At 65.1% G+C, this 223,401-nt stretch carries 220 protein-coding genes, 5 tRNA genes and 2 pseudogenes (1 of these 227 only partly in view); 109 read left to right on the plus strand and 118 right to left on the minus strand.

All coding sequences use genetic code 11. From position 1 onward, the window contains the following. Positions 1-229: DUF7504 family protein (locus C491_RS21410; protein WP_449289266.1), on the plus strand; the 229-nt coding region annotated here is incomplete at its 5' end. A 75-nt stretch (positions 230-304) separates the two neighbouring features. After that, positions 305-2,377, plus strand: coding sequence for a hypothetical protein (locus C491_RS21415; protein ID WP_083909287.1), 2,073 nt, complete (start codon positions 305-307; stop codon positions 2,375-2,377). Here C491_RS21415 and C491_RS24360 read toward each other — a convergent pair whose 3' ends face one another. Next, entirely contained in the window at positions 2,378-2,503 is a 126-nt protein-coding gene (locus C491_RS24360; protein WP_005554541.1) for a DUF7503 family protein, read from the minus strand. Positions 2,504-2,703: 200 nt separating this feature from the next. Between C491_RS24360 and C491_RS22410 the strand changes: the two genes are divergently transcribed. Next, on the plus strand, positions 2,704-4,758 hold the full coding sequence (locus C491_RS22410; RefSeq protein ID WP_152421283.1) for a hypothetical protein: 2,055 nt from the start codon (positions 2,704-2,706) through the stop codon (positions 4,756-4,758). A gap of 37 nt (positions 4,759-4,795) precedes the next feature. Here the strand turns inward: C491_RS22410 and C491_RS05980 are convergent, their stop codons facing one another. From C491_RS05980 to C491_RS06015, 8 genes are all read right to left on the minus strand, one after another. Next, positions 4,796-5,404 (minus strand): 30S ribosomal protein S7, encoded by a 609-nt coding sequence (locus C491_RS05980; protein ID WP_005554544.1) that lies wholly within the window; start codon positions 5,402-5,404, stop codon positions 4,796-4,798. Positions 5,405-5,406: 2 nt separating this feature from the next. After that, entirely contained in the window at positions 5,407-5,835 is a 429-nt protein-coding gene (locus tag C491_RS05985) for a 30S ribosomal protein S12 (protein ID WP_005554545.1), read from the minus strand. 136 nt (positions 5,836-5,971) lie between these two features. Then, complete coding sequence (locus C491_RS05990) at positions 5,972-6,403, minus strand: NusA-like transcription termination signal-binding factor (protein ID WP_005554547.1); 432 nt, start codon at positions 6,401-6,403, stop codon at positions 5,972-5,974. 3 nt (positions 6,404-6,406) lie between these two features. Next, on the minus strand, positions 6,407-7,606 hold the full coding sequence (gene rpoA2 / locus C491_RS05995) for a DNA-directed RNA polymerase subunit A'' (protein WP_005554549.1): 1,200 nt from the start codon (positions 7,604-7,606) through the stop codon (positions 6,407-6,409). After that, positions 7,599-10,526, minus strand: coding sequence for a DNA-directed RNA polymerase subunit A' (locus C491_RS06000; protein ID WP_005554550.1), 2,928 nt, complete (start codon positions 10,524-10,526; stop codon positions 7,599-7,601). The genes rpoA2 and C491_RS06000 overlap by 8 nt, the downstream gene beginning before the upstream one ends. Before the next feature lie 6 nt (positions 10,527-10,532). After that, on the minus strand, positions 10,533-12,362 hold the full coding sequence (gene rpoB / locus C491_RS06005; protein WP_005554552.1) for a DNA-directed RNA polymerase subunit B: 1,830 nt from the start codon (positions 12,360-12,362) through the stop codon (positions 10,533-10,535). A 6-nt stretch (positions 12,363-12,368) separates the two neighbouring features. Continuing rightward, positions 12,369-13,943, minus strand: coding sequence for a DNA-directed RNA polymerase subunit B'' (locus C491_RS06010; protein WP_005554553.1), 1,575 nt, complete (start codon positions 13,941-13,943; stop codon positions 12,369-12,371). Next, on the minus strand, positions 13,944-14,171 hold the full coding sequence (locus C491_RS06015; protein ID WP_005554554.1) for a DNA-directed RNA polymerase subunit H: 228 nt from the start codon (positions 14,169-14,171) through the stop codon (positions 13,944-13,946). A 305-nt stretch (positions 14,172-14,476) separates the two neighbouring features. Here C491_RS06015 and C491_RS06020 point away from each other — a divergent pair. From C491_RS06020 to C491_RS06035, 4 genes and pseudogenes are all read left to right on the plus strand, one after another. Next, positions 14,477-14,549, plus strand: a tRNA-Asp gene (locus C491_RS06020). An 18-nt stretch (positions 14,550-14,567) separates the two neighbouring features. Further along, a tRNA-Asp gene (locus C491_RS06025) sits at positions 14,568-14,640 on the plus strand. A gap of 169 nt (positions 14,641-14,809) precedes the next feature. Continuing rightward, a pseudogene (locus tag C491_RS06030) lies at positions 14,810-15,235 on the plus strand (group I intron-associated PD-(D/E)XK endonuclease). A gap of 384 nt (positions 15,236-15,619) precedes the next feature. Beyond that, positions 15,620-16,735: a right-handed parallel beta-helix repeat-containing protein gene (locus C491_RS06035; RefSeq protein WP_005554556.1), complete on the plus strand. Its 1,116-nt coding sequence runs from the start codon at positions 15,620-15,622 to the stop codon at positions 16,733-16,735. 24 nt (positions 16,736-16,759) lie between these two features. On the opposite strand, the gene C491_RS06040 is transcribed toward C491_RS06035, so the two are convergent. The 6 genes from C491_RS06040 to gap all read right to left on the minus strand — a co-directional run bounded on the left by C491_RS06040 (position 16,760) and on the right by gap (position 22,554). Beyond that, positions 16,760-17,503: a protein-L-isoaspartate O-methyltransferase family protein gene (locus tag C491_RS06040; RefSeq protein ID WP_005554557.1), complete on the minus strand. Its 744-nt coding sequence runs from the start codon at positions 17,501-17,503 to the stop codon at positions 16,760-16,762. A gap of 56 nt (positions 17,504-17,559) precedes the next feature. Beyond that, positions 17,560-18,228, minus strand: coding sequence for a protein-L-isoaspartate(D-aspartate) O-methyltransferase (locus C491_RS06045; RefSeq protein WP_005554558.1), 669 nt, complete (start codon positions 18,226-18,228; stop codon positions 17,560-17,562). Between the two features lie 111 nt (positions 18,229-18,339). Beyond that, entirely contained in the window at positions 18,340-18,993 is a 654-nt protein-coding gene (locus C491_RS06050) for an HVO_0476 family zinc finger protein (protein WP_005554559.1), read from the minus strand. 217 nt (positions 18,994-19,210) lie between these two features. After that, on the minus strand, positions 19,211-20,173 hold the full coding sequence (locus C491_RS06055) for an aminopeptidase (protein ID WP_005554560.1): 963 nt from the start codon (positions 20,171-20,173) through the stop codon (positions 19,211-19,213). A 54-nt stretch (positions 20,174-20,227) separates the two neighbouring features. Continuing rightward, positions 20,228-21,436, minus strand: a complete 1,209-nt coding sequence (locus C491_RS06060) for a phosphoglycerate kinase (RefSeq protein ID WP_005554561.1) — start codon at positions 21,434-21,436, stop codon at positions 20,228-20,230. A gap of 47 nt (positions 21,437-21,483) precedes the next feature. Continuing rightward, a complete protein-coding gene (gene gap / locus C491_RS06065) occupies positions 21,484-22,554 on the minus strand; it encodes a type I glyceraldehyde-3-phosphate dehydrogenase (RefSeq protein ID WP_005554562.1) in 1,071 nt (356 codons plus the stop codon). Positions 22,555-22,822: 268 nt separating this feature from the next. Here gap and C491_RS06070 point away from each other — a divergent pair, with 268 nt between their 5' ends. Then, the gene (locus C491_RS06070) at positions 22,823-23,890 is read left to right on the plus strand and encodes a type II glyceraldehyde-3-phosphate dehydrogenase (protein WP_005554563.1); all 1,068 of its coding nucleotides are present in this window, start codon (positions 22,823-22,825) and stop codon (positions 23,888-23,890) included. 44 nt (positions 23,891-23,934) lie between these two features. Beyond that, positions 23,935-24,330, plus strand: coding sequence for an Hsp20/alpha crystallin family protein (locus tag C491_RS06075; RefSeq protein WP_005554564.1), 396 nt, complete (start codon positions 23,935-23,937; stop codon positions 24,328-24,330). 161 nt (positions 24,331-24,491) lie between these two features. Here the strand turns inward: C491_RS06075 and C491_RS06080 are convergent, their stop codons facing one another. From C491_RS06080 to C491_RS06095, 4 genes are all read right to left on the minus strand, one after another. Beyond that, positions 24,492-24,779 (minus strand): hypothetical protein, encoded by a 288-nt coding sequence (locus C491_RS06080; RefSeq protein ID WP_005554566.1) that lies wholly within the window; start codon positions 24,777-24,779, stop codon positions 24,492-24,494. Positions 24,780-25,035: 256 nt separating this feature from the next. Then, a complete protein-coding gene (locus tag C491_RS06085) occupies positions 25,036-25,920 on the minus strand; it encodes an ATP-grasp domain-containing protein (RefSeq protein ID WP_005554568.1) in 885 nt (294 codons plus the stop codon). 195 nt (positions 25,921-26,115) lie between these two features. Then, positions 26,116-26,646, minus strand: coding sequence for a 50S ribosomal protein L16 (locus C491_RS06090; protein WP_005554570.1), 531 nt, complete (start codon positions 26,644-26,646; stop codon positions 26,116-26,118). 130 nt (positions 26,647-26,776) lie between these two features. Further along, complete coding sequence (locus C491_RS06095; RefSeq protein WP_049891528.1) at positions 26,777-27,007, minus strand: MarR family transcriptional regulator; 231 nt, start codon at positions 27,005-27,007, stop codon at positions 26,777-26,779. Positions 27,008-27,441: 434 nt separating this feature from the next. On the opposite strand from C491_RS06095, the gene C491_RS06100 reads away from it, so the two are divergent. Genes C491_RS06100 through C491_RS06110 form a run of 3 tightly spaced genes read left to right on the plus strand, consistent with a single transcriptional unit; the run spans position 27,442 to position 30,540 of the window. Beyond that, positions 27,442-28,674: a CBS domain-containing protein gene (locus tag C491_RS06100; RefSeq protein WP_005554572.1), complete on the plus strand. Its 1,233-nt coding sequence runs from the start codon at positions 27,442-27,444 to the stop codon at positions 28,672-28,674. Positions 28,675-28,732: 58 nt separating this feature from the next. Then, positions 28,733-29,743 carry an ABC transporter ATP-binding protein gene (locus C491_RS06105; RefSeq protein ID WP_005554573.1) on the plus strand — a complete coding sequence of 337 codons (1,011 nt, stop codon included), beginning with the start codon at positions 28,733-28,735 and terminating at the stop codon, positions 29,741-29,743. Next, positions 29,743-30,540, plus strand: a complete 798-nt coding sequence (locus C491_RS06110; RefSeq protein WP_005554574.1) for an ABC transporter permease — start codon at positions 29,743-29,745, stop codon at positions 30,538-30,540. The genes C491_RS06105 and C491_RS06110 overlap by 1 nt, the downstream gene beginning before the upstream one ends. Positions 30,541-30,549: 9 nt before the next feature. Here the strand turns inward: C491_RS06110 and C491_RS06115 are convergent, their stop codons facing one another. Further along, complete coding sequence (locus tag C491_RS06115) at positions 30,550-31,659, minus strand: NADP-dependent oxidoreductase (RefSeq protein ID WP_005554575.1); 1,110 nt, start codon at positions 31,657-31,659, stop codon at positions 30,550-30,552. A 106-nt stretch (positions 31,660-31,765) separates the two neighbouring features. Here C491_RS06115 and C491_RS06120 point away from each other — a divergent pair, with 106 nt between their 5' ends. The 6 genes from C491_RS06120 (at position 31,766) to C491_RS06145 (ending at position 37,228) form a co-directional block, all read left to right on the plus strand. Further along, the gene (locus tag C491_RS06120; protein ID WP_005554576.1) at positions 31,766-32,464 is read left to right on the plus strand and encodes a carbonic anhydrase; all 699 of its coding nucleotides are present in this window, start codon (positions 31,766-31,768) and stop codon (positions 32,462-32,464) included. Between the two features lie 38 nt (positions 32,465-32,502). Beyond that, positions 32,503-32,724 (plus strand): hypothetical protein, encoded by a 222-nt coding sequence (locus tag C491_RS06125; protein ID WP_005554577.1) that lies wholly within the window; start codon positions 32,503-32,505, stop codon positions 32,722-32,724. A gap of 111 nt (positions 32,725-32,835) precedes the next feature. After that, complete coding sequence (locus C491_RS06130) at positions 32,836-33,030, plus strand: cold-shock protein (RefSeq protein ID WP_005554588.1); 195 nt, start codon at positions 32,836-32,838, stop codon at positions 33,028-33,030. A 122-nt stretch (positions 33,031-33,152) separates the two neighbouring features. Then, positions 33,153-33,518 (plus strand): cupin domain-containing protein, encoded by a 366-nt coding sequence (locus tag C491_RS06135; protein ID WP_005554589.1) that lies wholly within the window; start codon positions 33,153-33,155, stop codon positions 33,516-33,518. Between the two features lie 48 nt (positions 33,519-33,566). Continuing rightward, a complete protein-coding gene (locus C491_RS06140) occupies positions 33,567-35,084 on the plus strand; it encodes an NAD(P)H-dependent oxidoreductase (RefSeq protein WP_005554590.1) in 1,518 nt (505 codons plus the stop codon). Between the two features lie 77 nt (positions 35,085-35,161). Further along, complete coding sequence (locus tag C491_RS06145) at positions 35,162-37,228, plus strand: DEAD/DEAH box helicase (RefSeq protein WP_005554591.1); 2,067 nt, start codon at positions 35,162-35,164, stop codon at positions 37,226-37,228. 59 nt (positions 37,229-37,287) lie between these two features. Here the strand turns inward: C491_RS06145 and C491_RS06150 are convergent, their stop codons facing one another. Further along, the gene (locus C491_RS06150) at positions 37,288-37,545 is read right to left on the minus strand and encodes a pro-sigmaK processing inhibitor BofA family protein (RefSeq protein WP_005554592.1); all 258 of its coding nucleotides are present in this window, start codon (positions 37,543-37,545) and stop codon (positions 37,288-37,290) included. An 83-nt stretch (positions 37,546-37,628) separates the two neighbouring features. Here C491_RS06150 and C491_RS06155 point away from each other — a divergent pair. Then, a tRNA-Pro gene (locus C491_RS06155) sits at positions 37,629-37,701 on the plus strand. A gap of 413 nt (positions 37,702-38,114) precedes the next feature. Here C491_RS06155 and C491_RS23175 read toward each other — a convergent pair. Beyond that, a complete protein-coding gene (locus C491_RS23175) occupies positions 38,115-38,273 on the minus strand; it encodes a hypothetical protein (RefSeq protein WP_005554593.1) in 159 nt (52 codons plus the stop codon). A 311-nt stretch (positions 38,274-38,584) separates the two neighbouring features. Here C491_RS23175 and C491_RS06160 point away from each other — a divergent pair, with 311 nt between their 5' ends. Continuing rightward, on the plus strand, positions 38,585-38,779 hold the full coding sequence (locus C491_RS06160; protein ID WP_005554594.1) for a cold-shock protein: 195 nt from the start codon (positions 38,585-38,587) through the stop codon (positions 38,777-38,779). A 136-nt stretch (positions 38,780-38,915) separates the two neighbouring features. On the opposite strand, the gene C491_RS06165 is transcribed toward C491_RS06160, so the two are convergent. Next, positions 38,916-39,167, minus strand: coding sequence for a hypothetical protein (locus C491_RS06165; protein ID WP_005554596.1), 252 nt, complete (start codon positions 39,165-39,167; stop codon positions 38,916-38,918). 120 nt (positions 39,168-39,287) lie between these two features. On the opposite strand from C491_RS06165, the gene C491_RS06170 reads away from it, so the two are divergent. Both C491_RS06170 and C491_RS06175 read left to right on the plus strand, forming a co-directional pair. Beyond that, entirely contained in the window at positions 39,288-39,983 is a 696-nt protein-coding gene (locus C491_RS06170) for a DUF502 domain-containing protein (RefSeq protein WP_005554598.1), read from the plus strand. Between the two features lie 87 nt (positions 39,984-40,070). Beyond that, complete coding sequence (locus C491_RS06175; protein ID WP_005554600.1) at positions 40,071-44,285, plus strand: LAGLIDADG family homing endonuclease; 4,215 nt, start codon at positions 40,071-40,073, stop codon at positions 44,283-44,285. Between the two features lie 12 nt (positions 44,286-44,297). On the opposite strand, the gene C491_RS06180 is transcribed toward C491_RS06175, so the two are convergent. From C491_RS06180 to C491_RS06195, 4 genes are all read right to left on the minus strand, one after another. Continuing rightward, a complete protein-coding gene (locus tag C491_RS06180) occupies positions 44,298-45,188 on the minus strand; it encodes a transcription initiation factor IIB (RefSeq protein ID WP_005554602.1) in 891 nt (296 codons plus the stop codon). 136 nt (positions 45,189-45,324) lie between these two features. Continuing rightward, positions 45,325-46,602, minus strand: coding sequence for a threonine synthase (gene thrC / locus C491_RS06185; RefSeq protein ID WP_005554603.1), 1,278 nt, complete (start codon positions 46,600-46,602; stop codon positions 45,325-45,327). 76 nt (positions 46,603-46,678) lie between these two features. After that, positions 46,679-47,056 (minus strand): helix-turn-helix domain-containing protein, encoded by a 378-nt coding sequence (locus tag C491_RS06190; protein WP_005554605.1) that lies wholly within the window; start codon positions 47,054-47,056, stop codon positions 46,679-46,681. A gap of 34 nt (positions 47,057-47,090) precedes the next feature. Next, positions 47,091-47,339 carry a hypothetical protein gene (locus C491_RS06195; protein WP_049891553.1) on the minus strand — a complete coding sequence of 83 codons (249 nt, stop codon included), beginning with the start codon at positions 47,337-47,339 and terminating at the stop codon, positions 47,091-47,093. 128 nt (positions 47,340-47,467) lie between these two features. Here C491_RS06195 and C491_RS06200 point away from each other — a divergent pair, with 128 nt between their 5' ends. The 3 genes from C491_RS06200 to C491_RS22425 all read left to right on the plus strand — a co-directional run bounded on the left by C491_RS06200 (position 47,468) and on the right by C491_RS22425 (position 48,838). Next, on the plus strand, positions 47,468-47,938 hold the full coding sequence (locus tag C491_RS06200) for a hypothetical protein (protein ID WP_005554607.1): 471 nt from the start codon (positions 47,468-47,470) through the stop codon (positions 47,936-47,938). Between the two features lie 84 nt (positions 47,939-48,022). Next, the gene (locus tag C491_RS22420) at positions 48,023-48,313 is read left to right on the plus strand and encodes a hypothetical protein (RefSeq protein WP_005554608.1); all 291 of its coding nucleotides are present in this window, start codon (positions 48,023-48,025) and stop codon (positions 48,311-48,313) included. After that, positions 48,314-48,838, plus strand: coding sequence for a DUF3368 domain-containing protein (locus C491_RS22425; protein WP_005554610.1), 525 nt, complete (start codon positions 48,314-48,316; stop codon positions 48,836-48,838). Between the two features lie 4 nt (positions 48,839-48,842). On the opposite strand, the gene argF is transcribed toward C491_RS22425, so the two are convergent. From argF to C491_RS06260, 10 genes are all read right to left on the minus strand, one after another. After that, positions 48,843-49,754, minus strand: a complete 912-nt coding sequence (gene argF, locus C491_RS06215; protein WP_005554612.1) for an ornithine carbamoyltransferase — start codon at positions 49,752-49,754, stop codon at positions 48,843-48,845. Next, positions 49,751-50,863 (minus strand): [LysW]-lysine hydrolase, encoded by a 1,113-nt coding sequence (locus C491_RS06220; RefSeq protein WP_005554613.1) that lies wholly within the window; start codon positions 50,861-50,863, stop codon positions 49,751-49,753. Before C491_RS06220 ends, argF begins: the two co-directional genes overlap by 4 nt. Beyond that, positions 50,860-52,014: an aspartate aminotransferase family protein gene (locus C491_RS06225; RefSeq protein ID WP_005554614.1), complete on the minus strand. Its 1,155-nt coding sequence runs from the start codon at positions 52,012-52,014 to the stop codon at positions 50,860-50,862. Before C491_RS06225 ends, C491_RS06220 begins: the two co-directional genes overlap by 4 nt. Next, positions 52,011-52,886, minus strand: coding sequence for an acetylglutamate/acetylaminoadipate kinase (locus tag C491_RS06230; RefSeq protein WP_005554615.1), 876 nt, complete (start codon positions 52,884-52,886; stop codon positions 52,011-52,013). Before C491_RS06230 ends, C491_RS06225 begins: the two co-directional genes overlap by 4 nt. Before the next feature lies 1 nt (position 52,887). Next, positions 52,888-53,964 (minus strand): N-acetyl-gamma-glutamyl-phosphate reductase, encoded by a 1,077-nt coding sequence (gene argC / locus C491_RS06235; RefSeq protein WP_005554616.1) that lies wholly within the window; start codon positions 53,962-53,964, stop codon positions 52,888-52,890. Then, positions 53,964-54,848 (minus strand): lysine biosynthesis protein LysX, encoded by an 885-nt coding sequence (lysX, locus tag C491_RS06240; RefSeq protein WP_005554617.1) that lies wholly within the window; start codon positions 54,846-54,848, stop codon positions 53,964-53,966. The genes argC and lysX overlap by 1 nt, the downstream gene beginning before the upstream one ends. Next, positions 54,845-55,009 (minus strand): lysine biosynthesis protein LysW, encoded by a 165-nt coding sequence (gene lysW / locus C491_RS06245; RefSeq protein ID WP_005554620.1) that lies wholly within the window; start codon positions 55,007-55,009, stop codon positions 54,845-54,847. The genes lysX and lysW overlap by 4 nt, the downstream gene beginning before the upstream one ends. Positions 55,010-55,216: 207 nt before the next feature. After that, the gene (gene argH, locus C491_RS06250; protein WP_005554621.1) at positions 55,217-56,692 is read right to left on the minus strand and encodes an argininosuccinate lyase; all 1,476 of its coding nucleotides are present in this window, start codon (positions 56,690-56,692) and stop codon (positions 55,217-55,219) included. Between the two features lies 1 nt (position 56,693). After that, positions 56,694-57,917 carry an argininosuccinate synthase gene (locus tag C491_RS06255; RefSeq protein ID WP_005554622.1) on the minus strand — a complete coding sequence of 408 codons (1,224 nt, stop codon included), beginning with the start codon at positions 57,915-57,917 and terminating at the stop codon, positions 56,694-56,696. A gap of 298 nt (positions 57,918-58,215) precedes the next feature. Further along, positions 58,216-59,310: a helix-turn-helix transcriptional regulator gene (locus C491_RS06260; protein ID WP_049891531.1), complete on the minus strand. Its 1,095-nt coding sequence runs from the start codon at positions 59,308-59,310 to the stop codon at positions 58,216-58,218. A 161-nt stretch (positions 59,311-59,471) separates the two neighbouring features. Between C491_RS06260 and C491_RS06265 the strand changes: the two genes are divergently transcribed. Further along, the gene (locus C491_RS06265) at positions 59,472-59,972 is read left to right on the plus strand and encodes a 2'-5' RNA ligase family protein (RefSeq protein WP_005554624.1); all 501 of its coding nucleotides are present in this window, start codon (positions 59,472-59,474) and stop codon (positions 59,970-59,972) included. A 65-nt stretch (positions 59,973-60,037) separates the two neighbouring features. Then, positions 60,038-60,382 carry a hypothetical protein gene (locus C491_RS06270; RefSeq protein ID WP_005554625.1) on the plus strand — a complete coding sequence of 115 codons (345 nt, stop codon included), beginning with the start codon at positions 60,038-60,040 and terminating at the stop codon, positions 60,380-60,382. Here C491_RS06270 and C491_RS06275 read toward each other — a convergent pair whose 3' ends face one another. After that, positions 60,383-62,557 (minus strand): ATP-dependent DNA helicase, encoded by a 2,175-nt coding sequence (locus tag C491_RS06275; RefSeq protein WP_005554627.1) that lies wholly within the window; start codon positions 62,555-62,557, stop codon positions 60,383-60,385. Positions 62,558-62,715: 158 nt separating this feature from the next. Here C491_RS06275 and C491_RS06280 point away from each other — a divergent pair, with 158 nt between their 5' ends. From C491_RS06280 to C491_RS23970, 3 genes are all read left to right on the plus strand, one after another. Next, positions 62,716-63,117 (plus strand): hypothetical protein, encoded by a 402-nt coding sequence (locus C491_RS06280; RefSeq protein WP_005554629.1) that lies wholly within the window; start codon positions 62,716-62,718, stop codon positions 63,115-63,117. A 48-nt stretch (positions 63,118-63,165) separates the two neighbouring features. Then, the gene (locus tag C491_RS06285) at positions 63,166-63,681 is read left to right on the plus strand and encodes a metallophosphoesterase (protein ID WP_005554631.1); all 516 of its coding nucleotides are present in this window, start codon (positions 63,166-63,168) and stop codon (positions 63,679-63,681) included. Between the two features lie 311 nt (positions 63,682-63,992). Further along, positions 63,993-64,124: a DUF7859 family protein gene (locus tag C491_RS23970; RefSeq protein WP_005554633.1), complete on the plus strand. Its 132-nt coding sequence runs from the start codon at positions 63,993-63,995 to the stop codon at positions 64,122-64,124. Position 64,125: 1 nt separating this feature from the next. Here the strand turns inward: C491_RS23970 and C491_RS06290 are convergent, their stop codons facing one another. Continuing rightward, positions 64,126-65,142 (minus strand): threonine aldolase family protein, encoded by a 1,017-nt coding sequence (locus C491_RS06290; RefSeq protein ID WP_005554635.1) that lies wholly within the window; start codon positions 65,140-65,142, stop codon positions 64,126-64,128. 86 nt (positions 65,143-65,228) lie between these two features. On the opposite strand from C491_RS06290, the gene C491_RS06295 reads away from it, so the two are divergent. From C491_RS06295 to C491_RS06305, 3 genes are all read left to right on the plus strand, one after another. Further along, positions 65,229-65,426 carry a hypothetical protein gene (locus tag C491_RS06295; protein ID WP_005554637.1) on the plus strand — a complete coding sequence of 66 codons (198 nt, stop codon included), beginning with the start codon at positions 65,229-65,231 and terminating at the stop codon, positions 65,424-65,426. 59 nt (positions 65,427-65,485) lie between these two features. Then, on the plus strand, positions 65,486-66,577 hold the full coding sequence (locus tag C491_RS06300; RefSeq protein ID WP_005554638.1) for an aminopeptidase: 1,092 nt from the start codon (positions 65,486-65,488) through the stop codon (positions 66,575-66,577). A gap of 264 nt (positions 66,578-66,841) precedes the next feature. Continuing rightward, entirely contained in the window at positions 66,842-67,255 is a 414-nt protein-coding gene (locus C491_RS06305) for a universal stress protein (protein ID WP_005554639.1), read from the plus strand. A gap of 9 nt (positions 67,256-67,264) precedes the next feature. On the opposite strand, the gene C491_RS06310 is transcribed toward C491_RS06305, so the two are convergent. Then, positions 67,265-67,759, minus strand: coding sequence for a hypothetical protein (locus C491_RS06310; RefSeq protein ID WP_049891533.1), 495 nt, complete (start codon positions 67,757-67,759; stop codon positions 67,265-67,267). 304 nt (positions 67,760-68,063) lie between these two features. Between C491_RS06310 and C491_RS06315 the strand changes: the two genes are divergently transcribed. Beyond that, positions 68,064-69,149 carry a glutamate--cysteine ligase family protein gene (locus C491_RS06315; RefSeq protein ID WP_005554641.1) on the plus strand — a complete coding sequence of 362 codons (1,086 nt, stop codon included), beginning with the start codon at positions 68,064-68,066 and terminating at the stop codon, positions 69,147-69,149. A gap of 39 nt (positions 69,150-69,188) precedes the next feature. Here the strand turns inward: C491_RS06315 and C491_RS06320 are convergent, their stop codons facing one another. The 3 genes from C491_RS06320 to C491_RS22310 form a co-directional block, all read right to left on the minus strand. Beyond that, positions 69,189-70,373 (minus strand): C45 family autoproteolytic acyltransferase/hydolase, encoded by a 1,185-nt coding sequence (locus C491_RS06320; protein ID WP_005554642.1) that lies wholly within the window; start codon positions 70,371-70,373, stop codon positions 69,189-69,191. Between the two features lie 536 nt (positions 70,374-70,909). Beyond that, a tRNA-Arg gene (locus tag C491_RS06325) sits at positions 70,910-70,984 on the minus strand. Between the two features lie 230 nt (positions 70,985-71,214). Further along, positions 71,215-71,655 (minus strand): hypothetical protein, encoded by a 441-nt coding sequence (locus tag C491_RS22310; protein WP_005554643.1) that lies wholly within the window; start codon positions 71,653-71,655, stop codon positions 71,215-71,217. 418 nt (positions 71,656-72,073) lie between these two features. Between C491_RS22310 and C491_RS06335 the strand changes: the two genes are divergently transcribed. Beyond that, positions 72,074-72,661: an AAA family ATPase gene (locus C491_RS06335; protein WP_005554645.1), complete on the plus strand. Its 588-nt coding sequence runs from the start codon at positions 72,074-72,076 to the stop codon at positions 72,659-72,661. Further along, on the plus strand, positions 72,658-73,071 hold the full coding sequence (locus C491_RS06340) for an RNA-binding domain-containing protein (protein ID WP_005554646.1): 414 nt from the start codon (positions 72,658-72,660) through the stop codon (positions 73,069-73,071). Before C491_RS06335 ends, C491_RS06340 begins: the two co-directional genes overlap by 4 nt. 171 nt (positions 73,072-73,242) lie before the next feature. On the opposite strand, the gene C491_RS06345 is transcribed toward C491_RS06340, so the two are convergent. Then, complete coding sequence (locus tag C491_RS06345; protein WP_005554647.1) at positions 73,243-74,643, minus strand: signal recognition particle protein Srp54; 1,401 nt, start codon at positions 74,641-74,643, stop codon at positions 73,243-73,245. A 358-nt stretch (positions 74,644-75,001) separates the two neighbouring features. Between C491_RS06345 and C491_RS06350 the strand changes: the two genes are divergently transcribed. Continuing rightward, positions 75,002-75,220 (plus strand): type II toxin-antitoxin system HicB family antitoxin, encoded by a 219-nt coding sequence (locus C491_RS06350; protein WP_005554648.1) that lies wholly within the window; start codon positions 75,002-75,004, stop codon positions 75,218-75,220. A gap of 166 nt (positions 75,221-75,386) precedes the next feature. After that, the gene (locus tag C491_RS06355; RefSeq protein ID WP_005554649.1) at positions 75,387-77,006 is read left to right on the plus strand and encodes a PAS domain-containing sensor histidine kinase; all 1,620 of its coding nucleotides are present in this window, start codon (positions 75,387-75,389) and stop codon (positions 77,004-77,006) included. An 8-nt stretch (positions 77,007-77,014) separates the two neighbouring features. On the opposite strand, the gene C491_RS06360 is transcribed toward C491_RS06355, so the two are convergent. Continuing rightward, entirely contained in the window at positions 77,015-77,809 is a 795-nt protein-coding gene (locus C491_RS06360) for a sulfurtransferase (RefSeq protein ID WP_005554650.1), read from the minus strand. Positions 77,810-78,080: 271 nt separating this feature from the next. Here C491_RS06360 and C491_RS06365 point away from each other — a divergent pair, with 271 nt between their 5' ends. From C491_RS06365 to C491_RS06375, 3 genes are all read left to right on the plus strand, one after another. Further along, on the plus strand, positions 78,081-78,941 hold the full coding sequence (locus tag C491_RS06365) for a sulfurtransferase (RefSeq protein ID WP_005554651.1): 861 nt from the start codon (positions 78,081-78,083) through the stop codon (positions 78,939-78,941). A 13-nt stretch (positions 78,942-78,954) separates the two neighbouring features. After that, positions 78,955-79,584: a hypothetical protein gene (locus C491_RS06370; RefSeq protein ID WP_005554653.1), complete on the plus strand. Its 630-nt coding sequence runs from the start codon at positions 78,955-78,957 to the stop codon at positions 79,582-79,584. Between the two features lie 99 nt (positions 79,585-79,683). Then, on the plus strand, positions 79,684-80,397 hold the full coding sequence (locus C491_RS06375; protein ID WP_005554656.1) for a DUF2270 domain-containing protein: 714 nt from the start codon (positions 79,684-79,686) through the stop codon (positions 80,395-80,397). A gap of 24 nt (positions 80,398-80,421) precedes the next feature. Here C491_RS06375 and thiM read toward each other — a convergent pair whose 3' ends face one another. Both thiM and thiE read right to left on the minus strand, forming a co-directional pair. Then, the gene (gene thiM, locus C491_RS06380; protein ID WP_005554657.1) at positions 80,422-81,252 is read right to left on the minus strand and encodes a hydroxyethylthiazole kinase; all 831 of its coding nucleotides are present in this window, start codon (positions 81,250-81,252) and stop codon (positions 80,422-80,424) included. Positions 81,253-81,259: 7 nt separating this feature from the next. Continuing rightward, on the minus strand, positions 81,260-81,916 hold the full coding sequence (thiE, locus tag C491_RS06385; protein ID WP_005554658.1) for a thiamine phosphate synthase: 657 nt from the start codon (positions 81,914-81,916) through the stop codon (positions 81,260-81,262). Between the two features lie 151 nt (positions 81,917-82,067). Between thiE and C491_RS06390 the strand changes: the two genes are divergently transcribed. Then, a complete protein-coding gene (locus C491_RS06390; RefSeq protein WP_049891555.1) occupies positions 82,068-82,757 on the plus strand; it encodes a haloacid dehalogenase type II in 690 nt (229 codons plus the stop codon). Here the strand turns inward: C491_RS06390 and C491_RS06395 are convergent, their stop codons facing one another. From C491_RS06395 to C491_RS06430, 8 genes are all read right to left on the minus strand, one after another. Next, positions 82,758-83,354 (minus strand): GNAT family N-acetyltransferase, encoded by a 597-nt coding sequence (locus C491_RS06395; RefSeq protein WP_005554660.1) that lies wholly within the window; start codon positions 83,352-83,354, stop codon positions 82,758-82,760. Positions 83,355-83,426: 72 nt separating this feature from the next. Then, the gene (locus C491_RS06400) at positions 83,427-84,317 is read right to left on the minus strand and encodes an alpha/beta fold hydrolase (protein ID WP_005554661.1); all 891 of its coding nucleotides are present in this window, start codon (positions 84,315-84,317) and stop codon (positions 83,427-83,429) included. Positions 84,318-84,402: 85 nt separating this feature from the next. Next, complete coding sequence (locus tag C491_RS06405; RefSeq protein WP_005554662.1) at positions 84,403-86,016, minus strand: Coenzyme F420 hydrogenase/dehydrogenase, beta subunit C-terminal domain; 1,614 nt, start codon at positions 86,014-86,016, stop codon at positions 84,403-84,405. After that, positions 86,006-87,724: a nitrite/sulfite reductase gene (locus C491_RS06410; RefSeq protein ID WP_005554664.1), complete on the minus strand. Its 1,719-nt coding sequence runs from the start codon at positions 87,722-87,724 to the stop codon at positions 86,006-86,008. Before C491_RS06410 ends, C491_RS06405 begins: the two co-directional genes overlap by 11 nt. A 324-nt stretch (positions 87,725-88,048) precedes the next feature. Next, positions 88,049-88,894, minus strand: a complete 846-nt coding sequence (locus C491_RS06415; protein ID WP_005554665.1) for an NmrA/HSCARG family protein — start codon at positions 88,892-88,894, stop codon at positions 88,049-88,051. Positions 88,895-88,984: 90 nt separating this feature from the next. Further along, on the minus strand, positions 88,985-90,559 hold the full coding sequence (gene ftsY / locus C491_RS06420; RefSeq protein ID WP_005554666.1) for a signal recognition particle-docking protein FtsY: 1,575 nt from the start codon (positions 90,557-90,559) through the stop codon (positions 88,985-88,987). A 17-nt stretch (positions 90,560-90,576) separates the two neighbouring features. Next, positions 90,577-91,032: a prefoldin subunit alpha gene (gene pfdA, locus C491_RS06425; RefSeq protein WP_005554667.1), complete on the minus strand. Its 456-nt coding sequence runs from the start codon at positions 91,030-91,032 to the stop codon at positions 90,577-90,579. Between the two features lie 126 nt (positions 91,033-91,158). After that, positions 91,159-92,109: a DUF6159 family protein gene (locus tag C491_RS06430; protein WP_005554668.1), complete on the minus strand. Its 951-nt coding sequence runs from the start codon at positions 92,107-92,109 to the stop codon at positions 91,159-91,161. 106 nt (positions 92,110-92,215) lie between these two features. On the opposite strand from C491_RS06430, the gene C491_RS06435 reads away from it, so the two are divergent. Both C491_RS06435 and C491_RS06440 read left to right on the plus strand, forming a co-directional pair. After that, the gene (locus C491_RS06435; RefSeq protein WP_005554669.1) at positions 92,216-92,530 is read left to right on the plus strand and encodes an ASCH domain-containing protein; all 315 of its coding nucleotides are present in this window, start codon (positions 92,216-92,218) and stop codon (positions 92,528-92,530) included. Positions 92,531-92,570: 40 nt separating this feature from the next. Continuing rightward, on the plus strand, positions 92,571-92,867 hold the full coding sequence (locus C491_RS06440; RefSeq protein ID WP_005554670.1) for a DUF7322 domain-containing protein: 297 nt from the start codon (positions 92,571-92,573) through the stop codon (positions 92,865-92,867). A gap of 5 nt (positions 92,868-92,872) precedes the next feature. Here the strand turns inward: C491_RS06440 and C491_RS06445 are convergent, their stop codons facing one another. From C491_RS06445 to thpR, 4 genes are all read right to left on the minus strand, one after another. Next, a complete protein-coding gene (locus C491_RS06445; protein WP_005554671.1) occupies positions 92,873-93,538 on the minus strand; it encodes a translation initiation factor IF-6 in 666 nt (221 codons plus the stop codon). Positions 93,539-93,540: 2 nt separating this feature from the next. Next, complete coding sequence (locus C491_RS06450; RefSeq protein ID WP_005554673.1) at positions 93,541-93,819, minus strand: 50S ribosomal protein L31e; 279 nt, start codon at positions 93,817-93,819, stop codon at positions 93,541-93,543. Positions 93,820-93,821: 2 nt separating this feature from the next. Beyond that, complete coding sequence (locus C491_RS06455; protein ID WP_005554674.1) at positions 93,822-93,974, minus strand: 50S ribosomal protein L39e; 153 nt, start codon at positions 93,972-93,974, stop codon at positions 93,822-93,824. Between the two features lie 76 nt (positions 93,975-94,050). Continuing rightward, positions 94,051-94,608, minus strand: a complete 558-nt coding sequence (thpR, locus tag C491_RS06460; RefSeq protein WP_005554676.1) for an RNA 2',3'-cyclic phosphodiesterase — start codon at positions 94,606-94,608, stop codon at positions 94,051-94,053. 103 nt (positions 94,609-94,711) lie between these two features. On the opposite strand from thpR, the gene C491_RS06465 reads away from it, so the two are divergent. From C491_RS06465 to C491_RS06480, 4 genes are all read left to right on the plus strand, one after another. After that, positions 94,712-96,127: an FAD-dependent oxidoreductase gene (locus C491_RS06465; protein WP_049891557.1), complete on the plus strand. Its 1,416-nt coding sequence runs from the start codon at positions 94,712-94,714 to the stop codon at positions 96,125-96,127. 314 nt (positions 96,128-96,441) lie between these two features. After that, complete coding sequence (locus tag C491_RS06470; RefSeq protein WP_005554680.1) at positions 96,442-97,299, plus strand: tetratricopeptide repeat protein; 858 nt, start codon at positions 96,442-96,444, stop codon at positions 97,297-97,299. A gap of 3 nt (positions 97,300-97,302) precedes the next feature. Next, the gene (locus C491_RS06475; RefSeq protein WP_005554681.1) at positions 97,303-97,593 is read left to right on the plus strand and encodes a DUF424 domain-containing protein; all 291 of its coding nucleotides are present in this window, start codon (positions 97,303-97,305) and stop codon (positions 97,591-97,593) included. A gap of 278 nt (positions 97,594-97,871) precedes the next feature. Then, positions 97,872-99,113 carry an aminotransferase class V-fold PLP-dependent enzyme gene (locus C491_RS06480; RefSeq protein ID WP_005554682.1) on the plus strand — a complete coding sequence of 414 codons (1,242 nt, stop codon included), beginning with the start codon at positions 97,872-97,874 and terminating at the stop codon, positions 99,111-99,113. Positions 99,114-99,216: 103 nt separating this feature from the next. Here C491_RS06480 and C491_RS06485 read toward each other — a convergent pair whose 3' ends face one another. After that, positions 99,217-100,071, minus strand: coding sequence for an alpha/beta fold hydrolase (locus C491_RS06485; protein ID WP_338042737.1), 855 nt, complete (start codon positions 100,069-100,071; stop codon positions 99,217-99,219). A 387-nt stretch (positions 100,072-100,458) separates the two neighbouring features. Next, positions 100,459-101,718, minus strand: coding sequence for a formamidase (fmdA, locus tag C491_RS06490; protein WP_005554684.1), 1,260 nt, complete (start codon positions 101,716-101,718; stop codon positions 100,459-100,461). Positions 101,719-101,879: 161 nt separating this feature from the next. Here fmdA and thsA point away from each other — a divergent pair, with 161 nt between their 5' ends. Further along, entirely contained in the window at positions 101,880-103,562 is a 1,683-nt protein-coding gene (thsA, locus tag C491_RS06495; protein WP_005554685.1) for a thermosome subunit alpha, read from the plus strand. Position 103,563: 1 nt separating this feature from the next. Then, positions 103,564-104,169: a hypothetical protein gene (locus tag C491_RS06500; protein ID WP_005554687.1), complete on the plus strand. Its 606-nt coding sequence runs from the start codon at positions 103,564-103,566 to the stop codon at positions 104,167-104,169. On the opposite strand, the gene C491_RS06505 is transcribed toward C491_RS06500, so the two are convergent. Beyond that, positions 104,170-104,433, minus strand: a complete 264-nt coding sequence (locus C491_RS06505) for a hypothetical protein (RefSeq protein WP_005554688.1) — start codon at positions 104,431-104,433, stop codon at positions 104,170-104,172. Between the two features lie 110 nt (positions 104,434-104,543). Between C491_RS06505 and C491_RS06510 the strand changes: the two genes are divergently transcribed. From C491_RS06510 to sufU, 5 genes are all read left to right on the plus strand, one after another. After that, positions 104,544-105,131 (plus strand): carboxymuconolactone decarboxylase family protein, encoded by a 588-nt coding sequence (locus C491_RS06510; protein WP_005554689.1) that lies wholly within the window; start codon positions 104,544-104,546, stop codon positions 105,129-105,131. Positions 105,132-105,308: 177 nt separating this feature from the next. Then, positions 105,309-105,671, plus strand: a complete 363-nt coding sequence (locus C491_RS06515) for a hypothetical protein (protein ID WP_241431295.1) — start codon at positions 105,309-105,311, stop codon at positions 105,669-105,671. Positions 105,672-105,711: 40 nt separating this feature from the next. Further along, positions 105,712-106,344 carry an HD domain-containing protein gene (locus tag C491_RS06520; RefSeq protein ID WP_005554691.1) on the plus strand — a complete coding sequence of 211 codons (633 nt, stop codon included), beginning with the start codon at positions 105,712-105,714 and terminating at the stop codon, positions 106,342-106,344. 76 nt (positions 106,345-106,420) lie between these two features. Beyond that, entirely contained in the window at positions 106,421-106,699 is a 279-nt protein-coding gene (locus C491_RS06525) for a hypothetical protein (protein WP_005554692.1), read from the plus strand. 118 nt (positions 106,700-106,817) lie between these two features. Continuing rightward, positions 106,818-107,237 (plus strand): Fe-S cluster assembly sulfur transfer protein SufU, encoded by a 420-nt coding sequence (sufU, locus tag C491_RS06530; protein WP_005554693.1) that lies wholly within the window; start codon positions 106,818-106,820, stop codon positions 107,235-107,237. Between the two features lie 165 nt (positions 107,238-107,402). On the opposite strand, the gene radA is transcribed toward sufU, so the two are convergent. Beyond that, positions 107,403-108,434 (minus strand): DNA repair and recombination protein RadA, encoded by a 1,032-nt coding sequence (radA, locus tag C491_RS06535; protein ID WP_005554694.1) that lies wholly within the window; start codon positions 108,432-108,434, stop codon positions 107,403-107,405. A 314-nt stretch (positions 108,435-108,748) separates the two neighbouring features. On the opposite strand from radA, the gene C491_RS06540 reads away from it, so the two are divergent. Then, on the plus strand, positions 108,749-110,029 hold the full coding sequence (locus tag C491_RS06540; RefSeq protein WP_005554695.1) for an RNA-guided endonuclease InsQ/TnpB family protein: 1,281 nt from the start codon (positions 108,749-108,751) through the stop codon (positions 110,027-110,029). A 50-nt stretch (positions 110,030-110,079) separates the two neighbouring features. Here the strand turns inward: C491_RS06540 and C491_RS06545 are convergent, their stop codons facing one another. From C491_RS06545 to htpX, 3 genes are all read right to left on the minus strand, one after another. After that, positions 110,080-111,165, minus strand: coding sequence for an outer membrane protein assembly factor BamB family protein (locus C491_RS06545; protein WP_005554697.1), 1,086 nt, complete (start codon positions 111,163-111,165; stop codon positions 110,080-110,082). 225 nt (positions 111,166-111,390) lie between these two features. After that, complete coding sequence (pspAB, locus tag C491_RS06550) at positions 111,391-111,996, minus strand: PspA-associated protein PspAB (RefSeq protein WP_005554699.1); 606 nt, start codon at positions 111,994-111,996, stop codon at positions 111,391-111,393. Positions 111,997-112,020: 24 nt separating this feature from the next. After that, on the minus strand, positions 112,021-112,902 hold the full coding sequence (gene htpX, locus C491_RS06555; RefSeq protein ID WP_005554701.1) for a zinc metalloprotease HtpX: 882 nt from the start codon (positions 112,900-112,902) through the stop codon (positions 112,021-112,023). A gap of 331 nt (positions 112,903-113,233) precedes the next feature. Here htpX and C491_RS06560 point away from each other — a divergent pair, with 331 nt between their 5' ends. The 3 genes from C491_RS06560 to C491_RS06570 all read left to right on the plus strand — a co-directional run bounded on the left by C491_RS06560 (position 113,234) and on the right by C491_RS06570 (position 117,216). Beyond that, positions 113,234-114,682, plus strand: a complete 1,449-nt coding sequence (locus tag C491_RS06560; RefSeq protein WP_005554703.1) for a PQQ-binding-like beta-propeller repeat protein — start codon at positions 113,234-113,236, stop codon at positions 114,680-114,682. A gap of 106 nt (positions 114,683-114,788) precedes the next feature. Then, a complete protein-coding gene (locus C491_RS06565) occupies positions 114,789-115,973 on the plus strand; it encodes a 60S ribosomal export protein NMD3 (protein ID WP_005554704.1) in 1,185 nt (394 codons plus the stop codon). Continuing rightward, positions 115,966-117,216, plus strand: coding sequence for a class I SAM-dependent methyltransferase (locus tag C491_RS06570; RefSeq protein ID WP_005554706.1), 1,251 nt, complete (start codon positions 115,966-115,968; stop codon positions 117,214-117,216). The genes C491_RS06565 and C491_RS06570 overlap by 8 nt, the downstream gene beginning before the upstream one ends. Positions 117,217-117,836: 620 nt before the next feature. On the opposite strand, the gene C491_RS06575 is transcribed toward C491_RS06570, so the two are convergent. Together C491_RS06575 and C491_RS06580 are read right to left on the minus strand one after the other, a co-directional pair. Next, complete coding sequence (locus C491_RS06575; protein ID WP_049891541.1) at positions 117,837-118,499, minus strand: helix-turn-helix domain-containing protein; 663 nt, start codon at positions 118,497-118,499, stop codon at positions 117,837-117,839. Between the two features lie 116 nt (positions 118,500-118,615). Then, entirely contained in the window at positions 118,616-120,451 is a 1,836-nt protein-coding gene (locus tag C491_RS06580; RefSeq protein WP_005554709.1) for an ATP-dependent DNA helicase, read from the minus strand. Between the two features lie 181 nt (positions 120,452-120,632). Here C491_RS06580 and C491_RS06585 point away from each other — a divergent pair. Continuing rightward, positions 120,633-120,721: transfer RNA gene (locus tag C491_RS06585), tRNA-Gly, on the plus strand. Between the two features lie 88 nt (positions 120,722-120,809). Here C491_RS06585 and C491_RS06590 read toward each other — a convergent pair. Further along, positions 120,810-121,055 carry a DUF7561 family protein gene (locus C491_RS06590; RefSeq protein WP_005554710.1) on the minus strand — a complete coding sequence of 82 codons (246 nt, stop codon included), beginning with the start codon at positions 121,053-121,055 and terminating at the stop codon, positions 120,810-120,812. Between the two features lie 80 nt (positions 121,056-121,135). Between C491_RS06590 and C491_RS06595 the strand changes: the two genes are divergently transcribed. Genes C491_RS06595 through C491_RS06605 form a run of 3 tightly spaced genes read left to right on the plus strand, consistent with a single transcriptional unit; the run spans position 121,136 to position 123,821 of the window. Further along, the gene (locus tag C491_RS06595; RefSeq protein WP_005554711.1) at positions 121,136-122,080 is read left to right on the plus strand and encodes a YkgJ family cysteine cluster protein; all 945 of its coding nucleotides are present in this window, start codon (positions 121,136-121,138) and stop codon (positions 122,078-122,080) included. Between the two features lie 59 nt (positions 122,081-122,139). Further along, the gene (locus C491_RS06600) at positions 122,140-123,099 is read left to right on the plus strand and encodes an NAD(P)H-binding protein (protein ID WP_005554712.1); all 960 of its coding nucleotides are present in this window, start codon (positions 122,140-122,142) and stop codon (positions 123,097-123,099) included. Next, complete coding sequence (locus C491_RS06605; protein ID WP_005554713.1) at positions 123,096-123,821, plus strand: DUF7530 family protein; 726 nt, start codon at positions 123,096-123,098, stop codon at positions 123,819-123,821. Before C491_RS06600 ends, C491_RS06605 begins: the two co-directional genes overlap by 4 nt. On the opposite strand, the gene C491_RS22430 is transcribed toward C491_RS06605, so the two are convergent. Then, the gene (locus C491_RS22430) at positions 123,818-123,991 is read right to left on the minus strand and encodes a DUF5786 family protein (protein ID WP_005554714.1); all 174 of its coding nucleotides are present in this window, start codon (positions 123,989-123,991) and stop codon (positions 123,818-123,820) included. The two genes, C491_RS06605 and C491_RS22430, sit on opposite strands and share 4 nt — an antisense overlap. A gap of 110 nt (positions 123,992-124,101) precedes the next feature. Here C491_RS22430 and C491_RS06610 point away from each other — a divergent pair, with 110 nt between their 5' ends. Together C491_RS06610 and C491_RS06615 are read left to right on the plus strand one after the other, a co-directional pair. Then, a complete protein-coding gene (locus C491_RS06610) occupies positions 124,102-125,115 on the plus strand; it encodes a DUF5784 family protein (protein WP_005554715.1) in 1,014 nt (337 codons plus the stop codon). A gap of 406 nt (positions 125,116-125,521) precedes the next feature. After that, positions 125,522-126,010: a cupin domain-containing protein gene (locus C491_RS06615; RefSeq protein WP_005554717.1), complete on the plus strand. Its 489-nt coding sequence runs from the start codon at positions 125,522-125,524 to the stop codon at positions 126,008-126,010. A 352-nt stretch (positions 126,011-126,362) separates the two neighbouring features. Here the strand turns inward: C491_RS06615 and C491_RS06620 are convergent, their stop codons facing one another. Both C491_RS06620 and C491_RS06625 read right to left on the minus strand, forming a co-directional pair. Continuing rightward, a complete protein-coding gene (locus C491_RS06620) occupies positions 126,363-127,340 on the minus strand; it encodes a stage II sporulation protein M (protein ID WP_005554719.1) in 978 nt (325 codons plus the stop codon). A gap of 42 nt (positions 127,341-127,382) precedes the next feature. Continuing rightward, positions 127,383-128,303: a phosphotransferase family protein gene (locus tag C491_RS06625; protein ID WP_005554720.1), complete on the minus strand. Its 921-nt coding sequence runs from the start codon at positions 128,301-128,303 to the stop codon at positions 127,383-127,385. Between the two features lie 112 nt (positions 128,304-128,415). Here C491_RS06625 and C491_RS06630 point away from each other — a divergent pair, with 112 nt between their 5' ends. Then, positions 128,416-129,273 carry a ribose-phosphate diphosphokinase gene (locus C491_RS06630; RefSeq protein ID WP_005554722.1) on the plus strand — a complete coding sequence of 286 codons (858 nt, stop codon included), beginning with the start codon at positions 128,416-128,418 and terminating at the stop codon, positions 129,271-129,273. 422 nt (positions 129,274-129,695) lie between these two features. Here the strand turns inward: C491_RS06630 and ileS are convergent, their stop codons facing one another. Then, positions 129,696-132,896, minus strand: a complete 3,201-nt coding sequence (gene ileS / locus C491_RS06635; protein ID WP_005554723.1) for an isoleucine--tRNA ligase — start codon at positions 132,894-132,896, stop codon at positions 129,696-129,698. A gap of 186 nt (positions 132,897-133,082) precedes the next feature. Here ileS and C491_RS22905 point away from each other — a divergent pair, with 186 nt between their 5' ends. Together C491_RS22905 and C491_RS06640 are read left to right on the plus strand one after the other, a co-directional pair. Beyond that, entirely contained in the window at positions 133,083-133,232 is a 150-nt protein-coding gene (locus C491_RS22905; protein ID WP_160167143.1) for a hypothetical protein, read from the plus strand. Beyond that, positions 133,222-133,524, plus strand: coding sequence for a hypothetical protein (locus tag C491_RS06640; RefSeq protein ID WP_005554724.1), 303 nt, complete (start codon positions 133,222-133,224; stop codon positions 133,522-133,524). The genes C491_RS22905 and C491_RS06640 overlap by 11 nt, the downstream gene beginning before the upstream one ends. Before the next feature lies 1 nt (position 133,525). Here C491_RS06640 and C491_RS06645 read toward each other — a convergent pair whose 3' ends face one another. Then, the gene (locus C491_RS06645) at positions 133,526-133,753 is read right to left on the minus strand and encodes a hypothetical protein (protein WP_005554725.1); all 228 of its coding nucleotides are present in this window, start codon (positions 133,751-133,753) and stop codon (positions 133,526-133,528) included. A gap of 91 nt (positions 133,754-133,844) precedes the next feature. Here C491_RS06645 and C491_RS06650 point away from each other — a divergent pair, with 91 nt between their 5' ends. Both C491_RS06650 and C491_RS06655 read left to right on the plus strand, forming a co-directional pair. Continuing rightward, positions 133,845-134,528, plus strand: a complete 684-nt coding sequence (locus C491_RS06650; protein ID WP_005554726.1) for a uracil-DNA glycosylase — start codon at positions 133,845-133,847, stop codon at positions 134,526-134,528. Positions 134,529-134,577: 49 nt separating this feature from the next. Further along, the gene (locus C491_RS06655; RefSeq protein ID WP_005554727.1) at positions 134,578-135,012 is read left to right on the plus strand and encodes a Rieske (2Fe-2S) protein; all 435 of its coding nucleotides are present in this window, start codon (positions 134,578-134,580) and stop codon (positions 135,010-135,012) included. Positions 135,013-135,022: 10 nt separating this feature from the next. On the opposite strand, the gene C491_RS06660 is transcribed toward C491_RS06655, so the two are convergent. Further along, a complete protein-coding gene (locus tag C491_RS06660; protein ID WP_152421285.1) occupies positions 135,023-137,440 on the minus strand; it encodes an MEDS domain-containing protein in 2,418 nt (805 codons plus the stop codon). A 300-nt stretch (positions 137,441-137,740) separates the two neighbouring features. Between C491_RS06660 and C491_RS06665 the strand changes: the two genes are divergently transcribed. Continuing rightward, positions 137,741-138,160 (plus strand): HIT family protein, encoded by a 420-nt coding sequence (locus C491_RS06665; RefSeq protein ID WP_005554729.1) that lies wholly within the window; start codon positions 137,741-137,743, stop codon positions 138,158-138,160. Between the two features lie 42 nt (positions 138,161-138,202). Continuing rightward, positions 138,203-138,433 (plus strand): hypothetical protein, encoded by a 231-nt coding sequence (locus C491_RS06670; protein WP_005554730.1) that lies wholly within the window; start codon positions 138,203-138,205, stop codon positions 138,431-138,433. Here C491_RS06670 and C491_RS06675 read toward each other — a convergent pair. The 5 genes from C491_RS06675 to fer all read right to left on the minus strand — a co-directional run bounded on the left by C491_RS06675 (position 138,425) and on the right by fer (position 143,178). After that, positions 138,425-139,426: an A24 family peptidase gene (locus tag C491_RS06675; RefSeq protein ID WP_005554731.1), complete on the minus strand. Its 1,002-nt coding sequence runs from the start codon at positions 139,424-139,426 to the stop codon at positions 138,425-138,427. The genes C491_RS06670 and C491_RS06675 overlap by 9 nt on opposite strands. Before the next feature lie 152 nt (positions 139,427-139,578). Next, positions 139,579-140,691 carry an ABC transporter ATP-binding protein gene (locus tag C491_RS06680; protein ID WP_005554732.1) on the minus strand — a complete coding sequence of 371 codons (1,113 nt, stop codon included), beginning with the start codon at positions 140,689-140,691 and terminating at the stop codon, positions 139,579-139,581. Beyond that, positions 140,688-141,506 carry an ABC transporter permease gene (locus C491_RS06685; RefSeq protein ID WP_005554734.1) on the minus strand — a complete coding sequence of 273 codons (819 nt, stop codon included), beginning with the start codon at positions 141,504-141,506 and terminating at the stop codon, positions 140,688-140,690. Before C491_RS06685 ends, C491_RS06680 begins: the two co-directional genes overlap by 4 nt. Continuing rightward, the gene (locus C491_RS06690) at positions 141,503-142,453 is read right to left on the minus strand and encodes an extracellular solute-binding protein (protein WP_005554736.1); all 951 of its coding nucleotides are present in this window, start codon (positions 142,451-142,453) and stop codon (positions 141,503-141,505) included. Before C491_RS06690 ends, C491_RS06685 begins: the two co-directional genes overlap by 4 nt. Before the next feature lie 335 nt (positions 142,454-142,788). Continuing rightward, positions 142,789-143,178, minus strand: coding sequence for a ferredoxin Fer (fer, locus tag C491_RS06695; protein ID WP_005554738.1), 390 nt, complete (start codon positions 143,176-143,178; stop codon positions 142,789-142,791). Positions 143,179-143,368: 190 nt separating this feature from the next. On the opposite strand from fer, the gene C491_RS06700 reads away from it, so the two are divergent. Together C491_RS06700 and C491_RS06705 are read left to right on the plus strand one after the other, a co-directional pair. Beyond that, a complete protein-coding gene (locus tag C491_RS06700) occupies positions 143,369-144,580 on the plus strand; it encodes an inorganic phosphate transporter (protein WP_005554739.1) in 1,212 nt (403 codons plus the stop codon). A 111-nt stretch (positions 144,581-144,691) separates the two neighbouring features. Continuing rightward, positions 144,692-145,177: a hypothetical protein gene (locus tag C491_RS06705; RefSeq protein WP_049891560.1), complete on the plus strand. Its 486-nt coding sequence runs from the start codon at positions 144,692-144,694 to the stop codon at positions 145,175-145,177. Between the two features lie 98 nt (positions 145,178-145,275). On the opposite strand, the gene C491_RS06710 is transcribed toward C491_RS06705, so the two are convergent. The 3 genes from C491_RS06710 to C491_RS06720 form a co-directional block, all read right to left on the minus strand. Continuing rightward, positions 145,276-145,704 carry a universal stress protein gene (locus tag C491_RS06710; protein WP_005554743.1) on the minus strand — a complete coding sequence of 143 codons (429 nt, stop codon included), beginning with the start codon at positions 145,702-145,704 and terminating at the stop codon, positions 145,276-145,278. Between the two features lie 37 nt (positions 145,705-145,741). Then, on the minus strand, positions 145,742-146,923 hold the full coding sequence (locus C491_RS06715; RefSeq protein ID WP_005554744.1) for an inorganic phosphate transporter: 1,182 nt from the start codon (positions 146,921-146,923) through the stop codon (positions 145,742-145,744). Between the two features lie 126 nt (positions 146,924-147,049). Then, complete coding sequence (locus tag C491_RS06720) at positions 147,050-148,906, minus strand: SLC13 family permease (protein WP_005554745.1); 1,857 nt, start codon at positions 148,904-148,906, stop codon at positions 147,050-147,052. Positions 148,907-149,025: 119 nt separating this feature from the next. Between C491_RS06720 and hisA the strand changes: the two genes are divergently transcribed. Further along, positions 149,026-149,769: a 1-(5-phosphoribosyl)-5-[(5-phosphoribosylamino)methylideneamino]imidazole-4-carboxamide isomerase gene (gene hisA / locus C491_RS06725; protein ID WP_005554747.1), complete on the plus strand. Its 744-nt coding sequence runs from the start codon at positions 149,026-149,028 to the stop codon at positions 149,767-149,769. 13 nt (positions 149,770-149,782) lie between these two features. Here hisA and C491_RS06730 read toward each other — a convergent pair whose 3' ends face one another. Together C491_RS06730 and C491_RS06735 are read right to left on the minus strand one after the other, a co-directional pair. After that, positions 149,783-151,312, minus strand: coding sequence for a TrkH family potassium uptake protein (locus C491_RS06730; RefSeq protein ID WP_005554749.1), 1,530 nt, complete (start codon positions 151,310-151,312; stop codon positions 149,783-149,785). Between the two features lie 100 nt (positions 151,313-151,412). Beyond that, on the minus strand, positions 151,413-151,682 hold the full coding sequence (locus C491_RS06735) for a hypothetical protein (protein WP_005554750.1): 270 nt from the start codon (positions 151,680-151,682) through the stop codon (positions 151,413-151,415). A 262-nt stretch (positions 151,683-151,944) separates the two neighbouring features. Here C491_RS06735 and hisB point away from each other — a divergent pair, with 262 nt between their 5' ends. Then, positions 151,945-152,532 carry an imidazoleglycerol-phosphate dehydratase HisB gene (hisB, locus tag C491_RS06740; protein ID WP_005554752.1) on the plus strand — a complete coding sequence of 196 codons (588 nt, stop codon included), beginning with the start codon at positions 151,945-151,947 and terminating at the stop codon, positions 152,530-152,532. A gap of 83 nt (positions 152,533-152,615) precedes the next feature. Then, positions 152,616-153,119: a hypothetical protein gene (locus tag C491_RS06745; RefSeq protein WP_005554754.1), complete on the plus strand. Its 504-nt coding sequence runs from the start codon at positions 152,616-152,618 to the stop codon at positions 153,117-153,119. On the opposite strand, the gene C491_RS06750 is transcribed toward C491_RS06745, so the two are convergent. Continuing rightward, positions 153,120-153,512, minus strand: a complete 393-nt coding sequence (locus C491_RS06750) for a DUF7522 family protein (protein ID WP_005554756.1) — start codon at positions 153,510-153,512, stop codon at positions 153,120-153,122. A 134-nt stretch (positions 153,513-153,646) separates the two neighbouring features. Here C491_RS06750 and C491_RS06755 point away from each other — a divergent pair, with 134 nt between their 5' ends. Further along, the gene (locus tag C491_RS06755) at positions 153,647-154,255 is read left to right on the plus strand and encodes an IMPACT family protein (protein WP_005554757.1); all 609 of its coding nucleotides are present in this window, start codon (positions 153,647-153,649) and stop codon (positions 154,253-154,255) included. Between the two features lie 12 nt (positions 154,256-154,267). Here the strand turns inward: C491_RS06755 and C491_RS06760 are convergent, their stop codons facing one another. The 4 genes from C491_RS06760 to C491_RS06775 all read right to left on the minus strand — a co-directional run bounded on the left by C491_RS06760 (position 154,268) and on the right by C491_RS06775 (position 159,655). After that, positions 154,268-155,125: a hypothetical protein gene (locus C491_RS06760; RefSeq protein ID WP_005554758.1), complete on the minus strand. Its 858-nt coding sequence runs from the start codon at positions 155,123-155,125 to the stop codon at positions 154,268-154,270. A 127-nt stretch (positions 155,126-155,252) separates the two neighbouring features. Then, positions 155,253-157,961: a TRAP transporter permease gene (locus C491_RS06765; protein ID WP_005554759.1), complete on the minus strand. Its 2,709-nt coding sequence runs from the start codon at positions 157,959-157,961 to the stop codon at positions 155,253-155,255. Further along, positions 157,958-158,506 carry a DUF1850 domain-containing protein gene (locus tag C491_RS06770; RefSeq protein WP_005554760.1) on the minus strand — a complete coding sequence of 183 codons (549 nt, stop codon included), beginning with the start codon at positions 158,504-158,506 and terminating at the stop codon, positions 157,958-157,960. Before C491_RS06770 ends, C491_RS06765 begins: the two co-directional genes overlap by 4 nt. 42 nt (positions 158,507-158,548) lie before the next feature. Continuing rightward, the gene (locus C491_RS06775; protein WP_005554761.1) at positions 158,549-159,655 is read right to left on the minus strand and encodes a TAXI family TRAP transporter solute-binding subunit; all 1,107 of its coding nucleotides are present in this window, start codon (positions 159,653-159,655) and stop codon (positions 158,549-158,551) included. Positions 159,656-159,873: 218 nt separating this feature from the next. Between C491_RS06775 and C491_RS06780 the strand changes: the two genes are divergently transcribed. From C491_RS06780 to C491_RS06790, 3 genes are all read left to right on the plus strand, one after another. Further along, positions 159,874-162,042 (plus strand): S9 family peptidase, encoded by a 2,169-nt coding sequence (locus tag C491_RS06780; RefSeq protein WP_005554762.1) that lies wholly within the window; start codon positions 159,874-159,876, stop codon positions 162,040-162,042. A gap of 72 nt (positions 162,043-162,114) precedes the next feature. Next, on the plus strand, positions 162,115-163,257 hold the full coding sequence (locus C491_RS06785; protein WP_005554763.1) for a M48 family metallopeptidase: 1,143 nt from the start codon (positions 162,115-162,117) through the stop codon (positions 163,255-163,257). A gap of 167 nt (positions 163,258-163,424) precedes the next feature. After that, entirely contained in the window at positions 163,425-163,619 is a 195-nt protein-coding gene (locus C491_RS06790; RefSeq protein WP_005554764.1) for a YgaP family membrane protein, read from the plus strand. Between the two features lie 27 nt (positions 163,620-163,646). On the opposite strand, the gene upp is transcribed toward C491_RS06790, so the two are convergent. Then, positions 163,647-164,324, minus strand: a complete 678-nt coding sequence (gene upp / locus C491_RS06795) for a uracil phosphoribosyltransferase (protein ID WP_005554765.1) — start codon at positions 164,322-164,324, stop codon at positions 163,647-163,649. 125 nt (positions 164,325-164,449) lie between these two features. On the opposite strand from upp, the gene C491_RS06800 reads away from it, so the two are divergent. The 3 genes from C491_RS06800 to C491_RS06810 all read left to right on the plus strand — a co-directional run bounded on the left by C491_RS06800 (position 164,450) and on the right by C491_RS06810 (position 167,262). Then, a complete protein-coding gene (locus C491_RS06800) occupies positions 164,450-165,166 on the plus strand; it encodes a DUF5828 family protein (RefSeq protein ID WP_005554766.1) in 717 nt (238 codons plus the stop codon). A 151-nt stretch (positions 165,167-165,317) separates the two neighbouring features. After that, on the plus strand, positions 165,318-166,505 hold the full coding sequence (locus C491_RS06805; protein ID WP_005554769.1) for an inorganic phosphate transporter: 1,188 nt from the start codon (positions 165,318-165,320) through the stop codon (positions 166,503-166,505). A gap of 52 nt (positions 166,506-166,557) precedes the next feature. Beyond that, positions 166,558-167,262: a hypothetical protein gene (locus C491_RS06810; protein ID WP_005554771.1), complete on the plus strand. Its 705-nt coding sequence runs from the start codon at positions 166,558-166,560 to the stop codon at positions 167,260-167,262. On the opposite strand, the gene C491_RS06815 is transcribed toward C491_RS06810, so the two are convergent. Then, on the minus strand, positions 167,259-168,647 hold the full coding sequence (locus C491_RS06815; protein WP_005554773.1) for a hemolysin family protein: 1,389 nt from the start codon (positions 168,645-168,647) through the stop codon (positions 167,259-167,261). The genes C491_RS06810 and C491_RS06815 overlap by 4 nt on opposite strands. 95 nt (positions 168,648-168,742) lie before the next feature. Here C491_RS06815 and C491_RS06820 point away from each other — a divergent pair, with 95 nt between their 5' ends. The 3 genes from C491_RS06820 to C491_RS06830 are packed head-to-tail and all read left to right on the plus strand — an operon-like array spanning position 168,743 to position 170,205. Continuing rightward, positions 168,743-169,075, plus strand: coding sequence for a glutaredoxin family protein (locus tag C491_RS06820; RefSeq protein WP_005554774.1), 333 nt, complete (start codon positions 168,743-168,745; stop codon positions 169,073-169,075). Beyond that, positions 169,075-169,581: a redoxin domain-containing protein gene (locus tag C491_RS06825; RefSeq protein ID WP_005554776.1), complete on the plus strand. Its 507-nt coding sequence runs from the start codon at positions 169,075-169,077 to the stop codon at positions 169,579-169,581. Before C491_RS06820 ends, C491_RS06825 begins: the two co-directional genes overlap by 1 nt. A 39-nt stretch (positions 169,582-169,620) precedes the next feature. Then, positions 169,621-170,205 (plus strand): L-threonylcarbamoyladenylate synthase, encoded by a 585-nt coding sequence (locus tag C491_RS06830; protein WP_005554777.1) that lies wholly within the window; start codon positions 169,621-169,623, stop codon positions 170,203-170,205. Positions 170,206-170,230: 25 nt separating this feature from the next. On the opposite strand, the gene C491_RS06835 is transcribed toward C491_RS06830, so the two are convergent. Continuing rightward, entirely contained in the window at positions 170,231-170,911 is a 681-nt protein-coding gene (locus C491_RS06835) for a CRISPR-associated protein Cas4 (protein WP_005554780.1), read from the minus strand. A gap of 58 nt (positions 170,912-170,969) precedes the next feature. Continuing rightward, positions 170,970-171,560 (minus strand): hypothetical protein, encoded by a 591-nt coding sequence (locus tag C491_RS06840; RefSeq protein ID WP_005554781.1) that lies wholly within the window; start codon positions 171,558-171,560, stop codon positions 170,970-170,972. Positions 171,561-171,813: 253 nt separating this feature from the next. On the opposite strand from C491_RS06840, the pseudogene C491_RS06845 reads away from it, so the two are divergent. After that, positions 171,814-174,234 (plus strand): annotated as a pseudogene (locus tag C491_RS06845) (heterodisulfide reductase-related iron-sulfur binding cluster). A gap of 108 nt (positions 174,235-174,342) precedes the next feature. On the opposite strand, the gene C491_RS06850 reads toward C491_RS06845, so the two are convergent. The 9 genes from C491_RS06850 to C491_RS06890 all read right to left on the minus strand — a co-directional run bounded on the left by C491_RS06850 (position 174,343) and on the right by C491_RS06890 (position 183,072). Next, positions 174,343-174,774 (minus strand): type II toxin-antitoxin system VapC family toxin, encoded by a 432-nt coding sequence (locus C491_RS06850; RefSeq protein WP_005554782.1) that lies wholly within the window; start codon positions 174,772-174,774, stop codon positions 174,343-174,345. Further along, positions 174,771-175,049: a hypothetical protein gene (locus C491_RS06855; RefSeq protein WP_005554783.1), complete on the minus strand. Its 279-nt coding sequence runs from the start codon at positions 175,047-175,049 to the stop codon at positions 174,771-174,773. Before C491_RS06855 ends, C491_RS06850 begins: the two co-directional genes overlap by 4 nt. A 107-nt stretch (positions 175,050-175,156) precedes the next feature. Continuing rightward, the gene (locus C491_RS06860) at positions 175,157-175,888 is read right to left on the minus strand and encodes a type 1 glutamine amidotransferase (protein ID WP_005554784.1); all 732 of its coding nucleotides are present in this window, start codon (positions 175,886-175,888) and stop codon (positions 175,157-175,159) included. Between the two features lie 103 nt (positions 175,889-175,991). Next, positions 175,992-177,206: an AMP-binding protein gene (locus C491_RS06865; protein WP_005554785.1), complete on the minus strand. Its 1,215-nt coding sequence runs from the start codon at positions 177,204-177,206 to the stop codon at positions 175,992-175,994. 42 nt (positions 177,207-177,248) lie between these two features. Further along, on the minus strand, positions 177,249-178,046 hold the full coding sequence (locus C491_RS06870) for an alpha/beta fold hydrolase (RefSeq protein WP_005554786.1): 798 nt from the start codon (positions 178,044-178,046) through the stop codon (positions 177,249-177,251). Between the two features lie 48 nt (positions 178,047-178,094). Beyond that, positions 178,095-179,333 carry an ArgE/DapE family deacylase gene (locus tag C491_RS06875; protein ID WP_005554787.1) on the minus strand — a complete coding sequence of 413 codons (1,239 nt, stop codon included), beginning with the start codon at positions 179,331-179,333 and terminating at the stop codon, positions 178,095-178,097. Positions 179,334-179,414: 81 nt separating this feature from the next. Next, positions 179,415-180,926: a tripartite tricarboxylate transporter permease gene (locus C491_RS06880; protein WP_005554788.1), complete on the minus strand. Its 1,512-nt coding sequence runs from the start codon at positions 180,924-180,926 to the stop codon at positions 179,415-179,417. After that, positions 180,923-181,813 (minus strand): hypothetical protein, encoded by an 891-nt coding sequence (locus C491_RS06885; RefSeq protein ID WP_005554790.1) that lies wholly within the window; start codon positions 181,811-181,813, stop codon positions 180,923-180,925. Before C491_RS06885 ends, C491_RS06880 begins: the two co-directional genes overlap by 4 nt. 197 nt (positions 181,814-182,010) lie before the next feature. Then, positions 182,011-183,072, minus strand: a complete 1,062-nt coding sequence (locus tag C491_RS06890; RefSeq protein ID WP_005554792.1) for a Bug family tripartite tricarboxylate transporter substrate binding protein — start codon at positions 183,070-183,072, stop codon at positions 182,011-182,013. 204 nt (positions 183,073-183,276) lie between these two features. Here C491_RS06890 and C491_RS06895 point away from each other — a divergent pair, with 204 nt between their 5' ends. Together C491_RS06895 and C491_RS06900 are read left to right on the plus strand one after the other, a co-directional pair. Further along, positions 183,277-184,581: an ArgE/DapE family deacylase gene (locus C491_RS06895; protein WP_005554793.1), complete on the plus strand. Its 1,305-nt coding sequence runs from the start codon at positions 183,277-183,279 to the stop codon at positions 184,579-184,581. A 110-nt stretch (positions 184,582-184,691) separates the two neighbouring features. Further along, positions 184,692-185,678 carry an acetamidase/formamidase family protein gene (locus C491_RS06900; RefSeq protein ID WP_005554795.1) on the plus strand — a complete coding sequence of 329 codons (987 nt, stop codon included), beginning with the start codon at positions 184,692-184,694 and terminating at the stop codon, positions 185,676-185,678. A gap of 28 nt (positions 185,679-185,706) precedes the next feature. Here C491_RS06900 and alaS read toward each other — a convergent pair whose 3' ends face one another. The 3 genes from alaS to C491_RS06915 all read right to left on the minus strand — a co-directional run bounded on the left by alaS (position 185,707) and on the right by C491_RS06915 (position 192,806). Further along, on the minus strand, positions 185,707-188,487 hold the full coding sequence (alaS, locus tag C491_RS06905) for an alanine--tRNA ligase (protein ID WP_005554797.1): 2,781 nt from the start codon (positions 188,485-188,487) through the stop codon (positions 185,707-185,709). Positions 188,488-188,606: 119 nt separating this feature from the next. After that, positions 188,607-189,101 carry a hypothetical protein gene (locus C491_RS06910; protein WP_152421286.1) on the minus strand — a complete coding sequence of 165 codons (495 nt, stop codon included), beginning with the start codon at positions 189,099-189,101 and terminating at the stop codon, positions 188,607-188,609. A gap of 615 nt (positions 189,102-189,716) precedes the next feature. After that, positions 189,717-192,806 (minus strand): replication factor C small subunit, encoded by a 3,090-nt coding sequence (locus C491_RS06915; RefSeq protein WP_005554799.1) that lies wholly within the window; start codon positions 192,804-192,806, stop codon positions 189,717-189,719. A gap of 164 nt (positions 192,807-192,970) precedes the next feature. On the opposite strand from C491_RS06915, the gene C491_RS06920 reads away from it, so the two are divergent. Both C491_RS06920 and samp2 read left to right on the plus strand, forming a co-directional pair. Continuing rightward, complete coding sequence (locus C491_RS06920) at positions 192,971-194,065, plus strand: bactofilin family protein (RefSeq protein ID WP_005554800.1); 1,095 nt, start codon at positions 192,971-192,973, stop codon at positions 194,063-194,065. Between the two features lie 56 nt (positions 194,066-194,121). Continuing rightward, positions 194,122-194,340 (plus strand): ubiquitin-like small modifier protein SAMP2, encoded by a 219-nt coding sequence (samp2, locus tag C491_RS06925; protein ID WP_005554801.1) that lies wholly within the window; start codon positions 194,122-194,124, stop codon positions 194,338-194,340. Positions 194,341-194,396: 56 nt separating this feature from the next. Here the strand turns inward: samp2 and C491_RS06930 are convergent, their stop codons facing one another. After that, complete coding sequence (locus tag C491_RS06930; protein WP_005554802.1) at positions 194,397-195,104, minus strand: TOBE domain-containing protein; 708 nt, start codon at positions 195,102-195,104, stop codon at positions 194,397-194,399. Between the two features lie 108 nt (positions 195,105-195,212). Here C491_RS06930 and C491_RS06935 point away from each other — a divergent pair, with 108 nt between their 5' ends. Next, positions 195,213-195,620: a GNAT family N-acetyltransferase gene (locus C491_RS06935; RefSeq protein ID WP_005554803.1), complete on the plus strand. Its 408-nt coding sequence runs from the start codon at positions 195,213-195,215 to the stop codon at positions 195,618-195,620. Positions 195,621-195,681: 61 nt separating this feature from the next. Continuing rightward, complete coding sequence (locus tag C491_RS06940; protein WP_005554804.1) at positions 195,682-196,047, plus strand: hypothetical protein; 366 nt, start codon at positions 195,682-195,684, stop codon at positions 196,045-196,047. Between the two features lie 53 nt (positions 196,048-196,100). On the opposite strand, the gene C491_RS06945 is transcribed toward C491_RS06940, so the two are convergent. After that, positions 196,101-197,450, minus strand: coding sequence for a tryptophanase (locus tag C491_RS06945; RefSeq protein WP_005554805.1), 1,350 nt, complete (start codon positions 197,448-197,450; stop codon positions 196,101-196,103). Between the two features lie 225 nt (positions 197,451-197,675). On the opposite strand from C491_RS06945, the gene C491_RS06950 reads away from it, so the two are divergent. After that, entirely contained in the window at positions 197,676-199,304 is a 1,629-nt protein-coding gene (locus C491_RS06950; RefSeq protein ID WP_005554806.1) for a long-chain fatty acid--CoA ligase, read from the plus strand. Positions 199,305-199,452: 148 nt separating this feature from the next. On the opposite strand, the gene C491_RS21435 is transcribed toward C491_RS06950, so the two are convergent. Together C491_RS21435 and C491_RS06955 are read right to left on the minus strand one after the other, a co-directional pair. Further along, positions 199,453-199,599 carry a DUF1328 family protein gene (locus C491_RS21435; protein WP_005554807.1) on the minus strand — a complete coding sequence of 49 codons (147 nt, stop codon included), beginning with the start codon at positions 199,597-199,599 and terminating at the stop codon, positions 199,453-199,455. A gap of 132 nt (positions 199,600-199,731) precedes the next feature. Beyond that, entirely contained in the window at positions 199,732-200,910 is a 1,179-nt protein-coding gene (locus C491_RS06955) for an aspartate kinase (protein ID WP_005554809.1), read from the minus strand. Positions 200,911-201,130: 220 nt separating this feature from the next. On the opposite strand from C491_RS06955, the gene C491_RS06960 reads away from it, so the two are divergent. Then, entirely contained in the window at positions 201,131-201,568 is a 438-nt protein-coding gene (locus C491_RS06960) for a hypothetical protein (protein WP_005554811.1), read from the plus strand. Here C491_RS06960 and C491_RS06965 read toward each other — a convergent pair. Beyond that, a complete protein-coding gene (locus C491_RS06965; RefSeq protein ID WP_005554813.1) occupies positions 201,565-203,226 on the minus strand; it encodes a DNA-directed DNA polymerase II small subunit in 1,662 nt (553 codons plus the stop codon). The two genes, C491_RS06960 and C491_RS06965, sit on opposite strands and share 4 nt — an antisense overlap. 136 nt (positions 203,227-203,362) lie before the next feature. Between C491_RS06965 and C491_RS06970 the strand changes: the two genes are divergently transcribed. Then, entirely contained in the window at positions 203,363-204,370 is a 1,008-nt protein-coding gene (locus C491_RS06970) for a S24/S26 family peptidase (RefSeq protein WP_005554815.1), read from the plus strand. Positions 204,371-204,464: 94 nt separating this feature from the next. Here C491_RS06970 and C491_RS06975 read toward each other — a convergent pair whose 3' ends face one another. Continuing rightward, on the minus strand, positions 204,465-206,123 hold the full coding sequence (locus C491_RS06975; RefSeq protein WP_005554816.1) for a Cdc6/Cdc18 family protein: 1,659 nt from the start codon (positions 206,121-206,123) through the stop codon (positions 204,465-204,467). Positions 206,124-207,290: 1,167 nt separating this feature from the next. Between C491_RS06975 and C491_RS06980 the strand changes: the two genes are divergently transcribed. From C491_RS06980 to C491_RS06995, 5 genes are all read left to right on the plus strand, one after another. Next, positions 207,291-207,929 carry an Era-like GTP-binding protein gene (locus tag C491_RS06980; protein ID WP_005554817.1) on the plus strand — a complete coding sequence of 213 codons (639 nt, stop codon included), beginning with the start codon at positions 207,291-207,293 and terminating at the stop codon, positions 207,927-207,929. A 6-nt stretch (positions 207,930-207,935) separates the two neighbouring features. After that, positions 207,936-208,340 carry a DUF2073 domain-containing protein gene (locus C491_RS06985; RefSeq protein ID WP_005554818.1) on the plus strand — a complete coding sequence of 135 codons (405 nt, stop codon included), beginning with the start codon at positions 207,936-207,938 and terminating at the stop codon, positions 208,338-208,340. Next, complete coding sequence (locus tag C491_RS06990) at positions 208,340-209,323, plus strand: OapC/ArvC family zinc-ribbon domain-containing protein (protein ID WP_005554819.1); 984 nt, start codon at positions 208,340-208,342, stop codon at positions 209,321-209,323. Before C491_RS06985 ends, C491_RS06990 begins: the two co-directional genes overlap by 1 nt. 184 nt (positions 209,324-209,507) lie before the next feature. After that, positions 209,508-209,597 carry a hypothetical protein gene (locus C491_RS24365; protein WP_449289267.1) on the plus strand — a complete coding sequence of 30 codons (90 nt, stop codon included), beginning with the start codon at positions 209,508-209,510 and terminating at the stop codon, positions 209,595-209,597. Further along, on the plus strand, positions 209,597-210,385 hold the full coding sequence (locus tag C491_RS06995; protein WP_005554820.1) for a DUF7089 family protein: 789 nt from the start codon (positions 209,597-209,599) through the stop codon (positions 210,383-210,385). The genes C491_RS24365 and C491_RS06995 overlap by 1 nt, the downstream gene beginning before the upstream one ends. Here the strand turns inward: C491_RS06995 and C491_RS07000 are convergent. The 3 genes from C491_RS07000 to C491_RS07010 all read right to left on the minus strand — a co-directional run bounded on the left by C491_RS07000 (position 210,382) and on the right by C491_RS07010 (position 214,046). Continuing rightward, the gene (locus tag C491_RS07000; protein WP_005554822.1) at positions 210,382-210,960 is read right to left on the minus strand and encodes a DUF7090 family protein; all 579 of its coding nucleotides are present in this window, start codon (positions 210,958-210,960) and stop codon (positions 210,382-210,384) included. The two genes, C491_RS06995 and C491_RS07000, sit on opposite strands and share 4 nt — an antisense overlap. 161 nt (positions 210,961-211,121) lie before the next feature. Beyond that, positions 211,122-212,732 carry an ABC transporter permease gene (locus C491_RS07005; RefSeq protein ID WP_005554823.1) on the minus strand — a complete coding sequence of 537 codons (1,611 nt, stop codon included), beginning with the start codon at positions 212,730-212,732 and terminating at the stop codon, positions 211,122-211,124. Positions 212,733-212,882: 150 nt separating this feature from the next. Further along, positions 212,883-214,046 carry an extracellular solute-binding protein gene (locus C491_RS07010; RefSeq protein WP_005554825.1) on the minus strand — a complete coding sequence of 388 codons (1,164 nt, stop codon included), beginning with the start codon at positions 214,044-214,046 and terminating at the stop codon, positions 212,883-212,885. Positions 214,047-214,282: 236 nt separating this feature from the next. Here C491_RS07010 and C491_RS07015 point away from each other — a divergent pair, with 236 nt between their 5' ends. After that, the gene (locus C491_RS07015; RefSeq protein ID WP_005554827.1) at positions 214,283-214,963 is read left to right on the plus strand and encodes a class I SAM-dependent methyltransferase; all 681 of its coding nucleotides are present in this window, start codon (positions 214,283-214,285) and stop codon (positions 214,961-214,963) included. Between the two features lie 123 nt (positions 214,964-215,086). Next, positions 215,087-215,359 (plus strand): hypothetical protein, encoded by a 273-nt coding sequence (locus C491_RS07020; RefSeq protein WP_005554828.1) that lies wholly within the window; start codon positions 215,087-215,089, stop codon positions 215,357-215,359. A gap of 2 nt (positions 215,360-215,361) precedes the next feature. Here the strand turns inward: C491_RS07020 and C491_RS07025 are convergent, their stop codons facing one another. Then, positions 215,362-215,937, minus strand: a complete 576-nt coding sequence (locus C491_RS07025; protein ID WP_005554829.1) for a DUF1684 domain-containing protein — start codon at positions 215,935-215,937, stop codon at positions 215,362-215,364. A 427-nt stretch (positions 215,938-216,364) separates the two neighbouring features. On the opposite strand from C491_RS07025, the gene C491_RS07030 reads away from it, so the two are divergent. From C491_RS07030 to C491_RS07050, 5 genes are all read left to right on the plus strand, one after another. Next, on the plus strand, positions 216,365-217,378 hold the full coding sequence (locus tag C491_RS07030; RefSeq protein WP_005554830.1) for a metal ABC transporter substrate-binding protein: 1,014 nt from the start codon (positions 216,365-216,367) through the stop codon (positions 217,376-217,378). 60 nt (positions 217,379-217,438) lie between these two features. Further along, positions 217,439-218,191: a metal ABC transporter ATP-binding protein gene (locus tag C491_RS07035; protein ID WP_005554831.1), complete on the plus strand. Its 753-nt coding sequence runs from the start codon at positions 217,439-217,441 to the stop codon at positions 218,189-218,191. Between the two features lie 2 nt (positions 218,192-218,193). Further along, on the plus strand, positions 218,194-219,159 hold the full coding sequence (locus tag C491_RS07040) for a metal ABC transporter permease (RefSeq protein ID WP_049891563.1): 966 nt from the start codon (positions 218,194-218,196) through the stop codon (positions 219,157-219,159). A gap of 63 nt (positions 219,160-219,222) precedes the next feature. Continuing rightward, on the plus strand, positions 219,223-219,846 hold the full coding sequence (locus C491_RS07045; RefSeq protein ID WP_005554833.1) for a metal-dependent hydrolase: 624 nt from the start codon (positions 219,223-219,225) through the stop codon (positions 219,844-219,846). Positions 219,847-219,943: 97 nt separating this feature from the next. After that, entirely contained in the window at positions 219,944-222,310 is a 2,367-nt protein-coding gene (locus tag C491_RS07050) for an ATP-dependent DNA helicase (RefSeq protein WP_005554834.1), read from the plus strand. Positions 222,311-222,368: 58 nt separating this feature from the next. Here the strand turns inward: C491_RS07050 and C491_RS07055 are convergent, their stop codons facing one another. Further along, positions 222,369-222,677: a DUF7521 family protein gene (locus tag C491_RS07055; RefSeq protein WP_049891547.1), complete on the minus strand. Its 309-nt coding sequence runs from the start codon at positions 222,675-222,677 to the stop codon at positions 222,369-222,371. 116 nt (positions 222,678-222,793) lie between these two features. Beyond that, positions 222,794-223,401 carry the 3' portion of a thiamine ABC transporter substrate-binding protein gene (locus C491_RS07060; protein WP_005554836.1) on the minus strand. Its footprint extends 553 nt past the window's final position, so 608 of the gene's 1,161 nt are visible here — the last part of the coding sequence; its start codon lies off the right edge, out of view — the gene reads right to left on this strand; it ends in the stop codon at positions 222,794-222,796.

The raw sequence follows: 223,401 nt of genomic DNA on the forward strand, positions 1-223,401 counted from the left end.
GGAACGCGTGTTCCGGTTTATCCACCTCACTAACGGACGGGTAAGAAGAGCCGACGGTATGATTCACTACCGGCTCCCGGTCGATCGGCAGAACGAGGTCGTCCCGGTACTCACGCCCCTTTTCGACGTTGTCGTCGAGCTTCGAACGCACAACGGGGTCTGTCAGGAACGGTGGTCGCTCAAGGACGAATCGCTGTGCTCGGGCTGGATTTCGACGCGACAGCTGTAACGAGAGTATGTCGGCTGGAGACGCACTGTCCCCGATGGCCGATGCTCGAGGCGAAGCGACGGGGCCGGTCCGCGGATGAAACCGACGTTCGAGCCGACCGACGACGGACTCGAGATCATCGATCGAATCGAACGACACCGGTACCGGCTGACGACCCACGAGCCGGTGTCGATCGACCCCGCCGATACCGACGAGATTCAGTACCCGGTAGATTCGGCGGTTCGAATCACGACTGATACGCTCACGCTACCGACGACGCACTACGTCTACGTCCGTGACGAGACCGGGGCGATGGTCGCCGAAGTGAAACCGGAGGAGCAGGAGTTCTTGCCGAAGGGAGAGTATACGCTTGACCTTTCCGGGCCGATGAAAGTCTATGCTCGTGTTGACAGCTCCGTTCAGGTATATTCGGATCCAGGGCGAACACATATTACGCTAGACGGACCGTCACCAGTAATACTCGGCGCACGTTCCTATCACACTCGCCCATCACAAACAATTACGACTACAACGGCACCGACCGACGTGATGCACGCCGTATCGACGTTCGGCTCAGCATTGAAAACGACGACTGCAGAACGTTCGTATCCAACTCTACGCGGACACCCGCCTGCAGTCGAATTAGGGGACGAATTAGACGTTCCTGACCGACTAACGGTTCCGGGCACCGGTATCAAAATTGGGGTCCCAAAAAAGCTCGAACGAGTTTTCGTTGTTTCGCCGCTGGCGTACTATCTTGGTGCAAAAGTCGTATCGAGAACCGAGCCCCGTATAATAACTGACGAAGGATATACCCATACTCTCATCGGACCAGAGGGGTTCGAAAAAACTGTCGAGCGAATCCTCGAGCAGATTTTCTTCCTTGACACTGTTGTGAGAACAGAAGGAGTGACGCCACTTCCACTCCAAAAGCGAGAAGAAGTAGAACCACTGTTCAACCATAGTATACAAAGCTTATACGATCAGCCGTTAGCCAAGCAATTACAAAGCTATCTCAGTATTCCGTTCTCCGAGTTGGAACCAGTGATTCCGAACTGGCGGTTCGAAACACATGTCGGACCAAGGCCAGAGACAACCGAATTTCTACCATTCATTGCTAATGATCTCGCAGCGGTCAAAATAAACGATACCGAGAAGCAACCGCCGACTGCTTCAGAGGAAGCACAAACGATTTCTGACTTCACTCGAAGCGGCCGCACTGGAAATACGGAGTCGGTCCGTAATACGGAACCAGAGTCAATCCAGAGTGATGTTTCAGTATCCCCACTAATACGGCAGTTATGGAATAGTTCGAACGGTAAAGATATCGACAGCACAGCGCCACTAGAAGCCTTTAAAAATAGTATCGGTAGAACTCCTCACGATGATCCAATTGATATCGAAGTCGTCTGTAATGACAGTGCCATGAGTGAGGAGTCCGAATTCGTTAACGAGACATATGGTGATCGAGACGAACTACCGTTTGATGTTACGCTTCACCACAATATATCTACAAGCGAATTTAGAGACGTACTGATGACAAAGAGCGACTTTTTACATTATATCGGACATATCGATACAGATGGATTCCAATGTGCCGGTGGTAGATTAGATGGAGCAGACATAAAGAGGTCGAACATAAAAGCGTTCTTTCTAAATGGCTGCCAATCACATACACAAGGACTTCATCTGATCAAGACAGGAAGTATTGGCGGGATTGTGACACACGGTAATATTGTTAATAGTGGAGCGGTCGAGGTCGGAAACGCTATCGCTAAACTCTTGAATCAGGGATTTCCGTTGTACGGCGCACTAGATGTCGCTCAGAACGAAACGTTGGTTGGTCAACAGTATTATATAGTGGGTGACGGTAAGACCACAATTGCCCAATCTAACCTCGAATCCCCTAATGTCTGTAGTATAGAAAAGCAGAATGGGAAGTATTTAGTAAATATGAGAATGTATAATTCTATTCAAGCAGAAAAGGGCTCAATAAGCACCCCACATCTGGGCCCGATTGACAGCTACTATGTGGTGCCTGGGGAAACAGGCCAAATTCCCATAGAAGAACCACAGCTCAAGGAGTTCTTCAATCAAGGGCAGTTTCCAGTAATAGTCGGAGGAAATGTTTATTGGAGTGACAACGCAACGATCAGTTCGTTGTGGTAACTACGGGCCAGTGTAGGTTGAATTGTTTGCCGCGACTGTACTGACCTGGGAGATGGCCAGTAGCATCGTGAACAGGACGCCGATCATTCGTGGGTGCTTCTTCAGGTAGTGGGTCAGGTCCGTCATGGTACACGTAGACCATTGTGCCGGCTTGTAATGAATTTATTTTAATATAACTTACAGGGAAATCATAGATCTATTCTGTATTTTGAAGTTCTAAAAAGTCAAATCAATATAAATAAGAGTCGGGTGCAGGATGCATAATACATAATGGCGTGTTGGATATACAACAAGGTGACTGCCGACATCTGCACTCTCTAACGCCAATGAATCCGATATTCGAACGAAGGGAGGACGGAATAAGGATCACCGATTCGATTGAGCGGAAACAGTATCTGCTCACGACGGACAAGTCGGTAGATCCCAGAAGGGTTGAAGAGACATCGATACCGTATCCAATAGAAAACGCAATCGAGATAACAGCGAAGAAACTCACTCTTCCAACAAAAAATCCAATATACGTTTATAATACGGCTGGGGAAATGATAACGGAATCAAATCTAATAGGCAAAATGAAACTTCCAGAGGACAAGTATGCCCTCGATATATCTAATTCGATAAAATTGTATGCAAGCGTTGAAAGCAGCGTTAAAATCTACTCAGAAAAGAATAGAACACGTATAGACCTCAATGATCCTTCGAAAGTCGTTCTCGGGGCGCGATCGTATCACACACAGCCAGCAGGATCAATCACGACAACAAGGGATCCATCGGACGTCATGCAGGCTGTGTCAGCGTTTGGTTCAGCGCTCAAAACAATAAAGCCAGAACGATCGTATCCGACACTTCGTGGCCATCCCCCAACGCTAGAAATTGGTCAGAAATTAGATATCCCCTCGCGCTTTGAACCACCGGAAACAGGCATTCGTATCGAGGTGCCTCAAGACCTTGGTTCGGTATACGTAGTCGCACCACTCGCGTATTATCTTGGAGCGAAAGTAGAACCGGGCTCTTCCCCCCGTCTTTTAGCTGGGTCAAATTATTCGGTTCAAATAGCTGGAAAGCCAGGATTTGAATCACTTGTGGAGCAGTTATTGCAAAAGGTGATATTCCTCGATTGCCTTGTTCGGGGGGCTGGGACCTTGTCGACCACTCTCGAGGAACGAGACGAGCTCGACTCTGTTTTGGAGTTCGATCTGGAGAAAGCGTACGATCAATCGCCTTCCGAACGGCTTCAGACGTATTTTGCCGTTCCCTTCGAAAAGGTGGAACCCTATCTCCCCGATTGGCAAAGATCGGTCCTGGATCCGGTCGAAGAGAGTGTTCCTTATCTCCCGTTCCTTGCTAACGATCTCACAGCCGTCAGAACCCGAAATCGGCAGCGCGAACGTGATTGCAATTTCGATGAGAACAGCGTTCAGCAAGGGCCACAGGATAGAACGCATACATCTTCCTGTTCGGAATCATCATACAATACGACCATAGAACAGTATTGGGATGATGGAACGCTTCCAAAGATAGTAGCTAAAACACCACTATCAGCGTTTTATAATGACATCAATAGAACGCTGAGATCAACCCCAATCGAGATCCAGGTAGTATGCAACGACCCAGGAATGAACGAAGAGCTAGCGGCTCTGTACGGTACGTACGGGAACAGAGAGGGTCTTTCGTTTGATGTCGGACTACACCACGACCTTACGGTCAGGGAATTAGCAGAACTTCTTGAGCAGGCAAGCGATTTTGTACATTATATCGGTCATACGGAGGAGAACGGATTCAGATGTGCCGACGGGTATCTAGACGCTTGGTCTCTCGATAGTGTAGGCGCGAAGGCCTTCCTACTCAACTCCTGTCGATCGTATGAGCAGGGATTGGCACTCCTCGAAGCGGGAAGTGTCGGAGGAATCGCAACGCTCAACGATATCGATAATACGGATGCTATTCGAATCGGGAGTACGATAGCACAATTGTTGAACCAAGGATTTCCCCTTTACGCTGCCGCGAACATGGTACGAGCGAAAAGCAAGGTGGGGGGAAGTTACCAGCTACTCGGTAAGGGTACGACGGCAGTCTCACAATCGAAGATTGGTCTACCAGTTCGGCTCTCCCTTACCCAGAGCGAGCGTCAGTACCACCTACGGCTGAAGGCATACGCAAAGGAGAGACTTCGAATTGGTGCCACGTACCAACCGTATCTCAGTTCGACAGATGCGTATCACCTCCTACCAAAGGAGGTCGGACCAATAACGGTATCAAAGTCTGATTTCGCAAAAATCACGGATATGAGCGAGGCAGCGATTCTTCTAGACGATAGTATCAAAATGGCAGATGAGGTCAAATTCAAAGATATCGGCCTGTTCAGCGGGAGCAACAGCTAACGGCTCGTTCTTTGAAAATCAAGGAAAATAAAACGCCTTAGCGCGCGGCAGCCGCGACGCGTTCCTTCTCTTCCTTCTGGCTGATCGCGTACGTCTGCACGTCGTAGTTGGCTGCACCGACGAGCTGGTTTGCGATCGCTTCGGGAACGGACGTCGAAGTCTTGAACGAATCCTTGTAGACGCCCTCGGCGAGCATCATCAGCGCCTGGTCGACGCGACGCTGGGGGGCGACGTCGACGGCCTTCGGCACCGAGATTCCGCCGTACTTCAGTCGAACCGTCTCCTCGCGCGGCGCGGCGTTCTCGACGGCCGTCACGAGTACCTGCACCGGGTTCTCCTCGGTGCGTTCGTGGATGAGTTCGAACGCGTCGCGAACGAAGTTCAGCGACTGCTGTTTCTTGCCCGTGTTGTCCTCGGTCTGCATCAAGCGATTGATGAACCGCTCGACGATCGAGATCTGGGACTTCTTGAACTGCTTGCTGGCGTGACGGCCAGCGGTGTGGGCGACCGGCGTCACCTGAATGTAGCGCTCGGTCGAGGGATCGGCGTACTCGATCTCGCCCATCTCCCACGTTCCGAACAGCTTCGCGGAGACGTCAGCGTCGCCAGCGGGTGCGTCGGGGTCGGGTTGGTCTTCTGCAGCCATCGTTATCGCACCGGTTTCTCTGCGTTTCCGCGAACCAGTTCGATGAGCGAGACGCCGTTGACCTTCTCGACCTTGTAGTTGACACCCGAGAGGTCACCCATCGCACGACCCTTCGCCCCGCCGATACCGGCGATAGTCACTTCGTCGTGTTCGTCGATGAACGAAATTGCGCCGTCACCGGGACAGAACGCGGTGACCTGCTTGCCGTTCTTGATCAGCTGGACGCGAACACACTTTCGGATCGCCGAGTTGGGCTGTTTCGCTTCGATGCCGACCTTTTCGAGTACGATACCTCGAGCCTGAGGGGCCCCCTCGAGGGGGTCGGACTTCTCGCGAAGTCCACGGGCGCGGCGCGCGTAGTCCGAGTCGGACCACCGCTGGTTCTGGCGGTCCTTCTTGAGCTTGCGCGCGGCGTACTTGCCGTTTGCCATGCTCGTCGCTATCGGTCGGAGACACTTAAGCGTCCCTGTTTGGAGACGCGATTACGCCACGAGAACGCTCGATTGGGGGTAGCGAAGGAATCTGAGGGCGTTTCACCGGTCGAGAAAACCTCTCGAAGAGTGGGAGCTAAAGCAGCTGGACGTCGTCGATATCGAAGTGTCTGGCGGCGAGACGCCGAGCGGCGTCGATCGTGCGGCCGTCGGCACCGATCGCGACGCCTCGGTCCTCGTCGGCGACTTCGACGTAGGCGACGGTGTCGTCGTTCTCGCTGATCGTGACGTTGTAGACCGCCGCCGGGGCGAGCGTGTTCGCGACGAACGTCTCGGAGTCCTCGGCGTTTTCGACGAGTCGGACCGAGCGACCGATATCCTCCTCGAAGCGACGGATAGTCCGACCACCGGGGCCGATCGCATCGCCCATCCGACCGCTTTCGACGACGAGGATCAGCCGCTCCTCGCCGTCGCGTTCGTCGACGAGGCAGTCCTGGCCGGCGACATCCGTCACGTCCTCGAAACGGGCGAGGTACTGGCGAGCATCGTCGTCGAGGGTTACCGCCATCGATCAGTCCGCCTGGCCACCGCCGCTGGAGGTCGTCGATCCCATCCGCAGATCGACGTCACCGGTACCGAGTTTGATCGGCTTGCCGACGATGACGTTCTCCGTGACGCCGTCGAGATCGTCGACCTCGCCGTGGATCGCGGCGTTGAGCAGATGGTTGACCGTCACCTCGAACGCCGCACGGGCCAACACCGAATCCTTCGAGCCCGAGATCCCGTGGCGACCGATCGACTCGATCTCGCCGCGGTTCGTCATCATGTCCGAGACCAGCATCAGGTGACGAACGTTCACGTCGTCGAGTCCCTGCTCGGCGAGCGTGTTGTTCGTCTCCTCGATGATCGCCTCGCGGGCAGCCTCGATCCCGAGGTTGCGGTGGATCTCGTGGATGTTGTTACACGTCGATCGGGAGGCGTCGACACCCTCGATCTCGAGCGCGTCGCCAAAGGCCGACCCCTCCGTGTAGAGGACGAACTCCTCGGTGCCGTCGTCGAGTTCCTCCCGCCGAATAACGACTCGCGAGATGTCCTCGATCCCCTTGAACGTGATCTCACGCAGCTCCTCGACGAGCTGGAGCAGATCACGATAGGACGGCTCCTCGGGGCCGAACTCGATCTGGGTCCCCTGCTGGATCGCCTCGACGCCGAGGTTGTCCTGGATGATCTCGGCGACCTCCTCGGGCGTGATCATCCGCTCCTCGAGGGTGTCCTCGTTGAGCGAGATCTGAACCCGCATGTCGGCGACGTTCGTCGAGACGTCACCCAGCGCGAGGACCTTCGTCGCCTCGATCTTCCAGACGACCTCGTGGGCCTTCTCTCGCTCGGTGGCGTACTCGTCCTCGAGATGGATCGTCATCATCGGCGTGTCCGGGGTCTTCCGGGCGTCGACCAGCTCGATCAGCCGGGGCAGTCCCTGCGTGACGTCGATCTCCGCGACGCCCGCGTAGTGGAACGTGTTCATCGTCAGCTGCGTTCCGGGTTCGCCGATCGACTGTGCGCTGACAGTGCCGACGGGATCGAGGGGGTCGACGCGCGTATCGAGGTACCGCGCCTCGACCGCTTTCGCGAGCTCGTCGGCGTCCTCGACGGTAGCGCCGCTCCGGTTCTCGAGAGTCGCGTAGACCTTATCCTTGAGTCGTCGGGGAAGGTCGGTGTCCTCGACGACGGCGACGGTGTCGTCGTCGACGGCGTAGTCGACCTCAGTCATCGGAGGTCACCTCCGTGCCCTCGACGAGTCGGTCGTCGGCGTACTCCGAGAGGTTCGTCGGCTCAGTCTTGATGCCGAGGAAGTCTCGGCGTTCTGCGTCGGATTCGAACTCCGAGTCGAGCACCCGGTCGGCGATTCGCTCGACGTCGATGTCGTTGTCGTCGCCGGAAGAGACCTTGACCGGCGAGGTGCCGTCCTCGCCGAACTCGAACTGCACGATCGTGTCCGAGGTGTCCCGGACGGTGCCGTCGTACTGTGCCTCGAGCTCGGAGAGCGCGTTGATCAGCCGCCGCTGGAGGTACCCCGACTTCGAGGTACGGACGGCGGTGTCGACCAGCCCCTCGCGACCGCCCATCGCGTGGAAGAAGAACTCCCGCGGGGTGAGCCCGCTGGTGTAGGAGTTCTCGACGAAGCCGTGGGCCTCTGCGGAGAGGTCGTTTGGCTTGTAGTGGCTCAGGGTACGGTCCTCGTAGCCGCGGTTGATCCGCTCGCCCCGAACCGCCTGTTGACCGACGCAGCCGGCCATCTGGGTCAGGTTGAGCATCGAACCACGGGCGCCGGATTCGGCCATGACGACGGCCGGGTTCTCGTCGGTGAAGTGTTCGTCGGCGATGTTCCCGGCGTTGTCACGCGCACGCGAGAGCGTCTGCATAATCTTCATCTCGAGCGTTTCGTCGATCGTTCGGCCGGGCAGACTCTCGAGTTCGCCCCGCTCGTAGGCCTCGATGAGCTCCTCGACGCGGTCGTTGGCGTCCTCGATCGTCTCGTCGATCCGGGCCTGGGCCTCCTCCGGGATCGTCTCGTCGTCGATCCCGATCGAGAACCCGAAGTGCATGATCGCCCGCATCGCGAGCGTCGAGACCTCGTTGATGAAGATCCGGGCGCGGGTGTTGCCGTAGACCTTCGTGATCGTGTCGACGATCTCGCCGCCGAACTCGCCGACCTCGTCCTCGGCGATCGTTCCCTCGAGCAGCTGGCCGTTCTCGACGACGACGTCGTCGCCAACGGTGCCGGTGAACTCGAGGTCGAGATCGTCGGGTAGCAGCTCCGAGAAGACGTCGTACCCGGTCCAGAACGGCTCGCCCTCGTCGTCGATACCGCTGGGTTCGGGCAGTTCGTCGATCCGGGTCGCACGAAGCAGGTCCAGCGCCTGAGTCTCGTTGAACCGGGGGTTGTCGTGGGTCAGCAGGTACATCCCCGAGATGTGGTCCTGGATCGCGCCGATAATGTTCTCGCCGAAGCGCGGCGAGAGGATCTGTTCCTGAACGCGCATGAGGACGCGCGCCTCCGCGCGGGCCTCCTCGTTTTGCAGCGCGTGCATGTTCATCTCGTCGCCGTCGAAGTCGGCGTTGTACGGCGGACAGACGACGGTGTTGAGCCGGAACGTCTTGTACGGCATGACCACGACCTCGTGGGCCATAATCGACATCCGGTGCAGCGACGGCTGGCGGTTGAAGATGACGATGTCGCCGTCGACGAGGTGGCGGTTGACCTCCCAGCCGGCGTCGACCTTCTCGGCGAGCTGTTCGCAGTTCTTCTCGGTCACCTTCAGTCGCCGACCATCAGGACGCCGGACGTAGTTCGCGCCGGGGTGGGCTTCGGGGCCGTTCGAGACGTAGCGCCGAGCTTCCTCGACGTTGCGCTCGGTGACGTTCATCGTCTGGGTCATCTCGCTCGCCACGCGGTCGGGGACGCCGACCTCGTTCAGCGAGAGAGTCGGGTCCGGCGAGATGACGGTTCGGGCCGAGAAGTTCACGCGTTTCCCGGACAGCGAGCCCCGGAACCGACCCTCCTTGCCCTTGAGTCGCTGGGAGAGCGTCTTGAGGGGCCGACCGGAGCGGTGGCGAGCCGGGGGCGTCCCCGAGATCTCGTTGTCCATGAACGTCGTGACATGGTACTGGAGCAGCTCCCAGAGGTCCTCGATGATCAGCTGTGGCGCACCGGCCTCGCGGTTCTCCATGAACCGCTGGTTGATCCGGATAATGTCGACCAGCTTGTGCGTGAGGTCGTCCTCGGATCGCTGGCCGTTGTCGAGCGTGATCGACGGCCGCGCGGTTACGGGCGGTACGGGGAGGACGGTCAGGATCATCCACTCGGGGCGGGATCGCTCGGGGTTGATCCCTAGAACTTCCATATCCTCGTCCGGGATGGCCTCGAACCAGTCCCGGATGTCGCTGGGCATCAGCTTGTTCGTGTCCTCCTCGGTGAGGTCGATGTCCAGGGCCTTCTCGATAGCCTTGCGCTGGCTCTCGCGCGGGCGGAACGAGCCCGAGAGGATCTCGTTGATCCGACCGATGTCGATCTCGGTCTTTTCGGCGAGCTCGTCGGGCGTCGTCCGTTCGACGCCGGCCTCCTCGTCGCCCTGCATCGCGCCGGCGATGCGCTGGGAGTACTCGCTGGTCAGGACCTGCTGGACCTCGTAGTAGGTCGTGGGCTTCTCGTGGTCGATATCGTACTGGACCTCACCGCAGTGTGGACAGCGATCCTTCTTGCGGGCCTGCCGGATCGCCGCCTTCGTGACGTCGTTCAGGTCGCGGCCGAGCTTTCGCGACTCGTCGATCTGGTCGTAGAACTCGCCGCGCTCGTCCTCGGTCAGCAGGAGCCGCGAGCACTCGCGGCAGGTCCCCCGCAGGAGCCGACGGATGAGCTTCGTGAAGCCGACGTGGATGACGGGTGCGGCCAGTTCGATGTGACCGAAGTGACCGTTACACGATCCCGAGTGTTTGCCACAGGTCTTACACTCGAGCCCGGGGTCGATGACACCGAGTCGGGGATCCATCAGCCCCATGTCGATGGGGAAGCCGTCGTCGTCGTAGGTGTCGGCCGTGATGATCTTCGTCGCGCTCATCTCGCGGTACTCCTCGGGCTCCATGAGCCCGAAGTTGATCGATCCGATATCTTTTGGTGTGCTGTTTTGCATGGTGGGTTAGACGGCGTCCTCCAGTTCCAGTCGCGGCGCGATACCCAGGGCCTTCATCTCGTCGAGGAGAAGCTTGAACGCGTAGCTCATCTCGATCTCGTGGATGTCCGTCTCCTCGTCGCAGTTCGGACAGTACACGCGGCGCTGTTCGACGTTCTCGACCGCGCTCATTCCGCACTGCCCGCAGATGTGGATGAACTCGCGGTCGGACTCGTCGAGCAGTCGCTCCTTCAGCGTCATCGCGGCGCCGTGGCCGATGAAGACGTCGCGTTCCATCTCCCCGATACGGAGTCCACCCTCGCGGGCGCGACCCTCAGTGGGCTGACGGGTCAGCACCTGCACGGGACCGCGCGAGCGGGCGTGGAGCTTGTTCGAGACCATGTGGTAGAGCTTCTGGTAGAAGATGATCCCGACGAAGATCTCGGCCTCGATTTTCTCGCCGGAGATCCCGGAGTACATTGTCTCCTTGCCAGCGGAGTCGAACCCGTTCTGCTCGAGCCCCTCGCGGAGTTCGTCCTCGTCCTCGCCGAGGAACGGCGTCCCGTCGACGCGACGCCCCTCCATGGCGCCGAGTTTGCCGCCGATCATCTCGAGGATGTGCCCGACCGTCATCCGCGACGGCAGGGCGTGGGGGTTCAGGACGAGGTCGGGCACGACGCCCTCCTCGGTAAACGGCATGTCTTCCTGCGGCGCGAGGTGGCCGACGACCCCCTTCTGGCCGTGGCGGCTCGCGAACTTGTCCCCGAGTTCGGGGATCCGCTCGTCGCGGACGGAGACCTTCGAGAGCTTCGAGCCGTCCTCGCCCTCCATCAGCGTGACGGTGTCGACGACGCCCGATTCGCCCGAGCGCATCGTCACCGACGTTTCGCGGCGCTTCTGTGGCGAGAGCCCGCCCATGTCGTCGGGCTCCTCGAGGAATCGCGGTGGGCTCGTCTTCCCCAGTAGAACGGAGTTCTCGTCGACCTTCGTCTCGGGGTTGACGAGGCCGTCCTCGTCGAGGTGGGTGTAGGCTTCCTCGCCGCGGGCGCCGCGGACGTCCTGGCTCGGGATCTCGAAGCGGTCCTCCTGGCCGCCAGGGTAGCGTCGTTCCTCACCCTCGTACGTTCGGAAGAAATGCGAGCGGGCGAGTGCGCGCTCGACGCTCGCTTTGTTCATAACCAGCGCGTCCTCGATGTTGAACCCCTCGTAGCTCATGACGGCGACGACGAAGTTCTGGGCCGCGGGACGCTCGTCGAAGCCGATCTGCTCCGTGGTCTGGGTCTTGACCATCGAGAGCTGCGGGTAGTGCAGCAGGTGCTGGCGCGTGTCCGGTCGGATCCGGTAGTTCGCGCTCGGGAGTCCGAGCGACTGCTTGATCATCCCTGCACCCATCGTAATTCGGGGCGAGGCGTTGTGCTCGGGGTAGGGGATCATCCCCGCACCGATCCCGAAGATCAGCTGCGGGTCGATCTCGAGGTGAGTGTGATCCTCGTTGAGATCGTCCTCGTCGACGGCGACGTAGATGTCCTCTTCCTCCTCGGCGTCGATGAACTCGATGTAGCCGTGCTCGACTAGGTCCTCGAACTCGAGGTCGCCGTCCTGGAGCGCCTCGAGCTCCTGGTCGGAGATTCGGGGCTCGCCGTCCTCGACGACCAGCAGCGGTCGACGTGCGCGGCCGGCGTCGGCGTTGACGATCACTTCTCGGGTGCGATCCTTAACCGAGACGTTTACCATCTCGCTGACGTCGCCGATGCGTCGCGCTTCGCGGATCTGTTCGGCCAGTTCGTGCGGATCGGGATGGGTCCCCACCAGCGACCCGTTCACGTAGACTTTCGCTTCTCGTTGTTGGCTGCTCATGATTGATCAGTCGTCTGCGGTCGATCGCTCGATACCCTCGAGGCCGGGGATCCCCTCGACGCCCATCGAGGCGAGCTCGCGTTTGAGTTCCTGTTCATCCTCGATGTTCTGGGAGAGCTCCATCGCCTGCGCGAAGTTCTTCACCAGCCCACAGTTCGGGCCCTCCGGCGTCTCGGAGGGACAGATGCGACCCCACTGGGTCGCGTGCAGGTCCCGCGCCTCGAAGTGAGGCTGCGAGCGGCTCAGCGGACTGCGGAGCCGGCGCAGGTGGCTGAGAACCCCCATGAAGTCGGTACGGTCGACCAGCTGGCTCACGCCGGAGCGGCCGCCGACCCAGTTCCCCGTCGCGATCGGGTGCTCGAGGCGTTCGGTCAGCACGTCCGATCGAACGACGGTGTTCACCGAGAGGTTTCGGTTCCGCATGTTGGCGCGCTCGAGCTGGTACTTCACGTCACGGGCCAGCTTGTTCAGCGCGGTCCGGAACAGGTCCCGCATCAGGTCGCCGCTGACCTTCAGTCGCTTGTTCGCGTAGTGGTCCTTGTCGTCGGCCTCGCGGCGACCGAGCGCGAGTTCGAAGCAGGCTTCGGCCATCCGACAGAGGTAGTGGGCCTTGTTGATCCGGACGTCCTCCTCGTCGACACCCTCCTCGTGGAGGTGTGGCAGGAGGTAGCGGTCGATGACGTAGTTGGCTCGCTTGAGCTGGTAGTTCTTCCCCTGGCCGGAGGCGACGCGTTTCCCGAGCTCTTCGATCGCACCCTCCTCGGTCTGGACCTCCGCTTCCTCCAGGTTCTCGAGCATGTACTTGACGACCTCGGGGTCGTTCGAGACCTTGTGGACGATCTCCTCGTCGCTCTCGAGGCCCAGCGCCCGAACGAGCGTGACGAAGTTGATCGATCCCGACACCGACGGGAACGAGACCTCGAGTAGTCCGTTTCGGGTCCGTTCACAGAGCACGAGCGCACGGTAGCCACGGCGCTGTGAGAACGTTTTGGCGACCTGGATCTCGTCGCCGTACTTGGTGTCGTACTCCGCGAGGATCTTGTTCGGCGCGAGGTCCTCGCTGGTCATCAGCACGCGCTCGGAGCCGTTGACGATGAAGTAGCCGCCGGGGTCGGCGGGGTCCTCGCCGATCTCGATCAGCTCCTCGTCGCTGAAGCCGGCGATGTTACACTTGTCGGAGCCGACCATGATCGGCATCCGGCCGATCTTCGTCTCCGTCGAGTCGACGACCCGCTCGTCGCCCTCCTCGCCCTTGACGATCGACATCTCCATGAAAACGGGCGCGGAGTAGGTGATGTTCCGGAGTCGAGCCTCCTGGGGGTACAACAGTTCCTCGGAACCGTCGGCCTCCCGAACGCGGGGCGTGACGACGCGGACGTCGCCCAGCTCGACGTAGACCGGTTCCTCGCCCTCCTTGTCACCGATGTCCGTGTCGATCGTCTCCTTCTCGTCGACGACCTCCTGCATCCCCCGGTTGAGGAAGGCGTTGAACGATCGGTAGTGGTGTTCGGCGAGCCGTTCCTTCGAGAAGTATTCGCGCGAGATGTCCCGTCGTTTCGATCGATCAAGTTCTATTGACATTTATTCCACCACAAGTCGGTATACGACTGCCTGGTCGGTTGTGCGTGAGTTCCGAACGATCTTGATGACGTCGCCGACGTCCGCCTCGTCCGGGAGAGCGGAGTCGTTGCGCTTGATTTTCGGCAGGTCTGTGCGGTCGATGTCGTACTCCGTGAGGACCTCCTCGAGGACGTCCTCCTCGAGAACGGTGTGCTCCGGAACGAGTTCGTGTTGGCTTACGTCTACCATGTGTTGGTGCGGGCTATCGGGAGAGAAGCGGCTGTCACGAGATACTACAGGCACGTAACGGTGGGACGCATTTAACGGTTACTAACTCGATCCAAAAGCACGGCTATCCGGCCTGGCGAACTTGACCGGAACTATCTGTCACGTTCGTACGTAGCCCGTTCTCAGTTATATTCCTTGTGGGGAGCGAAAGGAGACAGTCTCAAGGCGGACGTGTCCCGGTTCGTCCTACCACACGTTCCACGATTGGAAAGCCTTAATACTCTCACCGGGAAACTGAGAAATGCGTCGTAAGACGCCGCAAGCAAGCCCGGATGGTGTAGTGGCCCATCATACAACCCTGTCACGGTTGTGACGCGGGTTCAAATCCCGCTCCGGGCGCTTTCTTGCGACTTGTCTGCCCGGATGGTGTAGTGGCCCATCATACAACCCTGTCACGGTTGTGACGCGGGTTCAAATCCCGCTCCGGGCGCTTTCTGCCGGCGTCAATTCGCGAGCAGGTAGTGCGTTGCCTCTTCCGCCCCGAGTAGTACTGTTGGGATAATAGTGTGAACTCCTGGACTCCAGTCCCGAGAAAAGTCGCTGAGTGTCCCTTCCTCAAACTCGGGTTTTGTGCGATAGCGGAGACAGGAGGACTACAGATGAACACAAAATAGGTCGGCGACGAGACGGAGGCCAAAATCATGGCCGCTCTGATTACCGAAGGGTACACCGTCTCGGTGCCGTTCGGAGATAACGAAAGCTACGATCTCGTTCTCGATGCGGGAGGAACCCTCGAGCGGGTTCAGTGTAAGACTGGCTGGATCGAAGACGACGTCGTCCGGTTCAAGACTGCGAGCAAGACAACGTCCGGCGGCGATGTCGTACTGACCGATTACGGAGACGAGATCGACGCGTTTGCCGTCAGGTGTCGTGATACCGAACAGCTCTACTGGGTTCTCGCGGAGGATGCTGGCACGAAGAGTACGTATCTTCGGCTGAAGGAGCCGGACATCGGTCATCCGAGCGTCAACCATGCGTCAGAGTACCGCTTCGAGAACCAGCTGTCGAAATCGGTCGACCGATAACGCCTATCGTGGCTCTCTCGCCGGTCTTTTGTTCCTAACCAGTTACAGCCGCAGACTCGAGTCCGTCTACTCGAGCCGACCGTCCTCGAGCGAGAGCGAATCGAACGAGACACTGTAGAGCCGTTCACCCGAGCGTGTTCGTTTGTCCTCCGAGCGGTTACTCCGTCACGAACTGTGTAGCAAGAAACATCTCGTTGCGACATCGCGTTTCCCACTCACCGCGAGACGACGTTCAGCCGATAAACGCGACGGTAGTGGCTGTCCGACGCCGGAGTCCCGACTCGAACGTCAGCCAGGTCGAGATTCGTATACACGGATAATAATTCCGCGACTAATTTATTGAAAGGAGGTGAGTTAAGAGGTCGTGAGTGAAAGGAAGGCGACATGGTTCACGAAACCGACTCGAGTCACGACCGGAGTCGTCGGGCTTTCATCGGTACCGTCGGCGCTGCGGGCATGGGACTTGCCGCCAGCACGTCGGTCGCCGCCTCGAGCGACGGCGATCCGACACCGATCGACTCGCCGACGGTGATCGAGGAGCCGGGCGAGTACGAACTCGTTGCCGACCTCTCGCCGGACGAACTCGAGCAGTCAGGCTGCATCGTGGTCGATCTCCGTGACGAGCAAGGAGACGTTATCAATCATGGAGATTTTACCCTCCACGGAAACGGTCACACGGTCGATCTAACCGAGACCGAGTTCGAGCCCGAGCGTTCCTGGCAACGCCTCAGCGGGATCGTCTTCAATCCTGGTCGAAGATGGGACGAACTTCCGGAAACCCAGTGGGAGATGGCAGTCGAAGGCCTCGAGATCCGCGGTGGCGGTTCGGGTATCAGCTCGCGACTAGCGGGTGGCGGGACGTTTACCGACATTACGCTTGTCGATAACGGAGTTGGCTTCGATTCTTACGTCGATGGCGGCGAGTTTCGGAATTGCGTCGTAGCCGAAAACGGCTCGGGAGTAGTTCTCGGCGGAGATACAGAAGTTTGGGGTGGTTCGGGAAGTGTTTTCGAGAGCTGTACGATACGGTCGAACGAGGGACCAGGAATCGTAGTTGGGCCCGAGAGTCAAGCGCAAATTGAAACCAGTCGAATCGTTCACAACCGCAACGGAATCTTAGCGGCAGCGCAGGGGTCTAGCACAATCATCGAGAGAAGCCACATCTGTTACAACGAGGAGTATGGCGTCTTCGGTGACGCCTACCCGGAGCTCGTCGTCGACGAATCCGAATCGTGGCCGGCAGAGGAGGCACGAATTCGGGCAACCGACAACTACTGGGGGGCAGCCAACGGCCCGTCGGGCCTCGAACGGCGCTGGAGTGAGCAAGATACCGGGTACGAGTACGTGGAACCGGACGAGCCGTTTACGGACCCAGAGACGGGCCGACCAGCCGACGGCGACGGCGACGCCATCTCCGAGTCGCTCGAGGCCGGCGTCTCTAACGTCTACTTCGATCCGTTCTCCGAAGCATCGCTCGAGAACGTCGGCGCTCAGCGCTGAGAATCGACACGACGAAAGCCCCGGTCAGCGGATCCGATCCTCCCACTCAATCCACTCCTGCTCCCAACCCGTCCTCGACTCCGCCCGCTGGCGAGCGTACTCGAGGTCCTCGCGGTTCGTCCGATTCCGTTCGACCGCGCCGGACTGCTCGCCCTCGAGTAAGAGCGGATCGAGCGAGAGGACGCCGAACTCGTCGCTCGAGCCGTCGGCGTCGACGGCCGCGAGGCGCTGGGGCTGGGTACCCCGTGGGAGGACGAGCCGGCCGTCGTCGGCGAGCTGTTCGAGGAGTGGGCGCGGCGGATCGACTGCGGCCGCCTCGAGCAGGATCCGATCGAAAGGGGCGTACTCCGGGAGTCCGCTGGCGCCGTCGCGACGGTCGACGAGGACGCCCTCGTATCCCGCCCGCTCGAGGTTGGCTCGTGCCTCGAAGACGAGCGGCCGCGAGATGTCGACGGCGTGGACGCCGTGCTCGCCGACGATCTCGGCCGCGACCGCCGCCGTGTAGCCGACACCGGCGCCGACGATTAACACGTCGTCGCCGTCCTCGAGGGCGAGCGCCTCGAACAGCCGGGCGACCGTACTCGGCGAGAGGACGCGTGTTTCGAGGACCTCGTGCTCGCGGTCGGCGTAAGCCGAGCGATCGTCCTCGAGGAACTCGTGGCGGGGAACGTCCCGCATCGCGATGGCGACGGCCTCGTCCGTCAGGACCCCCTTGGCGGGGGATTCGAGGCCGTCGACCATGTCCTCTCGGAGTACCGCAGGGTCCATACCCGAGGTAGCGGACGAGGCGTTATCAACTACGCGCCCGCTCGCGCAACCACGGACTACCCCCCTCGCATTCGAACGAACCGAACGCCGCCGTGTTCGCTTCGCTCGAGGCTCCCGTCCTCGCGCTTCTCGGCCATGACGAGCGTCTGGAACCCGGTCCCGATCGGCGCGAGTAGCCGACCACCGGTCCGGACCTGTTCGACGACGGGGTCGGGCAGCTCTGGCGTCGCGCAAGTGAAGTACGCCGCGTCGTACGGTGCGTGCTCGGCCCACCCCTCGCGGCCGTCGCCGACGCGAATCGAGACGTCGCCGTACCCCGTTTCGGCGAGACGGCCCCGCGCCTGCTCGGCGAGCTCCGCGCCGTACTCGACACTGTAGACGCCCTCGGCACCGACGAGTTCTGCCGTGACGGCGGCGTGGTAGCCACAACCGGTGCCGATCTCGAGGACGTCCGCACCGGGCTCGAGCTCGAGCCGATCGGCCATGATCGCGACCATGTGCGGCGCACTGATCGTTTGGCCGTCCCCGATCGGGAGCGGTCGATCCTGATAAGCGTCGCCGCGACGATCGGACGGGACGAACTCGTGGCGGGGGACCGTCCGGAGAGCCTCGAGGACCCGGTCGCCGTCGACCCGATCGGATACCGTCCGGACCATCCGTTCGCGGGCGCGTTCGTAGTCGTCCGTCCGGTCGTCTCCGTCGTCGGAGCTGAACCGATCGAACATGGTGGAGTCTACGGGCTCGCGAGCAATAGCCTATGGGACGCAACTGCGTGCCAGTTTGTTGGTCCGGACGAGTCGTCTCTCGGTTGCGTCTCGAGAAGTGAATCGAGTCGACTACCAGGCCGACCAGGCGCTGGTCTGTTCGTCGTAGGCGTAGACCCGCTTGAGGTCCTTCGCGACGCCCGTATCGCCCTCCATATCGTAGCGATCGCGGTCGTACTCCGAGGCGTCCTTGCGGACGACGAAGGCGTCGATCTCGAACTCGTCGTCGCCGAACTCCTCGATCGAGCCGACCTCGAACTCGTAGTCGCCGGGGACGTAGACGGTGATGCTCCGGCTGTCGTCCCGGGAGCCGTCCTGGGGATGCACGGTGACGTTGACCGCCACGTTGTCGACCTCGCGGGTCCAGACGGTCTCGACGTCGTCGGCGTCGGCCTCCTCGACGCGGCGGTGGCCGTCAAGCTCGATGCTGGTCACGCGAACCGTCGAGAGCACCTCGTCGGTCTCGAGGATGAACTCGTCGCCGACCTCGACGGTCTCGTCCTCGGGCGCGGTGACGTTCGCGGTGAACGACTCGCCCTCCTGGGAGACGACGACATCGAGGGTAACTTCGCGTTCGGGATCGGGCTGTACCTTGTGGACGTGACTGCACTCGCTGCAGCGAACCGTAAGCGCCCCGCCGCCCGCCGTCAGTACCTCGTGGACCGTCTCGAGGTCCGGCGAGCACGACGGACAGGGCGTTGGGATCCGGTCTGGAACGTCGTTCATAGCACGCCGTAGACGCCACGACCGTAAAAGCCGATTGGACCGCACACGAGCCCGTCACTGGCTCGCACCGTCGTCGTTCGAGTCGGCTCGAATGCCCGCTCGAGGACCCGAGCCTACTGTCGATTTCACCGCTCGCTCGTTGGGAGGTCTACAACCACTCTGCGTTCGCGGCTGTCGCCGCTCACTCACTACGTGGAAGTTCCACTTCCACGCCTGCTCACGGCTCGTCGCCGTTCGCCATCGGGAGGTCTACGACCTCCCCATCCGCCCACACCGTCGGCTCCCGGAGGATCCCGTCGAGGTGGATTGGCGCATCGACGTCGCCGCCGATTCCCGCGTCGTCGCCGATCGCGATGTGAACCGTCCCGCCCGCTTTCTCGTCGAGCAGGACGGAGCCGACGAGGTCGGTGACCGCGACGTTCGTGCCGATGCCGAGTTCGGCGAGGTTGTAGGCTGCGTCGCCGACCTCCTCCGCGGCGGTCTCGACCGTCTCGCGGATCTCGTCGTCGGAAATCTCGGTGACGAGGCCGTCCTCGGCCTCGAAGCGCAGCTCCTGACCGTCCTCGAGCAGTCCGTGGGGACGCATCGTTCCGTCGATGACGAACGTTCCGTCGGCGGTCTCGGGGCTGACGAACACCTCGCCCGCGGGAAGGTTCGACATCTGGCCGGGCTCGTGGACGATTCCGGTATCGGAGAGGAATTCTCGATCCCCGATCCCGAACGTGATGTCGGTGCCCGCAGGGGCGGTGACGCGAATCTCGTCGGCGTCTTCGACCTGCTCGAGGACGTCGGCGGAGTGGTCGGCGATCGCCTCGTAGTCGGCGTCCAGTCCCGTCGTAAACACCTCCTCGGTGATCCCGGGCAGCGTCGCGACGCGGGCGCCGGCCTCGTTCGCGTCCCCGCGGGCGCGGGTGTGGCTCAGGCTCTTGCTCGTCGGCGCGAGCACGACGTCGGCTCCGGCCATCGCGGCTGCGACCGGCTGTGGCGGTTCGCCGCCGTGGGTTTCGCCCGGCGGGTAGCGAACGATCACGGCGTCGTCGGAAATCTCGCTTGCGACCTCGTAGATCGCCTCGCCGATCGGTTCACGCTCGTCGTCGGTGACGACGGCACAGCTCTCCGAGGACTCGAGGGCGAGACACTGCCGAACGGCCGTCTCGGCGGCCGCGCGAAGATCAGACATACGCGGTAGTGGGATCAGCGAGCCGAAAGATCTTGCTATCGGCTACCGATAGTGTTACTCGGCGGCGTCCTCGAGCACTTCGACCGCGACCAGGGGCTCGCCGGTAAGCGCGCGGACGTAGGCGCCACCGGCGATCGAGACGTGGCCGAAGTCGTCCTCGTCGAGACCGTACATCTCGATGGCACGGGAGGTGTCGCCGCCGCCGACGACCGAGAAGCAGTCCGTTTCGGCGATCGCCTCGAGCACGGAAACGGTGCCATCGGCGAAGCGCTCGTCCTCGAAGACCCCCAGCGCGCCCTTGACGAAGACGGCCTCGGACTCGCAGACGAGGTCGGCGTACGTCTCCGCGGTATCGGAGCCGACGTCGAGGTAGGAGGTCTCCTTCTCGAGGCCCTCGACGTCGACCTCGGCGCGCTCGTCGTCCTCGCCCTCGTAGGCGAGGTCGTTCGCGAGGTGCAGCGAATCCTCGTACTCCTCGAGGATGCGTTCGATCGTCTCCCGCTGGTCGTCCCACTGCTCGTCGAAGAAGTCGGTTCCCTCGACGTCGTAACCGACATCGTGGCCCGCGGCTCGCAGGAAGAGTTCGCCGACGATGCCGCCGAGACAGAACCGGTCGACGGTGTCGTCGACGCCCTCGATAACCGGGATCAGATCTTCAGCCTTGGTGCCGCCGAGCGCCATCGTAACGGTGCCGTCGAACTCCCGCTCCTGGATCGACGAGTTCGCCGTGTACTCCTGTTCCATCACGCGTCCCGCGTAGGCGTCCATCACGCGCGGGAAGCCGACCAGCGAGGCGTGAGAACGATGGGCCGCCGAGTAGGCGTCGTTGACGTAGGCGTCGAACTCCGTGGCGAGCGTTTGGACGAACTCGGTGTCGGCTTTGACCTCGGGCTCTTCCTCGGGAAGCTCCTCGTCGCACATCCGGGCGTTCTCGAGGACGAGCACCTCACCGCCCTCGAGGCCGTCGATCGCCGCCAGCGCGTCCTCACCGAAGGTATCGGCGACGAAGTCGACGTCCCGATCGAGGTGATCCGCGAGGATCTCGGCGTGTTGCTCGAGCGAGACGAACGTGTCGCGGCCGGGCCGACCCTGGTGGGCCAGTACGGCGACGGCGTGGCCGGCCTCGAGCAGCTCCCGCAGGGTTTCAGCGTGGCGGGCAAATCGGCGGTTGTCCTGAACCGTGCCGTCCTCGACGGGGGCGTTGAGGTCGAAACGAACCAGCAGTCGCTGTCCGGGCTCGAGATCGTCGATCGTGTTGAACATACGGAGTGGGCGTGTCGAACGCGCTTAAAATTTAAAGTGGAAACTGCTCAGCGGGCGACGGCCTCGTCGGCCTCCTGGTCCTCGGCCTCGGCGGCGACGTACGTCGCGAGATCGAGCATCCGGCTCGAGAAGCCGTACTCGTTGTCGTACCAGGTCAGTACCTTGACGAGGCCGTCCTCGAGGGACATCGTCGACTCGAGGTCGACGTACGACGAGAACGGGAGCCCGACGATATCCCGGGAGACGATCTCCTCGTCGGTGTAGCCCAGCACGCCGGCGAGTTCGTCGTCGGCCGCCGATCGGATCACGTCGGCGAGTTCCTCCTCGGTGACGTCTTCCTCGAGGTCGACGGTGAGGTCGGTGATCGAGCCGTTCGGAACGGGGACGCGCATCGCCATCCCGTCGAGCTTGCCCTCGAGCTGGGGAAGCACCTCGGTGGTGGCGATAGCGGCGCCGGTGGAGGTCGGAATGATGTTCTCGGCGGCGGAGCGGCCGCGGCGGCGCTTGTCGAGCGGGCCGTCGACCAGATTCTGAGTGCCGGTGTAGGCGTGGACCGTCGTCAGCAGTCCGGACTCGATGCCGAACTCGTCGTCGAGGACCTTCACGACCGGCGCGACCGAGTTCGTCGTACAGGAGGCGTTCGAGAGCACGTCCTCGCCGTCGTACTCGTCGTGGTTGACGCCGTAGACGATCGTCTGGACCTCCTTCTCGCCCTTCGGCGGGGCCGAAATCAGTACCTTCTCTGCGCCGGCTTCAAGATGCTGGGCGGCCTCGTCGTACGTACGGAAGATCCCCGTCGCCTCGAAGGCGACGTCGACGTCGAGTTCGTCCCACGGCAGCTGGGTCGGATCTCGCTCGGAGGTCAGCCGGATCTCCTGGCCCTCGACGGTGAGGGTGCCGTCCTCGAGGGAGACGTCATCGAGGCGGCCGTGAACCGAGTCGTACTGCAGCAGGTAACGCATGTCGTCGTCGTCCATGACGTCGTTGATTCCGACGATCTCGACGTCGTCGTACGCAAGCGACGCGCGAAGGACGTTGCGTCCGATCCGCCCGAACCCGTTGAGGCCGATACGGAGCGTCCCCTCGAACTCGTTCTCCGTGTACGAATGTTCACTCATATCTGAGTACTACGCGGGCCACGATTAAATCACTTGCCCCTTCCAAAACGTTGATTGACGATAGGGAAGGATTTCGATCTATCGTCCGACGAGGGGACTCGTTGTGGTACCACATATCATAGAAAAGTCTGTATTTTTTATGATTTGGTGTGTGTGCACGTTAGCACGTGTTCTCCGGCGGATCTGCGCCAAACAACTCAATTTCGAGTTAACATCTATCAGATTCTTGCAAAACAGTTATGCCGGTTGACGGTGGATGTCGATGCGTATGCTCCGGGTCGGAATCAACGGTTATGGAACCATCGGAAAGCGCGTCGCAGACGCCGTGCGAGCTCAGCCAGATATGGAGGTCGCCGGCGTCGCCAAGGTCAGTCCCGACTACGTCGCACTCGGGGCGGCCGAGGCGGAGTACCCGCTCTACGCGGTCGACGAGGACCGCACCGATGGGTTCCACGAGGCCGGCATCGACCTCGCCGGCACCGTCGACGACCTCGTCGCCGACAGCGACATCGTCGTCGACGCGACACCGTCCGGAATCGGTGCGCAGAATCGCCCGCTGTACGAGCGCCACGACACCCCCGCACTCTTCCAGGGCGGCGAGGACGCGACCATCGCCGAGGTCAGTTTCAACGCCCGCGCGAACTACGACGAAGCGACCGACGCCGACTACGTTCGCGTCGTCTCCTGTAACACGACCGGTCTCTCGAGGCTCGTCTCGCCGATTCACGAGGACTACGGCATCGAGAAGGTCCGGACGACGCTGGTTCGACGCGGCGGCGACCCGGACCAGACCGGTCGCGGCCCGATCAACGACGCCCTGCCGGACCCCGTCTCCATCCCCTCCCACCACGGTCCGGACGTCCAGACCGTCTTCCCCGAACTCGACATCGACACGATCGGGCTCAAGGTCCCGACGACGATGATGCACGTCCACGCGGTCAACATCACCCTCGAGGAGGCACCCGACGACGTTTCGGAGATCCGCGACCGCCTCCGCGGGGAGGACCGACTGCTCATGATCCCCGACTACGCTGGGATCGACGGCGCCGGCACGCTCAAGGACCTCGCACTCGACGCCGGCCGTCCCCGCGGCGACATCTGGGAGAACTGCATCTGGGAGGAGTCGATCACCATCGAGGGACGCGACCTCTACTGCATGCAGGCGATCCACCAGGAGTCCGACGTCGTTCCCGAGAACATCGACGCGATCCGCTCGGTAACGGGACTGCTCGACGGCCCCGAGAGCCGAGCACTGACGAACGAGACGCTGGGGATCGGCCTCAGCCGACTGGACAACGCCGAGGAACGCGCCGTCGATCGACAGACCGCCGACTGAGTCGTCGGGGAAAGCTTTTGGCCGTCCCTTCCTTACCACCAGCTATGCGACGAGACGACCGCGACGAACCCTTCGACGATCTCTTTCGGGAAATCGAGCGGATGATGAACGAGATGATGAGCGGTGCCGATGTCGATTTCGACTCCTCGAGTGCCGTCGACAGCGGATTTGGCATGGACACCCACGTCGACATCCACGAGACCGACGACGAGATCCGCGTCGTCGCCGACCTTCCGGGCGTCGAGAAGGACAACATCGACCTCGAGTGCGACGGCAAGACGCTCACGATCTCGGCCCAGAGCGACCACCGTCAGTACGACGAGCGCGTCTCGCTCCCCCAGCGGGTCAACGAACACAGCGCCTCGGCGACGTACAACAACGGCGTCCTCGAGGTCGTCTTCGAGTCGGCCGAACACTCCTCGGGAATCAGCCTCGAGTAAGCATACGAGAGTCGACTCGCGGTCGACACCGGTTTTGTTCTCGAGTTCCGTTTCGGAACAGCGGCCGCCAAGGTAGGAGCGACACCACCGACGGTGGGGCTACTTTCGGGATCCGCCTTTCGCCTGTTTCTTCGTGTGCTCGATGAAGGCCTCCGTCTCCGTCACCGGGTCCGGAGCCTTTCGCTTGCCGTGTCGGCCGTGTCGACCGCGTTTTCCGCCGTGACGGTCTCGGTGGCCCTTTCGGTCATGTTTTCGACCGCGCCCTTTGTCTCGACTGTCTTTCCCCTTGCGGCCGCGTCGGTCCCGTCGGTCGCGGCGGTCTCGACGGTCCCTTCGGTCGCGTTTGCCGTTCTTTTTGCTTCGACCGTCTTTACCGTTCTTCCCGTGTCTGCCGTTCTTTCTGTCTCGACCGTTCTTTCCGTCTCGACCGTGTTTGCCGTCCTTCCCACCGGCCGATGCCATACCCGAGAGGCCGACGAGACCGGTACCTGCCGCTCCAGCGATTCGGAGAACGCCGCGACGAGTGTTCGTGTTGTCTTCTGTCATCTTGATCTACGGGCTCCGTGGCCCACCGCCAGCCAACTCGAGAGTCCCGTATTAACCGGCCCAATCGTTACGAGATCAATCCTGGATACGAACGTCGTCCGATGTCCGTTCGGCTCGTTCAGTGACGAGTATCGTTCCGAAACCCGGAGCGTCGGGGAGTTAAACAGTCCTCGAAACGTCGGCACAATCGGAAATTACTCCCGCTAAACGGTCGTAAAATCCCGGTTCGTACTTCGTCGCCTCGTCGATCGTCGGCCGGGCGTTCGTCTCATTGATCACGACCCGATCATCAGTCTCAAGCAGGTCCACCCCGAGAAACGGAATCTCGAGAACCTCGGCGACCGACTCGGCCAGTCGGCGCCACTCCGCCAGGAGGTCGACCCCCCGTGCCTTCGCGCCGCGATGGACGTTGTGTTTCCACTGGCCCTCGCGGACCGCATCGTCCGGGAGGCGGCGCTCGACGGCGCCGACGTACTCGCCCTCGAGGACCATCACCCGGTAGTCGGTAGCGTCGGGGAGGTACTCCTGGACCAGGAAGGACCGATCCCCGGTCGCCCGGTAGTCGTGGACCAGCGAGAGGTAGTCACAGATCCCCAAGAAGGAATCCAGGTCGTGGGCCTTCGCGACCCCGACCCCGCGAGTCGTCGAGTTGGGTTTCACCACGACCGGCGACTCGAGCCGGTCGAACGCCTCGATCAGTTCGCTCTCGCCGACCTCGTTCGAGACGTACACCGACCGCGGCACTGGCAGCTCGGCTCGCTCGAGGCGGGCGAGCACCTCGGCTTTGTTCCGCGAGGTGAGGATCGCCTCGCGGTCGTTGAGCCACGGGATCTCGAGGAGCGCGTCGGCAACGCCGCCCTCCATGGGCCGACCGGGGTAGACGAACCCCACATCGTACTCGTCGGGTGACCACGGCGCGTCCGCTCCCAGGGGGACGATCCGTTCGCTTACGGGAACGTGGTGGGCGCGGATGCCGCGCTCGGCGAGGGGCTCGCGCATCCGGTCGAACGTCTCCTCGGCGTTCGCGACCGCGAGATCGATCATGCTCGAGAGTCGGGAGTAGAGGCCCAAAAGTCTGCGTACCCGAACTCGGCTCGCCGTCCTCGGTTCGCAATCGACGGGACGGACTCCTCGAGCGCAAACGCTCGGCCAGAACGGTTAGGAGCCCGCGACGAACGGCATCTGCACTGCGCTGTGGAGCGACAGAACGGGAACGCTGTCCCGGAGTAAAAGGTGGGGTTACGAGACCAGCTGCTCTTCGCCCTTCTCGACGACGATACGGCACGGCGGCGAGATCTTGTTGTACGCGCGGCGGAACGCCTCCTTGGCGTGCTCGGCATCGTCCAGGTCACACCAGACCGTGAAGATGCGCTCGCCGGCGTCGATCCGCGCGGCGGTGCCGACGATCTTCCCGAACGACTGGCGCATCCCGTCGGAGACACGGTCCGCACCCGCACCCGTCGCCTGTTTGTTCTCCCGAATGACGTGGTGGGGGAACTTCCGGAGGATCATCTTGTAGTTGTTCTCGCCGGCGTTTTTCAGCATGTGCCGGTTGGCCGACAGGCGCGAGGCCTCAAGGCTCCCGTGGCGGATCTGGACCTCTTCCTCGGTGATGAGGCTGATCTGGACGGGGTAGTCCTCGGGGCCGGCGCTGACGTTGCCCATCTTGTGCTGTGCGATCTTCGATCCGGGGATTCCAGTAATGTACTCGCGGCGCGTGTAGGCCGGCTTACTGATCTCCCGGTACATTGAGGCGGGTTTGTCCGACATGGTTGTAGTTACTTACGAAAACCGAAGCCTACCGTGGGGATAAAGCCTTCGAACCGCCACGTCCGCGCCAGCGGCGGCTTCAGACGGAACTGCTCGGCGAGTTAACCGACAACACGTCAAAAATCTCCGCTCAGTTGCAGGTAATGTACTCGACGCCGTTCTTCTCGACGAGCCCCTCCTCGGTGAGGCAGTTCAGGACCGAGAGGACGCCGATCTTCTTCATTGCGAGGACCTCGTTCAGATCCGACGCCGTCGCACCGCCGCTGGCCTCGAGGTACAGGTAGACGAGTTTCGCCTGTGGGGAGTCGATTTCGGTCGGGAGCGGCTCGAGTTGCGTGGTGGTGAGTTGCTGTTCCATCATCGTAGTACAACCCACATCGAGGTTCCATATAAGTCTATGGTACATCTGAGCAATATAGTACAATGGATATAACCAACCTAATATCAATATGGCCAATTCATGCCAGTAGATAACGCCCATCTAGAGGAGCATATCGAGCATTTCGGACGCTCTCGGAGAGTTCTCTTCGGATGGAGGAGATGGTGTCAAATTGGTTACTATCGGTAAATGATTGCCGGTAACTGCTTTCAATCGTTGAATAGACTCAGCTAGTAATCACTATTCAATCAGTAATGATCGTTATCTACCCGATCGGATCCTTGTATAAGGGATATTATCACGAGCCGATGACGGCGGATGATCGAAGCTCCGGCCCCGCTCGAGCCGATCGGAACTCGTCGCCGCCTCACCACGACGGCGGCGTGTTTAAGGGTCTGCCTCCGGAAATACCTCGTATGCTGAAGAGCTTTCGGATCGGCTCCCTGTTCGGAATCCCGATCAAGCTCGATCTGACGTTCTTGCTGGTGCTCCCGCTATTTGCGTACCTCATCGGCGTCCAGATCGAACCTGTCACCACCATTCTCAACGACGTGCTCGGCGCCGGTATCGACGTCGGCGCCGTAACCGGCGGCGCGCTGCCGTGGATACTCGGCTTCGCCGCGGCGGTCGGGCTGTTCGTCGGCGTCGTGCTCCACGAACTCGGCCACTCGCTGACGGCCCAGCGGTACGGCTTTCCGATCGACTCGATCACGCTCTGGCTGTTCGGCGGCATCGCCGCGCTCTCGGAGATGCCCGAGGACTGGCGACAGGAGTTCACCATCGCCATCGCCGGCCCGATCGTCTCCGTGCTCGTCGGCGTCGCCTCCTACGCGCTCTTTCTCGTTACTCCCGAGGCGTTCGGCGGCGCGCGGTTCGTCCTCGGCTACCTCGCCGTGCTCAACGTCGCGCTCGCGATATTCAACATGATCCCCGCGTTCCCGATGGACGGCGGCCGTATCCTTCGGGCGCTGCTCGCTCGCGGCCGCTCGTACGCTCAAGCGACCCAGCAGGCCGCGAGCATCGGCAAGATGTTCGCGGTCGCGATGGGGCTGTTCGGACTGTTCGCGGTCAACATTATCCTCATCGGCGTCGCCTTCTTCGTCTACATCGCCGCCTCGAGCGAGGCCCAGCAGGTGACGATGAAGGCCGCGTTCCAGGACGTCACGGTTCGAGACATCATGACGACCGCGAGCGACCTCCACACCGTCGAGCCGGACGCGTCCGTCGCGGAGCTGATCCAGCGGATGTTCACCGAGCGACACACCGGCTACCCGGTCGTCGAGACCGACGGCTTCGGCGGCGAGCGACTCGTCGGACTGGTGACGCTGTCGGACGCCCGCGACATCAAACCCGTCGAGCGCGACGCGTACACGGTCTCGGACGTCATGACGACCGACCTGAAGACGATCGATCCGGACTCGGACGCGATGACGGCTATCGAACGGATGCGCGAACACGGCATCGGGCGGCTCCTCGTCGTCGAAGGCCAAGACGAGTGGGGTTCAGAGGGGGCGTTCGGCGACCCGGCGCTGCGGACCGACGGCGACCTAGTTGGCCTGATCTCGCGCTCCGACGTGATGACGGCGTTCGATATCGTCCAGAAGAGCGGCAGCGTCAACCCCTCGAGCCGGCCTCGAGCCGGCGACTGAGGCCGGCCGGGTACCGGATTCAACATTCTTAACCGCGGGCGTGGCCGAGGTGTCAGCGATGCCACCGGCCATCGAGACGACGGACCTCGTGAAGGAGTACGGCGACTTGCGCGCGCTACAGGAACTCTCTCTCACCGTCGAGGAGGGCGAGTTCTTCGGGCTGCTCGGTCCTAACGGGGCCGGGAAGACGACGTTCATCAACACGCTGGTCGGACTCGTCCGCAAGACGGGCGGCGAGGCTCGCGTCTTCGGTCACGACGTCGAGGACGACTACCGGCAGGCCCGGGACGCGATCGGGCTCGCCCCCCAGGAGTTCAACGTCGACCGCTTCTTTCCCATCCGCGAGGTTCTGATGCACAAGGCCGGCTACCACGGGATCCCCGAGGACGAGGCCGGGGAACGGGCCGACGAGGTTCTCAAGCGGGTCGGGATCTACGACAAGCGAAACGAGCGCTTCGACTGGCTCTCCGGCGGGATGAAGCGCCGACTGCTGCTCGCTCGAGCGCTCGTCACCGAGCCCGACCTCCTGATTCTCGACGAGCCGACCGCCGGCGTCGACGTCCAGCTGCGCCACGACCTCTGGGAGCTGGTGACCGAACTCAACGAGGAGGGGACGACGGTCCTGCTGACGACCCACTACATCGAGGAGGCCGAACGCCTCTGTGACCGCGTGGCGATCATGAACGAGGGCCGAAAGGTGACCGTCGCGACGCCGGACGACCTCAAGACGCGAGGGACGGACACGATCTCGGTTCGCCTCGAGGACGCGCCGTCGGTCACCCCGTCGGTCGGCGGCTACGCCCACGAGGCGACCCTCGAGGGCGACCGGTTCGAGGTCCGGGTCGACGACGGCGGCTCGACCGCGCCGCAGCTGTTGAACGACCTCGAGGCGGCGGGCCACGAAATCGCCGACCTCGAGATCACCCGCACGTCGCTCGAGGAGATCTTCGTCGACCTGACGAGACAGGACGACCGAACGACGACCCGATCCGACGCGCCGACGAACGAGGAGTCGGCAGGCGACGAAGGGGCGGAGACGCCGGCGCGTGAGCAGGAGGGGCTCGCCTGATGCTGTCGGTCGGTTTCCGGGCGCTCTTTCAGCGCGAGCTGCTTCGGTTCGTTCGTCGTCCCAAGAACACGTTCATGCCGCCGGCGATCACGAACGTCCTCTACTTCGCCGTCTTCGGGATCATCCTCGGCGGCCGGATCGACGAACCCGTCGCGGGGATCGGTTACATCCTCTTTCTCGTTCCGGGGCTGGTCGTCCTCGGGACGATCTCGAACGCCTTCGAGAACGCCTCCTTCTCGATCTTCCACGGCCGGTGGAACGAGTACATCCACGAGACGCTGACCTCGCCGCTTTCCTACGTCGAGATGGTCGTCGCCTACGTCGGCGCCAGTGCGGTTCGCGGACTGATCGTCGGCGTCATCATCGCCGTCATCGGCCGGCTGTTCGTCCCGATCTCGATCGAGAACGGGCTCTTTCTAGTGGCTACCATGGTCGTGATCGCCGCGCTCTTTGCCGGATTCGGGATCATCGGCGGGCTCGTGGCCCGGGACTTCGACGACCTCACCGTGATGAACCAGTTCATCCTGCGGCCGCTGGTCTTCTTCGGGGCCGTCTTCTACTCGCTGACGATGCTGCCGTCGACCTGGCAGACCGTCTCCCTGCTGAACCCGATGGTCTACATGGTCGACAGCGTTCGGTACGGGCTGTTAGGCTACTCCGATATGCTCGAGATCGCGCCGGCGGCCTACGCCGAGTTCGCGCCGTACGCCTCGCTGGGCGTGCTCACGCTGCTCACGATCGGCGTCATCGCGGTCGACGTCTACCTGTTCAAGATCGGCTACGGCCTGACCGACTGACCCTCGAGCTCAGTCGTTCCGATCGGCGACCTGCACCAACTGCTTGCCGATGTTCTCGCCCTCGAACAGCCCCATGAACGCGTCGGGCGCGTTCTCGAACCCCTCGACGACGTCCTCGCGGTAGCGAAGCTCGTCGGCGGCGATGAACCGCGAGAGTCGCTCGAGCGCCTCGCCCCAGCGGTTCTCGTAGTCGTAGACGAGCAGCCCCTCCACGCGGGCGCGAGACTCGATAAGTTTGCCGAGCTTTCGGGGTCCGGTCGGAATCTCCGTCGCGTTGTACAGCGCGATCTGTCCGCAGACGGCGACCCGAGAGCGAACGTTGAGCAGCGGCCAGACGGCATCGGTGATCGGTCCGCCGACATTGTCGAAGTAGACGTCGACGCCGTCGGGGCAGGCCTCGGCTACCGCGCCGGGCAGGTCGTCGGTCGTCTCGTAGTTGATCGCGGCGTCGAACCCGAGTTCGTCGGTGAGCCACGCCGTCTTCTCGTCGCTGCCGGCCGTTCCGACCACTCGAGCGCNCGTCTCGTAGTTGATCGCGGCGTCGAACCCGAGTTCGTCGGTGAGCCACGCCGTCTTCTCGTCGCTGCCGGCCGTTCCGACCACTCGAGCGCCGCTCAGTCGGGCGAGCTGGCCGACGACCGAGCCGACCGCGCCGGCCGCGGCCGAGACGACGACCGTGTCGCCAGGTTTCGGCTCGGCGACGTCCGTCGTTCCGAAGTACGCCGTCACTCCGGGCATCCCGAGGACGCCCAGCGCGGTCGAGATCGGCCCGTGGTCGGGATCGACCCGACGCAGGTCGTTCCCGTCCGCGACCGCGTGTTCGGCCCACAGCAGTTCGCCCGCCACGATATCGCCCGGCTCGAGCCCCTCGTAGTTCGACTCGATGACCTCGCCGACGACCCCCGCTTGCAGTGGGTCGCCGACGTCCCACGGCTCCGCGTAGGACTCGGCGTCGCGCATCCGCCCGCGCATGTACGGATCGACCGACTGGTAGAGGGTTCGAACGAGTACCTCGCCCGATTCGGGCGCGGGTCGGGCGACGGTGACGAGTTCGAAGTTCTCGCGGGTCGGTTCGCCGGACGGACGGCTCGCCAGCCGCCACTGTCTGGTTTCTGCCATACGTCGTCGAGGTCCCGGGGGGAGGTCAGTGTTCGGCTCGCGGAACCCGGACGCGAATTCGACCGGAAGGGGAACCATTTTTATCGCGGTCCGTGCGTGTCACCGTATGAGCGGGGACGACGTACTGACGAAGCTACTCGCCGGCAACGCGAACCACGTCGAGGAACTGGCCGACGACTACTTCGAGGACGTGCAGGCGGGCCAGCATCCCGAGACCGTCACGGTGTGTTGTTCCGATTCGCGAGTCCCGCAGGAACGGATGTGGAGCATCGACCGACCGGGAGCCGTCTTCACCCCGAGCAACATCGGCAACCAGGTCTGGGACGTCGACGACGGCGAGCGGATCGTCGACGGCGGCGTTCTGTACCCGATCCACCACGCGGGTACCGAAGTTGCAACGGTCGTCGGCCACACAGGCTGTGGCGCCGTTACGGCCGCCTACCAGGTCGCCACCGGCGGCGACCGCCCCGGACCCCAGGGCGTCGGAAAGTGGGTCGACCTGCTCGTCCCGGTCGTTGAGGAGGGCCTCGAGAGCGACCTCGTCGACGACGAGGCTGACGACGAACGAGTGGTCAACCAGCTCGTCGAGTACAACGTCGACCACCAGGCGCAGTTCCTTCGGAAGTCGGCAGACGTTCCGGACGACGTCACCGTCTACGGCTTCGTCTACGACTTCCAGGGCGTCTACGGCGACGAGTACGGCCGCGCGTACCTGGTCAACTACGACGGCGAGACCCACCCCGAGAAGATCGCGGACCGGATCCCTGAGGAGTACGAGGAAGCGACGCGGAGTCTGCTGTACTGATCGGTATCGTTTTCTCGCTCTCCCCGAAAGAAACGGGTATGCGGACACTGCTCGAGTCGGACACCGGCTTCTACTACGCGATCGGTGCGTTCACGACCCTGGTGTTCGTCGTCGGTCTCGTCGTCCTCGCCGCGCTCAACCCGGGCGGTATCGGTGCCCGGGAACTGATTGGTCTCGTCGTCGGCTTCTGCCTGTTCATGCTCGTCTACTTCGTCTCGATTACGGTCCACCGACTCGAGGGCGGCGATAGCCTGCGATAGAGTCACATAGTTTATCGGTAATAGTTCCGGTAGAGGGTTCCAAGGGCCGAAATATCGCGTTTCAGCCGAGTCAAAGGGTTTATCCGTTCCGCGCACCTCTGCTCAAAAGCAATGGCGAAAGGAACCGTTGATTTCTTCAACGACACTGGCGGCTACGGATTCATCGAGACTGAGGACGCGGACGACGACGTGTTCTTCCACATGGAAGACATCGGCGGCCCGGACCTGGAAGAAGGTCAGGAGCTCGAGTTCGACATCGAGCAGGCCCCCAAGGGCCCGCGCGCAACGAACGTCGAGCGCCTGTAAGGCAGAATTCGTAACGGTATCGGCTCTTGACTGCAGTATTTTCACACTTTTGAGCGACAGTGCCGGCGATCGCTACGTCGAAACGAGACAACGTTTAGTGAGTTCGACGGCCACTGACACGTATGACCGACCCAGTGGTCCGCAGCAGTGACAACGTCGAGTACGAACCGGTCGACGCGGCTGACGGCCTCGAGAAGGGTGTCCTGATCGACGAGAGCCACGGCGCGCCGAACTTCGCGATCCGACGGTTTACGCTCGCAGCGGGGGCCGAGGTACCCGAACACACGAACGAGGTCGAACACGAGCAGTACGTTCTCGAAGGGACGTACGTCGTCGGCATCGGAGACGAAGAGTTCGAGGTCGAGGCCGGCGACTCGCTGTTGATCCCCGCCGGCACCGTCCACTGGTACCGCAACGAGGGCGACGAACCTGGCGCGTTCCTCTGTGCAGTGCCCAACGGCGACGACGAGATCGAACTGCTCGAGTGAGCGACCGCCCAGTTATATACTCCCGACGGCCGAATCGGCCGAACAGTCGTGAACGTCCTCCTCGTACTGGGTCATCCCCGGACGAATAGCTTCTGTGGCGCACTGGCCGACGCCTACTGCGAGGGTGCCCGCGAGGCCGACGTCGACGTGCGCGAACTCACCGTCGCCGATCTCGAGTTCGATCTCGACGTTCGCGTCGAGTCCCCGGAGAACCAGCCCCTCGAGCCCGACCTGCAGGCCGCCGAGCGGGACCTCGAGTGGGCCGACCACCTCGTCTTCGTCTACCCGAACTGGTGGGGAACGATGCCCGCCCGGCTCAAGGGCTTCTTCGACCGCCTCTTTCGACCCGGCTTCGCCTTCTCCTTTTACGAGGACGGCGAGGGCGCGGGCAAGGAGGAGCTGCTCGACGACAAGACCGCCGAGCTGATCGTCACGATGGACGTCCCGCCGCGGATCTACCGCTGGCTCCTTCGCCAGCCCGGCAACCACGCCCTCAAGCGCGCGACGCTCGGCTACGCGGGCGTTCGGACGACGCGGGTGACCAACCTGGGTCCGATCGAAAGCTCGGATCTCGAGGAGCGCGAGGGCTGGCTCGAGGACGTACGGGAACTGGGTCGAAGCCTCGAGACGGGGCCGGAGTCGCGGCTGGGGCGAACGAAACGGGCGGCGACGAGCTGGCTGAAGGCGCTCCGGCTGCAGTTCTACCCGATGGCCTGGATCGCCTACACGATCGGCGCGCTGGCGGCGGTCGGCTCGGGCGCGTTTTCGACCGGGGCGTACTGGCTCGGACTCGGATTTTTGTTCTTCCTCGAGGCCGCGACGGTGTTGAGCAACGAGTACGCCGACTACGAGACCGATCGACGGAATACCTTCGCCGGGCCGTTCACCGGAGGGTCCCGAGTGCTGGTCGACGGCGAACTGTCGTTCGGGCAGGTCCGGGCCGGGATCGCCGTCTTTCTCGCGGCGACGGCTGCGTTCGGCGGGGCCACGCTCCTCGCCGGAGCGGGATCGACGGCGGCGACCGCGGGGACGATGGGTACCCTCGCGGCGCTCGCACTCGGGTACACGCTCTCGCCGCTGAAACTCGCCTACCGTACGCTGGGCGAACTGGACGTCGCCGTCACCCACAGCGTCGGCGTCCTGGTGCTCGGGTTCGTCGTCCTCGGCGGCGCGTGGCACGATCCGCTGCCGTGGCTGCTTGGACTGCCCTTCCTGCTGTCGGTGCTGCCCTCGATCACCCTCGCGGGCGTACCCGACGTCGACGCCGACCGGCTCGCGGGCAAGCGGACGGTTGCGGCCCGGTTCGGCGTCGACGGAGCCGCGGCGGTCGCCGCGACGACGGCCGTACTCGCTGCCCTAACGGGCGCGCTCTGGCAGTTGCTGGATCTCGTTCCCGGCTACGGCCCCGCGATCTATCTGGGGCTCGTCCACGCAGCCGCGATCGTCTGGCTGCTCCGGAACCGACTCGATCCCGACGCGGGCGCCCAGCGTATCGACCTCTTGATGATGGCCTCGCTGAGCTACATCACCTGGTTCGGCGTCGTTCCGCTGGTCGGGCTGCTGTGACTCGAGTAAGGGTCCGATTACACCGAGACGAGGACGAGTCCGAACCGCTCAAGTACGCCAGCCGACTATACTATCGCGTGTCGCAGCAGGTCCAGGACGTCGAAACGATCTTTTGTCACGAGACGGGCGGCGACTACCTCGTCGTCGTCCAGCGGGACGGCAAGCGGCTGTTCCGGGCGAAGCTCGGACTCTCCGAGACCTCCGCGGGCCCCCGGCCCGCGAAGTTCCGGCTGAAGGACGGCTCGAGTGAAGAACCCCGCCAGCCCGACGAGTTCGTCGAGCTCGCCCGTCGAGCGAAGCGCATCCGCATCTCCGAGCAGACACCGTCCGAGAAGCGTCGCGAGCTCACCGAGATGTTCGCCGGCTACCAGCTCGAGGACAAGGTCAAGGCCGTTCGGACCTGCCGCTACTGCGCCTCCGCGGGACGGTACTCACCGGTGACGACCGAGACCGCGGTTAAAGACGACACCGACTGGATCTGCCGGGACTGCGCCCGCCAGGAGCTCGAGCGTCAGCTCTCCTTTTCCGGCGGCGGCGCGGTCACCGGGGCCGCGAAGGAGCGACTCGAGGAGCTGATGCTCGAGGTCCAGGACCTCCAGCGGATCGTCAACCTGCTGCAAGGACAGCTCGACCCCGACCTCACCCAGTTCGACACCATCTCGGCGACGACCGACGAGGTCGACCCCGTCCGGACCGACTCGTTGAGCCTCCATCCCGGGCTGCAAGGACTGCTCGAGGACCGCTTCGAGACCCTGCTCCCGGTCCAGAGCCTCTCCGTCGAGAACGGCCTCTTCGATGGAGAGGACCAGCTCGTCGTCTCCGCGACCGCGACCGGGAAGACCCTCGTCGGCGAGATGGCCGGGCTCAACCGCGTCCTGAACGACAAGGGGAAGATGCTGTTTCTCGTCCCCCTCGTGGCGCTCGCCAACCAGAAACACGAGGACTTCGAGGACGAGTACGGCCACCTCGTCGACGTCTCCCTCCGGGTGGGTGCGAGTCGAGTCACGGATAACGGCAACCGGTTCGATCCCAACGCCGACGTCATCGTCGGCACCTACGAGGGGATCGACCACGCGCTGCGGACGGGCAAGGACCTCGGCGACATCGGCACCGTCGTCATCGACGAGGTCCACACCCTCAAGGAGGAAGAGCGGGGCCACCGACTCGACGGGCTGATCTCGCGGCTCAAACACACCACCGAGCAGCGCGCGGCCCGACGGGACGACTACGGCGGCGCCCAGTGGGTCTACCTCTCGGCGACCGTCGGCAACACCGAACAGCTCGCCGAGGTCCTCGAGTCGACGCTGATCGAGTTCGAGGAGCGGCCCGTGCCGATCGAGCGCCACGTCACCTTCGCCGACGGCCAGGAGAAGGTCCGCATCGAGAACAAGCTCGTCAAGCGGGAGTTCGACACCGAGTCCTCGAAGGGGTATCGCGGGCAGACGATCATCTTCACGAACTCCCGCAGGCGGTGTCACGAGATCTCCCGCAAGCTCGAGTACTCCGCCGCGCCGTACCACGCCGGGCTCGACTACGGGCGCCGCAAGCAGGTCGAGCGCCAGTTCGGCGAGCAGGAACTGTCCGCAGTGGTGACGACCGCCGCCCTCGCGGCTGGCGTCGACTTCCCCGCCTCGCAGGTGATCTTCGACTCGCTGGCGATGGGGATCGAGTGGCTCTCCGTCCAGGAGTTCCACCAGATGCTCGGGCGAGCCGGTCGTCCCGACTACCACGACGAGGGGAAGGTGTACGTGCTGGTCGAACCCGACTGCTCGTACCACGGCTCGATGGAGATGACCGAAGACGAGGTCGCGTTCAAGCTCCTCAAGGGGGAGATGGAGTCCGTGATGACTCACTACGACGAGGACGCCGCCGTCGAGGAGACGCTGGCGAACATCGTGGTCGGCGGCAAGGCCGCCAAGAGCCTCAACAACCGGATGCTCGGGGAGGTGCCCACCAAACACGCGATCGGAAAGCTCCTCGAGTACGGCTTCATCGACGGCTTCGAGCCGACGCCGCTCGGACAGGTCGTCACCCAGCATTTCCTCTCGCCCGGCGAGGCGTTCGCGCTGGTCGACGGGATTCGAAAGGAGGCCCACCCGTACGACCTGATCGCCGATATCGAGCTTCGGGACGACGATCTGTAGGAGCTCAGTGAAGGGGTCGTGAGAACGGAGACGGTAGACGAAACGGACTGCTTCTCGAGTCAGGGGACGAAGGCGACGCCGAACAGCGAGAGCAACAGCACCAACAGCGAACCGGGCAGCCCGCCGATGGCGACGATCAGGAGCGCGATCGGCGTGATCGCGACCGAGACGCCGAAGACGGCTTGTGCCAGAAACAACACGAGCAGGCCGACGACCGCGTTGACGATGAACGGACGGACGGTCTGAATGATCGTCGTCGCGCCGAGGACGGCAACGAGAACGAGTACCAGTAGGAGAATCTCGAGTCCTGTGACCATACTCGAGCGTAGCGAGCGAAGCGGGGAAAGCCGTTCGGTCCGGAACGAAACCCTTTAAACGATCCACCCGGAAAGAGTGATACGGGATCGTGGGTTAGCTTGGTATACTTCGGGCCTTGGGTGCCCGTGACCCCGGTTCAAATCCGGGCGATCCCATACTTCTGCTGCGAGCAACTCCGCGAGCAGCAGCCATCTGGCAGAGCGCGGATTTGAATTATAGTAACAACTGAAACTGTTTGCACACCGATCGCACAGCCGTCGTGCGATCGGGTGCGCACTGACTTTCAGTGGCTACTATATAGAACGGCGAGCATTGCGAGCCGTTCGCGTGGTTCAGAATCCGGGCACCCCCGTTATCACGAACAGAGTCGCGAGCAGCGAGTTCATCACAAGCGATCGGAGGCGTGGAAGACCGGGGTTCTGCGCGAAGCGCAGGTTCTCGAGCGTAGTTCAGATTCGGACGATCCCGATTCCGACACACACCAGGAACTCCTCAAGGCGTTCCCGTCGACGAACGCATCCTGAAAAACGCGCGATCGAAGCGATCGAGCGCCGGCGGCCGAGTCGCGTCACTCTTCGACGCCGAGCTCTTCGGCCTCCCACTCGGACGCGAGCCGGCTGGCCAGCTCGCGCGGTCTGTGTTCGTAGACCAGATGGTGCTCGAGGGAATCCCCGTGCGAGATCGTTTCGTTGCACACCGGACAGAAGACCGACGACCTGGTTGGCATGCGGGAGATACATCGTGAGAGAGCAAAAAGGCGCGCTTCGGCCGCAGAGTGTCGAGCAGAGTCGCGAGCGATCGGTCTCCGATGGGATCGATGCGGTACCGGTACCGTCAGGATCTCGGCGTCCGAAAGCGTGTCTTCGACGAGCGTTCCGGTTAGAGCCGACGGATCGGGCAACGTCTCCCGCCAGAATCGGCGACCTTCGCACAAGTATCTCGATTTCCGTGTTTTCGGTTTGCGCTCGTCCTCTATAATAGCTTTCAGAAGCACGAAAGCCAAGCCTTAACCGTGTGCCGGGATACTGAATAATCGTAATGGCAAACGGTACGGTTGACTTCTTCAACGACACAGGCGGTTACGGTTTCATCGAGACTGAGGATGCTGACGAGGACGTGTTCTTCCACATGGAAGACGTCGGCGGCGAGGACCTGACTGAGGGAACCGAGATCGAGTTCGACATCGAACAGGCCCCCAAGGGTCCGCGCGCGACGAACGTCGTTCGCGAGTAACTAACCCGGTATCCGGTCGCCAAACGGCGACCGAACCGATTTCTACACCGATCGAACGGCAGTCGTTCGATCGACGTACTTTACCCGAGTAGTAGCGACGGTAGGACGACCCGCTGGCGGCCTCGAAGCCGGTCGCTCACAGGGTGTGTCTGTACCCACACTCCGGGCAGTAGACGACGCCGGATTTCACGAGCGTGAAGCTTCGGCTACAGCGCGTGCACGGACAGCCGACCGAGAGACCGGTCTCCCGGGCCAGCGCTGCGATCGTCCGCTCGAGCTGGCGCTGTCGGTCCTCGATCGTCTCGAGGCGTTTCGTGGTCGCCTCGAGACGGTTGATTACCGCCCGTTGACGGGTAGCTTCCGAACGCGATGCCGATCGGGGGGTCATACGGTCAGTACGCTCCCAGCGAACAAAAGCACATCTACGGCCGGAGCCGGAGAGCGAACGGAAGTCGTGGACGACACGTGCAACCCGAACTGTTTCCCTCGACCGTCAGAAACTGACCGTATGGTAGCGGTCTCCGAACGACCGAAGCGATGGCTCGTCAACGGCATCATCCTGACGATCCCGCTCGTCGTGACACTGCTCGTGTTGCTCGTCGTTATCGATTTCGTCCTCGGAATCCTCTCACCGATCGTCGCCGGCGTACAGTACGTCTGGCCGAACGAGCCGCCCCGAATCGTAATCCAGCTAACGACGCTGGCGTCACTGGTCGGATTCTTTCTGGTGATCGGGTTCGCCGCCGAGCACACGCCCGGAAAGCGCGTCTCGAAGCAAGTCCACGCGACGGTGGAAACGATTCCCGGTGTGAGTGTCCTCTACGAGAGCGTCCGGCGGGCCAGCGACATCCTCGTCGACGACGAGACGGACCAGTTCAAGGAGGTCAAGCTCGTCGAGTTTCCCCACGACGACGCCTACATGTTCGGCTTTCTGACGGCAGATACCCCGTTGGAGATCGAAGAAACGGTCGGGGACGAGGAGATGATGACGATCATGGTTCCGCTGGGACCGAATCCGACGACGAACGGCTACGTGATGCACGTCTCGGCCGAACACGTCTACGACGTCGACGTCACCGTCGAGGAAGCCGTCCGGTCGATCGCGACGCTCGGCGTCTCCGTCGACGAACTCGGTACGGAGACGGCCGACGACGCGGACGAACGGGCGGCCAACGACACGCCGTTCGGCTCGACTCGAGGGTGAGACCACGGTCGCTCGAGACCCCGACCGCGATCAGTTTCGCCCCGCTTTGCAACCATTTATACACGATGGCGACCCTACGAGAGTGCAATGGCGCAAGCGGGAAATTCTGAACTCGTCGACTCCTTCGAGCAGTTCTTCCGCAACTACTACGACAACGAAATCAAGCAGCTTGCGCAGCAGTACCCCAACGAGCAGCGATCGCTCCACGTCGACTGGCAGGATCTCTACCGGTACGATCCGAATCTCGCCGACGACTTCCTCGCCCAGCCCGAACAGCTCCAGCGCTACGCCGAGGAGGCCCTGCGGCTGTACGACCTGCCGATCGACGTCAGCCTCGGCCAGGCCCACGTTCGGATCCGGAACCTCCCCGAAACCGAGTCGCCCGAGATCCGGGAGATCCGCGCCCGCGATATGAACTCCCTCGTGCAGGCTCGAGGGATCGTCCGAAAGGCGACCGACGTTCGCCCGAAGATCGAGGAGGCCGCCTTCGAGTGTCAGCTCTGTGGAACCCTCACGCGAGTTCCACAGTCCAGTGGTGACTTCCAGGAACCCCACGAGTGCCAGGGCTGTGAACGCCAGGGCCCCTTCCGCGTGAACTTCGACCAGTCGGAGTTCGTCGACTCCCAGAAACTGCGCATTCAGGAGAGTCCCGAAGGCCTCAGGGGCGGCGAGACACCCCAGTCGCTCGACGTCCACGTCGAGGACGATATCACCGGCGAGGTGACCCCCGGCGACCACGTCTCCACGACCGGCGTCCTCCGCCTCGAGCAACAGGGCGACGGCCAGGACAAGTCTCCGGTGTTCGACTTCTACATGGAGGGGATGTCCGTCGACATCGACGAGGAGCAGTTCGAGGACATGGACATCACCGAGGAGGACAAAGCGGAGATCGTCCGGCTCTCCTCGAGCGAGGACATCTACGAACAGATGGTCGGCTCGATTGCGCCCTCGATCTACGGCTACGAGCAGGAGAAGCTCGCGATGATCCTCCAGCTGTTCTCGGGCGTGACGAAGCAGTTGCCCGACGGCTCGAGGATCCGCGGCGACCTGCATATGCTACTAATCGGGGATCCGGGTACCGGGAAGTGTTTAAAAGGCGATTCGAAGGTCGCCCTCTCAGATGGACGAACGGTTCCGATCCGCGAACTCGTCGAAGCGAACCTCGAGGACCCGAAACCGATCGACGACGGCTGGTACGACGAGATCGATCTCGAAGTGCCGTCGCTGCAGGACGACGGTTCGATCGCCCCACAGCAAGCGACGAAGGTCTGGAAGCGTGAGGCTCCCAATCGGATGTATCGGATTCGGACCTCGAGCGGGCGCAAGCTCGAGGTGACGCCGTCGCATCCGTTGTTCGTCGATGTTGCTGATGGCTATCGAGCAGTCCGTGCCGACGAACTCTCAGTCGGAGATTCGATCGCTGTGACAGCAGGCAGTGCGAGCACGGTCGATCAGTCGACGGTAAACGAAGTACCCGTTCTCACTGACGGAGGAACAGTCGCGTCTACGAGCGCTGTAGCTGATCAGATCACTTCTATTGGAACGGTCGATCCCGACTACGACTGGGTGTACGACCTCGAAGTAGAGGGGACTCACAACTACGTTTCGAACGGAATTATCTCCCATAACTCCCAGATGCTGGGCTATATCCAGAACATCGCCCCTCGCTCCGTCTACACCTCCGGGAAGGGGTCGTCATCGGCTGGCCTCTGTGTCACGGGGGACACACTGATCCATACCGAAGACGGGTTCCAACAGGCCGAGGACGTCGCCACTGCTCGGCTCCCCGATCCGGTCGACACCGAAACTGCAGTCGAAGACGAAATCGGCCTCTACACGTTCGATCGGGACTCGGGAGCCCTCGAGACGCGATCGACGTCACACGTCTGGCGAATGCCGCCGAAGGAGTGTCGGCGGATAGAGACGGCGCGAGGAAAGGAACTCGAGGCGTCGCAGAACACGCCAGTGTTGGCCTGTGGCGACGACGGACTCGAATGGACACAAATATCGAACGTCGAAGCCGGCGACTACGTCGCGGTACCGAAGTATGACGAGATAGACCGCTCAACGCCGCGGATCGAGGACTATCTCGAGTTTACGAACGAGAAGTTGAAACTCGCCGACGAGTCGATCGTACAGGTTCGTCGTCAGCTCTGTGAAGCGTTCGGAACGCTCCGTGACGCAGCGGCGGAACTCGATCTTTCGGAGGACTTCGTCTACGATACGATTCGGAACCGGCACATTCCCATAGCGAAGCTCGAGCGAGTTCTCGGTGCGATCGACCTCGAGTTGGACCAGCTCTCGATCGAACGCGCGATGCTTCGTCACGGAGATAGCGTCCGTGTTCCCGACGAGTTCGACGAGGACCTTTGTTATTTGCTCGGTCTCGTCTTCGGGGACGGAGATATCAGGCTATCGCGCCGCGACGAAAACCGCGGTCTCGTTCGAATTTCTAACAGCGACGAAACGATTCTCGAGCGCGCGATCGAAATTTTCGATGACGCATTCGACAAGCGGCCCGAAATCGAGTATCAGGACGACCGCGTTCCGTGTATCCGCGTTCACAGCGCCACCGTCGCGCGACTGTTCTCCAACGCTGGGATGGAGACGCCAAAGGAGGAGCTGAAACTCGATCCCGGACTGACGACCGCCGAGCACGCCGATGCGTTCCTCTGCGGACTGATGGACGCCGATGGGTCTGTCTCGTCTCGAACGGACGGAGGTTCGAGCATCCACTTTTCGACAATCAGCCAGGAGTTCGCCGAACAGGTACAGCTGATGCTCGAAACCTACGGCGTTCGATCCCGCGTTCGCGAGCGCGACCGTCGCGGTGTGTCCGTCCTCGAGAACGGCTACGAGATCGAATCGAATTACGTCCAGTATCACCTGGAATGTTACGGTCGCAACATCGATCGGTACGCGGACGCGATCGGGTTCGGGTACCCGGCAAAACGAGCCGCACTCGAGGAAATCGTCGGAGACGCCACACGCCGGAGGGAGAAGATTCCGGTCGGAAACGCACTCGCAACCGTCGATGCTGCTGGCGGGGAATACTACATGAATCTCAACCGTGGCGACAATCCCGGCCGCGGACGGACTCGACGGATGCTCGAAGAAGTCGATCTCGGAGACGCCGAACCGATCGTCGAGGAGGCAGTCGAGGCCGACTTGTGCTGGGACGAGGTCGTCGCTGCAATCGATACCGGCGAGAAAGAAGTGTTCGACCTCACTGTTCCGGAGACCCATAATTTCATCGCGAACGGCGTCGTCACCCACAACACGGCTGCGGCGGTTCGCGACGACTTCGGCGACGGCCAGCAGTGGACTCTCGAGGCCGGCGCGCTCGTCCTCGCCGATCAGGGGATCGCGGCAGTCGACGAGCTCGATAAAATGCGCAGCGAGGACCGCTCGGCCATGCACGAGGCCCTCGAGCAGCAGAAGATCTCGGTCTCGAAGGCCGGCATCAACGCCACACTCAAGTCCCGCTGTTCGCTACTGGGCGCCGCGAACCCCAAGTACGGCCGCTTCGACCAGTACGAGCCGATCGGCGAGCAGATCGACCTCGAGCCGGCCCTGATCTCGCGGTTCGACCTCATCTTTACCGTTACGGACCAGCCCGACGAGGAGAAGGACAAGAACCTCGCCGAGCACATCCTCACGACCAACTACGCGGGGGAGCTGACGACCCAGCGCGAGGAGATGACCTCCCTCGAGGTCAGCGAGGAGGAGATCGAGGAGATGACCGAGCAGGTCGATCCCGTCATCGACGCCGAACTCCTCCGGAAGTACATCGCCTACGCGAAGCAGAACTGCCACCCGCGAATGACCGAGGAGGCCCGAAAGACGATCCGTGATTTCTACGTCGACCTGCGCGCGAAGGGAACCGACGAGGACGCCCCCGTTCCCGTCACGGCTCGAAAGCTCGAGGCGCTCGTTCGCCTCTCGGAGGCAAGCGCCCGGGTGCGCCTCTCCGATACGGTCGAGCAACGAGACGCCGAGCAGGTCGTCGAGATCGTTCGCTCGTGTCTGCAGGACATCGGCGTCGATCCCGAAACGGGAGAGTTCGACGCCGACATCGTCGAGGCCGGCACCTCGAAGTCCCAGCGCGACCGGATCAAGAACATCAAGGGACTGATCAGCGACATCGAGGAGGAGTACGACGAGGGTGCGCCGGTCGACATCGTTCTCGAGCGCGCCGACGAGATCGGCCTGGACGAGTCGAAGGCCGAACACGAGATCGACAAGCTCAAACAGAAGGGCGAGGTCTACGAGCCGAGCACCGATACGCTTCGAACGACGTAGCGCCGACGGACGCTACCGCCCTTGTTCGTCGATACCGAGCGCCGTCGACCGGATCGTCGCGGGCGCGACGTCGGCGACGTCGGCCGCATCGACCTGGGTCACCGTCGGCCACTCCTCGCGCTCGGCGGCGGCTTTGTACAGACAGGCTGCGGCGACGCCGCTAGGGTTTCGACCGCCGACGGTGCCGTTCTCGAGCAGCGTCGTCGCGTGTTCGCGGGCCCGGTTCTCGACGGTCGTCTCGAGGTCGAGTTTCGTGGCGAACCGCGGCAGGTACTGCGTCGGATCGATCGGTCCCGTTGGAAGCTCGAGGTCGCGGTTCAATGCGTCGTAGGCGGCCTTGAGTTCGGCGTCGTCGGCGCGGGCGACCGCAACGATCTCGTCGATCGTTCTGGCGAAGGAGTTGATCCGACAGGTGGCGTACACTGTGGCCGCAGCGAACCCCTCGATCGACCGACCCTGAAGCAGCCCCTCGGACTGAGCAGACTTGAAGAGCGAACAGGCTTGCTCTCTGACGGAGTCCGGAAGCGAGAGCAACGCGTTGACCCGTTTGATTTCGGTGAACCCATACACCTGATTTCGGTCGGCTTTCGTGGAGATGCGAGCGCGGTTGTGTTCCCGACGGAGTCGGGCGATCTGGCGCCGTTTGCGGCCGGTTAGACGGGAACGAGAACCGGTTCCGTAGCCGATCTCGGTCGAGAGTCCGCGGTCGTGTCGCGACCGCGTCAACGGTGCACCGGTTCGACGTCGGTCGGGACCGTCGTCGAACGTTCGCCACTCGGGTCCGCGGTCGATAGCGTCCTCTCCGGAGACGAGACCGCACTCCTCGCAGATACGTTCAGTTTCCGTCGTCCGCAGTCGTCCGCCGCACTCGGAACAGCACCCATTCGAATTATCTGCAGCCATTGGTAATATTCACCAGCTAGGAGAAACTATGACGCGTCCTGCTACTTAAAGTATAAGATATCCTCTAGGAGAGCTTGGAATTAAATCCAGGTTCCGTTCGACCCGCTCAGTTGCCGATCGATCAAAAGTGGTGGAGCTACCGTCCTGACCGGCTCTCGCCTGCGAGATGCTCGAGCACGCCCTCGGTCGTCGCCGGAACGGGTTCGGGATCGTCGCCGGCGGCAGCCGCCGCGTCGGGGTCTTTGAGCAGGTGGCCGGTCGTGAGACAGGCGACCCGTTCGTCGCTCTCGACGATTCCCTCCGCACGGAGTTTCCGTAGGCCGGCGACCGAGGCCGCGGAAGCGGGTTCGACGCCGACGCCTTCGCCGGCGAGGTCGCGCTGAGCCTCGGTGATCTCCTCGTCGGAGACGGCGATCGCCGTCCCCCCGGTTTCGCGAATTCCGGGGAGTGCCTTCGGCGCGTTAACCGGGTTCCCAATCCGAATTGCCGTCGCTCGGGTCTCGACATCGTCCCAGCGCCGAACCTCGTCCGCACCGTTCTCGACCGCCTCGACCATCGGTGCGGCGCCCGCGGCCTGGACGCCGGTAAGTTTCGGCACGTCCTCGCGGTCGATCGCGCCCGCCTGGAGGAGTTCGCGGAACGCCTTGTACAGCGCCGCGGTGTTTCCCGCGTTGCCCACCGGGAGGACGATCCGGTCGGGGAATGCGTCGTAGTCGTCGCGGAACGCCTCGAGGATCTCGAGGCCGATCGTCTTCTGGCCCTCGAGCCGGAAGGGGTTCAGCGAGTTCAGCAGGTAGGCCTCGCCCTCGGCCGCAAGCTCCTGGACGATATCGAGACAGGCGTCGAAGTTGCCGTCGACTTCCAGAATTCGGGCGCCGTGAAGGCTCGCCTGGGCAACCTTGCCCGCGGCGACCTTGCCCGCCGGGAGGAGCACGAGCGTCTGCATTCCGCCGCGGGAGCCGTAGGCCGCCAGCGCGGCGCTGGTGTTGCCCGTCGACGCGCAGGCCAGCCGATCGACGCCGAGTTCCTTCGCGACGGCCACCCCGACGGTCATCCCGCGGTCCTTGAAGCTCCCAGTGGGGTTCATCCCCTCGTGTTTGATCCGGACGGCCTCGAGCCCGAGGTCGTCCTCGAGTCGCGGGACTTCGTACAGCGGCGTCGCTCCCTCCTGGGTCGTGACTCCCGACTCGAGGGGCAGGGCGTCGGCGTAGCGCCACACCCCCCGTCCCTCGAAGTCGTCGAACGTCGGGAGGTCGGCGTAGCGGACCTCGAGCAGGCCGTCGCAGGCGTCGCAGGTGTAGCGGACGTCCTCGAAGGGAGCGAACGTCTCGCTGCAGTCGATACACTCGAGCCAGGCACTGTCGGTCGCGTCGTCCGGGACGGCGGGTTCGTCCGGCGAGAGACTGAGACTCATTACCTGAACGTGGGAGGCGACGGAGAAAAGTGGGCTGATTGGCGTGAGCGCTGCCACCGATCGAACGGTCGAGCGGTCACCTGCCGTCGAACTCGTCGATCACGTCGTGGACCGTCGCCGCCCACGTATCGAGGGCTCCGTGGAGCATCGCCCTGACTTCCGGGAGTGCGACGGCGGTGTACTGGTAGACGTACCCCCCGCCCTCGAGGAGGCGGCGATCGCGCCGAACCAGTCCGCGTTCGTACAGCGTCGTCATCGCGCGGTTGATCGTGCTCCGGTCGCGCTCGAGCGGGCCCTCGAGTTCGTCGATCGTACTCCCGGGTCGGTCGACGAGCGCGAGGTAGGTCCGCGTCTCGTGGGGCTCGATCCCGAAGACGCAGCTCATCACCGTCTCGAACGACGGGTTCGACGATTCCATAAGTTCGCCGAGACGGTGCTCGGGATCGGGCGCCATACGCGTCCTACGACCTCGTACGTGAAAGAGTCACTCACTCTCCGGACGGCGACGCTCCGTACCCCATGTTTCGGATGCAGGTGCGCATCTCGCGCTCGCTCTCGTGGCGGTGTAATCGCGTCGGCGTATCGCAGTAGTATACCGAGCCATCGTATCGAAGCGTGACCTCGTGTTCGTCGCCCAAGGTCGTTATGCTGACGACGACCCGGCGACCACTCTGGATCGCCTCGAGAATCGCGTCGGCCTCGAGGTCACCTGCGGCGATACGAAGCGGATCGGTCATCAGTGTGAACTGCACGAGCACGGTCAAAGACCTTCGCGTCCCGCCCGCCCCACGATCGGTTCGACGTTCGTGCGTCGCCGGTGCCAGACCGGGATACCGCTACGCACCCTCGAGTCCACTGCTATCATATGGCATCCAAAGTACGAACACGAACTATCGAACGAACCGGGACCGCACTCGAGGCCTGGCAGGCCGGCGTCGTCGGCGGAATCGCCGGCGCGATCGCCTTTGGCGCGCTGATGGCGGTCCAGATGCCCGCGATGCTCGAGATGGGAATTCCCGCGATGTACGGGCTCGAGGGCGGACTCGTCGGCTGGATCGTCCACGTCTCTCACGGCGCAGTGATCGGCGTGGTCTTCGCCGCCCTGCTTACGATTACCGGCCAGTCACAGCACGGCGTCGTTCGAACGACTAGTCTCGGCCTCGCCTACGGGATCGTCGTCTGGGCGAGCCTCGCGGTCGTGGTCATGCCAGTCTGGCTCTCGCTCGTCGGTTTCCCGATGGCACCGCCGCTGCCGAACGTCGACGTCGGGAGTCTGGTGGGCCACACCGTCTACGGAATCGTCCTCGGCGCGACGTACGGATTCCTCGAGCGGTAACCGACTCGACGGTCTCCTCGAACCGGCGCCGGAAGCGATTCGATCGGCGAAGCGCTTGTATGCATCGAATACAATGTATACAGCATGGGAACGATTTCGGCGCGCCTTTCGGATGACCTCGAGGAAGAACTCGAGGAGTACCTCGAGGAAGAACGCCTCGACCGGAGTACGGCCGTCAGAAAGCTTCTCGCAGAGGGACTCGACGAATGGCGACGGCAGCAGGCGCTCGACCAGCTCGCCGCCGGCGACGTGACGGTCACGAAAGCCGCCGAGCACGCCGAGATGTCCGTCTGGGAGTTCACTCATCTCGCGAAAGAACGCGACATTACGTGGGTCTCCAGTGACCATCTCGACGACGATCTCGAGGAGCTGTGAATGTGGGTTTTCGACGCGACGCCGCTGATCTACCTTGCGAAGGCGAACCAAATCGATATCGTGGGGGAGCTCGACGGCGGCTGTCAGATTCCGCGGCTGGTTTATGAGGAGGTCGTAACAACGGGACTCGAGGAAGGATACCCCGACGCGCGTCGAATCGAACGATGTATGGACGCGGGAGTCTTCGACGTCGTCACGACACCTGAGACGGGGCTCCGGGATCGGTTGATGCAGAACCCGGCGCTGAGTGAGGCAGATATCGCGGTGCTGGCGTGTGCAGACGCGACCGGCGCAACCGCCGTAATAGACGAGACCGCCGGGCGAACGGTCGCCGAGGTCGAAGGAATCGAGACGAGAGGAACGGCGTATCTCGTCCTCCTGTGTGCCAAGCGCGGCTGCATTTCCGTCGCAACCGCGCGGAAGACGATCGACTCGATGATCGACGACGGCTGGCACTGCGCCCCGGCTCTGTACGCTCGGATCGTTCAAAAACTGGAGTCACTCGAGAAGGAAGACGAGAAGTAACGGGCTACTCGAGCAGCCAGCTCAACAGCGCCTTCTGGGCGTGGAGCCGATTCTCGGCCTGATCGAAGACGACCGAGCGGTCGCTCTCGATGACGGCGTCGGTGATCTCCTCGCCACGGTGGGCGGGCAGACAGTGCATCACCGAGGCGTCGTTCGCACTCTCGAGCAGCTCCGAGTTGACCTGGAACCCTTCGAAGGCGTCCATCCGGACGTCGTACTCGTCCTCCTGGCCCATGCTGGTCCAGACGTCGGTGTAGACGACGTCCGCATCGGTGACCGCGTCGACGGGGTCCGTCGTCGTCGTCGGGTCGCCGCCGAGTTCGCGAGCGCGCTCGAGGACGGCGTCGTCGATGCCGTAGCCGTCGGGTGTCGCAATCGTCAGGTCGATGTCGGCCAGCGCTGCGCCGATCACGAACGACTGGGCGACGTTGTTACCGTCGCCGACCCACGCCGCCGAGACGCCGTCGAACCCGTCCATCTCCTCACGGATCGTCAGCAGATCGGCGAGCGTCTGACAGGGGTGGGCATCGTCGGTCAGACCGTTAACAATGGGTACCGAGGAGTACTCCGCGAGCACCTCGACGTTGTCGTGTTTGAACAGCCGAGCCATCACGACGTCGACGTACCGTGAGAGCGTTCTCGAGGTGTCTTTCAGGGGTTCACCACGGCCGAGCTGGATGTCGTCGGCGCCGAGGAAGACTGCGTGACCGCCGAGCTGAGTCATTCCCGTTTCGAAGGAGACCCGGGTTCGCGTGCTCGGCTTCTGGAAGATCATGCCGAGGGTCTGGCCGGCGAGATCGGCGTGATCCTCGCCGTTTTCCTGAGCACGTTTGTACCGCTCCGCGCGCTCGAGTACCACCTGTAGCTCCTCGCGAGAGAGGTCGTCGATCTCGAGGAAGTGCCGTGGCTCGCTCATTCGTCCTCGCCTCCGCGGAGGGTCGTTGCGACCCGAGTCAGCACGTCGACCGACCGATCGAACTCCGAAAGCGAGAGGCGCTCGTTAGGCGCGTGATCGAGGTCGGAGTTGCCCGGGCCGTACGTGACCATCGGACAGCCCCACGCGCCGGCGTAGAGGTTCATGTCGCTGGTTCCGGTCTTTCGAACCAGCCGCGGATCACAGCCCTCCTTGCGGATCGCCGCGCGGAACGCGCGAGCGACCGCTGTTCGTGGACTCTCCATTACGGGCGGGATCGGTTCGGCCCAGGAGACGGTGCCGATCTCGAGTTCGGCCTCGGCCGTCTCGCGGACCGATTCGGCGTCCAATGACGGGGGGACCCGGAGCTGAGCCTGCAGGGTCGCCTCGACGGAGAGCCCGTCCTCGCTGATCCCGCCGTCGATGTCGACCGGTTTTGCCGTCACGCGCTCGAAGACGGGCGTGTACTCGTCCTGTTCGAAGGCGGCCTCAACGTTCGTCCACCACTCGGTGGCGTGCTGGATCGCGTTGGGCTCGGGTCGGGAGGTGTGACCCGACTCGCTGGTCGCGACGTAGGTGCCGGAGAGAAAGCCCCGGTAGCCCAGCGTGATTCCGGTCGTGCCGCTCGGCTCGCCGTTGACGACGGCGTCGGGTTCCTCGCGGTCGACGACCAGGTGGCGAGCGCCCTGGGAGCTGGTCTCCTCGCCGACGACGCCGACGAAGGAAACTCCGGTGCGGACGGCGGCGGCGGCCATCGCGGCCAGCGGGCCGGTGGCGTCGACGCTGCCACGACCCCAGAGGACGTCCTCGCCTTCCTCCTCGGCGACTTCGTCCTCGACGTCCTCGGCGTCCGCGGGGCGGACCTCGACCGGGATCTCCCCCGGAACCGTATCGACGTGGGAGGTCAGGAGAACTGCGTCGTCCGCGGGTGCGCGAACGTTGCCGACCTCGTCGATCCAGGCCTCGCGGCCGTTCGCCGAGAAAAATTCGACCAAGCGCTCGGCCGCTTTCCGTTCCTCGCCGGTCGGCGAGGGGATCGCGACGAGATCGACCAGCAGGTTCCGGGCGTCCTGCCGGGAGACGTCGGTCGCACCGGTCAGACTCGCGTTCATGATTCGGGTGTGGCTTCGGGCGCGATGGTTTCCGTCAGCGCGTCAACGAGCCGATCCGCGTCGTCCTCGTTGATCACGAGCGGCGGCAGCAGACGCAGGACGGTCCGACCCGCCGGCAGCGCCAGGATCTGATGGTTCATCGCCAGGTCGCGGGCAACGCGGTTCGCGCCGCGTTTCAGCTCGATTCCGACGAGCAGCCCCTCGCCGCGGACCTCGCGGATCGCGTCGCCGAGGGCGGCCTCGAGTTCGTCGACGAGGTAGTCGCCGATCTCGGCGGCGTGGGCGGGCCACTCCTCCTCGACCAGCGTCGAGACCGTCGTGTGGACCGCCGCGGAGACGACGGGGCCGCCACTGAACGTGGCGTTGTGAGAGGCCGCGCCGTCGGCGATCCAGTCCTGGACTGCGACGGCGCCGACGGGCAGGCCGTTGCCGAGGCCCTTCGCCGCGGTGAGCACGTCGGGCGTGACGCCCGCGTTCTGGCAGGCCCACATCGAGCCCGTGCGGCCCATCCCGGTCTGGACCTCGTCGAAGACGAGCGCCGCGCCGGCCTCCTCGGTCAGCTCGCGGGCGGTCTCGAGGTAGCCCGCAGGTGGGACGTTGATCCCGCCCTCGCCCTGAATCGGCTCGAGAATGACGGCCGCGGTCTCGTCGTCGACCGCGTCAGCGAGCTCCTCCCCGTCACCGTAGGGGACGAACTCGACGTCGCCGGCCAAGGGCTCGAACGGTTTCTTGTACTTGTCCTTCCAGGTAGCCGCGAGCGAGCCCATCGTCCGGCCGTGGAACGAACGGGTCGCCGCGATGATCTTCGACTCGCCGGTCGCAGAGCGGGCGAACTTCAGCGCGGCCTCGTTGGCCTCGGTCCCGGAGTTACAGAACCAGGCCGACTCGAGTTCTTCCGGTGTGGCCGCGACGAACGCGGCGTAGGCGTCCTCGCGCGACTGGACGGGAAACGAGGAGTCGACGAACGTCAACTTGCCGACCTGCTCGCAGACCGCGTCGACGACTTCGGGGTGGCTATGGCCCAGCGGCGTACAGGCGTAGCTCGCGCCCGCGTCCAGGTACTCAGTGCCGTCGGTCGCGTAGAGGTGCGGTCCCTCGCCGCGTTCGATTCCGATCGGTTTGCTGCCGGAGATGAAGTCGTGATCGCTCATTGCGTGGCCTCCTGTGTGGCTTCCGCGTCCGTTCCGTCGTCGGCGAGCACGCCGGGCTCGAGGGTCGTCCCCTCGCCTTCAAGCGCACTCGAGATCGGTGCGTCCGCGTTCGCGGACGCGACAATGACGGACGAGGCGCCCCCCTCGAGGGCTTCCTCGGCGGCCATGACCTTCTTCGTCATGAACCCCTCGGCAGCGTCCGTGACGGCCTCGAACTCCGCCGGCGTCGCGGCCGACTCGATCTTCGTCGACTCGTCGTCGGGATCCTCGTAGATCCCCGAGACGTCGGTGAGAACGACAAGGTCGGCCTCGAGCGCGCCCGCGATCGCGGCGGCCGCGCGGTCGGCATCGGCGTTGACGGCGGTGTATCCGCCCGACTTCTCCTTTCCGAGCATCGGGACCGAGACGACGGGCGTGTAGCCGCCCTCGAGCATCGTCTCGAGGAGGTCGGCGTTGACCGACTCGATCTTCCCCGAGTGGTCGCCGCGCAGGATCTTCTTCTTGCCGTCGACCTTCGCGCGGACGGCCGATTTTCGCTTGCCCTCGAGGAGTTTGCCGTCCGTGCCCGAGAGCCCGACGGCGTTGACGCCCTCGCTTTGCAGACTCTCGACGAGATCCGTGTTGAGCTTGCCGGGCATCACCATCTTGAAGACGTCCATGGTGTCCTCGTCGGTAAAGCGGCCGACGACGCCACCGGGCGTCTCGACGTAGGTGGGTTCCTGGCCGAGGTCCTCGAGGGTCTCGTCGACGGCCGTCGAGCCGCCGTGCGTGAGGACGACATCCTCGCCGTCCTCGACGAGGGAGGCGACGTCGGCGAGCGCACCTTCGGGATCGACGGCGCGGGCGCCGCCGATCTTCACTACCACGGTCATCTCAGGGTGCCCCCACGGGGTGTAGCCCCGTAAACTCGAGTCCGGCCGTCTCCTCGAGACCGAGCGCGATATTGGCGGCGTGGACCGCCTGTCCCGCCGATCCCTTCATCATGTTGTCGATCGCCGAGAAGACGACGATCCGTTTGTTCGACGGGTCGAGTTCGAAGCCGACCTCGGCGAGGTTCGTCCCCGCGACCGATTTCGGTTCCGGATAACGGTAGACACCGGAGCCGCCAGCGGCCATTCGGACGAACGGCTCGTCCTCGTAGCAGCCCCGATACGCCTTCCAGAGGTCGCCCTTCGAAACCGGTCCCGACGGGAAGACGTGGCCCGTCGCGCTGGCGCCGCGGATCATGTCCACGGCGTGGCAGGTGAAGGCGACCGAGGTGTCGAGGAACTGCTCAATCTCGGCCTCGTGGCGGTGACCCGTCGGCGCGTAGGGGCGAACGACGCCCGAGCGCTCCGGATGGCTCGAGGCATCGCCGCCGCCGGCACCACCCTCCGAGGAGCCGACCTTCACGTCGACGACGACCTGCTCGCCGCCCTCGAGAATTCCGTGCTTGAACAACGGGTACAGTCCGAGGATGGTGGCGGTGGCGTTACAGCCCCCGCCGGCGATCAGCTCCGCACCGGGGAGATTCTCGCGGTTGATCTCGGGGAGCGCGTACTCGGCCTTTTCGAGGTATTCGGGTGCGGTGTGGCCGTCGTACCACTCCTCGTACTGTTCCTCGGTGTCGAGGCGGAAGTCCGCCGAGAGGTCGACGACCGTATCCGCGACCTCGAAGAACTCGTCGACCTGTCCCATCGAGACGCCATGTGGCGTTGCCGCAAAGAGGACGTCGACGCTCTCGAGGTCGTCGGGTTCGGTAAAGCGCAGGTCGGTCCCACGAAGCGGCGGGTGAACGGAGCCAACGCTCTTGCCGGCCTTCGAGCGACTCGTGACCTCCGCGAGCTCGACGTTGGGGTGGCCGGCGAGCAGTCGGAGGAGTTCTCCGCCCGTAAAGCCGCTCCCGCCGATGACGGTCGCGGTGACGGTCTCGGTCGACTCGTCGGCGTCGACGTCGGTGCCGACGGCCATCAGAACGTCACCTCGACTTCCTGCGAGCCGTTCTCGGCGGCTTTCTCCTCGAGCCAGTCGACGACGGTGCTTGCGACGTCTGTCTCGACGGCGTCGTTGAGCGCCTTGAACTCGACGGTGTGGTTGACCTCGTGGACGGTGTACCCATCGTCCGTCTCCATAAGGTCGATACCCAGCAGCCCACCGCCAACGGCGTCGCTGGCCTTCGCGACCAGCTCTTTCGCTTCAGCGTCGGGTTCGAAAACGTTCGTCTCCGCACCCTTCGCAGCGTTCGTGATCCAGTGGTCCGACGAGCGAACCATTCCCGCGACGGGTTCGCCGTCGATCGCGACGACGCGGATGTCGCGGCCGGGTTTCTCGACGAACTCCTGGACGTAGAACACCTTGTGCTCGTAGTGGCCGAGCGTCGCCTTGTGCTCCAAGATCGCCTCCGCGGCGTCGCGGGAGTCGATCTTGGCCATTAGGCGACCCCAGGACCCGACGACGGGTTTGAGCACGCAGGGGTAGCCGAACTCCTCGATCGCCTCGAGGGCGGTCTCCTTGGTGAACGCGACCTTCGTCGCGGGCGTGGGGACCCCGGCCTTCTCGAGTGCGAGGCTGTTCTTGACCTTGTCGGCACAGATCTCGGCCGTCTCGTTGCTGTTGACCACGGGGATACCGTAGGCCTCGAAGAACTGCGTCGCGTAGAGGCTACGGCTCGTGGCGAGACAGCGGTCGACAACGACGTCGAGGTCGGCGAACGCCTCGGGAGCCTCGCCGATGTCGAACGTCTGCTTGCGGACGTCGATCTTCGTGACCTCGTGGTCGCGCTCGCGCAGCTCCGAGAGGAGGAGCTTCTCGTCCTTGCGGATCCGGGAGTAGAGTATTCCTATCTGCAAGGTCACTCACCCCAGTCCTCTTCGAGCTCCGGGGCTCGCTCGAGGACTGGCGGCTCGGTGTCGACGACTTCCAGCTCGGCTCCACAGGTCGTACAGTCAACGATCTCTCCCACTTCCAGATCGTCGTGCAGGGACACTTCCGCCCCACACTCGACGCATTCTGTCATTGTACTCCACACTGGGACCGCGGTACCCTTAAAACCTTCGAACCTAACAGAAAAATTACAATATCCGCACTACACACTAACGGTGTGTGACTGTCGTTTTCCGGCAGATTTTGTCCTTCGTATCATTCAGGTTGTGTATCGTCCCCCGGCGGGGACGGCGGCGAGGTTGCCACGCTCGATCGAACCGGGTCTCGAGGGGCGAACCGATCAGACATACCGGTTCACCTCCTCACGAAGCGCCGCGTGGGCGTCCTCGAGCACCTCGTCGGTCGTCGCCCGCGTCGCCTCGTCGGCCGCGAGCGCCTCGCGGGCCGACTCGAGCTGGTCGGTGACCGCTTCAGGGGCGGGTCCGCCCCGCGAGTCCCGGCTCGCGACGCTCGCCTCGGGGTCGAGGGCGTCCTCGACGGCGGCGGGGTCGACGAACGACTCGAGCGGTTCGCCCAGTACGTCCCCTGCAGCAGCTTCGAGGGCGTCGTAGTCTCCCCCGTTCTCCGCAGCGTGGGCGACCATCTCGTGAGCCGTTCGGAACGGCAGCCCGTTCGCCGCCAGCAGGTCGGCGACCCCGGTCGCCGTCGAGAAGCCCGCACCGGCCTCCGTCGCGAGCGCCTCTTCGTTCCAGTCGGCCGTCGCGACCGCGCCCGCCGCGACCTCGCCGGCCTCCGTTACGGCGTCGACGGTCTCCCAGGCGTGGGTCGTCGCCCGCTGTAAGTCTCGGTTGTACGCGCGGGGCAGCCCCTTGAGCGTCGTCGTCAGCCCCTGAACGCCGCCCGCAGCGTCGCCCGCGACCGCACGGACGAGCTCGAGCGTGTCCGGGTTCTTCTTCTGGGGCATGATCGACGACGTCGAGGAGTAGTCGTCCGCGAGGTCGACGAACCCGCGGTTCGCGAAGACGATCAGGTCCTCCGCGAGTCCCGACAGCGTCGTCGCGTGGGTCGACAGCGTCTGGGTCGTCTCGAGCAGGAAGTCCCGACTCGAGGAAGCGTCCATCGAGTTCTCGACGACTCCAGCAAAGCCCAGCAGCTCTGCCGTGCGCTCGCGATCGATATCGAACGTCGTCCCCGCGAACGCCGCACCGCCCAGCGGCGACTCGTTGATCCGTCCGTACGCGTCGAGCAGGCGTTCGGTGTCGCGACGAACCGCCCCCTCGTAGGACAGCGCCCAGTGAGCCACCGTCGTCGGCTGGGCCGGCTGGAGGTGGGTGTAGCCGGGCATGATCGTCTCCCGGCCCTCGTCGGCGACCTCGAGCAGCGCCTCGCGAAGCGCGAGCGTCGTCTCGACGGCGTCGAGGACGTCCTCGCGCAGGCGGTAGCGGATGCAGGTCGCGACCTCGTCGTTGCGCGAGCGAGCGGTGTGCATCTTCCCACCCTCCTCGCCGATGCGTTCGATGACGGCGGTTTCGATTGCCTCGTGGACGTCTTCACCGTCGGGCAGCGAGTCGTGGCCGTCGACCTCGATCGCGTCCAGCGCCGTCAGGATCTCCCCGGCGGTGTCGTCCGCGAGGATCCCCTGCTCGGCGAGCATGAGGGTGTGGGCGCGGTCGACCTCGAGGTCGGCCTCGAAGATCCGCTCGTCGGCCGCAAGCGAGGAGAGGAAGCTCCGGGCGGGGCCGCCGCTGAAGCGGTCCCGTCGGACGACGCTTGTATCGTCCAGTCCGTCTGCGTCGGGAGCTTCCTCTCCGCTCATCTTACTCCTCGCCTCCGTCGGTCGCGAGCTCGACCTCCTCGTCCTGGTTCGCGGCGATCGACTCGTTTGCGAGACGGCGCTGGAAGCCGTGGTACTTCGCGACGCCCGTGGCGTCCTCCTGGCTGATCTTGCCGACCGTCTCCGTGTTGAACGAGGCGTGCTCGGCGGAGTAGGCGGCGTACTTGCTGTCGCGGCCGACTGCGCGAGCCTGGCCGCCCTCGAAGCGGATCGTCACCGTCCCGGTGACGCGGTTCTGGGTCTCGGCGATGAACCCCTCGAGCGCGCCGACCAGCGGCGCGTCGACGAGGCCCTCGTACCCCTTCTTCGACCACTTCTGGTCGATCAGCTGCTTGAACTCACGTTCCTCCTGGGTGAGGACGAGCCCCTCCAGGGCCTCGTGGGCGTTGAGCAGCGTCGTCGCCGCGGGGTGTTCGTAGTTCTCGCGGACCTTCAGCCCGAGCATACGGTCCTCCATCGAGTCCGTGCGGCCGACGCCGTAGGCGCCCGCGAGTTCGTTGAGGTGCTGGATGAGTTCGATGGGCTCGTACGCTTCGCCGTCGATGGCGACCGGGTAGCCCTCGTCGAACTCGATCTCGATCTCCTCGGTGTCGCCCGAGGGAGCCTGCGTCCAGTTGTAGATCTCCTCGCCGGGAACGTAGCTCGGGTCCTCGAGTTCCGATCCCTCGACCGAGCGGCTCCAGAGGTTGGTGTCGACCGACCACTTGCCGCCGCCGCCGCCCTCGACGGGCAGGTCCTTCTCCTCGGCGTACTCGTTCTCCCACTCGCGCGTGAGCCCGAGTTCGCGCACGGGGGCGATGACCTCGAGATCGGAGTCGCGCCAGATCGCCTCGAAGCGAAGCTGGTCGTTCCCCTTCCCCGTACAGCCGTGGGCGATACCCGTACAGCCCTGCTCCTCGGCGACCTCGAGGATGGCGCTGGCGATCACCGGGCGGGCGAGTGCGGTCCCCAGCGGGTAGCCCTGGTAGGTCGCGTTCGCGCGGACGCTCTCGAAACAGAGATCCGCGAACTCCTCTTTTGCGTCTACGACGTAGTGTTCGAGTCCGAGCGCCTCTGCGGTTTCCTCGGCCTCGTCGAACTCCGACTCCGGCTGGCCGACATCGACGGTGACGCCGATTACGTCGTCGTATCCGTACTCCTCTTCGAGCAGCGGGACGCAGACGGTCGTGTCGAGTCCCCCCGAGAACGCGAGTGCAACGCGTGTCATGTTCTACTCGAGTGGAGCGGGAGGATAGACTTAAATTCGTCGTTCTTGGTTTAAGAAATTAAAGCTATGGGCTGCGCTACGTCGAAAAACTGGAGTTTTTGGATTTTCGCAGGTTCGGGACGAGGAGGTAGGGTATAGGGTGGGCTCAAAGGCCCGGTCGTCGAGGTCGTCGCGGCGTGACGGCTCCGGCAGTAGCGAAAAGGGGTACCGAGCTATCGGCGGAGCCGCTCATTAGGTCTCCCTATGAAAACGAGCCCTCTTAAATCCTACTCGGCAGGCAAGTATTGTGGCGGTCCGGCTACTCCTCGTCGATATCCTCGTCGGGGAGCGCGAGAACGTTCTCACGGCCGATGCGGAAGACCTCGATCTCGTCGTCCTCTCGAAGTCCGCCGACGACCTGGCTGGTCTTGGCCTCCGTCCAGTCGAGTTCGGCCACGACTTCCTGTTGTTTGATCCGTCCGCCACGGTCCTCGACCAGCTGTAACACTCGTTCCTCGTTGCTCAACAGCTCCGCGGGCGGACCGGCCGGTTGGGAAGCGGCGGCCGGTTCCGACTGCTCTACCGGATCGACGCTCTCGGAGTCCGACCCCTGTCCGTACCGGAACCACCAGCCGGCGACGCCGGCCAGCGCGAGCGCACCGAGGGCACCGAACACCATTAGCCAAGGCATCGCCAGCCCCTCCTCGGCCTCGGTCGGCTCACCGGTGGACTCGGTGTCCTCGATCAGAACGACTCGCGGTTGATCGTCGGCGAACTCGGTGTCACCGCCGTCCCAGAAGACCGATCCGTCCCCCCTGTCGTCCGAGTCCGGATCGATCTCGTACGCGGAGTAGGTATCCGGCCAGAAGAGCTGGAGCGTCGTGTCGTCGACCAGCGTGAACCCGGACAGCGCGTCGCCGGCCTCGATGCGGTTGAGTTCGACGTGGGCGAACGACGACCACTCGAACTCGTACTTCACGTGGGCCAGATCCCGTGGCGCGGTACTTTCGTCGGTCGTCACGGTGAAGTTCGAGATCTCCATCTCGCGGTCCGTGGCGTTCTCGCCGTCGGCGGCGACCTCGTTCCAGCCTTCGGCCTCCCGTTCGATGTACTCCTCGGGGTTCGACTCGATATCGTCCTGGAGGAGTTCCCACTCCTCGACCGACTCGTTCTCGGTGTTTATGGGGAATCGGTAGTCGACGGTAAACGTCGCCGACCCGTTCTCGTAGATATCAGCATCGATATGGATCTCATCAGCGTCGTCGAACTGCAATCCGTCGTCAGTCTGCTGGAGCACCTGCTGTTGGGATCCGGCGTCACCGTCGGCCGCCACCACGGCCGAGGCGGGCATCGGAACGAGCAGGCATCCGACCACCACGAGCACCACTAGGGCTCGGAGCCCCCGCACATCCATTACGAGAAGATGGTAGAGCCGCCTAAATAGGTCTTTCCGACGACGGCGGCAACATCCGTCCCGCCGTCACTCCCGAGTACGAGGGACGGAAACGGCCGCAGGACGACGGCTGAACCGTCGAACGCCACACTCATAGGGCGATCGTCCGTACTCGCGAGAACGTGTACAGCGTCACCGTCCCGGTCCCCGGGCGCGTCCGCGAACTCGCGGACGCCCTCTACCCCGAGCTGATCGGGTTCGACACCGTTCGCGATGATCACTCCTGTCTGCTCAAGCGTCTCGGCGAAGCCGACCACGTCACCCAGCTCCAACACCGCACCCACCGCGTCCTCGAGGGGATCTCCCCGGTCGAGGCTCGCGTCACCGGAATCGACTTCTTCGCCGATCCGCCACTGGGGTCGGCTCCGGTCGTCTACCTCGCCGTCGAGAGCCCCGGGCTCGAGGCGATCCACGCCCGCCTCGTCGAGGAGTTCGGCACCGTCGCGGGGCTCGAGGGCGAGGACTACGTCCCCCACGTCACCATGGCCCGCGGGGGCGACGAACCGACTGCGAGACGGCTAGCCGACCGCGAGATCGAGCCGGTCGAGTGGACCGTCGGCGAACTCGAGTTCCGGGACGGGACGGACGGGGTTTCGGTGAGCCGGGTCGTGCTGTCGGCGTAGTCCGCCGTCCGGCGAGATTTTTCCTCCCAGAAAGCACATATAATACTGTACGAAGGTAGTAGAGCATGTACCGACGGTCACTGCTCGGCGTCGCCGCTGCCGTCTCGGTCGCAGGCTGTTCGGCCGCGACCGACCTCGTGGGCGACGACGAGATCGACGAGACGCTCGAGGACGAACACACCGCGGAGTTCAGCGCCGACGAGGGCGACGAGTTCGCGGTCGAGATCGACGTCGAACGGGTCGAGAACGGGGACGCGGTCAGCGTCCAGGTCGCGAAGATCGGCGAGGGGCCGCTCGAGGCCCGCTCGGTCTCCGAAAGCGGGAGCTTCGACGTGGAAATCGAGGAGAGCGGCGACCACGTCGTCACCGTGACGAACGGCGCCGCCCACGTGACGCTCGACCGGAAGTAATCAGGGGGCGGGCGGGTCGCCGTCGTAGGCGCCGTGGTCCCCGTAGAAGTTCCGCATCGCGAACTTGAGCTTCGAGGGCTCAATGTCGATCAGTTCCTCGCGTTCCTCGTGTGGGAAGGTCCCGTTGACGCTGTACTTGCCCAGATCGGACTTCGCCTCCCTCGAGTAGCGCCGGTCCAGCAGCGCGCGGACGGCAATATCCTCGGGCGAGCGGAGTACCCGACCGAGCGCCTGGCGGGTCTTGCGGACCGTTGGGATCTCGACGGCGTAGCGCCAGCCGGTGTCGGTTCCCTCGAAGGCGGCGTCGTAGGCCTCCTGGACCGCGTCGGCCCGGTCGTCGAGGTGTGGGTAGGGAACACCGACGACCAGTACGGTCCGCGCGTCGTCGCCGTCGAAGCTCACGCCCTCGGCGAGAGTTCCCCACAGCGAGGTACAGAGGACGGCGTCGTCGTCGTCGACGAACTCCTGCCGGAGCTCCTCGACGGCGACGCCGGGTTCGTCAAGGTAGACCGTCGCCGACTCGCGGCGCTCGAGGCGGTCCGCGTACCGTTCGGCCTCGCCGTAGTTCGGGAAGAAGGCGAGCGTGTTGCCGGCGGTCATCCGGACCGCGTCGTCGATCGTCCCCGCGACCTGCTCCTGGACCGCGGGGTCGTCCCGGTCGGACGAAAACAGCGGCGGCGTCTCGACGGCGTACGTGCGGCGGTGTTCGCTTGGGAACTCGAGCCCGTAGGCCATCGAGATCGGCTCCTCGAGTCCCAGCACGTCCTCGGTGACGTCGAACGGTTGGAGCGTCGCGCTCATCAGGATCGTGGCGGAGACCTCCTCGAACAGCCGCCCGGTGACCTGGCGAGGGAGGCAGGTGTACAGCTCCGCGCGGCCGTAAATTTCGTCGGTGCCGGCGTCTCGAGTGACCGAAACGACAGGGTAGAGACCCTCCTTCGTCCCCTCGTCCATCCACGCGCTGACGAAGCCGGCCGCCTGCAGGGTCTGACACTCCGTCCGGGTGGCCGTCTCACCCTCTCGGTACGCCTCCTCGTACTCCTCGTCGAGCTCCTGACCCAGCGTCATTGCGGCCTCGAGGTCGTCGTCGATCCCCTGTCCCGAATACCGCTGGAGGAACTCGAGGGTGAGTTCGTCGCGCCGATCCTCGTTTGCGATCGGGACGTCCGTCCAGTTCTCGCCGATCCGTTCGCGTTCGCCGAACTCGAACGAGTCCTCGTAGGTCTCGACTAACGCGCGGTGAAACGCTGAGAGGACGTTGGTCGCGTCCTCGGCTCGGGGGTCGTCGCTGTCGGCGAGTTCGTCCAGCGCCGAGTCGAAGGTGCGCTCCGAGCAGGTCCGGGTCGCGTGCTCGCGGGCCGCGTCCTCGACGTTGTGGGCCTCGTCGAAGACCGCGATGACGTCCTCGGGCTCGCGGCCGAGCCAGCGGAAGAACTGCTCTCGGATCGTCGAGTCGAGCAGGTGGTGGTAGTTACAGACGACCAGATCGACGCCCTCGATCCCCTCCTTCAGGAGCTCGTAGCCACAGAACTCGCGCTGCTCGGCGTACTCGTAGATCTCGTCGGGCGTGCGGACGTCGTCGAACAGCCAGGCGAAGAAGTCGTCGGTATCCTGCGTGAGGTTGTTCCGGTAGTAGTCACAGACGTTCTGTTCCTCCAACTCCTCGAGGCGGTCCTCGATGTTCTCGAGTTCGTCCATGACCGCGCTGCGAGCGTCCGCCGCGGAGCCGTCGCTTCCCTCCTGGCTCTCGGCGAGCAGCTCCCGCTGGCGGCGCGCTAACTGTTCGCGGTCGCGCTCGGCGTCGACCACGGCCCGGGTGTTGTCCCGCAGGGTCTGACACTCCTCGTAGCCGACGTCGATGTGACACATCGACCCCTTCCCCTTGAACACGACCGCCTGAATCGCCTCCTCGCGGGTGATCTCCCGGGCCTCGGCGACGAACTGGCGCATCTGCTGGTGGACGTTGGTCGTGATGACGACGGTCTTGTCCTGCTCGCGGGCGACCTCGAGGGCAGGAACGAGCGAGGAGAGGGTCTTGCCGGTCCCGCAGGCACCCTCGAACAGCACGTCCTGGTCCCGGACCAGCGCGTTGTAGATCCGGTCCATCGCCTCGCGCTGGTTCTCGTAGGGTTGCTCGTACGGGAAGAATCGCATGTACCCGGCTGTCTCGGACACGGTAGTGAGTGGTTCCCGCTTCGATAAAAGGATTCGTCTCCGACCCCGACAGCCGCTTCGGAATCGACGACGCCGATCGCGGCCGTCCCTGGTAGACGTACCCACAGCCGGCGTGCGCGCGCTACAGGGCCATACCCCTCGAGGGCTTCGCCTCGAGTATGGCCATCCCCGGTTACGATTCCGGTAACGTCGCGGAGTTCGCTCTCGAACGCGCGGGCGCTCGCGCCGAGGTCGTTGCGGGCGTCGTCCCCGACGAGTTCGGTCTCGAGCGTAGCGGCCGCGATCCGACGGCGACCGCACTCGCGGATGCCGTCGAGTTCGTCGGCCTCGAGGAGCTACGAGCGGTCGATGCGTTCCGGATCGAACTCGTTTACGACCCCTCGGCGCTGCCTCCGGGGGCGAGCCCGACCGATGTCGGGATCGCAGTCGAAACGGACGACGGCTGGGAGCGCCTCGAGTCGACGGTCGATCTCGAGGCGACGACGGTGTCGGCGACGCTGGGCGGTCGCCCGTCGGGATCGACGATCGTGGCGATCTACGACGGGACGGGCGAGAGCTGAACGCCGGAAGGCGAAAGGGACGTTACCCTCCGCGGCCGAATCCCGCCTATGATCGCGATCTTCTCGGACACTCACAGTAGCAACGGCCACGAACTCGAGGGCGAGGCCCTCGAGGCCGCCCGGAACGCCGAGACAGTGATCCACGCCGGCGACTTCACCAGCACGGCGGCACTCGAGGCGTTCCGAAACGAGTGCGATCGGCTGTTCGCCGTCCACGGCAACGCCGACAGTGCGGCGGTTCGGGACCGCCTGCCGACGGCGCGTACCGTCGAGGCCGAAGAGGTTCGTTTCGCCGTCACGCACCGTCGAGAGGGCGGCGCAACCGGGCTAGCGATGTTCGGTCGGTCGCGAGACGCCGACGTCGTCGTCTCGGGACACAGCCACCGACCGACCGTCGTCGAAACCGACGACGTGCTCCTGCTCAACCCCGGCAGCCACGTCCAGCCCCGCGGGAATCGGCCAGGCTTTGCCGTGCTCGAGCGCGACGGCGACGAACTCTCGGGCGAGATTCGGGAGCCGGACGGAACCGTCCTCGAGACCGTCAGCGTCGCGACTCGGCGATGAGAACGAAAGAAGGGATCGCCGACGGAGTGACCGGCGCCAGCGGGATCGCGCCGCGATCCCCGCGAATCGCCCGTTCGACGGTCCAGCGAGCCGGCGAACGGGCCTCCGGCACGACGGGGGGAAGCCGGCCGGAGCGGCCTCGAGCCGACGGGCAGACGATCGGACACCGAAGCCTACCGTCGCTACGGCTCGGTGTACAATATAGTCGATGCAAGCTGAAAGCGCGATTTTAGCCACCTTTAGTTCTTCCTTGTCGTATAAGTAACAAAACGTCGAAACGGTTTTGCGGGCCGACGCTGTACCGCTCGGATATGGTTAGTCTCGTCCCCGACGATCCGGTCATCATCGCGATCGTCCTGATCCTGCTCGCGCTGATCTTCTTTACCTACCTGCTGTTGCGCCGGACGATCCTCGAGTTCCGCGACGGGATGGAGGGGCGCTAGGCTACTCGAGGCGCTCGGCGACCAGCTCGACAGCGTTTTCGACGTCGTCCCGCGAGACGCAGCGGTGCGTACAGAACCGCAGCGTGGTCTCGCCGAACGCCGACGCCCGAACGTCCTCGCCCAGTCGCTCGAGAACGTCCTCGCTTGCCAGGCCGAGTCCCGAGACGTCGACGAGGACGATGTTCGTCTCCGGCCCCTGTACCTCCAGCCCGCCGATCTCGTCGAGTCCGTCCGCCAGCAGGCGAGCGTTCTCGTGGTCCGTCTCGAGGTCCGCGACGTTCTCGAGGGCCCGCAGTCCGGGCGCGGCGACGATCCCGGCCTGGCGCATCCCGCCCCCGAACAGCTTGCGGACCCGACGGGCTCGTTCGATAAACTCCTCGGAGCCCGCGAGCATCGAGCCGACCGGAGCGCCGAGCCCCTTCGAGAGACAGAACATGACCGAGTCGACGGGATCGGTGAGGTCGGTGACGGGGACGTCCAGCGCCGTCGCGGCGTTGAACAGCCGCGCGCCGTCGACGTGGACCGGAACGTCCCGGTCGTGGGCGGTGTCGGCCGCGGCTTCAATCTTCTCCGGTTCGATCGCGAGCCCGCCGCGGGCGTTGTGGGTGTTCTCGAGACAGAGCAGGCCCGTCCCCGGACGGTGGAGGTCCTCCGCGACGTAGCTCGCGTCGATCTGTTCGGGCGTCGGTACGCCCCGCGGGTCGGCGTCGAGCATCCGCACCTGTAGTCCCGCCAGCTGGGCGAGCCCGCCGAGTTCGTACTTCACGACGTGACTTTTTCGGTCGGCGAGCACCTCCTGGCCGCGCTCGGTGTGAACCCGCGCCGCGATCTGGTTGCCCATCGTTCCCGTCGGCACGTAGAGGGCGGCCTCCTTCCCGACCCGTTCGGCCGCGCGGGCCTCGAGGTCGTTTACGGTCGGATCCTCGCCGTAGACGTCGTCGCCGACCTCGGCCGCGGCGGCTGCGTCCCGCATCTCGTCGTCGGGTTTCGTCACGGTGTCCGAGCGCAGATCGATCATGGAACCCGGTAGCCGGCGGACCGTCAAATAGCCGACGTTCCCGCGTCGGTGACAAGATATGTACCAGCGGTCCGCTATCGTCCGCCATGGACGCACGGCAACTCATCACCACACTTCGGCTCGCCGCCGTCGTACTCGTCGTGACTGGATTCGTCGGCTGGGCGACGGGCGAGGCGACCGCATTCTCGCTCGAGTCGCCGTTCACGCTCGCCTTTCTGCTGGGGGTCGCCTGCGCGGTCGCCTCGATCTACCTCGGAATCTTCCTCGCGAATCGGGGGGAGTAACCGACGGCGGGGGATTTCGATTCGAAAACGGTATTCCGACGCGACGAGAGTCGTGACACATGGACTCACGCATCCGCGAGCACGCCGAAATTATCGCGAACCACTCCGTCGATCTCCAGGAGGGCGACAACGTCGTCGTCGACGCCCACCCCGTCGCCGAGGACCTGGTCGTCGCCCTTCACGAGGTGATCGGCGACCGCGGAGCAAACCCCGTAACGACCAGTCAGCGAACCGGCGAGCGACAACAGCGCGCCTACCTTCGCGCGGCCGAGGAAGGGTTCGACACGCCCGAGCACGAACTCGCGCTCATCGAGAACACTGACGTCTACATCGCGATTCGAGCGAGCGACAACGTCACCCAGACCAGCGACGTCGACCCCGAGACCCAGGCGGCGTACCGACAGGCCCACCAGCCGATCCTTGAGGAGCGTCTGTCGACCCGGTGGTGTCTCACGCAGTTCCCGGCGCCCGCGAACGCCCAGCTCGCCGAGATGAGCACCGAGGCCTACGAGGGGTTCGTCTGGGACGCCGTCAACAAGGACTGGGAGGCCCAGCGCGACCACCAGGCGAACATGGTCGAACTGATGGACGCCGGCGAGGAGATCTGCATCAAAAGCGGCGATACGACCGACGTCACGATGTCGATCGACGGCAACCCGACGATCAACGACCACGGCGAGCACAACCTCCCCGGCGGCGAGGTCTTCACCGCACCCCAGCCCGACTCCGTCGAGGGCGAGGTGCTGTTCGACATGCCGCTGTACCACCAGGGTCGGGAGATCACGGACGTCTACCTCGAGTTCGAGGGCGGCGAGGTCGTCTCGCACTCGGCGGCGAAAAACGAGGACGTGCTGACGAACGTCCTCGAGACCGACGATGGCGCTCGGCGGCTTGGTGAACTCGGCATCGGGATGAACCGCGACATCGATCGGTTCACGTACAACATGCTGTTCGACGAGAAGATGGGCGATACGGTCCACATGGCGGTCGGCCGGGCCTACGACGATACCGTCGGCGAGGGCAACGAAGCCAACGAGTCCGCCGTCCACGTCGACATGATCGTCGACATGAGCGAGGATTCGGTGATCGAGATCGACGGCGAGGTCGTCCAGCGAGATGGCACCTTCCGGTTTGAGGAAGGCGGCGTTTGAGCGGCAGCGAAAACGCCGAAATACCGAGCGGTGAGTACCGCGAACCGTGAGGAGGGCGAGGCCTGAGCGTAGCGAAGGCCTCGAATCGGAACGGCGAGCATCGCGAGCCGTGGAGAAAGGCGAGGACTGAGTGGAAGGAACTCGAGTCGAAACCGTGCTCTCATGACCTCCGCGGAGAGGGAATGCGGGTCGAAGCGACAGATCGAGGATCGATGGCAGGGTTCGTGCATCGCGTTTATGGTTCGGAACTGGGTAGAGGAACGTATGGCAGTACTCGTCGCATACGACGGTTCGGCGTCGGCACAGAAGGCCGTAGAGTACGCGTTCGACTCCCACGCCGACGAGGAGATCGTCCTGCTGCGCGTCGTCGAGGCTGCGGACGGCTCGACCGAGGCCGGCGTCAATCTCCTGCAGGAAGCGCTCCGTGACCGAGAGCAAGAGGCTTCGGGCTCCCTCGAGGACGTCACGGAACCGCTCGATACGAGCGAGACCGAGTTTCGAACCGAGACAGCCGTCGGGAAACCCGAGCGCGAGGTCGTGGCCTTCGCCGAGGAACACGACGTCGACCACATCGTCATCGGCAGCCACGGCCGGGAGGGCGTCTCCCGGGTCCTGCTCGGCAGCGTCGCCGAGAAAATCGTCCGCCGCGCGCCGGTTCCGGTAACCGTCGTTCGCTGATCCGAGAGTTCAAACGACCTCGAGGTCACCGAGCTGGATTCGTGGCTGGTGCTCGCAGATGTAGGTCGCCATCTCGTCAGTCGCGGTAAACGCGAGCGTCTCGGTCGCTCCCGTGTCGGCGACGACGTCGGTGGCGTACTCCCCGATTCGTTCGTCGGCCCGGTCCCAGATCGCCAGGTTGTGTTTGACGTTGTCCCGATTCTCGACGGAGATCTCGTACGATCGGTCCTCGAACAGCACCAGCGTCGGGTTCTCGACGCGGTCGATATGTGCGGGTTCGACCCCGACCCAACCGCCGACATAGGCGTCGAGGTGGATCTCCGCGACGTCCCGCCACGTGTCGGGGTGGGTGTCGTTCTCGAGCGTTTTGGCCTCGTCGACAATCGGCTCGTCGCCGTCGTCTTCCGCGTCCTCGTCGGACCCGACGCAGCCGGCTACGAGGACCGCTCCGGCAGTACCGAGCGTCGAAAGCAATCGCCGTCTGCTAGTCCCGACTACGGCCATACCGGAGGGAGGGGCCGAGAGTGAATAAGCACCGACCCAACGTTCGGAAGCGGGCGACACTCGCCGAAGACGACGAGTTGCACTCGAATACTACTCCGTGCCGTGACGCAAGTTCGGTCCGGAAGGATGTAGCTTCCCTTGATATGCAGGCTCAAGCGGTTCACCACGGACTGGCTTAGGCTGGCATCCGGAGAGAAAAAAAGGACGTCGTCCGACGGTTCGACGGACCACGCCCGACTGCAGCACCGGCCCGACGACAGCCCGTCCGAGGGTCAAACGACCGCAGCCCAACGGAGAACCCCCTATGAAAACTAGCCTCGAGGTGGAGTACTGGGTCATCGACGACAACGGCGACCTGGTCCCACCCGGAACACTGCTCGACGTCGCGGAGGGGATCGACCCCGAATTCGTCGAGCCGATGCTCGAGATCAAGACCACCCCGTGTACGTCGATGACCGAACTCCGCGAGGAGTTCCTCGATCGGATCGAGCGCGTCGTCGACGCGGCACGCGCACAAGACAAGCGACTCGTTCCGCTGGCGACCCCGCTGTACGCCTCGCCGGCCGAGATACCGTACCGCGAGAAGCGAGGGACCGAGCTCCAGCGTCGGATCGTGGGACCGACGTTCGACGACGCTCGCGTCTGTGCCGGCACCCACATGCACTTCGAGCAGTCGAACGTCGCCGATCAGCTCAACGCCTTGACGGCGATCGACCCCGCGTTCGCCCTCGTCAACAGCTCGTCGCACTACCGCGGCGAGCGGATCGCCGCGTGTGCACGCCCCTACCTCTACCGGCGTTCGTGTTACGACGCCTGTCCGGAACAGGGCCAGCTCTGGCCCTACGTCGACAGCGTCGCCGAGTGGGAACAACACCTCGAGGACGCCTACGAGACGTTCCGCGAGCGCGCCCTTGAGCGCGGCGTCGAGCCGGACGAGTTCGACGCCGAGTTCGATCCGTACGAGGCGGTCTGGACCCCCGTTCGGTTGCGGAAGGCGATGCCGACCGTCGAGTGGCGATCGCCGGACGCGGCCCTGCCGAGTCAGGTGCTTCAACTGGCCGAGGCGGTTCGATCGATCGTCACCCACGCGGATGCCCGCGGGACCGTCGTCGCCGGCACCGAGCCGTCGGCCGACGCCACCGGCGAGGAAATGCCCCTTCCCGAGTTCGAAACCGTCGAAACGGTCACTGACGCCGCGATCCACGACAGTCTCGAGAACTCGAGCGTACGACGCTACCTGCGGAAGTTGGGGTTCTCCCCCGAGGAGTACGATCCGCTCGCGGACCGACTGCCCGACTCGCGGGTGACGAAACGCCAGGCGAAGCGGCTGCGACTCGAGGCTGCAAGGCAGCTCGAGATCGATCTCGACCAGTCGCGCGTTCGCGCTTAAGCTCTGTTTTGCCGGCTCCAGGCCGACTACGATCGATCGCTACTGTTGCTCGAGCCACCGCCGTCCGGTTCGAAGATCGGTCGGGATCTCGTCCCCGAACGACCACCGCGTGCGTCGTCCCGTACAGGGGTTTCCCATCGCGACTTCAATCTCCGGCGAGCCGCCCTCGAAGACGGCCGCACTCGCCGTCGTCAGTTGGCCGAAGGCGTGCGGTTCGTCCGTTTCGGGTTCCGGATGCCGGCAGATCGAGTCGTCACCGGGGCCGTTCTCGTGATCCCGTGCAACCGTCCAGAGCTCGTCTCGGCCGGGATACCCGCTTCCGTCGAGCAGCGACAGTGTCCTGCGTCGCCGCCTGAGCGAACTCTCGGTCTCTGTCGACGACGACAGCACGAAGTGGTTCGTTCGCGCGACGACGGGCGCGTCGTCGGCAGCGATTTGCTCGGTAGCCGGGTCGATCTCGAGTAAGACGGCATCGGTGTCGTCGGCGAGAAACAGCGTCTGTCCGCACAGCTGACGGGTCGGGACGGACTCGAGCAGCGCCCGGGCCTCCTCGACGGTGGCACACTCCTCTAGCACGACCCGGATGACGGTTCCGTTGCGGAGCTGGTTCTCGGGATCGACGTCGTCTCGCTTGCTGTCGATGTAGGTGTTCGCCGCGACCAGTCCCCGATCGTTGACTCCCTTGAAGATGGAGATGGTTCCACAGGTGTCGACCGTCAGAAACCCGTAGTAGTCGCCGATCGGCGGTTGTTCGACGATCGACTTCGGACGGGTTCCTCGGCCCGCGATATCCCGGTTCTTGAGGACGAGCGGTCCACCGGATGCCGAATCGGTGCCGATGTCGACTGGGGTCTCGGACTCCGACGGCGGGGCGACGAGCACGTTCGTACACCCCTTCGGATTCTTCTCGGAACGGCCCTCTCCGTCGGCCAGCTCCTCGCAGAGTTCCGAGTACGCGAAGACGTACGTCTCGTAGACAGCCGAATCGACGTCGAACGCCGCGGCCATCGCCTCGTACGCCCGGCGGTGGCGATCCGGCAGGCTCTCGCGGCTCCGTCGGGCGTACTCGAGCAGCGCCTCGAGTTCGATCCCCTGCTCGTCGATTTCGGATTCGAGCTCATCGATGGCCCACTCGACGGCCTCCCGCTCGGTTTCCGCGCGCCGTCGAGCCTGTTCGGCGAACGTCTCCGCGCCGGTGACCGTCTCGGCGGTCGGTTCGTTCATACCCGTGACTGCGACTCGAGCATGTTGTATCGGCTGCCTGCATAGGCGACCGACCCGCATCAGTCCGAGTAAGCGAGTCCCACGAATCGACCGGACTACCCGCAGCGATCACGACGGGAGCCGAGCCCGGGCAGTCGTCCGGCGTTCGCGCAGGTAGCATACGGTTATTTCGGTCCGAGAAACGAAAGAGCCGGACCATAGAGACGTCAGTACCGATCAGTGTCTCGAGAGGCCAGCGATCGGATAGCCTATACAGTTAGGTTTCGTGTCTGGTTTATCCGGTTATCAAATCGTTCGTGATGATACAACTGGTGCTACTGAGCGGTTGCGGACACGCCGCAGGACGCTACGACCCCTGCACGATCCAATCGGACGTTGCGATTGGCGGGCTTCGATCCTGGCGGTTCGTGATGCACTCCTCGTGTTCGCTCGTCGCAGAATTAGCGGGCACGATGGGATTTGAACCACGCCCGAGAACCTGCGCGAGCGCAGAACCTCGGTCTCAATTAAATCCCACGTCCGGTTCGCTCACTGTACGGGCACGATGGGATTTGAACCCACGACCGTCGGATTAGAAGTCCGACGCTCTTTCCGGACTGAGCTACGTGCCCTCGAGTACGAGTCGTCCATCGAGCGATATAAGCGGTTGGGATTCGGCTGCCTGCGAAAAGCGTGCGGATAGCGACCACCACGTCGCCCCGCTGTCGTGACACACCATGGTTTTCCGGCGGTCAAACCTCACGCCGGGTACTCGTGACATACGCGTGGCTATCGGTCCGAGCGGCTCGAAGGTCGAAAAGGGAAAGACCCAAACTGACGTCAGCCCACTGCGTCAGCCTGTTCAGTCGTCCCCGAGAGCGTCGTCGTCGTCCTCGTCGTCGTCGCCGAGGTCGTCATCGTCGTCTTCGTCGTCATCCATGACGTCATCGTCCTCGTCGTCATCCATGACGTCATCGTCCTCTTCGAGGCCGTCGTCCTCGTCATCCATGGCGTCGTCGTCTTCCATGGCGTCATCGTCGTCTTCGAGGTCGTCGTCCATGGCGTCGTCATCATCTTCGAGGTCGTCGTCCTCGTCGTCGTCCATGGCGTCGTCGTCGTCTTCGAGGTCGTCGTCCTCGTCGTCATCCATGGCGTCGTCGTCGTCTTCGAGGTCGTCGTCCTCGTCATCCATGCCGTTCTCATCGTCCATGCCGTTCTCGTCGTCCATCCCGTTCTCTTCGGGATCGTCTTCGAGGTCGTCTTCTTCCTCGTCGTCGGCACAGCCAGCAATTGCCGCAACCATACCAGCACCGACCGCCATCGTGAATTTCCGTCTATCGAGTTTTGCCATAGTACGCGTCTGTCCCGAAGACCGGGCTGGTAAATAACGGGTACACTCCGTTTCGACGGTTGGTTTCGATTTAAATGAGTTCTGAGGTGACCAGTTCGACTCGATAAACGGTTGCGAACACGCCCGCTGTTTCGCAACTGAAAGCACGACCGGTCGTCGTTCCGACTCTACCGGCCATCCTGAGACCCGCATTTTCCCTCCGAGGACCACTGTGCTGCCGGGAGAAGGGGACATAACGGACGACCTACACCGGTTCATAATGAGGTTGTTTCACAGCAACCGGGGTCGACATCCGCGGTCGACTGCGTGTTTCGAGCGATGCTCGCGACGAACACAGCCCTTATGCACGTCTCGACGGTACGTTCGTCCGATGCACGTCATCGGAACGGTGGGACTGCCCGGAAGTGGCAAGGGCGAGGCCGCCACCGTCGCGCGCGAGGAAGGGATTCCCGTCGTGACGATGGGCGACGTCGTCCGCCAGGAGACGACCGACCGCGGATTGGATCCCGCGAAAGACCACGGGGGCGTCGCCCGGGCACTCCGCGAGGAGAACGGCCCGGCGGCGATCGCCGAACGCTCGCTGCCGATGATCGACGACCGCCTCGAGGACCACAAGGCCGTACTGGTCGACGGACTCCGATCGGGCGTCGAGGTCGACACCTTCGAAGATCGGTTCGGCGACGCGTTCACGCTCGTCAGCATCGAAGCGCCCTTCGACGTGCGAGCCGAGCGTATCGACGCGCGCGGACGGGATGCCGGCGCGAACGACGGCGGCGAACCCCTCGAGAAACGCGACGAGCGCGAGCGCGGATTCGGGATGGACGACGCGATGGACCGCGCCGACGTCGTCATCGAGAACACCGACTCGCTCGAGGCGTTTCACGAGCGAATCCGGACGATCATCCGCGAGGAAGCGGGCGAGAGCGACGAACAGGAAACCGAACCCCACCAGTCATGACCCAGATCTACAGCGTCGATGTCGAGATCACCGCGCCAGTGTACGACACCGAGGTAACCAGCCGCGTCGCCGACGCCGTTACGAACCTCTTCCCGAACGCCGACCTCGAGGAGGAGTTCGGCGAGATCAGAGGCGAAGTCCACTCATTGGATCACTTCTCGGAGCTGCTCCACCGACAGGAGATCCTGGACACCGCCCGCGGGGAGTTCTTCGGGAACCGAGAGGGCGACGCCTTCTCGTTCGCGTTAAAAAAGCAGGCGGCGTTCGAGGACCGGGTCAACTTCTCGGTCGGCGAACCGGACGAACTCGGCGAGATCGCCGTCCGCGTTCGCGTCCACGAACCCGACGTGGAGAGCTACGTCGACCACATCGCTCCCCCGACCGAGGACGGCCGACCCGTCGACGCCTGACCGGAGCCCGGATCGGTCTCGAACGGTCAGAGCCTAGTTCATCCGACCGAACGCGAGCTCGGACCGGAGATACCGAGAGCGGTCCAGTCGACTCTCGACGAGACCGGAAGGAAACGATCGGTTTACTAGCTATCTAGGTCGAAACCTGTTCTCGAGCGAGCGCTGCGAGATCTACCCGAACGGTCCCATCCCGCCCATACCGCCGCCACCGCCACCGCCGCCGCCCTGTTGCATCTGTTGCATCATCCGCTGCATCTCCTTGTCCGAACCCATCCCCTGGAACTGCTTGATCGTGCGCTCCATCATCTTGTACTGCTGGAGCAGCTCCCGAACCTGCTCCTCGCTCGTCCCCGAGCCGCGGGCGATGCGCTCGATCTGGTCGGCGCCGATCGCTTTCGGGTACTCCTTTTCGGTCTCGGTCATCGAGTCCATGATGACGCTGAACGCGCGCATCCGCTCCTGGGTGACGTCCATCGCGTCGTCGGGGAGCTGATCCTTGATCCCGCCGCCGAAGCCGGGGATCATGTCCATCACCTGGTCGAGGGGACCCATGTTGTTCATCGCCTCCATCTGCTTTTGCATGTCGTTGAGAGTGAACTGCCCCGTCAGCATGTCCTCGGGATCCCACTCCTCGTCGTCCTCGATGTCGGTCTGTTGCATCGCCCGCTCGACGCGCTCGGCGAGCTGGCCGAGGTCGCCCATCCCGAGCAGCCGCGAGATGAAGCCATCGGGCTCGAAGCGTTCGACGTCCTGTACTTCCTCGCCGGTCCCGAGGAAGGCGATCGAACTGTCGGTCTGGTCTACGGCGGTCAGGGCGCCGCCACCCTTTGCGGTACCGTCGAGCTTGGTGATGACGACGCCGTCGATACCGATCGACTCGTCGAACTGCTGGGCCTGGTCCTTCGCGCCCTGGCCGATCGCCGCGTCGAGCACGAGCAGCGACTTGTCGGGGTCGACCGTCTCCTCGATCTGCTCGATTTCGTCGATCAGGTCGTCCTCCAAGGCGTGCCGTCCGGCGGTGTCGACGATGTGGACGTCGGCTTCGCCCGTTTCCTCGAGCCCGTTCCGGGCGATCTCGACCGGATCGTCGTTGTCCGGGTTGCCGTAGAAGTCGACCTCGGCGCGTTCACACATCTCCTTTGCCTGATCGTAGGCGCCGGGCCGGAACGTGTCGGTCTGGATCACCGCGGGGCGGAGTCCCTTCGTCGAGAACCACCAGGCCATCTTCGCCGCGGACGTAGTTTTACCGGACCCCTGGAGGCCAGCGAGCAGGATGGTCTGCTCCTCGAGGGGGAGATCGGTCGACTCGCCGATGAGGTCGACCAGTTCCTCGTAGACGATGCGGAGGACGAAGTCCCGCGCCGGGGTGCCGGCCGGGGGTTCCTCCTCGAGGGCGCGTTCCTTGATGTTGTCCGACAGCTCCATCACGAGCGAGACGTCGACGTCGGCCGAGAGCAAGGAGCGCTGGATCTCCTTGACGATCTCCTCGATGTCCTCCTCGCTGAGTCGTGACTTCCCGCGGAGTTTGTCGAGGGTTCCCCGCAGAGAACTCCCGAGATCGTCGAGTACCATTTGCTCGGTGTACGTGGCGATGGCGTTAAAGGCTTTTTCTCGACCGCCAGCACTCCTGCTCGGCCACCACCGTGTGAGGAAACGACGAGAGGGATGGAGCACTCGGGCACGTCGGTTGGGGGCGTGACCATCCTCGTGTTCGTGCGAGGAAAATCCGCTTTTATAGAGACCAACGCGCGGGCCGGATTCGGTATCGAGGTCGGTAACGAAACCGTACAACTGACGATAACGGAGTCCTACGTTCCGTCCGAGACAATCCCGTTTTCCCACGGACGGCTACTACGGAAGTTCCAAGCGCGACTGACGGTCGGACTGTGGCGTCGGAGAGTATTTCAGCCATCCACCGACAAGTTCGGGTATGCCAACCGAACCGGAGATCGACACGAGCGAGTATCCCGCCCTCGAGGGCGCCGACGTCACCGTCCGCCTCGAGAACGGCCTCTACATCGCCGACGACGAGGTGACGGGCGTCTCGAGCCAGGGCCCCTCCGAGGAAGCAGCGATCGCGAACCTCGCGGAGACCGTCGCCACTTACACGGACGGCCAGAGCGACGATACCGGCGACGACTGGCTATAGACCGCGACGCAGCCGACGACGTCGCACGCGGTCGGCACTCGTCGGCCGCCGCTGTGGATATGCCGACGCGTCGGCAAGCTGGCCTCGGCTCGGGCTCGACGACACCAGCCCGGGAGGATATCGGTGACGAGTGATTTATTTATCATAGCCACGTTATGTATCCAAAATGGGTGAACAATCGGGGTCGACGACCCCGGGCGGCGACGGCGCGGCGCGGACGTACGAGCGGATCACCGACGCGGTGATCGCGCTCGACGGGGAGTTCCGGATCACGTTCTGCAATCGGGGAAGCGAGCGGGTGCTCGGTGAGTGCGAGTCGGAGCTCCGGGGGACGGCGGTCCAGAACGCGGTTCCGAACGGCGTCGGCTCGACGGTTCGCGAGGGGTGTGAACACGCGCTGAAAACCCAGGAGTCGATCAGGTTCGAGGAGTACTTCGACTCGCTCGACACCTGGTACGAACTCCGCGTCTACCCCGCCGAAACGGCGGTCACGGTACACTTTCGGGACGTCACGGACCGAATTCGTCGGGAAGACCAGCTCCGACGGCGCGAACGCGCGCTTCAGGACGCCTACGAGGCACTGGCGGACGCCAATCGGCCGCTCTCCGAGCAGGTCGAGGGGCTGTTGCGCATCGTTCGCGAAACGCTCGAGACGGAGTGTGGGACACTCTCGTCGATCCAGGAGGGCACCAACGACTACACCATCGAGGCCGTCGACGCGGACGAGGGGATCGTCGTCGAGCCCGGAACGACGGTACCCCTCGATTCGACGAACTGCCAGCGGGTCGTCGCGGCGGGGCGAACGGTAGCGATCGAGGACCTCGAGACCGACACGCCCGAACTCGGCGAACGCGCCGCCAGCGGCGAGGGCCAGGTTTCGTGCTATCTCGGAACGCCGATCTTCGTCGACGGCTCCGTCTACGGTACCTTCTGTTTCTACGATCGGGAACCCTGTCCCGAGGGGTTCTCCGACTGGGAGCAGACGTTCGTCGGGCTGCTCGCGAACTGGATCGGGTACAAGCTCGAGCGACAGCGCTACCGGGAGCGCCTCGAGGCCTCGAACGAGCAGTTAGAGCAGTTCGCCTACGCCGCCAGCCACGACCTTCAGGAGCCGTTGCGGATGGTCTCGAGCTACCTCTCGTTGATCCAGCAGCGCTACGAGGAGGACTTGGACGAGGACGGCCAGGAGTTCCTCGCGTTCGCCGTCGACGGCGCAGACCGGATGCGTGAGATGATCGAGGGGTTGCTCGCGTACTCCCGGGTGGAGACCCAGGGCGACCCCTTCGAGCCCGTCGATCTCGAGACCGTCCTCGAGGACGTCGTCGACGACCTGCAGTTCCGGCTCGAGGAGACCGACGCGACGCTCTCGATGGACTCGCTGCCCCGGGTGCAGGGCGACGGCGACCAGCTCCGACAGGTGTTCCAGAACCTGCTCGAGAACGCGGTCGAGTACAGCGGCGACGAGCCACCGTCGATCAACATTACGGCCGATCGGAAGCCCGCGACCGACTCGGCCGGCGCCCGCGGCGAGGCCGTCTCGTCGGGGGACGGCAAGTGGGTGATCTCGATCAGCGACGCCGGCATCGGGATCGATCCCGACAACCGCAAGCGGGTGTTCGAGGTTTTCGAGCGACTCCACAGCCACGACGCCCACGCCGGGACCGGGATCGGGCTCGCGCTCTGTCAGCGGATCGTCGAACGCCACGGCGGTGAGATCTGGATCCACCCCGACCCCGACGAGGGGACGACGTTCTGTCTCTCCCTGCCGGACGCGTCGATCGAGTGACTACGCCACTACGCCAGGCCGGTTTCGATCTCCCCGTCTGTCGCGAGCCACTCCGTGAGGCTGCCCTCGTAGACGGAGACGTCCTCGTACCCCAGCGCCTCGAGCACCGCGTCGGTGTGGCTGATCCGCCTGGCGGTGTTGCAGTAGAGGACGACCCGTCGATCACGCGTGATGTCGTGTTCGGCGAACAGCGCCTCGAGCTCCCCGGCGGGTTTCAGCCGTCGCGTCTCGTCGTCGACGGTCGCCCGCCAGTCGAACCGAACGGCCCCGGGGAGGTGGGCCTCCGCGAACTCTTCAGGGTCGCGGGTGTCGACGAGGACGGCGTCGCCCTCGAGTGCAGCTTCGACGCCCGACCGGTCGATCAGCGGCCCGTCGGCGAACGAAAAGGGCACAGCGGTGTAGGAGGTCGGCTCGACCGACGGCGATTCGGTCTCGGTTTCGTGTTCGGGGTTCCAGGCGCTGAAGTCGCCGTCGAGCAGGCGAACGTCGTCGTGGCCGTACGCCAGCGCGGTGAGCCGAAAGCGGGCTGCGAAGACGCCGTGCGTGTCGTCGTAGGCGACGATCGTATCCCCGGGCTCGATCCCGGCCTCGCCGAGCAGCCCCTCGAACACCTTCTTTCCTGGCAGGGTCCCGGGATCGTCGGCGGTTTCGTCGCGGTAGCTGTCGAAGGGGACGCTCACGGCGCCGGGGACGTGACCGATCCCCTCGTACTCCCAGGCGTCCCGGACGTCGACGACCGCGACGTCGGAATCCTCGAGTCGGGCCGCGAGCCAGTCGGGCGAAACGATGACGGAGTCGTCCATCAGTTCCGACCTGTCGCGGCGGGCTGGAGTAGCCACCGGTCCCGGCACGTCTCCCCGTCGTACCGAGACCGTGGCAATACTTGCTGCCCCCGTTCGGCCGAGCGACGCCACTACCGCACACGTTCCCCCGCTCGGCGCGCGAACGTCGGCTCGAGTCCACGGAGCCGGATCCGTCGATCGAAGTACCGGAAAGCACTGCCGAAACAGTCTAGTATCGACCGAATTGACCGGTTAGCGCGGCCCTATGTGGCTGTCGCACCACATGTCGGATATGGCAACGAACGACTACGCGACCGACGCACTGGTCACGGCCGACTGGGTCGAGGAGCGACTCAGCGAGTTCCAGTCCGACGATCCCGGCCTCCGGCTCGTCGAGGTCGACGTCGACACGGAATCGTACGACGACGAACACGCCCCCGGCGCGATCGGGTTCAACTGGGAGACCCAGCTCCAGGACCAGACCCGACGCGACATCCTCGACGAGGAGGAGTTCGAGGAGCTGCTGGGCAGCCACGGCATCGGCGAGGACTCGACGGTCGTCCTCTACGGCGACAACGCCAACTGGTTCGCCGCCTACGCCTACTGGCAGTTCACGTACTACGGCCACGACGACGTCTACCTGCTCGACGGCGGCCGCGAGTACTGGCTCGAGAACGACTACCCCACCACGGACGAGGTGCCGTCGTTCCCCGAGGTCGACTACGAGGCCGGCGGCCCGCGCGAGACGATTCGCGCCTACCGCGACGACGTCGAGAAGGCGATCGAACGCGACGTCCCACTGGTCGACGTCCGCTCGCCCGAGGAGTTCTCCGGCGAGATCCTCGCCCCGCCGGGTCTCCAGGAGACCGCCCAGCGCGGCGGCCACGTTCCGGGCGCGAAAAACATCTCGTGGTCCGCCGTCACGAACGAGGACGGCACCTTCAAGAGCCGCGACGAGCTCGAGGAGCTCTACGCCGAAGAGGGCATCACGGGCGAGGAGACGACCGTCGCCTACTGCCGGATCGGCGAGCGCTCGTCGGTCGCCTGGTTCGCGCTCCACGAACTGCTCGGCTACGAGGACGCCGTCAACTACGACGGCTCCTGGACCGAGTGGGGCAACCTCGTGAACGCGCCGGTCGAGACCGGGGAGTAACGGTCGGTCTCCGATGACCGATACCGCGGAGTTCCTCGAGATCGTCCGCGCCGAAAACGAAACCGAACTGTCGCGGCTCGGCTCCTCGAAGTCGCTGTACGCCGACACGGGTGGCGAGATCGACACCGAACCCGTCCTGCGGGCAACCGTCGACGCCGAGTACGCCGCCTGGAAGACCTTCGAAGCCTGGGTCGACGACGAGGCCCACGACACCGCCCGCGAGGCCTTCGAGGCGACGGCTGCCGAGGAGCAGGACCACTACGAGACGGTCGCCGGGAAACTCGACGGCTACGAGCCCGAAACGGTGCCGACCCTTCACGAGTACCTGCGCGGGCTCGAGGAAACCGTCGAGCGCACCGGCGCGCTCGTCGGTCGGATCCTCGCGAGTCAGCGATCGAAGGACCAGGTCGTCGGCTACTTCGTCGGCGACGCCGATCCCCAGACCGCGGGGCTGTTCCGGGAGTTCGGCGACGACCTGGACGACCAACTCGAGCGCGCGAGCGACCTGCTCGAGGAGGTCTGTACCGACGAGACCGACCGCGAGCTGGCCCTCGAGGCCGCGAGCGGCGCGATCGAGGCCGCCTACGAGGAGTACGTCGACTCGCTCGAGGAGCTGGGCGCGAACCCGAAGCCGGTCTGCTGAGAGCGAAGCCGACCGTCCGCTCGGACGATCCGAACGACGTGACCGCTCGTGACAATCGTCGGCTACGGTTCTATGCGATTGCTCGTGGGTCCGACTCCTATGGAAAGCGACGACGAACACCGAGACAGTCCCCTCGACAGGGGGGACCAGGAGATCGGCGCCGAGATCGCGGCGGATCCCGAAACCCTCCTCTCGGCGCTACCCCACTACTACCGGGGCGAAGTGACTCAGGCGAGCAGCTCGCAGGATCGGATCGATCAGACGACGAACTGGGCGATCACGGTGCTGGCCGCGCTGCTCTCGGTCGTGTTCTCGAGCCCCGAGATGCCCGCCTACCTGCTGCTGGTCGGCATCCTCGTCCTCTCGATCTTTCTGTGGTTCGAGGTGCGTCGCTACCGGTTCTACGACATGTATCGCGCGCGGGTGCGGTTCTTCCAGGAGAACGTCTTCGCGAACGCATTGAAACCGATCGGCGTCGAGCACCCGCGGTGGCGCGAGGAGTTAAGCGACGACCTCCGGTATCCGACGTTCAAGGTCACCAGCTGGGAGGCGCTGTCCCGGCGGATCCGCCGCATCTACGCGCTCCTGTTCGTCGTCCTCGGCGTCGCGTGGGTCGCGAAGGTGACGCTGTTCACCCCGGAGACCCAGTGGACCGAAGCGGCCGAGCTTCCCGGCATCCACGGTGTAGTCGTCGCAACGCTGCTGGGGGCGTTCTACCTCGCCGTGTTCGCCCTCGCGAAGTGGCCCCACGCCCGGCGGGCGAAGGGCGAAATCTACGGCGAGGAGCCGGGCGACTGGAAGAACGACGAGTAGTCGCCGGTCGGACGGGTCGAGGCGTCAGTCGACGCGCTCGAGCCGGGAATCGAGATCGTACTCCGCGACGACCTCGGGGGAGAGGCCGGCCACGGCGTCGAGGAAGTTCGTCCGGTAGCTCGCCGGCCCCTCGTGGGGGATGTCGGCGGCGCGTTCCCCGGCGATTCCGAACGCGAGCGTCCCGTCTATCGCCGCTCGGTGAGCGTCCTCGAGGGCGCCGCAGAACGTCGCGAGCGTCCCGCCGAGCATGCAGCCGGTGCCGACGACCTCGCTCAACCGCTCGTGGCCCGCCGCGATCCGGGTCGCGCCGTCGGCGTCGGCGACGACGTCCTCGACACCGGAGGCGACGACGACGGCATCGGTCGACTCGGCGAGCGAGCGGGCCGTCTCCTCGATGGCGTCGTAGTCGCCGACCGACTCGACGCCCCTGACCTCGGCTTCGACGCCCGCGAGCGCGCTTATCTCCCCGTAGTTACCCTTGATCGCGGCGAACTCGTACTCGGTGAGGAACTCCTCGGCGATCGCCTCCCGCGTCGGCGTCGAGCCGACGCCCACGGGATCGAGCACGACCGGGATTCCCCGGTCGTTAGCCGTCGCCGCCGTTTCGCGCATCGCCTCGAGTTTCGACTCGGGAATCTGGCCGATATTCAGCAGAACCGAACTCGCGATCTCGGCCATCTCGCCGGCGTCGCCGGGTGAATCCGCCATCACGGGCAGTCCGTCCCAGTAGAGTGTGAGGTTCGCGACGTCGTTGATCGTCACCTCGTTGGTCAGCGACTGCACCAGCGGCTCGGTCTCGGCGAGCGCCTCGAGGGAGTCCGCGAGCGTCGGGCGAGTCGTATCGGATCTCGTCATGGTGCTGTCACTCTCGGTGCTCGAGGTCCTTCGCGGTTTCGACGGTTTCGACGAGGTCGGCGGTCGCGGCCGCCGGATCGTCGGCGGCGGTAATCTCGCTGATGACGGCGACTCCGACGGCGCCGGCTTCGGCGACGGGGCCCGCGTTGTCGGCCGTGATGCCGCCAATACCGACGACGGGAATCGAGACCGTCTCGGCGATTTCGGCGATCCGTTCGAGGCCGATTCCGTCCTCGGCCTCGGGGACGTCCTTCGAGGTCGTCCCGTAGACGCTGCCGACGCCGAGGTAGTCTGCACCGTCGGCCTCGGCGCGTCGGGCCTCCGCGACCGTCGAGGTCGAGCAGCCGACGACGGCCTCGGGGCCGAGCAGCTCCCGTGCGACCGGGACGGGAAGGTCCGACTGGCCCACGTGGACGCCGTCGGCGTCGATCGCTTGTGCGATGTCGACGCGGTCGTTGACGAGCAGGTCGACGCCGGCCTCGGCGGTCAGCTCGCGCAGCTCGAGGCCCAGTTCGTACCGCGAGCGCGCGCTCTCTCCCTTCTCCCGAAGCTGGACGGCGTCGACGCCGCCGTCGATCGCTCCGCGGACGATCTCGAGGGTCGACTGACCCTCGGAGATCGACGCCTGCGTGACGAGGTACGTTCCCCAGTTCGTCGGTGCCATAGGGAACAATGTAGGGGTACGGGTCAAAGAGCCGACGGTTCCCGCAGGCGCCGCTGGAAGGATGCACGAGCACACCGACGCGTCGACCCGGAAGGGCGGGCTCGACGACGAAAACCTGGCACTGATTGTGATGGGTGATAACACGGTTCTCATGACCCTCGAGCCCGACGCCGTCACGACCGTCACCTTCGATTCCTACAGCACGCTCGTCGACGTCGACGCCGTGGAGAGCGCCCTCGAGGCCCACGCGGCCGTCGACGACCCCGCGCCGATCTCGCGGACCTGGCGCGAGCGATCGATGCAGTATACCCTCGTCGCGAACCACCTCGACGCCTACGAGACGTTCTACGAACTCAACCGCGACGCCCTCGAGTACGCCCTCGCGGCCCACGGCGTCGACTGCGATGCCGACGAGCGCGAGGAGATCCTGTCGGTCTACCACGACCTCGAGGTGTTCGACGACGTCCGTGAGAGCGTCGAGCGGCTGCGTTCGGCAGGTTACGACTGCTACGTCCTCTCGAACGGTAACCCGGAGATGCTCGAGTCGATGGTCGAGGGCGCCGAGATCGACGACCTGCTCGAGGGAACGATCAGCGCCCACGAGCTCGAGACGTTCAAGCCCGCACCCGAGCTCTACCGCCACGCCGCGGGACGGACGGGAACCCCGATCGGAGAGATCGCCCACGTCTCGGCGCTCTGGTTCGACGTCCAGGGCGCGGTCCACGCCGGAATGCAGGGCGTCTGGCTCGACCGGAAGGGCGACCCCAAGGAGCCGTTCGGGCCCGATCCCGACGCCGTCGTCGAGGAGTTAGTCGAATTGGCAGACGTCCTCGGGGCGTAATCAACCCTCGAGTCGCCGCTCGCCGAGCGCGAGCAGCTCCTCGAAGTCCTCGTCGTCCCGGACGGACGGAAACGGTCTGATCGGCTCCGGATCGGCGGGTTTCTCCCCGATCGAGCGGCGCCACCAGGCGACGTCGTGCCACTCGTCCTCGACGTACCCCACCGCGGGGAACTCGACGACCCGCTCAAACCCCAGTCGTTCGTGGAAGCCGACGGTTCCCGGGTTCGGCAGCGTCGTCACGGCGTAGGCGTCGCGAACCCCCTGGCGCTCGAGGGCGGCGAACAGCGCCTCGTACAGCGCTTCGCCGACCCCCGTTCGCCGCGCGTCCTCGGCGACGTACACCGAGAGTTCGGCGACCCACTGGTAGGCTCGGCGCTTGCGGAGCGGACCGGCGTAGGCGTAGCCGGCCACCTCGCCCGCTCGCTCGCAGACGAGCCAGGGGTAGCTCTCGAGCGTTGACGCGATTCGATCAGCCATCTCCGCCTCGCTGGGGGCTGTCTCCTCGAAGGTGACGACGGACGATTCGCAGAAGGGCGCGTAGATCTCCCGGACCGACGCCGCGTCGGACGGGACCGCGACTCGGATGCTTGCGCTCATAGGAGTGGATTCCCCCGAACGCGAATAAGCTCGCTGAAGGCGAGTCGCCGCCCGCTTCCGACGAGAGGAGAGTCAGCCGTCGGCCGTCAGAAACGATCGGAGCTGGTCCCGGAGCGCCGACCGCGCGTCCGGCGTCGGGAAGTGGGATTCCCCCTCGAGCAGGACGACCCGCTCGAGGTTCCGAACCGTCGCTCGAGCCCGGGGAATCACGACTTCGGGTGGGAAGAACACGTCGTCCTCGGCGACGGCGAGCAGCGTCGGTGCGTCGAACGCCGAGAGCTCGTCGGCCGTCGCGGTCTTCGGGAACGATCGCTCGAGTCTTACCTCCTCGAAGACGGTTCCGACGACCTCGAGCAGCGTCTCATCGAGCTCAGCCGCGGGTTCGGCGAACATCGGCTGGACGGCACGCTCGAGGCGCGCCCGGGACGGTCGGAGCCGGTAGGCGACCATCGGGAGCACGATCTCGAGCAGCATCCGGCGCAGGGAGCCGGTTCCGAGCCCCGACGGAACCACGAGACAGGCTCGTTGGATCCGTTCGGGCGCGTGCGCGGCGGTTCGGAGAACGATCCCGCCGCCGTAAGAGGGGCCGACCATCGGCGCGCGCTCGAGGCCGAGCCCGTCGAGGAGGTCGACCACCCACGCGCCGTAGCTCTCATCGCGCGGCGAGAGTCGGGTCTGTGCGCTGAACCCCGGATGGCCGATCGTGTCGGGTGCATAGATCCGGAACCGGTCGGCGAGCGGCAGGAACCACTCGAGGCTGATCGGGTTCACGACGTTGCCGCCGTGGAAGACGACCAGCGGCGGGGCGTCGTTCGGTCCCGTGACGAGCACGTGGGTCTTCCCGAACCGAGTGTCGATCCACCGTCGCTCGAACGAGGCCTCGAGTTCCGCCAGAAGCACTCCGTACAGTCGCTTGATCGCTCGTTCCCCGCTCGCTGACCGGTAGATCCCGTCTCGAGTCACTACCGGACTATCATGGCCGACCTACTAATCCGTACGCGAGCGAAAGCGAGGGGCGGACGCTGTCGGGAACGGCGGTTCGATGCCGTCAGTGGCCCTCGTCGTGGGGGTTCATCGCCGTGCCGTAGTTCTCGGCGTGGTCCGTGTAGTCGATGAAACGGGGCGCGTCGGGATCGAACGGGCGCTCGAGGCTCTCGAAGGCCTTCTTCTTGTCCCAGCCCTGGAGCTTGCCGACCGCCGACTTGTCCTCCAAGTCGTGATAGTCGAGTTTCGGTTCGGTGTGTTCCCAGGCCTTGACACCCTGCTCGGTCCGGAGGATGACGCTCGAGTACTCGTCGGACGAGCCGACGGAGCCGACGGTGACGTCGGCACAGAACCCGGTGAAGTCGGCGCACTCGTCACAGCCCTTGAGGGCGGCGTCGTGGAAGTTCTCGATGTCCTCCTCGAGGATCATCTCATCGTCGTGGTCGTAGACCATCAGCTTCCCGTGGAGGACGTCCATCTTGCCGATCTCGTCGGGCGAGATCCCCCGCTGATCCTCGAGCTGTTCGCCCATGAGGCTGTAGTAGTTGAAGTTCTTCGTACACATCAGCGCGATCGTGTACTCGACGGCGCCGATCCCTTGGTCGTGGGACTGATAGTCCCATTCGAAGTCCTGCAGGGCGCGAATACCCTCGATCTCGCAGGGCGTGCCGACCAGGGCGAGGCTGAGTTCGTCCCAGCTTTTGTCCGGAAGCTTGTGCTCCCACTGTTTCAGGTCGAGGTTGCCGAGCGCGAGCGTCTGATTGTAGACGGTACCGGCGTTCTCGATGAGTTCCTCCTCGGTGGTCGCGAGGAAGCTCTCGGCCTTCCAGGGTTCGTCCTCGCTCTCGGTCGCGATCAGGGCGCCGTCGATCTCGCCGGCCTCGAGCAGGCTCGCCAGCATCCCGGTGACGACGCCGCCGTCCTGGGCCGCGTCGGTCCAGTCGTCCTCGACCTTCGCGGAGAACTCCGTGATCGGATCGCCGGCACCCTTGACGTTGTCCTCGCCCCCGGTGATCTTCCACTGGCGTTCGTACCGAAGCCCGCCACGGGGACAGAAGTCCCAGCACAGCGAGCAGCCGGTACACATCTTGACGAGTTCGGGCAGGTCGTCGTCGCCGACGCCGATCGAGTCCGAGGGGCAGGCGGCGACGCAGGTGCCACACTGGATACACCGACCCTCGTCGATGACCGCCTCGTCGAGCTCCATGAACCAGGTCTTCTCGTCGGGCGTCTCGATGTCGTTCATCTCGGAGCGAATCGAGTACGTCGGGGTGTCGAGGTCGACGCCCTCGGGGACGCCGACGCGAACGTCGGGCTCGCCGTCGTCGACGTTCTGGCTCACGTCCTCGGCGGGTTCGGTGAACTCGAGGTCGCCGAGGCTCCCCGTCTCGTCGACGTTGGAGACTCCTGCTCCGTCGGTCGCGACGGACCGACCGTCGGCGTCGGGTGCGGTCTTCTCGCCGCAGGTACAGGTGTCGGGCCCACAGCCCTCGTCCGTGGCGGTCTCGATCGCACCGTCCCGGGCGTGGTCGAGCCCCTCGCGGGAGCGCGGCGCGGCGCCGCTCGTCTCCGGGACGATGACGGCGTCGTCCTCGTCCTCGGACTCCGGAACGGCCGGGAAGACTCGGTCGTCGCGGTTCGAGGACTCACTCTGTTCGTCCTCACCCTCAATCCCCATGAGCAACACCTCCGGCAACCGGCGCCTCGGCACCCTGCATGATCGTTCGCAGGCGCTCGTTGTCGGCGCGACGGCACCACTCGTAGAACCGTTCGCCATCCTCGCGGTCGGCCGCGTAGGCGTCGAACAGCTGCTCGAGCGCCGGAATTACCGCGTGGGCCGGAACCGCACTCTCGACCCAGTCGAGGAACTCGTTGTCCGAGCCGAGGGACCCCCCGAGGCCGACGTCCATTCCCTCGACCAAGTTGTCTCCCTCCTCGTTGGGACTCTCGATTCCCTCTGGTGCGTCGCCGTTCTCGACCTTGACCGTCTCCCCGCGGAATCCGATATCGGCGATCTGGGGTTGAGCGCACGACGCGGAACAGCCCGACATGTGCATCCGGATCGCCTCGATGTCGTCCGGAACGTCGATGCGCTCGTCGAGCTGGCGAGCCCAGCGCTTGGTCCGTTTCTTGGTCTCGATGATCGCGTAGTTGCAGAACTCGTTGCCCGTACAGCCGACGGCGCCCCTCGAGAACGCGCCGGGATTCGGCTGGTACTCCTCGGCGAACGGTTCGGCCAGCAGATCGGCGACGTTCTCTTCCGGAATGTGTGTGACGAGGAAGTTCTGATCGGTCGCCAGGCGAACCGAGGCGTTTTCGGTGCCGTACTTCCGCGCGGCGCGGGCGGCCTCGGCGAACTCGTCGCCGCCCATTCGGCCGGCGACGACGTTGAAGCCGACGTACTGCAGGCCGTCCTGTTTCTGGTCGTGGACGCCGACGTGGTCGCCCTGGTAGCCGACGGTCAGGTTCTCGCCGCCGGTGGGAAGATCGACGGTACAGCGGTCGCGAACCGCCTCCTCGAACTTCTCGGCTCCCAGCTGCTCGACGAGGTACCGCATCCGGCAGACGCCGCGGTTGTTGCGGTCGCCGAGCTCCTTGAACGTCTGGGCGATCGCGCGGCAGAACTCGACGGCGTCCTCCGGACGAACGAAGACGTCGAGCTCCGAGGCCATCCGCGGCCCGTCGGAGAGCCCCCCACCGACGCGTGCGTGGAAGCCGTAGAGCCGTTCGCCATCCAACTCCTTGCTCGCGGGAACGAGCCCGATGTCGTTGATCTGTGACTGGGCGCAGTCGTGGACACAACCCGTGATCGTGAGCTTGAACTTCCGGGGCAGGTTGGCGTACTCGCGGTTCCCCGTGAAGAAGTCGGAGACGGCGTCGACGACGGGCTGGGCGTCGAAACACTCATGATCGCCGATCCCGGCCGCGGGACAGCCGAGCACGTTCCTGGCGGAGTCGCCACAGCCCTGGATCGTCGTGAGTCCGACCTCGTCGTAGCGCTCCCACATTTCGGGGACGTCCTCGATCCGGATCCAGTGTTTCTGGATGTCCTGGCGGGTCGTGATGTCGACGTAGGCGTCACCCCAGAGTTCGTTCTGCTCCGTGCCGCCGTACTCCTCGGGCGCGACCGCGTAGTCCTCGGCGCACTCGCCGATCACTTCGGCCTGGTCGGGCGTGAGGTGGCCGCCCGGCACCTTCGTCCGGATCATGAAGTAGCCCGCCTGTTTCTGGGCGTACATTCCGGCCCACTTCAGGCGCTCCCACTCCCCGCCCCCCGCGCGGTCCTCGATCTCCTCGAACGTCAGTCCGTCCGCGGCGTAGTCGTAGACGTCGTCGACGACCTCGAGCGGGTGTTTCTCCTGTTTGTACCGCTCGGTCGTATTCATGGGCACCACCGACGATGGAGGCCGCGCCGGCTCGAGCCAGTGGACGAGTGATCGTGATAAGCCATCTATTACCACGTGGTGAACGTCCATACGTATACGGCCCCGCAAACGGGCGAACCATGTCGGGGCTAGCGCGACGAGGTAACACTTGCCATCGTCAGTGTCGATCCGAAGCTGAATCAATCCTGCGACGGACGAAAACGGCCGACCGACGCGCCGACCGATCGATCGACGTGCCCGACTGCCGGCAACAGTTGCCTGATAAAACGACGCGAGTGCGTCTCCCACACTGGACGAGCGACCGACTCCTCGAGTCGCTCGGCCTTACCACGCTCGCTCGAGGAAGTCCTCGAGACGGTGGAAGTCGACGTCGTGGTCGGCCTGCAGTTCGTCGATCGGCGACTCGTACCCCGCCTCGTTGAACCACTCGAACATCGCGGCGAACTCCTCTCCCTGGCTCTCGCGAACGTCCTCGATCGAGAGGTGGCGCGCGCGGACATCGTGCTCGAGCGCGTCGGCGAAGCGAACGGCCATCGCCCGCAGCGGGAGTTCGTCGCTCGCGAGTTCGAACGCTTCGCCGGCGTAGCGGTCCGGATCAGCGAAGACCTCGGCGACGAAGGCGCCCAGATCTTCGATATCCAGTACCTGGAGCGGGACGTGGGGTTCGAGGCCCATCGCCAGCGTCCCGTCCTCGATCGACTCGCGAAAGCCTTCGAAGTTCTGCGCGAAGAAGACGGGCCGAACGATCGTCGCGGGAACGCCGCTGTCGTCGATCGTCCGCTCAATCTCTCGTTTGGAGTCGAAGTGCGGAATCCCGGTGTCGCGTTCGGCGCCGCCCACGGAGGAGAACACGAGGTGGTCGACCCCTACGTCGTCGGCGAGGTCGACAACGTTTCGCCCCTGCTCGACCTCGACATCGTAGCCGTGCTCCCAGAAGTTCGTCATCAGGAAGACGCCGTCGGCGTCCTCGACGAGCGGTTCGATCGAGTTCTTTTCGCTGATATCGGCCTCGACGACCTCCGCACCGCGTTCGGCGAGGGCGTGTGCCCGCTCGCTGTTGTGATCTCGGGTCAGCGCCAGCACGTCGACGCCCCGCTCGAGCAGGTGTCGGGCGACGGCGCCGCCCTGCGTCCCGGTCGAACCCACGACGAGTACGGAGTCTACTCTCATAGCACATCTCGTTTCACTGGAGAACGCAAGAAGCTCACACGGCGTTTTCCGACAGGTCGGAACGAAGACAGGCCGGACGACGAGGGTTCGCTACTCCTCGTCGGCGAGCAGGCGATCGACCATCTCGTCGGGGTCGAACCGCTCTAAGTCGTCGTAGGCCTGTCCGACCCCGAGGAACAGAATCGGTTTCCCCGTGACGTGGGCGATCGAGATCGCCGCACCGCCGTTGGAGTCGGCGTCGGCCTTCGAGAGGATCGCGCCGTCGATCGCGGCGGCCTCGTTGAACTCGCGGGCCCGGTTGACAGCGTCCTGGCCGGCGACGGCCTCGTCGACGAACAGCGTCAGATCGGGGCCGACGACTCGGTCGATCTTCTCGAGCTGGTCCATCAGGCCCTCGTCGGTGTGGAGTCGGCCGGCCGTGTCGGCCAGCACGACGTCGACGTCGTGGGCCTCGGCGTACTCGACGGCGTCGTACAGCACGGCGGCGGGGTCGCCGCCCTGCTCGTGGCTGATACATTTCGTATCCAGCGCGTCGGCGTGTTGTTGGATCTGCTGGTTCGCGCCGGCGCGGTAGGTGTCGCCGTTGGCGAGTACCGTCGAGTACCCACGCTCCTCGAGGTAGCGGCTCAGCTTGGCGATCGACGTGGTCTTGCCGACGCCGTTGACGCCGGTAAACAGGAGGACGGCGGGTTTGTCCTCGACGGCGATGCGCTCGTCGAAGTCGAACTGGCCGACGCTGATCACGTCGTAGATCGCGTCCCGCAGCGCCTCCTCGACGACCTTGCCGGTCGAGGTCGTGAACGTCCGGGTCTCGCCGACCAGTTCGTCGCGGACGTTGTCGCAGATCTCCTCGGCCACGCCCATCTCGACGTCGCTCGTGAGTAGGGCCATCTCGAGTTCGTGGAGCGGCTCCTCGAGGTCCTCCTCCTCGATGACGAACTTCCCCTTGACGAGCGAGCGAGCCTTGGCACCGAAGCCGGTACTGCCGTTGTCCTCGGTCTCGGCTTCGGCTCCGTCCTCGACCTCGGTCCCAGTTTCGTCAGCGTCCGCGTCGAGTTCGGGCTCGGGCTCGGGGGCAGGTGACGCCGCGTCGACGGCGTCTCCGTCGTCGGTCGGCACCGTGCCGCGCTCCTCGACCGTCGCCGGGGCGCCCGCCTCGACGCTCTCGACGTCCGTCTCCGGCTCGGCGTTCGGTTCCGTCTCGAGCGAGTCGTCGGATTCCTCGAGTACGGAATCGGCGTCGGTCGTTTCCGGCTCGAGTTCGGACTCTGGGTCGTCCGTCTCCGGCTCGAGTTCCGACCCGGGCGTCGAGTCCACGTGGTCCGCCGACTCGGTCGATGGCACCGCTCCGCGAGCCGCCTCGTCGGCACCCGCGTCCGCAGTCTCGGTTACCGTCTCTGCCCCGCGGTCGCGGTCGGCGGCGATGTCGGTCTCGCCGATCGGTTCGTCGGTGGTATCGGGTGCGGCCGGTTCGGACGCCGACTCCGGCTCGTCGGGTTCGATCGGCGGCTCCTCGAGGTCGCTCGTCTCGGCGCCGGGTTCGTCGGCCGGTTCCTCTGCGAGCGCGTCGGCCGACTCCTCGTCGACCTCCTCGACGTTCTCTTCGGCGGCCTCCTCGGCGTCCTCGCGGAAGCTCCCGAGTTTCTTCTTCAGGTTGTCGAACATGGGTGTGACCCCTTACGTTACTCGTCCGGGCCCTGTCCCTGTCCTTGTCCCATCTGCTGCATCTGCTGTTGCATCGCCTGCTGCTGGAGCTGCTGGGCCTGCTGCTCGAGCTCGCTGCTCTCGGCTTCGAGCTCCGTGATATCTTCGTTGACGTCCTCGATCTGGTCGTCGAGCCGGTCCTTGCGGTTCTCGAGGGCGTCGACGGCGTCGTCCTCCTCGAACTCCGCGGCGTAGTCGGCGCCGAGGTCGACGATCACTTCGTCGATATCCTCGATCGTCGCCCGAAGGTAGGCGCCGCCGCCGAGGGGCACCTGCACCGTCGAGTCGCTCTCGAGGGTGTCGAGCGCTTCGATGGCCTCGTCGACGTCGTGTTTCTCCTGCTGGAGCTGCTGGACGTTACCCTGAAGCCCCTCGATCTGTTCCTCGATCTCCTGAAGTTCCTGCGAGAGCTGCTGAAGTTGCTGTTGTCCCATACCCGCCTTTGGGGCAGGCAGTCGGAAGAATCTTCCCTTCCATCGGAGTCGGCCAGCGAGAACACACTCGCCACAGAACCGGAAGCTGAGGGCGGCTCGAGGGTAGCTTCGGGAGAACCGTCGGCGCTAGATCTGACCCGGCTCGCGACCGGTCGAGCCCGTCATCGACGAGCCCGATCGCTTGCGCGTGACGAGCTGACCCGGATCGATTCCGTCGAACTCCGGCGGTAGCTCGCCGTCGGTCGCGTACTCGTACAGCGCCGTCTTCGCGACCGCCGTCGCCGCGTTGTGGACGACTAGCAACGCGCCGATCGCGAGCAGCGTCGGAACGAGCGTGTACTGGAGGACAGCCCACGGAGCCTCGAGTGCGAACAGCGGGAGACCGATCCCGAGTCCGCCGACGAGCGCTGCGAGGGGGAGGATGACGAGCCCGATGCCGAGCGTCGTCCCGCCCGCCTCACCCCAGGTATCGCGGAATAGTCCGACGCTGTTTCGCATCGACTCCCGGACGCCGCCGTCCTGGAAGACGATCACGAGAACGATGAAGAACGTCATCGCGAACCAGGCGAAACCGGCCACCGAGCGGGCGAGCTGGGCCGCGGTTCCCTCCCGGCTCTCGAGGGCCCGAAAGACCAGTCCGACCGCGGCGCCGACGGCACCCCAGGCGAGGATCGTCCGTTTGGCCTCCCACGCGCCCGCGAGTCCGTCCCTGAGGCTCGTCGACTCGCCGGCGAACAGCGAGCCAACCGAGTGGACGAGCGCCGCGCTGAAAAACGTCGCAATCGCGGTCGCGACGAACATGAACAGGACCGAAGCGGCCACCAGAAGTGCGGTGACGGTCGTTTCGGCCTGGCCCTCCGAGACGGCCGCGACCTGGTCGACGGCCGCCAGCCCGTAGCTGGCGCCGAAGAGAGCGACGAAGATACCGGCAACGAGACCGATCGCTCCCGCCAGCCAGGCGAGCCCGTACAGGACCGGGAAGACGAGCAGCCAGTACTCCCGGCGGAGAACGCCGAACGACGCCTTCGCGACCCGAAGACCGGTCCGGATCCGTCCGAGCAGCGAGCTAAACATCATACTGAACGATCGTTCGAGGGAGGGTATAGTTCTTGAGGTGAACAGTTCGGATCAGTGACTACTGTGTCGGGCCAAACGGTTTCCCTCGAGCCCGCGTACGACCGGTATGACCGAGCACGACCCCGCCGAGTTGCTGCCGAGCGAACGAATGCAGGGGCAGGTTCTCGAGGGCGAGGTGACCCAGATCCATCGCGGCCACCGCTACGCCGACGAGGGCGACACGTTCACGATCGAGGGGACGACGTTCGAGATAGTGGACGTGACCGAGCGGACGCTCGGCGATCTCACCGACGAGGACGCCCGCGCCGAGGGGATGGACGACCTCGAGGCCTACGAGCGGCTGCTCGAGCGCGCCCACGACGACTTCGAGTGGAACGACGACAGCGAGGTCGTTCGTCATCAGTTCGAGCCAGCCGAATGAACGACGCCACCCTCTGCGTGTGGCTGCCGGTCAACATACCATGATCAACCCGCTCGAAAAACTCGAAGAGGACGACCCGTCGCCGTTCGAGGCCGACTCGGACGACGACGGGAGCGAGGAGCTACAGGAAGCCTTCGGCGAGATGTCCCGGGAGACGCTGCTCGCGTTCGTGAGCGCGCTCCTTTTCGCCCACGTCGGGGTGATGGCGACCGGCGTCGGGCTGTTGCTCGTGGCCTTCAACGGCCAGTGGCTGCTCGGGGGCGCCATCGCGGTCGGCGGGATCGCGGCGCTCGCGCTGACGGGCTGGATATATCGGTGGTACGAGAACGCGAAATAGCGAACTCAGTCGAGGTAGCCCAGGGCGTCCTCGATCCGACCGAGCTCCGGTCCGGTGGTCTCCTCGCCGACGACGTAGCCGGCGTCGTTGGCGAGCAGTCCCGAGCCGACCAGCGGCGCACCATAGTTGACGGTGCCCACGTCGGCCCGGACGTCGAGGGCGTCCTCGAGGAAGTCGAGTTCCTCGTCGGTCGCCTTGGGATGACAGAGTACGCCCGAGTTGGTCGCGACCGCAGCGGTACCGACGGTGCGAACGCCCGCGAGGTCGCCGCGCTCGACGGGGACGTCGAGGACGTCCTTGACGACCTGGATCGCCTCGCGGGTCAGGTCGGGGTGAACGTACGCGCCGTAATCGTTCGCGAGCACGACGTTACCTGCGGCGTTGACGTTCCCCGGGAGTTCGGCGACCGGGAGGTCGACTGTCTCCTCGAGGCGCTCGCGCTCGTACTCGAGGACGCGGGAGCTGACCAGCAGTCCGTTCTCGTTGCCCGTTGCGAGGGCGCCGACCGTCGAGGAGCCGCCGACGGTCGTCTGGACGGCGGGCACCTCGAGTTCGTCAGTCAGGTCGGCGACGGTGTCGTCGTCGACGTCCGGTCGGACGAGCACGCAGGAGTCGGTCGCGCGGGCGAAGACGCCGACGTAGGCCGACCCGGCGAAGGCGAGACGCTGCAAGTTTAGTCGGCGACCTCAGCCTCGACGACGGCCTCACCCTCCTCGTCGAAGCGAGCCGCGCGAACGCGGAGCTTTCGTGGCGGGTTCGATCGGCCCTGCGACCAGATCGTCTCGTTGATCGAGGGATCCAGGCGAATGGCGTCCTCGTCGACCGCGAAGTGTTTCGCGAGGTGTTCGCGGACCAGTCGCATCGCGAGGTCGGCGGCCTCGTGGTTGGCGCCCTTCTTGACGTCACGCAGCGGAACGGTGACGACCCGCTCCTCGAAATCGCTTGCACTCATTGTTACTCGTCAGTGTCGTTGCGCCGCCAGTTGCGTCGCTTCGGGTTCCGGGTGACTTCCATGTCGGTCTTCATCATGACCCAGACCGGCACGCGGCTGTTCTGCTTCTCGAGCTTCGCGAGGCGTTTCTTCTGGCCCTTCGATTTCTTACCCATAGTAGCCGGACGTAGCCCGCGGTGGGTTAAAATGTTGTCCATCTCGCGAGGCCCCGCGGGTACGGTTCGCAGTGGCCTACTCGAGGGGGAACCGCTCGACGGTCGCGTACTCGGGGCCGTCCTCGGTCAGCGTGCTCTCGGTGAGGCGGATCTCGTCGACGCGCATCTCGCCGACGGCCGGCTCGCGCTCGCGGACGAGCTCCTGGATCAGCTCCTTGCCACCAGCGTGTTCCATCCGCGCGAGGGTGACGTGGGGCGTGAAGTCGTGAGACTCTTCCTCGAACCCCATCGCGGTCGTTCGCTCCTCGACGGCCTCGTGGAGCCGTGTGAGCTCGGCTCCGCCCGCCTCGGTGCCCAGCCAGACGACGCTGATGTACTCGAGGTCGGGAAAGACGCCGAGTCCGTCGAACCGAACGGTGAAGGGGGAGACGGCGGCCTCGTCGACCGCGGCCCGTAGCTCCCGCGAGAGCGTGGGGAGGCGGTCCTCCGCGACCTCGCCGAGGAACTTCAGCGTGAGGTGGGCCTGCTCGGCGTCGGTGAAGTTCAGCCCGCTGGCCTCGGCGAACTCCGTCTGAAGGTCGGCGACCGGCTCGGCGAGGTCGTTCGGGAGATCGACGCTGACGAACAGTCGCATACGCGTCCCTTGGACGGGATCGTACTCAACGGTGACGGTGCCCGGGACCGAGGCCGACGGCGAGTGGTTTCCTCTTAAGCGGCTGCAGGCTGAACGGACGGGTATGACGGACACCTTCGTCGTCGTCGGCGGCGACGCCGCCGGGATGTCAGCGGCGAGCAAAGCCAAACGGGACGACCCCGAGCTCGAGGTCGTCGTCTTCGAGAAAGGTGAGTGGGTCTCTTACGGCGCCTGCGGACTTCCCTACTACGTCAAGGGGGAGATACAGTCGCTCGAGGATCTGGTCTCCGTAACCCCCGAAGAGTTCCGCGAGGAGCGGGACATCGACCTGCTGACTGGCCACGAGGTCATCGGGATCGATCCCGACGAAAAGACGGTGACTGCCGAGAGCGAGAACGGAACCGTCGAGCAGTCGTACGACTCCCTGCTGCTCGCGACCGGTGCCGCCGCGACCGAACCCCCGGTCGACGGCACGGATCTCGAGGGCGTCTACACGCTGGGGTCGATGAGCGACGGGAAGGAACTCCGGGAGTACGTCGCCAGGGCACGCGAGGAAGAGACGTTCCAGCAGCCCGACCGGGGGATAGCCTGCCAGTACCTCGAGGACTGTACGGGTCCCGTCGCGGTCGTCGGGGGCGGGTACGTCGGCATCGAGATGGCCGAAGCACTGGCCGCCAACGGGTTCGAGGTCCACCTCTTCCAGCGCGGCGAGCGCCTGCTGCCGACGTTCGGCGAGGCGACCAGCGAGGCCGTCGCCGACCACCTCCGCGAGCAGGATGTCCGACTCTACCTCGGCAGCGAGGTCGAGGGACTCGAGGGCGACGACGCGGTCGAGGCGGTCGTCGCCGCGGACGAGCGGATCGGCGTCGAGATGGCGCTGCTCGGAACGGGCGTTCGCCCGCGGACAGAGCTGGCGGAGGAGGCGGGGATCGAGCTCGGCGAGACGGGTGCGATCGCGACCGACCCGTATCGGGAGACCAGCGTCGACGACGTCTACGCCGCCGGCGACTGCGCGGAGGCGATCTACACGGTAACCGGCGAGCCGGCGTACGTCCCGCTGGCGCTGACCGCGAACCGCCACGGCCGCGCGGTCGGCCAGACCGTCGCCGGGCAGCCGACGACGGGCGGCGCCATCGCTGGAACGGCGGCGATCAAGGCCTTCGACGTCGAAGCGGCCCGAGCGGGAATCCTCGACCACGAGGAGGCCCGCGAGGCCGGCTTCGACCCCGTCAGCGAAACGATCGACGCGAACTCGAGGGCGGGTTACTACCCCGAGGACGGCACCGTTACCGTCACGCTGACCGCCGACCGCGACACCGGGCGGGTGCTCGGGGCGAGCCTCGTCAGCGAGTACGGCGAGGGGGCGGTCCACCGCAGCCACGCGATCGTCGCGGCCCTCCACGAAGGGGCCGCCGTCGAGGACCTCGAGAACTACGACCTGGCGTACGCGCCGCCGTTCAACACGACGTGGGACCCGATCCTCGTCGCGGCGAAGGTGCTCTCAGGGCGTTTGCGGTAAGGAATTCCACGGACCGTCCGCACACGTAACCGGGTCGTGACCGAACTGACCGAGACCACCACGAAAGCCCCCGCCTCGTTCAGTCCCACCCGTGCCGGCTGATCGGTCAGGCCACCGCGGGTGGGACTGAAAGGGGCTGCGTGCTCGACGAACCCGGACGAAGCGAGCACCGCCGAAGGCGGCGCGCAGCGAGTCCTGGGAGTCGAGCACGCAGGGGCTTTCGTGGTGTTCGTTCTGTTGCCAACGCTGGGAGTACGGAACGGGGATATCAGTAGGTCGCAGCCCTTAACAGTCGTCGCGACCACTTTCCACCAATGACTGATCGAGAGGGCGACTCCGACCATCCCTTCTCCGAAGGGGAAGGGTTCGGAGACGACTACGACGAGTTCGATCTGGATCCGCCGGAGCTGGGCGTCGATCCCGCGAAGGTCGACCCCGTCGACTCCCGGGTCGTCACCGACACCCTCGACCGCCAGAACATCGACAGCGACGAGGTCGACGCGAGCGAGTTGCTCGACGTCGGGCTCAACTATATACAGATCAACCGGTTCGAGCAGGCCACCGAGGCGTTCGAGCGAACCGCGAACTTCGCCGAGGACGACCTGCTCGCCCAGGAGGCCTGGACGAACAAGGGCGTCGCCCACGCCGAACTCGAGGAGTACGACGAGGCGATCGGTGCCTACCGCGAGGCGCTCCAGATCGACTCGGAGAGCGAACACGCCGCCACCGCCGAGACGAACCTCGCCTACGCGCTCTGGGAGTTCGGCGAGACCGCCCAGGCCTTAGAGCACGCCGAACGCGCCGTCGAGATCGACGAACGGTTCGCCGAGGGCTGGTTCAACCGCGCCTTCTTCCTCTCCGAGCGCGGGCTGGCCGAGGAGGCGCTTCACTGCGTCGACAACGCGATCCGGCTGGGGATGCGTAACTCCCAGGTGCTCGAGGAGAAGGCGGAAATTCTCGAGGAGCTCGGCGAGTACGACGAGGCCGAGGAGATCGCCGAGGAGGCAAACGAGATGCGCGAGCGAGCCGAACAGCGCGTGATGGAAGAACGCGAGGAGATGGCGGGTCAGCAGGCAGGTGGCGGCCGTCCGCCGAACCGGGAGGACGTCGAGATCACGGATCCGGGACGCGTCCCCGAGCCCGAATCCGACGACGACTGGCAACTCGAGTGAGGTATGATCGTCAACGAACGCGAGACGCCGGAGGGGTTGCTCGTCGCCGTCTGTGACGCCGACGTCCTCGGCGAGCGCTTCGAGGGCGACGGCGTCACTCTCGAGGTCACCGAGAAGTTCTACGGCGGCGAAGCCGTCGACGAGGCGGCCGTCGTCGACAGTCTCGCGCGGGCGACCGTCGCCAACATCGTCGGGACGCGAGCCGTCGACCTCGCGATCGAGGAGGGGTTCGTCGACGAGGCGAACGTCCTCGAGGTCGGCGACACCAAACACGCCCAGCTGTTGTGGATGTAAGAGCGCTCGCCGGCAGCGGGATACGGACGGGCTTCGATTGATGCAAGGTCGGCTCCCGATGATACCAAACTGTGTTGGAGTCAACGGTATCTACACAGCGGGGCTACGATAGAGTACGACAGGGCCCTACCACCACCCATCACACCAGAGTCGTTCGACACCCCCTGTCGTGACACACCACCCACCCACCCTTCCCTTTCCGAAAACTCCCCGGTGAGCGGCCGCGCCGTTCGCTGGGACCGAAGGAGTGTTTTGTCTGGGAGCCCACTCACTATTCAATGAGTTCCCAGAACCTCGCACTCGACGTCGAGGCCATCCGCGACGAGTTCCCCATCCTCCAGCGGGAGTTCGACGGCCAGCAGGTCGTCTACCTCGACAACGCGGCGACGACCCAGACCCCGGATCCGGTCGTCGACGCGATGAGCGACTACTACCGCGAGTCCAACGCGAACGTCCACCGCGGGATCCACCACCTGAGTCAGGAGGCCTCCGAGGCCTACGAAACGGCCCACGACCGCGTCGCCGAGTTCATCGGCGCCGACGGCCGCGAGGAGGTCATCTTCACGAAGAACACCACCGAGAGCGAGAACCTGCTCGCGTACTCGTGGGGGCTGAACGAGCTCGGCCCCGGCGACGAGGTCGTCCTCACCGAGATGGAACACCACGCCTCGCTGGTGACCTGGCAACAGATCGCCAAGCGAACGGGCGCCAGCGTCGAGTACATCCGCGTCGACGAGGACGGCCGTCTCGACATGGACCACGCCCGCGAACTGATCACCGACGACACCGAGATCGTTTCGGCGGTCCACATCTCGAACACGCTGGGGACGATCAACCCCGTCGGCGAACTGACCGAACTCGCCCACGAACACGATGCCCTTTCGTTTATCGACGGCGCCCAGGCAGTCCCGAACCACCCCGTCGACGTAAAGGAGATCGACGCCGACTTCTACGCCTTCTCGGGCCACAAGATGGCCGGCCCGACCGGAATCGGCGTCCTCTACGGCAAACAGGAGCTGCTCGAGGCAATGGAACCCTACCTCTACGGCGGCGGGATGATCCGCAAGGTCACCTTCGAGGAGTCGACCTGGGGCGAACTCCCCTGGAAGTTCGAGCCCGGAACGCCGCCAATCGCCGAGGCCGTCGGCCTCCACGCCGCCGTCGACTGGCTCGAGGAGATCGGCATGGAGCAGATCCGGGATCACGAGCAGGAACTCGCGCGCTACGCCTACGAGCAGCTCGAGGACGAGGGCGACGTCGAGATCTATGGCCCCGAACCCGGCGAGGATCGCGGCGGGCTCGTCAGCTTCAACCTCGAGGGCGTCCACGCCCACGACCTCACCTCGATCATGAACGACCACACGATCGCGGTCCGGGCCGGCGACCACTGTACCCAGCCGCTCCACGACAAGCTGGGCGTTCCGGCATCGACTCGAGCATCCTTCTACGTCTACAACACCCGCGATGAGGTCGACAAGCTAGTTGCGGCACTCGACGACGCGCGGCAGCTGTTCGCATAGCTGGTCGCCGCCCTCGACGACGTCTTCGCGAGTAAACGGCGTGAACGAGCGAAGGCCAGCGAGACAGTTCACGTTTCGCTCGGAACGGCGGCTGCTGGCGTGATCAGTCAGCGTGTCGTCGCAGAAATTCCAGCAGCACCTCGTTGAACTCGTCGGGGTTATCCTGGTTGGCGTTGTGACCGGCGTTCGAAATCACCGCATAGCGGCAGTTCGGTTCCTTCTCCGCCCACGATGGCGCATCGCGTCCGATCGTTCCGGTTCGGTCGAACTCGCCGTGGGTGAGCAGGAACGGTCGATCAATCACGTACCCCGGTTCGGCGTGGAGCGTGTTGGCAACGGCTTTCCAGACGGTAGCGAACTCGGACTTGGAGAGCTGGCTCGTCGCGTTGTACGCGTACCGCTTGGCCACCTCGGTCTCCGCGGTCCGGTCGGCGGTCGTCTTCCGGAGGTGTTCGTTCGGCCAGACCCGGAACAGATACGGCGAGAGTTTGAGCGCGAGGTGCTCGAGCGTCGGCGGGAGCGTCGTGATGTCGGTCGCTCCGATGACGCCGAGTGCGGTCACGCGCTCCGGGTACCGAAACAGGAGTTCTTGCGAGACGTACCCGCCGAACGACTGTCCCACCGGAACGCAGCGGTCAACTGAACACCGCTCGAGAATCGCGACCAGGTCCTCGACGACGACCTCGAGGCTGAACTCCCTGCCGAGCGGTTTCGACAGGCCGTGGCCTCGAACGTCCCAGCTGACGACTCGATACCCCGCCTCGAGGAGGGGCTCGAGCTGGGCGTCGAACATCCGATGGTCCATGCTAGCGCCATGTGTCAAAACAACTACTGGCGCCTCCGCTGGGCCGACCTCCCAGTAGTGGAGTATCGACCCGTCTCGGTCCAGCGTTCGTGGGTGTCCCCACCCTCTCGTCTCGTCCATTGCGGCCGTTCGTGACGAGGGTGCGGAGTACATTACGCTCTTTCGGTTACACGTCGCGTAACTCGGGTTCGAAGCGGTTTTCGACCGAACGGACGCCGGTTCGGTACTTTCGCGACCGCTGTTCGGAAAGCGAGTGGGGCAAAGACTCAACCCGCAACTCTGGTAACACGACGACGGGAGTCGTCGGAGCCGGGGTGATCGACTCACCACTGGGTCCGGTGTCACGGAAGGTGCGTCGATTACCCCGGCCGTTCGGAACGTCTCTCGGGACGGTCACGGATCTTCGGCTGCACGTGTGTTTCGTTTAAATAGGGGCGTGTCGGTCGCCGCTACCGGACGAGTTCCGAGGACTCGAGCGCGCGCCCGCTACCGAGAAACCGCTCTCCGTCGAAATCGCTCGAGCCGACGAGGACGGCGCGGTTACGACGTCTTCGCGACGTCGCCGCGGCTCTCGTCGGGACCGCCGTCGGCCAGCCGATCGGGGTCGACGTCGAACTCGAAGATCTCCTGGGGAACCGACACCGTGACGCAGGTGTTTGGCAGGTCGACGATACCCGCGATCCGGCTCTCGACGGGCGCCGTGCTCAGTAGCATGTAGGCCTGCTCGGCGGAGTAGCCGAAGTTCGTCATGTAGTCGATGGCGTCGAGGCAGGCCCGGCGCATCCCGATGTTCGCGTTCTTGTAGTGCTGGGTGCCGTCCTCGTCGACGGAGTAGCCCTCGAAGACGACGTAGTTCGAGAAGTCGGGGTCCATGTAGCCGGGCTTGAACATGGCGTAGTCGGTGCCCATCTTCTCCATCCCGTCCTTGATGACGTCGACTTTGAGGTCGATCCAACCGGGGAACTCGATCGCGCCACAGAAGGAAATTTCGCCGTCGCCCTGCGAGAAGTGCAGGTCGCCAACGATGAAGTTCGCCCCGTCGACGAACACCGGCAGATACACTCGCGAGCCGCGACCGAGGTTCTTGATGTCACAGTTGCCCGCGTTCTCGCGGGGCGGGATCGTGCGCGCGGCCTCCTCTGCCGCATCGTCGACCTGGTCGTCGTCCATGTCGCCGAGCAGAACGTCGTTGGGCTCGGGCGGGAGCGCAAGCGGCGGTTCGGCCTCGCCGGTCTCGTGGTTGACCGCGGTGGGGTCGTCGGGACCGCGCTCGATGAGCGCGCGCTCGCGCTCGTTCCACTCCTCGAGCAGTTCCTGGGAGGGTGCCGTTCCGAGAATTCCCGGATGGGCACAGCCGGGGAACCGGACGTCCTCGATGTGGCGCGTGCTGGCCATAACGCCGTCGAGTTCCCAGATGCTCTTGCGGGCCTCCGGGAAGTGATCGGTCAGGAAGCCGCCGCCGTTCTCCTGGTCGAAGATCGCGTTGAACCCCCACTCGTGGTCGGGAAAGGCGCCCAGGTCGAGGATGTCGACGACGAGCATGTCGCCCGGCTCGGCTCCCTCCACCTCGAAGGGGCCGCTCAGGTGGTGGTTCGGGTCCAGCTCCATGTCGCGGATATCGTTCGCGCTGTCGTCGTTGTTCACCTGCCCCCCGGTCCAGTCGAGACACTCGATCCGTACCTTCTCGCCGGGTTCGATCGACGACACCGGCGGCACGTCGGGGTGCCAGCGGTTGACGATCGGATCGGGTTGTTCGTCGGGCGGGGACTCGGTATCGACCTCGAAGACGGTTTCCGGCATGATTCACGTTCACTATTAGCTCGGCCGCAGTTATAGCTGATTCAGCGTCGCTGATAGTTTCAGGCCAATGGAGCCGGACTTTGGCGTCGCGATTGCGGCGATCCGGAACGGGTGCGGGTCCATTTATCACGATCCGTTCGGTATCCTCGAGCGAATACGATATGTCGGGGAGTAACGCGGTACACGACCGACTCGAGGTGGGTGACACCGACGACGTTCCGAGTCGAGCGAGGAACTTCGAGGCCGGAAAGCGCCTCGCGGAGACCGTCCGAACGACGCTCGGGCCCAAGGGGCTAGACAAGATGCTCATCACCGACGACGGGAAGGTAGCGATCACGAACGACGGTGCGAGCATCCTCGAGCGGATGAAGCTCTCCCACCCGGTTGCGACCCTCGTCCTCGAGGTCGCCGAGGGACAGGACACCACCGTCGGCGACGGAACGACGAGCGCGGTGTTGCTCGCAGGCGAGTTGCTCGGCGAGGCCGAAGCGCTGCTCGAGAAGGGAGTCCCGCCGGCGAAGATCACCGAGGGGTACCACCTCGCCGTCTCGCAGGCGGTCGAGTCCCTCCCGGAGCTGACCGTCCCGGTCGACCTCGCCGACGACGAGCGGCTCCGGGAGATCGCGCGAACGGTCGTGACCGGCAAGTGGGACGAGTCGGGGACCGACTTTCTCGCCGACCGGGCCGTCGAGGCCGTGCGGGCGATCGAGCGCGACGACTGCGTCGCGTTCGAGCGCCTCACCAGGAAGACGATCCCGGGGGGCTCGTTCTACGACTCTGCGGTGATCGAGGGCCTCGTCATCGACATGGGGGAGTCCCCGACGGACGTCGTCTCGCCCGACGCGACGCTCCCGAACCGCTACCGGGACGCGACGGTCGCCCTCGTCGACGAGGAGCTATCGATCGACACCGCCCGGGGAGTCGGCAGCGTCGACCTCGAGACGGTCGAGGAGCTCGAGGCGCTCAGGGAGTACGAGCGAGACGCATACGAGGCGTACGCCGACACGATCGCCGGGGTCGGGGCCGACGTCGTCTTCTGTCAGCAGTCGATCGACGACCCCGTTCGCTACCTGCTCGCCGAGCGGGGAATCCTCCCGATCGAACGAACGCAGCGGGACGAACTACACAGGCTGGCCCGCGCGACCGGGGGCAAACCAGTCCCGGTAGAGAGCCTGACGCGAGCGACGACCGGGACCGCCGCGACCGTCGAACGGCGGTCGGTCGGCCCCACCGACGTGACGGTCGTCTCGGGGCTCGAAGAGCTCGAGCAGGTGTCGGTCGTGTTCCGGGGCGGAACCCAGCACGTCGCCGACGAGACCAAACGGATGCTCGACACCTGCTTCTACGCGCTGAAACTCGCGATCGAGGACGAGGCGGTCGTCCCGGGTGGGGGTGCGGCCGAGGTAGCGCTCGCCCGCGAGATCCGATCGATGGCAGCCGGCCGGTCGGGGTCCGAACAGCTCGCGGTCGAGGCGTTCGCCGACGCTCTCGAGACGATCCCGCGGACGCTGGCCGAAAGCAGCGGGTTCGGGCCGACCGACGCCCTACTGGCGCTGCGGAACGCCCACCACGACGGCGACCACACCGCCGGACTGGACCTCGAGACCGGATCGGTCGTCGACGCGGCCGAGGCCGGTGTGCTCGAGCCGCTGTACGTCAAGCGCCAGGTGATCGCCAGCGCGGGGGAGGCCGCGAGCATGATCGTCCGCATCGACGACAACGTCCCGATGGCCCCGCGAGGCGAGGAGTCGGGTCACGATCACGACCACGATCACGGTCCCGACGGGCTGATCCGGAGCACCGAGGGATACCCCTGGGCCGTCGGTCACTCGATGGGGCATTGAAATGACCGAAACCGAACTCCCCCGGCTCGAGGACTGTCTCGAACTGTACGCCGCGGCCGTCGAACGGTACGGGTCGAAGCCGTTTACGGCTGCCAGGGCGAAGCGAGAGCTTGCCGGCACCCCGTCCACAGGACTGCTCGAGCTGGCCGTCGCCTACGGACTGTTCGAGTTCGACGGCGATGCCTACGCGGTTCGAGTCGAACCCGACGAGCCCGAGCGCGCGTGGCGAGCGAACGCGATCGACCGTGCCGAACGGATCCGAACTGCCGCCGTGGAACGCGCGAGCGAGCGAACAGGAGGGACCGACGGCGTGCGGGCGCTGACTCACGACTCGAGGCGGTTTGCGAGCGTCGCCGTCGGCGAGCGGGCGGCGCTCGAGGGAATCCTCGACCGCCTCGAGGGGGTTCCGCTCGAGGAGTACGACGGGATCGTCCTCCGGTCGCCGGGCGAGCACGCCAACGCCGTCCAGCGGCTCGCGGATCGGCTCTGTGAGCCTGCCGTGGCGAACGAAACGGATCTCTCGAGGCCGTTCCAGAAGGAGTCCACCGACGTCGTCGGCGACGACAAGAACGACCTGGAGTTCCGGCTCTTCCTCGAGCGGGAGTAACTACTCCTCGAGCGACTCGACGTCGTAGACGGGTTCGTTGATCGTCCAGCCGCCGGACTGAAGGTTCTGAGAGATCGTCACCCGATGGCCGTTCGGAGCCGCTGCGATGACGGAGTAGGCGTCCGTCTCGATCACTTCGTAGGGCAGCTCTCGATCGTTCACTGTCACGGTATCCCCGACGTCCAGCCCGTCGAGGCGGTCCGTGATCTCGGCCGGGGCGAGCGCGTCGTCGTCGGTCGAACTATCGGACCTCGAGGGTGTCATGGGTAGACGAAACCGGCGCTACCGTCTTATCTTTTGTCGGTTGCGACGGGAGCTTCCGTCCGAGCCCGATCACGGTAAGATATAACATCACACGTGGTAAACGGCGAGCTATGTCACCGCGACCGGAGCCACGCGATCCCGAGGACGTAGACGATGAGCGGATCCGAGAGCTGCTCGAGGAGGCCGAAACCGGCTGGTACGGCGACAGCGCGTTCTTCGGCGCGATGGCCCACTGCCCGGAGCTGTTCGAGCACATCGTGGCGGCGTTCGAGTCGTTCGGCCGGGGAGCGAACGTCGACACCGAGCTGCTGGAGCTGATGCGGATCAAGGTCGCCGAAACCCACCAGTGTGCCTACTGCGCGACAGTCCGGACCCTCGAGGTGCGCGAGGCGGTCGCGCCGAAGGAGGACGCCGTCTTCGGCGACGTCGACGAGGGCGATCTCTCACGACGGGAGTATCTCGCCGTCTCGCTGGCCGAGGCGCTCTCGACCGATCCGCACAGGCTCTCAGACGACTTCTTCGTTGAACTGGGCGAGGAGTTCACCGAGCAGGAGGTCGTCGAGCTCCTGCTGTTCGCCAGCCTCGAGGTGGGCCTCGATCGGTTCTGTATCGCCCTCGAGCTCCAGCCGACCGACGAGAGCGCCTACCCCGACGACGTCGACTACCCCCTCGAGAACCCGCGGCCGAAAACGTCGTAGTTCGACCTTCCACGGCCGAGGCCGGAAATTCGTAGTTGCGGACCAGGTAGGCCACGGTAGCGGGAACTCCGATCGCAGACAGGGTCGCGGGCTCGTACCTCGAACCATCACAACCCATCGCGGACACTCCGTTCGGCCGGAACGAGCGGTTATGCTCGCCGCCGACCGAGTAACACGATGAGGGATCTCACAGTGACAGCGACCACGCTCACGCCGCGAATGCGAAAACAGCAGGCGGCGCTGGAGGCGATTCCGCCGATCGAACGCTCGATCGAGGACGGCGAACTCCGGCTCGTGCGACGGTTTCGCGGGCTCACGCTCGAGCAGGCGGCCGGCTATCTCGAAGGGCTCGGCGGCGAACGAATCGGGCAGACCGAAGTCGAGGGAGACGGCTGGTTAGCCCGGCTCTCGGCGGAGAAGGTTCCGGTGGGTCCGTCGTACCGACTGACCGAAGTGACAGTAGTGTGGACCGGCCGACCCGACGCCGTCGAGCCGATCGTCCTGCAGTTCCGGCGGAAAGCGTTCCGCGCACCGGGATGAGTACGGAGTCCTTATCAGCCGGTCGCCGAAACGCGACGGCATGCTCGAGACCGTCCGCGACCGCGCCCGCCCGTACTTCGAGGACGCGCCACCGGCCCACGACTGGCATCACGTCCGGCGGGTCGCGGCGCTGGCCGACACCCTCGCCGCGGAGCAGGCGGCGCCCGTCGACGAGCGGATCGTCCAGCTTGCCGTCGCGCTTCACGACATCGGCCGCGAGCGGGAGGACCGCGGCGAGATCGACGACCACGCCGCCTGGGGCGCTCGAGAAGGCAGTCGAATCCTCGCCGACGTCGGTGCGAGCGAGGAGACGATCGACCGCGTCCGACACTGCATCCGCGCCCACCGCTACTCGAACGACGTCGAGCCCGAGACGCTCGAGGCCGAGATCGTCTGCGACGCGGACAACCTCGACGCACTGGGCGCGGTCGGGATCGCTCGCGCGTTCGCTCACGGTTCGGTCATCGGGAGTCCGCTGTACGATCCCGACGTTCCGCCCGTTGAGGACGAGACGGCTGCCGGCCGATCGCAGTACAACCACTTCTACAAGAAGATCCTCGAACTGCCCGAGCGGATGTACACCGATGCCGGCCGGGAGCTCGCGGCGGACCGTGCGACGTTCGTCCGCGAATACCTCGAGCGCTTCGAGGCAGAGGCAGCCGGCGAAGCGTAACCTCGTAGAGCAACAATAAACGCAGAAGAAGTTTTTAGTACGGAGTCCCTACGGTTGCGTGCCGAGGTGAGAACGTATGCATGAGAATACAATCGGACGCCGCGGACAGGACCCGTTCGATGCCCTGATCGACGTTCTCGCCGCGGTGAACCGGTACGACCTCGCGCTCGGTGTGATTCCGATCGCGTTCGTGATCACGCTGGTTGCTGCGAGCGTGTTCGGCGTTCCGGCGCCGTACGCGTTCGCGGCTGCGGCAATCGTCGGTATCGGCGTCATCGCCGACGTCTGCTACCTGAACCCGCCGGTCGACCAGGGGTCGACGGATAGGACCGACGATCGAACGGCTGCAGATTGATCACGCGATCCGGATGCCCGTGCATCCGATCCGGTTTTCGACGGCGTCGAGTCCCGTCGCGCCAGCTCCCGACTCCCCGGAACCCTTTTACAACGCACAGCCGTACGCGTCTCCAACGATGGGACTCGGCTCCGATATGTACCGACAGCAGATCCTCGACCACTACAAGAACCCCCGCAACTACGGGGAGCTCGAGGATCCGACCTTCACCCACATCGGCGAGAACCCGATGTGTGGCGACGAGATTAGGATGGACGTCAGACTCGAGGACGACGATGAGACGATCGAGTTCGTCGCCTTCTCTGGAGACGGCTGTGCGATCAGCCAGGCCTCCGCGAGTATGCTCTCGGGCGAGCTCCAGGGCAAGTCCGTCGACGAACTGCTGGAGATGGACCGCGACGACGTCATCGACATGCTCGGCGTCGACATCTCGCCGATGCGAGTCAAGTGTGCGGTGCTCGCCGAGAAGGTCGCCCAGGACGGCGCGGAGATCTACCGGGGCGAACTCGACAAGGAGAGGACTTCGACCGAGGAGTAGCTGAGCCGATCCGTCTCCCTTTTTGCCGTCGTCCGAACCGGAAATCGGTGTACCGTCGGTAGCGAGAGTCGAGAGCGACGCGTACCGCTCGAGCCGAATGCGGCTATCGCCGGACGATCGAACGAACGCGAGAACGAAACGCGAAAACCGTGACGTCGAGGCGCGTTATTCGGGTTTCAGTCCGCCATCCTCGACGCGCATGACGGCCTCGCCGTCGGCGAGGTTCGGCGCGTCGACCAGGCGGACGATCCGCTTGTTCCCCTTGGACTTGCGGAGGTAGATCCGGAACGTCGACTTGTGGCCGAGGATGTTCCCGCCGATCGGCTGGGTCGGGTCGCCGAAGAACGAGTCGGGGTTCGAGGCGACCTGGTTGGTGACGATGACGGCGCAGTTGTAGAGGTTGCCGACCTTGTCGATGTCGTGGAGGTGCTTGTTGAGCTTCTGCTGGCGCTCGGCGAGCTCGCCACGGCCGACGTACTCGGCGCGGAAGTGAGCGGTCAGCGAGTCGACCGCGAGCAGGCGAACGGGGTACTCGCCCTCCTCGTGTTCGCCGGCGAGCTCCTTTGCCTTCTCCGCCAGCAGCATCTGGTGGTTGGAGTTGAACGCCTTCGCGACGTGGATCTTGTCGAGGATATCCTCGATAAGTTCGTCCATCGTCGCCTCGTTACTCGGCGTTCCCTCGATCTCGCGGTCCTCGAGGGTGGCCTCGATAACTTCGTCCGGAAGTCCCCGGACCATGTCGTCGATCCGCTCGGGACGGAACGTGTCCTCGCTGTCGATGAACATCGCGCGACCGTGGAGGCCGCCGACTTCCTTGGGGAGCTGGACGTTGACGGCCATCTGGTGGGTGACCTGCGATTTGCCGGAGCCGAACTCGCCGTACACCTCGGTGATCGACTGGGTCTCGATCCCGCCGCCGAGCAGGTCGTCGACCTCGTCGATGTGCCAGCTCATCTTGCCGATCTCGTTTCGTCGCTCGAGTACCGTGGATCCTGTCTCGAAGCCGCCGACGTCGGCGGCGTCGCGGGCCGCACGAACGATGTCCGCCGACGTCGATTCGCCGACGTCAGCCGTGTTGGAGAGTTCGGAGGGCGACGCGACGGCCAGGCTCTGGAAGGAATCGAAGCCGGCCTCGTGGAGTTTGTCTGCGGTTGCCGGTCCGACACCAGGGAGGGATTCTAGGTCTGCGTCTGGCATTACTCACTCGTAGCAGCGGACGCCCCATAAAGCCTCGTTAACAGAGGAGTGAAAGTGAAAGTGCAAGGCGGCATCGGGGTAGTCGAAGGACGGGAGCGAAGGTTTAGGAGTTATGGCGCAGCCGACACCGTACGGAGTGGAGGTCTGCTAGAGCAGCTCGAGGCGGATTACTGAGAACCGAGGAGAAAGCCCCGTCGTTCAGGGCGGGGATGAATCCGACAATACCGTTCACAAACCGCCGTTCGACGGCACGGAAGGATATTCCACGCTGCGTAATCCATCCTTTCAAGTAGATTTCTCTACATAGGTTACGTATGGCGAAACAGGTCGTCACCCGCACCTACACTGCTTCCATCAGGAACCAGTCACGGGTGCAAGACGACCTTGATTCGCTCGGGTTCGCTGCCTCGAAACTCTGGAACGTCGGACGGTGGACGTGTGGCCGCGTGTGGTCGGAGATCGGCCACATTCCCAGTCACGCAGAACTCACCGCCCACCTCAAGAGCCACGAACGCTACGATGACCTCCATTCTCAGTCAAGTCAGCGAGTCCTTCAAGAACTCGCTGAGGCGTTCAACGGTTGGTACGGCAAACGACGCAATGGAGACACGAGAGCGAATCCGCCCGGCTACCGCAAACACGGCGACGAACATCCACGTTCGACGGTCACATTCAAAGCCGCTGGCTTCAAACTCGATACCGAGTACGACCGCGTTCGACTCTCGAAAGGCTCGAACCTCAAGGACTACTGGTCGGACTTCATTCTCTGTGAATACCAGACCCGGCCCGACGTCGATCTCTCCACCGTGGAGAACGTCCAACAGGTTCGGGCCGTTTGGACGGGCGACGAGTGGGAACTGCAGTTCGTGTGCAAAGTCGAGACCGAAGTGGCCGACACACCGGGTGAGAAGACCGTTGGTGTCGATCTCGGCATCAACAACTTCGCAGCACTCGCCTATGAAGATGGTCACGCCGAGCTGTACCCGCTCAGCTGCCTGAAGCAAGATGACTACTACTTCAGCAAGCGGATCGCTCGGTGTGACGACTCCGACTCCGAGCAGGCCACCCGGCTGAACCAAAAAAAGTCTCGGCGGCGCACCCACTACTTCCACACGGTCTCGAAACACATCGTTCAGCGATGCGTCGAGGAAGGTGTTGGAACGATCGTGGTGGGCGACCTCTCCGGTGTCCGCGAGGATGAGGAGAACGATGAGGCGAAGAACTGGGGCAAGCACGGCAACCTCGACCTCCATTCGTGGGCGTTCGACCGCTTCACCGACCTGCTCGAATACAAGGCTGAGAGAGAGGGTATCACGCTCGAAGAGGTGTCCGAGCAAGATACCTCGAAGTCGTGTTCGTGTTGTGGTCGCAAGCGTGACTCCAACCGTGTTGAACGCGGGTTGTACGTCTGCGATGAATGCGGGATGACGGCGAACGCAGACGTAAACGGTGCCGAGAACATCCGACAGAAAGTATCTCCGAGTCCCGCCACGGATGGCGGCGATAGGAGTACCGGCTGGTTGGCACAGCCATCGACGTTCCTGTTTGACAAGGAAACTGGTGCATTCGCACCTCAAGAACGGGTCACGTCGTAAACCACAATATCCCAACGCGGGAATCCTCGCCCTTCGGGGCGGGGAGGATGTCAAGGGGTCGGTTCGTCGGTCGCCCACTCGAGCGAGGAGAGTTCGTCGGCGGCGGCAACGTACAGCCGTCCGGGCGCGAGCGCGGGCGTCCTCGAGACGGGAGCGCCGAGGTCGACGTGCCAGCGCAGGTCGTAGTCGGTCGCGTCGACGCCGTAGAGCGAACCGGTCGAATCCCCGACGCAGACGACGTCGCCGGCGACGACGGGGCTCGCGTCGACCTCGCCGTCCAGCGCGATCCCCTTCTTCGAGAACAGCCATCCCCGGACCTTGCGCCGGCCGAAACGGGTATCCGTGACGTGGAGGTAGCCGTCGTCGGCGCCGACGAAGGTGGTCCCCTCCTCGGGGAGCACCGTCGCCGACGAGGTGAACGCGCCGCGGATCTCGTAGCTGAACCAGGTCTGACCGGTCTCGGTGTCGAGGGCGAGCAGCGTGCCGTCGTCGTCGGCGACGTAGACCCGGCCGTCGGCGATCGTGAGCGGCGCCGCAACGACTCCGTCGGTCGGCGCACTCCATGTTTCCTCGACCCCATCAGATCCGTCCTCGAGACAGCGAACCTGCTCGTCGGCGGTACCGACGTACACTCGAGGCCGATCCGCGGCGACCACCGGGGAGCCGGCTGCCGCGGCGTCGGTCTCGTAGGTCCAGCCGATCTCGCCCGACCCCGCCTCGAGCGCCGACAGGCCCGCCGTGTGGCCGGCGTACAGTCGGCCGTCCGCGAACGCGAGGTCGGACTCGAGGGGAGCCGGAAGCTTGGTCCGCCACAGGGCGTCCCCGGTTCCCGGGTCGATCGCGTGGACGGTCCCGGCATCAGTCGCGGCGTAGACGCCGTCGTAGGTGGCAACCGGGGTCGCGTCGATCCCGTCGGTTGACTCGAAGACCCACCTGCGCCGGCCCGTTTCGCGGTCGAGCGCGTACAGGTTTCCGCGTGTCGTCCCGACGTAGACGGTGTCGCGGTCGAGAACCGGCGATCCCGCCGTACCGGCAAGTTCGACCGTCCAGGCCGACTCGGGGCGGTCGGGTCCCTCGAGGTCGCGGCGAACGCCCGAGTGCTGTGGATCCCGTTTGAACTGATTCCAGTCGGTCACTGTTCTGGCGTACCGATGCCGACCGGATAACTGGTTCGACAGCGGTCACTACGGGGGAGAAGCGAAAACGGAAGCGGAAGAGGGGGTGGGGAAGGGGATGCGACAGGACAGCTGGTGTATGGCGCAGCTGATGTGGCGTCCTGCCGTATCCACTTCTACAGGAGTGGACGCATTACGGCTAACTCCAAACATATTTGGATCTCGTCGGTCGGACTGGAGCCTCGCTCACTCCCAGGGGTGAGTACCGCCCTCGCTCGGCCACAGCGGGTACCAGTACTCCTTGTCGCGCTCGATCTCGAGTTCGCCGTCCAGCGTCGCCTCGAGTTTGAACTCGGCGTTCGAATCCCGTTCCCGACCGGACCGGGGTGCGAACGGGTAGTACCGACCCCGGCGGAACGAGTAGATCCAGTAGGCCGGGCCCCGATCGTTCCGGTAGGCGAAGAGGGCTGCGAGCAGCCGCGAGCCGTAGCCGTGCTCGATGAACGTGTCCGCGGCGAAGTGCAGACTGGTAATCAGGTCCTCCGGATCGCTGTCCTCGAGGACGACCCAGTGGTAGCCGTGGTCGTCCTCGGAGACCGAAAACTCGGTGCCGGTGTCCTCCCGGCCGGCCTCGAGGATCGCCTCGACCTCGTCGACGGCCTCGCGGAAGCTGCTCGAGTCGACGCCCGAAAAGCAGAGCGCACCGACGTCGGCGGACTCGTAGCCCAGATCGGCCTCCATCGTGAGGTAGGCGGTACTCATCCCGAAGAGGTCGTCGGGATCGGCGTCGCGTTTCGCGTCGGATTCGGCGCGCGTGCCGAGAATGGAGCGAAGCCCGTCCAGTAGTCCCATACTCTGCGTGAGGGATGGGTCCCCTTAGAAGCCCTCCATCTCGCGTTCGAGGTCCCGAAGCTGTTCGACGCGTCGCTCGGTCGAGGGGTGGGTGCTGAACAGCTTTCCGACAATTCCCGACTTGATCGGGATGATGAAGAAGGCGTTCATCTCGGCCTCCTCGCGCAAGTCGCTGTCGGGGACCTTGTCGACCTCGCCGGAGATCTTCATCAGCGCGGAGGCGAGCGCCGAGGGTCTGCCGGTGATCGCCGCGGCCCCGCGGTCGGCGGCGAACTCGCGGTACCGCGAGAGCGCGCGGATCAACAGGTAGCTGATGATCCAGACGACCAGCGAGACGAGGATGGCGACCATGATGCCGCCTTGGTTCTTGCTTCGTCCGCCGCCGAAGAACGCACCCCAGCGAACGATCATGAAGGCGATCGTCGAGAGGAGCGAGGCGATCGTCATCACCATCATGTCGCGGTTCTTGACGTGGGCGAGTTCGTGGGCGATGACGCCGTCCAGTTCCTCCTGATTGAGCGTCCGCATCAGCCCCGTCGTTACCGCGACGGCGGCGTTCTTCTGATTGCGGCCGGTCGCGAAGGCGTTCGGTACCTTCGAGTCGACGACCGCCACCTTCGGTTTCGGCAGATCGGCCTGCTGAGAGAGCCGTTCGACCGACGAGTGCAGTTGCGGGTACTCCTCGGCCGACACCGTCTTCGCGCCCATGCTCTTGAGCGTGAGGGTGTCGCTGAAGTAGTACTGTCCGAGCGAGAACCCGCCGAAGATCATGCCGAAAACGAGGAGGTTCGCTCCTCCCGTGAGATACGCCGTGAGCACTCCGGCGAAAACGATGTACAGCGCGAACAGCAGAAACATCGTGACGAACATCCGCGCGCGAAGTCCCCAGTCCGGCTGCCAGTCCATACCCGGAACGAGGGACTCCGGCGAGATAAGTATGGCCAGTGACAGACGGGGACAGCCCTCACGGGTCGCCGTCTCAACCCCCCTGTTTCGCGTGGAAACCCCTGGACCGAGACACCGTCGCTCGAGCGGCGTCTGACGCGCGTCTGCCGGTCGTTCCTGGCAATCCGCTACGGTCCCGGTTTCGGCGAGACTTGAGGCTCGAGCGAGAGCGCCACGCGACAGCGATCGCCCCGGATTGACGGGAATCGTTTCGGTTTCGGAACGATCGATCGGACCGTCGGAACGATACTACGAAGTCGATAGGGAAGAGTGATCAGTCCAAGAGCGTGATATGACGGGGTACGGCAGACGGCAGGTGCTGAAACGGACCGGGGTCGTCGCGATCGGTAGCACCCTCGCGGCGAACGCCGTGGTCGCCGACGACCGGGCGATCACGGACAGCGCAAGCGCCGGGTCGGCGGTCCAGTCCGACACACAGGGTTGGACGTCCCGCCGTGGGAATCCGGGCAACACCGGGTACGCTCCCGAGGCGAGCGGGCCAGACGATCCGGCTGTCGTCGAGTGGAGACACGACGCGACTGGTCCCGTGGCGGTCGTCGACGGCGTCGTCTATCAGACGGACGACGGCGCGGTCCACGCCTACGACGCCGACGACGGGGACCGAATCGAAGCGAGCTCCGACGTCGGCGCGGACGGCGCGCCGACGGTCGCCGACGGACGGATCTACGTCGGCGGCGACCGACTGGCGGCCCTCGACGCCGACCTCGAGGGGATCGAGTGGACGATCGGGTTCGAGGAGGACGTGCCTGAGCCGATCGTCACGGACGGAAGCGCGTTCGTCGTCGTCGACGGCATCCTCTACGCGATCGACGCCGCCGAGGGGACCGAGCGGTGGCAGTTCGAGGGCGACGGCCGAAAGCTGCACGAACAGGCCGTCGCCGTCGCCGACGGCGCCGTCTTCGTGACCGACGGTCGAACTCTGTACGCGCTGGAGGCCGACGACAGGAGCCGCCGGTGGGCGAATCACGACGGTGGGTTCCGCAAGCAGGTCGTCGTCGCGACCGACGACACCGTCTCGGTGCAGGCCGGCGGTCTCGACGAGATCGCCGTCTACGAGACCGGAAGCGGCGACCTCCGCTGGACCGGCGAGGGGTACGCCTCGGCGCTCGCGACCGGCGACCGCATCTACGCGCTGACCGAGACCGACGTCGTCGGCTACGACCGCGAGAGCGGCGACGAACAGTGGCGTCCCGGGCTCGAGGCGGCGACGTACGGCCCGCCGATCGCCGACGGCGAGAAGCTGTACGTCGGCATCGAGAGCTCGAACCAGGGTCCCGGGATCGTCGCCTTCGATCTCGAAGACGGCACCCTCGAGTGGTCGATCGAAACCGACGCTCAACCCGGCGATCTCGCCATCGCCGACAACACCCTCTACGCCGTCGCCGACGAGTTGCTCGCGATCCGAGCCGAGTCGGCGTTCGACGACATCGACGCCAACGAGACCGACGGCGACAACGTCACCCAACCGGAGAACGGAAACGACACGTTCGAGGCCGAGGATCCGGAGAACGTCGGGGACGACTCTGACGACTCCGACAACGGGGACGACAACGAGACCGACGACGGCGACACCGAATCGGCCGACGAGGTCCTCGGAGACGATGACGGCGAAGACGAGGGAATACCCGGCTTTACCACGGGCGCTGGGCTGCTCGGCAGCGCCGTCGCGCTCGAGTGGCTCCGGCGGAACGCGGGCGTCGAGCCCGCGGAGACGGAGTGAACGCGGTTGGTTCGGACCCGCGTCCGGGTGGCGCGCTCGAGTTCGGGCGTGCAAGCGACGAGCCGAGAGCGGGCCGTTTAACACCGCCACGGCCCAATCGGGGACAATGAGTGAGTCGCGTGCGTTCTGTCCCCGGTGTGGGGATCCGGTACCCGACCGATCGGCGAGCGACGCGGACGCGGCCGCGGATCCGCTCCGACCCGGGACGGAGGTCGAACTCTGTGACAGCTGTTACTTCGACGACTTCGACTTCATCGACGCGCCGGATCGGATCGACGTCCAGGTCTGTGCCCGCTGTGGCGCCGTCCACCGCGGCAACCGGTGGGTCGACGTCGGCGCACAGGACTACACCGACATCGCCATCGAGGAGGTAAGCGAGGCCCTGGCGGTCCACGTCGACGTCGAGGACGTCGCCTGGCAGGTCGAGCCCGAACAGGTCGGCGAGAACACGATCCGGATGCACGCCTACTTCACGGGCGTCGTCCGCGACACGCCCGTCGAGGAACAGGTGATGGTACCGGTGAAGATCGCCCGTCAGACCTGTACCCGGTGTGGTCGGATCGCCGGCGACTACTACGCCAGCATCGTCCAGATCCGCGCGGAGGACCGAACGCCGACGAGCGAGGAGGTCGACCGCGCCAAGGAGATCGCGAACCAGGTCGTCGCCGACATGGAGGCGACGGGCGACCGCAACGCCTTCGTCACCGAGACGAGCGAAACCGACGACGGACTCGACATCAAGGTCTCGACCAACAAGATCGGCAAGAAGATCTCGAACAAGATGGTCGAGGAGTTCGGCGGGACCGTCAACGACGCCGAGACGCTCGTCACGGAGGACCAGGACGGCAACGAAGTGTATCGAGTAACGTTCGCCGTCCGGCTCCCGCCGTACACCCCCGGCGAAGTCATCGACCTGGCGAACGACGACGGCGGGCCGGTCCTCGTCCGCAGTGCCCGAGGCAACCTCAAGGGAACCCGCGTGACGACCGGCGATCGCTACGAGGCGAGCTACGAGGAGGGGAACTCGCCGGAGGCCCGCAGGCTCGGCGACCTCGAGGACGCCGTCGAGACGACGGTCGTCACCGTCGAGGACGAGAACGCCGTCCAGGTGCTCGATCCCGAGACGTTCCAGGCCAAGACGGTCGCTCGGCCGGACTACTTCGATCCCGACGCCCAGACGGTACCCGTGCTGAAGAGCCGCGCCGGGGTCCACGTCCTGCCCGATTCCGACCCCGACACCGGCGACGAGGAGGACGACGGCTACTACGACCCCTACGAGGACGATGCCTGAGGAGTCCGATCCCGAGCCGAACGCGACGACGACGATGGACTCGCTCGAGCGCGCCGACGCGCCGCTGGCGGCCATAGTCGAGCGGACGCGAACGGAAACGGCCATCGAGTCGCTTCGCGCCGAGGGCGTCTACGACGACTCGCGGCGCGTCCAGGCGGTCAGCGACGGGGTCCGCGACCACGGCGGGCGAGCCGACGACGCGCTCGAGGCGGACCGGGCTGTGAGCGAAACGGCTTCAACCGAGGGTGACGCGACTCGCGAGGACGATCCCGAGCGAATCGCGCTCCCGATCACCGAGCCCCCGGCCGAAACGCGCGTCCTCGAGGTCGTCCGCCAGCTCGAGCCCGAACTCCGGAGTCAGGACCTTGAGGACCTGCTGACCGAACGGGGCTGGAGCGACGACGACCTCGAGCGGGCGCCCGGTTCGTGGGCCGTGATCGGCTCCGTCGTGCTCGTGACGATCCCGACCGAGTGCCCCGACGAGACCGACGTCGCCGAGGCCTTGCTCGAGCTCCACGGCGGGGCCGACAGCGTGCTGGCCGACGAGGGGATTGCCAACGAGGGGACGGCGGGCGCCTACCGCGAACCCCGCACCCGCCTGCTCGCGGGCGAGACGGACACCGAGACGGTCCACACCGAACACGGGACCCGGTACGGGCTCGACCCCGCGAAGGTAATGTTCTCGCCGGGAAACCAGGCCGAGCGGGCGCGGATAGGCGAGGTCGTCGAGCCCGGGGAGCGGGTGTTCGATATGTTCGCCGGTATCGGCTACTTCACGCTCCCGGTGGCCCGCGCGGGCGCGACCGTCACCGCGACCGAGCTGAATCCGACCGCCTTCCGCTACCTGCTCGAGAACGCCGTCCTCAACGACGTCGCAGACCGGGTCGACGCCTACATGACCGACTGCCGGGACGTCGCGGGCGACCTCGAGGTCGACAGGGTGGTGATGGGCTACTACGGACGTAACGACGACACGGGAGAGGAGACGGACGACACACACAGCGCCAGGGTCGGCGAGGCCCACGAGTTCCTCCCCGCCACCCTCGAGGCCCTCGTACCCGATGGGATCGTCCACTACCACGAGGCGGTTCCCGAGTCACGGCTATGGGATCGCCCGATCGAACGGCTCGAAGCTGCCGCCGCGGACGCGGGCAGAGCGCTCGAGGTCCTCGAAACGCGACGGGTCAAGAGCCACAGCGCGGGCGTCGCCCACGTCGTCGTCGACGCGCGGTTCGGCGAGTGAGTCGAGCGTGACATTCTTACTGCCGGGCTGACTGCGCGTACGTATGGACCGAAACCAGATCATCGCGCTCCTGTTTGTCGTGCTCATGGTGACCTCGATGGTCGCCTGGGGCGCGACGGCGGCGTTCTGACGTCTCCGGGCGACTACCGCCGCGGGTCCCCTTCGGCGGGGCGGGGATCGAACCCGTGCGGGGTGGTTCGCGCCAAACCCGGAACCGGTGCGCGATCGTTTCGTCGTTCAGGTGAGACTCGCGGCGAGCTCGAGCGAACGGGAGGGGACACTGATCCGACCGACACCTCCCGAAAGCGAAATCCCGATCAAACAGACCGTCGCGTTCCAGGCGGTTGTAGCTCTTACTTCGAAATCGCTTCAAACTCGGAGGCGCCGCAGTCACAGCCCCTCGGCAGGCCGATGGGCTGAACCGTGTTATCGGAAAAGACCCACGCCGAGTAGACGCTCCCGCACTCGCTACACCGTGCGGCCGCTTTCGTCCGTCGCTCGGTCCCTTCAGCGTCGTTTTCCTGCGTTTGCGGGGGAGTAGTCATACGAGCACAGAGATGCCTCCGACGGAAAATATCGCAGGTTGTATGGACAACGTCGTTCTCGAATCGCAGAACGCACTACTGATCGTCCGGATGGGTGAACGTCAACGTACTCGTGATGAGGTTCCTGTGTGCGGCGTGGAAGCGCTTCGAGAGGGCCTGCTGAGAGACGCCCATGTCGTCCGCCAGTTCGCTCATCGAGATCCCCTGCGGAACCTCGTAGTACCCTTCCTCGAGCGCGGTCACCAGGGTTTCGCGCTGTTTCGTCGTGAGATCGTACTGCGCGCTCGCCATCGGCTGTTCTTGCTCTTGCAGCTGGTTGAGCTCGAACGAAATGCCGTTCTCCTCGCAGTAGTCTTCGAACTTCGAGAGCGCCTCTCGGTCGTCGAATCGCATTCGCAGCTCCCAGTACCGATCCCTCCCGACCGCTTCCATTATCGTCGCCCCGAGCTCGACGTACGCGTACACGATCGTTTCGACGTTTTTCGTCCACTCGGCGCGGTACAGGATGGCGTCGTCCACCCGATCGATACGAGCGACGTCGGTCACCGAACCGTCGTTTTGGAACGCTTCTTCGAACTCAGCGTGATCCCCGCCGCTCACCCAGAAGTACGGCATGACTTTGTCCTCCATCGTCGCCACGACCTGCTCGATTTCGACGACCATGTGCGGGGCTTCCGCGAGCGAATGGCACAGCGCAAAGTCGTCGGATCTCACCGAAAACTCCGCAACGACGCTCATACTGTTGCTTGTCCTGAGCTACAAAGAAACGTACGCCGGGAAGCGAATGCAGAAGGTCGGCCGAACGCCGGCTCTCCGCTGTCCCGCTACTTGATCCTGTCCTGACACGGCCACCGCTATCCGTCCGTATCCCAGACGTCCGCTAACGGACTCGAGCCGGAGGAGTTCCTCGAGCGCGACCGGGAACCGGAACTACCGCGGGCGCTGCTCGAGTTCCGCCCCGAACCGCCTCGCGAGCGACCGCCCGAACTCGAGCCCTCACTTACCGCCGCCTGCGGCTCGAACGCCGGCAGCTCCGGGCGCTCCATCCGATCGACCTGCGCCGCGAACCAGTCGGGCATATCCGAACGGGCGCGGTCGAAGACGTCGAGCAGGCTCGAGTCCGCGAGGTAGGTCGCGCCGTAGTCGTCGGGCGCGCGGACGACCCGGCCGCAGGCCTGGATGATCGTCCGCAGGGCAGTCCGATAGTACCACGCCCACTGGCCCTCCTCGAGGCGGTGGGCGACCCTCGAGTCGCCGGTGTTGAGAAACGGCGCCTTACAGAGCACCTGCCAGCGACAGAGCTCGCCCTTGAGGTCCAGCGCCTCCTCCATCTTCACCGAGAGGAAGACGTCGGGGTCGTCGCTCGCCTTCCACTCCTCTAAGGCGGCGTCGCGACTGTCCCGGTCGTGGACGCGGATTCGATCGCCGACACCGAAGTCCCGTAGGAGGTCGGCCAGCCGCTCCTGGATGTCGTAGGAGTGGGCGTGAACCAGCCCCTTCTCGTCGGGATGTTCCTGCATGACCTGGACGATCGTGCGGGCGAGCTTCGGCGTCGTCTCCGAGCGGTGTTCGTAGGTCATCTTCCCCTGCGTGACGTCGTACAGCGGGCGGTGTTCGACGGGGAACGTGTGCTCGACGTCGACCAGGGCGACATCGGCGGGGTCGAGTCCGACCTGCCGACAGAACGCCGCCTTGTTCAGGATGGTCGCCGACAGCAGTGCGAACTTGTTCCCGCGGTCCCAGACCGTGTGGCGCAGGTAGCGCTCGGGATCCATCGGCTTGATCGTCAGCGGGCCGCCGAGCTTCTCGCCGTCCCCCTCTGAACCACCACCGTCGCCCTCGTTTTCGCTGGAGCGCAGGTCAGATTGGTCGACTAACCACGTCGTCGCGCTCTGTGGATCCCGGTAGTCCGAGACGAACCAGTCGAGCTCGCCGATCAGCTCCTGGAGGCGGTCGCGCTGGCGGACCTCGCGGGGCGTGAGCGACTCCTGGGACAGTAGCTCGTCCTTCCGGCGGGTACAGATCTGGGCGACGTTCTCGGCGTACCGGACCGCTCGATCCAGACCGTCGACCTCCGGAACACGGAGCTCGTCCCAGAACGGCACCGTCCGCGGCCCGAGCTGGATCGTCGCGTACATTTCGGCCCACTCCGCCAGTCCGTGGGCCTCGTCGATCACGACGACGTCACGCGTGCGAAACACCTCGCTGCCGGCGGTCTGCATGAAGTAGGCCAGCGTCATCGCCGCGATAGACCGGTTCGAGGCGATCGCTCGGTCGGAGAAGTACGGACACCGGTGTTTGACCGAGCAGTCGTACCCTCGTTCGCGGACGCAGGGGGCCTGGTTGACAGGCGTCTCGCGCTCGTCGGGGAGGATGCAGGTGTAGTTCGATTTCCCACGGATGACGTTCAGATCGGCGAGCAGGTCGTCGGCCGCGACGTCGTCGAGCTGGGAGACCTGCGGGGTCGTGTAGTAGGCGCCCGCGGCCTCGCTGGGCTCGGCCTCCTCGACGGTTCGGGCGCAGCCGGCGACCGCGCGGGCGAGCAGGGACTTCCCGCTGCCCGTCGGCGCGCGCACCAACACGACGTCGTTGCCGGCCGCGAACGCGTCGCGAACGTCGCGGAGGGCCTGCTCCTGGGCCCCGCGGTAGCTCGGCGCGGGGAAGGCGTCGAAGATCCGCTCGGGGTTCACCGTTCGATCCACGGGGCGGTCGCGTCCTAAAGGCTGCGAACCGTTACGCCGCGTGCAACTCCCGTCGTCCGTTTCGCTCCTCGCAACTCGAGAAATTATCACTTGTCGGGGCGTAGGCGGTCGATACGACCGGAGTAGCGGGTCGATTACGAATACGGTTCCCACCCTTGGCTGCGAGTACGGAAGGGTCGCTCAGCGGTAGAGCACCGCGGTGCCGTCAGGCCCGCGGCGGCCATCGTGCCTCGTGGCGTTCAAATCCCACCCCTTCCGCTCGCGGCGCCGGGTCGAACTCGATCGCGACCGTGCTTTCGGTGGTGTGTCACACGCTCGCTCTCTCGTCCCTCCTTCCGGCGCCGCCTCAAACCGACTCGAGTCGCGACGTCTCCCCGTCGACCTGTTCCAGCCGAGCGACGTCCGCGTCCGTCGGCTCGTCCGGCAGGGCGGCGATACAGGGGTAACACAGCAGGTGGTCCGAGCCGTTCTCGAACTCCAGGGTCATCGCGGAGCCCTGGCTACCGTCGTCCTCGCCGAACGTCCAGAGGTTGGCGATACCGCCGGCGACCGTTACTGTTCGGCCGCAGCCGTCGCAGGTGTCCCGCGCCATGCGCGAGTATCCGTCTCGAGCCGTGAAAGTCGTTCCCCCGCGCCACAGCGGTTATCACCGGAGCCGCGGTACCGACGGCCATGGAGGTGAACTGTCGCGGCTGTGCGGGTTGCTGTCTCGACTGGCGGCCGCTGCTCGAGGCCGACGAGGAGCCGGAGAGACGCCAGCATGCCCGACCCACACTACGCGACGGCGATGCCGAGCGCGAGCAGCCGTTCTCCGAGCGCGTGCCGCTGGGCGGCAGTTACAACTTCGTCGCGCTGACCCGCGACGAGGTCCGGAGCTTCCTCGAGCGAGGGTCGGCCGCGGCACTGACACCGCGGTTCTGGACGGTCGAGGACGAGGGCGAGGGCGTCGAAGTCGGCGACCGATACGTGGCCGCCGTCGCTGGCCGTCCGGTCTTCTTCGTCGGCCTGCGAAAACCGCCGAAACCCGTCGCCCCCTTCCGCCGCGAGGAGGCGACGTGGCTGCCGACCTGCGTCTTCCTCGACCCGACGACGCTGCAGTGTCGGATCCACGGAAGCGACCGCTTCCCCGACGAGTGCGGAACCTATCCCGAGCAGACCATCGCGCTGGGCGCCGAAACCGAATGCGAGCGCGTCGAGGATCGGTTCGGCGGGGAACGTCTGCTCGAGCGCGACCACGACGACCCCGACGGGCTGCTGTTCGGTCCGCAGGCGCTGGGCGCGAAGCTGTTCTGTCACCCCCGCCCCGACGAACTCGAGGGGATGCTCGACCGACTCGAGCGAGGCGAGCCCTCGTCGGCCGATCGGGCCAAGTGTATCGCCGTCGCCGCGGCCTCGAGTCCCGGTACTGTCGCCGTCTCGGAGCCCCACTACGAGCAAGCGCTCGAGCGACTCGAGGCCGACGAAACGAACGGGGACGACGGGTGGATCGGTCCCGCGATCGAGGACTGGTACCGACGTCGGGATCGAACTCGAGCCGGCGGAACGGATCCGGATCCCGAGCTCGCGAGGACGATCGAGGACCGACGCGACGCACCCGATACGCCAGGCTGGGACTGACTCGAGGATAGAGCCGCTGCAACGCGACTCGTTAAGGACCGATCCTCCGTACTCATCGTATGAACGTACTCGTGACGGGTGCGACCGGCTTCGTCGGCAGTCGCCTCGTCGCCGCGCTGCGTGCGATGACGGATCACGATGTGACGGTGCTCGTTCGGGACGCCGACGACTACGAGCCGCCCGACGACGGGATCACCGTCGCGGAGGGCGACGTCCTCGAGGAGGGCAGCTTCGAGGACGCGCTCGAGGGGATCGACGTCGCGTACTACCTAATTCACACGATGGGCAGCGGCGAGGAGGACCTGATCGCACAGGACCGACGCGCCGCGCGAAACTTCGAGCGGGCGGCGACCGACGCCGACGTCGGGCGGATCGTCTACCTCAGCGGACTCGGCAACGAGGACGAGCAGCTGTCGGAACACCTGGCCTCGCGACGGCTCGCCGAATCCGAGCTGCAGGCCGGTAGCGCCGAGGTAACGGTGCTCCGGGCAGCGATCATCATCGGCGGCGAGAGCGCGAGCTTTCAGATCGTCCGCCAGCTCTCGAAGCGACTTCCCGTAATGGTGACCCCGAGATGGGTCCACGTCGACTGCCAGCCGATCGCTATCGACGACGTGATCGCGTACCTGCTCGCGGTCCTCGAGCGGCCCGAGACCGCGGGCGAAACCTACGAGATCGGGGGACCGGACGTGCTCACCTACGGCGAAATGCTCCGGACGACCGCGAGGATCATGCGAGGGTGGGAGCCGGTTATCGTCCCGGTTCCGGTGCTGACGCCGACACTGTCGGCGTACTGGGTCGACCTCGTCACCGACGTCGACTCGCAGGTCGCCCACCGGTTGATCGAGGGGATGGTCAACCCGGTGGTCGTCGAGGACGACCGCCTACGGGAGCTCGTCGGCGTCGATCCGACGCCGTTCGAGGACGCCGTCCGCAGCGCACTCGCCGAGGAAGTGACTCTCGACGGAGACACCCTCGAGAGCGGGCTGCCCGACGAGGGACGCCCGCTCGAGGAATGACTCGGACTCCGGAGTACGGCGAGACGTGGGTCTACGAGAGCATCGTCGGCGCGCTGCCGGGGTTCGACCTCTCGGATCGCCTCGCGATCGGGATCCAGTTCGCGGTCTTCGAGGCGGCGCTGCTCGTGGTTGCAGCCACCTACGGGCTATGGGGGGCGGTCGTTCCGGGAACCGTCGCCGTCCTCGTCGCGGCGGTCGGCAGCTGGCTCATGCTCCGGTACAGCCGCTCGGTTCGTGCGCTTCGGTCGCCGGAGGGGTATCGACGCGTGCTGTTCGGCTCGAACATCGAGGTCGTCCTCGGGGTGATGGCGTTCGTCCTGCTGGTCACGTACCTGTTCGTCACCGATCCCCGGACTAGCGACGTCCCCTTGTTAACAGAGATCCTCGGCCCCGAGCCGCCGGCGCTGGCGGTCGCCCTCTTACTGCTGATCCTCTGGGACGTCGTCTACCGGATCGGCACCTGCTGGTGGGCGACCGTCGCCGGGCTCTGGCGGTCGATCGTCTACGAGTTCGAACCGAAAACGACCCGGGAGTACGCCCGGACCGACGGGCTCAACGTGGCGTTCGCGGGCGTCCAACTGCTGTTCGTTCCGTTCGTGCTCGATCATCCGGTCCTGGTTGGCGCGCTCGTGGGCCACGTGATCGCCGTTATCGCGGTGGCGACGCTGTCGGTACTGTTACAGCGACGATCCCAGAAAGAGTCCGGAGGGACGACCCCCTAATCCGACTTCATCTCCTCGAACTGGCTCAGCAACTCTTCGGCCGACTCGCCGGCGTCGTACTCGACCGTGCCGTGGTAGATCGTCCGCTCGTCGTCGAAATCCGCATCCACCCGCGAGGCCTGGGCCTCGCGCCGCTCGTGTTCGTCTTCGTCATAGGCACCCATTGACATGGTAAGTATACACATTGTAGGGAGCTGATGCTTATCAATGTAACGGTGACCCACACCTCCGTCGTCCCGTCAGCGAACAGTATATACCCACCCGGACACAATCTGTGGGCGTGGCACGGCCGCTTCGCTTTCGTTACTCGCCCGCCAACTGGAGCGAGCAACGAGTCCGACAGGAGATACTGGGGCCGCTGCGCTCGAACATCGGTGCTCGAGCAGCGACCCCTCGATTCGACATCGGCGCAGACTGGGAGACACACCGCTTCGAGATGCAAAACGGCGACCTCGCGCTCTTTGCCCGCAACGGCGAGGAAGCCTACTGGATGGGCAACACCGAGACTCCCTCCTCGCTGTGGAAGACCGACAAGTTCGGCTGGGAGGAGGTTCCCTACCACGTCGCCCGCTGGAACCAGCGGGAGCTGCTCGCGACGCTCCACGAGACCGACCCCTGGCTCGCGGACTACCCCTACCTCTCGTGGTTTTTCCTGCCCGTCTTCATGTCCAAGGACGGCCGGAACTCCACGCGAGCTTTCTTCCGCGAGCACGCCGCGGGCTTTCCCGACACTGGTCGCCGCGAAGCGACCCGCTACTTCGAGGACTTCCTCGAGAGCGGCGTCCTCGACGACTACCGCTCGATTATGGCCGGGAAGCTCGGCACCAGCAACCACGTCGACCGCGTCCGAATGAGCGCCGCGATGGGCGAGTTCATCGCCGCGAAGATCCTCACCGACGCGGGCTACGAGGTCACCCCGGAGATCGAGGTGACGACCGGTCACTCGCTCGATTACCGGGCCGAGGACGAGGAGACGAACCGTCTCGTCGAGGTAACCCGACCCCAGCCGCCGGCCAACCGGGCCGCGGCCGGCCCCGTCGCCGCAGTCCGCGACACCGCCGAGACCAAGACCGACGGCCAGCTCGCCGAACACGGCGGGGGCGCCGTGTTGTTCGTCGACTGCTCGAGCTTCCGGGACGACGCCTGGGCCGCAGTTCGAGGCGAACAGCCGGACCTGCGACACCGCCCCGCAGTCGTCTACCGCGCCCGCCCGAACGGCCACGTCGAGGGCTACCGGAAGGGGTCGGTCCCGCTCGAGTTCGGCGACACGATCGAGTTTTTCGATCCCTCGTGAAGCAGATCGTTGATCGTGGGAGCTGTAGCTGAAGATCGGAGAGGACAAGAGACCGCGCCAGCGGTGTCCGATCCGTTCTCGAGCCGCCGCTTCGTGTCGGAGCAGCTGTAGCGGACCTGGTGCAGCAGGAGTCGCTGGCCGTCTACGCCGACGGATTTCGGTCGTATGAGCCACGAGATGATGGCGACAAGTTCGGCCGACAATACGTTGTCCCCAGCGACGGTGAAGGCACTGCTGAAGACGTCATCTCGACATCTGCGAGAGCCACGATCCGCTGGTGTGACCGTAGCTCTCGCCCCATCGAGGTATCTCAAAAGACAAACTTGCACTCTGTTTTTAGACTGTTAACCGATACACCCTCCTATTAGCCGACATCATTAACTCGTCCCGTCCGTTGACTTTCCGCATGGAGAAAGTGACCATCGATAACGTGCGAAACGAGGTCAACCCGATGCAAGTTCACGATGTGCGCCGACCGGTCTCGGACGCACTCGGAACCGACCACTTCGCGATGAACTACTTCGAACTTGCGCCGGGCGATTCCTTCTCCGGGGGCCTTCACACGCATCACGATCAGGAAGAAGTCTTCTACATCGAGGAGGGAACGGCGGTGTTCGAGGTCGGCAAGGAGCGCGAACAGGTAACCGTCGAGGAAGGGGAAGTCATCAGATTCGAACCCGGAGAGTTCCAGATGGGCTACGCGAAAAAGGAGAACGGAAACGAGGTTATCGGCTGGGCGATGGGCGCACCCGGCTCGACCCACGACTGGGAGGAGCTCGAATCGGTGGTGTCATGCCCGGAGTGTGAGGGGGAAGTTCCACACGCGACGAGGATTAATTCGGAGGGCCGATTCGAGTTCACCTGCACCGAGTGTGGCAACGAGTTTGCGATGTGAGCAGAGGTGTTCCGCGACGCGGTCGAGACCGAAGTGTACTGTCGTAAAAGGTGAACGTATTTGCAGTACGAACCACTGGAGCCAGCCCCCATCCGTCGATCTTCGTTATCACTCGGCACCTATGAGCAAGGATTTCCGTGAATTACTATAGTTGGGCTGGCAGCGGAGACTTTCCACGCCCTCCCTGGCCGAGTCGTACGCTACGGGTCGCCGACCGCTCACGTACTCGTCCCTTCCACGGTGCGATCGATCGCTTCTCACCGTCGTTCGAACTGACCGACAGCGCGCTCCATCGCACCGTGGATCGGCCGGTCCGTAGCGAAGCATGGTGCAACGAAATCGGATCGATCAGTCACGGCTCGGCAAGCCCCGGGAACAGCGCCTCCGCGATGACGATCGTCAGGTAGGCCTCGACGAACGCCGCGAGCGCGAGCAACAGCCAGCCGAAGACGACGAGCAGCGTCGTCCGGGAGACGTACGCTTTCGTGAACAGCGATTCGCGCGAGCCGAGGAGTCGCTGGCCGGCCCGATGGAGGAACCGGAAGCCGACGCCCGCGGCGATGAACAGCGCCGGAAGCTCGAAGATGCCGTGGGGGGCGAGCAGGGCGACGATCGGACCGAACCCGACCTCGAGCCCGGTGACGACCGCGATGTTGCCGACGATGATCCCATTAAACACCATGATGATCGTCGTCACCAGCCCGAGCGTGAGCGCGCCGAAGATCGCCGCCAAAAAGGGCGGCGTGTTCTGGACGAGGAAGAAGGTCGCTGAGAGCTCGATCCCGCCGCCCTCGGCGGGGTCGCCGTCGACGAACTCCTCGTCCCCGAACTCCTCGCTCAGAAGCTCGAGGAACAGCTCCGTGAGGTCGATTCCCGCGGCGACGAGTGCAGCCCCGAGGACGACCCCGCCGCCGAACAGCGCTGTCGCGAACCAGACGTAGAGGCGGTGTTCGGCCCAGCCCTCCGCGAGCGACGCGGCCACGCCGGAGCCCTCGGTCAGCGCGAGCGCGCCGAGTGCGGCGAACGCGAGTGCGAGCACGGCAGCGCCCGCCGCGGCCGTGGTGAGGTCGTGGACCGCGGCCGTCGCCCCTGCCGTCACGAGCGAGACCAGCGCCAGCGCGAACGCGAGGGTCGCCCAGCCGCGGTTCGGATCCGATCCCGGGCCCGGCTCCGTCCCGCTTCGGTCGGGATCCGGCGGCTGACTCGATGGAGTCTCTCGACCCTCAGAATCAAGCGGTTCGCGTCGCTCGCTCGCCGACTCGTCGGCCCGCGCCGACCGATCCGCCTCGGTCTGCTCGAGCGATCCCTCGTCGGCCCGTCGGTCGTTCATACCTTCTCTTGGGTCAAACGGCGGATAAATCCGCCGGCAGGACTATCGCTTGAGCAGTCGCCGGCACTGGCGCCATAGCTGTCGGCGACCGCGAGCGTCGCGGGCGATCCGTCCGTAGTTCGCCGCCGACTGGGCGATCCAGAGCAGTTTGTACGCTCGGAGTCGGCGCGCCGCGTCCGACTCGAGTCGAGCCTCGTTCGCGTACCCGGACCGCAACGTCGTCCGAAGCCGAGCACGCTCCTGCCAATCGAGTTCCCGCGCGTGGACGTCGACGAACCGGGCCTCGGCGCGGGCCAGCGCGTACTCGGCACGGGTGACGTGGGCGTTTCCCCAGTCGAGGACGCCCGTGATCGAGCCGGACGCGTCGATCACCAGGTTCGAAGGCTGGTAGTCGCCGTGGGTGAGCACCGGACGGGGGTTCGGATCGCCGGCCGGCGGTATCGGGAGCGCCTCGAGCGCGGGTCCGAAATCCACTGCATGCCAGCCCCCGGGCTCGCACAGCCGAAGCGTCGATCCTTCGCGGGCGACCCCGCCGACGCGGTCGAACGCGAGTGAGTCCGTCGCGTGGAGCCGACCGAGCAGCTCGCCGGCCTCCCGAACGAGCCGTTCGCGGACGTCGGGCTCGAGGACCGAGTACGTAGAACCGGGGTTCCGACCCGACAGGAACTCGTAGAGGGCCCACCGTTGGGGTCCATCGTCGGACGAATTGGCGAGCGAGCCCGATGCGAGCACCTCGGGAACCGGGAGCTCGGTCGCTGCGCCGACGAGGTCGACGACCAGTGGCTCGGTCACGTCACCAGTCCAGACGCTGGCGCCGCCGCGCTTGCAGACCGCCGTTTCGGGATCGTCCGCCAGCTCGAGGACGAGCGTGTCGGCGACCGAGCCCGGATCGGGGCGGCGGATCGATCGCAGTTCGGTCTCGAGGGCGGCCTCGACGATCCGTGCGACCGTCTCGGAGTTCATCCGTTCGCGGGCTACGTTCGGCGGGTTCGTAGCCCTTCCGTCCCGCCCGGCCGTCGGCGACTTCGGCGCCGAGAACGAAAGCGGGTTTACCCGCGGTGCTGTGGCAACGAGTATGATCGTCAGCGGATCCAGCTCCCAGGCCGTCGCCGCGGCCCTCGCCCGCGAACTCGAGGAACCGCTCGCCGCCGTCGAGTACGACCGCTTCCCCGACGGCGAACTGCTCGCGGCCGCCCCCGACGTCGCCGACCGCGACGTCGAGCGGGCGATCGTCGTCGCCTCGACGACCTCGAGCGACGCCCACCTCGAGGTGCTCCAGCTTCAGGACGCCGTCCGGGAAGCCGGCGCCGACGAGGTCGTGACCGTGTTGCCGTACATGGGCTACGGTCGCCAGGACAAGGCCTTCGAGGCGGGCCACCCCATCTCGGCGCGAGCCGTCGCACGGGCCGTCTCGACCGGAACGGACCGCGTGCTCACCGTCAACCCCCACGAGGAATCGATCTGCGACTTTTTCGAGCCCTCGGCAACCGCCATCGACGCCGCCGACCGGCTGGCCAACCCCCTCCCGGCCGATCTCGAGGATCCCGTCTTCCTCTCGCCCGACGCGGGTGCAGTGGAACTCGCCGAAACGGTTCGGGACGCCTACGGCGCGGGGGCGACGGACTACTTCGAGAAGACCCGCCTCTCGGGGACCGAGGTCGAGATCTCGCCCAGCGACGTCGCCGTCGCCGATCGGGACGTGGTCGTCACCGACGACATCATCGCGACGGGGTCGACGATGAGCGAGGCCGTCGGCGTCCTCGGTGAGCGGGGAGTCGGCCGGGTGTTCGTCACCTGCGTCCACCCGCTGCTCGCTCGCGACGCCGTTACGAAGCTCTCCCGGGCCGGTGTCGAGGCGATCTACGGCACCGACACGATCGAGCGCCAGTACAGCGCGGTCTCGGTCGCGCCGTCGATCGCCGACGAACTGTAACGGCAGAACGGAGCACGGTTTCGGTATTCAGCCTCTCGAGTGGGAATTGCGTTCCGTATAGTTGGAACAGTGATCGCTTGCTCCGGCCGAGAGACGTTGCGGTGGCGCGCACTGGACGACGGCGAGCGACGAGCGAGCCGTGGTCCGACACTGTGCGAGGGATGAGCGAGAGAACGAAGTGACCGAGCGAATCGGCTGGGGAGCGTGTGGCGATCCCCTGTGTTCGTGCGGGCAGATCCTGCTCTCGGGGAGAGTACGGTGAGAGCACGGCGAGAGCCCCTGACCATTTTCAGACCCACCCAGCGGTGGTTTGTCGGAACTGCAGACCCGAGGCCGGCCGATCCACACATACCACTCCGTAACGGACCTCACGGATCAGGCCCGGAGCCGTCCGAAAGATCGGTGATTCTCGCCGAACGGAACTAGTCCGAGGCCTCCGCCGCCGCAACCGGCTCGAGCGCGATCTCCATCGCGACCCCGTCGACGTCCCACTCCTTGCGGTGACCGTCCTCGACGGTCCGCAGCTCGTCGGCTCGGACCTCCTCGCGGATCAGGTCCTCGCGGTTCTCGACCAGCGAGGCCACACGGTCGTCGTCGATCCCGACCTCGAGGGTGATCCGCTCCTCGACGTCCAGGTCGAGGTCCTTGCGCATCTCCTGGACCCGGCGGATGACCTCGCGGGCGTACCCCTCGCTCTCGATGTCGTCGGTGAGCGAGGCGTCGACGTAGGCGACCCCGCGGTCGTCGCCGTCGAGCGAGAAGGCGGTGCCGGCGATGTCGTCTGGGGTCTCGGTGACGAAGGAGACCATCGACTCCTCGATCGACTCGCCCTCCTCGAGCACGTCGTCGACGGCCGCCTCGAGGGCCTCGAGATCCGGCTCGTCGATGCGGGCTTCGTTGAGCGCGTTCATCACCTGCCCGGCGCGGCCGCCGAAGGCCGGGCCGAGTTCGCTCATGTCCGCCTCGGCGCTGTACCGCAGCTCCTCCCAGCGGTTCTCGGCCGAGACGAGTTCGATCTCGCGGGCGTTGAGCCGATCCTCGAGCAGGTCGGTATGGCGTTCGACCGCTTCGGCGACCCGTTCGTCGTCGGCCGCGACGACGACCCGTGGGACGGGCCAGCGCAGTTTGCGGCCGGCCTGCTGGCGGGCGTTGGCGCCCGCTTCTTCGATCGCCCGCAGGGAGGCGACGTCGTCCTCGAGTTGGTCGTCGACCCAGTACTCCTCGACGTCGGGCCAGTCGCACATGTGGACGGTGTCGTGTTCGGCCCCGCCAGTGAGGGTGCCGTAGATCTCGTCGCTGACGAACGGCGCGTAGGGGGCGAGCAGGGCGACCGTCTCCCGCAGGACGCGATAGATCGTCGCGTAGGCCGCCTCCTTGGAGGCGCTGTCCTCCTCCTCCCACATCCGTTCGCGGACCGCCTGGACGTAGAATCGGGAGACGTCCTCGACGACGAACTCGAGCAGCGCATCGAGGGCCTTGTCCTGGCGGTAGCCCTCGAACGCCTCGGTCATCTCGGCTTTCGTCGACTGCAGCCGGGCGAGGACCCACTCGTCGATCAGCTCGAGGTCGGTATCAACCTCGTCTAGGGTCGTTTCCTGTGGATCGAAGTCGTCCAGCCGCATGTACGGCAGCGGGAACCGGAAGACGTTCCACAGCGTCCGGAGGGTGTCCTCCATCGTCTGCATGCCGTCCCAGGAGAAGCGCATGTCGTCGCCCTGTGGGTTGTTCGACAGCAGGAAGAGTCGCATGACGTCCCGGCCGTGGCGGTCGATCGCCTCGTGGGGGTCGATCAGGATGTCCTTGGACTTGCTCATCGCGCGGCCGTCTGGCATCAGCGCGTGGCCGTGCATCAGCACTTCCTGGTAGGGGCTTTCGCCAAGCGCCGCAGTTCCCATCCCGAGCTGGGACCAGAACCAGCCCCGGGTCTGGTCGTGAGCCTCGAGGATGAGGTCGGCGGGCCAGAGTTCGTCGAACCGGCTGTCGTCGGCAGGGTAGTTCAGCGTCCCCCACGACGCCACCGAGGAGTCGAGCCAGACGTCGAAGACGTCGGGAACGCGGGTGTACGTCTTGCCGTCCTCGGTGATCGTCAGCTCGTCGACGGTGTCCTTGTGGAGGTCGACACTGCCGTGCTCGATCTCCTGGTCGACGCGCTCGACGAGCTCCTCGCGATCGCTGATGACGATCATGTCCTCGTCGTCGTCTCGATCCTCGGGCGTCCAGACGGGGAGGGGGATGCCCCAGTAGCGCTGGCGGGAGACGTTCCAGTCGGGCGCCTCCTCGACGAAGTCACGGAACCGGTTGTCCCGTGCCCACTGCGGGTGCCACTCGCTGTCCTCGATGTTGTCGAGCAGCTCCTCCTTGACGTCGGTGATCGTGATGAACCACTGGTCGGTAACGATCTGGACGATGCCCGTATCGCAGCGCCAGCAGTGGCCGTAGCTGTGGTGGACCGTTCCCGAGGACAGCATCGCCCCGTTGTCCTCGAGGTCGGCGATGATCTCCTCGTCGGCCTCCTTGACGAACTGGCCCTCGTACGCGCCGGCCTGGTCGGTGTAGACGCCGTCGCCGGCGACGGGACAGAAGATCGGCAGGCCGAGTTCGCGACCGCGCTCGAAGTCCTCCTCACCGTGGCCGGGCGCGGAGTGGACCAGCCCGGTGCGGTCGGCCTCGACGTACTCGGCGTCGTAGATCTGGAGGGCGTCGTCGACGTCGACGTGGTCGGGCACCTCCTCGGCGAGGGGGTGTTCGTACTCCCAGCCGATCATCTCCTCGCCCGTAACCGTCTCGAGGACCTCGTAGTCGTCGTACCGGCCCTCCTTCAGCACGCCCTCGACGCACTCCTCGGCGACGTAGATGACCTCCTCCTCGCCGTCGCGCTCGGCGCGGACGCCCTGGTAGGTCAGGTCGGGATCGACCGCGACGAACGTGTTCGCCGGAATCGTCCACGGCGTCGTCGTCCAGACGACGACCGACCCCTCCCGATCCTCGAGGTCGAACTTGACGTAGACCGAGGGATCCTCGACGTCCTCGTACTCGACCTCGTTGTTCGCGATGGCGGTCTCACATCGCGGACACTGCGAGATCGAACGGTGGCCCTTCTCGACGAGACCGCGCTCTGCGGCCTTCGAGAAGCCCCACCAGGCGGCCTCCATGTACTCTGGTTCGACGGTCCGGTAGGGGTCGTCCCAGTCCATCCAGACGCCGAAGTCCTGGAAGTCGGACTGGAGCCCCTCGAGCTGTTCGTCGGCGTACTCCTTGCACTCCCGGATGAACTCGTCCTCGCCGAACTCCTCGATATCCTTCTTGTTCTCGAAACCGAGCCGTTCCTCGACCCGGGTCTCGATCGGCAGCCCGTGCATGTCGTAGCCCGGACGGTCGGTGACGTCGTACCCCTGCATCCGCAGGAAGCGGATGTAGACGTCCTTCAGGGACTTGTTCCAGGTCGTTCCCATGTGTGCCGACCCCGACGTGTACGGCGGGCCGTCGACGAAGAAGAAGGAGTCGCCGTCGGATCGGTGCTCGACCGTCTGTTCGTAGGCGTCGACGTCGTCCCAGTAGTCGAAGACCCGCTGCTCGAGCGCGTGGGGGTCGTACTGGTCGTCAACCTCGCCGAACCTGCTCATACCAGACGTAATTGCACGGGACGGTAAAGAGGAATCGATATTGCAGGTTCGGCTCGACGGCGATCAGGGGACCTCGCAGCCACCGCCGTACGACACGGAAGTAGGCTCTCAGGACGCCCGCTTGGTTCGTGTTGACTATCCGAACGTAGAACAAACACTATATGTTTGATCCCTGTTGTACCCCGTATGGCGATCAGCAGTCTGGTCGGGCTCACGTTCGTCTTCGCGTTTCTGACGGCGGCGTCGTACGTTGGCACTCGGTTGGCGATGCGGGACGTCACACCGCGAGGACCGAACCGCGAGTACGCGCCCGAGGAGCGACCGGATGAGGGGTGAGCGATCCGAAACCGACACTCGAGGACCGAGTGACGGGCGTTCTCTCGAGGCCCGCGATACAGTCGCAGTCCTGTTCGACCGGGAGGTACTGAAACTCCTCGCGGTCGTTGTCGCCGGCTGGTGGATGCTCGAGGCGGGAGGGGCGGGGACCGCGAGTTCGCCGGGGTTCCCGCACCTGCTGTACGAGGGGATCGGTGCGTTCACGACGCTCGTTGGCGCCGCCCTCCTCGTCGTCGGATCGCTCGCGTTGCTGGTCAAGCTGGTCTACGAGGCGACGAAACTGACAGAGTAGGTTAGCTCGAGCGAATCGACGCGAAGACTTTCTGGTAGCCGATGCCGTAGACGCCGGCGTAGAGCATGATCGCACCGATCGCGGCGAGCCAGAGAGCGACCATCGCCTCGCCGGAGCCGAAGTGCTGGAGGCTCGCGTACTCCGCAGCGAGCCCGCCGGCTGTCAGGACGGCCGCGGCGAGGACGTAGAGTAACAGTGCAAGCGATTCGGCGATGAGTTCGGAACCCATTGTCGTCCGAGAGTCCCCCGGTGAAGGTAAACCTGTCCCTCGCTCTACCGCGATCCGACCGGCCTATACGCCTCGAGCCCCGAACGAGCCCGTGCCAGCTTCGAACGACGCGACCGACTCCGGCACCGCCCCCGAGCCGCCGTTTCCCGACTCGAGAAACGTCATCGAGCCCGACTGCCGGCGCTGTCCCGTCCTCGCCGAGAACCGCAACTGCATCTCGTGGGGAACTGGCCCGCTCGACGCCGGCGTACTCGTCGTCGGCGAGGCACCCGGATACGGAAACCCCGACGCCAACCGCTGGAAGGGGGGCAACTGGACGGGGAAGGCCTACACCTCCCGCCACTCCGGTCGACGGATCCGGCGGATGCTCGAGCGGGTCGGCCACGACGAGCGGTCGTACTACACGAACGCCGTGAAGTGTTTTCCCGCGAGCGAGGAGGATCCGACCAGCAACCGCGAGCCGACCGACGAGGAGCGAGCGAACTGCCGAGCCCACCTGGTGACGGAGGTCGAGACCCTCGAGCCCGACGTCGTTCTCGCGACGGGGAAACACGCGACGAAATCGGTGCTGGCGGCCGAGGAGCGGAGGCTCGACGGGTTCATCGATTCGGTCCTCGAGCCCGTCCGCTGTGAGACCCTCGACACCTGGCTCGTGCCGATTCTCCACCCGTCCTACCAGGACGTCTGGATCGTCCGCATGGGGTACGAACCCGAGGAGTACCTCGCCGAGATCGGCTCGACGCTCGACGAACTCGTCGGTGGCTCCGACGCCTGAGCTCTTCGCCAGCCCCGACGCCTAAGCCCTTCGCCACTCAACTCGAGGTATGGCGGTTCGACACCGACTGACGAGCGTCGAAACGGTTCTCGAGGACGGCTCCTGGCTGTTTACGGTTCGGGACAGTCGCGGCGACGAGGAGGAGGTGATCCTCGTCCCCTGCGACGACGACGATCGCGGCCCCGTCGAGGCGTGGGTCAACCGGTGTACCCACGAGGAACAGCGGCTCCACCGTGAGGGCGTCGGTGCCGTGATCCGCGACGGCGGGATCGTCTGTCCGAAACACGGCTCGGTGTTCGAGAGCTGCTCGGGCTACTGTGACAACGGCGAGGCCGCGAATACGACGCTGGTCGATGTCGGGATCGATGTCGAGGACGGAGAGGTGTACCTTACCGACGACGACGCCAGCTTCCTTCGGGAGGGCGGGACGAGCGACGACGACGGTGATGGGGGACCGAGTTCGACCTCTCACGTCCAGTTCTAGTCGGCGCCGATCAGCGCGACGGCGGTGTCGATTCGCCGACTGCGGGCAGCGCGAGCGAGAACGTCGCCCCCTCGCCGGGCGCCGAGTCCACCCAGATCTCGCCGCCGTGGCGTTCGGCGATCCGCTCACAGAGCGCGAGCCCGATCCCCGTTCCCTCGTACTGCTCGTGGCTGTGCAGGCGGTCGAAGACGGAGAACACGCGCTCGCTGTTCTCGGACTCGATCCCGATCCCCTCGTCGTGGACCGAGACGACCCACCGCTCTCCCCGTCGTCTCGCGTCGACGTGGATCCGCGGGGAATCGTCGCCGCTGTAGGTGATCGCGTTGTCCAGCAGGTTCTGAAACACCTGGCGCAGCTGGCTCGGATCGCCATCGACGCGGGGCAGCTCCCCGACCGTGATCTCGGCGTCGCTCTCTCGGATCGCGAGCTGGAGGTCCTCGCGAACATCGTCGAGCACCACGTTCAGATCCGTCGGCTCCAAGGGGTCTCCCTGGGCTTCGACCCGGGAGTACGCGAGCAGTCCCTCGATCATGTCACGCATTCGGTCGGCGCCGTCGACCGCGTACGCGAGAAACTCCTTGGCGTCCTCGTCGAGGTCGTCGCCGTAGCGGCGATCGAGGAGCTGCAGATAGCTCGTGATCATTCGCAGGGGTTCTTGCAGGTCGTGAGAGGCCGCGTAGGCGAACTGCTCGAGCCGCTCGTTCGACGCCTGGAGCGCCCGCTCGCGCTCCTCGTACTCGAGTTCGTAAGCGACCCACTGGGCCATCAGGTGGTGGAACGTTCGCTCCGCGTCCGAGAACGGACGGTCTCGCGACTCCGACGAGACGAAAAAGAACGTCCGATCGGGTCCGTTCTCGAGCTCGATCCGCGTTCCGAGATAGCTCTCGAAGCCGAGTTCCCGGTAGGCGAGGCTGTCCTCGAACCCAGCGCGCTCGGGGTCGGTAACCTCGGCCGTCCGCTCACCGTTGGCTGCCAGTCGGCAGTACGTCTCCGACAGCGGGGTCTGCGTGCCGGGATCGAGGCGTTCGTGGTCGCCGCTTGCGGCCTCGACCTCGAACGTGTCGGTCGACAGATCGATTCGGGCTACTCCCCCGAGCTCGAGATCGAACCGCTCGCAGCCGAGGTCGAACACCCGCTGGAGCTTCTCGTCGAACGGCTCGTCCGGATCCGCCGCGATCTCGTACAGTGCGCGCTCGTACTCCTCGCGCTGGAGCTGCTCGAGCTGACCTTCCACCCACTGTCCCATCAGTCGGGTGAACGCCTCCTCCTCGTCGGTAAACCCGTCCGCCCGTCGGTCCGACGAGACGAAAAAGAACGTGCGGTCGGCGCCGGCGTCGGTTTCGACATAGGTGCCAAGATACGACTGCAGCCCGAACTCCTCGTAGACGAGCGCGTCGCCGTACCCGTCCGACTCCGGATCATCGACACACTCCGATGGCTCGAGGCCGACGGTGCCGGCACAGAACGTCTCCGAGAGCGGGAGCTCGACGCCGGGCTCGAGATACTCGTGGTCGTCGCTGGTGTACTCGACTTCGAACCGGTCGCGCTCGGCATCGACGCGAGCCATCGCGCCGAGTTCGAGGTCGAACCACTCGCAGCCGAGGTCGAACAGTCGCTGGAGCTGCTCGCCGAACGACGCGTCGGGATCGGCCGTGATCTCGTTTTGGCGCTCGAGGAATCGACGGCGCTTCCGGAGTTCGGCCCTGGCTTCGGTGCGGTCGACCAGCGTCCCCATCATTCGATCGAGCTCGCGCTCCGGCTCGTCGGGGCCGAAAACCTCCGCGGGCGGCGTGTAGTAGAAGTTCTGACAGACCGTCCCGTCGTAGATCAGGTGGGGGTGGGTCTCGATGACCTCGCGAAGGACCGACGGCGGAAACCGCTCGCGGTCGTACTGACAGAGCGCGATCCCGTTGTCATCGAGCAGGAGACGGTTGAGTTTGCTCTCGTACTCGACGAGCGCCTCGACGGAGGCGTCGCGCAGTGCCCAGCTCATCTCGCTGACGATTCGGAACCCGTCGTACTCCTCGGTGGCGTTCGCGATGGCGTCCTCGAGGACGGCGATCGCGTCGTCGGGATCGAACGACCCGTTTCGGAGAAACGAGTCCGCTGCGGTGTGGACCGCGAGCGCACCCGAGTCCAGCGCGGCGTCGACGTCGACGCCCGCGTTCCGGAGTCCGTCGAGGACCGTCGTGGGCTCGGTTTCGTCCGCGACGTACACACACCGCTCCCCGCGCTCGAGGCCGCGTTCGACGAACGGGATCACCGTCGAGAGCTGTTCGGTGCTGGACTCGTGGACGAGCGCGAGGTGGTCGTACGAGTCGTGCTCGTCTGCCGGGTCGATCGGGCCCGAGAACTCCGAACCCGCTCGGAGCGCCTCGAGGCCGTCCTCGAGTCCCAGATCATCCGCGTGGTTAGGTGAGTGGATCATGATACGTACGACGGCGGTGTCTATCGGCGGTTCGACGGGCCTGCGCTGCGAGAGGGCGATCGAGATCCCGGAGGGGACACGTTTTCGGCGGTCGCGATCGGTGTCGGGAAGGAACAAACACAGGAGGATAAGATTCGGGGTTGAATACGCTCCGTGCCGAACGACGGGTCGTGACGCCGTCGGGACCTCGGCACGGAACGCACAGACAGTGATTCGGCGACCGGAACTCACGGCTGCGTCTCGACGGTGCCCGCGTATCCACAGGTAACCTTCTTACGGCGAGCCGACACACACTGGCGTATGGGTACGATCTTCACGCAGATCGTCGAGGGAGAGATCCCGGCACGCATCGTGTACGAGGACGAGACGACGGTCGCCTTCCTCGACGCCAACCCGCTGGCGCCGGGCCACACGCTGGTGATCCCGAAAGACGAGTACGAGCGACTGAACGACGTTCCCGACGACGTCGCGACGGAGCTCTACGCGACGATCCACCGACTGGTTCCCGCCGTCGAGGAAGCCGTCGACGCCGACGCCTCGACGGTCGCGTTCAACAACGGCGAGGAAGCCGGTCAGGAAGTTCCCCACGTCCACTGCCACATCGTTCCCCGGTTCGAGGGCGACGGTGGCGGTCCGATCCACGGCATCGCGGGCGAGGCGCCCGACCTCGCCGACGACGAACTCGACGACATCGCCGACGAGATCGAGTCCCGAAGCTGAGCCGGCCGTGACAGTTTTGATCCCCTCGCTCGAGGGTCGCGTATGGGTGTTCCCGACGTCGGCGCTCGGCTGCGAGCCAACCCCGTCGCAGCGACGATCGAACTCGCGAGCGTCTGCATCGCCGCGCTGTTGCTCGTCGGCACCGTCTCGCTGTTGCTGGGTGGGCTGCCGATCGTCGCCGAGTGGCCCTGGCTGCTGATTATCGGCGTCGGCGCCGCGTTCGTCCTTTTCTGGACGGTCCTCGTCCCGACATACGAGCGGACCCTACAGTAGGGGTCCCAGTAGTACGTCGCCGTAGGTGAGCGCGGCGACGAGTCCGAGAAACAGCGGGACGAGGAAGGGCATCCCCGGCGAGATCCAGATCCGATCCCGGGTCACCAGCGTCTCGAGCCCCGCCCGAAGCTCCGCTGGCGACGTTCCGTACGCCGTCCCCTCGATATCCTCGAGGAACGCCTCGGCGCCCCAGGGATCGTCGTACTCGCTCGATCGGTCGCCCCCGTCTCGGACCAGGTCCTCGAGAGCGGGACCCGCGTCGCCGACCGGTCCGTCGGCGACGGCGCCGTCGGTCGGCGGGTTCGGCTCGTCGGGAAGCGTCGCGGGATCCCGGAACCGATCGGGCTGTTCCCGAAGTCGTGCGAGCGTCAGGCCGCGCCACCGGAGGTACATCCGAAGGGCGTCGAGGTCGAGTCCGCCACCGCCGTCCTCGCTGGGCGCCGAGAGCAGTTTGCCGTGGGCCATCGGCACCCGCTCCCAGGGAACGGGTCGGCCGACGAAGGCGAGCCGTGTGAGGCGACCGGCGGCGACGTTTCGGACCGCCAGGGCGATCGGAATCGCAAGCGCGACGACGACGGCGTTGGTCAGGATGACGAACGAGAACGCTCCGACCGGCGACGCCGCGACGGGGATCGTCCAGGAACCGAGTACGTACTGCGGCGTCGTCGGGAACAGCAGGGCGAGTACCAGCAGCGCCTTCCCGTCCGCGCCACCGAAGGCACCGAACCACCAGCACAGGTACGCGAAGGGGACGACGAAGCCGAGGCTGATCGCCGCCGGGACGAGAAACTCGGACTGCCAGACGGCGGGACCGGCTGCCCGGGCCACGAGGGCGTCCCACAGCAGGAGGACGCCACCGAGCAGCGCGAGCGGAATCCAGAGCGAACTCGAGATCCGCCTGGTTCTGACGTCGCGAACGGCCGCCAAGCCGAAGACCGGAACGGCGAGGAGCCTGAGCAGATCCGGAACCGTCGCGACGTCGAGGGGTGTCACAACCGGGTACTCTCGAGTGCTACGGCGTTATCTTTTCGGCCCCAGTTTCAGTTGCTTCCTCGCGAACTCGAGCAGATAAGAAGAGGACAGAACCGATCGCTCCTACCGGACGGATCGACACGGGTCGCCACCGGACAGCGCTGCTGTGGAACTCATCCCCTCGTTTCGTTTGCAGCGGCGAGGTGCTCCCGTTCGTATTCAGCGGGGTCGAACACCGCGATCCGATCCCGCGGGAGTTCGACCGCCACTCGATCGCCTGCCGTCGGCGGATCGTCGGTGACCTCGGCGACGAGTTCGTCACCGGTTTCGGTTCGAACGGTCACGTCGTACCGGCGACCGACGTCCGTGACGGCCGCGACCTCACCCGGAATCGAAGGTGCCGTCCCATCGGCTCCGGCGTCTGTAGAGGGGGTGAGCGACAGATCCTCCGGACGGACGTGACACGTGACCGACGCTCCCACCGGCGGGGAGCGGGCGCTGCTTCGCAGCGTGATCTCCCGTCCGCCCAGCGTGACGGTCGGCGGCTCTCGAGCGACGACGGTCGCCGGGAGCGCGTTCGATCGGCCGAGAAAGGACGCCACGAACGGGGTCGGCGGCGATTCGTACAGCGTCCGGGGAGTCCCGTCGCCGGAGATCCGACCGTCGTCCATCACGATGAGTCGATCGGCGAGCGCCATCGCCTCCGCCTGATCGTGGGTGACGAACAGGGTCGTGACCCCGGTCTCGTCCTGAATGCGGGCGATCTCCTCGCGAAGCCGTTCGCGGAGCGCTCGATCGAGCGCCGACAGCGGCTCGTCGAGCAGCAGTACGTCCGGCTGCGGGGCCAGCGCACGAGCCAGTTCGACCCGGCGCTGTTGTCCCCCGCTCAGTTCGGCGGGGTACGCGTCCCGTTGATCGCGGAGGTCGACCAGCTCGAGGTACTCCGTCACCAGTTCCGCCCGTTCTTGAGCGTCGGTATCACGGGACGCGAGGCCGTAGGCGACGTTCTCGCGGACGGTCATGTGGGGGTATAACGTCGACTCCTGAAAGACGAGGCCGACGCGACGCGCTTCGGGCGGCTGGTCGGTGACGTCCCGGTCGCGAAGGCGGACTCGGCCTGCCGTCGGGCGAACGTGGCCGGCGATCGCCTGTACGATCGTCGTCTTCCCGCAGCCCGAGGGGCCGAGCAGCGCGACGAGTTCGCCCTCCTCGAGTCCGAACGAGACGTCGTCGACCGCGAGTTCGTCGCCGTACCGGTGGGTCAGCGCCTCGAGTTCGAGGATCATCGGTCGATCACCGTCGGCACGCGGCCGAACCGCTGGACCGCCGCGAGGACGACCAGGGTAATGGCGAGCAGCGCCAGCGCGAGCGGAACGATCGCGTCGATACCGCCGGCGATGAACTCCACCCAGATCCGCGTCGGCATCGTCCGCGGGTTGTACGCGACCATCATCGTCGCGCCGAACTCGCCGATCGCCCGCGCGAACGTCAGGACGATCCCCGCGACGATCGCGCCGCGAGCCAGCGGCAGCGAGACGTTCCAGAACGTCGAGAGCGGCCCATATCCGAGCGATCGGGAGGCCTGCTCGAGCCGTTCGTCGACCGCGCCGAACCCGGCTCGAGCGGTGATGATGACGAACGGTGCGGCGACGAACGTCTGTGCAAGGATCACGCCGAGCAGGCTGTCGGTGAGCGGGATGCCGACCGCCGCGGCGGCGGCGCCGATAGGGGTGAACCGGCCGACAGCGGTGAGCAGCATCGCGCCGCCGACGACTGGCGGGACGATGAGCGGCAAGATTACCAGCGCCTCGACGAGTCGCTTGCCGACGAACGACCTGCGGGCGAGCACGTAGGCGAGCGGAACCCCGAGAACGGTCGAAATCGCCGTCGAGATCGGGGCCGTGAGCAGCGAGTTGCGGATCGCCACCCGGGCCTCCGGCGTCGACAGCTCCCCGACGACGTCGACCGCCCCGGTCCGGGCCAGGAACGCGACGAACGGGATTGCGAAGTAGACGAGGACGAGCGCACCGAGCAGTGCGGGAACGAGCAGTTCCGGCAGCCGGCTCGAGCGCCGGGTCGGGAAGCGCCTGGCGAGGCTCATACGTTGATCGCCTCCGGGAGGTCGCCCTCGGGGCGCGGGAGGCTGTCGCCGACGGTCAGCCCTGCCTCGACGAGCAGGTCGGATTCGTCGGCGAGAAACTGAACGAGGTCGTGACCCGCATCGGGGTCGTCGGCCTCGTCGTTCACCGTGGCGTTGTACAACACTGGCCGCCCCTCCGCAGTGTACCCCTCCTCGTCGGTCGTGAACTCGACCGTCGCGTAGTGATCGGCCAGTTCGGGCTCCGCGAAGTTGTACGCGTCCGGAAACTCGAGAAAGGGCATGTCGTGATCGACGGCCATGTTGTGATAGACGACGGCGGCGGCTCGAGAGCCGCTCTCGACGCCGGCCATCATCTGGGGCTCCTCGGGTTCCTGGTAGACGAGTTCCAGCAGCTCGTCGCGGAGGCCCTCGATCTCGTACTCGTTTTCGGCCAGCCCGAACGCCTGGACGGCGCGATAGCCGAGCGGATCGAGATCGGGGTCGCCGATCGAGACGTCGCCCGCCTCGGTCGCGAGCATCAGTTCGTGCCAGGGCTCGCCATTCTCGAGGCCCCGTCCGAACGTCGTCTCCTCGTTGTAGCCGATGCCGACGCTGTTGGTCGCGAACTCGACGTCCCAGTCGGTGAACTCGCCGTACAGCCGATCTCGAAGGAGGGTCGAGTCGGCGCTGACGATGACGTCGGGGTGTTTGGTCCGATCCTCGACCATCCGCATCACCGCGTTCGCCCCGTAGTACTCGCCGTGTATCTCGACCCCGGTTTCGTCCTCGAACGCCGGCCCGACGTGGTCTTCGAAGGTGTGAGCGAGGCTGCCGGCCGCCAGGACATTCACCGACGTCCCGTCGCTTCCGAGACAGCCCGCCGCGGTCGTGCCGACGAGACCGCCCGTTGCGGCGAGAACCGAGCGGCGGCTCCGGAGACCGCTGCCGTTCCCCTCGTCTCGAATCATATTCCATACTCTATGTACAACCAGTATGAAATCACCCACAGTTTCTTACTGGCTAAGAAGAAACTGAAAGTGGTTACTGCTCTGCCGATGCTAGGACTCGAACAAGGAGAAGTGGCCACACCGATCCTCGAGCTCTAGGATCGCTGTTAGGAAGTGTTACCGTCGATTCCCGCTCGGCGCAACCGGACGGACTCGCGCTGCGAGCTTCGGAGCGGCTGCTGGGTCCCGGAGCGACCAGTGGGAGGAACGACCGATCGGTACGCGGATAGATCCGTCACAGAGCTTCGCCTGTCGGACCTGTGAATAAAAGCGAAATCCGGGGTCCTCGTGGGCGATTAAATGACGCGGTTCTGCAGGTAGTCGAGGTGTTTCGCGTTGTAGACGATCTGAACCTCGTCGGTCTCGGCGGAGCCGATACAGGTCAGACGGACGTTCTTGTCCTCGACCTCCTCGTCCGAGAGGATCTGCTGCATGTCCATGTCGATCTCGCCCTCGTAGACGATCGCTGCGCAGTTCGCGCAGGCGCCCGCACGGCAGGAGAAGGGCCAGTCGTAGCCCTGCGCCTCGGCGGCCTCGAGGATGTACTCGCCCTCGGCGACGTCGAGGGTTCCGTAGTCCTCCTCGTCGAGGCCGGCGTCGGCGGCTTCGTCGAAGAGGTCGTCGTCGTCCATTTCCCAGCCCTGGTCGTCCAGCACTTCGTAGTTGAGGTATTCTACCGTGGGCATCACACGGCGATTCGGGTCCCGCATTGGTATAGCTTGCTGTTCCGTCTGCAAGCAAGGGGTGCCGATCCGACCGAAACGGATAGTGGGCGGCCGCCAATCGGTCGGCGTGCTACCGCCGTCTCCCGACAGGGTTCAGAGAGTGCCGTAGCGAGTAGCATCACTTATCCCGAATCATCACCTCGTACCGTCCGTGATTGAGCCGCTCTTACTGATCGGCGTACTGGTCGCGGTCTTCGTGGGGTACAACATCGGTGGAGCCACGACCGGCGTCTCGTTTGGCCCGGCCGTGGGTGCCCAGGTCCTCTCGAAGCTCGGCGCCGCGGCGCTGATGTCGATCTTCTTCTTCATCGGTGGGTGGTTCATCGGGCCGGCCGTCGTCGAGACGCTCGGCGAGGGGATCATCGAGGAGGAGGGTCTTCTGACCCTCGAGACGGGGATCGCCGTCCTCTTTTTCATCGGACTGGCGCTGTTCCTCGGGAACCTCTTCGGTGTGCCGGCATCGACGTCGATGACCGCCGTCGGGGCGATCGCCGGCCTCGGCCTCGCGACCGGGACGCTCAACTGGGCGACGATGGGCGAGATCGTCTCCTGGTGGATCGTCGCGCCGATCATCGCGTTCTGGATCAGCGGCGTCATCGGTCGATACTTCTACACGCGGATAAACGAGTGGGTCGCGATCTCCCGGCGGGATACCTCCCTCTGGACCGTCGATCGATCCTCGACGATCCCGAAGGTCGGCGTCGCCGAGGGGACCGACAGACGCGAGATCACGGGCTCGCTGATCGTCGTCGCGATCGGCTGTTACATGGCGTTCAGTTCCGGTGCCTCGAACGTGGCGAACGCCGTCGCGCCGCTGGTCGGCGCCGGGGCACTCGAGTTCGACGAGGGGTTCCTCGCCACCTTCTCGAACATGGAGTGGGGTGTGATCATCGCGGGCGTCGCCGTCACCATCGGCGCGTTCACCATCGCTCGGCGAACGCTCGAGACGATGGGCAACGACATCACGAATCTGCCGCTTACAGCCGCGGTCGTCGTGATGACGGTGTCGGCGACGATCGTCAGCTTGCTGTCGGCGATCGGCATCCCCGTTCAGCTGGTGATCGTCGCGACGATGAGTATCGTCGGTCTGGGCTGGGGTCGGGCGACCCGAACGACGACCGTCTCTGACGCCGTTCGAGGCGAGGGCGACGCCACCGTCTCGGTCGGCGCGTTGACCGCCGAGGAAGAGGGCGAAGCGGCGCCGGCGATCGGCGAGGAACGCCGTGAGGACATCCCGAAGGCGTCGGATCTGTTCGATCCGTCGACGACGGCACGGGTGATCCTCATCCAGAACTTCGTCCCGGTGCTCGCGACGATCGGGGCCTTCCTCACCTTCCGGTTCGTTCCGATCTTCGGGTTCTGACGGCGAGACTTCCCAACAAACTTGGCCGTCCTCGTCGTTGAACGGACTGATGTACTCGTCTGGAACGACACAGCGGAACGCAGTCGAACGGAGGTCGGCGCGCTCGTGGCGCTGAGCCCAGTCCGCGTCGACGCCGCCGTCGATCTCGCGTACGGCGCGTTGATTATTCTCTCGATCATCCTGATCGCAACGCTCGAGTTCGGCATCGGGATCGCGTTCGGAGTCGGCGTCTTCTCCGCGTACGTCCTCCACGTCGTCTGGAAGATGGCCCGGTTCGATCCCGAGTGGATGACCCAGGCCGTCGAGGAGACGGTCGAAGAGGCAGTCGAGGAGTCGGTCGGCGAAACCGTCGGCAAACAGGTCGAAGAAACCGTCGAGGGCTCGGTCGGCGAAACCGTCGAAGAGGCCGTCGAACGACAGGTCGAGGAGACTGTCGGCGAAACCGTCGAGCGGACGGTCGGCGAAACCGTCGGCAAGCAGGTCGAGGAGGTACAGGCTCAGGTCAAGGCCGTCGACGAACGCATCGATCGGCGGCCGCGAGCCGAGGAGGTCGAGGAGATCGTCGAGGAGTCCGTCGAGGACGACGCGAGCGAGTAGCCGGGGGCGTCCGCCTCATACGGATTGCTGTAACGATTTCCCGGCACAACCGCCGCACGGGTCACGGTTACGCCGGTACTGACGTACAGTAACCCGTATCAGCGAACGATCGTCACCGGGACGGGGGAGCGCTTCGAGACCGTTTCGGCGACGTTTCCCACAAGGAAGCGGCGGGACGCCCGACCTCGGTCCGCCCCGTGGCTCCCGACGACGATCGTATCGTACTCCTCCGCGCGATCGAGGATGTTCCGTGCGGGATGGCCGACGCCGACAACGGTGTCGATTGCTCGGTCCCGTTCGGCCGCGATCTCGCGGGCGCGTTCGAACACCGGCTCGGCGCGTCCGGCAGCCGCTTCGTCGAGATCGTCCTCGAGCGTGAGGCTGACAGCGTCGCCCATCATCATCGACGGAACGCCGACGACGTGCAAAACGGAGACGTCTGCGTCCGGAAAGTTCTCGAGGGCGTAGGCGAGGGCGTGTCCAGCCTGATCGGAGTCGTCCATCGGGACCAGGATTCGCGAGAGCATGCGCCGACGTACGCGACCCAGCACCGTAACATCACGGTCAGACGACCCCCGGGACGAGCGTGAAGAAGCCGTACGCCAGGAGCGTCGACATCGACGGTCCGATGATCCACATCGAGACGTACTTGATGACGGCGCGTGGATTGAATAGATCGCTCCCGTGGAGCACTTCTTCGGTCTCCGCTTCGCCGATGGCAGGCGCCGGTTTCCCCTCCTTTTCCTCGGCGACGATCACGCCCAGTTCGATATCGCGCTCTCGGGCCTCATTGTCGCGGGTGACCGCCTCGCGGAAGGTGATCGGTCGGGTCGCTCGGCCCCAGCCGATTCCGACGATCGTCATCACCGTCGCCATCACGAGGCTGATCGGGATGCCGATGTACGAGAGTGCGGTCGTGATCGTCGACGCCGTTACCATGACAAACAGCGCCGCGAGCAGCGGAATATCGCTCAGCTCGCCGCCGACCGAGTCCATCGTCCGGCGGGCGATGGTGAACCCGCCGAGGCCGATCGCGAGGGTCGCGATAATGACTGCGGTGTTTACCTCCAGTCCCGCCTCGCCGACCAGCGGCGCGGCGGCGTTCGGAACGTTGCTCGCGCCGGCGCTGAACGCCATATAACAGCCGATGGCGAGGACGACAGCGGTGGTGCCGACCTCCGACCGGGTCGTGTTCGGGCCGAGTGCCGGTTTCGGAACCGTCCCGCCACGATCGAAGGTTAGCAACGGTCCATCGGTCTTTTCGATCTCTACCCGCCGATTTACTTCCGGGTAGACGTACCGACCGATGATGCCGCCGATCCAGAAGCCGATGATCGGCGTCACGACCCACCACGAGATGATCTCGGCGATCGTTACGTAGTTGAGCGTCCCGGTCGCGAGCCCGAGGCCGGCGATCGCGCCGACCGTCGTCATCGACGTCGGCACGGGGACGCCGAAGAGGTTGGCGACAAGGATTCCCAACCCGATAAAGAAGAGGACGGCGACCCCCGCCGATAGCGTGAGATCGATCGTAATGATCCCCTCACTGAGCGTCTCCATTACGTTCTGACCGACGGTGATCCCGCCGAGGAAGACGAAGACGGTCATGATCCCCGCAGCGGTCGTCTTCGTTACGATCCCGGCGCCGACCGACGGCCCCCACGTGATTCCCGTCGAGGAGCCGCCAATGTTAAAGCCGACAAAAATCGAGGCAATCACCCCGATCAGCAGAAGAGTTTCGACCATTAGCGAACGGTGTTCGTGTCGTAGTAAAATAGCTACTGAACTTCTTCTCGTCGGGTGTGGACCGACGTTCGTATCAAACTCCACCCGTCACACCCGATCCCCGGGCCATTGGACGCGCCCAGAGTATCAGACGCCCCAGAAGAACGCGATCCCCAGCACGGTGACGACCGACAGGAGCAACTGCAGCGGCGCGCCGACCCGGAAGTAGTCGGTGAATCGGTACCCCCCTGGGCCGTAGACGAACAGGTTCGTCTGGTAGCCGATCGGCCCGAGGAAGGAGGTGCTGGCGGCGAAGGTCACCGCGAAGACGAACGCGAGCGGGTTCGCGCCGATCCCCGCGGCCGCGGCCGCTCCGACGGGAACCATCAGGACGACGCTCGCGTTGTTGCTGACGACCTCAGTTATCAGCCCCGTGGCGATGTAGAACAGCCAGAGGACGACGATCGTGGGCAGGAACCCCGCCGTCGAGACGACCAGCCACGCGAGGTAGGTCGCGGCGCCCGATCCCTCGAGGGCGATCCCCAGCGGGATCACGCCCGCCAGCAGGAAGATGACGTCCCACTCGACGGCGTCGTACAGTTCGTTGGGCTTGAGGACGCCAGTGACGACCATCGCGACGACGCCCGCGAGCGACGATAGGAGGATGGGGTACAGCTCGAGGGCGGCGACGGCGACGACGCCGATCATGATCGCGACGGCGATGGGCGCCTTGTCGGCGCGGTAGTCGGGACGAGGGGGTTCGCGGGCGACGATCACGTCCTCCCGGCGCGAGAGCCGATCGAGCGTCTCCGGCGGAGCCTGGACGAGCAGCGTGTCGCCGACGCCAAGTCGGCGGCCGACGATCCGTTCGTTGACGAGTTCGCCGCGGCGCCGAAGCCCGAGGACGGCCGCGCCGAACTCCTCGCGGAACGACTCCGGGTCGAGGCGCTCGCCGACGAGCCGGGAGTCGAGCGAGACGACCAGCTCCGTGACGATCCCCGTCTCGTCGTCCGTCGAGAGGTCGACCACCGAGTCGGGCTTGCCGACGTGCTCGACGCCGTCGAGGTCTTCGAGGGCAGTGATCGCCTCCCGTTCGGTGCGGACGACGAGGACGTCACCCTCCCGCAGCCGGACGTCCTGCCGGGGAGCGACCGAGCGGTTTCGATTCCGGACGACCTGAACGACGTCGACGGCCGATCCGAAGCGATCGGTCGCGTCGCCGACGGTCTCGCCGGCGAGCGGGGAGCCGGGAACCACCGCGACTTCGGCGACGTAGTCGCCGACCGCGTACTCCTCTAAGTAGTCCGCCCGCGGCGGCACCCGCTCGGGGATGAGGTAGTGGCCGACGACGATCAGGTACAGCGCCCCGGTGACGACGACGATCGCGCCGAGCTGTGTGAACTCGAACATCGAGAACGCGTGGAGTTCGGGGTACTCCTCGCCCAGTCGACCGCTGATGTCGCTCGCGAGCAGGTTCGTCGACGTGCCGATCAGCGTGAGCATTCCGCCGACCTGGGAGGCGTACGACAGCGGGATCAGCAGTTTGGAGGGCGAGGTTCCGCCCCGGTTCGCGACGTCGGTGACGACCGGGACGAGCAGGGCGACGATCGGCGTGTTGTTCAGAAAGCCCGAGGCGGGGCTCGTCGCGAGCACGGTCGCGAACAGCTGTTTGTGGACGCTGTCGCCCGCGTAGGCGGCCATCCGTCGGCCGAGTTCCTGGACGAGTCCCGTGCGGGCGACCCCGCCGCTCAGGATCAACATCGCGAGCACCGTGATCGTCGCGTCGTTCGAAAAGCCCGAGACGCCGGTGCTCGGATCGACCCCGGTCCAGGGCTCGAGCACGACCAGCACGACGATGAGCAAGATTGCGGTGACGTCGATCGGCAGCCGTTCGGTGAGAAAGAGAACGAGCGCGAGGGCGACGACGCCGAGGACGACGAAGATGTCCGTCGTCAGCTCCGGCTGGGTCGTCACGTCCTGGGCGAGCACCAGGGGCTCCGGCATACTGCGTTTTCACTCACACCCGATAGGTAACAGTTCCGACGGACGCCGGACGGTCGGCGTTCGATGGCGGTCGCCGAAACCGTCGCCTTTACTCGCCTCGGCCGCCGATCTCGGGTAGCATGACAGCCGACGCGAGCGACGACGAGTTCGAGGTGATCCCCGCGGTAGACGTCCAGAACGGCGAGGTCGTCCAGCTGGTCCAGGGCGAGCGCGGCACCGAGAAGACGTACGGTGACCCCATCGAGGCCGCCGAGCGCTGGATCGACACCGGCGCCGAGACGCTCCACCTCGTCGACCTCGACGGCGCCTTCGAGGGCGAGCGGGCCAACGCCGACGCGATCGACGCGGTGATCGACGCCGTCGACGTCCCCACGCAGCTAGGCGGGGGCATTCGGACTGCCGACGACGCCGTCGACCTGCTCGAGCGCGGCGTCGATCGGGTCATCCTCGGAACGGCGGCCGTCGAGAACCCGGATATCGTCGCCGAGATCAGCGAGGAGCATCCCGACAGCGTGGTCGTCAGCCTCGACGCGAAAGACGGCGAGGTCGTCGTCGAGGGCTGGACCCAGGGTGCCGGCGTGACACCCGTCGAGGCCGCCGAACGGTACGCGGAGCTTGGCGCGGCCGCGATCCTCTTTACGAACGTCGACGTAGAGGGCCAGCTGGAGGGCGTCGCCACCGATCCCGTCGAGGAGCTGGTCGAGGCGACCGAGATTCCGGTGATCGCCAGCGGCGGGGTCGCGACCCTCGAGGACGTACAGGCGCTCGAGAAGACCGGCGCGGCCGCGGTCGTGGTCGGCAGCGCGCTGTACGAGGGCAACTTCACGCTCGAGGAGGCGCAGGCGGTAGTCGCCGAGGACTAACCGCGCCCGTCGGCTACGACTTCCAGAACGCCGGCGTGAGAAGAACGAGCACCGGGATGATCTCGATGCGGCCGATCCACATCATGATCACCATCACGGCTCGAGAGGTGACCGAGAAGCCGGCGTAGTTATCGAGCGGGCCGGCCCGCTCGAAGGCGGGGCCGATGTTGAGGAAGATCGACGCCGAGGCACCCATCGCCTCGAACTCGCCGACGGGGTCGGCAGTCCGGGCCGCGTCGACGACCACGAAGATCGTCAGCAGGAAGAAGAGCACGAGCGTGAGCAGGATGTAGGCGTAGATGTCCCGCACCGTCTCCTCGTCGACGACCTCGTTGCCGAGCCGAAGCGGGCGGATCGCCTCCGGGTGGACCGACGTGAAGAGGCTCCGTCGGAACGCCTTCAGCGTCACCAGCCAGCGCAGCGACTTGATCGAGCAGGTCGTCGAGCCGGCCATCCCGCCGATAAACATACAGAGAAACAGCAGGTGCTTCGCGCCGGGGCCCCAGAGATCGAAGTCCGTCGACGCGTAGCCGGTCGTCGTCACCAGCGAGGCAACGTTGAACACCCCGTGGCGGATCGTCGGCTCGAGACCCGTGTTGACGTCGGGATCCAGCAGGAGGATCGCCACGACCAGCGCGGCGAAAAACGCCAGCACGCCGACGTAGAAGCGAAACTCCTGGGACTCGAGCGGGCGGCGGTAGTCGCCCTGCGTGACGTAGTACAGGAGGACGAAGTTCGTCGATCCGAGCACCATGAAGGGGATGATCGCCCACTGGACGGCCGGCGAGAAGGCGCTGGCGCTGCCGGGCTCCGGCGAGAAGCCCGCGGTGGCGACGCTCGTCATCGCGTGGGAGACGGCGTTGAACGGGCCCATGTTAGGACCGAGCCCCGCGAGGTGAAGCGCGTAGAACGTCGCGGCCGCGAGCAGCGTGAGGCCGACGTACAGCCCCCAGATGAGCCGGGCGGTGTCGCTGATGTGGGGACGCAGTTTGCGGACGTTTCGGGTCTGAGACTCGGTCTCCATCAGCTGAGCGCCACCGACCATCAGGTTCGAGAGCAGTCCGATCGCGACGATCAGGATACCGAGGCCGCCGAGCCACTGGATCAGCTGGCGCCAGAGCATGATCGCACGCGACTGGTTCTCGAAGTCCCAGCCGCTCATCACGGTCGCACCCGTCGTCGTGAGCCCGCTCGTGCTCTCGAACAGGGCGTTGACCGGGCCGCCAACCCCGCCGTAGAACGCCGATTGCGGACCGGCCGCGAGCCCGGCCAACAGGAAGGGGACGGCGCCGACCGCCGCGACGCCGAGCCAGGTGATCGCGACCATCAGAAACGCCTCCCGCTGGCCGAGCGAGCGCTCCTCGGAGAGGGACTCGAGTGCGAGTCCGATCGCCGCCGTGAGGACGATTGCGACCAGAAACGGGATTGGGTCGTCGCCGTCGAACACGGCGAGCGCCAGCGGAGCCGCTAACGGAACGGCGAGCCACTTGAGCACCGTCCCCGTGAGGCTACAGCTCGAGCGCCAGTCGACGCGGATCGTCACGTGTACCCGACGGTGTGAGAGGAGGGAAGATAATCGGTTCGGAACGGAAGCAGGGCGATGAAATCCCTCTCACGCGGGCGCGTTCGAGCGGAGGGAGGATTCAGTCCTGGTTGTGTTCGTGCCCGACGTAGAGTGCGAGGACGTTGACCCCGAGCAACACGGAGAACGCGAGCAGGACGGTCGGATCACCGAGGCCACGCGCGAGCAGCGGGAGGTGGACGAACGGGAGGGTGATCGCGGTCCAGAACGCGACGAACTGGGCGGGGCCTTTGACCGAGCGAACGAATCGACGACGGTATCGCTCGGGCGTGGACGCGTCCGGGTCGGCGGGCGTAATCGATTCGTTCGGAAGCGGGGAGTGGTTCGACATGGCCAGGAACTACCTCTTTGTATCTCTTACATTCATCATAACTATCATATAAGCCATCGAATATTAGATTAGGTTAGTTCTATTTTATCGCCGATCCATGCTGGAAGAGACGTTTCGAAACCGTTCCACAACTAGTTAGAAATTTTATAGCCACTTCTGAGAGCCTCGGTCGTGTGAACTACACTCATTCGCTGGGAACGACCGCCGCCGCGACCCCGAGCCGAGCGGAACCACCTTGTACCGGCGGCGGCATCGATCCACCATGAGCGAGCGAACGGCGACGGTAACCCGTGAGACGAGCGAGACGACCATCGACTGCACCCTCGCGATCGACGGCAGCGGCGACGCAGAGGTCGAAACGGGTGTCGGCTTCTTCGATCACATGCTGAGCGCGCTCGCCAAACACGGGCTGTTCGACCTCGAGGTCGACTGTGACGGCGACCTCGAGATCGACGACCATCACACGGTCGAGGACGTCGCGATCGTCGTCGGAACGGCGCTCGACGAGGCACTCGGAGACCGAACGGGGATCGTCCGATACGCCGATCGTCGCGTCCCCCTGGACGAAGCCGTCGCGGGCGCCGTCGTCGACGTCAGCGGCCGACCCCGGTTTTACTTCGACGGGGCGTTCTCTCAGGACGCGATCGGCGACTTCACGAGCGACATGGCCCGCCACTTCGGGGAGTCGCTCGCGATGAACGCCGGGCTGACGCTCCACCTCGAGGTCGACGGCGAGAACGCCCACCACGAGGTCGAGGCGCTGTTCAAGGCCCTCGCCCGCACGCTCGACGACGCGACCCGGGTCGACGACCGTCGGGAGGGGACCCCGAGTACGAAGGGCGCCCTGTAGCGCAGCCTCGGACATCCACCGAGCCACCGGCGCGCACCGATCACCGATCCTTATACTCCGGCCCGCGTACGCCAGGTACGGACATGTTCGACGAGATTATGGAGAAGTTCGAGGGATCGCCCAGCCAGCAGGCGGTGATCCGTCTGCTGCTCGAGCGCGGGTTCTCCGTCAACGACGACGGCCGGGTCGTCTCCGGCGGCATCGAGATACCGAACACGGGGATCGCCCGCGAGATCGGCGTCGATCGACGGGTCGTCGACTCGACGACCGACGTCATCCTCGAGGATCCCGAGCTGCGCCGGATCTTTCAGAACATCTCGCAGGTGCCGAGTCTGATGGATCTCGCGCCGGTTCTCGATCTGACGGTGCTGTCGATCGCGGTCGACGACGCCGACCAGGAGGGAATCGTCGCGACGATCACCGGGACGCTGGCCGAGCACGAGATCTCGATCCGGCAGACGATCAGCGAGGACCCCGAGTTCACCGACGAACCCCGGCTCTATCTCGTCACCGATCAGGACCTGCCGGGCGAAGTGATCACCGAGATCCGCGACCTCGAGTTCGTTCGCAAGATCGAGCTCCAGTGATCAGCCGTCGGCCGGCTCGTGGTCCTCGAGGACGGCGCTGAGCGCGCTCGTCAGCTCCTCGAAACGCTCCATCGACATGTTGTCGGTCGTCACCCAGACGCCGTGTGAGCCACGGATCACGCGACTCAGGTACCCGTTTTCGAACATTCGGATCGTCGCCTCGTACTCGCCGAGCTGGGTGTTTCGGTAGGCCGACTGGGAGTGAAAGCCGCGGCGTTCGTGTTCGGCGAACCCGATGAGGTCGGCGGTTCGGTCGAGATCAGACCGCAGATACACCTGCTCGACGTCCTCCTCAGTGAGGTAGGTGATGCTGCGGAGTTCGTCGCCGACGGTGGTTCGACAGGCGCTGCGGAGCTCGTCGGCGAACGTCTCGTCGATGATGGTATCGTCCATGCGACGACAGACCGTACCGAGGACCAATAACGTAGCGGATCCGGCACCGACCGGCACGACGACCGACGGGCTCTTTTCACTCGCGTGTGTACGCCCCGCATGATCGATCCGGAGCGGGGACAGAGTGGTCCCGCGTGACCGAGACGTACCAAACCGTCGCCGACGCTGCGACGGCGACGTTCGTCGTCCAGGGGTCCGAGTTCCTCGGCCACGTTCGGCCCATCGACTCCGTCGACGCCGCCGAGGCGTTCGTCGAGGACGTCGCCTCGGAGTACGACGACGCGACCCACAACGTTCCCGCCTACAGGGTGCGGGCCGACTCCGGCGGGGAGTTCCTCCGGGAGTACTCGAGCGACGACGGCGAACCCTCCGGCTCGGCCGGCAAGCCGGCACTGAACGTCCTCGCCCAGCAAGAACTCGAGAACTGCGCGGTCGTCGTCACCCGCTACTACGGCGGGACGAACCTCGGCGTCGGCGGGCTCGTCCGGGCGTACTCCCGGGCGGTCAAGGAGGCCGTCGAGAAGGCGGGGATCGTCGAACAACGGCCACACGAGCAGGTAACCGTCACCGTCGAGTACGACGACTCCGGGACCGTCCGTAGCATCTTGGAGAGCGAGGGCGTCGAGTTCGACGCCGACTACGAGGCCACCGTCACCTTCGAAGTGCGGGTTCCGAGCGCGGAGGCCGAGGCGCTCCGGGACCGACTCCGGAGCGCGACGAGCGGGCGGGCCGATCCGACGTAGCCGAACGACGGGCTACGGTACGGATCGGGCGTCCGAGCCCGCAGTCTCGAGGGTTCGTTCGATCGTCTCCCGGACGGCCTCGAGTTCGTCGAGTTCCGATCGCTCGAGGCGGACGTCGAACAGCCCGCGATCGAGAACGAGTTCGTCCTCGTAGAGCCGGACGTGGGAGACCTCGTCCCAGGGAACGAACGCCTTCGTGAACGGACGGCGCTTGACGAGTCCAGCCTCGTGGACCCGGATTTCGGGGTCGGCACCCCACGACGTTTGCCAGCGGCCCTCGAGGGCGCCACCGACGATCCAGCCGACCGCGATCAGGAGCCAGACGACGGCGGCCGACCAGTTGCCCCCGGCGGCGTTGACGAGCGCGATGGACAGCCAGCCGAGGGCGACGAACGTATCGACCTTCCCACCGCCGGGCGGCGTCCACCCCCAGGTTGCCGTCGGCTCGTCCGCGGTGACCGCTTCCACGTACTCGGTCTGGGCAATACCGCCGAGAACGAAGCCGAGGACGAGAACGGCAAGCGACGACCCGGTCGCGACGAGCGTCGAGGCGATCGGGGACCAGGCCATGGTAGCGGCCGCCGCGCCAAACAGGCCCGGAATCCCGGGCAGGTACAGCAGCGCGCGACGGCGTCGGCTCCGTCCGAGACGGATCGCGAGATCGCCGTCGAGTCGCGCGGCGAGGACGCCGAGGATTCCCCCGGTCGCGAGGCCGCCGACGAAGACCGCGGCGAGGACGGCGTCCGAGACCTGCTGCGTCGCCGCGACCGAGGCGGTTATTCCGGCGACGAGAACGCCGAGGTAGAGGCCGAGAGCGGTCCGAAACCCGCCACTCGGAGAGCTGGCGGACTGCTCGCTGGCATCAGACATATCGCCCACTATGTCGGACTGGTTAAAATAATGACGGGTCGGAGTCAGACGGATCGTCGTACGTCGGTGACGGCACAACCGCAGAACGGCTCGCGGTTGTGCCGGGAACTCGGTACGGCAGACCGTCTCAGGCGTCGCCGGCCGCCGGCGTGGAGGCGGCCGCGTCGGCGTCGGCCTCCTCGAGGTCGGCCCGCGAGCGGTTACGGTAGGTCAGTACCACGAGCATCGCCAGGCCGATGCCCCGCAGCGAGGCGGTGATCTCGAAGATCGTCAGCGCCGAGGGGACGCCTGCGAGCGTGAGGATTCCCTCGACGATCAGCAGCGGAATCTCCGGCACCATCAGCAGGATCGACGAGATCGAGTACAGCGCGCGGTTCACCTGGGAGACCGAGGCGTACTGGTAGCCGATGATCGTCACGCCGAGTGCGTAGACCCCGATGAACATTCCGAGTACGGGGATCACGACCTCGGGAACGACGAAGCCGACATCGGCGACGTCGCTCCAGCCCATGATCTCGCCGTCGCGCAGGAACAGGATGCCCGGCGAGAAGACGAACGCGAACGGGACGAGGACCTTGTTCAGCGAGAGCAGGAACGCGATCGTCGCCGTCTTCATCTCCTCGGCTTTCGCGACACCGGCCCCGGCGAACGCGGCGACCGCCACCGGCGGGGTGACGTCGGCCATCAGTCCCCAGTAAAGGACGAACAGGTGTGCAGCCAGGACGATGACGCCGGCCTCGACCAGCGGCGCCTCGAGCATCGCGACGAGGATGATGTACATCGCGGTCGTCGGCATCCCCATCCCGAAGATGATCGCCGCGACGCCGGTCAGACCGAGCAGGATCAGCATCGAGTCGCCGCTGACCTGGCTGATGAGCGCGGCCAGGTTCGGCCCGAGTCCGGAGACGCTGATGACGCCGGGGACGACACCGGCGGCGGCGACGGCGACGACGACCGTCGTCGCTGTTCGCGCACCGGAGTCCATCGACTTCAGGATGAACGTCCCGAAGCGGTAGGCGCGGTTGCCCGACAGCGACGGGCGGTTGAACGCCTTCGCGCTCCGATCGGCCGCCGCGTCGACCTCGGGGTCGAAGTCGAGCAGCGGCGCGTCGGCCCGCGGTCGCAGGAGAATGAAGACCGCACTGACGAGGATCGCGATCACCCCGAAGTCGCCGATCGCGGCCACCGCCGCGTCGCCGACCGCCAGCGGTTCGCCGGTGGTCTCGAGACCGGCTGCCGCCTGTGCCGCGTCGAAGAGGCCGACACCGGCGGTCGCGTACGCGGCCGCTTGGGCGACGTACGCCGCCGCGAGCGTTCCCATCAGCGGAATCCGCGTGCGTTCGTCGTAGGCGGCGACGATCGCCAACAGCGCAACGACGGCGACGATGGTCAGCCAGCCGGCGCGGTTGATCGAGTACCGGGCGATCACCAGGAAGTACAGCAGCAGGATCAGCGGAATGAGGTAGAACCAGCCGCTGCGCAGCGCCGAGCGGACGTCCGGCAGCTCCGAGCGGGGGAGCCCGCCGATGCCGCCGCGGACCGCCTCGAAGTGGACCATCACCCACATCCCGAAGAAGAAGGCGAGGGCGGGCAACGTTGCGGCGATGATGACGTCGGCGTACGGCGTGCCGGTAAACTCGACGATGAGGAACGCCGCGGCGCCCATCACGGGCGGGAGCATCTGTCCGCCCGACGAGGAGGAGGACTCGACCGCACCGGAGAACTCCGGCGAGTAACCCGAGCGCTTCATCAGCGGGATCGTGAACGCCCCGGTCGTCACCGTGTTGGCGATCGACGAGCCGCTGAGCATTCCCATGAACCCGCTCGAGACGACGCTGGCCTTCGCGGGACCACCCTCGCGAGTCCCCGTCGCGGAGTAGGCCATGTCGATGAACCAGCGGCCGGCCCCGCTCATCTCGAGGAAGGCGCCGAACAGGATGAAGATGTAGATAAAGCGGACGCTGACGGACACCGGCTGACTGTGGACTCCGGCCTCGACCGTGTACCAGAGATTGTACATGATGTTCCCCCAGTTGTCGGGCTGGATCGACAGCGCGCCGATCACGGAGTCACTGGGGATGTAGTAGCCCCACCGGGCGTAGACGATAAACAGGGCGACCAGCGACGTCAGCAAGAGCCCGAGCGCTCGCCGGGTCGCCTCGAGCACGAGCAACATGCCGACGACGGCGAGGACGAAGGCGGCCGAGGCGTCGGCCATCGGGATTCCGATCGCGGTCAGGCCCACCTCCACGGGAGCCAGAAACGGGAAGACCTCGCCCAGCGACTGGGTGTCCTCAAAGCGGTGGACCGCGATCTGCTGAATTTCGTCGTAGTTGGTCCCGATGTAGTACGCTGGCATCATCGCGATACCGGCCAGGATTACGTCGGCCGGCGCGACCCGGTTCATGTCGGGGTCGAGGAACGCCCACCTGGTCGCGCCCGCAGTCTTCGCAGTCCCTCGAGTAATCGGGTGTTCGTCGCCGAACCGACTCCTGACGGCTGGCTCGATCCGACCGAGTCGTCGGACGACGAACCCGTTGCCGCGGGTCGTCGGAAACAGCAAGAACGCGAGCACCAGTCCGAACGCGACGTGGATCGCGTTGACCTGAAGCTGCTGGAAGCCGATCAGTCGATACTCGCCGACGACCGGCAACGTCCCGCCGAAGACGTAGCCGCGCGCGGCGATCCACATCTGGAACGCCGAGAACGTGATGGCGATCAGGGAGACGATCACGACCGCCAGTCCCCGGTGGGACCGGCGTCGCTGGACCTCCTCCATGAGTTCCTGTTGTTCCTCGTCGCTGAGTGCCTCTTCGTCCCCCCTGTCTACGCTCATGAGTTCGTCTCAGTCATTTGTGCCGTCGTCGGTGATGTGTTCGTTTCGGTTCGTTGCCCCGAGTTACCGTCGGTGACGACCTCACCGATCCCCCGGTCGGCCAGAAACAGGACGACGCGGCCGTCGGCAGCCTCGGCCAGCGCGTACCGTTCGTCACCCACGATCAGTTCGTGGCCGGCGATCTCGCCGGGGGCGACAAACAGTTCGTCGTGGGTTTCCGATCCCCGGACTACGTACCCCTCTTCGGTTCGCTCGACGTCCGTCGTCGGCAGCCCGGCGCCGAACGAGTGAAAGACCGATCGATCGGCACGCAGGCTCGAGCCGTCGACGACGTAGACGTCCTCGATCGGCGTCCGCTCGACGCTGTGCGTGTAGGCGATCGTCACCTCCTGGCCCTGATCGACCGGGATTTCGAACAGCCGCTCGTCGGACTCCGCGTCCGCGACAACGAGCGTGCTGTCGGCCGTCGCCGAAGAAACCACGGCGGTTGCTCCGGAGACGGCAACCGCGGAGACGAGGAACGCGCGTCGGGTCAGGTGGTCCACGGTGATGCTCCGGAGATCTCCCGATATCGCGGTCAAGCGGCGTTACTCGTCCTCTTCGTCGTCCTCGCCGTTTTCGTCCTCAGCGTCGTCCTCGGCGTCCTCCTCGTCGACGTCCTGCTCGTCGAAGTACGCCGCCGCGCCCTCGTGGAGATCGATCGGCATTGCCTCCTGGGCGGTCTCGAGGTCGATGAAGTCCGCCTGGGTCGTGAAGTCGTCGACGTTGTCGAACATCGCCGCCGTAACCTCCTCGACGATCTCCGCGTCGACCCCCTCGTGGGTCGCGAGCATCGCCTGCACCGAGACCGTCTCGACGTCGTCGTCGACGCCGTCGTAGGTGCCGCCGGGAATCTCGTCCTCGGCGAGCCACTCCGCGTCGTCGAGCAGGGTGTCGCGGGCCTCGTCGGTGACCTCGACGAACGAGATGTCCTGGGTCGCCGAGAGGTCCTCGATCGCACCCAGCGGGTAGCCGCCCACGGTGATCGCGGCGTCGACGTCGCCGTCGCCGATCTGGTCGGCCGCGGTCCCGAAGTCGGTGTTCTGCTCGTCGAACTCCTCGACGCCCGCCGACTCGAGGATCTGCAGGGCGTTGACCTGCGTCCCGCTGCCGGCGTCGCCGGTGTTGATCGACGCACCCTCGAGGTCCTCGACGGTCTCGATACCGGAGTCCTCCTGGGTGACGATGTGGATCGTCTCCGGGTACAGCGAGGCGATACCGCGGATGTTCTCGAGCGGTTCGCCCTCGAACTCGTCGAGCTCGACGCCGTTGTACGCGAAGTACGTGATGTCGTTCTGGACCAGCGCGAGTTCGGCCTCCTCGCGGCCGAGGCTGGCCGCGTTCTCGACGCTGGCACCCGTCGACTGCACCTGAATGCCGTGTGGCGTCTGGTCCTCGACGATGGACTTCATGTCACCCGCGAGCGGGTAGTACGTTCCCTCGGTTCCGCCAGCGTGCAGCGAGAGCGTCTCGCCGCCCTCCTCGGGCTGAGCTTCCTCGAGGTCGTCCTCGCCGTTTTCGTCGTCGCCGTTGTCGCCGTTGTCGTCTCCGTTCGCCTCGTCTTCAGCGTCTTCGCCGATACAGCCGGCGAAACCCACGATTCCAGCAGCCCCACCGAGCGCAATGAACTTGCGCCGCTTGATGTGTCGAACCATGCAGGATATATAATGCGGAATTCGTTAATAGCTGCTTCGGATTTTTTCCGTTCGGCGAGGCCGAGCCAGATCGGATGAAAGATCCCAGATCTCGGGTCGAAGCCGTGTGGTTTCGTCTCGAACCGCAGTCTGGGCTCTCCTCGTACCGTTCCGTCGCCCGAGCGGCCGAGACGATTACGAATCGAAATACTTTCACGGACTCCACGGTGCCTGTTGGCATGAACCGAATCGAGGCGGCCGACTACCACGACCTCGTACAGCCCGCGGACCCCCAACTCTCGCCGGAGGGCGACCGCGTCGCGTTCGTTCGTCGGACGCCGGAGGACGACGAAACGACCGCGGCGACGATCCACGTCGTTCCCGTCGGTGGCGACGAGCCGCGACAGTTCACTGCGGCCGACGGCGTCGACGGCCAGCCCCGCTGGAGCCCCGACGGCTCCCGACTCGCGTTCGCCAGCACGCGCGGCGACGGCGACCGACAGCAGGTGTGGGTTCTCCCGACCGACGGCGGCGAGGCCCGGCGAGTTACGGGCGTCGTCGGCGGAATCGACGGCCTCGAGTGGAGCCCCGACGGGGACCGACTACTGTTCACTCAGCGGGTGAGCGAGGCCGACCGCGAGGAGAGACGCGACGTCGCGGTCGATCCCGACTACGAACCCGAGGCGCCCGATCCACGGGTGATCGACCGCATGATCTACCGCGCCGGAACGGAGTACATGGACGGCCGTCGGAGCCACGTGTACGTCCTCGACGTCGAGGCGGCCCTCGAGGGCGCGGTCGACGCCCCGGCGGACGGCGAGGACGACACCGACGCGGGAGCTGCGGTCACTCGGCTTACCGACGGCGACGTCGACCACGTCGGCTCGACGTGGGGCGACTCGAAAACCGTCTACTACGCGACGAAAGCGGGTGAGGTGCCCGACGACTCGGTGACCTACGACCTCCTCGAGCACGACGTCGGAACTGACGAGCACACCGAGTTCGCGCAGACGACGGGCTGGATCAGCGGACTCGAGGCGACGACCGACGGACGGGTCGCCTTCGAGTACACCGACGAGGAACGGCTGACGCTCGGCCAGACCGAACTCCGCGTCCACGATCGCTCGAGCGGGACCGAGACGACGCCGACGGAGCCGCTCGATCGGACGATCGGTCACGATTCGGGCTTCGAGTGGGATCCCGAGGGCGAGTCGCTGTACTTCACGACGCCCGACGAGGGATCGCAGGTGCTCTGGTCGGTCCCCGGCGACGCGAGCGAGGAACCGACTCGAGTGTACGGCGAGGGCGTCACCGTCGAGTCGTTCTCGGTCGGGAGCGACGCCGTCGCCGTCGCTCAGAGCGAGTGGGACCACCCCGGCGATCTGTTCCTCACGACCCGCGGCGGCGCCGAGACGGTCAGGCTGACCCGGGTCAACCACGAGTACCTCTCGGATCGGGCCGTCCGCCAGCCCGAGGAGGTATGGTTCGAGAGCGACGGACACGAGATCCAGGGCTGGCTGCTCACGCCACCGGAGTTCGGCGGCGAGGTGCAGCGCGCCTCGGAAGCGTCGAGCGAGGGGGGCTCGCGAGGCTCCGGGGAGACGTACCCGCTGGTCGTCGAGATCCACGGCGGCCCCCACTCCCAGTGGACGACGTCGGGAACGATGTGGCACGAGTTCCAGACCCTGGCCGCACGGGGGTACGTCGTCTTCTGGTCGAACCCTCGAGGGTCGACGGGTTACGGTGAGGCCCACGCGAGTGCCATCGAGCGCGACTGGGGCGACGTCACGTTGACCGACGTCCTCGCGGGCGTCGACGCCGCCTGCGAGCGCGACTACATCGACGAGGACGAGCTGTACGTCACCGGCGGCAGCTTCGGCGGGTTCATGACGGCCTGGACGGTGACCCAGACCGACCACTTTCGGGCTGCCGTCTCCCAGCGCGGCGTCTACGATCTCTCCAGCTTCTACGGCTCGACGGACGCGTTCAAGCTCATCGAGGGTGATTTCGGCACCACTCCCTGGGCGGAACCCGAGTTCCTCTGGGAACAGTCGCCCGTCGCCCACGTTCCGAACGTCGAGACCCCGACGCTCGTGGTGCACTCCGATCGGGACTACCGAACTCCCGCGAACACCGCCGAACTGTTCTACCTCGGCCTGCAGAAACACGGCGTCGACACGCGGCTCGTCCGCTACCCCCGCGAGGGTCACGAGCTCTCCCGCAGCGGCGAACCGGGCCACGTCGTCGACCGCATCGAACGGATCGTCCGCTGGTTCGACGGCTACTCCGTCTACAGCGAAGCACCGCTGGCCCTCGAGCGCGAGTCCGATGCGGGGCTCTCGAGCGCGGCAGACGACAACGAGGGCAACGATGGCGCGACGGACGAAACGAGCGAAACCGACGAGTAGCGCTCGAGTCCGCACTCCGACGGACTTGCCAACCCACAAACAATATTATCGACCGGACATAAACGTCGGGACGTGCCGCTTTCGCCCGACCGACGACTCCAGTTCAGAATCGGTGGCGCGCTCACGCTGGTGATCGCCGTCAACGGCGCCCTCCTTGCGGTACTCGCCTGGATTGCGAGTCGCGCGCTCTCCGCGAGCGGGCGGTCGGTGTCGATCGAACTCGGCCTCCCGCTTTCGATCGGCGCGGTGCTTCTCGGCGCGGTCGGGCTCGTCGCCACGCAGGCGCGGTACGGCTCGCGAACGGCCGTCTCCGGACTCGAACTCGAGCCGGTCGACGGCGACGGGACGCGAAACGTCGGGAGTCGGGTCCGGCGGCTGGCGGCGCAGGCGGACGTCCCGGCTCCGACAGTGGCCGTCGCCGACCGTTCCGAGCCGGGCTGTCTGACCGTCGGGCGCCAGCGCTCGCCGACGATCGTCCTCACGACGGGGCTGCTCGAGAAACTCGACGACGACGAACTCGAGGCGGCGCTGGCCCACGAGGTCGCCCACGTCGCGAACCGCGACCTGCCGGTCGTCACCGCCGTCGCCGCGGCCGTCGCGATCGGCGATCGACTGCTCGAGCGCGAGGGGTTGCTACGGCGGATCCTCGAGAACACGGTGATGATCGCCTTCGTCACCGGGATCGGCGTGATCGTCTTCGCGATTCCGATTCTCGTGCTCGGTGTGTGCTACCTCCTCCTGAGCGCGGTCGCTCGTGCGGTCCTCGGCGCGAACGCGATCGTCCTCGGACTGTTCTCGCGAGCCCGCGAGTACGCCGCCGATCGCGGCGCGAGCCGACTCACCGGGAATCCGGCGGCGCTGGCAAGCGCGCTGGAGACGCTCGACGACGGGTCGCGTCCTCGACGAGACGCGCGGATACACGCCAGCGCGACCCTCGGGATCGTGCCGCAGCCGCTTGGCCTCGAGAACGCGACTGAGGACGGAGAGGAGAGCTGGGTCGAGCGGTTCCTCTCGCCCGTCTCCCTCGAGCGAATCGGCGAGCCGACCCTCTTCGATCGGGCGGTGACCGCGGTCGGCGGGTGGCTCCGCAAGCGACTCGTCGCGCCGACGGCAGCTGCCGTCCGTCGGCTGCTGGGCTGGCGGCCCTCGACACATCCGCCGACCGAGGCGCGGGTCGATCGGCTGCGGGCGCTCGAGCGACGGCGGCGTGAGTAACGGTCGTTCCTGCCGAATCGAACGGTGAAGGAGCGGTGCGATGGGTACGGTCCGGGACCGTTTCCACTCGAGATCGAGGGAGTGAATCGCCCGGCGTGGTGGGGGTTCGACCGGAAACGGAGGGGTCAGGGGACAGAGTGACGTGCGTGGCCTCCCTCCGGTGGCGCATGAATCCGAACGTCGGCGGACTCGACCGACTGCTGCGTGTCGTCGTCGGAATCGCCCTGCTCGTCGTCGGCTACCGCAACCGCGGCCAAACGCTCGGGACGCTGGCATTCGTCGCCGGTAGCGACGTTTTGGCGACCGCGATCATCCAGCGCTGTCCCGCCAACGGGGTGCTCGGAATCGACACCTGCAGCTAGCTCGCTCGAGAGTTGCCGTTCGAGCCGCTACGTCGTTCGGAACGCCCGATCACCGGCGTCGCCCAGCCCGGGGACGATGAAGCCGTCGTCGTCGAGGCGGTCGTCGATCGAGACCGTCAGCAGGTCGGCCTCGGGGTGGGTTTCGTCGACTCGAAGCAGCCCTTCAGGGGCCGACACGGCCGAGAGGACGATCAGATGCTCCGGCTCGGGCGAGTTCTCGATGACGTGTTCCAGAACAGTACACATCGTGCTCCCGGTCGCGAGCATCGGGTCGGCGATGATCACCGTATCCTCCTCGTGGATCTCGGGCAGTTTGACGTAGTCGACCGTGATCGGGAACGAGCCGTCCTCCTCGCGGCCGGCCTCCTCGTCGCGGCTCGCGCTGATGACGCCCTGGCGCGCGCGGGGGAACGCCTTCAGCAGTCCCTCGACGAACGGCGTCGCCGCGCGCAGGACGTTGATGATAACGACGTCGTCGAGCCCGCGGACCCGCTCGCCCATCGTCGGCTCGAGGGGCGTGTCGATCTCGACGTACTCGGTCTCCATCCGGCCGTCGATGATCTCGTAGCCACAGATCCGGCCGAGTTTGACCAGTCCCTTCCGGAAGCTGACCTGCTCGGTTTCGACGTCCCGAAGCTGCGAGAGCGTGTGCTTCGCGAGCGCGTGCGTGATCAGGTGTGCATCGTCCCGGTCTTCGATCGTCATTACTCGAACAGGCACGCGCCGGCACTTTCACGGTGTCGGTCCGCCTCGACGGCCGAACCGGCGTGTGCGATCTCACGCAGCGACGAGACTTATGTCGGTTCGACGCATAGCAGTCGCCCAGCCGAATGGAAGAGAGCATCTCGGGATTCAAGGTTCGCGGCGACTGGGGCGACGTCGTCGAGCACGGCGAGCGGATCACGCAGGCGCTCCGAAAGGCGGGTGTCCACGACCCCGACCACGACTACGGCGCCAGCTTCGCTCGCGCCTTCAAGGAGTGGGACGAGTGGCGTCCGAAGGCCCACGAAACGCTCGAGAGAGACGTCAGCGAGAAAACATCCGATCAGGCGAGCATCGAGGAGGGAAAGGGCGAACGCGCAGGAAAAGAACCCGACGAGGACATCAAGACCGCCGGCGAGAAACTCTCGGAATCGTACGAGCACTTAGAGAAGGACGACGCCGATGCGGCAGTCGACGACTGGAAGGAGTCGATCGACTACGTGGCGCGCGCGGCCGACTCGGCGAGCCGAAAGGCGCTCCGACGGGTCGAGGACACGGTCTACCAGAACGTGATGACCCAGCTCGCGCCGTACTACTTCGACAACGAGCTCGTCAGCGCGAACATCCAGCAGTCGACCCGCGGCGAGGGCGAACAGTTCATCTTCGAGGTCAACGTCAACGACGACGTTCTGAAGGAGGACGTCTCCGGACAGCTCAGCGAGTTCGAGGACGCGATCGACCGCTGGCACGTCGAGGTCGAGAAGGACACGGAGGCCGCGGAGGCGATCGAGGGTGCCGAGCCGCCACCGGAGCCCGCCGACAACTCGAAGTCGACGCGGAACTGACCGAGCGGGGCCGAGCCGCCACCGGAGCCCGCCGACAACTCGAAGTCGACGCGGAACTGACCGACCAGGGCCGAGACGTGGCGCCCGTCTCTCGAAACCCGCAGCTGCAGGTCGGCACACACTTGTAGGGCCCTCGACTACTATTCGATAGATGGTCGATATCGCGACGATTGGACTGTTCTTGATCGCCGCGACCGCGAGTCTCTTTATGTCCTGGGCGATCGGCGCCGGCTCGAGCGGATCGACGCCGTTCGCCCCGGCCGTCGGGGCGAACGCGATTTCGGTGATGCGGGCCGGTTTCGTCGTCGGCCTCTGTTGTTTTCTGGGGGCTGTTTTGCAGGGAGCGAACGTCTCCGAGGCCGTCGGCGAGGATCTCATCATCGGCGTCACCCTCTCGGCGGAGGCGGCGACGATCGGACTGACGATCGCCGCAGGACTGGTCGTTATCGGGATCTTCACCGGCTACCCGATCGCCACCGCGTTCACCGTTACTGGGGCGGTAATCGGTGCCGGCTTCGCGATGGGCGGCGATCCCGCCTGGGCGAAGTATCAGGAGATCGCCGCCCTCTGGTTGCTCACGCCGTTCGTCGGCGGCGGAATCGCGTACCTGACTGCGCGCGCCCTGCGCGAGGAACCGATTCCCGAGCGCCAGGTCGTCCTCATCCTGGCCGCGATCGTCGGCATGTTACTCGCAAATATCGAGTTCGCAATGCTCGGGCCGCCAGACGGCGGTGCCTCGATCGCTGTTACCGCCGCCGGCTCCCTCCCCGGATCGACGGTGCTCGGCAGCGCGGCGGCGACTGGCGCGATCGCGGCGGCCTGTGCGGGCGGACTTCGATGGGACATGCGCCGCGGAACGAAAGTCGCCGAGCGACACTTCCTGCTCGCGATGGGGGCGCTCGTCGCCTTCTCTGCCGGCGGGAGCCAGGTCGGGCTCGCAGTCGGTCCCCTCGTTCCACTCATAGACGACATCGGACTGTCGATTACCGCCCTGTTGCTCGGCGGTGGCGTCGGCCTGCTCGTCGGCGCGTGGACCGGCGCGACGCGGATGATAAAGGCGATATCCCAGGACTACTCCTCGCTTGGTCCGCGACGGTCGATCGCCGCGCTCATCCCATCGTTCGCGATCGCGCAGGTCGCGATCCTGTTCGGTATTCCGGTGTCGTTCAACCAGATCGTCGTCAGCGCGATCATCGGCAGCGGGTACGCTGCTGCGAGCAGCGGCGGCGTCAGCGCCCGCAAGATGGGATTTACCGTTCTCGCCTGGGTGCTCTCGCTTGCCGGGTCGATCGTCATCACGTACGGCGGCTACCGCGTCGTCGACGTGCTCTTGCTCTGAGCGAGCGGCACACATCGAACAGCCTTTACACGACGGGTGGCGAGAGTCGAGTATGGGCGCGACCGAACCGATCCAGTGGCGACGGGATCCCGACACCTCTCGTACCGTTCGGCTCCTCTGGTCGCTCGGCGTCGGGACATTCTTCGCCGTGACCGTTATCATCGTCTTCTGGCGGGTGTTCGATATGGCCACCCAGGTCGGCGGTCAGTCGATCGTCGCCGCCGCGCTGGTTGCACTCCTCATTACCGCACTCGCGGTCGCCGTCTCGGACGACGCCGAACGACAGCTCGAGCGGATCTTCGGTCGGTTGTCTGTATCGGTTCCCTCCGGCACCTCGCTCAGTCGGGCGAGAGACGCCACGCTGGGAACGGTAGCGATGGTCGTCCTTATCGGCTCGCTGATGATCGTCGGTCGCATCGTCTCACAGCAGGGGTTGCTGGGCGGCGTCGGTGCCGGCCCGTTCACCGGACTGGCCGCGCTGTCGCTGCCACTGGCGCTCGTCGCGATCCTGCTCGCGTCGTTCCTGCGCTCGGTCGGCGCCTACAACCCCGACGAACGCACGGTCTACCTCTACGATCCCGACCAGTCGATCGATCTCGACCTAATAACGGACGCTTCCGTCCGTCAGATCGGCGACGTCGCGATCGTCAACTTCGACTACGCACAGCCCGACGGCCGGTACGTCCAGGGTCCGCGGCGAATCGTCGTTCCGCCCCGGGTCGCTCGCGAGATCGTCGCCGCCGTCGACGCCCGTTAGTTCGCGTCGGTCTCCTCGAGTTCGTCGGCCTCGTTTTCGCCCTCCTCGTCTCGCTCGAGTTTGTGTAGCCGCGCCTTCATGATTCGGGTGTTCTCGACGGCCTCGACCGTGATGCGGACGCCGTCGAACTCGATCTCCTCACCCTCCTCGACGAGTCGGCCCGCGCGGTTGAAGATGAAGCCGGCGATCGTCTCGAACTCCTCGCCCTCCGGGAGCTCGATCTCGAGGGCCTCGTTGACGTCCTCGATGTTGACCTCGCCGCGGACGAGGACGGTGTCGGCGTCGATCTCCTCGATCGGCAGGTCCTCGCCGCCCTCCAGGATCTCGCCGATGATCTCCTCGACCATGTCCTCCATCGTCACGAGTCCCTCGGTGGTGCCGAACTCGTCGATGACGATTGCCATGTGCATCCGGTTTTCGCGCATCTCGGTCAGCAGTTCGTCGACGTTCTTCGACTCGGGGACGTGCAGCGTCGGCTGGATCAGGTCGACGAGCTCGAGGTCGTCGGCCTCGGTCTCGCCGTAGTTGAGGTCGCGCACGAGGTCGCGGATGTGGACGACGCCCTGGACGTTGTCGAGGCTTCCCTCGTACACCGGAACGCGAGCGTGGCCGCTCTGAATACAGGTCTCGATCGCCTCGTCGATCGTCGCATCCTTTGGAACCGCCGTCATGTCGAGTCGCGGCGTCATCACCTCCTTGACGATCGTCTGGTTGAACCGGAAGATCCGGGTGAGCATCTCGTGTTCTTCCTCCTCCAGGACGCCCTCCCGTTCACCCGACTCGATCATCTCCTGGATCTCGTCGCGGGTGACGTAGGGCGTCTCGATCGCCCCCGTCGAGCCGGTGAGCTTGTTTACCTGTCGTGTCAGGTAGTCGAAGAGGACGATCAGGGGGTACAGCACGTACTCGGTGGTCTTGAGCGGCTTCGAGATGCGGACCGCCCACGACTCGGTGTTCTCGACCGCGTAGGACTTGGGAACGCTCTCGCCGAACAGCAACACGATCGCCGTAATGCCGAACGTCGCGAGCAACACGCCGACCAGCCCGCCGAAGTGAATCGAGAGGACGGCCGTGGCGATCGAGGACATCGCGATGTTAACGATGTTGTTGCCAACGAGGATCGTCACGAGCAGCCGGTGGGGGTCGTCCTTGAGCGCCTTCACCAGCTCGGCGCCCTCGACGCCGTCCTCGACCATCCCGTCGAGGCGGTGTTTCGCGAGGTTGAACATCGCGATCTCTGACGAGGAGAAGAATCCCGACAGCAGAATGAGCACCGTGACAGCGAGAACGCCGAAGATCGTCACGGTCGACTCGTCGAACTCAAGATCCAGAAACGGGACCTCGTAGGCGGCGAGCACGACCTCGAGCAACGGAGACAGCGCCATGATGTCCTGACTTGACACCCGATCGGTTAACCGTTTACCATTCTTTGCCCTTTCCCGACGACACGTTTACCCCGCCCGTCCCCCAACGAACGGCCATGTCCGAGGCCACCAGTCGTGACGGCGAGCCGGCGATCACCCTCTATCGGCTCCAGGCGTGTCCGTACTGCGAGCGCGTCGCTCGCACGCTCGGAGAGCTGGGACTCGAGTACCGCTCGCGGTTCGTCGAGCCGTTGCACTCCCGTCGGGACGTCGTCAAGCGCGTCGCCGGCGTCCGCACCGTGCCGGTCATCGTCGACGACGACGCCGGCGTGACGATGGCCGAGAGCGCCAACATCGTCGACTACCTCGAGTCGACCTACGGCGACGGCCCACCGACCGGCTCCGCGGCCGCCGACGAGGCGACCGCCGAAACCGGAGGTGACGACTGATGCCCGAGTTCGACGTCGTCGAACTCGAGCCGGCCGACCACCTCGAGCCCGGCGAGACGGCGCCCGACTTCACTAGACCCCTCGTCACCGACGAGTTCTGGGAGGACCGCTCGCTGGCGGAGCTGGTCGACGGCCGAACGATCCTCGTTTTCACGCCGATGATCGGCTCGTTCGTCGCCAAGTACGTCTGGGACGAGCTGGCCGAGCGAGGCTGGCTCGATCGCGAGGAGCGGATCGTCGGGGTCACGGCCTCGACGCCGTACGGCATCTCCCGGTTCCTCGACGAGAACGACCTCCCAGTCGAGGTTTTCGCCGATCCGACCAACGAGATCGCCGCCGACTACGGCGTCGGCCACGACCTCGACGGAATGGCCGGCGTCAGCGAGCCCCGACTCGCGTTCGTCGCCCTCGACGCCGACCGATCGATCGAGTCGGTCTGGGTCGCCGACGAGTGGCCCGAGTTTCCCGACTACGAGGCGCTCGAGGCCGAGTTCGGCCTCGACTGACGCGGTGCGTTTTTGACGTCGCCGAACCGATCGAGAGCTATGAGCGAACTCGAGTCGGCCGCCACCGCGATCCGAGCGGGCGAGCTGGTCGTCTATCCGACCGAGACCGTCTACGGACTCGGTGCGAACGCCGTCGATTCCGACGCCGTCGAGCGCGTCTTCGAGGCGAAGGGGCGGGACCGATCCAAACCCGTCTCGATGGCGGTTCCGTCGGCCCCGTCGGCGCTCGACTACGTCCGCGCGACCGACCGCGAGCGCGAGTTCATGGCGAGGTTCCTCCCGGGTCCCGTGACCGTCCTCTGTCGGCGACGCGAGGTCGTCCCCGACGAGCTAACCGCGGGCGAGGATCGGGTCGGAGTCAGGGTTCCAGACCACGACCTCGCGCTCCGACTCTGCGAACGGGCCGGGACGCCAATCACGTCGACGAGCGCGAACATCAGCGGGAGCGGAAGCGTCCGCCGGATCGACGACCTCGAGACGTCGATCCGCGAGGCCGTCGCGGTGACGATCGACGGCGGCGAGACGGCGGGGACCGAAAGCACCGTCGTCGACGTCTCGAGCGGGACGATCCACCGCCGCGGTGCGCGGGCCGACGAGATCGAACGCTGGCTCGACGCTCGGTGAACGACCGCCGCCTGCTCGAGACCCGCTACCCGAGTCCGAGCAGCGACCGCAGCGTCCGCGTTCGAACGCCACACTGCTCGGCGAACTCGCAGGCGCCGCACTTCGCCCGGTTGTCGATCCGCGCCGGCGGCCCGTCGAGCTCCCGCACCGTCCGTAACGTCCGACGATACCCCGCCTTCCGTCGGGTCGTGAGATCGATCCGTCGAATCGCGCCGTAGGCGGGGTACTCGAGCCAGGCGCGCTCGACTGGTCGCTCGTGCTCCCAGGCCAGTGCCTTCGCGGCCGCGACGGCGTGGACCGACTGGGACTCCCAGACACCGTTCTCGGGGGGTTTTCCGGCCGAGACGAGGACGGGCTCGAGGGGCTTCTCGAGAACCTTGTGGACGATCCCGCGACAGTGGCGCCCGGTCGCGAGGACGGTTCGGGCGTCAGGCTCGCGGAGGCGCTGCCAGTGGCTTGCTTCCTCGAGTCGACGGCGGGTCTCGGCGAGTCGGTCGCGGTAGGCCGTCGGCGGAAGGGCGAGCGGTTCGGATTCGAGGTCGTCGATCGAGGCCTCGAGCAGGGACTCGTAGCGGGGCTCGAGCTCCCGGATTTCCGTAACCTCGGGCGGAGGTTCGCGCTCGTCGGCGTCCTGCCGGCGCTGGTAGTAACACTTCCGCGGGCAGTAGGCGGCGGTCCGAAGATCGCTGAAGGCGACGTGTGACACGGGCGGTCTGGCCGCGCCTTCGGACAAAAACCCTCGTCCCCGTGTGGAGCTCGTCGCGTTAGAAGTCGACGTCCGTCTCCATCCCCTCGGTCGCGTCCTCGAGGCCGTCCTCGCGGACGTCGGTCGCCATGCGCTCGGAGAGGTCGGCGTCGGCGAGGACGCTGTCGAACTCGTCGCGGTAGCGGTCGTTGGCCGCGCGGGACTCGTCCTGGGCCGCGGCGACGCGACGGTAGCGCCCGATCCGTTCCTCGCTAACGTCGTACTCCTCGGCGAGCGCGGCGTCGTCCTCCTCGCGCTCGCGGATCGCGGCGAGGTCGACCTCGTCCGCGTCGCTCTCGTCGATCAGGTGCAGCGACATTCGGGCCTCGAAGACGTCGTCCTCGGCGACGTCGAGCTCCTCGGCCAGCTCCGCGTCGGAGCGATCGTCGTAGAACCCCTCCGCGATCTGGAGGTAGTCGTCGGTCGAGAACGGCCCCTCGAGTCCGTAGCGCTCGTTCATCTGCGTGACGACGCTCTCGAGGCGCTCCCGGTCCGTGCGTTCGTCCTTCTCGAGGGAGCCCCGGTCGTCCTCCTGGGCCTCCGTGACGGTCTCCTCGCCGTCGGTAACCTCGGTGAAGATGTCGCGGAGTTCTTCCGTTTTTTCGTTCATGGGTGGACACTCGCGGGGGGCGGCTATATAAGCCTGTTGGCAGAACGGGTAGCGGCCGGCAGTTCGTGAACTCACAATATCTGGTTAATTTACGCAAGACAACGGTGGGGTGCGTGGGACAATCTCGTGACAAGAATTAAGTCACGGCTCCCCGCCTAATTGAACATGAACGTCCTCGCGCAGACGGAGGTGACGAGGGAGACGTACTGGGGACTCAGCAGCACGGAGTACNAACGTCCTCGCGCAGACGGAGGTGACGAGGGAGACGTACTGGGGACTCAGCAGCACGGAGTACGCGCTGTTCTATCTCCTGGCGACGGTGACGATCCTCGTCTTCCTCTACGGGGTGTACAGTCGATTCACGCGGTATACGGCCGGCGACGACGACCCGTTCGCCCGCCTCGACGATCTCGCAAGCCGGATCGTCTCGAGTACGAAGATCGTACTCTCGAACGAGAAGCAGTTCGACAGGGATCTCTACGGCGGGCTGATGCACGCCTTCATCATGTGGGGCTTTCTGACCCTGCTGATCGCGACGACGATCCTGTTCGTCGACGGCTACTTTTGGGAGCCGTTCCAGGGCTCGTTCTGGGTCGGCGACTTCTACCTCGCCTACCAGTTCATGGTCGATGCGATGGGACTGCTGTTCGTCGTCGGGATCGGAATGGCGATGTATCGGCGCTACTGGGTGCGCAATGAGCGGCTCTGGGACCGCCACACAAGCAGCGAGGACGACATCTTCATCTGGACGCTGTTCGCGCTGGGCGTCGGCGGCTTCCTGCTCGAGGGGCTGCGCATCTACGCGACGGGGATGCCCGACCACGAGATTGTCAGCTTCGTCGGCTGGGGGCTCGCCCTGCTGTTCCAGACGATCGGCCTCCCTGCCGTCGAGGGGACCGCCACGGATCCGAACTACACTGCACTCGGCGTCCTCGGCTTCAACGCCGAGACTTTCCACTGGCTGGCCTGGTGGTCACACTCGCTGATCGCGTTCTTCTTCATCGCGTGGATCCCCTACGCCAAGCCGTTCCACATGCTTTCATCCTTTGCCAACGTCGTCACCCGCGACGAGAAGGCCGNGCGTGGATCCCCTACGCCAAGCCGTTCCACATGCTTTCATCCTTTGCCAACGTCGTCACCCGCGACGAGAAGGCCGGCAAGCGACTGCCGAACGTTCCTGCTGATCTGGACGCCACGAACGCCGAGTCCATCGAGGACTTCACCTGGAAAGAGATGCTCGACCAGGACGCCTGTACGAAGTGTGGCCGCTGTTCTGCCGTCTGTCCCGCCAAGGCCTCGGATCGTCCGCTCGATCCCCGAAACGTCATCCTCGACCTCAAAAAGTACCGCGAACACCGCGCCGAGGGCGGCGAGGAGCAACCGATCATCGCCGACGGCGGCACCTCGGTGATCGACACCGAGACGATGGAGTCCTGNCGCGAACACCGCGCCGAGGGCGGCGAGGAGCAACCGATCATCGCCGACGGCGGCACCTCGGTGATCGACACCGAGACGATGGAGTCCTGCATGGCCTGTATGGCCTGTATGGACGCCTGCCCGGTCGAGATCGAACACCTCCAGTCCTTCACCCGACTTAACCGCCAAATGACTGACCAGGGCGACGTCGATCCAGGGATGCAGGACGTTTTCCAGAACGTCATGCAGAACGGCAACACCTTCGGCGACAGCCCGCGCAACCGGGCCGACTGGGCCGACGACCTCGAGTTCGACGTTACCGACGCACGAGAGGAGGAGGTCGACTACCTCTGGTACGTCGGCGACTACCCGAGCTACGACGACCGCAACAAGCAGGTCGCCCGCTCGCTGGCGGCCATCCTCCAGGAGGCCGACGTCAGCTTCGGCATCCTCTTCGATGACGAAAAGTACGACGGCAACGACATCCGCCGCGTCGGCGAGGAGTTCCTCTACGTCGAACTCGCCGGCCATCACGTCGAAACCTGGGAGGACTGCGAGTTCGACAAAATCGTCTGTACGGATCCCCACTCCTACAACACGTTCAAAAACGAGTACCCCGAGGTCGACTTCGAGGAGTTCGCCGACGACCCGATGATGCCCTTCGACTACGAACNCGTTCAAAAACGAGTACCCCGAGGTCGACTTCGAGGAGTTCGCCGACGACCCGATGATGCCCTTCGACTACGAACAGCAGTGGAACGCCGACGGTGAAGTCGACGTCTACCACTGGACCCAGGCCGTCGAGGAACTCGTCGACGAGGGCCGACTCGAGCTGTCGGGGACGGAACTCGACTACACCGTCACCTACCACGATCCGTGTCACCTCGGGCGGTACAACGACGAGTACGAGGCCCCCCGCGAGATCATCGAAGCGACTGGCTGCGAACTCGAGGAGATGCCCCGCAACCGCGCCGATTCCTTTTGCTGTGGCGGCGGCGGCGGCGGGCTCTGGATGGAGTTCGACGAGGAGCCAAAGCCCAGCGAGGAGCGGCTTCGGGAGGCCCTCGAGGACACCGACGCTGGCGCGGGCATCGAGAAGTTCGTCGTTGCCTGCCCGATGTGTATGACGATGTACGAGGACGGCCGCAAGACCGGCGGCTTCGAAGACGAGATCGAGATCGTCGACGTCGCCGAACTGCTCGTCGAGGCGATCGGCGCGCGGGAGAAAGCGGGGTTCGAGCCAGCCACGGCCGACTGATCCCGCGAGCCGTTCGAATAGCAGTAGATCGGAGTACCGTTTCTTTGTTCGGGACGTATGGCCAACTACTGTTAGCCCGTTCCGTGTTCGTTCTGAGCCGAGTGCCGACTATATCGACTGTGGATCGATCCGCTCAACGATTCCATCGAAGTCGTCGTCGAAGCTACAGACGGCGTCAATCCCGCCGTTCTCGATTAGCGAGATGAGACTTGCATCAGTAAAGCTGAGATCGTGATCATCGTACCGCTCGAACGCCCGAACCGCCTGTTCGAATCGATCCCGCGTTACGATCAGGAGTTCGATCCCTCCGGGAAACGAACCGCGGCCTGCGATCCGGTCCCCAACGAGACGCGCTTCGCGGTGCGTTCCGGTTCGTTTCCGAGCGAGCGTGACGGCCTCATCGTAGACGTAATCGGTAGTGTATGGTGCGCCAAACGCTCCGCCCAAAACGGCTGTCAATGCCTCCGTCGCTGCGTCGTGATGCTGGTCTCGGTCGTTCTGGACAGCGACGAAAACGCCCGTATCGATGAGGACACTCATTCTCCGTACAGCACATCGTCGATGTCGTCTTCGGTCGTCTCGACGCCCCAGTCCGAACTTCCGGCTAGCCACTGCTCGATCTCATCGTCGGATAGCGGCTTGAAATCGTCGCGAAACGACTCGATTAGTTTGTCTTTCGACTCGTACGATTCCGTTACGATTCGCTCGAGGAGTTCCTGCTGTGTCACCTTCGATCCAGTTTCGAGCCGGATCTCCGCCTGTAGCTCCTCGAGGCGAGATTTCGTCGTGTCCGTGACTTTGACCGAGGTGCTCATAGCGGCTAGTAGCGGATGCTACTGAGAAAACTGTTCCGCCGAGTTCCGCCGGGCTACTCGAAAATCGAAGCCGGGAGTGTAAATCGAGCGAATCCGAAAACGTATGGTCAGTCCGAGGATCCGGCTCGCGTCGACGTCGCTCCGCTCGAGGTAGCCTCGGATGACTGCAGTTCCACGACGTACTCGAGGAAGTTCTCGAAGACGAGCTTTGCCTCGCCCGCGTTCCGATAGTTCTCGTCGGTGATCTCAGCGAGCACCGAGTCCCGCCGTTCGTCCGACAGCTCCTTGCGGCGAACGAGCTCGCGGGCCGTCTTCTGGTCGTACTCGGGATGGAACTGGACGCCGAAGACCCGATCCTTGCGGAAGCCGTGGTTGGAGTACTCGTTCTCGGCAAGCGGTTCGGCACCGCCGGGCAGCGCCGAGACCTCGTCGGCGTGGCTCGTGAAGACGGTGAACTCGCTCGAGATCCCGTCGAACAGTCGGGACTCTCCCGAGTGTTCGACTCGACTGTAGCCGACTTCGTAGGTACCCATATCCTCGACCGTTCCCCCGAGGACGTCCGCGAGTAGCTGGTGGCCCCAACAGACGCCGAGAAACGGCACGTCGCGAGCGACCGCTTCGTCTACCCACTCCTTGGTAGCCGCGATCCACTCCTCGTCCCAGTAGACGGACGTTCGCGACCCCGTGACGACGGCGCCGTCGAAAGCGTACGTCTCGGGTAGTTCCCCCTGCGTGATGTCGAACTCCGCCAGCGAGGCGTCGAGTTCGCGTCGAAAGTTTCGTGTCGTGTTCGCGTCCTCGTGAGCCGCGTTCAGGACGGCGATGCGTAGCTGACCCATCACCACACCCTGGCCGCTCGGAGGAAAAATGCCTTCTGCTACGGCCGGGCGTTGCCGGAAGTTCGGAGCCACGGAATCGAGTAGTCGCGAGCCGATAGCGTCCTCACGGCCGGCGGTAGCTCCCGTCGTCGATCCGACGGAACTGCTCGCCGGTGTCGAACCAGTCGTCGGCGAGCCTCGGTGCCGACTTCGAGGCAGCCTCGCTGCCGTCGCGGTCGTCGGCAGGTGTTGCGTACCCGTCGGCGACCACCGGGCCGGAGAGCCGCAACTGTCCTGTCGCCTCGCCCTCGAGCACGGTCCCCCCGTCGTCGACCAGCTGCGCCTCGCAGTCGAGCACCGGCCTCCCGATCGCGTCGTCATCCGTCGGTCCCGCCACCGTCCGAGTCGCTGCCGTGGGGCACGCCGGCGCGCCGTAGGCCCGTGAAACCGTGACGCCGTACTCGAGAAGCGTCTCGACGGGCGCCTCGTCGACGGCGTGATCGCAGATCGCGCACTCGAGGTCCGCGAGCGCGTCGGCGTTCTCGTGGGCCGCGAGTTCGCGGATCGGCGCCCGTCGGCCCGAGACGACCGCCACGTCACCGTCATCGATTGCCGTCAGCGTGTCGCTGGGATCGAACGCCCGGTCGAGCAGGAGCTGCCCACCGACGTACAGCACGGGGAGCGCGGTTCGAAACAGTCCGTCGGCCGTCGAGAGTGGGTCGAGAACGAACCCCGAGTCCTCCCGGGAGAGGCCCCACTCGAGGACGGCGTCGATGCAGTTCCACTCGACGGTCTCCGGCGAGAGGGTCGCCACCGACTCGCCCGACTCGTCGTGGATCGCGAGCAACGGTGCATCGATGTCCCGCTCCGTTCCGGCGTCGACGGCGGACGCGTCGGTCCCCGCGAGCTCCTCGAGCGTGACGGTTCGATCGTGTGGGATCGAGCGCATGAGATCCCGCTGGGCCGCCTCGGCGACGACGATGGCAGGCTCGAGCACTTCGAACGGACGAGTTACGGTCGCGGGCGTCAGCCGGTGCGAGATCGGGGCGAGCGTCGCTCCGAGTCGGCGGCAGGCGAAGACGAGCGCCAGCGACGCCACCCGGTTCCGGGTGACGAGACAGACGGTGTCGCCGGAGCCGACGCCCCGTTGCTCGAGCGCGCCGGCGAGCCGGCCCGCGATGCGGGACAGCTCCGCGTAGGTGACGCGGTCCTCGCGGACGGTCTCGGCCGGCGCGTGGAGACGGTTCTCGGAGACGTCGACGATCGCCGTCCGATCCGGAAAACGCTCGGCGCGGCGGGCCAGCGAGAGAGTCACGACGGCGTCTTCGACGGCTGACACCGTAGTAGCACGGGTGGACAGGTGCAAGCCGTCTCTCAGCCATCACCGATCGTCGTCCGAGCGCTCCTCGAGAAAGCCAAGCAGCCAATCGTTGACCGTCCGCGAGCGCTCGATCCCGACGAGGTGGCCCGCCCCCTCGAGCGGGACGAACTCGCCGCGGGGCAGTCCGGACGCCAGCTCGCGGCTCGCCTCGGGTGAGACGAGCTCGTCGGCGGTGCCGTGGAGAACGCATGTGGGCTGGGTCACCTCGACGAGCCAGTCGCGGGCGTCGAACCCCTCGAGGGCGGCGAGCTGTGCCTCCCACCCCTCGCTGGTGGCGTCGCCGTCGACTCGCCAGTCGACGATGCCGTCGACGACCTCGGACTGGGACTCGCGGAACTCGGCGGAGAGGGCCGACTCGAGCGAGGTCCGAAGCGCCGCGCGGTCGTCGGGCGAGGCGAGCAGGGGCTCGAGGCCGAACGCCTCACCGCGGGCCGCCGTGCCGAGCAGCGACAGCGTCGCGATCCGCGTCGACTCGCGAGCCGCGGCGAGCGCGACCGCGCCGCCGAGCCCCGCACCGACGAGGTGGGCGTTCCGGGCGTCGACGGCGGCGAGGATCGTCTCGAGATCGTCGACGAGCGTTCTCATCGAGTACGGCCCGGACGGTGCGTCCGATCGGCCGGTTCCGCGAAGATCCCAGACGACGGTCTCCGAGGGACCGGTCAGCGCGGCGTGTTGCCACCCCCACGACCAGCCGCCGAGGCCGGCCTCGGGGACGAAGACGACGGGCTCACCCTTGTCCCCGTTCTCACCCTCGCGGCGGTAGTACAGCGAGACGCCGTCGTTCGAAACAGTTGACATACTCGAGGAGTGGCGTTCACAGCCCAGGTCGGTTTCGGTTCGCGAGGGTCAGGCCGCGAGGTACGACTCGGCGGCCGCCGCGAGGGTCTCGCTCGCGACGAGCACGTCGTCCCACGCGATCGTCTCGTCGGGGAAGTGCGCCTGCTCGATGTTCCCCGGGCCGAACAACACCGTCGGGATTCCGGCCTCGACGTAGTGGCGGCTGTCCGCGCCGTAGGTCCCGGCCCGTGGGTTGGTCCCCCCGAGCCCCTGGGCCGTCATCGCCGACTGCACCGCCCGGACCACCGGCTCGTCGGCCTCGATCTCGGCGGGTTCGAACTGGATCGAGAATCGCTCGAACTCGCAGTCGACGTCGGTTTCGGCGACGACCTCGGCCAGCCGCCGGTCGAACTCCCGCTCGACCTCATCGACGGTCTCGCCCGGCGCGACGCCGATTCGGATCTCGGCGACGAGTTCGTCGGCGACCGACGACGCCCAGCGTCCCGCCTCGAGACGGCCGACACAGACCGGCCACGGGATCGGGAACTCCTCGTATAGCGGGTGGGTGACGCGTTCGCCGCGTTCGGCCTCGAGTTCCTCGAGTGCCCGACGGATTCGCTCGAACGCGGGCAGCACCGACTCGCCGCGCCAGCGCATCGCCGCGTGAGCGGAACGGCCCTCGAGCCGGAGTCGCTTCATCAGGCTTCCCTCGGTCGCGATTACCGGGCTGCAGTCGGTCGGCTCGGCGACGATCGCCGCGTCCCGCTCGAACGGGTAGGGGTTATCCAGGGCCGCGGCGGCCGCCCCGATCCCGCCCTCCTCCTCGCCGGCGACGCTTTCGACGACGAGCTGGCCGTCGATCTCGGGGCTCGAGGCCTCGAGGTGGCGCGCCGCGAACACGCAGGCCGCCAGCCCGCACTTCATGTCGGCGGCGCCCCGAACGGTGAGACTCCCGTCTGCCCACCGGGGCTCGAACGGATCCCCCTCCCAGCCGCTGCCCGCCGGCACCACGTCAATATGGCCGTTCAAGACGAGCGTCCGTCCCGCATCGGGATCGCCGAACTCGAGCACGCCGCCGACGCTCGGCCTGTCGGTCGTTTCGATCTCGGCGGGATCGTCGGGAAACGAGGGGTGGTCGGCGAGCGTCTCCGCATCGGCCTCCCATCGGTAGGTTTCGAAACCGGCCGACTCGAGGGTGTCGCGGACCCACCGCTGGGCGGGCGCCTCGTTTCCCGCGGTCGTATCGAACCGGCACAGCTCGTCGACGAACGACTTCAGGTCAGCCTCCCACGTCGTCGCGAAGGTCATACTCGAGAGAGCGACGGACGGACCAAAAGAGCAGCGACAGGCCGTCGGGCGGTAGAAATCGAGTGTGGTAGCTGGAGCGGGTCAGACCGCTTGTCGCCGCTCCCACCACTGCTTGACGTACGGCCCGAAGATGAGCAGGACGATCAGGACGCTCAGGATCAGCGACAGCCACCGTCCGTACTCGAGCGGGTTCACGAAGATCATGAACGAGCCGTCCGAGAGCTGCAACGCGGTGTAGAGGTTCTCCTCGGCGATATCGCCCAGCACGACTCCGAGAACGAACGCGATCACGGAGTAGTTGTACCGGACCATATAGAAGCCGATGATCCCGAAGACGATCACGGTGAGGATGTCAATCGGGTTGATCCGCAGAGCGTAGGTGCCCAGGAACGAGAGGACGATGACCATCGGGATGATGTAGTCCGTGTCGATCTTGGTGAGGTAGCCGAGCTGAGTCACCATCGACAGTCCGAACAGCAGAATGACGACGTTGCCGACGAGCAGCGCCAGCAACATCGTGTACGTCAGCGTCAGTTCGCCGCTGGGATCGAACATGCTCGGCCCCGGCCGGAGGTCGTGCATGAGCAGGCCGCCGATGAGGACGGCCGTCGACGAACTCCCCGGAATACCAAAGGAGATGGCGGGGACGAGCGACCCCGCGACGGTCCCGTTGTTCGACGCCTCCGAGGCGATGACGCCGATCTCGTTGCCCGAGCCGAACGAGTCAGGGTCGCTCGAGGAGCGGACCGCCTCGGAGTAGGCGACGAAGTTAGATACCGTTGCGCCCGCGCCGGGGATCGCGCCAACGATCATCCCGATGTTCGCGGACTTGAACACCGTGATCGGATGGTTGATCGTCGATCGGACCCCTTCGGTGATACCGGCTCTGTCGATCGTGACCTCGTCCTTGGCGATACCGCCCTCCTGGCCGGCGAGTTTCATCATCTCCGCGATCGCGAACAGCCCGATCAGGACGGCGACGAAATCGATACCGTCGTAGAGGTACATCGTCTCGCTGTAGCGCTGGTCGAGCGACATCGGTGCGATGCCTACGGTCGTGACCAGCAACCCCGCGACGCCCGCGAGGAGCCCCTTCGCGAGCGATCCACGGGTGACAACGGTGATCATCGCCAGCCCAAGGATCGCCACGAGGAACCGCTCGGGCGTTCCGACCGCCAAGACCATCTCGATCAGCGCGGGCGAGAATAGAATCAACGCGGCGATCGTAAAGAGGCCGGCGAACGCCGAGGCGGTCGCGGAGATGGCGAGTGCCGTCGCCGCTCGTCCCTGTTGGGACATCGGATAGCCGTCGAACATCGTCGCTGCCGAGGAGGACACCCCCGGTGTGTTGATCAGGATCGCAGCGATCGAGCCGCCGTACATCGAACCACTGTAGACCCCGACCAACAGAATAATCGCGTTTGCCGCGTCGAGAGGTAACGTCAGCGGCAGAATAATCGCCATTCCCAGCGGTGGCCCGAGCCCGGGCAGTCCGCCAACGATAATGCCGATAATGACACCGGCCAGCAGCCAGATCATCGTCTCGACCGTCAGGAGTGCCTCGATCGCACCGACGAACGATTCGACCGTCATCCGATCACCACGCCCCACTGGAGCAGGTCACCGGCGTGGATCCAGAGACCGAGCAGATCGTCCGGCGCTGGGAGCTCCCAGCCGGTGAGCCACCCTTCGGCGATATCATCCTGAATCAGGTCGTAGAAGAGGTAGGCGGTGACGAAGCTGAGAACGGTGAGCGCGACCGCTTTGGGAACGTCCATCCGAACCCAGAGCGTCCAGGCGATAACGAAGATCGGTGTCGCGTACAGCATTCCGATCGTGAACGTCAACAGCATGTACCCGACACAGAGCGCCCCGGTAACCACCGGTCCCTTCGGATCGTCGATCTCGTAGACGTACATCGCTGCCGAATCGCTCTCCTCGCCGCTCGACGCTCGGTCAGCGTCGGCCGTTTCCGAGTCGGCCTCGTCGGCCGGCGGTTCCTCGTGTTCGGTCTCGCTCTCCGGTATGGCATCGGTCGTATCCGTATCTCCCATCACCTGTATCGGCTCGGCGACGAACGACTCGACGCCCTCGCCGAACCGCTCACGGAAACCAACGACCGCGACCAGGAGTCCGACACCCGCCACGAGCGACACCAGCCCGCCGCCGTCGGCGAGGAACGTGGTAACGCCGTCGTACGTGAGGTACGCACCCAGGCCGGCCCCGACCAGCGGGGCGACGACGGTCAGGTAGTTACGAGCGAGCAGGAGGAACGCGAGAACGGCCGTCCCGCCGGCCATGAGTCGCGGGAACGTCTGAGCGTCCGGCGCGAACTCGGAGGCGCCCTGGTACATGTAGACCCCGACGACGAGAAACAACAGCAACAGGACGTGTTCCATCGTCGGTCGCTCGCCCAGCACCGTCTCGAGGGGGGCTCGAACGCGGTCCGCGATCGAGCCTACGGTGTCGTCCTGTTCCATGGCTGGATTCGTCTAACGGCGTGGAGTTCGACCGAATCTCGATCGGTGCTGGTCTCGGTACGGCGTCGTTCGCGAGAGCTTCGAGTGGCGTCGGTAGCAGTAAACTTGTTCTGTGACATCTCTCTTTTTCGTGGCCTCGAAAGCAACGTAGTCGGCGTCTCGAGTCGGGATCGGCTTCGATGTTCCGGTTCCGGAGGCTACTCCTCTTCGTCCTCTTCCTCTTCAACCAAGCGCTGGAACTCGTCGAAGCCGCCGATCGACTCGTCGACCTGTGATTCGATTTCCTCGACGCTGCCGACGTACTGGTCTGCAGCGTCGTCCATGTCGCCGAACTCGACGATGTTTCCGGTCTCCTCTTCCCACTCCTGGGTCTCCTCGTGTTCGGTCGCCTCCTGGATCGCGTCCATGAGGACCTCCCGCTCCTCCTCGGGCGTCTCCGGCGGCGCGACCTGTACCTGGTAGAACTCCGTGATCCAGGCGAGGCTGTCACCGTAGTCCGTGATCGGATCGATATCGGGGAAGACGTGGTCGAGGTCGATATCCATCAGGTTGACGATGGCGGTCGCCTCGCCGGACTCCTCGGCGGCGACGGCGGAGGTGTTCGTCGCGAACCCGGCCGCCACCTCGCCGCCGATCACCGCCTCCATGGTGGGACCGCCCCCGTCGTAGGGGACGGCGCTGTCGTAGTCGAGATCGTACTCTTCGCGTAGCAACAGCGTCGTCAGGTGACTGTCGCTGCCGGCGCCCTGATAGCCGAAGCCGCTGATCTCGTCGTCGGCGTACGCGTCCCGAAGCGACTCGAAGTCGTCGATTCCGCCGGCATCCTCGGCGGCATCGTCGTTTACGATGAGCGTGTAGCCGAAGACGCCGGAGTAGGCGATCGGCTCGAGATCCTCCGGTTCCCAGGCGTCCACGTCCTGGGCCCGCCAGGTGAAACTCCATCCCGGCGGGTTGACGGTCCCGAACGTGTAGCCGTCGGGGTCCTGCTGGACGAGCCACTCGCTTCCGAGCATGCTGCCGGCGCCCTCCCGGTTGTCGATCTCGATCGACTGATCGAGCGGGTCCTCCATCAGCGGCGCCATCTGACGGGCGTACGTGTCCGTTCCGCCACCCTCTCCCCAGGGGATCATCCACGTCAGTGATTCGGAGGGGAAGTCGTCCCCGTTATCGCCATTGTCGTCCCCGAGGCACCCGGCAAGTCCGGTCAGTCCCACAGCCCCAACTGCACCCGTTGTCTGGACGAACGTTCGTCGGTCCATGATAACGGAGAACATGAATCAAGAGTACATAATAGTTTTGGATATCCGGTGCGCGTCTCGAGAAACCCTTGAATTCATTATATTATTCGAAGGGCCGTTACTGATTACATATCTCGGCGCTATTCTCGGATATATGTAAGTATCACTTCAGGTGCTGGTGACCGAATCACTCGTACCTATATCGGTCCCCCACTACCGTCCCGCATGGACGAACGAACGGCGAGGAATCGAGTCGAAGAGGCGATCACCGATCGAGAGGACGACCTGCTGGGACTGCTCGAGGATCTCGTCGCCGCGAAGTCGGTGACCGGTCACGAACCCCGCGGACAGGACGTGATGCTCGAGGCGTTCGACGACCTGGGTCTCGAGGTCGACACGTGGGAGCCGAGCGTCGAGGAGCTCGAGGAACATCCGGGATTCTTCCGGACGTCGTCGTACGACGAGCACGGGTACGACGGCCGGGAGAACTCGGTGGCGACCGTTCCGGGTTCCGGCGACGGGCCAACCCTCGCGCTCTCGGGGCATATCGACGTCGTCCCTGCCGACCCCGAATCCGCCTGGGAGTCCGATCCCTGGACGCTTCGGTGCGAGGGCGACGAACTCTACGGCCGCGGCGTCTCCGATATGAAGGGCGGGCTCGCCGCGATGCTTGTCGCGGTCGAGGCTCTGCAGGACGAGGGGATCGACCTGGCCGGCGATCTCTACGTCCAGAGCACGATCGAGGAGGAAGCGGGCGGGGTCGGCGGCCTGCTCTCGGTCCTCGAGCGCGGGTACGTCCCCGACGCGGCGATCGTTCCCGAACCTTTCGGCCTGCCGAACGTCGGCATCGCCAGCGCGGGCGTGATGTTCTTCGACGTCACCGTTCCAGGGAAGAAGGCCCACGCCGCCTGGGGCCACCAGGGCGTCAGCGCCTTCGACAAGGCCTGTCTCGTTCGCGGGGCCCTCGAGGAACTGAACGATGAACGGCAGGCGGCCATCGACTTTCCGCCGGCCTACGGCGCCGATCCCGACCTCGAAGGTCACGTCACAAACATCAATCTGGGCGTCGTCGAGGGCGGCGACTGGCCCGCCTCGGTGCCTGCCGAGGTCCTGTTGAAGGGACGTGTGGGGTGGCCGCCGGGAGAGTCTCGAGCCGAGGTCCGGGAGGCGATCGAAGGGGCGATCGACGACGCCTCGAGCGAGGACGAGTGGCTCGCCGAGAACCCGCCGACCGTCGAGTGGACCGGGTGGAACGCCGCGCCTCACGAGGTTCCCCGGGACGCCGAAATCGTCGAAATCGCGAAACGAAACGCCGAGTCGATCACCGGCGAGGACGGGACGTTCGTCGGCGGCAACGCCGCCCTCGACGAACGCTTCTACCAGCGCTACTACGACGTGCCGGTCGTCACCGCGGGTCCGTACGGCCCGAACCTCCACGGCGTGGACGAGTACACGACCGTCACGTCGCTGCTCGAGACGGCACAGACCATCGCGACGTCCGCGATCGATTACTGCGGACTCGCGGAGTGACTCGCGCGACTCGAGTGTTCGCACCGCCATCTCCGGCATCCGGGGATCACCACACATCGGCGACAAGAGAAGCCGCACTTATTTTCTGAAAGACAGTATCGTGAGATGGAATGACAAAACAACACCACGGACACCGCGTCGACTACCACCTCAGCGACGCCGACCACAACATCCACAACGCGTGGGACAACAGCCTCGAGCCCGTGCTCACGGTCGAACCCGGTGATGTCGTCCGGTTCGAGTGTCGCGACGCCGTTGACGGCCAGGTAACCGTCGAGTCCGGTCCCGAGGAGTTCTCGAACGTCAGCTTCGATCCCGTCCACCCGCTGACGGGACCCGTCGCCGTCGAGGGGGCCGAACCGGGCGACGCCCTCGTCGTCGAACTGCGCAGCTTCCAGCACAAGGGCTGGGGGTACACCGGCTTCCTCCCCGGCGAGATGGGGCTCGGCCTCCTTCCCGAGGACTTCCCCGAGGCCGGAGTTCACATCTGGGACCTCGAGGACGACGTCGGTCACTTCGTCAACGGAATCGAGGTTCCGCTCGACCCGTTCCCCGGAACGATCGGCGTCGCGCCGGCCGAGTCCGGCGAACACGACACGCTCCCGCCCCGTCGCGTCGGCGGCAACATGGACGTCAAACATATGACCGCGGGCTCGACCATTCGCCTTCCCGTCGAGGTCGACGACGCCCTCTTTTCGATCGGCGACTGCCACGCCGCACAGGGCGACGGCGAGGTGTCAGTGACAGGGATCGAGGCACCGATGTTCGTCACCGCCCGGTTCGACCTGCAGAAAGACGCCGAGATCGAACAACCCCAGTTCGAGACCGACGGCCCGTTCACGCCGACCGGGCGCGACGAGCGGATGTACGGGACGACCGGAATCGACGACGACCTGATGGAGGCGGCGCGACTCGCGGTGCGACACATGATCGATCACCTCCACGAGAAACGCGGACTCACCCGCGGGGAGGCCTACATCCTCTGTTCGGCCGCGGTCGATCTGAAAATCAACGAGATCGTCGACGCACCGAACTGGGTCGTCTCGGCGTACCTTCCCGAGAGCATCTTCCCCGACTCGGGCGTCGACACGATCTGAGCCGACGGGCCGCTCGGTTCGACGCCGATCAGGCGTCGAGGATCTGTCGAACGACGTCGGGGGCGTCCTCGAGCGTCTCGTCCAGTTCGTCGACGTTCGGGCCGCCGCCCTGGGCGAAGTCCGGCGGGCCGCCCCCGCCGCCACCGACCTTCGCGGCGAGTTCGCCGACGACTTCGCCGGCGTTGACGCCGACGCCGTCGGGAACGGCGACGACGAACTGGGCACCGCTTTCGCCGCTTCCGAGCACTGCGATCTTGCCCTCGTCGCGGATGGCGGTCGCCGTCGCTCGCAGCTCGTCCATGTCGGCGTCGATGCGGTCGACGACCGCCGCGGTGTCGCCGACCTCGATCTCGTCGCCGCCGCCACCGCCGCCCGCGCGGGCTGTGGCGAGCTGTTCTTTCAGGTCCTCGATCTCCTTGCCGCGGGCCTTCCACTCCTCGAAGAACCGCTCGGCGGTGTCGGGAACCTCCTCGGGCGAGACGTCGAGGACCTCGGCAGCCCCGTAGAGGGCGTCCTCGGTCTCCTGGGTCGCCGCGATGGCAGCCTCGCCCGCGGCGAAGGTGAGTCGCTCGACCCCGTCCTGGACCCGCTCGCTCGAGCGGATCTTGATCGTGCCGATCTCGCCGGTTCGGGCGACGTGGGTCCCTCCGCAGGCCTGGACATCCTCGTCGACGTGGATCAGCCGGATCTGCTCACCCGGCGGGATCCCGCCCTGGTAGAGGTCGAACCCGTGCTCGCTCTCCGCGTCGTGGCGGTCGGGCCACTCCTGGGTCACCGGGGCGTTGTCCATCACGATCTTGTTTGCCTCCCGTTCGATTCGCTTGACGTCCTCGCGGGAGATCCGATCGTAGTGGCGAAGGTCGATCCGCGAGGAGTCGACGCCCTTCTGGGCGCCGGCCTGACGGACGTGCTCGCCGAGCACCTGGCGGGCGGCGTGGATGACGATGTGGGTCGCCGTGTGGTGGCGCATCAGCTGTCGCCGTCGGTCGACGTCGAGGTACCCTTTCACGAACTCGCCCTTGTCCGGACGGGCGTCGGTCCGGTGAAGGACGACGTCGTCCTCGATCTGGACGTCTTCGACCTCGACTGTCGTCTCGTCGGTCGAGAGCGTCCCCGTGTCGGCGGGCTGGCCCCCGCCCTCGGGGTAGAACATCGTCTGATCGAGCACGACGTCGTAGCCGTCCTCGCGCTCGAAGACGTCGAGCACGACCGCCTCGAACTCGGTGCGTTGCTGGTCGTCGTAGTACAGCTTCTCGGTCTCGGGGAGATCCTCGAACCGGGAGTCGGTCTCGCCGGTCGCCTCCTCGAGCGCCTCGACGGTGTCGTGGCGCTGTGCGACGAGACTGTAGAAGTCGTCGGGAACGTCGACGTCTGCGCCGGCCTCGGCGGCGATCCCCTCGACCATGTCGGGCTGGATCCCGTGGGAGTCGTAGAGTTCGATCAGCTCCTCGGTCGGGATCGGCTCGCCCTTCTTTGCGTACTCCGCCGCGAGGGCTTCGACCCGGCGACCGCCGCGCTCGAGGGTCTCGCGGTACTTTTCGACCTCGGTGCGGACGATGTCGCGGATCGTGTCGCGGTTCTCGTACTCGAGGCGTTCGGCCTGCATGTCGACGAGCTCGTCGAGCGGTGCGTCGACGCCGACGTTGTCACAGAGCCGTTTCGTTCGGCGAAGCACCATCCGGGCAAGATACCCCGTCCCGACGTTCGAGGGGACGATGCCGTCGCCGAGCATGTACGCGAGGGTCCGGCAGTGGTCGGCGATGGCGTAGATATCCTCGAGGGGTTCCATCAGTTCCTCGAGTTCGCCGGCGTCGACGCCGAGTTCGTCCGCGATCTCGCCGCGGGCGGTCTCCATATCCTCGGCCTCGTCGATGTCCATGTGGCCCGCCAGCTTGGCGGCACGGTGGACGAGTTCGCTCTCGTCGTCGGAGTGATCGAGCTCGGCGTTGTTCTTCAGAAACTCGATCATGTCGGGGTAGATCGCCTCGTAGACGGTCGGCGTCCCCTGGGACACCCAGGTCCAGCGCTCGAGCCCGTAGCCCGTGTCGACGATGTAGGTGTCCATGTAGGAGTAGGCGTTCCCGTCTTTCATCTCGAACTCCCCGTCGGGATCCTGCTCCATGCACATGAAGACGAGCGTCGCGAGTTCGACGCCCTTGAAGATGACCTCGATCGCGGGGCCGGCGTTGCCGCCGCCGACCCACGGATCCTCGATGTAGATGACCTCCTCGAGGTCGACGCCCATCGAGTCGAAGAACTCGTCGCAGAGTTCTACTGTTCGGTCCTTCCAGTAGACCTCGCCCTGGTAGGCGTACTGGTCGGGGTTCTCGAGGTCCTCGCGGGCGTTGAACGCGTGGTGGGCCATCATCTCGAACGCCATCGTGTGTCGACCCGTCTTCCCGACGTTGTCGATGTCCTGCATCCGGATGCAGGGCTGGGAGATGGTCAGGGGATTCGCCGGCGGCGGCGTCTCTCCGCTCGTTACGAGCGGCTGGAAGTCATAGATCGACGCCTGGGTCAACAGGACGTCGTCCCGCCAGCGGTTCGCCGCGACGGGGTAGGGCTCGATACGCTCGTGGTCGTGGCCCTCGAAAAAGGAGAGGAACGTCTCCCGCATCTCTTCCAGACTGTGCTCCTCGTCGAACCCGGGGTTGCCGATGAAGTCGTACTCCTCGCAGGGCGGCTCGCCGCAGGTCTCTCGCTCGTAGTCGCGCGTCCAGAAGTACGCGCCACAGGAGGGACACTCCTTGCGCTCGAAGCCTTCCTCCTCGAAGTACTCGAGGCGGTACTCCTCCTCCAGTTCACTCATTACACGTGTGTTGGCCCCGCAGCGGGTAAAATAGTTCCGCAACCGTTATTCGGGATAGATCGCCTAACGGCGGCGGTCTCGGGCTCGGAACGTCGATCGACCTCCCTCGCAAGCGGGCGTCAGCGGTAGGCAAACGCCACCGCCAGGAGGACGTCGAACGTACTCGCCAGCGCGCCGACAGCGACGACGGCGTCGTCGACCTCGAGCCAGACGAGGGGAACGAACGCGAGCAATAGGACGCCACAGCCGATAACGACGAACCCCAGCCGACGGCCAGTCTTCCGGTCGACGTCGGGCGTGGTCAGCAGTTCCCGACGATCGCGAACCGCGACGAGCCACCCGAGAACGAAACTCAACAGCGCGCTTGCGAGGATCGTCGCCCTCCTGACGATCGCAGACGGAAGCTCGAGGACGATCGCCCCGGCCAGCGCGAACAGTCCGACGCCGACGATCCCGAGGACGGCAGCGTTGGCTCGAGCGCTCGCATCATTGTCCGGCTCGAGGCCGTATAGCCGTCGCGTCCAGCTTCCGGACCGAAGGGAGGCGATCGCGAGCGCGAGACAGCCAGCGCCGACGGCGAGGAGAACGGCGATTCCGCCGGTCGAGGGAGACATGGCTGGCGAGCGGTACATTCCGAACTGCGAAAGCTACGTCGAACGGATCGATACCAGTAGCGTGGTTCTTCTTTCAGAAACGGATCTGGGACTCCGTTGGGCAGTTCGGTCACTACACGTGCGTCTGGACCGTCCGGCCTCGAGTCTGCAGTACTGGCCAACCGCTTCGGGGTGGGACTGAAAGGGGCTGACGCGTTGAGCGGACGCTTCGCGTCCGCGATGCTCGGGAGAGCGAAGCTCTCCCGCTGCTCGAGGTGCGAGGGGATGCAAGCACCGCAGAGAGCGAAGCGACCGAGGAGCGCAGCGAGCCGCAGTCCTCGAGCGGGTCAGGGGCTTTCGTGGTGTTGTTGACGAGTAGCAGGTTCTGCTCGCACGAACACAGGGGATCGCCACGTCCTCCCCAGCCGACTCGCTCGGTCGCGTTGCTCCCTCGCTCATCCCTCGCGCAGCATCGTTGACCACCCTCACTGGCGTTCGGCCGGTCGACAGCGCGCGCCTCCGCAGAAAGAGTGGTCGGACCGAACTGAGACGTAGTCCACCTGTACGGAACGCGAGGTTCACGGCCACACTGGATAACGAACTCGCAGCCCCGGCTACCGATACCGAACGTCGCGTTCAGTTCTCGTTCTCGAGGGCCAGCGACGCCAGCATCGCCTCGAGCTGGAGCCGTTCGTTCGCGCCCTCCGTGATCCGGTAGTCGACCTCACCGAGTCGCTCGAGCAGCCGCACGGTCGCCTTCTCGGGGAGGTCGAACTGCCACGCGGAACGGTGAAGCTGGTCGATAACGTCCCCGCCAGCCAGCCCGCGTTCGGTCAGCAGATCCTCGAGGGCCGCGCGGGCGGCCGTGAAGTCGCCGTCGATGGCCTGGTCGACCATCGCCTCGACCTCCTCGGGTCGAGCGGTGGAGGTGATCGCGAAGACGGTCTCCTCGTCGACGACCTCGCCCATCACGGCCGCGGCCTGGAGGCCGTTGATCGCCTTACGCATGTCGCCGTCGGCGGCGTAGACGAGCGCATCGACCCCGTCGTCGGTGACCTCGATCCCCTCGTTTTCGGCGATGTCGCGGATCTGCGCTTCGACGGCGTCCTCGGTGAGTTCGGTAAACCGGAAGACCGCACACCGCGACTGGATGGGGTCGATGATCTGGCTCGAGTAGTTACACGAGAGGATGAAGCGGGTGTTGTTGGAGAACTGCTCCATCGTCCGTCGCAGCGCCGACTGGGCGTCGCTCGTCAGCGCGTCGGCTTCGTCGAGGAAGATAATTCGGTGGTCGTACCCCCCGAACGACGAGCGGGCGAAGTCCTTGATCCGATCGCGGACGACGTCGATCCCGCGCTGGTCGGAGGCGTTCAGCTCGAGGAAGTTCTCGCGCCAGTCGTCGTCGTAGACCTCGCGGGCGATGGCCTGGGCTGCGGTCGTGTTGTGCATAACGGTCGGAACGTCACCTGCGACGTAGTTCCGCGTTCCGGGGACGGTGAGATCGTAGACGCGACGCTCGTCTTCCACTCGCTCGATGTCGGTTACTCGGTCGAAATAGAGCGTCTCTCGCGAAAGACGGTCGAGTGCAGCCAGCTGTTCGACGACTTCCATCGAACACATTTCCGAGGCGACGTCGAGAATTCGACCAGAAACGGTCTCGAATCGCGGCAGCGACGCGAGATCGTGATCGTCGTTCTCGAGAAGGTTCCGCACGTCCATCCCGGTCAGTTTCGTGCCGTCGGCGATTCGGTTGTCCGAGACACTGAGCGAGTCGATCGCCTCCCGTAGCGATTCTTGGACGGAGACGGTGTTCGGCGTCTCGGTACGCGATGCGAGCGTGACGAGCAACTCGCCTGCACGGCTCGCAACTGGCGATCGCCGCCCGTCCGAGTACTCGAGCAGGCGATCGCTTCTTATTCCGGTCGCTACCTGGATCTGCTTTCGCGACTCGAGCGGTTCCAGTTCGCTCCGCTGATCGACCCACGTCGCTGGCACGGCACTCACTGACTGGATATCGCCACGAACTCGTTCGATATCCTGTTTTACCTTCTGTGCCGCCTCGAGACGGGCGGATGCCGCCTCGAAAACGCGGTCGATGTCCTCGAGATAGGATTCACGGCCAGGGTTTTCGGGATTCAACGAGCCGGTGACCAGCGGTTCTTTCGTTAGGGAAAGAGTCTGGCACAGGTCGTCGACGGCATTCTGAGCGGGAATTGTATCGTGGTTCGGATTTCCGATACCTTCTGTAACGTCGGCGAGTCGGTCGCACTTGTAGTCGATAGTGAATCCGATGGTGTCCTCGAATTGAGAAAGCGCCGAAACTCCAGAGAGATACAGTGTGTGATACTCGCGAGTCGTCCCAGAGCCGTTTGTCGCCACCTTTTCGTCCCGTTTTCGCCGTACTGGGATCCCGAACGAGGCGAGCAGGTACGAACAGAGCGTGATGAGTGATTTATCCTTCTGTGTCAGTTCGACCGTTGCCTGTTCCGCGACGTAGGCTTCCGAATCGAAGACGGCTTGCAGGAAGGCCGCGCGAGCGTCTGCCGGAGCGTGGATCAAGGTTGACCCAACCGCGGACGTCGACGAATCACCGAAAATGTCGAAACACGACTCGAGGTAGTGGTGGAGCGACTTGGTTCGAAGTTCCACGTATGGAACATCTTTTTGAAGGCCGCGGGTCGTCTCGACGTCGAACAGATCCTGTGCGAGTCGTTCGAACGATTCACGGAGTGCTTCGTCGGTGTTGTAGAACTTGATGCGGCCGTTCTCGATACGCGCTTCGCTGACCGCGAGACCGATGAAACGTGCTAGCTCCGGCGTAAGTTCCCATGGAGGCACAATCGGACTGGACCGCCTGTTGAACGGTGTTACGTAGCGGACCGATTCGACCTGAGATCGAAGTTCCGATTCCTCGACGTCGAGTGATCGGAGATAGCCGAGAGAACAGGTTGTCGAGGCTTCTTCGAGGTCGATCGATACCGTTCGCGCGTAATTCGCAGCAGTTTTCGGCGAAATATCGTGCTCGGCAGCGATTTCCTCGACCGTATAACCGCGACGAAGGCAACCGAGTACCGTCTTCTTCTGTCCGACAAAATTTTCTTCGGCCGGAATCTCGTATCGCATGGCAAACGACTCCGAAACGGTGACCAACGTCCGGTTGGCGTCCATCGACGAAAGCCAGTTGAGCGACGTATCCGAGTCGTCGGCGACCGGTGTTTCCAGCGGGCGGACGATCCGCTCTTCACCGGAGAGCGACCCGGCCTTTCGCCACTCGAGACCCGACTCGTTTGCAATGAGGAGTTTGTGTTCCGGTGTGACCGTGAACTCGTTTCCGTCTCGTGTTTTGACCGAAACGAGTTCGGCCGCCTCTTTCGAGAATGTGTGTGACGGAGAGACATACTCGAACGAGCCGTCGTTACTGTACGTCAGTATCTCAAGATCTTCGTCAGGTTCGTCGAATCCATCGACTTCTCCGACGACAGCTGAAATAGGGGCGACGCCCTCGTTCGTCAGCACCGGTGTCTCGCCGGTGACGCACTTCCCGGTTCCGGCTGGCCCCGCGAACATGAGGTGGGGCAGGTCGTCCTGCTCGACGTAGCGCTGGAGGCGCGGCACGATGTTCTCGTGGCCCTTGATCTCGTCGAGCCGCTCCGGGCGATACTTCTCGATCCAGACTTCGGTCTTGCCGGGAGTCGGCTCCGCCGCCTCGGCGTCGGCCTCGCTCATACCCACCACGAGGGGTAGCCGAAAGATAAAACGACCGAAGGCCGCGGCCGTCGTCGACGTGCCGGTTCGATTCCGTCGTCCGACTCGAGGACGTTCCGTGCTGACCCCCTCGAACCGAAGAGAGCGGGTGTCATGTTTTTCATCTCACACGATGTGAAGAGCCTATGGGGACCGAAACGTCCGTCCCGAAGCGACTCGCCGTCGTTCTACTCGTCGTCGTCCTCCTCGGTGCGGTGCCAACGGGGGTCGCCGCCCAGTCCGAGTCGACCGTCGGCGGGACGGTCGTCGTCGAAGAGGGAGAGACGATCGAGGACCTCGAGGCCGTCGCCGGCACCGTCGTCGTCGAGGGGACGGTGACGGGCGACGTCTCGGCCGCGGCCGGCGACGTCCGGATCGAGAGCGGGGGCGAGGTCGGTGGCGACCTCGAGACCGCGTCGGGAAGCGTAACGATCGACGGCACCGTCGCCGGCGACGTCGACGTCGGAGCGGGCAACGTCGCGGTCGGCGAGGACGGAACCGTCGGCGGCGACTTTACCGCCGGGGCGGGGAACGTTGTCGTCGACGGCACCCTCGAGGGCGACGCGGCGATCGGCGCCGAGACGATCACCCTGGGTGAGGGAGCATCGATCGCGGGCGACCTGCGCTATAACGGCGACCTGCAGGGTAACACCGACGCGGTCGCGGGCTCGATCACCGAGGATTCCACACTCGGGTTCGACATCGCGCCGACGCTGCAACCGCTGGCGTCGTGGCTGGTTTCGCTGTATACCCTCGCGCTGAACCTGCTGCTGGGTGCCGCCCTGCTCGCGCTGTTCCCGCGCTTTTCCGACGGCGTCGCCGAACGGGTCGCGACCGACCCCCTTCGGACCGGCGCGGTCGGTTTCGGGGTGCTGATCGGGGTGCCGATCCTGCTCGTCGCCGCGGCGATCACGATCATCGGCATCCCGTTCTCGATCGTCGGCGGGTTCGCGTTCGCCCTCGTCGTCTGGGTCGGGATCGTCTACGGGCGGTTCGCCGTCGCCGCCTGGCTGCTGGGGTACGCCGACCTCGAGAACCGATGGCTCGCGCTGGTCGTCGGCATGATCGGCGGAGCGATCCTCGCCCAGCTCCCGTTTGTGGGCGGGCTGTTGAACGTCCTGATCCTCCTGCTCGGGCTGGGTGCGCTGGCCTGGGGGCTGTACACGCGCCGACGAACGCCGGGGACTCGAGAGCCCGAGCACCGCGATCGGATCGGGCCCGACGAGCCGGCGGGCGACTGAACCTCGGACACACTCGCAGTCGACGCGCTCAAGTCCACTCTCGAGCAAACACCGCCATGCGCGTCACCGTCGATGTCAAGGGTGAGGGGAGCCACGAACTCGAACTCGAGGAGGTGGCGACCGACGCCCCCGAGCCGACCTACGCGGACCTGCTCCGGGCGGTCGATCTCAGCCCTCACGAGGTGAGCGTCTTGGTCGACGGCCGTCCCGTCCCCGAGGACCAACCCGTCGAGAGCGAGCGCGTGACCGTCCTCCGACTGATCAAAGGAGGCTGACCCCGTATCGCTACTCCTCGGTTTCAGGCGTCGTTGCTCCCCGAGATCGAGCATCCCTACTCCTCGACCTCGATCGGCTCGAGCGCCGTCGCCCGCGCCGCGGTCGCTTTGAAGGAGGCGACGACCTCGCGACCCGGCTCGAGCCCCAGTCGCTCGCGACTCGAGCGCGTGACGAGCGCCTCGAGGTCGATTCCCTCGGCCAGTGAAAGCGTGACGCTGGCGATCGCCTCGCCGTCGTCGATCGCCGCGACCGTCCCGGAAAACCGGTTCCGCAGGCTCGTTCCGTCGGGTTCGGGCGTCTCCGTCGGATCCGTCAGGACGACGGCGTCCGACCGAACCGCGACCTGCACCTCGCGTGCGCCCGGCGGGACGAGCGCCGTAACCGGGCCGACGGCGGTCTCGACGGTCGCGAGTTCGCCGGTTCGTTCGGTCACGGTGCCGCGAAAGACGGACTCCGTCGCGGTGGCCACGCCGTCGAGTTCGCTCTCGTGGCGGTCGAACTGCCGGCGAAGCTCGTAGGCGGTCTCCGTCAGTCGGGTGCCGCCGCCGTCGCGGCCGCCCCGCGTTCGCTCCGTGAGCTCGCCGAGTTCGTCCTCGAGTTCGACGACCCGATTCTGCAGTCGCGCGTAGGAACGGCCGAGCGACTCGGCCGCGCCGTGTAACGATCCCTGCCGGTCGATCGCCTCGAGCATCTCGATGTCGCGGCGGTCAATCGTGAGGTTACCCGCCGAGAGCTTGGTGCTGAAGTCCTTCTGGATCCCCATCGTTCCTCCTCGCGTGATCCGACAGACCAGCCCGCGGTCGATAAACGTCCGGGTTCGTCGAGGATGTGACCGACGGACTGTTGGCGAACAGCGACGTACGACCGACCGATGCACGTCCGAGTCGCGGGCCCCGACGACGCCCTCGAGGTCCGGCGGATACTGGACGCCGCGATGCTCGAGCCGGGTGACGTCGAGGGTCGGATCGGGGACGGCGACGTCCTCGTCGCCGGCGACTGGCGGGGCGGATCCGACGGAACCGATGAACGGCTTCTGGGCGCGCTCGTGCTCGAGCCCCGAGAGCGAGGCGCCCACGTCGCGAGCGTCGGTGTTCGCCGCCGCCACCGCGGTCGGGGGATCGGTCGACGACTGGTCGAGCGAGCGCTCGAGCGCGAGCGTCGGCTCACCGCGCGGTTCGACGACGGCGTCCGGCCGTTCTACGAGGTGCTCGAGTTCGCGATCGAACCGATCGGCGAGGACCGACACCGCGGCGTCGCCGTGGCGGACCGAGGCGAGTGAGGGGCGTCCCCGTCTCGTGCCGGCGGAAGTTTAACACCGAGAGCGTGGTACGATCCGTCGCATGGCGCTCCAACGGATGCTCAGCGGAGACCCGTCGAAGAGTTCGAAGCTGTACATCGCGATCGGGCTGCTCTCGCTCGCGAAGGCGATCGTCGTCTACAAGGACCGAAACCGGTTCCGGCGGGAGCTGATCGACGCCGCCCTCTTCCTCGGCGTCGGTATCACGCTCCGGAAGTACAGCCAGCTCAAGGCCGAAAAGCGCGAGGAGATCGAGTCGCAGGTTCCGGACTGGCTGGCCAGCGCCGCCCAACCCGAGGCCGCCAGGCAGGGCGTCCGTTCGGTCGCGAAACGAAAGCTCGCCGGGGAGCCCGAACCCGAGCCGGAGCCGACGTTCCGCGACCGCGCTCGAGACGCCGTCTCGCGGTAGTCGCGGTTTCGCTTCTCGGCTTTTTCTCGCGGTACCGTCGCGGTTCGCTCGGCTCAGGAGGAGCCCGTCGGCTCGAGCGTCGCCGTGAAGTGGCGGATCTCGGCCATCTCCGGCTCCTCCTCGATCTCGAGTCCGGAGACGTCCTCACGTCGCTCGAGGACCGCGGCAGCCGTCTCGGCGACGTGTTCCAGGTGTTCGCGGTGGTAGGTCCTGCGGGGCAGCGCCAGCCGAACGAGCTCGGGTCGGTCGGTGTCGGGAAACGCGAAGCTGCCCAGTTCGACCCCACGGACGCCGCCCTCCCGGTAGAGCTCGCAGACCAGCGCCTGGCCCGGGAACGCCTCGGGCTCGAGGTGGGAGAGGAAGGCGCCGGCGTCGAGGTAGACCGCGTGTCCGCCCGCGGGCGTGTAGATCGGCACGCCGACGGACTCGAGGGCGTCGGCGAGTTCCTGGACCTGTCCGACGCGGTCGGCAACGTAGGCCTCGTCGACTGCTTCTCGGAGACCGACGGCCATCGCGGCGATATCCCGACCTGCCATCCCGCCGTAGGTGGGAAACCCCTCGTAGAGGATCGCCCGCTGTTTGCAGGACTCGTACAGCGCGTCGCTGTCGGTGGCGACGAACCCGCCTGCGTTGGCGAGCCCGTCTTTCTTTCCGCTCATCACGACGGCGTCGGCCAGGCCGAGCTGTTCGCGAGCGACGTCGGCGACCGAGGCGTCGGCAAACTCGTCCTCGCGCTCGGTGACGAAGTAGGCGTTCTCGGCGAACCGGCAGGCGTCGATCACGAACGACGCGCCAATCTCGTCGGCGAACTCGCGAACCGCTCGGGAGTTCTCGACGCTGACGGGCTGGCCCGCCGCGGAGTTGTTCGTGATCGTCTGGACGACGACCGGAACCCGCTCGGGACCGTGCTCCTCGACGACCGCCCGGGCGCGCTCGAGCGAGGTATTCCCCTTGAACGGGCCGTCGGCCGCGGGGTCGCGGGCGTCGTCGACCGGGCAGTCGACGGGGTCGGCACCCTGGTTTGCGATGTGGGCCCGCGTGGTGTCGAAGTGGGTGTTGTTCGGAACGACGTCGCCCTCTTCGACGAGGCTGCCGTAAAGGACGTTCTCCGCGCCCCGGCCCTGGTGGGCCGGGACGACGTGCGAAAAGCCCATCACGTCGGCGACGGCGTCCTCGAGTTCGCCGAAGCTGCGCGAGCCCGCGTAGGCCTCGTCGCCCCGGAACAGCGCCGCCCACTGCTCGTCGCTCATCGCACCCGTCCCGCTGTCGGTGAGCAGATCGATAAAGACGTCTTCCGAGTCGAGATTGAAGACGTTGTATCCGGCCTCCTCGAGGGCGCGCTCGCGCTTCGTCCTCGAGGGGAGGTGGATCTGCTCGGCGACTTTCGACTTGTATCCGACCATACAACCCCTTCGAGAGCCGCGCAGTTCAATTCGAGTGACGGAACGTGCTCACGAACGGTTCGGATCGACCCTCGGCGGATCGATTCGGCGTTCGACGGCCGAATACCGCCATCAGCAGACGGGTTCGCGGACCGAGGTGTTCTCCGAAGCAACGCTCCGCGAAACAATGTAAGCGTACTGTTCGATAGACGTGCCATTATTAAACCCCGATAATAATTGTCGAGTATGGCTGGCTACGACCAGACGCTGCGACCGTTCCTCTGGCGCGCCGAACGACTGCATCCCGCCCAGGAGGTCGTCTCGCGAACCCACGACGGGATCGTCCGCAACACTTACGCGGAGTACGGCGACCGCACTCGGCAGTTGGCGAACGCCCTCGAGGACGCTGGGATCGAGTACGGCGACCGCGTCGGCACGTTCTGCTGGAACCACCACCGCCACGCGGAGGCCTACTTCGCGGTGCCAAACATCGGAAGTCAGCTCCACACGATCAACCCGCTACTCCCGGCCGAACACATCCAGTACATCGTCGAGAACGCCGAAGACCGGCTGCTGTTCGTCGATCAGTCGTTGCTCGAGCCACTCGAGGCGGCCTACGATCCCGAAGCGTTCGAGAGCGTCGAGCAGTTCGTCGTGATGGGCGAGTCGGTTCCGGAGACCGACCTCGAGCCGGTCACCGACTACGAGTCCTTTATCGGCGCCCAGACGGCCGAGTACGAGTGGCCGGAACTCGACGAGGAGAGCCCGGCGGGGATGTGTTACACCTCGGGAACCACGGGCAAACCCAAGGGCGTCGAGTACACCCAGCAGATGCTCTGGAGCCACACGATGATGACGCTGACCCCGCAGGGACTGGGCATCGCCGAGGACGACGTCATCATGCCGGTCGTCCCGATGTTCCACGTCAACGCGTGGGGACTGCCGTTCTCGACGACCGCCGCGGGCGCGAAACACGTCTACCCCGGCCCCTCGCCCGATCCCGCGGACCTGGTAGAACTCATCGAGGAGGAAGGCGTCACGATCACCGCAGGCGTGCCGACAGTGTGGTTCGGTGTTCTGGAGTACGTCGAGGAACACGGAGCCGACCTCTCCTCGCTCGACCAGATCGTCATCGGCGGCAGCGCGGCCCCCGAGAGCCTGATCCGCGAGTTCGACGACCGCGGCGTCGAGGTCGTCCACGCCTGGGGGATGACCGAGATGTCCCCGCTTGGCACCGTCGCCCACCTCAAGGCCGACCTCGAGGACCTGCCCGCCGAGGAACGCTACGAGAAGCAGGCCAAACAGGGACTGGTCGTCCCCGGCCTCGAGTTCAAGGTCGTCGACGACGACGGCGAGGAAGTCGAGTGGGACGGCGAGGAGTTCGGCGAGCTCTACGTTCGTGGGCCGTGGGTCACCGATTCCTACTTCGAGCGCCCCGAGGCGAACGAGGCCGACTTCGAGGGGTCCTGGCTCAAGACCGGCGACATCGTCACCGTCGACGAGGACGGCTACGTCAAGATCGTCGACCGCGCGAAGGACGTGATCAAAAGCGGCGGCGAGTGGATCTCCTCGGTCGAACTCGAGAACGCCATCATGGCCCACGACGACGTCAGCGAGGCGACCGTCATCGGCGCCCCCCACGAAAAGTGGCAGGAACGACCCGTCGCGTTCGTCGTGCCCACCGCCGACGCCGAACTGGAGGAGGACGAACTCCACGACGAGATTCAGGCGTTCGTCGCCGATGACTACCCCGACTGGTGGACCCCAGACGCGGTCGTCCGCATCGACGAGGTGCCCAAGACCGCCACCGGCAAGTTCGACAAGAAGACGCTCCGTGAGGAGTACGAAACCGAGAGCCTGCTCGAGGACGAATAGGCGATCCGGCTTCAATTGGGACTCGAGTACGAACCGAGACCGGATCGACGGCCGAACGGCTCCGAACGGTCCCTCGACTGTCGGATGTTGCGACCGCAAGAATCGGATTGGTTGCCGCGACGATACGCCTGTCAGTGCCGCCCTGCCGTCACAGCAGCAGCGACAGCACGGCCAGGACCAGGAACGCGAGGACGAGCCACTTCGCGATGGCCATGGACATACCTGCGACGCCGCCCGCACCGAGCGCCGCGGCGATCAGCGCGATGACGAAGAACACGATTGCCAGTTCTAGCATACCTCTACCTTGGAGGGGTTACTAAAAGTGCGTTGAGCCTGAATCTGCCATGCGGTAACTTTTCGAGAACGGGTTCGCGGGAGAGAAGCGCCACAGGGGCGATCGGACGCCGTCGGACGGCTGTCTTGCGGGTTAGAAGAGCCCCTGCGTTAGCTCGAGGGTTTCCTCACGGTCGTCCCAATCGACGAAGATGGCGACGCTGGTCGCGCTCGTGATGATGTCGTGGACGTTGATCCGGGCCTCGGAGAGGGGGTTGACGATGTCGCTGATGATCCCCGGCTGGTTCGGCAGTTCGCCGCCAGTGACGCGGACGACGGCGAGCGACTCGTCGACGGTGACACTCGAGAGTTCGTCGCGGGCGATGACCTCGCGGTGGAGGATGTTCTCGGCGCGCTCGGCGTCTTCCTCGTCGACGTAGAAGGTGACGCTGTCGAGTCCGCTGGCGACGGCGTCGACGTTGATGTCGCTCTCGCTGAGCGGTTTCGAGAGGTGGTTGAAGACGCCGGGCTGGTTGCGAATCGCCCGTCCGGCGATCGTCAGGCAGGCGAGCGGGCGCTCGCGCAGGTCGACGAGGTTCTCGAACTCGCCTTCGATGCTCGTGCCGCCCGAGAGGAGATCGCCGTGCTGGTAGTGGACGACCCGAACCGACAGCGTGTCCTCCTTGTAGGACAGCGCGGAGGGTGCGACGACCTCGGCACCCCGAAACGAGAGATTTCGAAGCTCGTCGACCGAGATCTCGCCGACGTTGCGGGCCCCTTCGACGACGTTCGGGTCGCCGGTCATGACGCCCTCGACGTCCGTGACGATGACGACCTCGTCGGCGTCCATGTACTTGCCCATCATCACGGCGCTCGTGTCGCTGCCCCCACGACCGAGCGTCGTCACCGACCCGTCCGGTCCTTCGGCCAGGAATCCGGTGATCACCGGCACCGTTCCGTCGAGGTCGGCGGCGACCTCGCGGGCGCGACGCTGGGTCTCCGGAACGTCGACCTCGCCGTGCTCGTCGGTGACGATCGGCCAGTTCTCGCTGCCGGGCTCTAAGAAGACCGCGTCGACGCCCCGCGCGGTCAGTGCGGCCTTGAGCATCCGGACCGAGGTCCGCTCGCCCATGCTGACGATCTGGGCTCGATCGGCCTCGTCGGTTTCGAACGTGATCTCGTCGAGCAGTTCGTCCGTGGTCGACCCCATCGCGCTGGCGACGACCGCGATTTCGTGGCCGTCCTCGACGGCCGCGGCGATCGAGTTCGCGGCGCGGTTGATTCGGTCCCCACTACCGAGACTCGTCCCGCCGAACTTCGCTACGACCCGCATGCTGACACCTCACGGTCCGCCGGCAACCTGGTGAATTGACTCATGCGAGGTGGTTGCAAGGGCGGGCAGATAACTGTGTCTCATCGCCCGCATTTTTACCCACACCGATCTGCTTCCCGCAGACTCGGTCCGCTTCCCGCGTCGATGTCGAAGACGACGCACGTTCGAACGCCTCGATTCCAACTGGATTTATATTTGTGGGTATCATTACCACACTCTAATGAACGTACGGGACGCACTCGAGGCGGACGCCGACGCGCTCGCGGCTATCGCCGACTCCCCGACCGACGTGATGCGGAACCTGGTTCACGATCGGACGGTTCGAGTCGCCGAGGACGGCACCCACGACCCGAACGCTGACGTCTCGGAGTCCCAGTACGGCGGCTCGGATCCGGAAGACCTGCTGGGGTTCGTCAGCTTCGACGCCCGCGAGGACACCGTCCACGTCACCCAGCTCGACGGGACGCCCGAGGCATGTAAGCGACTGCTTGCCGAGCCGGTCCGGTTCGCCGAGCGCGAGGGGATGGCCGTCGAGGTGCTGATCGCGACCGACGCCGACCTCATCGAGGACGCCGCTCACGAGTTGGGGTTCGATCGCTACGGCCCGGGCCCACAGTTTAATGGTGCCTCGACGGTCCGGTTTCGTCTCGAGTCCTAACTGAACTTCTGGACGGTCACGTCGAGCGTATCGAGGTCGACGATCGGCGCGAACCCGGCGTCGGGCTGGATGTTGACGCTCTTCTGGAAATCGGTTTGAGACTGCCAGCAGCCGGAGTTGATCGCGAGCACGTTGTGGTACTTGCCAAAGCCCAGCTTGTGGACGTGGCCCGTATGGAAGATGTCCGGCACCTCCTCCATGATCAGGTAGTCCTTCTCCTCTGGTGCGAGTCGGGTATGACCTCCGAACTGCGGCGCGACGTGGCGTTTCTTCAGGAGCTGGTACATCGCCCGGTGGGGATCGTCGTAGCTCGCCTTCTCCTCGGGGAGTTCAGCGATAACTTCGTCGAGGCTGACCCCGTGATACATTAGCACCGAGACGCCCTCGAGGGTCACCGTCGAGGGGTTGCTGACGATCCGGGCGTCGTGGGCGGACATGATCCCTCGCAGCTCCTCGTCGAAGCCAGGTTGGGGTTCCGCGAGCCGCACCGCGTCGTGGTTGCCCGGGATCATGACGATCTCGATGTCGCCGGGTACCTGTTTCAGCCGCTCGTTGAACGCCTCGTACTGCTCGTAGATGTCGACGACGTCGAGCTCCTCGTCTTGGTTCGGATAGACCCCGACGCCCTCGACCATGTCGCCCGCGATCAGCAAGTATTCGACGTGCTGGGCTTCGGGCGTGTGGAGCCAGTCGGCAAATCGGTTCCAGGCCTCGCTCATGAACTCCTGGCTGCCGACGTGGACGTCGCTGATCAGCGCCGCCTGGACGTGGCGATCCGCCGTCGTGGGCTCGTGCGTGCGCGGAACGTCCGGAAAGTACATCGAATCGACGAACGCGATCCCCGAGTCGTCGGCGAGGGTGCCCTCCATCGCCACCACCTCGTCGTACAGCAGTTCGTCGACCAGATCGGCGTACTCCCGATCCTTCATCACGAGCCACGGGAACGTTCCGGTGGCGTCCTCGAGTTCGATCAGCCAGTGACCGCTCGCGGTCGATCGCACGTCGTTTACCAGACCAACCATTCCGGCCTCGCTGCCGCCCGGCATCGACTGGATCGCCGTCGCCGGGCGGTGATTGACCCGCCCGCGGAGCTTCGATCCCAGCCGCTCGAGGCGGTCCCGGAACACCGAGACGAAGTCCCCGTACTCGCCGGTTCCCGTGCTCTCACCGGTCATATCTCCGGCGATCTCGAGCGAGCGCTCGAGCGGATCGGCCGACCGACCGCTCCCCTCCTGAACCCCCCTTGTTTCAACTGGACCTCCGGCAGCCGTCGGTCGAGAAGTCGGTCGTTCGTCTCCAGTCGAAGGGGAGGTGTCGCGAGTTGACGGTTCGGTCGGATCGGGGCCGTCACCGGCCGATGATTCGCTCGAGCCGGAGCCATCGTCGATCGGCGATTCCCCCGAATCGGAGCCGTCGTCGGTCGGCGAACCGATCGGATCGGTGGTTCGAGCGCCGTCGGAAACGGGCGCTCGCTCGAGGAGCGAGTCGACGTGTTCCGAGCGGACGACCAGCGCGTCGTCGGGAAGGTCCTCGAGAACCGCCTCGAGGGTCGTCGCCGGGTTCTCGGTCGCGGCGATCCGCGTCACTGCCTCGCGCTCGGCGTTGTAGCCGCGACTCGTGAGTTCGCTGACGATCCGAGCGGGTCCCTCGAGTGGCACACCCCTCGCATTCGCGAGCGAAGTCAAAAACGTAGCGGAGTCGACGTTCGCGAGCGGGATCGGCGTGACGAACGAAACCCGATCGTCGGTGTGACGAACAGAACCTTGATGGCCGGGCCCGGTATAACACGGGACGATGAGCGGTCCCGATTCCGGCGACGAGAGGAGCGACGACAGCGGTGAGCCACGCCGCCACGACCCGAGCGAGGCCCCGCTGGACGGGACCGACGAGCCGGCACGTGGCTCGAGGTCGGCGAACGACGGCCGACCTCGAAACGGAGTCGGAACGGAGGACGAGGAGTCGGTCGTCCAGCGCAGCGGATCGGGGTCCGAAAGTGACGACGTCTCGATCGAGGACGACGGGATCGTCCGGTGGTTCTTCGGAACGAACGACGAGTCGGTCGTCCTCGTCCGGGATATCCTGAGCAGCGTCGCCATCGTCGCGGTGATCGGGCTCTTGTTGTTCGGGATCAGCGGCGTCTGGCCGCCGCTGGTCGCCGTCGAGAGTGGCAGTATGGAACCCAACATGGAGGTGGGTGATCTCATCTTCGTCGTCGCGGACGACCGCTTCGTCGGCGACGACTCGACCGGAGACACCGGCGTCGTCACACACGAGGACGGCGAGGACCACGAGAAGTTCGGCAAGGCCGGTGACGTCGTCGTCTTCGAACCCAACGGGCAGGCTCACCAGACACCGGTGATACATCGTGCACACTTCTGGGTCGAAGAGGGCGAGAACTGGGTCGACACCAGGGCCGAACCCGAGTACGTCGACGGTGCAAGCTGTGACCAGCTCCAAACCTGTCCGGCCGCCCACGACGGGTTCATCACGAAAGGTGACGCGAACCCCTACTACGACCAGTATCAGCGCGGCGGCGCGAACACCGACGTCGTCCAGCCCGGGTGGATCACCGGAAAGGCGTCGTTCCGGGTTCCGTGGCTCGGTTACGTCCGACTCACGTTCGATTCGATCCTCGGTGGGATGCTCGCACCGCAGCCGGGTCTCGAGACCGTTGCGGACACGGTCGGGACGGAGACGCCGGTCTCGAGCGCCGGAGCGGTCGGAGCGAGCGTCGGTGCGGCGGGCGTCGCCGCGGCCGGTACGGGTGCTGCGATGGCTGCGGGCCGGCGGCGTCGACGGTAGCCGGCCGCGTCGCTCGAGTCGAAACGGAGGGGTCAGCGAGAGGGAAAGAGTGGGATCAGCGGAATGAGGTCAGGGTCGGAGACGAATTCGGCCCTCAGTTTTCGAACCGGGCCTGGACGAACGGCTGGATGTCGTCGATGTTGCTCAGTCGGGAGTCCGAGAGCAGGACCGCCTCGGTCTCGTCGATCGGAACCGAGAGGCTGATCTCCTTGGTCCGACCGTAGCGCCCCTTCGAGACGACGACGGCGTTGACGATGCCGAGCATGTCGAGTTCGCTGATGAGGTCGGTCACTCGTCGCTGGGTGAGGACATCGGCGTCGATCTCCTCGCAGAGGCGCTTGTAGATGTTGAACACCTCGCCCGTATTGATGCTGTGAACGCCGTTTTTCTCGAGCAGGATGGTCGAGAAGAGGACGAGCTTTGACTGCGTGGGAAGGGTGCGAACGACCTCGACGACCCGATCGAGTTCGATCTTGTCCTGGGCCTGCCGGACGTGTTTCTCGACGATCGTCTCGGCCTGGGAGCGCTCGGCGAGCTCACCCGCCGTTCGGAGCAGATCCAGCGCGCGACGCGCGTCTCCGTGTTCTTGGGCGGCGAAGGCTGCACACAGCGGGATCACGTCGTCCGACAGCGCATCGCCCTTGAAGGCGACGTTGGCTCGGTGCTGAAGGATATCCCGGAGCTGATTCGCGTCGTACGGTGGAAAGACGATCTCCTCCTCGCCGAGACTGGACTTGACTCGGGGGTCCAGAAAGTCGGTGAACTTCAGATCGTTCGAGATTCCGATGATCGACACGCGAGAGTTCTCGAGTTCGGAGTTCATCCGCGAGAGGTTGTACAGCGTGTCGTCCCCGCTCTTCTCGACGAGCTTGTCGATCTCGTCGAGCATGATGACGACGACCCGCTCGTCGTAGTCGACGGCGTCGAAGAAGACGCTATACACCCGATCGGTCGGCCAGCCGGTCATCGGTACCTCCTGGAACGACTCCTTGTCCTCCTCGAGGGAGTTGATTCGGTCCTCGACCTCGTCACGAGTAGAGAACGGCGTGGACGCAAGCGGGTGTTCCCCGTCGGCTACGTCCGAATCCGCCGGCTCGGCTGACCCCTCCGTTTCGACTGGAGAACCGGACGACGGCGACTCGATGTCGGTTGCAAACGAAACGTCGTCGTTCGGAACGGAGCCGGTTGCGTCCTCGACGGATTCGCCGGCGGAATCGTCGCGACCGTCGTTCGCTTCGTACTCCTCGAGCGCCTCGAGGCGCTCCTCGAGCGACTCGATCTTTCGGTCGATCCGTGCCTCGTTCTTCTCGATGAACTTGTTCGCGAGCTGTGCGAGGACGCGGTACTGGGTGTCGGTCACCTCGCAGTTGATGTACTCGACGTCACAGGGGACGCTGTACTTCTGAGAGGTGCTCTCGAGTTCCTTGCTGACGAACTTCGCGCTCGCGGTCTTTCCAGTTCCCGTCTTTCCGTAGATCAGGATGTTCGAGGGCGTCTCGCCCCGGAGTGCGGCGACCAGGATCGTCGCCATCTTGTTGATCTGGTCGGTCCGGTGGGGGAGTTCGTGGGGCGTGTAGGACGGACGCAGCACCTCCTTGTTCTCGAAGATCGGCTCGCCGCTGAGCAGGTCGTCGAACAGTCCCTGGCTCGGTTCCTCGTCGCCGATCGCCGTCTCCTCGAGCGACGTCGAGAACCCGTCGGTCTCGCCCTCGACGTCGTCGGTTCGTGGCGGCTCTGAGTTGTCGTCTGACATCCGTCGTTGGGATACCCCCTCGTTTCGTGTGGAGAGACGGACCCGAAAGCAGTGATACAGCGTTTGAACGGCCAGTGCGGCCGATCAAGCGGAATAGCGATCGGTTTCGGATCCAGTTGATGCAAACGAAACAGAGGAACACCGCGATATTAAATTCTTCCCTTTCACTCACGTAGGATATGATTCTTTTTGGACGGGTCCGGCCGCGAATCGAGTTGGAGCCGGCGGCTGATCCTGGCGGCGTTTCGGATCGACTCCGGTTCCAGCGGCGGACGGAACCGCACTGCTATCAGTTCGAGTCCCCGTTCGACAATACTCGATCTCTTTGGGATGATACCGATACTCGTGGAGTCTTCGGATGGAACTGATACTCGTGGTCGGCAGTTCTCGTTCGGTCAGTCGTCGAGGCGCTCGACGATCGTTTTGGCTCCGTAATTACTCCCTGCTGGATCCGTTCATCCGGAGTGTTCGATCCGAAGCCGAGGTAGTGGTGGTGATCCGGTGAGGAGAGATTAGCTTCGACGTCGAAGGAAGCCGGTCGCTCTCGAGTCGAAGAGGGGGGGTTGGTTGTGGCGTTCCCCTCCCCCACCCCTTCGTTTCGACTGGAGACCGACGAGGGAGTGGGGTGGGAGAAACGGGAAGACAGCTACAGGGGACAGAGGTCGAGTCTTGATCGGGTGATTTCGGGGAGCTCGAGCGATATACGGGAGTTCCGTAATGAAAGTTGTAGACTAGTTACTAAGAGTGAAAGTTCGGTAAGGAGCTAGTAACTAGATGCACAAGCCTAGTAAATATCTCTTCTCTAGATCTAGTACGGATATCGTTTTTCTTGTGAGTAGATAAAGTCTTCCCTTCACAAAGCACCCTCCCCTCCCCCTCCCTTTGGAGCGTTCCAGTTGAAACGAAGGGGTGGGGGGGTTCCAACATCTCGTCCGATCGTTCTGCTCATCGTGAAGTACCTCACCACAAACCAACCACCAAGACTTTCTTATTTGTAGACCGGTACGCAATCGATCCTCCTGTCTTCCAGCACTTTGAGTGTCATTTGCTATCTTCTTTCATGGAACTCTTTCACAGCAGTCGAATTCTCTACACGTCTGACGTAGGCTTAAGTGAATTCAGTTTGTAGTACGCGCAGACGCACTTCGCGGTGCCAGAGGGCCAAGGATGGGACTGTTAACAGGACTCAAAGATAGTATCTCCCGGGTTACGGATCGGTTGTTTACCGACGAGCAACCCAAACGAATCGGAATCTACGGACCGCCCAACGCTGGAAAGACGACGCTTGCGAATCGCATCGCACGGGACTGGACCGGCGATGCGGTCGGAACCGAAAGTCACGTTCCACACGAAACACGCCGCGCACGGCGAAAGGAAGACGTCGAGATCGAACGTGACGGACGGTCGGTCTCGATCGATATCGTCGATACGCCCGGCGTAACCACCAAGGTGGACTACGAGGAGTTCACCGACGAGATGGAGGAGGACGACGCGATCCGTCGGTCCCGCGAGGCCACGGAAGGCGTCGCCGAGGCGATGCACTGGCTTCGGGAGGACGTCGACGGTGTCATCTACGTTCTCGACAGCGCGGAAGATCCGATCACGCAGGTCAATACGATGCTGATCGGTATCATCGAATCCCGCGATCTGCCGGTTCTCATCTTCGCGAACAAGATCGACCTCGACGAGGCGAGCGTCAAACGGATCGAGGACGCGTTCCCCCAGCACAAGACGGTCCCGCTCTCCGCGAAGGAGGGCCAGAACATGGACGAGGTCTACGACAACATCGCGGAGTACTTCGGGTGATCAGTCGTGCCCAAGGCAACTAACCCGGACGACCCCAACGGTAACGACGGCGTACAGATCGATCTCATCAGCGGCGAGCGGATGGACACCCTCGCCTCCACGGAGAAGATCCGGATGATCCTCGACGGCGTTCACGACGGCAACATCGTTATCCTCGAGGAGGGGCTCACCCCCGACGAGGAGAGCAAGCTCATCGAGATGACGATGGCCGAGATCAGCCCCGACGCCGGATTCAACGGCATCGAAATCGAGACCTACCCCAAGTCGGAGACGAAGGACTCGTCGCTGCTGGGCCGGCTCATGGGGTCGAACGAGTCGGCGGCGAAGTTGACGGTGATCGGGCCCGCCAACCAGATCGAAACCCTTCACAAGGACGAAACGCTGATCAGCGCGCTCGTATCCCGTAACTAATGCCACACCAGTGTACGAACTGTGGCCACACGTTTCCGGACGGCTCGAAGGAGATGCTCTCGGGCTGTCCCGACTGTGGCGGGAACAAGTTCCAGTTTACGCCGAACTCGGACCGGAGCGCCGAGGACGGCGCCGACGGAGATGCCGACCCTGAAACGCCAGCGGCCGATTCCACCGAAGCGGAAGCCGACGGCGTCGCCTCTCGAGCGGCCGAAACCGTCCGCGGCTGGGTTTCTTCGGAGCCGACCGACGAGTCGGCTCCCGACGCCCCGGAGCCACCGGCAGCCGACCGATCGACGGCGAGCGCCGGCACGGCTGATCCCCAGCCGACCGGTGACTCTCGAGGGTCCGACCCGACCCGGAACGAGCGGTCGACGTCCCCCGGAGATCGGGGCCGAGCGAGCGACGACGGGGACGACTCGTTTACCGAGTGGCCCGACTCGGCTCGTCGCCCCGAGGACCGCTCGTCGCCGTCTGCGGAATCCACGGCCAGCGATGCCACCGACGACCGCACCGGCTCCGAACTGAACTCGAGTGACCACCGGACCGATCCGATCGCGGACGCCTCGAGCGAGCGCTCCGAGCCCGACCACGAGACGGCGGCGGTGGCGGACTCGGAGGACTCCGCGCAGGCGAGCGCCCGCAGCGAGGTGGTCCCGGCCGACGATCTCCCGACCGGTTCGGACGTAGCTGGCGAAGGTGACTCGATCACCGAGGTCGATCCCATCGACGACGGCGGGAGCGAGGAAACGCCCGATCACGGGCGGGTCGTCAGCGAGCCATCGGGTGAGCAGCCGTCGATCGAGGAACTTCGCGCGGAACTCAACGAGCAGTTCGAGAGCATCAAGATCCTCCGACCGGGCCAGTACGAACTCAACCTCATGGAGCTGTACAACCGCGACGAGTACATCATCTCGCTCCAGGAGGACGGTCGGTACGTCATTGACGTTCCGGAGTCCTGGCACGACGACGCCGACGAGTAACGCCGACCCCTTCGGTTCGACTGTAGACGGCCACCACCACCCCTCGAGTCGCCCCTTCTTCGAGTCGAGTTGCAGTCGAACTCGGGGTGTGGCCAGCGAACGACGATCGGTCGAGAAACCCTGGCGTCTCGCGGTTTCGGCCGAGACAGATGGATTTAAGCGACGCGACCGATAGCGTCCGAACATGAGCACTGCAACCAAGGCCGTTCTCGCGACGATCACCGTGTCGGCGCTGCTGTCGGGGCTGATCATCTTCCAGACCGTTCTCGTCTGATGTTCACCGCCCGAGAGCTCTCGTCCCCGGTTGCGGCGATCCGGGAGGAGCACGCTCCCGACGCCGTCGTCGTCGACTGCGATCGGGACTTCGAGACGCTCGCGCCTGCCCAGGCGGAGGACCTAGGCCTGCTCGTGGACTCACTCGAGCCGGCGACGTACCCGGCCGCGTGGCTCCCCGAGGATGCCCCGGAGCTCCTCGCCCGTTACGCGAGCAGCGACTTCACGGTCGGAATGCCCGGCGACGGGAGCATCACCTGGACCCACCAGACCGACCCACCGACAGTCATCGTCAAACCCCGCGTCGAAGGGTCGCCCGAACCGTTTCTCGACTTTCTGCTCGCGGAGGCGCTCGTCGAGGTCGGACTCGAGGTTCCCGAACACTTCCTCGGGTTCTTCGAAGAGGAGTACCGAAACCTCGAGCAGGCGACGGCGCTCGATCCGGCCGGCACCTACCAGATTGCCGCGGCGCTGTACGACGGCTGGACGGGGCTTCACACGCGCGACGTGTTCGCAGCGTGGGACGAGGACGGAACGCACCCGGAGCTGGCCGACGCCTGGCACGACGCGGGAACCCGCCTTGAGGACCGTGTCTCGGGGCTTCCGGGTGCGGTCGCTCGCGGTGAGACCGACTTCGCGGACGCGACCGAACTGGCCTGCGCCGCAATCAAACACGCTCTCGAGCTCCCGGCGCCGTTCGACGCGCTCGACACCGACGCCTACCGGGATCACGGGCCGGACTACGCGGTAACGTGGGCCGAAAAGACGTTCGACGCGCTCGAGGATTAGAACGTCGCGTCGATGCTGCCGTCCTCGTCGAGATCGATCGTGCCGTCGAATAGCGCGCGGAACTCCTCGACGAGTTCCTCGTCGTGGGGATCCTCCGAGAGGTGGAACAGCCCGACGGCGTCGTGTTCGTCGAGCAGCTCGAGAATACGGCTTGCGGCCTCGAGGGCTTGCTCCTCGCCGGCGTAGTAGGCGAGTTCGGTCACCGAGTCGAAGCTGAGCCGGAGTTTGCCGTCGTGATTCTCGAGGAAGCCGTCGATGTGATCGACGATGCCGTCGACGTCGTCGGGCGCGGCGACGTAGTGGACGGTGTCGCTGGTCCGCCGCGAGTAGCCGCGCTCGATGGAGAGCGTGTCGAGGATCTCGGCGCGGTTCTCGTCGACGTCGTAGTACTCGAGTTTTTGCTTGGCCTCCCGTGCCGTCGTCCGGGTGGAGATGACGAGGAAGTTGTCGGTATCGGTCTTGAGAAAGTCGGTGTCGATGCGGTCGGTCTCACCGGTACTCGGGTGCAACAGAAGGATGCCGGTTCCCCCGGGGACCGTCTCGGGCGTCCCCTCGATCGCCAGTTCGTACTCCATACTGCGTGACCAATTGCCGGAACCGACTTAATACTGAGGATATGTCGTCCCACAGCACGCGACGGCCGTTCCCGAACCACACCGTCGGTCCCCTCTTCGAGTCGAAACGAGGGGGAAGACCGGAATCGCCGTGCTGACGATCGGGAGCGTTCGGCCGTCGATTACACCTCCTCCTGTCGGAGGAGCACGAGCATCGAGAGCCCGGAGATCACCACCAAAAGGAGGGCGGGGACGGCCGCGTACCGATAGGCCAGCGCGTCCTGTGCGCCCCAGATGATCGAGACGAGCGTGTCCATTCCGACGGGCTGGAGCATCAGGGTCACCGGTAGCTCCTTCATCGTCGTCAGGAAGACCAGGACGCCGCCGGCGATTAGCCCGGGCATAATCAACGGCAGCGTGATCCGGCGGAACGTCTCGAGACGCCCGGCGTTGAGCGTGCGGGCGGCCTCGATCGTCTTATCGTCGATCTGCAGGACTGACGACCGGACGGTGCCGACCGCCTGTGGAAGGAATCGGACGACGTACGCGAACACGAGCAGGGCGACGCCCTCCCGGTAGAACGAGGGGAGGGTCCTGGTACCGAGGAAGACGAGCGCGAGTCCGATGACGACGCCGGGGACGGCGAACCCGACGTAGGTCGCTCGCTCGAGGATCCGCGAGACGAGCGAGTTCGATCGGCCGGAGTAGTACGCGACCGGCAGCGCGAAAAGACACGCGACCAGCGCGGCCAGCAGGGCGAGGTACACCGAGTTGAACGCGAACTCGGGCTGGAACTCGAGTGACGGAATGGGATCGCCCTCGCTGCGGAACAGCCAGTTCGTGAAGATCGCGACCGGGACGACGAGCGTAAGAAACCCGATAAACGAGACGAACCCCATCGCCGGCCACTTCCAGCGGCCGAGGCGAACGACGCTCCCTTTCGCCGTCCCGCCGGCGACGTCCTCGTCGCGGCCAATGCCTGCTTCGATGACGAGCACGATCGCAACGATCGCGATCAGCTGTAGCGCGAGCAACGCCGCGTACTCGACGGCGAAATTGCTGAACTCCCAGTAGATCGTGCTCGTGAAGACGTCGGCCTGCATGAACGCCGGCGTTCCGAAGTCCGAGATCGCATAGAGGGCCGCGAGCAACGCGCCGGCCGCGATTCCCGGCCGAATCTGCGGGAACGTGACGCGACGGAACGCCTCGAGGGGGCCGGCGTTGAGCGTCCGAGCCGCGTCGACGAGCGAGTTGTCCATCGACAGCAACGCGGCGCGGGTCGTCAGGAACACGTAGGGGTAGGTGTACAGCGTGATGATCAACACCGCTCCCGACAGGCCGTCGACGCGCGGGATCGTCGCACCGAACAGCGTATCGACTTCGCCGCCCGGACCGAACATCCCCGCGAACGCGATCGCGCCGATGTAGCTCGGGATCACGAGCGGCAGCGCGGCGACGATCGTCCAGAGTCGAGGGTACGGGAGGTCCGTTCTCGTCGTCAACATGGCGAGTGGAACGCCGAGCAAGATCGAAAACACGGTGACGAGCACCATCAGCGTGATACTGTTGAACGTGATCCAGGCCGTCCGCGAGGAGACGACGAGGTCGTACGCGCGCGTAGCCTCGACCGTCGTCGCCTGCCAGAACAGCCAGAACATCGGGGAGACGACGAGAAACGCGACGAGACCGCTCAGAAGTGCCAGGATCGTCATCGAACGGTCGGTGTTCCCGAGTCGATCCTGTACCGACTCGAGTCTCCGCGAGGAACCGAGATAGTCCGTAGGTGGTTTCATTGTAGATCGTCTGCCCGGATCGGCGGAGCCGTGGACGTGGTCGGCCCTTGGAGCTAGGCGCTCCTAAATCCCCCGAAGCGTTCCCGAGGTGTGGGAAGCCGAAAAGCGGTAGCCACGGCGTCTCTGATTGGGTATATGCTTACAGCCGCGTCAGACCGTCATCCCTTCCTCGCTGAGGAGGTCCTGGGCCTCCTCGAGATCCATGTCGAAGTCGCTCAAGTCGAACTCCGGCGGCTCGAGCTCCTCGAGGTCGGGGAGGTCGCCGACGTAGTCGACGTCCTCGACGACGGGGTACTCTCCGTTTGCGTCCATCATGAACTCCTGGCCCTCCTCAGCCAGCAGGTGACGGACGAACTCCGCGACGAGCTCGGGATCCCCCACGTCGTTCGTGACCCCGACGCCCGCGACGCTGAACAGACAGCCGGGATCGTTCTCGGTGAACGCCACGTCGATCGGCGCGTCGGGGTCCTCGTTGAGGATACGGGCGGCGTAGTAGCTGTTTCCGAGCGCGACGACCGGGTCGTCGTCGCCACCCCTCTCGATAGCCTCCGCTTGGTCGGAGCCACCCGAGAACAGCTGGATGTCCTGGTCCTCGACCATCGCTCGGACCCACTCGCGAGTTTCCTCCTCGCCCTCGAGTTCGACCATCGCCTGAATGAACCCCCGGAAGGTTCCGGAGTTGGGTCGCGTCGAGATGATCCCCTCGAATCGGTCGTCGGTCGCAAACTCCATGATGTCGGTCGGAAAGTCGTCGCCGTCGCCGTCCCAGCGCTCGGTGTTGTACAGAATCGAGCGAACCCGACCGGAGACACCGGTCCAGTAGCCGTCCGGTTCGCGGTAGCTCTCCGGAACGGCGTCGACGACGTCCTCGGGCAGTTGCTGGACGGCACCCTCGCGCTCGAGCTCGGCCAGCGCGCCCGGATCCTGTGAGTACATCAGATCCGCCGCGACGGCGTCACCCTCCTGGAGGATCTGGTTAACCTGCACGTCGTTGTCGTCGTAGTCGACGTTGAGCGTCAGCCCGTCGTACTCCTCCTCGAGCGCGACGAAGACGGGATCGATCTGGTCTCGGGTGCGCCCGGAGTAGATCGTCAACTCACCCTCGAGGTCGCCCAGGTCGTCCCAGGAGACGGCCTCGGAGTCGACCGACGCCTCGCGGGGACCGACGTCGGCGACCGCCCCGGCGCTTTCGCCGTCGTCGCCGAGACAGCCTGCGAGTCCCGCGAGCCCTGCGACCGATACCCCCGTCGCCGCGAGAAATCGTCGCCGTCCGGTCGCCGTTCGCTGCGTTCGATCGTCGTCTCGCTGGTGCATATCTAGTTTTAGGCTGGCCTAAAACACTAATACCTTCCGATTGTTCCCGTCAGAAGGACCGAGAGGTCGGGGTAGCTACCGCTTCCCGTTTAGCCCGAATCCGATGCCCACGGATTTCGGCCGACCTAAACCTCCACGTCGATCTTTTTAGGCAAGCCTAAAGAGCCTGTCGGTGATCCCCGTCTTCCGGGGCGAGAGCCGAACCGGTTTTGACCCTCTGGAGGAAACCAGCCGGTATGAGCGTACGTGAGGAGTTCGACGAGTGGGCCGCGAGCGGTCGCGACAGGGGAATGGAGGAACGGCACTGGCACACCGCCAAACACGCGCTCGCGCGGATGCCCGTCGAACCGGGCGACACGGTTCTCGACCTGGGCTGTGGTAGCGGCTACGCGGGTCGTGCGCTGCGAGACACCAAGGACGCCGGTCGAATCTACGGACTCGACGGCTCACCCGAAATGGCACACAACGCCGCGGGCTACACCGACGATCCGCAGGTCGGCTACGTCGTCGGCGACTTCGGCGCCCTGCCCTTTGCCGACGACTCCGTCGATCACGTCTGGTCAATGGAGGCGTTCTACTACGCCGCCGACCCCCACGAGACCCTCGAGGAGATTGCGCGCATCCTCCGGCCGGGCGGGACGTTCTACTGTGCGGTCAACTACTACGAGGAGAACGTCCACTCCCACGAGTGGCAGGACAACATCGCCGTCGAGATGACCCGCTGGGACCGCGACCAGTACCGCGAGGCGTTCCGCTCGGCGGGCCTCTCGGTCGCCGAACAGGACAACATCCCCGACCGGGAGATCGCGATCCCCAGCGAGGCGGAGTTCCCACTCGAGGAGTGGGACACTCGCGAGGCGATGGTCGAACGCTACCGGGAGTACGGCACCCTCCTCACGGTCGGGGTCGCTCCCTGATTTCGGGTCGACGCTCCGGTCGAACCCCTTGATTTCCACTCGAGCGTTCGGACGTCCACCGATTTCCGCTCGAGCGGACAGCCCCGCATAACGCTTACCTGGTCCGTGCCGGTATCGGTACGTATGACACTGTCTCGCCGACTCCGCTCTCGACGAGGGATCGTTCTCGGTGCCATCGCCGCAGTCGGTGCGGGATTCTCGACGTACCTCGGGACGGCAGCCAGCGACGACGAGACGACCGCCGAAACGCCGATCGAACGTGACGGTACGGACGAGGGCGAGATCGACCAGTCCGCAGCGGAACGCGACGAGGGCCGCGACCTCCCGCCCGCCCAGCACGAACGACTCTGTCGGTGCCCGAGCTGTATGGGTGGCCTCGGTGCCCCTGGCGAGTAACGCTACTCGAACCGCTCGCCCGCCGGAATCGTCACCTCGAGCCAGTTCTCTTCGGGAGGGAGGGGACAGTCGAACGTCTCGCTGTAGGCACAGAACGGCGTGTACGCGAGGTTGAGGTCGACGACCAGCTCGTCACCGGTCTCGAGGTCCCGATCCGCGGCCAGTTCCATGTACCGGCCGCCCTCGTAGGTCTGCTGGCCCGTCGTCTTGTCCCGGAACGGGACGAAGTAGGGCTCTTCGTTCGGGCTCTCGAGCTGGTAGGCCGCCAGCTCGAAGGTTCCGTCCTCGAGGTCCTCGTCCTCGCGATCCAGCTCGAACTCGAGCGTCGCCGCCCGGAGGTAGCGCATCTCTCGACCCGCCGTAGTGTCCATCAGAACGACCTCCGGCTCGTCGTGAGTGGTCACGGTCGCGGTCACCCGATAGGTCGGATCCGGCTCGAAGTAGTCCAGCCCCTCGAACCCGTCGCGGTCCTCGGGCGGCACCGGCGACTGGGGATGTTCGGCGAAGAAGTCGTCCTTCTCGGCGCGCTTGGCCTCGAGTTCCGCGCGCCACTTCTCGACGTCGATCGAATCGCTCATACCGTCGGTTGAGCAGCGAGACTCGAAGGCGTTGCGTTTGACAGACGGGAGACTGACCCCGCGAACGATAGTCGCCGCTGACAGCCAGTTCATGCGCTTGATCGCACGGGGGAAGCGCAGTCCGAACGAACAGCGTAAGCGAGGACCAGGGGACGGCGAACGGGGGGACGGAGTGACTCGCGAGCTGCAGATCCGGGTGTCGCCAGTCCAGTCGTTACCTCCCTCCCAAGACAGATTGGCACGTCCAGACCGGGCCAGGAGCCGAAGCTCCGACACCACGGCTAACCAGACAATCAGCGTGCCCTTTCGGGGGTGGTTCCTCGAGTAAGTACGCTGTACTCTGGTCCGGACCGGGACGGATTAGCCGCGTCTAATAATCTGTGTAGAAGCACAAACTATTTTAATTGGTGTGGCGGAATACGAGCTAATGACAGATCTCTCGAGGACTACTCAGCCTCGCTCTACGCGCCGAACCGTCCTCGCTGCGGGGGTCGGAACGCTCGCCGCGGGTATCGCGGGCTGTCTCGACGAGGATCCCCAGGAGGACAACGGTGTCGACGGCGACGATATAACAAGTGAAGACGACGGAGACGGTGAAGACGACGCGTACACCGTCGCTGCCGGAATGCCGGCGCTTTGGGATTTCACACGGGAGGTCGGCGGCGATCACGTAAACGCCGTCGATCTGGTTCCGACCGGCGAGCACGGCCACGACTACGAACCCGGGCCGGGAATCGTCGAGGAGATCGAGGAGGCCGACGCGTTCGTCTATATGCGGGAGTTCGCCGGCTGGATGGACGACGCCGTCGCGGAGCTCGAGGACGACGACAGCGTCGCCGTCATCGACGCCTCCGAGGGGATCGAGTTCTTCGACAGTCCTGCCGAAGACGACGATGAACACTGGTGGATGGATCCGATCGAGTGTCAGAACGGCGTCGACAACATCGCGGCCGGCTTCGCGGAGCTCGATCCCGACCACGCCGACGAGTACGATGAGAACGCGACCGCGTTCAACGAGGAACTCGAGGAGATCCACGAGGAGTTCGAGGAGCTGGTCGATCGCGCGACTCTCGACGAAATCGTCATCGGCACCCACGACTCCTTCCAGTGGTGGAACCGACGATACGACATCGACGTCTACTCGCCGATCGGCACGTCGCCGGACGGAGAGGCGTCCGCACAGGACATCGAGGAGGTCGAAAACCACATCGAGGAGTACGGTATCGAGCACGTCCTCTACGACGTCGGCGAGCCGGCCCACCTCGCCGAATCGATCGCCGACGAGACGGGCGCGGAGGTGCTCCCGATCTCGCCGGTGGAAACACAGCTCGACGAAACCACGGAGGTCGGGGACGTCGAGATGGAGTCTGACTGGGGGTACGTCGCCCACTACCAGGAGATCAACTTCCCGTCGCTCGAGCGAGCCCTCCAGACAGCATGAGAGTTAGCAGCCTCGAAAGATTTGGATAGCTCGAGAACAAAAACTGGTTACCAACCTCAAATGAACGCTGCAATAGCCGCCGAGAACGTCACCTTCGCCTACGACGACCAGCCCGTGGTCAAAGACGTCTCTCTCACGGTCGAAGCCGGCGATTTCCTCGGACTGATCGGACCGAACGGCTCCGGGAAGACGACCCTGTTGAAAATCCTGCTGGGACTCCAGACGCCGGATACGGGGTCCGTCGAGCTGTTCGGCACCGACGCGACGTCGTTCGACGAGGGGACCCGTCTCGGCTACGTCTCACAGCAGTCCTCGGAGGCCGACACGACGATGCCGATCTCCGTCCGTGAGGTTGTACGGATGGGACGGTACGCCCACGCCGGCCTCTCGCCTCTCGCGTCCGACGATCATCGGATCGTCGACGACGCCCTCGAGCAGGTCGGTATCGTCGACCTGGCCGACCGGCAGATCAGCTCGCTCTCGGGCGGACAAAAACAGCGGACGTACATCGCTCGCGCGCTCGCGTCCGAAGCCGATCTGCTGGCGCTCGACGAGCCGACGGTCGGCGTCGACGCCGACTCGCGGGACGCGTTCTACGATCTGTTACACGAACTCAACGAGGCAGGGATCACGATCGTCCTGATCGAACACGATATCGGCGTCGTTACCGAGCACGCCGATACGATCGCGTGTCTCAACCGCGAGCTCTACGAACACTGCGGTACGGAACGGTTCCTTGAAACCGACGCACTCGAACGCGCGTTCAGCTCGGCGCGAGCAGCGCAGTCGACAGGCGTTGCCTCCGGGGACTGATGATGAACGACGATACGTTCCGGTCCCGGCGCGGGCTGACTGTTGCCGCGGTCGGTCTTCCTGCGGCGGTGATCGCTACCGCCGCGTTCGTCTACTGGGTTTTCCCGCCGCTTTTCGACGCGTTCTGGGGAACGACGTGCGGAGCGATCGGCTCCTGGCTCGTCTGTAGTACGTTCCTTCAGCATGGCTTCACGGCCGGCGTTCTCGTCGGGATCGCCGCGCCGCTCGTTGGCGCCTACGTCGTTAACCGGCAGATGGCGCTCATCGGAGAGGCTCTCGCTCACACCGCGTTCGGCGGCGTGGCGATTGGACTTGTGGTCGGCGCGAGTACCGAGTGGCTGAACTATCCGCTGGTCTTCGCGCTGATCGCCGCCGTCCTCGCCGCGCTTGGGCTCCAGTATCTCGCCGTGACGACGGACGCCTACGCCGACGTTCCGCTGGCGATCATCCTGACCGGTGGGTTCGCCGTCGGAGTCGCCGTCATCTCCTACGGTGAGGGTGTCGCGTTCGGTCGCGAGATCGAGAGCTACCTGTTCGGCAACATCCTGTTCGTTCCCTTCGAGAACGTCCAGCTGATGGTCGCGCTCACGATACTGGTCGTCGGCATGGTGGGGCTGACCCACAAGCAGTTGTTGTTCATCACGTTCGACCGCGAAGCGGCGCGACTGGCTCGGATCAACGTCTGGTTCTACGATACGCTCCTGATCGTCGTGACGGCGCTGGTCGTCGTCGCGGCGATGCAGATCCTCGGTGCGATCCTCGTCGCCGCGATGCTCGTCGTTCCCGTCGCGGCCGCAATGCAACTGACGAGCAACTTCAACCACGGCCTCGTTCTCTCGATTCTGTTCGGCGAGATCGCAGTTCTCGCCGGCATTCTCTCCTCGTACTACCTCGACATCGCGACCGGACCGGCGATCGTTCTCGTCGCGATCCTGGTCTACGTATTTGCAATCGTCAACGACAGGTAGCGTCAACCGATGAGTAACAACACAAACGAAATGAATGCTATCAAAGAGGTGACCTGAATTCGTATGTGGCCCTGGGAACACGCGATCATGGGATACGTCGCGTACTCGCTGTTTTGCCACGCCTACTACCGCGACTCGCCCGGCGGACTCGAGGCGTTCGCGGTCGTCTTCGCCTCCGTCCTTCCGGATCTGATCGACAAACCGCTGGCCTGGGAGTACGGCGTCTTCGAGGTCGGCTACGCGATCGGTCACTCGATCTTCTTCGCCGTTCCGCTGTCGATCGCCGTCGGCGCGATCGCCCGGTCGTACGGGCGTTCTCGAGCCGGACTCGCGTTCGCCGTCGGCTACCTCCTGCATCTCCCCGCCGATATCGTCGACGGCTACGTCCGGGACGATCACCTCAGCTTCTGGATCGTGCTGTGGCCGTTCCAGCCGGACGAGGTTCACCACCACGCCCACGAGCACACCGGGTTCGCCGACCAGTTCTTCGTCCTCCTGGGGAACTACCACCAGGAGCTGTTCTCCGACGACCCGTCGACGTACGCCCTGGCCATGCTCGGTGCGACCGGCTTCGCCGCCCTGCTGTGGCTCTACGACGGTGCACCGGTTCTCCGGGAGTCGCTTCTCGCGGTCAAACACGGACTCGAGCGATCGGTCGAGCTGGTAACCGACTCCCGGAGCCGCTGATGCGAACGGGCGTCGGTCCTCCCTCCCGAGGTTTATATCCGAAGCCGCGGCTACGGTTCGTCAACGCTATGAGCGACCGACGATGAGTACGGCAGGAATGACCGACTGGCGCTCGATCTTCGGCCACCCCCAGCCCTACGACGAGCAGGTCGACGGTATCGAGACCGCCGTCGAAACCGCTCGAGACGGCGGCTACACCGTCATCGAGGGTGCCTGTGGGACCGGGAAGACGATGATCGCGCTCACCGCCGGGATCGACCTCGTGCGCGACCCCGACACCGACTACGAGCGCGTCCTCGTCCTCACGAGCGTCAAACAGCAGCTTCGCCAGTTCGAGGCCGACCTCGAGACGATCAACGAGAATCTGCCCGACGACTGGAACCCCGTCTCGGGACTGACTCTCGTCGGGAAAGCCGACGTCTGTCCGTACAACCGCGCCGGTGCAGGAGGAATCGACGACGGCAACGTCTACGATCGCTGCGAGAGCCTGCGCGAGCGCACCCGCGACCTCACGGGCGAGGGCGGCGAGACGACCGCGGGCACGCTGACCGCCCGCGCTCGCCAGCAACAGACCGGCCTCGCCGACAGCGGATCGACGGGACCGACGGGACGATTCCTCGAGACCGCGGACGAAACCGCGGCCTACCCGCCGGAGATGCCGACCTACGGCGACGGCGGCGCGGTCGGCGCCGAGACGGAGTACTGCCCGTTCTACGCCCAGTACCTCGAGGACCTGCCCGACGAGGAGGACGGCGATCCCGCCGAGGCGGTTCCCTTCGATTTCACCGACGCCGGGATGTTGACTCCCGACGATCTCGTCTCGCGCTCGGTCCGCAACGGCACCTGCCCACACTCCGTGATGGGCGCGGCGTTAGGCCACGTCGAGGTCGTCCTCGGTAACTACTACCACGCGTTCGACCCGACCACGACGACCGCCTTCACGGGCGCCCTGCTCGACGACTCGACGTTCGTTGTCTGTGACGAGGCCCACATGCTCGAGCCCCGCGTGCGCGATCTGGTCAGCGACGGCGTCGCGGATCAGCGCCTCCGGGACGCCGAGACGGAGCTCTCTCGAGTGCTCCAGCCGATCAGGTTCGAACGCGAGGGCCGAGAGGCCCAGGGCGGGTCGAAAACCGCCGACGCCGATCTAGTTCGGGGCGAACTCGAGGACAGCGACGTCTCTTTCGAGGAGCTCTCCCGCACCCTCGAGTTCGTTCGTGACCTCCGGGAGGAACTCGACCGTCACGTCACCGCCTACCTCGACCGGAACCATCGGGGGTGGCAGTCGAACCCGACCGAGCTCTCGGACGCCGAGATCCCGCTCCGCGACCCGCAGGAGCCCGCCGTCGACGAACTCACCGAGTGGGCCGCCGACGCGGGCTACAGCGACGCCGTCTGGGTCCGGGCCGAGAACGTCGGTGCCGTCGTCGAGCGCGTGTTGAACGAGGCCGAGGACGAGGACCGGACTCGAGCGGCGCCCGCCGTCGGTCGCGTTCTCGGCGAGTGGTACCGTCGCGATCACACCGACTACTTCCGGGAGATCGAACTCGAGCGCACCTGGGACGAGACGGAGCCGGCCGACTCCTGGCGGCGGGCCTACACCGCTCGCCTCGCCTTGCACAACTGCGTCCCCAGCGACGCCATCGGCGATCGACTGGCGGCGTTCGGCGGCGGAATCCTGATGAGCGCGACCCTCGAGCCCGTCGACGCGTTCACCGAGGTGACGGGACTCGACTACCTCGCCGACGAGGAGGGTCGGCCGGTCGTCGAACGTCGGTACGGCCTGCACTTCCCCGAGGAGAACCGCGAGAGCTTCGCAGTCGCCGCGCCGAAGTTCACGTACGACAACCGGGGTCGACCCGGCGAGACCAACTCGACGCGCACTCACTACGCCGACGCCGTCGCGAGGGTTGCCCGGCTCCCCGGCAACGTCCTCGTCGGAATGCCCAGCTACGCGGAAGCCGAGTGGATCGCGGGCGCCCTCGAGGACCGGATCGACAAACCCGTCCTGCTCGACGCCGCCAGCGACGACGAAACGACCCAGTCGCTTAAGAACGACTTCTTCGCGGGCGAGGGGAAGGTGCTCGTCACGAGTCTTCGGGGGACGCTCACCGAGGGGGTCGACTACAGCGGCGACCGACTCTCCGCAGCCGTGGTCTGTGGCGTCCCGATCGTCAACACCTCGAGCCCGCGAACGACGGCCGTCCGTCGGGCCTACGACGACGCCTTCGGCGACGGGTTCGAGTACGCGCTGACGATCCCGGCGGTCCGGAAGACCCGCCAGGCGGTCGGGCGGGTCATCCGTTCGGCCGAGGACGTCGGCGTTCGGGTGTTGCTCGACGAGCGCTACGCACGCGACAGCTGGGACTCGGTACGGGAGTACCTCCCCGACGACGGCGAGTTCCAGCCCGTTAGTCCAGACATGCTCGAGATGGGCCTCGACCGGTTCCGGTCGCGGCTCTGATCGCTCCCGACCGGGCGGACCCGATGTGGTCCACCGACGACCCCGGTCGGCACTCGACTCACGGCGATTTCCGCACCGTGACGGTTCTGGTCGACGTCTCCGCGTACAGCGAGTACAGCAGGACCGCACAGCCGCCGGCGGTGAACGAGCTCTGGACGGCGACCCCGAGCGCGATCCGACCGGCGACGAGGTGGACGGCTCCGCCGAGAACCGATCCGGCGACGAGCAGCCCGAATCCGACGGCGACCGCCCGGAGGGGTCCGGCACCGGTCCGTCGGAACGCACGGTAAGCGAGGACGGCGACCGCGCCGCCGGTGAGCAACGTTGCCGTGTTTGCGGCTGCGATAAGGACGCTGTATTCGTTTATGGGACCTCGCTTCCCGAGCGGGAGTACCGCTCGAGAACGCGTTCGTTCGCCGCTGGGTCACGCGAGTACTTCAGTCGGGTGGCCGGTTCCCACTCGAGTGGAACCGTTCGGGTCCGTTACTCCGCGATCGTCTCCGCCCACTCGTCGACCCACCGCTCGAGGTCGGAGCGGAGTCGATCGTACCCGACCGAGACGGGGTCGGACGGAACCGCCGCGGTCTCCTCGAACGGCTCGTCCAGTTCGAGGAACGCTCGACTGAGCGCCGGCATCGCGGAGTGATGCTCGGCGAACGCGGCCTGAACGTCGCTCGAGAGCAGGAAGTTCAGGAAGTCGTAGGCGAGATCCACCTTCTCGGCGTCCTCGAAGACGGCCGCGCCGATCGGCGTCTCGTACCCCTGTTCGTCCGGAAAGGCGAGCTCCCAGTCGTCGATCTCCCACCCCTCGCGCTCGGCGAAGGCGGCGTCGGTCGAGTAGCCGACCGTGAGCGGGCGATCGCCGTCGGCGAACGCGGTCGTCGACGCCATCCAGTCGTCGACGAGCTCGAGTCCGTTCTCCTCGAGATCGCCCCAGTAGCGGCGATAGCCGTCGTCACCAACCGCCTCGACCGTCCAGAGCAGGAAGGCGAGACCGGCGTCGGAGCGATCGGGACGCGGGGCGAGCAGCCGTTCCTCGTACTCGTCGTCGAGCAGGTCGCTGAGTTCGTCGGGTCCGTCGAGTTCGCTCT

The organism is Natronococcus amylolyticus DSM 10524 (assembly GCF_000337675.1).
GTDB classification, from domain to species: Archaea; Halobacteriota; Halobacteria; order Halobacteriales; family Natrialbaceae; genus Natronococcus; species Natronococcus amylolyticus.

What these genes read in the sequence shown, in the direction of transcription:
- C491_RS21415 (WP_083909287.1), top strand. Translation starts at nt 305, where the DNA reads ATGAAACCGACGTTCGAGCCGACCGACGACGGACTCGAGATCATCGAT.
- C491_RS24360 (WP_005554541.1), bottom strand. Translation starts at nt 2,503, where the DNA reads ATGACGGACCTGACCCACTACCTGAAGAAGCACCCACGAATGATCGGC.
- C491_RS22410 (WP_152421283.1), top strand. Translation starts at nt 2,704, where the DNA reads ATGAATCCGATATTCGAACGAAGGGAGGACGGAATAAGGATCACCGAT.
- C491_RS05980 (WP_005554544.1), bottom strand. Translation starts at nt 5,404, where the DNA reads ATGGCTGCAGAAGACCAACCCGACCCCGACGCACCCGCTGGCGACGCT.
- C491_RS05985 (WP_005554545.1), bottom strand. Translation starts at nt 5,835, where the DNA reads ATGGCAAACGGCAAGTACGCCGCGCGCAAGCTCAAGAAGGACCGCCAG.
- C491_RS05990 (WP_005554547.1), bottom strand. Translation starts at nt 6,403, where the DNA reads ATGGCGGTAACCCTCGACGACGATGCTCGCCAGTACCTCGCCCGTTTC.
- rpoA2 (WP_005554549.1), bottom strand. Translation starts at nt 7,606, where the DNA reads ATGACTGAGGTCGACTACGCCGTCGACGACGACACCGTCGCCGTCGTC.
- C491_RS06000 (WP_005554550.1), bottom strand. Translation starts at nt 10,526, where the DNA reads ATGCAAAACAGCACACCAAAAGATATCGGATCGATCAACTTCGGGCTC.
- rpoB (WP_005554552.1), bottom strand. Translation starts at nt 12,362, where the DNA reads ATGAGCAGCCAACAACGAGAAGCGAAAGTCTACGTGAACGGGTCGCTG.
- C491_RS06010 (WP_005554553.1), bottom strand. Translation starts at nt 13,943, where the DNA reads ATGTCAATAGAACTTGATCGATCGAAACGACGGGACATCTCGCGCGAA.
- C491_RS06015 (WP_005554554.1), bottom strand. Translation starts at nt 14,171, where the DNA reads ATGGTAGACGTAAGCCAACACGAACTCGTTCCGGAGCACACCGTTCTC.
- C491_RS06035 (WP_005554556.1), top strand. Translation starts at nt 15,620, where the DNA reads ATGGTTCACGAAACCGACTCGAGTCACGACCGGAGTCGTCGGGCTTTC.
- C491_RS06040 (WP_005554557.1), bottom strand. Translation starts at nt 17,503, where the DNA reads ATGGACCCTGCGGTACTCCGAGAGGACATGGTCGACGGCCTCGAATCC.
- C491_RS06045 (WP_005554558.1), bottom strand. Translation starts at nt 18,228, where the DNA reads ATGTTCGATCGGTTCAGCTCCGACGACGGAGACGACCGGACGGACGAC.
- C491_RS06050 (WP_005554559.1), bottom strand. Translation starts at nt 18,993, where the DNA reads ATGAACGACGTTCCAGACCGGATCCCAACGCCCTGTCCGTCGTGCTCG.
- C491_RS06055 (WP_005554560.1), bottom strand. Translation starts at nt 20,173, where the DNA reads ATGTCTGATCTTCGCGCGGCCGCCGAGACGGCCGTTCGGCAGTGTCTC.
- C491_RS06060 (WP_005554561.1), bottom strand. Translation starts at nt 21,436, where the DNA reads ATGTTCAACACGATCGACGATCTCGAGCCCGGACAGCGACTGCTGGTT.
- gap (WP_005554562.1), bottom strand. Translation starts at nt 22,554, where the DNA reads ATGAGTGAACATTCGTACACGGAGAACGAGTTCGAGGGGACGCTCCGT.
- C491_RS06070 (WP_005554563.1), top strand. Translation starts at nt 22,823, where the DNA reads ATGCTCCGGGTCGGAATCAACGGTTATGGAACCATCGGAAAGCGCGTC.
- C491_RS06075 (WP_005554564.1), top strand. Translation starts at nt 23,935, where the DNA reads ATGCGACGAGACGACCGCGACGAACCCTTCGACGATCTCTTTCGGGAA.
- C491_RS06085 (WP_005554568.1), bottom strand. Translation starts at nt 25,920, where the DNA reads ATGATCGATCTCGCGGTCGCGAACGCCGAGGAGACGTTCGACCGGATG.
- C491_RS06090 (WP_005554570.1), bottom strand. Translation starts at nt 26,646, where the DNA reads ATGTCGGACAAACCCGCCTCAATGTACCGGGAGATCAGTAAGCCGGCC.
- C491_RS06095 (WP_049891528.1), bottom strand. Translation starts at nt 27,007, where the DNA reads ATGATGGAACAGCAACTCACCACCACGCAACTCGAGCCGCTCCCGACC.
- C491_RS06100 (WP_005554572.1), top strand. Translation starts at nt 27,442, where the DNA reads ATGCTGAAGAGCTTTCGGATCGGCTCCCTGTTCGGAATCCCGATCAAG.
- C491_RS06105 (WP_005554573.1), top strand. Translation starts at nt 28,733, where the DNA reads ATGCCACCGGCCATCGAGACGACGGACCTCGTGAAGGAGTACGGCGAC.
- C491_RS06110 (WP_005554574.1), top strand. Translation starts at nt 29,743, where the DNA reads ATGCTGTCGGTCGGTTTCCGGGCGCTCTTTCAGCGCGAGCTGCTTCGG.
- C491_RS06120 (WP_005554576.1), top strand. Translation starts at nt 31,766, where the DNA reads ATGAGCGGGGACGACGTACTGACGAAGCTACTCGCCGGCAACGCGAAC.
- C491_RS06125 (WP_005554577.1), top strand. Translation starts at nt 32,503, where the DNA reads ATGCGGACACTGCTCGAGTCGGACACCGGCTTCTACTACGCGATCGGT.
- C491_RS06130 (WP_005554588.1), top strand. Translation starts at nt 32,836, where the DNA reads ATGGCGAAAGGAACCGTTGATTTCTTCAACGACACTGGCGGCTACGGA.
- C491_RS06135 (WP_005554589.1), top strand. Translation starts at nt 33,153, where the DNA reads ATGACCGACCCAGTGGTCCGCAGCAGTGACAACGTCGAGTACGAACCG.
- C491_RS06150 (WP_005554592.1), bottom strand. Translation starts at nt 37,545, where the DNA reads ATGGTCACAGGACTCGAGATTCTCCTACTGGTACTCGTTCTCGTTGCC.
- C491_RS23175 (WP_005554593.1), bottom strand. Translation starts at nt 38,273, where the DNA reads ATGCCAACCAGGTCGTCGGTCTTCTGTCCGGTGTGCAACGAAACGATC.
- C491_RS06160 (WP_005554594.1), top strand. Translation starts at nt 38,585, where the DNA reads ATGGCAAACGGTACGGTTGACTTCTTCAACGACACAGGCGGTTACGGT.
- C491_RS06165 (WP_005554596.1), bottom strand. Translation starts at nt 39,167, where the DNA reads ATGACCCCCCGATCGGCATCGCGTTCGGAAGCTACCCGTCAACGGGCG.
- C491_RS06170 (WP_005554598.1), top strand. Translation starts at nt 39,288, where the DNA reads ATGGTAGCGGTCTCCGAACGACCGAAGCGATGGCTCGTCAACGGCATC.
- C491_RS06175 (WP_005554600.1), top strand. Translation starts at nt 40,071, where the DNA reads ATGGCGCAAGCGGGAAATTCTGAACTCGTCGACTCCTTCGAGCAGTTC.
- C491_RS06180 (WP_005554602.1), bottom strand. Translation starts at nt 45,188, where the DNA reads ATGGCTGCAGATAATTCGAATGGGTGCTGTTCCGAGTGCGGCGGACGA.
- thrC (WP_005554603.1), bottom strand. Translation starts at nt 46,602, where the DNA reads ATGAGTCTCAGTCTCTCGCCGGACGAACCCGCCGTCCCGGACGACGCG.
- C491_RS06190 (WP_005554605.1), bottom strand. Translation starts at nt 47,056, where the DNA reads ATGGCGCCCGATCCCGAGCACCGTCTCGGCGAACTTATGGAATCGTCG.
- C491_RS06195 (WP_049891553.1), bottom strand. Translation starts at nt 47,339, where the DNA reads ATGACCGATCCGCTTCGTATCGCCGCAGGTGACCTCGAGGCCGACGCG.
- C491_RS06200 (WP_005554607.1), top strand. Translation starts at nt 47,468, where the DNA reads ATGGCATCCAAAGTACGAACACGAACTATCGAACGAACCGGGACCGCA.
- C491_RS22420 (WP_005554608.1), top strand. Translation starts at nt 48,023, where the DNA reads ATGGGAACGATTTCGGCGCGCCTTTCGGATGACCTCGAGGAAGAACTC.
- C491_RS22425 (WP_005554610.1), top strand. Translation starts at nt 48,314, where the DNA reads ATGTGGGTTTTCGACGCGACGCCGCTGATCTACCTTGCGAAGGCGAAC.
- argF (WP_005554612.1), bottom strand. Translation starts at nt 49,754, where the DNA reads ATGAGCGAGCCACGGCACTTCCTCGAGATCGACGACCTCTCTCGCGAG.
- C491_RS06220 (WP_005554613.1), bottom strand. Translation starts at nt 50,863, where the DNA reads ATGAACGCGAGTCTGACCGGTGCGACCGACGTCTCCCGGCAGGACGCC.
- C491_RS06225 (WP_005554614.1), bottom strand. Translation starts at nt 52,014, where the DNA reads ATGAGCGATCACGACTTCATCTCCGGCAGCAAACCGATCGGAATCGAA.
- C491_RS06230 (WP_005554615.1), bottom strand. Translation starts at nt 52,886, where the DNA reads ATGACCGTGGTAGTGAAGATCGGCGGCGCCCGCGCCGTCGATCCCGAA.
- argC (WP_005554616.1), bottom strand. Translation starts at nt 53,964, where the DNA reads ATGGCCGTCGGCACCGACGTCGACGCCGACGAGTCGACCGAGACCGTC.
- lysW (WP_005554620.1), bottom strand. Translation starts at nt 55,009, where the DNA reads ATGACAGAATGCGTCGAGTGTGGGGCGGAAGTGTCCCTGCACGACGAT.
- argH (WP_005554621.1), bottom strand. Translation starts at nt 56,692, where the DNA reads ATGAGCGGAGAGGAAGCTCCCGACGCAGACGGACTGGACGATACAAGC.
- C491_RS06255 (WP_005554622.1), bottom strand. Translation starts at nt 57,917, where the DNA reads ATGACACGCGTTGCACTCGCGTTCTCGGGGGGACTCGACACGACCGTC.
- C491_RS06260 (WP_049891531.1), bottom strand. Translation starts at nt 59,310, where the DNA reads ATGGATGTGCGGGGGCTCCGAGCCCTAGTGGTGCTCGTGGTGGTCGGA.
- C491_RS06270 (WP_005554625.1), top strand. Translation starts at nt 60,038, where the DNA reads ATGTACCGACGGTCACTGCTCGGCGTCGCCGCTGCCGTCTCGGTCGCA.
- C491_RS06280 (WP_005554629.1), top strand. Translation starts at nt 62,716, where the DNA reads ATGGCCATCCCCGGTTACGATTCCGGTAACGTCGCGGAGTTCGCTCTC.
- C491_RS06285 (WP_005554631.1), top strand. Translation starts at nt 63,166, where the DNA reads ATGATCGCGATCTTCTCGGACACTCACAGTAGCAACGGCCACGAACTC.
- C491_RS23970 (WP_005554633.1), top strand. Translation starts at nt 63,993, where the DNA reads ATGGTTAGTCTCGTCCCCGACGATCCGGTCATCATCGCGATCGTCCTG.
- C491_RS06290 (WP_005554635.1), bottom strand. Translation starts at nt 65,142, where the DNA reads ATGATCGATCTGCGCTCGGACACCGTGACGAAACCCGACGACGAGATG.
- C491_RS06295 (WP_005554637.1), top strand. Translation starts at nt 65,229, where the DNA reads ATGGACGCACGGCAACTCATCACCACACTTCGGCTCGCCGCCGTCGTA.
- C491_RS06300 (WP_005554638.1), top strand. Translation starts at nt 65,486, where the DNA reads ATGGACTCACGCATCCGCGAGCACGCCGAAATTATCGCGAACCACTCC.
- C491_RS06305 (WP_005554639.1), top strand. Translation starts at nt 66,842, where the DNA reads ATGGCAGTACTCGTCGCATACGACGGTTCGGCGTCGGCACAGAAGGCC.
- C491_RS06310 (WP_049891533.1), bottom strand. Translation starts at nt 67,759, where the DNA reads ATGGCCGTAGTCGGGACTAGCAGACGGCGATTGCTTTCGACGCTCGGT.
- C491_RS06315 (WP_005554641.1), top strand. Translation starts at nt 68,064, where the DNA reads ATGAAAACTAGCCTCGAGGTGGAGTACTGGGTCATCGACGACAACGGC.
- C491_RS06320 (WP_005554642.1), bottom strand. Translation starts at nt 70,373, where the DNA reads ATGAACGAACCGACCGCCGAGACGGTCACCGGCGCGGAGACGTTCGCC.
- C491_RS22310 (WP_005554643.1), bottom strand. Translation starts at nt 71,655, where the DNA reads ATGGTTGCGGCAATTGCTGGCTGTGCCGACGACGAGGAAGAAGACGAC.
- C491_RS06335 (WP_005554645.1), top strand. Translation starts at nt 72,074, where the DNA reads ATGCACGTCATCGGAACGGTGGGACTGCCCGGAAGTGGCAAGGGCGAG.
- C491_RS06340 (WP_005554646.1), top strand. Translation starts at nt 72,658, where the DNA reads ATGACCCAGATCTACAGCGTCGATGTCGAGATCACCGCGCCAGTGTAC.
- C491_RS06345 (WP_005554647.1), bottom strand. Translation starts at nt 74,643, where the DNA reads ATGGTACTCGACGATCTCGGGAGTTCTCTGCGGGGAACCCTCGACAAA.
- C491_RS06350 (WP_005554648.1), top strand. Translation starts at nt 75,002, where the DNA reads ATGCCAACCGAACCGGAGATCGACACGAGCGAGTATCCCGCCCTCGAG.
- C491_RS06355 (WP_005554649.1), top strand. Translation starts at nt 75,387, where the DNA reads ATGGGTGAACAATCGGGGTCGACGACCCCGGGCGGCGACGGCGCGGCG.
- C491_RS06360 (WP_005554650.1), bottom strand. Translation starts at nt 77,809, where the DNA reads ATGGACGACTCCGTCATCGTTTCGCCCGACTGGCTCGCGGCCCGACTC.
- C491_RS06365 (WP_005554651.1), top strand. Translation starts at nt 78,081, where the DNA reads ATGGCAACGAACGACTACGCGACCGACGCACTGGTCACGGCCGACTGG.
- C491_RS06370 (WP_005554653.1), top strand. Translation starts at nt 78,955, where the DNA reads ATGACCGATACCGCGGAGTTCCTCGAGATCGTCCGCGCCGAAAACGAA.
- C491_RS06375 (WP_005554656.1), top strand. Translation starts at nt 79,684, where the DNA reads ATGGAAAGCGACGACGAACACCGAGACAGTCCCCTCGACAGGGGGGAC.
- thiM (WP_005554657.1), bottom strand. Translation starts at nt 81,252, where the DNA reads ATGACGAGATCCGATACGACTCGCCCGACGCTCGCGGACTCCCTCGAG.
- thiE (WP_005554658.1), bottom strand. Translation starts at nt 81,916, where the DNA reads ATGGCACCGACGAACTGGGGAACGTACCTCGTCACGCAGGCGTCGATC.
- C491_RS06390 (WP_049891555.1), top strand. Translation starts at nt 82,068, where the DNA reads ATGACCCTCGAGCCCGACGCCGTCACGACCGTCACCTTCGATTCCTAC.
- C491_RS06395 (WP_005554660.1), bottom strand. Translation starts at nt 83,354, where the DNA reads ATGAGCGCAAGCATCCGAGTCGCGGTCCCGTCCGACGCGGCGTCGGTC.
- C491_RS06405 (WP_005554662.1), bottom strand. Translation starts at nt 86,016, where the DNA reads ATGGGGATTGAGGGTGAGGACGAACAGAGTGAGTCCTCGAACCGCGAC.
- C491_RS06410 (WP_005554664.1), bottom strand. Translation starts at nt 87,724, where the DNA reads ATGAATACGACCGAGCGGTACAAACAGGAGAAACACCCGCTCGAGGTC.
- C491_RS06415 (WP_005554665.1), bottom strand. Translation starts at nt 88,894, where the DNA reads ATGAGAGTAGACTCCGTACTCGTCGTGGGTTCGACCGGGACGCAGGGC.
- ftsY (WP_005554666.1), bottom strand. Translation starts at nt 90,559, where the DNA reads ATGTTCGACAACCTGAAGAAGAAACTCGGGAGCTTCCGCGAGGACGCC.
- pfdA (WP_005554667.1), bottom strand. Translation starts at nt 91,032, where the DNA reads ATGGGACAACAGCAACTTCAGCAGCTCTCGCAGGAACTTCAGGAGATC.
- C491_RS06430 (WP_005554668.1), bottom strand. Translation starts at nt 92,109, where the DNA reads ATGATGTTTAGCTCGCTGCTCGGACGGATCCGGACCGGTCTTCGGGTC.
- C491_RS06435 (WP_005554669.1), top strand. Translation starts at nt 92,216, where the DNA reads ATGACCGAGCACGACCCCGCCGAGTTGCTGCCGAGCGAACGAATGCAG.
- C491_RS06440 (WP_005554670.1), top strand. Translation starts at nt 92,571, where the DNA reads ATGATCAACCCGCTCGAAAAACTCGAAGAGGACGACCCGTCGCCGTTC.
- C491_RS06450 (WP_005554673.1), bottom strand. Translation starts at nt 93,819, where the DNA reads ATGAGTGCAAGCGATTTCGAGGAGCGGGTCGTCACCGTTCCGCTGCGT.
- C491_RS06455 (WP_005554674.1), bottom strand. Translation starts at nt 93,974, where the DNA reads ATGGGTAAGAAATCGAAGGGCCAGAAGAAACGCCTCGCGAAGCTCGAG.
- thpR (WP_005554676.1), bottom strand. Translation starts at nt 94,608, where the DNA reads ATGCGACTGTTCGTCAGCGTCGATCTCCCGAACGACCTCGCCGAGCCG.
- C491_RS06465 (WP_049891557.1), top strand. Translation starts at nt 94,712, where the DNA reads ATGACGGACACCTTCGTCGTCGTCGGCGGCGACGCCGCCGGGATGTCA.
- C491_RS06470 (WP_005554680.1), top strand. Translation starts at nt 96,442, where the DNA reads ATGACTGATCGAGAGGGCGACTCCGACCATCCCTTCTCCGAAGGGGAA.
- C491_RS06475 (WP_005554681.1), top strand. Translation starts at nt 97,303, where the DNA reads ATGATCGTCAACGAACGCGAGACGCCGGAGGGGTTGCTCGTCGCCGTC.
- C491_RS06480 (WP_005554682.1), top strand. Translation starts at nt 97,872, where the DNA reads ATGAGTTCCCAGAACCTCGCACTCGACGTCGAGGCCATCCGCGACGAG.
- C491_RS06485 (WP_338042737.1), bottom strand. Translation starts at nt 100,071, where the DNA reads ATGTACTCCGCACCCTCGTCACGAACGGCCGCAATGGACGAGACGAGA.
- fmdA (WP_005554684.1), bottom strand. Translation starts at nt 101,718, where the DNA reads ATGCCGGAAACCGTCTTCGAGGTCGATACCGAGTCCCCGCCCGACGAA.
- thsA (WP_005554685.1), top strand. Translation starts at nt 101,880, where the DNA reads ATGTCGGGGAGTAACGCGGTACACGACCGACTCGAGGTGGGTGACACC.
- C491_RS06500 (WP_005554687.1), top strand. Translation starts at nt 103,564, where the DNA reads ATGACCGAAACCGAACTCCCCCGGCTCGAGGACTGTCTCGAACTGTAC.
- C491_RS06505 (WP_005554688.1), bottom strand. Translation starts at nt 104,433, where the DNA reads ATGACACCCTCGAGGTCCGATAGTTCGACCGACGACGACGCGCTCGCC.
- C491_RS06510 (WP_005554689.1), top strand. Translation starts at nt 104,544, where the DNA reads ATGTCACCGCGACCGGAGCCACGCGATCCCGAGGACGTAGACGATGAG.
- C491_RS06515 (WP_241431295.1), top strand. Translation starts at nt 105,309, where the DNA reads ATGAGGGATCTCACAGTGACAGCGACCACGCTCACGCCGCGAATGCGA.
- C491_RS06520 (WP_005554691.1), top strand. Translation starts at nt 105,712, where the DNA reads ATGCTCGAGACCGTCCGCGACCGCGCCCGCCCGTACTTCGAGGACGCG.
- C491_RS06525 (WP_005554692.1), top strand. Translation starts at nt 106,421, where the DNA reads ATGCATGAGAATACAATCGGACGCCGCGGACAGGACCCGTTCGATGCC.
- sufU (WP_005554693.1), top strand. Translation starts at nt 106,818, where the DNA reads ATGGGACTCGGCTCCGATATGTACCGACAGCAGATCCTCGACCACTAC.
- radA (WP_005554694.1), bottom strand. Translation starts at nt 108,434, where the DNA reads ATGCCAGACGCAGACCTAGAATCCCTCCCTGGTGTCGGACCGGCAACC.
- C491_RS06540 (WP_005554695.1), top strand. Translation starts at nt 108,749, where the DNA reads ATGGCGAAACAGGTCGTCACCCGCACCTACACTGCTTCCATCAGGAAC.
- pspAB (WP_005554699.1), bottom strand. Translation starts at nt 111,996, where the DNA reads ATGGGACTACTGGACGGGCTTCGCTCCATTCTCGGCACGCGCGCCGAA.
- htpX (WP_005554701.1), bottom strand. Translation starts at nt 112,902, where the DNA reads ATGGACTGGCAGCCGGACTGGGGACTTCGCGCGCGGATGTTCGTCACG.
- C491_RS06560 (WP_005554703.1), top strand. Translation starts at nt 113,234, where the DNA reads ATGACGGGGTACGGCAGACGGCAGGTGCTGAAACGGACCGGGGTCGTC.
- C491_RS06565 (WP_005554704.1), top strand. Translation starts at nt 114,789, where the DNA reads ATGAGTGAGTCGCGTGCGTTCTGTCCCCGGTGTGGGGATCCGGTACCC.
- C491_RS06570 (WP_005554706.1), top strand. Translation starts at nt 115,966, where the DNA reads ATGCCTGAGGAGTCCGATCCCGAGCCGAACGCGACGACGACGATGGAC.
- C491_RS06575 (WP_049891541.1), bottom strand. Translation starts at nt 118,499, where the DNA reads ATGAGCGTCGTTGCGGAGTTTTCGGTGAGATCCGACGACTTTGCGCTG.
- C491_RS06590 (WP_005554710.1), bottom strand. Translation starts at nt 121,055, where the DNA reads ATGGCGCGGGACACCTGCGACGGCTGCGGCCGAACAGTAACGGTCGCC.
- C491_RS06595 (WP_005554711.1), top strand. Translation starts at nt 121,136, where the DNA reads ATGGAGGTGAACTGTCGCGGCTGTGCGGGTTGCTGTCTCGACTGGCGG.
- C491_RS06600 (WP_005554712.1), top strand. Translation starts at nt 122,140, where the DNA reads ATGAACGTACTCGTGACGGGTGCGACCGGCTTCGTCGGCAGTCGCCTC.
- C491_RS06605 (WP_005554713.1), top strand. Translation starts at nt 123,096, where the DNA reads ATGACTCGGACTCCGGAGTACGGCGAGACGTGGGTCTACGAGAGCATC.
- C491_RS22430 (WP_005554714.1), bottom strand. Translation starts at nt 123,991, where the DNA reads ATGTCAATGGGTGCCTATGACGAAGACGAACACGAGCGGCGCGAGGCC.
- C491_RS06615 (WP_005554717.1), top strand. Translation starts at nt 125,522, where the DNA reads ATGGAGAAAGTGACCATCGATAACGTGCGAAACGAGGTCAACCCGATG.
- C491_RS06620 (WP_005554719.1), bottom strand. Translation starts at nt 127,340, where the DNA reads ATGAACGACCGACGGGCCGACGAGGGATCGCTCGAGCAGACCGAGGCG.
- C491_RS06625 (WP_005554720.1), bottom strand. Translation starts at nt 128,303, where the DNA reads ATGAACTCCGAGACGGTCGCACGGATCGTCGAGGCCGCCCTCGAGACC.
- C491_RS06630 (WP_005554722.1), top strand. Translation starts at nt 128,416, where the DNA reads ATGATCGTCAGCGGATCCAGCTCCCAGGCCGTCGCCGCGGCCCTCGCC.
- ileS (WP_005554723.1), bottom strand. Translation starts at nt 132,896, where the DNA reads ATGAGCAGGTTCGGCGAGGTTGACGACCAGTACGACCCCCACGCGCTC.
- C491_RS22905 (WP_160167143.1), top strand. Translation starts at nt 133,083, where the DNA reads ATGGCGATCAGCAGTCTGGTCGGGCTCACGTTCGTCTTCGCGTTTCTG.
- C491_RS06640 (WP_005554724.1), top strand. Translation starts at nt 133,222, where the DNA reads ATGAGGGGTGAGCGATCCGAAACCGACACTCGAGGACCGAGTGACGGG.
- C491_RS06645 (WP_005554725.1), bottom strand. Translation starts at nt 133,753, where the DNA reads ATGGGTTCCGAACTCATCGCCGAATCGCTTGCACTGTTACTCTACGTC.
- C491_RS06655 (WP_005554727.1), top strand. Translation starts at nt 134,578, where the DNA reads ATGGCGGTTCGACACCGACTGACGAGCGTCGAAACGGTTCTCGAGGAC.
- C491_RS06660 (WP_152421285.1), bottom strand. Translation starts at nt 137,440, where the DNA reads ATGATCCACTCACCTAACCACGCGGATGATCTGGGACTCGAGGACGGC.
- C491_RS06665 (WP_005554729.1), top strand. Translation starts at nt 137,741, where the DNA reads ATGGGTACGATCTTCACGCAGATCGTCGAGGGAGAGATCCCGGCACGC.
- C491_RS06670 (WP_005554730.1), top strand. Translation starts at nt 138,203, where the DNA reads ATGGGTGTTCCCGACGTCGGCGCTCGGCTGCGAGCCAACCCCGTCGCA.
- C491_RS06680 (WP_005554732.1), bottom strand. Translation starts at nt 140,691, where the DNA reads ATGATCCTCGAACTCGAGGCGCTGACCCACCGGTACGGCGACGAACTC.
- C491_RS06685 (WP_005554734.1), bottom strand. Translation starts at nt 141,506, where the DNA reads ATGAGCCTCGCCAGGCGCTTCCCGACCCGGCGCTCGAGCCGGCTGCCG.
- C491_RS06690 (WP_005554736.1), bottom strand. Translation starts at nt 142,453, where the DNA reads ATGATTCGAGACGAGGGGAACGGCAGCGGTCTCCGGAGCCGCCGCTCG.
- fer (WP_005554738.1), bottom strand. Translation starts at nt 143,178, where the DNA reads ATGCCCACGGTAGAATACCTCAACTACGAAGTGCTGGACGACCAGGGC.
- C491_RS06710 (WP_005554743.1), bottom strand. Translation starts at nt 145,704, where the DNA reads ATGCTCTCGCGAATCCTGGTCCCGATGGACGACTCCGATCAGGCTGGA.
- C491_RS06715 (WP_005554744.1), bottom strand. Translation starts at nt 146,923, where the DNA reads ATGGTCGAAACTCTTCTGCTGATCGGGGTGATTGCCTCGATTTTTGTC.
- C491_RS06720 (WP_005554745.1), bottom strand. Translation starts at nt 148,906, where the DNA reads ATGCCGGAGCCCCTGGTGCTCGCCCAGGACGTGACGACCCAGCCGGAG.
- hisA (WP_005554747.1), top strand. Translation starts at nt 149,026, where the DNA reads ATGACAGCCGACGCGAGCGACGACGAGTTCGAGGTGATCCCCGCGGTA.
- C491_RS06735 (WP_005554750.1), bottom strand. Translation starts at nt 151,682, where the DNA reads ATGTCGAACCACTCCCCGCTTCCGAACGAATCGATTACGCCCGCCGAC.
- hisB (WP_005554752.1), top strand. Translation starts at nt 151,945, where the DNA reads ATGAGCGAGCGAACGGCGACGGTAACCCGTGAGACGAGCGAGACGACC.
- C491_RS06745 (WP_005554754.1), top strand. Translation starts at nt 152,616, where the DNA reads ATGTTCGACGAGATTATGGAGAAGTTCGAGGGATCGCCCAGCCAGCAG.
- C491_RS06750 (WP_005554756.1), bottom strand. Translation starts at nt 153,512, where the DNA reads ATGGACGATACCATCATCGACGAGACGTTCGCCGACGAGCTCCGCAGC.
- C491_RS06760 (WP_005554758.1), bottom strand. Translation starts at nt 155,125, where the DNA reads ATGTCTGATGCCAGCGAGCAGTCCGCCAGCTCTCCGAGTGGCGGGTTT.
- C491_RS06765 (WP_005554759.1), bottom strand. Translation starts at nt 157,961, where the DNA reads ATGAGCGTAGACAGGGGGGACGAAGAGGCACTCAGCGACGAGGAACAA.
- C491_RS06775 (WP_005554761.1), bottom strand. Translation starts at nt 159,655, where the DNA reads ATGGTTCGACACATCAAGCGGCGCAAGTTCATTGCGCTCGGTGGGGCT.
- C491_RS06780 (WP_005554762.1), top strand. Translation starts at nt 159,874, where the DNA reads ATGAACCGAATCGAGGCGGCCGACTACCACGACCTCGTACAGCCCGCG.
- C491_RS06790 (WP_005554764.1), top strand. Translation starts at nt 163,425, where the DNA reads ATGAATCCGAACGTCGGCGGACTCGACCGACTGCTGCGTGTCGTCGTC.
- upp (WP_005554765.1), bottom strand. Translation starts at nt 164,324, where the DNA reads ATGACGATCGAAGACCGGGACGATGCACACCTGATCACGCACGCGCTC.
- C491_RS06800 (WP_005554766.1), top strand. Translation starts at nt 164,450, where the DNA reads ATGGAAGAGAGCATCTCGGGATTCAAGGTTCGCGGCGACTGGGGCGAC.
- C491_RS06805 (WP_005554769.1), top strand. Translation starts at nt 165,318, where the DNA reads ATGGTCGATATCGCGACGATTGGACTGTTCTTGATCGCCGCGACCGCG.
- C491_RS06810 (WP_005554771.1), top strand. Translation starts at nt 166,558, where the DNA reads ATGGGCGCGACCGAACCGATCCAGTGGCGACGGGATCCCGACACCTCT.
- C491_RS06815 (WP_005554773.1), bottom strand. Translation starts at nt 168,647, where the DNA reads ATGGCGCTGTCTCCGTTGCTCGAGGTCGTGCTCGCCGCCTACGAGGTC.
- C491_RS06820 (WP_005554774.1), top strand. Translation starts at nt 168,743, where the DNA reads ATGTCCGAGGCCACCAGTCGTGACGGCGAGCCGGCGATCACCCTCTAT.
- C491_RS06825 (WP_005554776.1), top strand. Translation starts at nt 169,075, where the DNA reads ATGCCCGAGTTCGACGTCGTCGAACTCGAGCCGGCCGACCACCTCGAG.
- C491_RS06830 (WP_005554777.1), top strand. Translation starts at nt 169,621, where the DNA reads ATGAGCGAACTCGAGTCGGCCGCCACCGCGATCCGAGCGGGCGAGCTG.
- C491_RS06840 (WP_005554781.1), bottom strand. Translation starts at nt 171,560, where the DNA reads ATGAACGAAAAAACGGAAGAACTCCGCGACATCTTCACCGAGGTTACC.
- C491_RS06850 (WP_005554782.1), bottom strand. Translation starts at nt 174,774, where the DNA reads ATGAGTGTCCTCATCGATACGGGCGTTTTCGTCGCTGTCCAGAACGAC.
- C491_RS06855 (WP_005554783.1), bottom strand. Translation starts at nt 175,049, where the DNA reads ATGAGCACCTCGGTCAAAGTCACGGACACGACGAAATCTCGCCTCGAG.
- C491_RS06860 (WP_005554784.1), bottom strand. Translation starts at nt 175,888, where the DNA reads ATGGGTCAGCTACGCATCGCCGTCCTGAACGCGGCTCACGAGGACGCG.
- C491_RS06870 (WP_005554786.1), bottom strand. Translation starts at nt 178,046, where the DNA reads ATGTCAACTGTTTCGAACGACGGCGTCTCGCTGTACTACCGCCGCGAG.
- C491_RS06875 (WP_005554787.1), bottom strand. Translation starts at nt 179,333, where the DNA reads ATGACCTTCGCGACGACGTGGGAGGCTGACCTGAAGTCGTTCGTCGAC.
- C491_RS06880 (WP_005554788.1), bottom strand. Translation starts at nt 180,926, where the DNA reads ATGACGGTCGAATCGTTCGTCGGTGCGATCGAGGCACTCCTGACGGTC.
- C491_RS06885 (WP_005554790.1), bottom strand. Translation starts at nt 181,813, where the DNA reads ATGGAACAGGACGACACCGTAGGCTCGATCGCGGACCGCGTTCGAGCC.
- C491_RS06890 (WP_005554792.1), bottom strand. Translation starts at nt 183,072, where the DNA reads ATGGACCGACGAACGTTCGTCCAGACAACGGGTGCAGTTGGGGCTGTG.
- C491_RS06895 (WP_005554793.1), top strand. Translation starts at nt 183,277, where the DNA reads ATGGACGAACGAACGGCGAGGAATCGAGTCGAAGAGGCGATCACCGAT.
- C491_RS06900 (WP_005554795.1), top strand. Translation starts at nt 184,692, where the DNA reads ATGACAAAACAACACCACGGACACCGCGTCGACTACCACCTCAGCGAC.
- alaS (WP_005554797.1), bottom strand. Translation starts at nt 188,487, where the DNA reads ATGAGTGAACTGGAGGAGGAGTACCGCCTCGAGTACTTCGAGGAGGAA.
- C491_RS06910 (WP_152421286.1), bottom strand. Translation starts at nt 189,101, where the DNA reads ATGTCTCCCTCGACCGGCGGAATCGCCGTTCTCCTCGCCGTCGGCGCT.
- C491_RS06915 (WP_005554799.1), bottom strand. Translation starts at nt 192,806, where the DNA reads ATGAGCGAGGCCGACGCCGAGGCGGCGGAGCCGACTCCCGGCAAGACC.
- C491_RS06920 (WP_005554800.1), top strand. Translation starts at nt 192,971, where the DNA reads ATGGGGACCGAAACGTCCGTCCCGAAGCGACTCGCCGTCGTTCTACTC.
- samp2 (WP_005554801.1), top strand. Translation starts at nt 194,122, where the DNA reads ATGCGCGTCACCGTCGATGTCAAGGGTGAGGGGAGCCACGAACTCGAA.
- C491_RS06930 (WP_005554802.1), bottom strand. Translation starts at nt 195,104, where the DNA reads ATGGGGATCCAGAAGGACTTCAGCACCAAGCTCTCGGCGGGTAACCTC.
- C491_RS06935 (WP_005554803.1), top strand. Translation starts at nt 195,213, where the DNA reads ATGCACGTCCGAGTCGCGGGCCCCGACGACGCCCTCGAGGTCCGGCGG.
- C491_RS06940 (WP_005554804.1), top strand. Translation starts at nt 195,682, where the DNA reads ATGGCGCTCCAACGGATGCTCAGCGGAGACCCGTCGAAGAGTTCGAAG.
- C491_RS06945 (WP_005554805.1), bottom strand. Translation starts at nt 197,450, where the DNA reads ATGGTCGGATACAAGTCGAAAGTCGCCGAGCAGATCCACCTCCCCTCG.
- C491_RS06950 (WP_005554806.1), top strand. Translation starts at nt 197,676, where the DNA reads ATGGCTGGCTACGACCAGACGCTGCGACCGTTCCTCTGGCGCGCCGAA.
- C491_RS21435 (WP_005554807.1), bottom strand. Translation starts at nt 199,599, where the DNA reads ATGCTAGAACTGGCAATCGTGTTCTTCGTCATCGCGCTGATCGCCGCG.
- C491_RS06955 (WP_005554809.1), bottom strand. Translation starts at nt 200,910, where the DNA reads ATGCGGGTCGTAGCGAAGTTCGGCGGGACGAGTCTCGGTAGTGGGGAC.
- C491_RS06960 (WP_005554811.1), top strand. Translation starts at nt 201,131, where the DNA reads ATGAACGTACGGGACGCACTCGAGGCGGACGCCGACGCGCTCGCGGCT.
- C491_RS06970 (WP_005554815.1), top strand. Translation starts at nt 203,363, where the DNA reads ATGAGCGGTCCCGATTCCGGCGACGAGAGGAGCGACGACAGCGGTGAG.
- C491_RS06975 (WP_005554816.1), bottom strand. Translation starts at nt 206,123, where the DNA reads ATGTCAGACGACAACTCAGAGCCGCCACGAACCGACGACGTCGAGGGC.
- C491_RS06980 (WP_005554817.1), top strand. Translation starts at nt 207,291, where the DNA reads ATGGGACTGTTAACAGGACTCAAAGATAGTATCTCCCGGGTTACGGAT.
- C491_RS06990 (WP_005554819.1), top strand. Translation starts at nt 208,340, where the DNA reads ATGCCACACCAGTGTACGAACTGTGGCCACACGTTTCCGGACGGCTCG.
- C491_RS24365 (WP_449289267.1), top strand. Translation starts at nt 209,508, where the DNA reads ATGAGCACTGCAACCAAGGCCGTTCTCGCGACGATCACCGTGTCGGCG.
- C491_RS06995 (WP_005554820.1), top strand. Translation starts at nt 209,597, where the DNA reads ATGTTCACCGCCCGAGAGCTCTCGTCCCCGGTTGCGGCGATCCGGGAG.
- C491_RS07000 (WP_005554822.1), bottom strand. Translation starts at nt 210,960, where the DNA reads ATGGAGTACGAACTGGCGATCGAGGGGACGCCCGAGACGGTCCCCGGG.
- C491_RS07005 (WP_005554823.1), bottom strand. Translation starts at nt 212,732, where the DNA reads ATGAAACCACCTACGGACTATCTCGGTTCCTCGCGGAGACTCGAGTCG.
- C491_RS07010 (WP_005554825.1), bottom strand. Translation starts at nt 214,046, where the DNA reads ATGCACCAGCGAGACGACGATCGAACGCAGCGAACGGCGACCGGACGG.
- C491_RS07015 (WP_005554827.1), top strand. Translation starts at nt 214,283, where the DNA reads ATGAGCGTACGTGAGGAGTTCGACGAGTGGGCCGCGAGCGGTCGCGAC.
- C491_RS07020 (WP_005554828.1), top strand. Translation starts at nt 215,087, where the DNA reads ATGACACTGTCTCGCCGACTCCGCTCTCGACGAGGGATCGTTCTCGGT.
- C491_RS07025 (WP_005554829.1), bottom strand. Translation starts at nt 215,937, where the DNA reads ATGAGCGATTCGATCGACGTCGAGAAGTGGCGCGCGGAACTCGAGGCC.
- C491_RS07030 (WP_005554830.1), top strand. Translation starts at nt 216,365, where the DNA reads ATGACAGATCTCTCGAGGACTACTCAGCCTCGCTCTACGCGCCGAACC.
- C491_RS07035 (WP_005554831.1), top strand. Translation starts at nt 217,439, where the DNA reads ATGAACGCTGCAATAGCCGCCGAGAACGTCACCTTCGCCTACGACGAC.
- C491_RS07040 (WP_049891563.1), top strand. Translation starts at nt 218,194, where the DNA reads ATGAACGACGATACGTTCCGGTCCCGGCGCGGGCTGACTGTTGCCGCG.
- C491_RS07045 (WP_005554833.1), top strand. Translation starts at nt 219,223, where the DNA reads ATGTGGCCCTGGGAACACGCGATCATGGGATACGTCGCGTACTCGCTG.
- C491_RS07050 (WP_005554834.1), top strand. Translation starts at nt 219,944, where the DNA reads ATGACCGACTGGCGCTCGATCTTCGGCCACCCCCAGCCCTACGACGAG.